Origin of the sequence: Pseudomonas sp. F3-2, from assembly GCF_038804275.1 — a bacterium.
Classification (GTDB): Bacteria; Pseudomonadota; Gammaproteobacteria; order Pseudomonadales; family Pseudomonadaceae; genus Aquipseudomonas.
Genome location: NZ_CP152388.1, coordinates 229851 through 460536 on the forward strand (window position 1 = coordinate 229851; position 230686 = coordinate 460536).

Sequence of the window (230686 nt, forward strand, 5' to 3'; positions counted from 1 at the left end):
GAAGATGTTTCTCGTCGCCAGTGTCGCGCCGCTGGGCTTGATCGGTGTTGTGCTGGCGCTGGTTCCAACGGGCACGCCGCTGGGTTTTGTGGCCATCCTCGGGGTGCTGGCGCTGATCGGGATCATCATTCGTAACTCGGTGATTCTGGTGACACAGATTCATGAATACGAAGTTGCGGGGTATCTGCCCTGGGATGCGGTCGCCGAGGCCACCGAGCACCGTCGCCGACCCATTCTGCTGACCGCTGCGGCGGCAAGCCTGGGCATGATCCCCATCGCCCGCGAAGTGTTCTGGGGCCCGATGGCGTACGCGATGATCGGTGGCATCATCATCGCCACGCTTCTGACACTGCTGTTCCTGCCCGCGCTCTATGTGGCCTGGTACAAGATCAAAGAGCCGACTGACGAGGAGCGACGCAAGCATCAGCAAAGCAAACAGGAAGATAATCACCTTACTGGCGACTCGGACGACGGCGCGTCTTCACCCGCGCATTGAACAGGCAGATGAAGCGAAAGCGATAACGTGCCGCTTCCGCTTCGTACTTCGGACAACGGGGTGCGGTCAAACGACTCGGAAATTCCTGAAATGCACCTGCCCTGGCTGACCGCCTAGTTTTTCAGGATCGGAAGCGGTATTCACCTGCACGGTCACTGTAGTGGCAGGGGACGGCGTGTGGGGGATGTTGAGCGTCACTGTCTGCCACTTCTCGGTTGCTCCGCCCAAGTCGCCGTGCCCCGCTGCTCCCTCCGCCGTGGTGACGACAGCCGAATAACTGAACATCACGTAATCGCCGGGTCTCACGGTTTGGCCCGCCCGGACCTCGAATGTCAGAACAGTGGGTTTGTAGCTGCCCTCAGGCGTGATCTGAGTCAGATCGGCTGCCTTCGTCAGTTGGATGTAGTAACCCGCGCCCTCCGGCTTGATCTCCCAGGTCTCCTCGCCGGAAGCACTTGTCCACGGCGTTAGTTTGCCGGTACCGAAGTCGCCATTTATCAGAATATTGTCCATGGTCATTCCCTTGCTCATCATTATTGACAGCCCATGCTCATCCAGCATCCGGGCTGACGCCAACGGCGCGGGTTTAGTGTGCGCGCGGTAGACGGCACGGGATACTGTCAGAAATGACAGTCACGGACTCCTTGCGAATGAGTGAACGTGTTTGTTTACGCTGGCAGCCACGGTTGAGCCCTCTGACCGCATGGCTCTCTGCCGGACCGCGGCTTCAACCCTTGCGCCACACACTCGCCAGCCAGGGCTGCTGCTCCCTCGGCAGCCCTGCTGGACGGTAGTAATGCTCGACCTCGACGAATCCCGCCTCGGTCATGAGTTCGCTCCAGGCTTCAGCGCTATGAAAGGCGCCGTATCTTTCGCCCTTCCAGCCTTCTTGATTGTTGCCCCGCGGATTAGAGCTGAACAGCACGCCCCCGGGCTTGAGTGCGGCTCGCAATTCCCGCAGCACCCGAGGCAATTCCTGACGTGGTACGTGGAACAGCGAGGCATTGGCGAAGATTCCGTCGAAGCGTTCGGCGGGGAGGTTCAGCTCCAGGAAGTTTTGGTGCAGTACTTCGCAGCCGCTGTCGACACGCGCCATCTCAGCGAAGCGGTCGGAGCCGTCAAGGCCGGTGGGTATGTGGCCCATAGCCGCAAATGTCTGCAGATCACGCCCCGGTCCGCAGCCGAAATCGAGAATCTGGAACGGTGGCGAACCCTGAATATTGCGCAGTAATGCATCGATGTTCTGGCTGACGTCGTGATCGCGTGTGCCTTCGCGAAAACCTTCGGCGACATCGTTGTAGTTGCCGAGTGTAGTGGCCGTGATCTGAGCGAGGTCTTCTGGGTCAAGTTTCATGGGGCGAGTATCTGGGCGAATAAGGCTGCCAATATACCCCGCTCACGAGCCGCAATCTCCTTGCGGACCGCGCATATCCTGTAGGACCGGCTTCAGCCGGGAAGAGGCCTGTGCTGACGCCATCAAGACACTTGACGCTTTCCTGGCTAAAGCCAGTCCTACCGAAATCCATCCCGTCGTAGGACCGGCTTCAGCCGGGAAGAGGCCTGTGCTGACGCCATCAATCCTGCAGCGTGACACCTGACGCTTTCCTGGCTAAAGCCAGTCCTACCGAAATGCATCCCATCGTAGGACCGGCTTCAGCCGGGAAGAGGCCTGTGCTGACGTCATCAATGCTGCGGCGTGAAACCTGGCGCTTTCCTGGCTAAAGCCAGTCCTACCGAAATGCATCCCGTCGTAGGCCCGGCTTCAGCCGGGAAGAGGCCTGTGCTGACGTCATCAATCCTGCAGCGTGACACCTGGCGCTTTCCCGGCTAAAGCCAGTCCTGAAGGGAGGACTTCCCCGGTTTAACGCTTATTCAGCCGTAACGCCAGTCGATCGCCGCCCAGTTGGATGACGGCGACCAGCGCCACCAGCAGCACGATCACGGTCAGCATCACTTGGGTGTCGAAACGCTGATAACCATAGCGATAAGCGATGTCGCCCAGGCCGCCTGCGCCGATAGCGCCCGCCATGGCCGAGGAGTTGATCATGGTCACCAGCGTGATGGTGAAGCCGCCGACGATTCCTGGCAGTGCTTCAGGAAGCAGGACATGCCAGACGATATGCCAGCGACGGCAGCCCATCGCTTGTGCCGCTTCGATCAGGCCGTGGTCGACTTCGCGCAAGCTGACTTCCGCGATGCGGGCAAAGAACGGTGTCGAGGCGATGGTCAGGGGCACGACGGCGGCCCACACGCCATAAGTGGTTCCGACGATCAGCCGCGTGAAGGGGATTAGCGCGACCATCAGAATCAGGAAAGGCACCGACCGGAAGATATTGACGAAGGCGCCCAGCACCCGATTGATATGGGGCGCCTCGAAGATGCCGCCCTTGCCGCTGGTAACCAGAATCACAGCCAGCGGAATGCCCAGCAGCAGCGCGATCAACGATGACACACCCACCATCAGGAACGTGTCGATGACGCCCTGCCAGAGACGATCAACCCACATAACCCAGTACCTCCGCGTGCTGCGCCTGTTTGCGGGCGCGGTTGATCAATTCTTCCAGAGACAGCGGCGAATGACTGATCGCCAGCAGCAGGTGACCCAGCGCCCGTCCCTGGATACGTTCTACGCCGCCGTGCAGCAGGGTCACTCGCCCGCCGAATGCACTGAACAGCGCAGACAAATCAGGTTCGTTGCCCTCGCTGCCCGTGAATTGCAGATCGAGCACGACGCTGGCGTGCGGGTGAGGTGGCTGCGCTTGCAGGCGGGCTTGCAGATCTTCCGGCAGCGCATGTTGCAGGGGCGCCAGCAGGGTTTTGCTGACCTCATGCTGTGGATTGCCGAATACCTGCCAGACCGGCCCCTGTTCGACGATCTCACCCTTTTCAAGGACCACGACGCGGTCGCAGATCTCTCGGATGACCGCCATTTCATGGGTGATGAGGATGATCGTCAGGCCCAGGCGCTGATTGATCTCGCGCAGCAAGCCAAGGATTGACTGAGTGGTTTCGGGGTCGAGCGCCGAAGTGGCCTCGTCGCACAGCAAAATAGCCGGGTCATGCACCAGCGCGCGGGCGATGCCCACGCGTTGTTTCTGCCCACCCGACAGCTGCGCCGGGTAGACCTTGTGCTTGCCTTCCAGGCCCACCAGCTCAAGCAGCTCAGCGACTTTGCGCTGACGTTGCGCTTTGGGAACGCCCGCGACTTTCAGCGGCAGCTCGACGTTCTGCCATACGGTTTTCGCCGACATCAGATTGAAGTGCTGGAAGATCATCCCGATGCGTCGGCGAAGCGTCACCAAATGGTCTTCGTTGAATTCTCCGATGTCTACCTGATCGATCAGCACGCGGCCGCTGCTGGGTTGCTCCAGACGATTAATGGTGCGGATCAGCGACGACTTGCCCGCGCCGCTGCGGCCGATGATGCCGAATACCTCACCGCGCTGGATATCCAGATCGATGCCCTGCAACGCAGGCACAGGCCCTTGCTGGCCTTGGTAGACCTTGCCCAGGTTGATGAAGCGTACATGCGCCCGCTGTTTGCCCGGATGCAGCTCGGCCTGCTCGGCAGACGTCGGGAGATCGGTATGCAGCGGCAGGGATCGTTGCGCGGTTGCATTCATGATCAGTTCTTCCAGCCAACCTGGTAGAGCGAGCCGTTGACCTTGTCCAGCGAAGCGCGAACTACCGGGGAGTGTTGATAAATGTCGATGAATTTGGCCAGGCGTGGATCGTTCTTGTGATCCGGTTTGATGACGAATTGAATCACGTATTCCGGATGATCCAGGCCGTCGAAAAGAATCGCTGAGCCAGCGTCAAAGGTCTTCGCCAGACGGATGTAAGCCGGATAGCCCTGCACCAGATCCGCGTCGTCGTAAGCGCGCACCAATTGCACGGCTTCTACCTGAATCAGCTTGAGTTTCTTGGGATTGGCAGTGATGTCGTCCTCGGTCGCCTTGTAGCCGACGCCCGGCTTGAGTGTGATCAGCCCCGCCTTGGCCAGCAGTTGCAGGCCCCGGCCGCTGTTGATCGGGTCGTTGGCAATCGCCACGGTGGCGCCGGTCGGCAGCTCATCGAAGCTTTTGTACTTCTTCGAATACAGGCCGACGTTGTTGATGATGCCGGGTGCATAGGGCTCGAGATCGAAGCCCGAGGCGGCTTTGGCGTTTTCCAGAAAAGGAATGTGCTGGAAGTAATTCACGTCGATGTCGCCTGCATTGAGGCTGACATTGGGCGCGATCCAGTCGGTGAATTCCACCAGCTCGACCTTCAGGCCCTGCTTGTCGGCTTCAGCGACGGCCGCTTCCAGCGGAATGGCGAACGCGGCCGTGGTGCCGACTTTCAAAGGTTGGTCGGCGGCCTGGGTGATGCCGGTGAACAGGCCAAGAGAAAGGGCCAGGGTGAGGAGTGTTTTGCTCATGTGTCGTTGTCCGGGTGAGTGTTCGGTTTTGTTTTTTGGGTGCCTGTAAGGCTGTTTTCGTGAGCGAACTCACTCCCTCAAGGGTTCAGATTTGCCGCCGCCCGTTGCAAACAACTCAATCCCACTGTGGGAGTGAGCGTGCTCACGAATGAGGCAGGCCGATCCAGGTCATGAGTTTGAAATTCGAAAGCTGGCTCCCGCATGCCGCTCGGGCAACCGGGCCGAACCCTCGGCAAACAGCTTCTCGCGCAAGGTCCCGTGCTCATAGGCGGTCTTGTAGGATCCGCGTCGTTGCAGCTCCGGGATTACCAGATCGATGAAGTCTTCGTAGCTTTCCGGTGTGACGATGCGGGTCAGATTGAAGCCGTCCAGGCCTGTCTCGGCGATCCAGGATTCCAGCTCGTCGGCGACCTGTTCCGGTGAGCCGATCACGGTGATGTAGCGGCCGCCAAGGGCGTGCTGGTCGAGCAGTTTCTGGCGTGTCCAGTCATTGTTCTTGAGAATCTTCGTCGCCGATTGAATGGCGTTGCCCTTCACGTGCTGGATCGGCTCGTCGAGCTCGTAGGCAGAAAAGTCGATGCCGGTGGAGGCCGAGAAGTGGGCAAGTCCCGCCTCGGCGCTGGCGTACTTCAGGTACTCATCATGCTTGGCGCGCGCTTGCTGCTCGGTTGCCCCGACGATCACGTTCAGGCCCATGAACACTTTGATGTCGTCCGGATTACGACCGGCCGCCACGGCGCTGGCGCGAACCTTGTCGACCTGCTCGCGCGTCGCCGCCTTGTTCTGGCCGCTGATGAACACGCACTCGGCGTTGCTGCCCGCGAACTGCAGGCCACGTTCTGAACTGCCCGCCTGGAACAGCACCGGTGTGCGCTGGGGCGACGGCTCGCACAGGTGATAACCCTCAACCTGATAGAACTCGCCGCTGTGGCGCACGTAGTGGACTTTTTCCGGCTGGGCGTAGACCCGGGCCTGGCGATCCTCGATCACCGCGTCGTCCTCCCAGCTTCCCTCCCAGAGCTTGTAAAGCACCTCCAGGTATTCATCGGCCTGATCGTAGCGGCGGTCGTGTTCGATCTGCTCCTTGAGGCCCATGGCCTTGGCGGCGCTGTCCAGATAACCGGTCACGATGTTCCAGCCCACCCGTCCGCCGGACAGGTGGTCGAGCGTCGACATGCGACGCGCAAACAGGTACGGCGCCTCATAGGTCAAGTTGGCAGTGAGGCCGAAACCAAGGTTTTTTGTCACCGCCGCCATCGCCGAGACCAGCAATAAGGGGTCATTGACCGGCAGCTGGATGGATTCTCGCAGCGGCACATCCACCGACTGTTGATACACGTCGTAGACGCCGACGATGTCAGCGATAAACAGGCCGTCGAACAATCCGCGCTCCAGCAATTGCGCCAGACGGGTCCAGTATTCGATCGTCTTGTACTGAGTCGAAGTGTCCCTCGGATGGGTCCAGAAACCGTGATTGATGTGGCCAATGCAGTTCATGTTGAACGCGTTGAGGAGGATCTTTTTCTTGCTCATCAGATCGTCCCCCGGCGAGGCGGATTGACGTCGTTGAGGTAGAAGTTGCCGATGGCGTGATACTTCCAACGCACGGGGTCATGCAGCGTGTGGACCCGTGCATTACGCCAGTGACGATCCAGACCATGCTCGGCCAGCGTCGATTGCGAGCCTGCCAGTTCGAACAGCGTGCTGCCCGCTTCAAGGGAAATTTCGGTGCTGATGGCGCGTGCTCCTGCCACCGCGATCGACGCCTGGGCCAGGTTTTCCGGCGTCGTCAGGGCTTGCGCACGATCAAGGTATTCTCCGGCGCGCTGCAAAAGCGCCTCGGCGGCGTGCAGGCGTATGCCCAGTTTGCCGAAACTGTGCAGCGTCAGCGGGTCGTCCACTGCTTTCTCGATGCCCGAATCGATCCATGGCCGCGTGCGGGTGCGGACGAAGTGCAATGCGTCTTCAAAGGCAGCCCGGGCAATGCCAGTGTCGATCGCCGCGTGAAGAATCTGCGCGAGCGGGCCGACGGTGGTCGGTCGTTCGAAGGCTGTCTGAAACGGCACCACGTCCTCGTCCTCGACATACACATTGTCGAACACCACCGATCCGCTGCCGGTCGTGCGCTGACCGAAGCCGCTCCAGTCGTCTATGACGTTCAGGCCGGCTGAATCGGCTGGGACGAACGCCAGCTGCTGGATGCCGTCATCATCGATGACAGACGTGGGTATGCGCTGCGCGTACAGGGCGCCGGTGGCGTAAAACTTGCGACCATTGATGCGCCAGCCGGCTCCGTCGCGGCTCAATCGCGTGGTTCTGTCATGGGCCGTTTTGGTGCCCAGTTCAGCCAGCGCATTACCAAATCGCCGGCCTTCCAGCACTTCGGCGTACAGTCGCTTCTGTTGTTCGGGACTGCCGTTCACGCGCAATACTTCCAGCGCATAAAAGTGATTCTGCGGTATCTGCCCCAGCGAGCCGTCGGCGGCGGAAATAAGGCGGATGACGTCGGCCAGCGTCGCGCTGGAAACGCCCGCGCCGCCGAACGCTTTCGGTACGCTGATGCCCCACAGCCCGGAGCGGGTGAACGCCTCCAGTTCTTCGTGCGGCAGGCGTCGCTCGCGGTCTCGCTCGGCGCTTTGTGCCTTGAACGTTTCGGCCAGTGCCCGGGCGCTCTCCAGCGCTTGGGCGTCGTCACGGATCAAGGTCGTCCGGGTTGCAATCGGCGCGTGTGCCTGGCGGTCGCGCGGCAAAGTTTGAAGGCTCATATCAGTGCTTCCAGTTGTCTGGTTCAGATCCAGGAATGGCGGGCAGGCAGTGCGCCGTTGAGGTGCCAGGCGCCTACGGCGTGGACCTTCCAGCGGACAGGGTCGTGCAGCGTGTGGACACGTGCATTGCGCCAGTGCCGGTCCAGATTGAATTCGGCCAGCGTCGCGCGGCTGCCCGACAGCTCGAACAGCTTCTCGCTGGCCTGCAGGGCAATCTGCGTCGTGAGCACCTTGGCTTCGGCGACCGCGATGGAAGCTCGCGCCGCCGACTGCGCGTCGATGGGCGCTGCGACGATTTCATCCAGCACACGGCCGGCCTTGCGCAGCAGGGCTTCGGCGGCATGTAATTCGAGTTTCAGCTTGCCGATGTCGGCGATGACATAAGGGTCATCGCTGGCGCGCTCGACGTTGGCTTCGATCCAGGGCCGGGAGCGTTCGCGCACGAAACGGATGCTTTCGTCGATGGCTTCGCGGGCGATTCCAGCGTCGATGGCGGCCTGAATCAATTGAGAGACGGCGCCCTGAATAGTGGGCGACAACGCCAGTTTCCAGTTCTCTACGACCAGATCGGCGCTGACCCGTACGTTTTCCAGCAGCACGCTGCCGCTTGCGGTGGTGCGCTGACCGAACCCGGACCAGTCATTGATGATGTGCAAGCCCGGCGCACCGCGCGGCACGAATACCAGAACTTGCTTGCCATCGTCATTGATGGCTTTCACTGCGACCCAGTGCGCGAACAGGGCGCCCGTGGAATAGAACTTGCGACCGTTGAGCAAAAATTGATCACCTTCAGACGTCAGTCGTGTTTTGACGTCGAGGGTGTTTTTCGTGCCGCGTTCCGGACCGCCGTTGCCGATTCGTGCGCCCTTGAGAACGCTCTCGAACAACGTTTTCAGCTGAGTGTCGCTGGCACTGCCGATCAGGGAATTGAGGATGCCGAAATGATTCTGCGGGATCTGCCCCACCGCAGGATCTGCTGCCGACAGGATGGCGAACACCTCAGCGACGGTCACGAACGACACCTGAGGCCCGCCGTACACTCGTGGGACGGAAATACTGCCCAGGCCGCTCTGGCTGAACAATGAAATTTCAGACCATGGCAGTTGCCGCTCGCGATCACGCGAGGCTGCGTTGGAACGGACAACGGCCGCCAGTTCATGGGCGGCTGCAATCGCCTCGGCGTCGCTGCTCAGCACTTTGGCGGGCAACAGAGGAGGAGCTATGTCCAGGGTGTGCTGGACTGAAAGGGCGTTCAGATCAGTCATGGTGGTGACCTGCGTGAACGCGAGCACTAGGGTGGTTGTGCGTGACCATTCGAACCTCGAATCAACGCCGCAGGGCGGCAGGGAAGCTGACGATGATCCGGTGGTCCGGTGCATATACCCTAAGCGTGTATAAAAATTAAATAAACTTACATTTGGGAATAAGCATAGAAGGTGATCGCGGCTGTCCGGCTGGCAATCAGACGGACTGTGCGTATGTCAGGCATGAGCTGAAAACCAGTATCAGGATCAGGTATTTGAAGAAGGGTCGGCTGCGCATGCGGATGTCCCTCACAGGGTTTTAACCGCAGGCTAGCAGCGCTCTTTTGTCGAATTTGGGCTGCCCTGTAGGAAAGGGCTGGGCCGCAAGTGGGAACTGTCTTGGGAGCGCCGGATTTGTGCTATCGCTCACGTTGTGCCGACCGGGCGCTGTCGCAGTCACGAGCCGCGATACTGCGACAGCCACGCCCGAGGACGTGCAGATCAAGCTTCAAGCCTGGATAAGCCATCGGCACGAACGTTGATCAACCTCGGTGGTGCCCAGCGAGAATTATTGCCCACCCGATCAATCACGCAGTAGGTCACTTCCTGATGGGCATCATCGCCCGCTTCGCTGATCAGGGCGGCTGGCACTTGCACGATGACCGGTTTGCCGACGTCTTCGTGGCTGAGCGCGGGCAGGTCCATGCGCACATCACCCCAGCGCAATGTGATCTCGTCGTAGGCGTCCATGTTCAGGTAAGTGTCGATGACGACTTCAACGCCGCCTGCGATGTGCTCGGCGCTCAGTTCTATGCTCGCGTCAGGCGTTGAGATGACCACAGGCGCCAGCCCTTGATTCTCGTCAGCGTCGCCACTGACCAAATGACCGCCAGGCGTCTCCAGTTTGACCCATAGCTTTGTGCTGGGCGATTTGACTGATTCGCAGCCGATTTTCGTGACCCGGTAGTAAGTTTTCACCTTGCCACTTCGGAGAAAACTTTCGGGTACATGTAGGACCGATGTGTGACCGATGTCGTCCTCCGACAAAAGTTTTGACGCAACGTAGCAGCCTCCCCAGAACAGCTCGATCAGATCGGCGCATTCCATGTCCGGATAGGGATCGATGTTCACCAACAGGTGCGCAGCCGCCAGGGCACCGATGCCCTGTTTGTTCGACTGCGGCAGATACGGGGCGAAGAGCTTGATAGGGGTGTGATTGACGGGTGTCTGGATCATCTTCGAATACTCTTTGAACGTAGGCCTTTATCAAGGCGTGTCACGACAGTGGTTGTCGCGAATGCAACTTGGAAAACGATGTTGTTAGTACACGCTCGATGGCCAGTCATGGCAAACATTACAACCGGTCGCAATTTCGGACTTGTTATTGGTTTCGATAGAGTCTTCCCAAGTGCTTTTGAGCTAATTGTGTTGCGGCATTTGTGTCAATGGTAAATAACTCATAAAACTATATGTACGGGAAAAGCAGAACTTTCCTACGAGAGGTTTTCACTCAATGGTGGGTGCAACAGGTGTGACGTCCTACGGCTGCATTGCGCACAGGCGGCGGTGCTCTCTGCGGACGGCAGATGGAGGTGGGTGAAGGGGCGTGAAGGATTATTTGTGGGTGTCGAGTTCGTCAATAAACTCGATGTGCCGAGAAAACCACGAAGTCGCACTTGGATCGGAAAAATAGATATATAGACAACCGGTTTTCCGAATGGAAATAGAAAGACTATTAGTCCATCAAGACTTTTCTAAATATTGAAGTGAAAGAAAACGGCGCTCATGAGCGCCGTTTGGGATACATACAGCGTGGGATTAATTCCGGCTGCGTTCGAGAAACTGCCGAGTGCGTTCCTCTTCAGGATTTGCGAACAACGCTTTGGCTTCTCCTTGCTCGACAATGACCCCTTTGTCGATGAACACAACACGGTTGGCGACGTCCCGCGCAAAGCTCATCTCATGCGTGACGATGACCATCGTGCGTTTCTCTTCGGCCAGTGCACGAATGGTGCTGAGCACCTCGCCCACCAGTTCAGGATCGAGGGCTGAAGTGGGTTCGTCGAAGAGAATGACTTCCGGCTCCATCGCCAGCGCCCGCGCGATGGCCACGCGTTGCTGCTGACCACCGGACAAACGGCGTGGGTAAGCGTCTTCCTTGCCGGCAAGACCAACCTTGGCCAACAATTTGCGACCCAACTCGGCAGCCTGATCGCGTGGCATCTTCTTGACCACGATCGGGCCTTCGATGACGTTTTCCAGTGCTGTGCGATGGGGAAACAGATTGAAGTTCTGAAAGACGAAGCCTACGTGCTGTCGCAACTGCCGGACCAGCGCCTGCTGTTGGCTGAGCGGCTTGCTGCCGTCGATTCGGATGTCGCCGACCACGATGGTGCCGCTGGTGGGTTCTTCGAGGAAATTCAGGCAACGCAGGAAAGTGGTCTTGCCGGACCCGCTGGGTCCGATGATTGCGACGACTTCACCGGGCTCGACGTTCAGATCGATGCCCTTGAGAACTTGATTGCCCTTGAATTCCTTGGTCAGTTTTTCAACGGTGATCATGCCTCAAGACTCCACATCATGGCGGTTGGCCCGTGCTTCGAGACGGTTCTGAACATGCGCCAGCACCGTGCACAACACCCAGTAGATCACCGCCACGGTGAAATACATGGTGAAGACCTCCAGCGTTCTCGAAGAAATCAGCTGCGCCTGGCGGAACACTTCCGGCACCTGAATGGTGGCGGCCATGGCGGTGTCCTTGACCAGCGAAATGAAGCTGTTGCCCAGCGGCGGCAGGGCGGTTCGGGCAGCTTGCGGCAAGATTGCCCGGCGCATGGTCTGCGCGCGGGTCATGCCGATACTGGCGGCCGCTTCCCACTGGCCCCGGTCCACGGCGCCAATGGCTGCGCGCAGAATTTCGCAGGCGTAGGCTGCCATGTTCAGCGACAAGCCGATGAGCGCTGCGGTGATGGCATCCAGTTCGATGCCCAGATCAGGCAGGCCGTAATAAATCATGAACAGCTGAACGAGCAGGGGCGTGCCGCGAAAGAACGACACGTAGACCCTGGCGATGGCGCTGATGACCCAGACTTTCGACAAACGCATCAGTGCCAGGCCGAAGCCCAGCACCAATCCGAAAAACATCGATCCGAGACTCAGGCCCACCGTGTAATACGCGCCCTTGAGCAGAAAAGGCGCGGAGTCCAACGCGAGCTGTAGGCTCTCTGGAATCATTTGGTCACGTCAGCCTTGAAGTACTTTTCAGACAACTTGGCCAGGGTGCCGTCGGCGCGCAATTTGTCGATGGCTTTGTTGATCGCTGCGAGCAACTCTGGCTCGCCTTTGCGCAGCGCGATGCCGGCTTCCTGACGGGAGAAGGGTTCGCCGGAAACGGCCAGTTTGTCTTTGGTTTTGGCGATCAGCTCCAGCGCGGCGAGGCGGTCGACCAAAATGGCGTCGATACGGCCTACACGCAGGTCCTGGTATTTGGTCGGATCATCGTCGTAAGTTTTGACGATGGCGTCAGGCACGTTCGCCTTGAGCCATTCTTCATAGTTGGTGCCCAGGCCGACGCCGACCTTCTTGCCTTTCAGGTCAGCCGCAGTCTTGATCACGCCAGCGTCTTTGGTCTGCACCAGTGCTTGAATGCCAGAGACAGTGTAGGGTTCGGAGAAGTCATATTTCTTCTTGCGCTCGTCGGAGATGGTGACCTGGTTGATCACGACGTCCAGACGCTTGGATTCCAGCGCAGCCAGGATGCCAGCCCATGGGGTGGCGCTCAGCTTGACCTTCACGCCCAGCTCCTTGGCCAGCGCTTCGGAGAACTCGACCTCGAAACCGGTCAGCTTGCCGTCTTCGCCAACGAAGCTGAAGGGCGGGTAAGTGCCTTCCAGACCGACGTTCAGGGTGCCGTTCTTTTTAATGGTTTCCAGTTGCTCGCCAGCGACGGCTTGGGTCGCCAGACCGGTGCCCAGCACCAGGCTGAATGCCGACAGCAGGAAGGTGCGGCGGATTGCAGACATGTTCATGAAAATCCCCTGTTTTTAATTGGAATGTCAGGTCAGCGTCAGACCTGACGAAACTACTGTGGCATCACGCGTTTATCCAGCTTTTTCAGTACTCTGCCGGGATTTCGCGCGGCGCTGGCGGCGATCATAAGGGCAGCTTTTTAGGAATAAAAATAATTAAAAACGAAGCGCTTATCTGTTTTGTGCATATGAAAGCCGGGTGGCAGCCCCCGATCTGCAGGATCGAGAGCTACAGCACTCACTGCGCGGAAAACACACCCGCGTAAGCGAACAGTGCCGGGGCGCCGCCGGTGTGCAGGAAAATGATCGGACCGTCTTCGAAACGCTGCCGTCCGATCCCGTCGAGCAAGCCCGCCATCGCTTTGCCGGTGTAAACCGGGTCCAGCAACAGCCCTTCGTGGCTGGCAACCAACTTGATTGCCGACAATGTGCCCGCGTTCGGTTCGCCATAGCGTGGGCCGTAATACTCATCCCACAGGTTGACTTTGAACGCTGCGGGCAGCGCCTCGCCCAACAGCTCCACAGTACGTTCGGCCAGCCCCTGAACCTTGGGCGCCTGGGTTTCTTCAGGACGCGACACGGTCACGCCGATCACGGGTAATTGCGGCAAGGCCTCCGCCAGCGCCAAGCCAAGGCCGCTGTGAGTGCCTGCACTGCCTGAGGCCAGGACCACGGCGGCGAACGTTTCGCCAGTCTGTTCGATCTGCTCGGCCAGCTCGAAGCCTGCGCGCACGTAGCCCAATGCGCCGGTGGGGCTGGAGCCACCGATCGGGACCAGATAAGGTTTTCTGCCACTGGCGCGCAGTCGCGCAGCCAACGCCTGAAGCTGCTCGTCTGCGTTATCGAGGTTATCCACCTGTTCGACCTTGGCATCGAACAGGTCCAGGAGCAGACGGTTTCCGTTGCCCAGATAATTGCTGTCAGTCGTGGCGATCGGGTTCTCCAGCAGTGCCACGCAACCCAGTCCCAGCCGGGCGGCCAGCGCTGCGGTCTGGCGAACATGGTTGGATTGAATCGCGCCTGCGGTGATCAGCGTGTCGCAGCCTTGGGCCAGGGCATCGGCGGCGAGGTATTCGAGCTTGCGCAGCTTGTTGCCGCCCATCGCCAATGGCGTGATGTCGTCACGTTTCACGTAGATGTCCCGACCGGCCCACGCGGATAGCCGTTCGAGCTTTTCCAGCGGTGTCGGGGCGCCCAGCAGATCCAGGCGGTCAAAACGGGCGAGCTGTTGTTTGATCATGTCGGTTGTCGATACGTCAGCAAGTGAGTCGCAGGACTATAGGCAGACCATTCCCACAGGGCAACCGGGCGATATCTCACAGCGCCCGAGCTAAAGCCTCACGAAAATTGTTATTTTTGTGCCACAAATGTTTGCCGTAGAGTGAACCGACCATGGTCGTGTCCAGCCTGACGAGCCATTGAACTGAGGAGAAATCTGCGTGAGCACTATTCCCGAACTGTCCCCGGAAACCTGTGCCGAGGGCGTGACCGGCCATTGGCAGCTGCAGCGGATCGTAGGTGAGTTGCGCGCTGCGCGTGATGACTGGCGCAGCAGCAACAATCGCATCAGCGGGGAAAAGGGCGGTCGTGAACTGCCATCCCGCGAGGCCATGCGCGATATCCTCGAGGCGTTGTGCGGTGCGTTGTTTCCCATGCGACTGGGGCCTGTGGATCTGCGTGAAGAAAGCGAGGACTTCTACGTCGGTCACACGCTGGACGTTGCGTTGAACGCGTTGCTCGCGCAGGCGCGCCTCGAGTTGCGCTATGTCGCCCGGCAGCGCGGCGAAGACGCCGGTTGCGCCGATGTTCACGCTGAACGGTTGATTCAGGACTTTGCCAGCGCCCTGCCGCAGATCCGCCGGATCCTCGATACCGATGTGCTGGCGGCGTATCACGGCGATCCGGCCGCGCGCAGTGTCGACGAAGTGCTGCTGTGCTACCCCGGGATTCTGGCAGTGATCCATCATCGTCTGGCGCATCACCTCTACCACAATGGTTTGCCCTTGCTCGCGCGCATCAGTTCGGAGCTGGCGCACTCTGCCACTGGGATAGACATTCATCCTGGCGCGCAGATCGGCCCGAGTTTCTTCATCGACCACGGGACAGGCGTGGTCATTGGCGAAACCGCAATCATCGGCGAACGCGTGCGTATCTATCAGGCCGTGACCCTTGGCGCCAAACGCTTCCCGGCGGATGAAGACGGTCAGTTGCAAAAAGGCCATGCCCGGCACCCGATCGTGGAAGACGATGTGGTGATCTATGCAGGCGCAACGATTCTTGGGCGGATCACGATCGGCCAAGGTTCGACCATCGGCGGTAATGTCTGGCTGACGCGCAATGTGCCGGCAGGCAGCAATGTCAATCAGGCGAGCCTGCAGACCGACGACGGCTCGCAGAAGTAAGTCGACAACGTCGGCCACACGTGGCGGCGTCTGTCCGGACGCCGCCCTTCCTGTCAGCGGTTTTCTTCATCCGCGCCAGCCTTTCATGGGCAAGACCTGACTGCCTTTTCAAGCCCTCATTCATCCCTCCAGCCCGCGGAACGAAAGCGTCTCAGCGTGCGTCCTACCGTCGCGTGAGCTAGCGTCCAGGGTCTGGCGATTGGTCCTTCACCTGCTTTCCGTGTTTTAATTGAACGTTCAATCAAGTTAAACCGGTGGTTCGCTGACCGCTCATATCAGGAGGCCTACCCTTGCCGCATCTGTTTTGCATGATCGATTTTTCCGCCCGCGCGGCGGTGTTCGCATGAGTGTGCCGAGCGCTCAAAACAGCGCACCCGTACGCATGAATGCCCCTGTTTTCTACTTCGCTGCCAGCTTTATCCTCATTTTCGGGGTGGTGGTCATCAGCTTCCCTGACGCCGCTGGACAGTGGCTTCTGTCTGCTCAGAACTGGGCGGCGAATACCGTCGGCTGGTATTACATGCTCGCCATGACGCTGTACCTGGTGTTCGTGGTGGTCACGGCCATTTCAGGCTACGGCAAGATCAAACTCGGCGCCGACCATGACGAGCCTGAATTCAGTTATCTGTCGTGGGCGGGCATGCTGTTCGCCGCTGGCATCAGCATCACGCTGTTCTTCTTCTGCGTTTCAGAACCGTTGACGCACTTCTTGCAGCCGCCCCAGGGCGAGGGCGGGACGACTGAGTCGGCACGTCAGGCGATGCAGTTGCTGTTCCTGCACTGGGGCCTGCATGGCTGGGGCGTTTTCGCCTTTGTCGGCATGGCGCTGGCGTATTTCGCCTACCGACACAACCTTCCGCTGGCGCTGCGTTCGGCGCTGTATCCACTGATCGGCAAACGCATCAACGGCCCTATCGGCTATGCGGTCGACGGGTTCGGCATCATCGCAACCATTTTCGGCCTGGGCGCTGACATGGGCTTTGGTGTCTTGCACCTCAACTCCGGTCTGGATTACCTGTTCGGGGTGCCCCACACGCAATGGATTCAGGTCGGGTTGATCACGCTGATGATGGGTGCGGCTATCCTCGTTGCCGTTGCGGGTGTCGACAAAGGCGTGCGGGTCATGTCCGACATCAACATGCTGCTGGCCTGCGCGCTGCTGCTGTTCGTGCTGTTCGCCGGACCCACGCAGCACCTGCTCAATACCCTTGTGCAGAACGTCGGCGATTACCTCGGCGCACTGCCGACCAAGAGTTTCGATGTCTATGCCTACAACGGGCCGAGTGACTGGTTGGGCGGCTGGACAGTGTTTTACTGGGCCTGGTGGATCGCCTGGTCACCATTCGTTGGCTTGTTCATCGCGCGCATTTCGCGTGGCCGTACCATTCGCGAGTTCGTTTGCGGCGTGCTGTTGATACCGCTGGGTTTCACCCTCGCCTGGATGTCGATCTTCGGCAACAGCGCAATCGATCAGGTGCTCAACCACGGGATGGTCGCCCTGGGCCAGTCGGCCATCGACGATCCCTCGATGACGCTTTACCTGATGCTGCAACACTATCCGTGGAGCAAAACCGTCATTGCGGTCACGGTGTTCATCAGCTTCGTTTTCTTCGTCACCTCAGCCGACTCCGGCACCGTGGTGCTGTCGACGCTCTCGGCCAAAGGCGGAAGTCCTGACGAGGACGGTCCCAAGTGGTTGCGCGTGTTCTGGGGCGTGATGACCGCGCTGGTGACCAGCGGGCTGTTGTTCTCGGGGAGCATCGACGCGCTCAAGTCGGCCGTCGTGCTGACTTCCCTGCCGTTTTCGCTGATCCTGCTGACGATGATGTGGGGCCTGCACAAGGCGTTTCACATGGAATCGCAGCGGCAGATTGCGCAGCTCTATTCACTGGCGCCCGTATCTGGCGCGCGACGCGGCGGGTGGCGGCAGCGATTGAGCCAGGCCGTGCATTTCCCCTCACGTGACGAGGTCTATCGATTCCTCGATCAGACCGTACGTCCAGCCATCGAAGAAGTGACCGCCGTCTTCGTCGAAAAGGGATTGAGCGTCGTCACGCAGCCTGATCCGGCGAATCACACGGTCGGTCTGGAAATCGGCCACGGAGAAGAGCGCCCGTTCATCTATCAAGTAACCATGCGCGGCTACTTCACGCCTTCCTTCGCGCGTGCCGGCATGGGATCAAAACAGCTGAACAACCGTCGCTACTACCGCGCCGAGGTGCATTTGAGCGAGGGCAGTCAGGATTACGATCTGGTGGGCTACACCAAAGAGCAAGTGATCAACGACATTCTCGACCAGTACGAACGGCACATGCAGTTTTTGCATCTGGTGCGCTAAGCGGTGCAACCCTCGACACTGCTACAGGGCGGTGGTGGTCTCGAGGGATTTGCCTTGCAGGTGTGCGTGCAGCAAGCGCAACGCGGGCACGTCCAGCGCCTGCGCGGCATAGCACAGCCCGACCCGGCGAATGAGGTTCGGCGTGCGTGCGGGGCGGGTGACGACGCCCGCATGCCTGGAGGCCATGGACTGTGGCAGCATCGCCAGACCTGCCCCCGCCGCGACCAGCCGCAAGGCGAGGTTCAACGACCCCGCAGTGGCGGCGATGAAGCCCGAACTGCGATTGTAGAGTTCCATCAGCCGCTGATGCGAAGGGTGCGTCGGGCAGGTGATCCACTGCACGGTTGCAAGGTCGGCTGCATCGAGCCCGTCTCGCGCCGCCAGCGGATGACCGGCGCCCATGCTCAGCACATAGGGTTCCTCCCACAGCGGCATGAACAGCTCATCCTCACAGCAGTCGTCTTCCACCGACAGTCGCGCATCGCCACTGCAACCATTGTGCAGCGTCAGCATCAGATTGGGAACGACGCGATACGCCATCGTCAGAAATGCATCCAGATGGCTCGCGGCAATCTCGCCTTCGACGCCGATCTCGAGCGTCAGCCGATCATTGCGCTGGCGGAACTGACTGCTCAAAGCCTGGGCTTCGGCGAGTAATCGACGCGCTTGCGGGTAAAGGGTTCGCGCATCGTCGGTCACGTCGACGCCCCGGGGCAGACGCTCAAACAACGTGGTACCGAGCGCTTCTTCGAGCTGGCGAATGGTGACCGACAACGTCGGCTGACTGGTGAACAGACGCTGTGCGGCCGAGGTGATGTTGCGTTCCTCGAACACCGCCACGAATGCGTTGAGTTGACGAATATCCATATCAGGAACCGATGGCTGCCAGAGCAATAAAGCATTTTTCTGCCGTAAGGAGCGCTGAATATACTCGCTTTACAGCTTATTCATCAGCGCTACTTATCGCTCCTTGCCATTCAGAAAATAAAGAGAGGAATGAATGACCTACATCGCTGCCGAAAACCGCTACGAGCGCGTCCCGTATCGCCGCGTAGGCCGAAGCGGCCTGGTCCTGCCGGCCTTGTCCATGGGGTTATGGCACAACTTCGGTGACAGTACGCCGATGGACACCCAGCGCGCGATGCTGCGCACAGCGTTTGACCTGGGCATCAACCACTTCGACCTCGCCAACAATTACGGTCCGCCCTACGGCAGCGCCGAGATCAACTTCGGCCGCCTGCTGCGCGAAGACTTCAAGCAGTATCGCGACGAGCTGATCATTTCGACGAAAGCCGGCTGGGACATGTGGCCCGGGCCTTACGGCCAGGGCGGCGGGTCGCGCAAATACGTACTGGCGAGCCTGGATCAGAGCCTGCAACGCATGGGCCTGGACTATGTGGATATCTTCTACTCGCACCGTTTCGACCCTGACACGCCGCTCGAAGAAACCGCTGGCGCGCTGGCGACTGCCGTTCAGCAGGGAAAGGCGCTGTATATCGGTATCTCGTCGTACTCAGGCTCGAAGACCCGCGAAATTGCCGGGCTGCTCAAAGAGTGGAAAGTCCCGCTGCTGATTCATCAGCCGGCTTACAACCTGCTCAACCGTTGGGTCGAAAAGGATCTGCTGGAGACCACCGAGGAATTGGGGGCGGGCGTCATCGCCTTTACCGCGCTGGCGCAGGGACTGTTGTCGGACAAATACCTGAACGGCATTCCGAAGGACGCACGCGTCAATCGTCCGGGCGGCGGTTCGCTGCAGGCGTCGCACTTGTCCGAGCAGAACATCGAACACGTGCGCGCCTTGAACGAGATTGCCAAGCGGCGAGGGCAGAGCCTGGCGCAAATGGCCCTCGCCTGGACCTTGCGCGATCCGCGAGTGACGTCTGCGCTGATTGGTGCCAGCCGGCCAGAACAGATCATCGAGAACGTGGCGGCCCTCGACAATCTCCAGTTCAGCCAGGAAGAACTGGCCGAAATCGATCGTTTCGCAGTGGAGGGCGGGATCAATCTGTGGGAGAAACCGTCTTCGGCGCAGTAACAGGCTGCAAAAGGTGGGGACGGTCATAGCTGACCGCCCCCAGCGGCGCACGCCATCTCACGGTCAGATGAGGTGCGCTGCGATCAGGCACAAGCCGAATCGGCGCGTTCGCGGGGCGCCAGTCAATTACAAAGAAACCTGAGTTGCTGTTCATGGCTGCAGAGTCCCTTCCCTGACCAGCGGATCAGTCGAGCTGTCGCGGGTCACTGGCCAATAAGGTCGCGCAAGCGGTACCGGCGTTCGAAGCGCTGGATCATCTGGCGCTGCACGATGGTATTCGGGGTGATGTTGCTGAAAATCCATCGCCGCCTGCACCAGGCTCGCGTCGCTGAATCGAGGTCCCCAAAACGCGGCATTTATCGCCAATCGTCTATCGATGCCCGAACTGCCGTGGCCGATGGGAAAGGTGACCATCGGCCATCCCAGAGCGTTGGGCAGGTCGTAAAACGACCGTTGGTTTTGCAGGCCGATGGGTTCCCCTCTTCCCATTCTGAACCCCACATGCGCACCCAACGGCATGACCATCATGAAATCCACGCCCGCTTCATCCAAGGCGTCTTCCCATAGTGTCATCTGCATACGACGACGTTGTTCCGCATCAATTCGCACGGCGCATGGGAGCTGCTCCACCACCGGGTGGGCGTGCTCCCTGCTGTAATAACGCAAAAGCACTGCTTGGTCGTCCTCGGGACGAGTTGCGGCGAAGGTCTCGACGGCTTGCCAATAGTTTGCTTCGTATTGCTGGCAATAGGTTGTCGCCATGGCTGGCGTTACGGACGTGAAGGGCTCTTCGATCGTCCATAGAATGGGTCCCGCGTAATAGAGGCAGTTGGCCTCATCCATCATGTTTACCCCAGCGAACTCAATCACTCGCGCCCCCAGCTGTTGCAATTGGCCCTTGAAGCGCTCGAAGGCCGCGCCGTAGTCGGAGTCGTAGGTCTGTGCAGGAGGCGTTACGGATTGCGTCATCCAGTCCGTTTGGGGGATGCCGATCGTCAGTCCAGCCAGCGGCGTCGCTCCCGGACGCGGTGCAGTCGGCATTTGCGGAAAAGGCAGCGGCGTATGCAGAGTTTGCGGGTCGCCATCGGGATCGGGTCCCTGTATCGCAGCCAGCACATGAGCGGCGTCCTGTACCGAGCGCGCCATCGGCCCGACCACGTCCCAACCTATACGCAGCGGCATCACGCCGCCGGTTGATACATAGCCCAGCGAAGGCTTGATGGCGCTGGCGCCATTGGCCGCTGCGGGGATGATCATGGAACCGCCGGTTTCTTCCCCAAGCGTCGCAACGCAGAGCCGCGCGACCGGCGCGATGGCCGATCCAGAACTTGAGCCGCCGGGCACCTTGTCGATGTCCCAGGCATTGCAGCCGAAATCGCCGTGGGTGCTGCCTGAAAAGCGGGAGCATATCGTGTGACCCAGCACGACGGCGCCTGCATCGCGTAACCGGGCAACGGCGGTGGCATTGCGCAGCGCAAAATTGGTGCTGAATTCCGGCGCGCCATTTTTGCTCTCAAGGCCGACGATACCGATGGAGTCCTTGACGCCAATCGGTATTCCGCAAAGTGGCGGGGCGGTGCCGCGAGGATCATTGGGATTGTTGAGCCACGCATCGGCGTCGGCTGACTGTGCCAGCGCCTGCTCGCGGTCGATACGTACAAAGGCGTTATAGCCGCCATTGTCGTTATAGGTTTCAAGGGGACCGTTGAGCTGGTCGATGCGCGCGAGGTAGTCCAGGGTGATCTGCCTGGACGACAGTTCGCCAGTGCGCAGCAGTGCAGCCATTTCCACGAGGGAATAGTCGACCAGACGCTCCTGCTTGGTAATAAGCGAACGACGAACGCGTTCGCTGAGGCCCCAACGGTAGAGGTGTTGCCAGAATCCGTTCACGTAATAGAGCTCCCTGCCCGTTGCGCATGACACTCAGGGAGCTAATCACTGTTACAAGACGGCGTAAACTGTCACAAATGACAGCACGGTTACGCTTCGTCTCCTTCGTCGTCATCCCCACCATCGATCTTCATGCCCAACTCCTTGATCTTGCGCGTCAAGGTGTTGCGGCCCCAGCCCAGCAGCACTGCCGCGTCGCGGCGACGGCCGGCCGTATGTTTCAGGGCGGTTTCGATCATGATGCGTTCGAAGGTCGGTACCGCGCTGTCCAGCAGGCTGGACTGGCCACGCGCCAGCGCCTGATCGGCCCATTGGCGCAGCGCCTGCTCCCAGTTGGTGACTGGCGCGGCATCTTGCGGCAGGCTGAGCAGCTCTGGCGGCAGGTCGCTGATGTGCACCTCACGGCCGGAAGCCATTACGGTGATCCAGCGGCAGGTGTTTTCCAGCTGACGCACGTTGCCCGGCCATGGCAGATGCTTGAGGTACTCCTCGGTCTCGGCCTTCAGCAGCTTCGGTTCGACCGCCAGTTCTTGCGCGGCGCGGCTGAGGAAGTGCTTGGCCAGCGTCGGAATGTCCTCGCGGCGGTCAGAGAGACGCGGAATATGGATGCGGATGACGTTGAGGCGGTGGAACAAGTCCTCACGGAATTTGCCGGCCTGAACCAGCGTTTCCAGATTCTGGTGCGTGGCGGCGATGATGCGCACATCGACTTTGACGGGCACGTGGCCGCCCACCCGATAAAATTCGCCATCGGCCAGTACGCGCAGCAGACGCGTCTGGGTATCGGCAGGCATGTCGCCGATTTCGTCGAGGAACAGCGTTCCGCCATCGGCTTGTTCAAAGCGTCCGCGGCGCAGGTTGGCAGCGCCGGTAAACGCGCCCTTTTCGTGACCGAACAACTCGGATTCCATCAAGTCTTTCGGAATCGCCGCCATGTTCAGCGCAATAAAAGGTGAGGCCGAGCGCGGGCTGTGGCGGTGCAGGGCGTGAGCGACCAGCTCTTTACCCGTTCCCGATTCGCCGTTGATGAGCACCGTGATGTTGGAATGGCTCAGACGACCGATGGCGCGAAACACTTCCTGCATGGCCGGCGCTTCACCGATGATCTCCGGCGTCCGGGTCAGGGTCGGCGCGACGTCCATGCCTTGCTGTTCCTGAGCATGCTGGTTGGCGCGCTTGACCAGCGAAACCGCTTCGTCGACGTCAAATGGTTTGGGCAGGTATTCGAAGGCGCCGCCTTGATACGAAGCAACGGCACTGTCGAGGTCCGAGTGTGCAGTCATGATGATGACCGGCAGACGCGGGTGCTGTTCGCGAATGCGCGCCAACAAATCCAGTCCGCTGGCGCCGGGCATGCGGATGTCGGAGATGATCACGTCCGGTTGCTGACGGGCCAGACGGCTCATTACGCCATCGGCGCTGTCGAAGCTTTGCGTGGTCATGCCTTCCTGTTGCAAGGCCTTTTCCAGTACCCAGCGGATGGAACGGTCGTCGTCGACGATCCAGACAGTTTCACTACGGCTCATGTCGAAGCTGCTCCTTGTTCCAGCGGCAAGAAGATCGAGAATGTTGTGTGGCCAGGATGGCTGTCACACTCGATCAGCCCCTGGTGCTGACTGATGATGTTCTGGGTGATGGCAAGGCCCAGCCCGGTACCGTCCGGGCGGCCGCTGACCATTGGGTAGAAAATGGTTTCCTGAAGTTCCGGCGCGATCCCGGGACCGTTGTCGATGATCTCGATCTTGCTCACCAGACGATGGCGCACGTGGCCGATCGTGAACTGACGCATCGCGCGGGTACGCAGGCTGATGCGGCCAAGGCGAAGCTCATTCTGTCCGCTGATGGCCTGCATGGCGTTGCGCACGATGTTGAGCACCGCCTGGATCATCTGTTCGCGGTCGATCAATACATCCGGGATGCTCGGGTCATAGTCGCGAACCAGCGTGATACAGCCTTGGCTTTCGGCCTCGACGAGGCTGCACACACGCTCCAGCACTTCATGCACGTTGGTCATTGCCAGTGAGGGCAGTTTGTTGGAGCCCAGCATCCGGTCGACGAGATTACGCAGGCGGTCGGCTTCTTCGATGATGACGTTGGTGTAGTCCTTCAGACTCTCTTCCGGCAGCTCGCGCGCCAGTAATTGCGCTGCTCCGCGGATGCCTCCCAGCGGATTCTTGATTTCATGCGCCAGACCACGCACCAGCATCTTGGTGGTTTCCTGCTTGGACAACTGAGCCTCTTCTTTGGTGATGCGCAGCAACCGGTCGCGCGGGTGCACCTCCAGCAGGAGCATGGTTTCGCCCTGCGACAGGATCGGCGTTACGGCGTAGTCGACCGTCAGCGTCTGACCCGTCAGCGCGGTGAGCATGGCTTCACGTTTGGTAAAAGGATGTGCTTGCTCAACCGCCTGTCGCAGAGAGCTGAGTGCTTCAGCCGACTCGGTGAACAGCTCGCTGATGAACTGCCCATGGCTGCGCTGACCACTGATGGCCAACAGCATTTCGGCTGCCGGATTCATGTACTCCAGGCGCAGGTCCGAATTGAGCAGAATCGTGGCAGTGGTCAGGTTATCGAGTAACAGTCGATGCAACGTATCGCTGATAGTCATGAATCTCGTTGACCTCTTTTGGCACATTGCACTGGGGGCCGGGCCCGAAAGTGCAGGCTCTGGTTGGTCTTCGCCAGCGTCGGACGCGACCTTCGGCCGGGTTTTCCCTCGCTTGAAGTCTGGAAAATGCAAAAACCAAACCAAGGCTCCGAAAAGAAGCGCGAATTGAGACATTTCGGGCTTTTTTTGCACCTTGAGCCCAATCAGGGCGCAGGGAAACACGATGCATGAACCAAAATGGGATCTTTCTCCACGTTTTCGTTCAGGTTGTGCACCATCGTGGGGCTGTTGCGCTGCGTATGGCAATCAGAAGAATGGCAGGATGCTGCTTTCTTCCTCGGGCTTATCCTTGATAGGGCATTCCGGGCGCACCCCGAACTCGTCTGGCTTGCACGGGTTGGCAAGGCGTTTCTGCGCAAGGGAAATGCGCATCATGTGGAATGGCTGGTTCGGCGTGCGTTCTACCACGCGGCCGTACTGGTCAACGATTTCGATGGACAGCTGATGCGTGCCTCGGTCTATGTTCGTCAGAGGGAAGACCGGGCTGCGCCCGGTTTCTCCATACGGCTTGCTGTCCACCAGCAAACGATAGGCGTGACCTGGCTGCAGTTCCGGATCATTGCTGACCGTGACGTTCAGGTTGCCCTGGATATCGCGGATCGTGGCATCTGGCTCAGGCGCCAGAATACGCAGCAGCTGATAGTGGAAGATCGGGCCCGGCGTGGCCTTGGCACTTGATGCCCGGGGCGGTTTCCTTATCGTTTGGTCTGGCTGCGATAGGCGGTTGCTCGGCGCAATGTCGACTTTTTTAGCGTTGCGATGGGGTTGGTCAGTGAACACGCGGTTACCTTCACCGTCGATGTACATGTACACCTCTGCAAGCGCCGATTGGCTGAGTGCAAGCAGCAGGCACAGCAGCACGCCGTGCATCCAGTTGCGTTCAAGGCTTGCCGACATGGACTCTCTGCACTGTCAGCGTGACGGTCTGGCTTTGCTGAATCGACTGTTGGTCTTGCAGAACTTGCACTGCAAGACTGTGCTCGCCGCGATCGAGTTGCATCACTTGAATACGAGGAACGTTGGTGGGCTGGCCGTAAGGCTCACCGTCCACCAGCAGTTGCAGCGCATGGCCGGGTTGCAGGCGGGGCTGAATTGCGACGCCTACCGTGAAGCTCCCATTATTGGCCCGCAGCGCTTCATCCTGCGGCAAGTCCGTCAGTTCCAGCACCTGATACGCCGCCGCACTGGGCTGTTGCTGATTCTGGGGCTGCGGCGCGGACGGCCCTGGAGGGGGTGCGGCGGTGTTCACATTGTTAAGCGGCGGCAGTTCGACCGTTTCGGCTTTGGTGCCGTCTGGCGGCTGACTGCTGTAAGCCGTGTTGCCGTTGGCATCGGTGTATTTATAGATCTGCGCAACTGCAGGCAACGCGAGCATCAGCAGCAGAAGGGCGAGGCTTTGACGCATGAACACTCCAATGACAACGACAAGGTCAACGACAGGTAGCTGGACCTACTGTGAAAGCGGCAGCCCCGGGGTGCCAGCATAGAACACTACCAGTTTGACTGCGCTATCTCCCGTCACTCCGCGATGCTGTCTGTCGACGATTTCCGGCAGCACATCGCCTGGTTTGAGCATGATCGACTTGCCGCCGTCCCGTGTTTCGACGCGCAGCTGCCCTGACACCACGTAAGCTGCATTAGGCATCGGGTGTTGATGCCACTTGAGTGAAGTGTTCGCGGGAATGTTGATGCGCATGACGGTCAGCTCAGGCTGACCGGCGGGATAAGTTTGATAGGCAGTGCCTTCCCAGGACGTCGTGCTTTTGAGCAACACGCGGGACTCGATGGCTGATGGTGCTGAGGGAATGGCGCTGCACCCTGCAGACAGCAGGGCCATGGCGATCAATGACGTCCGTTTCATCATTCTGCTGACGCTCATTTGTTCACCACGCACAGTTCGCCTACGGCTCGTATGAGCGCCATGTCCTGAATCGGGTTGAGGGTTTGCTTGTCTCTGGCCCGCGTCACCCACCTGATGCAATCCGGGTCACGCCGGTGCGGCGCGAAGTCGGCGTAGGTTTGCAACAGTCGCGTCTGCAACTGATCGAGCTGCGAGCGGACTGCGCTGATGTCTCCTGGCGCTTTGGGTGTGACGCCCAGTGACTGCCATCGGGCAAGCAATGCATATTGCGCCAGCTTGTTCGCTTCGATCTGGGCAACGAACAGCTCGCGGATTTCTTCACGTTCAAGTGGGGGCTCGCCTTCGCGCTTGGCGTTGGCGATGACGGTGTCTTCGCGGCCACGGTCGGTTACGGGGAGTTTGTGGTGCAGTTTGAAACGCGCCACGCTCTCGGCGAGATCGAGGCGCTCCCTGATGACCTTGATCAGTGGTTCAAGCGATGGTGGCGCCTCGCTGGCGCTGGCATGGGGCATGGTCAGCGCAAGAACGGCGGGTAATAGAAGAGTGATCTCCCTGAGCATGTACAACCTCCTGGTGCTTGGTTTGGCATAGCGCGCAGGTTGCCCGAATAGCGATCCTCAGGTGCGGTACATATGTATTACCTCTCACGTCATTGATCCGGATAACATCACTCCTCGCCGAGCAACTGCTCCGGGTTGACTGATCACGTTATCGCGCCCATAAAAAAGGCCTCCCGAAGGAGGCCTCTCTACGCAGTTATCGCTGACGCGACTGGATCAGACGCTGTAGTACAGGTCGTATTCCAGTGGGTGTACGAAGGTGCGAACCTTGATTTCTTCTTCCGATTTCAGAGCGATGTAAGCGTCGATGAAGTCGTCGCTGAATACGCCGCCCTTGGTCAGGAATGCACGGCCTTTGTCCAGCTCTTCCAGAGCTTCTTTCAGGCTGCCGCAAACTTGCGGGATCTCTGCAGCTTCTTCAGGCGGCAGGTCGTACAGGTTTTTGTCAGCGGCATCGCCAGGGTGGATCTTGTTCTGGATACCGTCCAGGCCAGCCATCAGCAGAGCCGAGAATGCCAGGTATGGGTTGGCAGCCGGATCCGGGAAGCGAGCTTCGATACGACGGCCTTTAGGGCTGGAAACGTATGGAATACGGATCGATGCAGAGCGGTTACGGGCCGAGTAAGCCAGCATCACTGGCGCTTCGAAACCTGGGACCAGACGCTTGTAGGAGTTGGTCGACGGGTTGGTGAAGCCATTCAGAGCCTTACCGTGCTTGATGATACCGCCGATGAAGTACAGAGCGGTGTCGGACAGACCGGCATAGCCTTCGCCAGCGAAGGTGTTCTTGCCTTCTTTGGAGATGGACATGTGTACGTGCATACCCGAGCCGTTGTCGCCGTACAGAGGCTTAGGCATGAAGGTAGCGGTGCGGCCGTAAGCGTCAGCGACGTTGTGGACCACGTACTTCAGGGTCTGGGTTTCGTCAGCTTTCTTCACCAGGGTGTTGAACTTGACGCCGATTTCGTTCTGGCCGGCAGTTGCCACTTCGTGGTGGTGAACTTCGACGGTCAGGCCCATTTCTTCCAGGGCGTTGCACATTGCAGTGCGGATTTCGTGGTCGTGGTCGACCGGAGGCACTGGGAAGTAGCCGCCTTTGACGCCTGGACGGTGGCCCTTGTTGCCGCCATCGACGTCCTGATCGGTCATCCAGGAAGCTTGTTCGGAGAAGATCTTGAACATCGAACCCGAGATATCGGATTTGAATTTCACTTCGTCGAAGATGAAGAATTCTGGCTCTGGACCGACGAATACGGTGTCACCGATACCGGTGGACTTCAGGTATTCCTCAGCGCGGTGAGCGATGGCGCGTGGGTCGCGGTCGTAACCTTGCATGGTCGAAGGTTCGATGATGTCGCAAACCAGGATCAGGGTAGGCTCTTCGGTGAACGGATCCAGGACGGCGGTTTCGTCGTCCGGCAGCAGGATCATGTCGGAAGCTTCGATGCCTTTCCAGCCAGCGATGGAGGAGCCGTCGAACATTTTGCCGACTTCGAAGAAATCGTCATCCAGAGCATCACGCGCTGGCATGGTGACGTGCTGCTGCTTGCCTTTGGTGTCAGTGAAGCGCAGATCAATCCACTTAACGTCATGATCTTTGATGAGTTGAACCGACTTCGACATGTTGTCCTCCGGGGTGGATTAGGGCCTGATAGTTGTTAGCCCTTAAATATGGGTGATGCCGGGCGCGATAGTCGGCCAAGGCAACCTGCCTCACAAGGGAGCAATTTGCATGCCAGTGCCCCGTGTTGGGATTTCTTCGGGAAACCCCGTTATTTCCGGCGTTAAACGTCGCAATTGTGAAAACTCGCGCACCTTGTTGGTGCTCGATAATTGTATACAGTCCCATTTTGGTGCGCTGATGATCGGCTGTACGATAACTGGTTAAACCTTGAGCAATTTCCGCTATAATCCGCGCCCCCCTTTTTCGACCGGCACCTCGCGCGCTGTTTTCATGAAATTAATCGTCAAAGTTTTCCCTGAAATCACTATCAAAAGCCGGCCTGTGCGCAAGCGCTTCATCAAACAGCTGGCAAAGAACATCCGTACGGTGCTCCGCGATCTGGACCCGGCGTTGGTGGTGGATGGCGTGTGGGACAACCTCGAGGTCGAAACCAGGGTCGAGGATCCCAAGATTCTGCACGAAATGACCGAGCGGCTGAGCTGCATGCCCGGCATCGCGCACTTCCTGCAGGTCGATCAGTACCCGCTGGGCGACATGGACGACATCTACGAGAAGTGCAAACTGCATTTCGGTAACGCCCTGCCAGGTAAGATTTTTTCCGTGCGCTGCAAGCGCGCCGGTCACCACGACTTCAGCTCCATGGACGTCGAGAAATACGTCGGCAGCAAGCTGCGTCGTGAGTGCAACGCTGCCGGTATCTCGCTCAAGGCGCCGGAGGTCGAGGTACGGATCGAGATCCGCGATCAGCGTCTGTTCGTGATTCACAGCCAGCACGACAGCATCGGTGGTTACCCGTTGGGTTCGCTTGAGCAGACTCTGGTGCTGATGTCGGGTGGTTTTGATTCGACCGTGGCCGCTTACCAGATCATGCGCCGCGGTCTGATGAGCCATTTCTGCTTCTTCAACCTGGGCGGAAGGGCGCATGAACTGGGCGTGATGGAAGTTGCGCACTTCCTCTGGAAGAAGTACGGCAGCTCACAGCGCGTGCTGTTCGTCAGCGTGCCGTTCGAGGAGGTTCTGGGAGAAATTCTCGGAAAAGTCGATAACAGTCATATGGGCGTAGTATTGAAGCGTATGATGTTGCGCGCTGCGACCAATATTGCAGACAGGCTGGAGATCGATGCCCTGGTGACAGGTGAAGCGATTTCCCAGGTGTCCAGCCAGACGCTGCCCAACCTGTCGGTCATCGATTGCGTGACAGAGAAGCTGGTGTTGCGCCCGCTGATCGCCAGTCACAAGCAGGACATCATCGATCAGGCCGATCAGATCGGTACCGGCGATTTTGCCCGGCACATGCCCGAATACTGCGGTGTCATCTCGGTCAACCCAAAGACCGCGGCCAAACGCCACCGCGTGGAGCATGAAGAAAAAGAGTTCGACATGGCCGTGCTTGAGCGCGCGCTCGAAAACGCCCGCCTCGTTCCTATCGATCGCGTGATCGAGGAGCTGGGCCAGGACGTTCAGGTCGAAGAAGTCAGTCAGGCGCTGGCCGGGCAAGTGGTCATCGACATCCGTCACCCGGATGAAGCGCAGGACCACCCGCTGGAACTGACTGGCATCGAAGTACAAACGCTGCCGTTCTTTGCATTGAACAGCCGTTTCAAGGAGCTGGATGACACGCGCCAGTACCTGCTTTATTGCGACAAAGGCGTCATGAGTCGCCTGCATGCTCATCATTTGCTCAGTGAGGGGCATGCCAATGTGCGCGTTTATCGACCGAGCTAAGTGCCCGGGGCTGTTTGCCTGTGGCTTGCGTCACCGGCCCCCCGACACCAGTCGTCAGCCGTAACGGCTTTAGCCGACTCTACCGTTCATAGCTGCCTATTATTGGTAGCTGACCGAATCCTCTGATCGAGATACACAAGTGATCGAAAATCTACGTAACATCGCCATCATTGCTCACGTTGACCACGGTAAAACCACCCTCGTCGACAAGCTTCTGCGCCAGTCCGGCACCCTTGAGCGTAACGAGCTCAACGACGAACGCGTGATGGACTCCAACGACCAGGAGAAAGAGCGCGGTATTACCATTCTCGCGAAGAACACTGCGATCAACTGGAATGGCTACCACATCAACATCGTCGACACCCCGGGCCACGCCGACTTCGGTGGCGAAGTAGAGCGCGTGATGTCGATGGTTGACTCCGTTCTGCTGCTGGTCGACGCTCAAGACGGCCCTATGCCGCAAACCCGTTTCGTGACCAAGAAGGCTTTCGAAGCCGGCCTGCGTCCAATCGTGGTCATCAACAAGGTTGACCGTCCGGGCGCGCGTCCTGACTGGGTTCTGGACCAGATCTTCGACCTGTTCGACAACCTGGGCGCCACTGAAGAACAGCTGGATTTCCAGGTCGTCTACGCCTCGGCGATCAACGGCATCGCCGGTCTGGATCACACCGACATGGCCGAAGACATGACCCCGCTGTACCAGGCGGTCGTCGACCACGTTCCTGCGCCGAAAGTTGACCGTGACGGTCCTTTCCAGATGCAAATCTCGGCTCTGGACTACAACAGCTTCCTGGGCGTTATCGGTGTTGGCCGTATCGCTCGCGGTCGCGTCAAGCCGAACACCCCGGTTGTGGCGATCAGCGCTGACGGCAAGCGTCGCAACGGTCGTATCCTCAAGCTGATGGGTCACCACGGTCTGCACCGCATCGACGTCGAAGAAGCAGCTGCCGGCGACATCGTCTGCATCAGCGGCTTCGAAGAGCTGTTCATCTCCGACACCCTGTGCGACCCGACCGTCGTCGAAGCGATGAAGCCGCTGACCGTTGACGAGCCGACCGTTTCCATGACCTTCCAGGTAAACGACTCGCCATTCTGCGGTAAAGAAGGCAAGTTCGTGACGTCCCGTAACATCAAGGACCGTCTGGACAAAGAGCTGCTGTACAACGTTGCACTGCGCGTTGAAGAAGGCGACTCGGCTGACAAGTTCAAGGTTTCCGGCCGTGGCGAGCTGCACCTGTCGGTACTGATCGAAACCATGCGTCGCGAAGGTTTCGAGCTGGCCCTGGGCCGTCCTGAAGTGATCATCCGCGAAGTTGACGGCGTCAAGCAGGAACCGTACGAAAACGTGACCATCGACATCCCTGAAGAATCGCAGGGCAAGGTCATGGAAGAAATGGGTCTGCGTAAAGGCGACCTGAGCAACATGGTGCCGGATGGCAAGGGCCGTGTTCGTCTGGAATACAACATCCCTGCTCGCGGTCTGATCGGTTTCCGTAACCAGTTCCTGACCCTGACCAACGGTGCTGGCATCCTGACCTCGATCTTCGATCGCTACGACACCGTCAAGTCGGGCCACATGTCCGGCCGTCAGAACGGCGTGCTGGTATCGGTCGAAACCGGTAAGGCACTGACCTACTCGCTGGAAACCCTGCAGGCGCGTGGCAAGCTGTTCGTTGAACACGGTCAGGAAATCTACAACGGCCAGATCGTTGGTCAGAACAGCCGTGACAACGACCTGGGCGTCAACCCTACCAAGGGCAAGAAGCTCGACAACATGCGTGCTTCGGGTAAAGACGAAACCATCGCGCTGGTCCCACCTGTTCGCTTCACGCTGGAACAGGCTCTGGAATACATCCAGGAAGACGAGCTGTGCGAAGTCACGCCTAAGTCGATCCGTCTTCGCAAGAAGATCCTCGACGAAAGCGAGCGTACCCGCGCTGCCAAGAAAGCCAAGGCGTAACTAGCCCCGGCTGAACGAAAACGCCCCCGGTCGAAAGGCCGGGGGCGTTTTTGTTTGTGCGGGATTTGGTGTGGTTCGGGAGGGTTCAGCAGATACCAATGGCGCTCGAACTGGTCTTTTCTCGGCTAATACCAGTCCTGCGCTGCGCACGTAATCAGTAGGGCCAGCTTAAGGCGGGAAGGCGAACGCGATTGCTGTATAAGTTTTAGAACTTCAACGGTACCCGGCCAGAGTTCGAATTCAATGTGCCGCTTTTCTCGCGCACGACTTCTTTTGGCTTGTATGCGCAATAGCCCGGCCGTGGACCGATCTTTGGATGATTACGGCAGGTGTCCGGGCGCTTGTCGTAGATCGTGCACAGTCGGCTTTTGCGATCCAGATAGAGGCAGTCGTTATTGCTCATCCGCTGAAGCGTGAAAATCCCGGACTTCTGATTGAAGCGCTCGACAATGCCTTCCTTCTGCACGCGCTTGGCAATGTTCTTCGGGTTGTCGCCCATTTCGAATTCGTCGACGACGCCGATACGTATCAGGTCCTTGATCTTCGCTTCCACCGGCAACGTGCAGCAGCTGGAAATGCAGCCTCCGCACATGTGGCTGGAGTATTTCTGCCAGGTCTCGAGGCGGTCGATTTCTGCAGCGGCGATCAAGGTGGGTTTCATGGCGTTGTGCTTCCGGGTGTATCGGGCGCGCGATCATACCGGGCCGCGCGCATTTCCCCTATCGCAAAATGATCGACGCGACTGTCGGCAGGATATTGAAGGCGGCGTGAACTTGCGCATGCTTCAAAGCTCCACAGCTTTTTACGTGCGAATGATGACCTCGGCCAATCGCTCGATCTGTTCCTGCCGCTCTGCCTGATTGAGCTTGGCGTGTGGATTCAGCGAAGACCACTGCGGATGTGCCCGGGCTTTGCGCAGCGCGTCCGGCAGCTTGCCTTCGCGCCAGTTCTTGTCCTGTGGGGCATCGAGCTTGATGCTGTCCATCGCCGCATGACCCCTTGCCTCCAGCGCACTCAGCAATTGTCGCTGGCGTAGCGCGAGAAGTCGCAGCACGGCATCGTCCACTGTCAGCTCGCGCTGGCCTTTGATTTTCCCCAGCAGACGCCCGCCGTAACTGCGCGCTGTTTGCAATGCGCCGCCAGCAATCGCACCCACCAGCGCCGCAGCGCCAAGGGTGATCCCGCCCACCAGCAGATCCACGCCGGCGCCCGCGGCGGCGCCGGCAGCGATGCCGCCGCCCACCCTGACACCCAATAATTTAAGCGTTTCCGGGTTGAACAAGTCATCGCCCCACCGGCCATCGAGCAACGGCAGGTCACTGGCAGACGCGTCGTCACGGCGGAACGCATAGAGCGTCAACAGCGCCTCGACGCAGCGTTGTTCACGCTTGCGCACCGCTGCGCGCAGGTCCTGGATCGCCGCCTGCATAGGCTCAGAAGTCGTCGCAACGCTACGACGACACGCTGCACAGTCGACCAGCAACTCCGAAATCAGTCTCGCTGCACTCTGACGGCGAACCTGACGCTGTGCTTGCTGGTCAGCGATCAAGCGCTCAAGACGTGGGCGTGAGTCCTCCAGCAGCAGCGCCAGGCTTTCGTAAAGTCGCCGCTCGCCGTCCTCGGGCGGGGCAACGCTGTCGAAACGCACCAGCGCATGCAGCCCAAGGCGCGCCAACGCTTCGCGCCAGTCAGGCTCGCGCTGCTGAGGACTGCTGACAAAATTGAGCACGGGCAGCAGCGGTTTGCCGCAACTGGCCAGCACCGCCAGCTCATCGCGGTATTTGGCCAGCACCGGCTCACGGGCGTCGATCACGTAAAGGCCGGCATCCGACGCCAGCAACTGGCGTAGCACCTTGGCTTCCTGTTCGAACCGCTGCCGCGCTTCGCTGCCTTCCAGAAAGCGGGTCAGTCGCGCCGGCCCGTCAAGCCGTTCGCCCGGCCGGTCGAGTCGCTCCAGATAGTCGAGCAGCGCGATCGCATCTTCCAGGCCGGGCGTGTCGTACAGCTCCAGCAACGCCTCGCCGTCCACCGATAATCGCGCCCCTTCAACATGGCGGGTCGTGCTGGGGCGATGTGACACCTCGCCAAATCCGACATCGCGCGTCAGCGTGCGAAGCAGAGACGTTTTGCCGACGTTGGTGTGGCCGACCACTGCCAGCTTCAGCGCGCGGGTTGCGGTCTCAGTCATGTCCTTTCTCCAGCCAAGTCAGGGGCGAGCCTTGCGTCCAGTTCAGCTCCAGCTGATGCAGCGCGGCGTGCCAGTCGCCCAGGCGATCCGCATCGAGTGCCTGGCCGGAGGGCGCTGGCAGCAGCCAGATGCGCGTGTCTGCGGCGCAGCGTGCGAGCTCCGCGATCAGGGCCAGACTGCCACGGTCAGGCGAGCGTCGAGGGTCGCAGGCAACCACCAGCCGCGCAGGAGGGTACCGGGTCAACTGATCAAGCAGCTTGCGTCGTGATTCGCGGCTGTCGAGTATGCCTGCGTCCGTCACACCTTCGGGCAGCGCGGGCGGCCAAGGGTGTTGGTCGTCCAGTTCGATGGCCACAAGCAATGCGCCCTCGCTTTCGCTGGCGCGAGGGCCGGGCTGCACCGAATGGAGCTGCGCCGGTGCGGCATCGTTGATGCCCAATCGTTCGCTGCTGGGCATCAGGCGTGCTCGCAGCTCGGCGAAACCGGGCTGACTCAAATCCAGATCCAGTGCCTGGCGTCCTGCTCGCCAACGCCCGTAGCAAAAGAGCGTCAGCAAAAGGCGTGGCCCGATCCCGTACACCACCAGCACGCCCACCAACCAGGCGGCCCACACTTGTCGCGCATTTTCGATGACCAGCGCCCCTTCGCCGCTGGCTCGCACCATCGACTCGCTGGGCACGTCGAATCCTAGCCACGAGGGGAGCGCGCCCAGGCTTTGGGTCAGGCCGACAAACGTGTCACTGCCCAGAATGGTCGTCTCCCAGACAAATCCGTATCGTCGCGTCGCCATGAGTAAGAGCAGCAGAGTGAGGGCGCTGAGTAATGCAATCAGCCACAGGCCGTTGACGCACGTGCCCAATAACCAGCGGTTCAGGCGCTTGCGCTGTAACAACAGGACCAGCGCGGGAGCCAGTTGTGCAGCCTGAGCGTCACGGGCGAGCTTCTCGCTCAGCCATAGCCACAAGCGGCCCAGACTGGCAGCGCTTTCGCCTGCGAACACCAGGCCCAGCACCCAACTGATCAACAGAATCAGGTTGAGGCCCAGCAGGCTGCCCAAGGCCCAGAACACATTGACCGGCGTTTGTCCGTCGCCCAGCGCAGCAAAGGCCAGCCCGGCGCCACTGATTACGGCCAGGATCGACAACAGGATCAGGCCCAGCCGTGCTCCCTGTTTCCAGTGACTTAAAGCGGCGACCATGCCGTCACGCTCGGCCAGCCACAAGGCGCGGTGTTTGACGCGGGTCAGCAAGTCGCCCGCGGTGTTGCGGGCACGGCGGCAGGCTTCGTCATCTTCAAGCGGACCTGCGTGTTGTTCACGCAAGCGCACGGCTTCGGTCAGCCACAGTTCATCGAGTGGGGTCAGTGCGGTCACGCGGCGTCTCGTTGGTGAGTTCAGGTGGGAGCATAACTGGTGTGACCGCTATCGCGCGCTTCCGTGCATGCGTGTGTGCATATGTGCTGTTATTCTCGCCGACATGAAAAATCATCTCCCCCTCAGCCTGATTGCCGCGCTCGGTGAAAACCGCGTCATCGGCATCGACAATTCCATGCCTTGGCATCTGCCGGGCGATTTCAAATACTTCAAAGCGACGACGCTGGGCAAGCCGATCATCATGGGTCGCAAGACCTGGGATTCGCTGGGCCGTCCGCTGCCGGGCCGCCTGAATATCGTGGTGACTCGCCAGGCCGATCTCACGCTTGAAGGTGCCGAGGTGTTCACCTCACTGGATGCGGCTGTCGCGCGCGCAGAACAATGGGCGATTGAGCAGAACGTCGATGAAGTCATGCTGATCGGTGGCGCGCAGTTGTACGCCCAAAGCCTGGCGCAGGCCAATCGTCTGTACCTCACTCGCGTCGCGTTGAGTCCTGATGGTGACGCCTGGTTTCCCGAGTTTGATCCGACTGAGTGGAAACTGGTTTCCGACACGCCGAACCCCGCACTGGATGGCAAGCCTGCCTACCACTTTGAGGTGTGGGAGCGGATCTGATATCGAATCGTCTGGACACGGCCCAGAGCGGCCAATTCCTGCAGGCGACGGCGCAACGGGTGTTCCCACTGTCACAAACATGTCGTTTTTATGTCATCTGTCGCGAACGGTTTTCAACATGACGCCATCAGAACGCACACAGTCGCTGACGCATTAAAACAGCAACAGCTTTTTGTTACGGTCCAGCCTCGAACTGAAACAGGGAGGACACCGTAATGAAGCTCGCACCGAAATTGTTGGCCGCTGCGCTCTGTCTGGGGCTTGCCGCTCAGGCGTACTCAACGGAGCTCACCCACTGGCCGGAACCTGCCGCCAAGCAGTTGAACGCCATGATCGCGGCGAATGCCAATAAAGGTAATTTCGCGGTTTTCGACATGGATAACACCAGCTACCGCAATGATCTGGAAGAATCGCTGCTGCCTTTCATGGAAAACAAAGGGCTGATCACCCGCGACAAGCTCGACCCCTCCCTTAAGCTCATCCCGTTCAAAGACACGGCGGACCAGAAGGAAAGCCTGTTCAGTTATTACTATCGCCTCTGCGAAGTCGACGACATGGTCTGTTACCCATGGGTTGCGCAGGTGTTTTCCGGTTTCACCCTCAAGGAACTCAAGGGCTACGTCGACGAGCTGATGGCTTCAGGCAAGCCGGTGCCGAGTACGTACTACGAGGGTGACGTGGTCAAGACCATCGAAGTCCAGCCGCCCAAGGTGTTCACCGGTCAGGCGGAGCTGTTCAACAAATTGATGGAGAACGGCATCGAGGTTTACGTGATGACCGCGGCGTCCGAAGAACTGGTGCGCATGGTGGCCGCCGATCCCAAATATGGCTACAACGTCAAACCGCAGAACGTCATTGGCGTGACCACGTTGCTGAAAAATCGCGAAACCGGCGAGCTCACCACCGCGCGCAAGCAGATCACCGCAGGCAAATACGACGAGAAAGCCAACCTTGGCCTCGAACTGACGCCCTATCTGTGGACTCCGGCGACCTGGATGGCCGGCAAGCAGGCGGCGATCCTGACCTATATCGATCAGTGGAAAAAACCGGTTCTGGTGGGTGGCGACACGCCGACCAGCGATGGTTACATGCTGTTTCACAGCGTCGACGTCAACAAAGGCGGGATTCATCTGTGGGTCAACCGCAAAGACAAATACATGACCCAGCTCAACGGCATGATCAAATCCAACGCCGACGCTCAGGCCAAAGAGGGCTTGCCAGTGACGGCCGACAAGAACTGGGTGATCGTCAAGCCCGACGAAATCCAGTAAAGACTTTTGTGGGAGCGTGCTGATACGCGGTGTAAAAAAAGCCCGGCATCGCTGCCGGGCTTCTTTTTGCTTCGCTGCGCGCTAAGGCCAGTTACGGCACCAGCTTGTCCAGCATCGCCTTGTCTCGCACCGCGCCTTTGTCGGCACTGGTCGCCAGCAGGGCATAAGCCTTCAGCGCCGTGGTCACCTTGCGCGGACGGGTTTCGACAGGCCGCCAGCCTTTCTTGTCCTGCTCTGCACGACGCTCGGCCATCTCCGCATCGTCGATCAACAGGTTGATCGAACGGTTCGGGATGTCGATCAGCACTTTATCGCCGTCGCGCACCAGACCGATCGCGCCACCGGCAGCGGCTTCAGGCGAAGCGTGGCCGATGGACAGGCCCGAAGTGCCGCCCGAGAAACGGCCGTCAGTCAGCAAGGCGCAGGCTTTGCCCAGACCTTTGGATTTCAGGTACGAAGTCGGGTAGAGCATTTCCTGCATGCCCGGACCGCCTTTCGGACCTTCATAACGAATGATCACGATATCGCCGGCCTTCACTTCGTCAGCAAGGATCCCGCGCACCGCGCTGTCCTGGCTTTCGAAGATCTTCGCGTTGCCTTCGAACACGTGGATCGATTCGTCGACGCCTGCGGTTTTCACGACGCAACCGTCCTGCGCAATATTGCCGTACAGCACGGCCAGGCCGCCTTCTTGCGAATAGGCGTGCTTGACGCTGCGGATGCAGCCGTTCTCGCGGTCGTCATCCAGCGTCTCCCAACGGGTCGACTGACTGAATGCAGTTTGCGTCGGGATGCCGGCCGGGCCTGCCTTGAAGAAGGTATGCACCGCTTCGTCGTCAGTCTGCGTGATGTCCCACTTGGCGATCGCCTCTTCCATGGAGCGAGCGTGCACCGTCGGCAGGTCGGTGTGCAGCAGGCCGCCGCGCGCCAGTTCGCCGAGAATGCTGAAGATGCCGCCCGCGCGATGGACGTCTTCCATGTGGTACTTCTGGATGTTCGGCGCGACTTTGCACAGTTGCGGCACTTTGCGCGACAGACGGTCGATGTCGCGCAGGTCGAACGCGATTTCGGCTTCCTGGGCGGCTGCCAGCAGGTGCAGGATGGTGTTGGTCGAGCCACCCATCGCGATGTCGAGGGTCATCGCGTTCTCGAACGCTTTGAAGTTGGCGATGTTGCGCGGCAGAACCGAGTCGTCGTTGTCGCGGTAGTAGGTTTTGCACAGCTCGACGATGGTACGGCCAGCCTGCAGGAACAGTTGCTCGCGGTCCGAGTGGGTGGCCAGCGTCGAACCGTTGCCAGGCAAAGCAAGGCCCAGGGCTTCGGTCAGGCAGTTCATCGAATTGGCCGTGAACATCCCGGAGCACGAACCGCAGGTCGGGCAGGCACTGCGCTCGTATTCGGCGACTTTCTCATCGGAAGCCGAGGAGTCTGCCGCGATGACCATCGCGTCAACCAAGTCGAGGCCGTGGCTGGCGAGCTTGGTCTTGCCGGCTTCCATCGGGCCACCGGAAACGAAGATCACCGGGATGTTCAGGCGCAGCGCAGCCATCAACATGCCGGGGGTGATCTTGTCGCAGTTGGAGATGCAGACGATTGCGTCGGCACAGTGAGCGTTGACCATGTATTCGACCGAATCGGCAATGATCTCGCGGCTTGGCAGCGAGTACAGCATGCCGTCGTGACCCATGGCGATGCCGTCGTCCACGGCGATGGTGTTGAATTCCTTGGCAACGCCGCCTGCCTTTTCAATCTCGCGGGCAACCAGTTGACCCAGATCCTTGAGGTGCACGTGGCCTGGCACGAACTGAGTGAACGAGTTGGCGATGGCGATGATCGGCTTTTTGAAATCTTCGTCCTTCATGCCCGTGGCACGCCACAAGGCGCGTGCACCGGCCATGTTGCGGCCGTGGGTGGACGTTTTCGAACGGTAATCAGGCATTGGAGCACTCCGGCTAATCGGCTAATAAGGAAGGGAGTGAGCTTCTAGTGACGTCGTTTGCAAAAGGCAGTGACCGGATGCAGCGAAGAAACCGAACGACACGGGATCACCGTACGCTCAGCCTGAGCTCATAAACCCGCCGGGGGATGACTGGCGATGAATAGCGCTGATTCTACACCTGTGGGGGCGGGAGGGAATGGGCAAGCGACCTTGTAACGTACGCAGAGCCCTGTAGGAGCGTGGCTTGTCCCGCGATGGATCGAGAGACTGCCTCAGATCCAGATAGCATCCCACAGAGGGTAGTCATGCACCCGCCTGGCTAGCCCTGCCCTGACTGGATTCATGACAATGTAGCGCGCAATCGCCTGCAGATCCTCCTCTCGTCGAACTGCTCGGTCGTGATAACCCTTTTGCCAGAGGCGGTGATTGCTTCCGGCTGCGTTATTGAACGCCCGCACCGTTCGCGATTTTGTTTTACACATCAGAACCGCGAGATGGACATTCTGGAGCTCGACCAACCAATGGAAATGATCTGGCATGACCACCCATGCTAATGATCTTGCCGCCCCTTCTTCTTCTGCCTGGCGAAAAGCATCCACGAGCAGCCGCCCCATCCGCCAGTCGCCAAAAAACGGTGAGCGATCTCGCGTGACGCTCGTTAGAAGATAAATACGTCCGGATTCGGAGTAACGCCCCAAGCGGAGACGATTTCCTCCGGGTGACATCTCAGACATTCCGTCGCCTCGTCAATCAACGTTGAGGATAACGTTAGCGGTCAGGAATAGATGGGCTCGCGAAATTGTGTTTCAGAAAGCGCGACTTGCAGGAGCGTGGCTTGTCTCTGGGCCGCATCCGGACGATCTGCCGGGAACCAGAAGTGCAACCAGCCATTGCGGTATGTCAGGAAGCATGTATTCGCTGGATTTGCTGTTGCTGCGCAACAGATCGCGGGACAAGCCACGCTCCTACCGGGCGGTCTATTAGGGCGGGCAAGTGGCTCTGAAAAAGCATCGCGAGCAAGCTCACTCCTACAGGTTGTCCGTAATGGTTGTAGGAATGAGTTGATTCGATGCTATCCGGTCTGGCTGGTCTGGCTGGTCTGGAAGGGTTCTAGAGATGTGGGGCAGGGCATTCAAATTCCTTTAAAAGCATGCCTGCCTGCGATGGCGTCCTTCCAGACGCAGCATCTCCTCAACTATTCGGCAACAACCGACACGTAATGCTCTTGATGTATCGCGTTTCCGGAATGGCTGGATGGACCGGGTGGTCCGGGCCTTGGCCGCCGCGTTCCAGCAACTGGATGTTGCGGTCCAGGTGGCGGGCGCTGGTCAGGAGGATGTTTTGCAGATCGTCTTCCGGCAGGTGCATCGAGCAGGATGCGCTGACCAGAATGCCGTCCTTGCTGAGCAGGCGCATCGCTTGCTCGTTCAGGCGACGGTAGGCGCCTTCGCCGTTTTTCAGGTCTTTTTTGCGTTTGATGAACGCGGGCGGGTCGGCGACGATCACGTCGAAGCGCTCTTCGGCGGCTTTGAGCTCTTTAAGGGCTTCGAAAACGTCGCCTTCGATGCAGGTGACTTTCTCGGCAAAACCGTTGAGCGCCGCGTTGCGCTCTACGCCGTCCAGTGCAAAGCCTGACGCATCGACGCAGAACACTTCGCTCGCGCCGAAAGCGCCCGCTTGGACGCCCCAGCCGCCGATGTAGCTGAACAGGTCCAGCACGCGCTTGCCTTTGACATACGGCGCCAGGCGCGCGCGGTTCATGCGGTGATCGTAGAACCAGCCGGTTTTCTGGCCTTCCATGACCGGCGCTTCGAATTTCACGCCGTTCTCTTCCAGCGCGACCCACTCAGGCACCAGGCCGAATGCGGTTTCGACGTAGCGATTCAAGCCTTCCGCGTCGCGCGCAGCCGAATCGTTCTTGAGCAGAATGCCGCTTGGCTTGAGCACTTGAATCAGCGCAGCCAGCACGTCGTCCTTATGCTGCTCCATGGTGGCCGATGCCAGCTGCACGACCAGAATATCGCCGAAACGGTCGACGACCAGACCGGGGAGCAGGTCGGAATCGCCGTACACCAGGCGATAAAAAGGCTTGTCGAACAGGCGCTCGCGCAGGGACAGGCAGACGTTCAGGCGATGTACCAGCAACGACTTGTCCAACGGCAACTTGATGTCGCGCGACAGCAAGCGGGCGCATATCAGGTTATTCGGACTCATCGCGACGATGCCCAAAGGTTTGCCGCCCGCTGCTTCAAGGATCGCCTGGGCGCCTGGTGCAAAGCCGTTGAGCGGGGTGGCGGCAACGTCGATTTCGTTGCTGTAGATCCACAGGTGACCGGCGCGCAGGCGACGGTCGGCGTTGGGCTTGAGGCGCAAGCTGGGCAGGGACATGACGTCGCTCCGAAAAAAAGAGCGGGATTATAACCCGTCATCCGGCACGCGGGCGGTCCGGATGAATTTACAAACAAGCAGCCGGTCGGATCCATTAAGTGTTTCAACGGCTGTCGAAGCATGGGCGGTAAGGGTTAGAATCGCCCCCTGACCTTGAGTGTGTACTTATGTCCCAAGAGCTTACTTCCGAGCAGATTCAGCAGGCGTTGCAAGGCATCAGCGTGCCGCCCCAGCCGCAAATCATGGTGGATTTGCAGATGGAGCAGTACATGCCCGACCCTGATCTGGGTGTGATCGCCCGGTTGATTGCGCAGGACCCTGGCTTGTCCGGCGCGCTGTTGAAGATCGTCAACTCGGCGCATTACGGCCTCGCCAACAAAATTGCCTCGATCCAGCGTGCGGTCAACCTGCTGGGCAGCCGTTCGGTGATCAACCTCATCAACGCCCAGTCGATCAAGGGCGAGATGAGCGACGAGACCATCGTGGTGCTCAACCGCTTCTGGGACACCGCGCAAGACGTCGCGATGACGAGCCTGACGCTGGCCAAGCGCATCGGCTCGCAGACGGTCGACGAATCCTATGCGCTGGGCCTGTTTCACGACTGCGGCATTCCGCTCATGCTCAAGCGTTTTCCCGAATACATGAACGTGCTTGAAGAGGCTTACGCCAAGGCCAGCCCGGATGTCCGCGTGGTTGACACAGAAAACCGCATCCTCAATACGAACCATGCGGTTGTTGGCTATTTCACTGCCAAGTCCTGGCGTTTGCCGGAACATGTCAGCAATGCAATCGCCAACCATCACAACGCGCTGGCAATCTTTCAGGATGATTCGGGCCGCAATGCGCCGCTGAAAAATCTACTGGCAATCCTCAAGATGGCCGAGCACATCTGCTCGTCGCATCGCGTGCTGGGTAATCAGACCATCGATCATGAATGGAACAGCATCGGCCATCTGGTCCTGGACTACGTCGGTCTGTCCGACTACGACTTTGAAAACCTCAAGGAAAGCATTCGCGAGCTGAGCGCGCACTGATCCTGCGCGCCCTCGCTCAATCCTGCGTCGAGCCCCCAATGCCTGAATTACCTGAAGTCGAAACCACCCGTCGGGGCATCGCGCCTCATCTGGAAGGTCAGCGCGTCAGTCGCGTGATCGTGCGTGATCGACGCCTGCGCTGGCCGATCCCGGAAGACCTTGATGTGCGCCTGTCGGGGCAGAAGATTGTGGTGGTCGAGCGCCGCGCGAAGTACCTGTTGATTCAGGCCGAAGTGGGTACGTTGATCAGCCATCTGGGGATGTCCGGGAATCTTCGTCTGGTAGAGGCGGGGCTGCCCGCGCTCAAGCACGAACATGTCGATATCGAACTGGAGTCGGGGCTGGCGCTGCGCTACACCGATCCTCGGCGTTTCGGGGCGATGCTGTGGAGTCTTGACCCGCACAATCATGAGCTGTTGATTCGCCTCGGGCCTGAGCCGTTGACCGATCTGTTCGATGGTCTGCGCCTGTTCGAGCTGTCTCGCGGTCGCGCCATGGCGGTCAAGCCGTTCATCATGGATAACGCCGTTGTCGTGGGCGTCGGCAACATTTATGCGACAGAGGCGCTGTTCGCTGCCGGCATCGACCCGCGTCGAGCGGCCGGCAGTATTTCCAAGGCGCGCTATATCAAGCTGGCAATCGAGATCAAACGCATCCTGGCCGCCGCCATCGAGCGCGGCGGCACGACGCTGCGGGACTTTATCGGGGGTGACGGGCAGCCCGGTTATTTTCAGCAAGAACTCTTTGCCTACGGGCGTGGCGAACAGCCGTGCAAGGTCTGCGGTACGACGCTGCGCGAGATCAAACTGGGGCAGCGCGCCAGCGTTTATTGCCCCAAATGTCAGAAGTAAGGTCGAGGTCGTCAACCTCGGTGGTCGGTGCAACCTCTGTGTCGGGAATGAAACACACGGCCCCTTGCGTAACCCCGATCCCTGTTTATAGTGAGCAGCATCACTTTTCTGCTGAGCCCGAAGGATCTGCCATGAGCCCGTTTCGTATTCTCGCTGCTACCCTGGCCCTGTTCTTCGGCTTGCAGATGGCGCCGGCCTGGGCACAGGTCGAAGTGTCCGGCAGTGGCGATCCGGTCTACGAAATCCAGAATCCTCCTGCATACGCGATGATCGGCGACCTGCTGATCGCGCGCCCCTTGTTGATCGTCGCCACTGTGATCGGGGCCGGGCTTTTCGTGGTTGCCTCGCCTTTCGCCGCTGCGGGCGGCAACCTGGGCGCTACCGGTAAAGCGCTGGTGGTCGATCCAGGCAAGGCAGCGTTCGTCCGCTGCCTCGGTTGCACGACGAGCGGCTACGGCAAGCAAGACTGATCGGCGCAGGTCCGCACCAGCCTCAGTCGGCTGTCAGGGCTGAACGTGTTCGAAACTCCTACGCCACGTGGATCGCTGGCGGCTTCGACCTTCGCGCTGTTTTTGTTCCACAGGAGCACTTGCTGATTGCCGAAGTCGCGTTTGGCTTCCTTCAGCGGGTAGCCGCGCTCACGTAAGTCAGCCAGTTCCGCCTCATTGAAAGCGCCGGATTCGTACTCCACCACGTCAGGCGTGTACTGATGGTGATAACGACGCGCCGATACCCAGTTGGCGATCGGTTGCTCGTCCAGATACTGCAGCATCGACAGCAGCACCATGCTTGGGATTCTGCTGCCGCCGGGTGTGCCGAACGCGGCAAAGGCGTGGGGGCTCTCGATAAAGCTGGGGCTCATGCTCGAAAGCGGGCGCTTGCCCGGTTCAATGACGTTGGCCTGACTGCCCGGCAGGCCAGAGGTATTGCTGCCCTTGGGATCGATCGAAAAATCGTCCATCTCATCGTTGAGCACCACGCCGGTCCCCGGAACCGTGAACGTCGAGCCGAACGGCAGATTGAGTGAGAGCGTTGCCGCAACGGCGTTGCCTTCGCTGTCGAGCACGGAAAAGTGGCTGGTGTTGTCACCTTCACGCCAGCGAGGTGCCGGAGGCAGCGCGTTGTTCGGTGTCGCGCGGTGAGGATCGACGCTGGTGGAAAGCTGAAAAAGATAATCCGGCGCCAGCACCTGGGCGATGGGGTTGGGTACGAAGTCCGGGTCGCCGAACAGCACGCGGTCGCGGTAGGCGCGGCGTAGTACTTCCACCACGTAGTGTGCGCGTTGCACCTTGGCAGACTCGCGCCATGGCAGCTGCTGAAGCATGAACAGACTTTGCGCCAGTGCAATGCCGCCGGCTGAGGGCGGCGGCGCGCTGATCAGCTCGCGCTGGTCGGCCATCTGAAAGCGCAGCGGCGTGCGCGTGATGACGTTGTACTCTTCAAAATCGTGGTAATTCCAGATGCCTCCTGCGCGCCGCACACCGCTGACCATCGCCTGCGCTGTCAGGCCGCTGTAAAAGCCCGCTCGCCCTTTGTCCGCCAGACGGTCCAGCGTTTGCGCCAGTTCGGGTTGAGTGATGACGTCCCCCAGGTTCGGCACATCGTTGTTACGCAGGAACAGGCGCGCGCTTTCCTTGTTGCTGCGCAGCGCAAACAACCGCCAGCTGGCGCGCTCCCGATAGACTTCGTCGACCTTGAAGCCGCGGTATGCCGTGCGTATCGCGGGCGCGAGGGAGATGGACAGCGGCAGACGGCCGTATCGCTCGGCCAGTTCGACCAGCGCCGCAGGCATGCCCGGAATCGCAGCCGCCAATGGCCCGTTCAGAGACAGGTCAGGCTGGACGATGCCGTTGCGGTGGAACATTTTGGGCCGGGACTTGAGCGGGGCTTTTTCGCGCGCATCCAGAAACTGATACTGAACGGGATCGCCCGCTTGCCGCAGCAGGAAAAACCCGCCACCGCCCAGGCCCGAGCCGTATGGCTCGACCACTGCCAGGGTGGCGCTGATGGCAATGGCGGCATCGAATGCGTTACCGCCATCGATCAGGATTTCCCGACCGGCGGCAGTAGCGAGGGGATGTGGGCTGGCAATTGCGGCCTGATCAGGATGATCAGGTTGCGCGTGGACCGAAACGGCGAACAGCAGAATGGCTGCGCCAAACAAGGAAAGTATCGGCGTTGACTTCGATGTCATGCGTATCTCGCTCAGTTCAACAGGCATTTACAGCCAGTGTCTTCGGCGAAAGCGCGTATGCCGACAAATATGCCTTCGGTTTTTATGCCTTGCTGGTAATCAACTGGTACTTGGCCATCAGTTCGTCTTTGCTCTCGACGTGGTTTTCATCCAGCGGGATGCAGTCCACGGGGCAGACTTGCTGACACTGCGGCTCGTCGTAATGGCCGACGCACTCGGTGCACAGGTTCGGATTGATCACATAGATCTCTTCCCCCTGGGAAATTGCTTCGTTCGGGCACTCGGGTTCGCAGACGTCGCAGTTGATGCAATCGTCGGTGATGATCAGGGACATGGATACTCCTGCCGCGGTCGACACCGGGGCATATCAAATCTAATGCGGCGAATTGTGCCGCATTAGCGCTCGGTATGCACCTAAGCCGTGACGCATGGGATCAGGACTTGAACCTTTCACTCAGCGCCTGTGCGACCGCAGGGTGGACGAACTTCGTGATATCACCCCCCAACGCTGCGATTTCCCTGACCAGCGTAGATGATATGAACGAATAACGTTCGGACGGCGTGAGAAAAAGACTTTCTACGTCAGGTGCCAGCTGTTTGTTCATGTTCGCCAGCTGGAATTCGTACTCGAAGTCAGACACCGCCCGCAGGCCGCGCAACAGGATGTTGGCGTTCTGTTCCTGGGCAAAATGCGCCAGAAGGCTGGAGAATCCGACGACTTCGACATTGGGCAGGTGCCGGGTGGCTTCACGCGCCAGCTCGACGCGTTGTTCCAGCGGGAAGAGCGGGTTTTTCTTCGGGCTGGCGGCGACGGCAATGATGACCTGATCGAACAGGCGCGAAGCGCGCTCGACCAGATCGCCATGGCCCTTGGTGATGGGGTCGAAGGTGCCTGGGTACAACACTCGGTTCATCGCGTCGTCCTGGTCGGAGTCCGTAAAGGGACTGGGATGGTATCGCAGCGCGTCGGGTGGGCCAAGTCGGCTCGGTGCAGGTCCCGGTTCGCCTTTCAGCGTATGAACAGCTTATGGATCAGCTTCTGAAGGGCCTTGCCGTAAGGCGGATAAATCAGACGTGCCGCATTGAAGCGTTGCTTGATGAACACGCCTTTGGCCTTGCTGAACGTCAGAAATCCTTCGCGGCCATGGTAATGCCCCATGCCAGAGGCGCCTATGCCGCCGAAAGGCAGGTCGTCCTGGGCGACATGCAGCAACGTGTCATTCAGGCACACGCCGCCGGAATGTGTCTGCTCCAGCACGCGGTTCTGTTCAGCCTTGTCGTAGCCGAAGTAATACAGCGCCAGTGGGCGAGGTCGGGCGTTGATGTAATCGAAGGCCTGTTCGATAGTCTCGTACGGCACGATGGGCAGCAGTGGCCCGAAGATTTCGTCCTGCATCACGATCATATCGTCACTGACATCCAGCAGCAGGCTGAACGGCATTCGGCGCCCCTGACCTCGTTCGAACAGCGAGATAACCTTCGCGCCTTTGCTCCGAGCGTCGGTCAGGTAATGCTCAAGACGAGCGACATGCCGAGGGCTGATGATGGCGGTGTAGTCCGGGTTGTCATCCAGCGCAGGAAAAAAACCGGTAACGGCCTGGGTGTAGGCAGCGACGAACGCATCGATGCGATCTCTGGGTACCAGCACGTAGTCCGGGGCCACACAGGTCTGTCCTGCATTGAAGGTCTTGCCGAACGCGATCCGCTGGGCTGCGTCCTCTATCGGCACGTCAGCGGAGACGATGGCTGGCGATTTTCCGCCCAGTTCCAACGTGACAGGCGTGAGATTTTCGGCGGCGGCGCGCATCACATGCCGCCCGATGCTGGTTGCGCCCGTGAACAGAAGGTGGTCGAAGGGCAGTCTGGAAAACGCGACGCCAACATCGGCTTCACCGAGAACCACGGACACCAGATCTGTTGAGAACACCCGTCCTAGCAAGGTTTTCAGCAACTGGCCGGTCGCAGGCGTGGCTTCGCTGAGCTTGAGCATTACGCGATTACCCGCTGACAGCGCGCCGACCAGCGGCCCGATCGCCAGAAACAGCGGGTAATTCCACGGCACGATCACGCCCACCACGCCGAGGGGCTGATAGATCACTTTCGCGCTGGCAGGCTGGAACGCCAGGCCGACGCGGCGTCGAGACGGTCGCGTCCACCTTTTCAGCTGACGCTGGGCGTATCGGATGTTGTGAAGACTGGGCATCAGTTCGCCCAGCAGTGTTTCGTCCGCACTGCGATGGCTGAAATCGGCGCTGATCGCATTGATGATCGCCTGTCGTTCGGTGCTGAGCGCGCGATGCAGGCCGTCGAGCCACTGTCGTCGCTGACCCGCCGTCGGCATCGGATTGGCGGCGAAGGCTCGACGCTGTGCGTCGAACTGCACGGCAAGCTCATCGTGCTGCGGAGCTGAGTTTTCCGGCAGTGGTAGACGCATGGATTCGGCAGGCATCGCGGCGGCGCTCTTGGGTTTGAGTCTTTTTAGAGTCATCACTCTAAAAAGTCAATCGGCGCCGCGCCGATGTGCATCTCGTGCAGCAGGGCGCAGTTCGAGCCGTGAAGACTGCCCGCGATCCTGAAGCTTGCGTTAAGATCCAGCACAATCCTGTTACGTCCTGACGTTTGAGCTGAGCATGGCGCCGCGCATCAAAACCTTACGCATCAAGACCCGCGAACGCATCGTGCAGAGCAGCCTGGAGCTGTTCAATCAGCAAGGCGAGCGCAGTGTCAGCACCAACCACATCGCGGCGCACATGGAGATTTCGCCAGGCAATCTCTATTACCACTTCCCCAACAAGCAGGCGATCATCGCCGAGCTGTTCACTGAATACGAAACCCTCGTCGACAGCTTTCTTCACCCGCCCAAAGGTCGCCTTCCCGGCGTCGAGGACAAGCGCCATTACCTGGTGGCGATCCTCGATGGCATGTGGCGTTATCGCTTCCTGCATCGCGATCTCGAACACTTGCTCGACGCCGATCCAGAGCTGGCAGCGCGTTATCGGCGGTTTTCCCAGCATTGTCTGATCAAGGCGATGTCTATCTATGGCGGGTTCGTCGAGGCGCAGATCCTGAGCATGAATCAGGTGCAGATCGAGTCGCTGACGCTCAATGCCTGGATCATTCTGACGTCGTGGGTTCGCTTCCTGTGCACGACCAGAGAGAACGCCACGCATTTGAGCGAAGACGCGATTCGTCGAGGCGTTTATCAGGTTTTGATGCTGGAACTGGCTTACGTGACGCCCCAGGCGCACGAGGCCGTGCATGCGCTGTGCGCAGAATTTTATGTGCCGCTGAACAAGGCACTGGAGGACGCCGGCTGAGACCGGCTGGCCTCGAATCGATCGTCGTATTGCCCCATTTTCACTGTCTGCAGGAGCCCGTCATGTCCATCGCGCAATTGATCAGCCCGCAACAACTGGAAGCCCGCCTCAAGCAACCGGGTCTTGTCATTCTCGATTGTCGCTCCTCGCTCGATGATCTGGACTACGGCCAGCGCAGCTACGCGGAAGGCCATATCGAAGGATCGTCCTACGCCGACCTGCTCAATGACCTGAGTGGGCCAATCGTCAGAGGGGTGACGGGGCGACACCCTTTGCCGGATCCTCAGATTCTGACCGAGCGGCTGCAGTTCTGGGGCGTCAACCCGGACAGCGATATCGTGCTGTACGACGATGGCCCCGGCGCTTATGCCGCCCGGGCGTGGTGGTTACTGGCATGGCTGGGCAAGCGAGAAGGCGTCTATCTGCTCGATGGCGGGCTCAAGGCCTGGCATGCCGCCGGTCTGCCGCTGAGCCTGGATCCGCCGCTGCAACGAAGGGGCACATTTCAGGGGCAGCCCGACGATGCGCTGGTACTCAGCGCCGAGCAGCTGCAGGCCCGGCTGGGGCAGGCTGACCTGACCTTGATTGATGCCCGGGCACCCGCGCGTTTTCGCGGAGAAGTCGAGCCCATCGACCCGATCGCAGGCCATATTCCGGGTGCTCAATGCGCCGCATTCACTGACAACCTCGGCCCCGATGGTCGCTTCTTGCCAGCCGAGCAGCTCAAACAACGCTTCGCCGAGACATTGAAAGGTAGGGCGCCGCAGGCGCTGGTCGCCTATTGCGGCTCGGGCGTCACGGCCTGCCACAACCTGTTTGCCCTGTGCCTGGCGGGCTATCCGCTCGGTGGGCTCTACGCCGGATCCTGGAGCGAATGGATCAACGATCCGGCCCGTGGCGTCGCAACGGGCGACTGATTCTCGCCCGGCAATCGGGCTCGCCGATACGATTCAGAGGTGGGTCTGAGCGCCATGCACGTCCGCCAGCCAGGCCGGGATGCGCTGTTCCAGATAGTAGGACGGCGTTCTGATCGTTCCGCCGACGAAGCCCACGTGCCCGCCACGGTTTTGCAGGTCTAATCGCGTGCTTGCCGACAACTCACCGGCATCAGGGAGACTGTGTTTGAACACGAAGGGGTCGTCGAGTGATTGCACCAGCAACGTCGGCGTCCGGATCGCGCCGAGGAAATAGCGGCTTGACGCGCGGCGGTAGTAGTCATGGGCATCCACGAAGCCGTTGAGTGGCGCCGTTACCCGCCCGTCGAACTCCCAGAAAGTGCGCAGGTTTTTGAGCGAGCCCAAAGCGGCGAGCTCCGCCAGGCCGTCGCTGAGCCCCTCGTGCTGAAACCGGCGCTGCTTGTCTTTGATGTAACCGAGCATTTCCCGCATGAAATGGCGCTGGTAGACCCGCGAGAAGCCCAGACCGATACGGTCGGCACACTCGTCGAGCCTGAACGGGACCGACACGGCAGCAGCGCCTTGAAGGTTGCTGTCCAGCCCCGACTCGCCCAGGTGCTTGAGCAAAATGTTGCCGCCCAGCGAGTAGCCGACCGCGTAAAGGGGCGCGAGCGGGCGTGCGGCTCTGAGGTGCGCGAGCACAGCCGCAAGGTCTTCGCTGACGCCTGAGTGATAGCTTCGCGGCAACAGGTTCGGCTCGCCAGAACAACCTCGCCAGTTGAGCGCCACGCTCGCCCAGCCGAGTTTTTCCATGGCTTGCTGCAGGCCGACCACGTAAGGCGAATTGGACGATCCGGTCAGCCCGTGCAGGACCAGAACGACCGGTACGTGGGCGTCGTGCGGCCCGTGCCAGTCCATGTCGAGAAAATCGCCATCGTCCAGCCATATCCGCTCACGGCGCCGGTCCAGATGAATGGTCCGGCGCCAGAGCGGCCCCCAGAGGGTCTGCAAATGCGGGTTGCCGAGACCGAACGCGGGGACGAACGGGCGGCGGTCAGCTGGCGATGACACTTCGTTCCCACAACGCGTAGTAAACCTGTCCGGCCTTTTTCTCGCGGTGCAAGCGCCAGTTGGCGGGCAGGCCAAGTGAAGACGGCGCGGTTTCACTTTCGGTGTAGATCCAGGCGTTATCTGCCAGCCATGCCCGTTCTTCCAGCAACGCGCACGCCGGGAGCAGAAGATTCTGGTGGAAGGGTGGGTCGAGAAACACCACGTCGAATTGTTCCGCCGGTTGGGTCTCCAGATAGCGCAGTGCGTCGCCGCTGGAGGTCTTGCCGACCGTGCAGCGTAACGTGCCCAGATGCTCGCGCAAGCTGGAAATGGCCGCCGAATTGGTGTCCAGCGCCAGGCCCATGCTCGCCCCTCGCGACAGGGCTTCGAGGTACAAGGCGCCGCTCCCCGCGAACGGGTCCAGCACGCGCGCGCCTTCGATATAAGGCGCGAGCCAGTTGAACAGGGTTTCCCGAACGCGGTCCGGCGTAGGCCGCAGCCCCGGGCCATCCGGGAAGCTCAGACGCCGACTGCGCCATTCGCCGCCGATGATCCGCAACTGGCCCAGGCCCGTATGGATTTTGTGGCCTTTGTGGATGCGCGGCGGCTTTGAAGTCGAGGTCATTAGTGCTCCGGTACGCCGAGTGGTTGCTCGGCTGGTTTATCAGTAGGTGGCGGCAGAGGCTTCTGCGGGACGGTCGGACCTGCGGTCACGATCACCAGCTTGTCGACGTCCAGATGCTTGTTCATGACGGCCTTGATTTGCTCGACCGTCAGGCTCTGCGATTGCGTCATGAAGTCTTCGAGGAATGTCAGAGGCAGATTATAGAAGCCAATCGCGCCGAGTTGACCGACGATTGCCGAGTTGCTGGCGGTCGAGAGCGGAAAACTGCCGGCCAGCTCGCGCTTGGCATCGTCGAGTTCTTTCTGCGTGGGACCATTGGCGAGAAAGTCACGGGTGACATCCTTGACCAGTTGCAGCGTGTTCTGGCTCATTTCAGCGCGGGTCTGCAAGCCAATCATGAACGGACCTTGAGCCTGCATGGGCGTGAAGCCAGAGGATACGCCGTAAGCCAGGCCGCGTTTCTCACGAACTTCGGCCATCAGACGGCTGCCGAAGCCACCGCCGCCGAGAATCGAATTCCCCAGCGACAGTGCCGCGTAATCCGGGTCGGCGCGGTCAATGCCTAGCTCAGCCATCATCAGATGAGTCTGCTTGGACGGAAACTCGATGTGGGTTTCGCCGGCTTTGGGCTCGGTAGGAGCAGCGGTCTTCGCCAGCGCCGGGCCTTTTGGCAGCGCCGCCGACACCTGCGCCGCGACGGCTTGCGCTTCGGCCCGCGACAGGTCGCCCACCAGCGCGATGACAGCATTTCCGGCGGCGTACGCCTTGGCGTGAAACGCCTTCAATTGGGCAAGCGTGAGCGGCGGGATGGTTTTGGCCGTGCCCATGCTCGGGTGTGCATAAGGATGGTCGCCATAGAGACGTCTGAACAGCTCATCACCCGCCAGCTTGCCAGGGTTCTGTTTCTGGTACTCGAAGCTCGCCATCAGCTGGTTTTTGATACGGGCCAGCGAGTCGGCGGGAAACGTAGGCTTGCCCACGACTTCTGAAAACAGCTTCAGCGCAGGCTCGCGCTTTTCAGGGGCGCTCAGGCTGCGCAGCGAAGCAATGGCCATGTCGCGATAGGAGCCGTTGCCGAAGTCCGCGCCCAGTCCTTCGAATCCTTCGGCGATCGCGCTCACGTCTTTGCCCTTTACGCCCTCATTGAGCATGGCGTTGGTCACAAGTGCGATTCCCGGCGTGGCGCCGTCCTGACTGCTGCCCGCGGCAAACAGCAGGCGCATGTCGAACATCGGCAGCTCATGGGCTTCGACGAACAATACCCGCGCGCCCTCTGCGGTCTGCCACGATTGAATGTTCAGGTCGCGGCGGGGTGGGGCCTTTCCATCAAGCGCCTTCAGTGATTCCAGCGTGGATGCCGCCTTGTCGATTGCCTTGGGTGCGTCGGCTGGCGCGTCCGCCTGCACAAGTGCGGCGCCAAGCAGGCTCAGCGTCGCGGTCAGCAGCAGTACCGAGGCCCGAGGCCGTGCAGCGCGGGTGTCGATGCGCTTGGTCATTGGGCTTTCTCCTCAGGCAAAACGTGCGCAACGGCGAGGCGTTCGCGGGTGAAATACGTGCGTGCTGCTTTTTGAATGTCGTCAGGCGTCACGCTCTGCAGCGCCGCCAGTTCCTGATCGATCAGCTTCCAGGACAGTCCCACCGTTTCCAGCTCACCAATGGTGCTGGCCTGACTGGTGATGGAGTCGCGTTCATAGACCAGCCCCGCGATGACCTGCGCCCGAACCCGTTCCAGTTCCTCTTTGGTCGGTGGCTTGGTCTTCAGCTCGTCGAGAAGACGCCAGATGCCGGCTTCCGCGTCTGCCAGGGTTTTCTTTTTCTGCTGATTAGGCGTGGCGCTGATGGTGAAGAGGCTGTCGCCACGGGTGTAGGCGTCGTAGTCCGACGACGCGCCGGTCACCAGTTCTTCACCACGCTCCAGACGCGCCGGGATGCGGGCGCTGTAGCCGCCGTCGAGCAAGGCAGAGATCAGGCGCAAGGCATTGACCGACTGCGGATCGGTGGCGGTTGCAAGGCTGGGCACGTTGAAGCCATACATCAGACTGGGCATTTGCGTGGCCACATGCACGGTGATCTGGCGCAATCCGGGTTCGGCGAGCTCCAGCGGCTTTTTGGAGGGCGGTACATCGCGGCGAGGAATCGGCCCGAAGAAGCGTTGCGCCAGTGCTTTCACTTCATCGGGTTTCACGTCGCCCACCACAACCAGCGTGGCGTTGTTCGGCACGTACCAGGACTCGTACCAGTGGCGCAGCTCCTGAACGGTCATGCGGTCCAGGTCAGCCATCCAGCCGATGGTCGGCGTGTGGTAGCCGCTGGCGGGGTAAGCGATTGCCTTGAAGCGCTCGTACGCCTTGGCATTGGGCTTGTCGTCCGTGCGCAGGCGGCGTTCTTCCTTGATGACTTCAATCTCGCGAGCGAACTCTTCGGGCGGCAGACGCAGGCTGGCCATGCGGTCAGCCTCAAGCTCGAACGCCACACTCAAACGGTCACGCGCCAGCACCTGGTAGTAAGCGGTGTAGTCGTCACTGGTGAATGCGTTTTCTTCCGCGCCAAGATCGCGGAGGATCAGTGACGCCTCGCCAGGACCCGCTTTTGCGCTGCCCTTGAACATCATGTGTTCCAGTGCGTGGGAAAGGCCGGTCTGGCCTGGCGTCTCATAGCTGGAGCCAACCTTGTACCAGACCTGAGAAACCACGACCGGTGCGCGATGGTCTTCGCGCACAATGACTTTCAGGCCGTTATCGAGCGTGAATTCGGAGGTGGGTTGAGGGTCGGCAGCCAGGGCTGCAAAGGGCAAACAGATCGTGCTGAGCAGCAGGCCTGCGGCGCAGCGGGCAAGAGCATTCATTCGTAATTTGAACCTTCGAGGCGGCCTGCATGAACTTAGCGTCGGCGGGCGCAGGGGTTAGGGCGTATCATCACATATTTCCCGCAGCGCTCCGGAGGGTGGTCTGAAAGCGCGCCATAATGCGTTACAGATCCTGGCAGGGAAACACACATCCCTCACGGCTTGCGCCTTGTCTTACGCGCTTTTGCGCGGGAACGCGGCGGTGGAAATATGTGATCACACGCCCTAGGATAGCGACCAGTTTGCTTGCCGACCACGGCTAAGATGTGTGAGTCGTAAACGGACTTCGTAAGAAATGGCCTTGACGACCCTTGTCAGGGCAGACGCGACGTCCGGGTGATGTGTCCAGGCAGGCTATGAACAAGCAGACATAAAAGCAGTCTGTTTCGCATTGACAGAATTTTTCAGAGGCGCCGCTCTGGCGCGTCGCTACCTTGAGATAGCCGTCCTCCATGTTTGGTTCCAACGACGACAAGAAGACCCCAGCCCCGGCTGGCGAGAAGAAAGGCCTGTTCGGATGGCTGCGCAAAAAGCCGCAGGAAACCGTCAACGAGCAGCCACAGACCGCACCTGAAACAGCGCCCGAGCCCGTCGTTGAAGAGACGCCGGTCGCTGCTGAACCACAAATCGCCGCTGAGCCCCAAGTCGCTCCGCCGATTCCCGCCGAGCGCGCTCCGGAGGCTCTCGTTTCGAGCGAGCCGCCTGTTGTCGTCGAGCCCGTCACTGACCAGGCGCCTGGCGCAGAGCCTTGGTTGAAGTTGCCAGTGGCCGAAGAACCGGTCGCTTTGACGGATGAAGGCGAGCCCCACGTGACGCCGCAGATTCCACCGCAGGCGGTCGTGTTGGAGCAACCTGAGACTGGCGCACTGAACGTTCCCGATGAAGCGGCCCCCCGTCAGACCGCTGAGACGCACGCGATCCCGTTGGTCGAGCCTGCGCCGCCCGCCCTGCCTGATCCGGTAGCCGGCGATGATCTGCCGTCACTGGCCCCGCCTACTGTCACGCCGCCGCCCGTCGCGGCGCCGGTCGTGCCTTTGGCAGAGACTCCCGCGGTGCCGGTTGCGACTGAGCAGGCGCCCGTCCAATCGAAACAGCCCGGTTTCTTCGCGCGCCTGAAACAAGGCCTGTCGAAAACCAGCGCCAGTCTCGGCGAAGGAATGGCGAGCCTGTTCCTGGGCAAGAAAGCCATCGACGACGACATGCTCGATGAGCTCGAAACCCGCCTGCTGACGGCCGACGTCGGTGTTGAAGCCACGTCCTTGATCGTGCGCAACCTGACGCAGAAAGTGGCGCGAAAACAACTCACGGACAGCGATGCGCTGTACAAATCGCTGCAGAGCGAGCTGACTGAGATGCTCAAGCCGGTTGAAGCGCCGTTGGTCATTGGCTCCGAGCACAAGCCGTTCGTGATTCTCGTGGTCGGCGTCAATGGCGCAGGCAAGACCACGACGATCGGCAAGCTGGCGAAAAAACTCCAGCTCGAAGGCAAGAAAGTCATGCTTGCCGCTGGCGATACGTTCCGCGCCGCGGCGGTCGAGCAGTTACAGGTCTGGGGTGAGCGCAACAAGATTCCGGTGATCGCTCAGCACACGGGCGCCGATTCGGCTTCGGTGATTTACGATGCCGTGCAGGCGGCCAAAGCGCGCGGTATCGATGTACTGATCGCTGACACCGCTGGCCGTCTGCACACCAAAGATAACCTGATGGAAGAGCTGAAGAAGGTTCGCCGCGTGATCGGCAAACTGGACGAGCATGCCCCGCACGAGGTGCTGCTGGTGCTCGACGCCGGTACCGGGCAGAACGCTATCAACCAGGCCAAGCAGTTCAATCAGACCGTCAGCCTCACCGGACTTGCGCTCACCAAGCTGGACGGCACGGCCAAGGGCGGCGTGATCTTCGCGCTGGCCAAGCAGTTCGGTCTGCCGATCCGTTACATCGGTGTCGGTGAGGGCATCGACGACTTGCGGACTTTCGAGGCTGAACCCTTCGTTCAGGCCCTTTTCGCCGAGCGGGAGCGCACATGATTCGTTTCGAACAGGTCGGTAAACGCTATCCGAACGGACACGTCGGCTTGCATGAGCTGAGCTTTCGAGTACGTCGTGGGGAATTTCTGTTTGTAACCGGTCACTCTGGCGCCGGCAAAAGTACGCTATTGCGTCTGTTGCTCGCCATGGAACGCCCAACCACCGGCAAGTTGCTGCTGGCCGGTCAGGACCTGGGCCAGATCAGCACGGCGCAGATTCCCTTTCTGCGTCGTCAGATCGGCGTGGTGTTTCAGAATCACCAGTTGCTGTTCGACCGCACGGTGTTCAATAACGTCGCCTTGCCCCTGCAGATTCTGGGGTTGTCCAAAACCGAGGTGACCAAACGCGTCGATTCGGCACTGGAGCGCGTGGCGCTCTCTGACAAGGCCGAGTTGTACCCCGGCGACCTGTCCACAGGTCAGCAACAGCGCGTGGGTATTGCCCGCGCCATCGTTCACCGCCCGGCCTTGCTGCTGGCGGACGAACCGACCGGTAACCTCGATCCAAGGCTGGCAGCGGAAATCATGGGCGTCTTCGAAGACATCAATCGCCTTGGCACCAGCGTGCTGATCGCCAGTCACGACCTGGCCCTGATTGCGCGCATGCGTCATCGCATGCTGACACTGCAACGCGGCCGACTGATCGGCGACGGGGAGGCTGGAGCATGAGTGCGACTCGCAGTCCCAAGGTTTCCGAGCGCGTGGCCCCCAAGGCCGCCGATCCCGCGCCTCAGAAGAAAAAGAAACACGACGATGACGACGGCCCGGATTTCGGCACGCTGTTCAACGCATGGATCGAAGCCCATCGCTCCAGTTTGCTGGACAGTCTGCGCCGTTTGGGCAAGCAACCGATCGGCAGCTTTTTCACCTGTCTGGTCATGGCCATCGCGCTGAGCTTGCCGATGGGCTTGTCGCTACTGTTGAACAACGTCGAGCGTCTGGGCGGGTCCTGGCAGCGTGCCGCGCAGATATCGCTTTATTTGCAGCTCGATGCCTCGTCGAGCGAAGGCGACAGTCTGGTCAGTCAGATAAAGCAGATGCCGGGCGTGGCGGATGCCGAGTACATCAGTCGTGATCAGGCGTTGAACGAGTTTCAGCAGCAGTCCGGTCTGGGCGAGGCGCTCAAGGAACTGCCGGAAAACCCGCTGCCTGGCGTTGTGCTGGTTACACCGCTGGAAGTTGACAAAGCCGCGTTGGAGGCGTTACGTACGCGCCTGGCTGAACTGCCGAAGGTGCAGCAGGCTCAGCTGGATCTGGTCTGGGTCGAGCGTCTGGCAGCGATCCTGAAGCTGGGTGACCGCTTCGTTTTCGGCCTCACTGTATTGCTGGTGGGTGCGCTGTTGCTGGTCATCGGCAATACCATCCGTCTGCACATCGAGAACCGGCGCACCGAAATTGAAGTCATCAAATTGGTGGGCGGCACGGACAGCTACGTGCGCAGGCCTTTCCTTTATATGGGCGCGCTGTATGGATTCGGTGCCGGGGTACTGTCATGGGGCGTGCTCGCTTTCGGCCTGGATTGGCTGAACGAGGCGGTCGTCAAGCTGGCCGGGTTGTATGGCAGTAACTTCGCGCTGGCGGGGGTGCCGATGGCAGATGGTCTGTCGCTCTTGCTAGGAGCCGTGTTGTTGGGTTATATCGGTGCGTGGATTGCGGTCGCACGCCATTTGAGAGAGCTGGCACCTCGTTGAGTTTTAATGTTCAGGTCACTTTTGTAGCGTAAATTTTGTTTCATCTATTGACTTTTCAGCTAAGGGAACTTGTCTAGCGGTTCCCGGTCAATTTCGCAGTGCTGAACTGCACGAGTCATGTGTCGGAGGTTTTTTCGTATGACCAATTCTTTGCAACCTGCTTATGCCTTGGTTCCGGGTGCAAACCTGGAAGCCTATGTGCACACGGTAAACAGCATTCCACTGCTGACGCCCGAGCAGGAGCGTGAACTGGCCGAGAGTCTCTATTACGAGCAGGATCTAGGGGCGGCTCGGCAGATGGTGCTCGCCCACCTGCGATTTGTCGTGCATATCGCACGCAGTTATTCCGGTTATGGACTGGCTCAGGCTGACCTGATCCAGGAAGGTAACGTCGGCCTGATGAAGGCCGTGAAGCGCTTCAACCCTGAGATGGGTGTGCGCCTTGTGTCGTTTGCTGTGCACTGGATCAAGGCCGAAATTCACGAATTCATCCTGCGCAACTGGCGCATCGTGAAAGTCGCGACCACCAAGGCTCAGCGCAAGCTGTTTTTCAACCTGCGCAGCCAGAAGAAGCGTCTGGCCTGGCTGAACAACGAAGAAGTTCATCGTGTGGCGGAAAGCCTGGGCGTTGAACCGCGCGAAGTGCGCGAAATGGAAAGCCGTCTGACTGGCCACGACATGGCGTTCGACCCGGCTGCTGAAGCCGACGACGACAGCGCGTTCCAGTCCCCGGCCAACTACCTGGAAGACCACCGTTACGATCCGGCGCGTCAGCTGGAAGATTCCGATTGGACTGACAGCTCCACCGCCAACCTGCACGAAGCGTTGAACGTGCTCGATGAGCGCAGCCGCGACATCCTCTATCAGCGTTGGCTGGCCGAGGAAAAAGCGACGCTGCACGATCTGGCCGAGAAGTACAACGTCTCTGCCGAGCGGATTCGTCAGCTCGAAAAGAGCGCGATGAACAAACTGAAGTCGTCAATCGCCGCTTAAGCGAAAGACTGAAACGAAGCGCCCCGAGATGATCGGGGCGTTTTTGTTTATGGGTTTCAGTGAGCGTTGGGCTACCTCACCATTTGCGGCTGTGATTCAACCCCACCAGATACTCATCACCACCCAGCTGGCGCATTTGCTGGCGAATCCAGCCGGCCCGTCGTGAGACGTAGCTGCTCGGATTGCTGGCGCTCCATTCGCGGGGGTTTGGCAGCACTGCGGCGAGGTAACTGGCCTGCTGCGTCGACAACTGGCCGGCGTTGACATGGAAGTGGTGCTGCGCAGCCGCTTGCGCGCCGAAAACCCCGTCGTCCCACTCGACGCTGTTGACGTACACCTCAAGGATTCGCTGCTTGGACCAGAATACCTCGATCAATCCGGTAAACCACGCCTCCAGTCCCTTGCGCAAATAACTGCGGCCTGACCATAAGAACAGGTTCTTGGACACCTGCTGGCTCAGCGTGCTGGCGCCGCGAATCGAACCGCCGCGCTCGTTATGCACCAGCGCCGCCTGAATGGCGTCGATATCGAAGCCCCAATGCTCGGCGAACTTCTGGTCTTCCCCGGCAATGACCGCGACTTTGAGATCGTCGGAGATTTTGTCCCATGGCTGCCAGTCACGCTGCAGATCAATGGGCTTGCCGTCGAACCATGATTCAATCTTGCGCTCGGCCATCAGCGCGGTGAAGGGGGGTGGCACCCAGCGGAAGATCAAAACCAGCACGACACTTGCCGCTGCAAACCAGAGCAGGACTTTGGCGATACGACTGAGCAGGAAACGCAGCATAGAGATGGCTTGGCCGAAGCGGTTGAGCGGGCCATTATACAGACCACGCAGGATAGAACGATTTTTGACGGAGTCACCCATGCTACGAACCTTCTTGATGCTGGCCGCTTTCTTCGGATTTACCGGCGTCGCGCTGGGCGCATTCGCTGCCCATGGCCTTAAAAACCGCCTCACCCCTGAATACCTTGCGATCTTCCAGACCGGCGTGCTCTATCAGCTGATTCACGCGCTGGCGATCTTCGGCGTGGCGATCCTGGCGACTCAGATTCAAGGGCGGCTGGTCAGTTACGCCGGCATCGCCTTTACGCTCGGTATCCTGTTGTTCTCGGGCAGCCTGTACGTGTTGACTCTCACGGGAGTGAGCAAGCTGGGCATCATCACGCCGATAGGCGGGCTGTGCTTTCTCATCGGCTGGTTCATTCTGGGTTGGACGGCCTGGCGGCTGGGCGTGGATACCCTTTGAGTGGCCGACCTCCCACAGGTGAAACCATTGCCCCCCGGCTGAGACGAATGGCGTGCCTTTGCCTTGGTCCCGGAGGCTGATCGGGCTAGAATGCTCGCCCCCTAAAATGATGGCTGCCATTCGCATGCGCATTCAGTTGAACGGTGAATCCTTTGAACTGCCCGACGGCGAGACCGTCGCGGCATTGCTGACACGTCTGGATCTGGTCGGACGTCGGATCGCAGTCGAACTCAATCTGGATATCGTCCCGCGCAGCCAGCACGCATCTACGACCCTGAATGAAGGCGATCAGGTCGAAGTGGTGCATGCCATCGGCGGTGGCTAGGTCTGCCGATCCGCGCTGCGACCCGATCCAGAAAGAACTGCAAGAACCTCAACCGTAAAGAGGATTTCCGATGAGCAATGTTCATAGCGACAAGCCGTTTACAGTGGCCGGTCGGACTTTCCAGTCGCGCCTGCTGGTTGGCACTGGCAAGTACAAGGATATGGAAGAAACCCGTCTGGCCATCGAAGCGTCTGGCGCGGAAATCGTGACGGTCGCCGTGCGTCGTACCAACCTGGGCCAGAATCCGGGCGAGCCGAACCTGCTCGACGTGCTGCCACCTGACCGTTACACCATTTTGCCGAACACTGCCGGTTGCTATGACGCCATCGAAGCAGTGCGTACCTGCCGCCTGGCGCGTGAGCTGCTCGACGGCCATAACCTGGTCAAGCTTGAAGTTCTGGCTGATCAGAAGACCCTTTTCCCTAACGTGATCGAAACCCTCAAGGCTGCGGAAACGCTGGTCAAGGACGGTTTCGACGTGATGGTCTACACCAGCGACGACCCGATCATCGCGCGCCAACTGGCCGAAATCGGCTGCTGCGCGGTCATGCCTCTGGCGGGCCTGATCGGCACGGGGCTCGGGATCTGCAACCCGTACAACCTGCAGATCATTCTCGAAGAATCGAAAGTACCAGTGCTGGTCGACGCCGGTGTCGGCACTGCTTCGGACGCCACCATCGCGATGGAGCTGGGCTGCGAAGCGGTGCTGATGAACTCGGCCATTGCCCACGCCGGGCAGCCGGTATTGATGGCAGAAGCGATGAAACACGCCATTCTGGCAGGCCGCATGGCTTACCTGGCGGGTCGTATGCCCAAGAAACTCTATGCCAGCGCGTCCTCGCCGCTGGACGGTCTGATCAAGTAAGAGCCTGTTGATGATTGATTCGCAAAAGCCCGATGCACTTCCGGACGACGAAGTGATGAACGACGAAGACGGTAAAGAACAGGGCGATGAAAGCCATCATCGACGCATCAAGAGCTTCGTGATGCGTGCCGGTCGCATGACCGAAGGCCAGCAGCGCGGCCTGGATCAAGGCAAACCGTTGTTCGTCCTGCCGCTGGCCGACGAGCCGGTTGATTTCGACAAGGTGTTCGGCCGCTCTGCGCCGCGCACGCTGGAAATCGGCTTCGGCATGGGGCACTCGCTGCTGGAAATGGCAGCGGCGGCGCCCGAGCAGGATTTCATTGGCGTTGAAGTGCATCGTCCTGGTGTCGGTGCGCTGCTCAATGGCGTTCTGACGCAAGGCCTGACCAACGTGCGGGTCTACGATTGCGACGCGATCGAAGTGCTCAATCGTTGCATTGCCGATAACAGCCTTGATCGCCTGATGCTGTTCTTCCCGGACCCCTGGCACAAGGCGCGCCATCACAAGCGTCGCATCGTTCAGGCCGAATTTGCGGCGCTGGTTCGCAGCAAGCTCAAGCCCGGCGGCGTCCTGCATATGGCTACCGACTGGGAGCCCTACGCTGAATACATGCTGGAAGTGATGAACGTTGCTCCCGGTTACCGCAACCTGGCCGAAGACGGCAAATGCGTCCCTCGCCCTGCGGAACGTCCGATCACCAAGTTCGAACGCCGTGGCGAGCGTCTGGGGCATGGGGTCTGGGATTTGAAGTTCGAAAAAACCGCCTGACTCATCCGCCGATGAGTCACTGTGCGAGCGAGATTGCTCGCGAAGGCTTCGGATCAGCCAGTAGTAGTGCACTGGCTGAACTGGCGCTCTCGCGAGCAGGCTCGCTGCCATAGATGACGTGCCCGCCGTGCGAGCGCGTGGTGTCAGCCCTGGATCACTTCCGATCCGCCACAACGCCGATCAGCACCAGCACCACCAACAACACTGGCGCCAGGCTGTAGTTGTTGAACTGGCTCAGCCCGCGCACGACCCATGGCGTGGCGTAGATGAGCGCGGCGCCGCTGCCGATGGTGCACAGCAGGGCCATGACGGGAACGCGTAAGGCCCCGGCGAAGCTGCTGATGCGACCTTCGATCCAGCCCTTGATGTCGGCCCCGAACAGGATCAGCAGACAGCCCACCAACGCCAGTGCGATTTCCGAAAGGTTGCTGCGACTCCAGCGCGAGACAGTTGCCAGCAGGTCGAGTACGAGGTCCATTCAGTGTCCTTAGCGTTGAGTCTTATAGAAGAAAATACTGCAGCAGGTCGTTGAGAAATAACTGCCCGCGAGCAGTGGCCACCAGACGCATCGGGTCGGGCTCGAGCAAGCCCCGTTGTTCAGCCTGCTGACGCGCGCTGGCGAGCGAATCGACGCTTAGACCGGTGTGCCGCTGAAATAATGCAGCGTCGACGCCTTTTGTCAGGCGCAGCGCGTTCATCAGGAATTCGAACGGCATTTCGTCCAGCGCCAGCAGCTTCTCGCCGGCCTGATACGACTTGGCCGGATTGAGGTAATCCTTGGGCAGCCGGGTTTTCCAGGTGCGTACGATGCGTCCGTCCGGGTGGCTGAGCTTGCCGTGAGCCCCTGCGCCGATGCCGATGAAGTCGCCGAAACTCCAGTAATTCAGATTGTGTCGTGCCGGACGGCCGGGTTGCGCGTAGGCAGAGACTTCATATTGCACGTAGCCGTTTTCCCGCAGCAGCGCCTGACCGGCCTCCTGAATGTCCCACAGGATGTCGTCTTCCGGCAGCGTCGGCGGCTGATTCCAGAAAACGGTGTTGGGTTCCAGGGTCAGCTGATACCAGGAGAGATGGGTCGGCGCCAGCGCGATGGCCTGGCGCAGATCGCCCAGTGCATCGTCCTGCGACTGATCCGGCAAGCCGTGCATCAAGTCCAGATTGAAGTTATCGAAACCGGCCTGGCGCGCCATGTCGGCGGCGCGTACCGCTTCGTCGCCATTGTGGATGCGGCCCAGCGCCTTGAGCTTGGCTTCCTGAAAGCTCTGAATGCCGATCGACAGCCGATTGATGCCCAAGGCCCGGTATGCGCTGAATTTCACCTGCTCGAACGTGCCGGGGTTGGCTTCCAGCGTGATCTCGATATCGGGCGCGAAGGGTATGCGTTGCTCGACCCCTTTCAAGAGTCGCCCAAGTGCCTCTGCGCTGAACAGGCTGGGCGTGCCCCCGCCGAAAAAGATCGAACTCAACGCGCGGCCATAAACGCTTGGCAGGTCCTGATCGAGGTCGGCAAGCAGCGCGTCGACGTACTCTTGCTCAGGCAGTACCGCGCTGGCGGTATGAGAGTTGAAGTCGCAGTACGGACATTTGCGCACGCACCACGGAATATGGATGTACAGCGAAAGCGGAGGCAGTTCGGTCAGCGGGTTTCTTGGCTGCTCGGAGCTGAAACCGGCCGCGCCGAGAATCAGCGGCCGGGTGTCTGAATCGTGATTCATTGCAATTCCAGACGCTGACGCAAAATAGCCATGGCGCGTGCACGATGGCTGATCTGGTTCTTGTCGGCCGGACTGAGTTCGGCGCTCGAAACATTGCGCTCAGGCACCCAGAACAGCGGATCGTAGCCAAATCCGTGCTCGCCGCTGGCGGCCGTCAGGATGCGCCCATGCCACAGGCCTTCACACAGAATGGGCAACGGGTCGTCGGCGTGACGAACCAGCGCCAGCACGCAGACGAACTGCGCACCGCGCGCGTGTTCCGGCACATCCTTCAGGGCGTCGAGCAGTTTGGCGTTGTTCGCCGCATCACCCTTGCCATCGGCATAGCGCGCCGAATAGATACCCGGCGCTCCGCCGAGGAAATCCACGGCAAGGCCCGAGTCATCAGCCAGTGCCGGCAAACCTGAAATGCGTGCGGCGTTGCGAGCCTTCAAAATGGCGTTCTCGACGAACGACAGCCCCGTCTCTTCAGGCTCCACGCCGCTGAACTCGCCGATCGAGCGCAATTGCACGCTGCCGCCGAGCATGGCCTGAAGTTCTTTGAGTTTGCCGGCGTTGTGACTGGCGAGTACGAGCTGGGTGAAGTTCATCATGGGTCCGAAAAGATTTCCTGGTTGAAGCTGAGCGTGTGGGCCTGGTCGTCACCGGTTTTCACGTTGATGGTGAAGATGTAGGTGGCCGAGGTGTCGGGCTGCACGTCGTACTGCGCAATGTAATTGACGGAGCCGTTTTCGCTGACCGGCCTGAAGCTCAACGCTTTCTTGCGGCCGGTCAGGTCTGCCACCGAGCCGTCGACGCTGGCTGTGACGGTTTTGCCGTCTCTGATCGCAGTGATGTTGATCACACCCATGCCCTTGCTGCGGATCAGGCCATTGTCCCTGGCAATCGACGGCTGCAGCATTCCTGAGCCAAACGCGTTGTAGTGAATGGTCACGTCGCCGAACTGCTGTTGCCTGTTCAGACTCGCGCTGTCGGCAGCCATCGCCGGAGCTGCAAGTGCGATGAGCAGACTCAGCATTGCACTCAAACGACGCATGATCATTCTCCTGTCGGTTGGCTCAGACCGCTATCTGGTGATCCTGCAAGGTCGGGCTGCTGACCCGATAGATGCCGATCTCACCCAACAGATTAGGCCATAGTTTACTTGTCCAGCCGTGGCGATGTTGTTGGTCGACCGCCAGCCGATCAATGACCTTTGCCGAGCGACCGCGGCACAGCTCCTCGAAGTCTTCGAAGGTGCAGAAGTGAATGTTCGGCGTGTTGTACCACGTGTAGGGCAGGAACTCGGAAACCGGCATGCGGCCCTTGCTCGCCAGGTACCAGCGGCAGCGCCAGTGACCGAAGTTGGGGAATGTGATGATGCACTGACGACCCACGCGAAGCATCTCGTCGAGGATTCGGTCAGGGTAGTGCACTGCTTGCAGCGCCTGCGTCATGACCACGACGTCGAAGCTGTTGCTGGCGAAGTTGCCCAGGCCTTTGTCCAGGTCCTGCTCGATGACATTGACGCCCCGGGACACGCAGCGCGCAATGTTGTCGGCATCATTTTCCAGCCCGTAGCCAGTCACTTGTTTGTTCTGCTGCAGCCAGGCCAGCAATTCGCCGTCGCCGCAACCGAGGTCGAGCACGCGGCTGCCTGCCGGTATCCAGTCTTGGATGATTTCCAGGTCGGCTCTCATGGTGTCCTCAGAGTGCAATTCGGTTCATGTAGCTGGAGAAGGCTTGCAGGTAGCGCGGGATCGGCATCAGGAAGGCATCGTGGCCCTGTGGCGCGTCGATCTCCAGATAGCAGACGTCCTTTTTCGCGGCCATCAACGCATCCACCAGTTCGCGAGAGCGCGCGGGCGAGAAGCGCCAGTCGGTGGTGAACGACATCACGCAGAATTTGGCGCTCGCACCGGCGAAGGTTGCGGCCAGGTCATCGTTGAAGTTGGCGGCCGGATCGAAATAGTCCAGCGCCTTGGTCATCAACAGATACGTGTTGGCGTCGAAGCGGCCGGAAAACTCTTCGCCCTGATAACGCAGGTAGCTTTCGACCTGAAACTCGACGCTGTGGAAGTCGTAGTTGAGGTTCTCGTTTTTCAGGCCGCGGCCAAATTTCTCGCCCATCGAATCGTCGGACAGGTACGTGATGTGCCCGACCATGCGGGCCAGCATCAAGCCGCGTTTGGGGATCACGCCGAGTTCCTGGAACGAGCCGCCATGAAATTCCGGATCGGTCAGGATCGCCTGGCGTGCGACTTCGTTGAACGCGATGTTCTGCGCTGACAACTTGGGAGCCGAGGCGATCGCCAGGCAGTGACGCACGCGGTCCGGATAGGTGATGGTCCATTGCAAGGCCTGCATGCCACCCAGGCTGCCGCCGACGATGGCGGCCCATTGCATGATGCCCAGGCTGTCGGCAAGACGCGCCTGGCTGTGCACCCAGTCTTCGACGGTCAATACGGGGAAATCGGCGCCAAAGGGTTTGCCGGTTTCCGGGTTGATGCTGCTGGGGCCTGTCGAGCCGTTGCAGCCGCCCAGGTTGTTGAGGCTGACCACGAAGAACGTGTTGGTGTCGATGGGCTTGCCTGGGCCGATGCAGCTGTCCCACCAACCTGGCTTGCGGTCTTCGGCGCTGTGATACCCGGCCGCGTGATGGTGGCCCGACAAGGCGTGGCAGATCAGCACCGCATTGCTTTTGGCGGCGTTGAGCTGACCGTAGGTTTCGTAGATGAGGTCATAAGCGGCCAGCGACCGACCGCAGGCCAGAGCCAGTGGCTCGCTGAAATGCGCCGTTTGCGGCGTGACTAGACCGACAGAATCTTCGGGAAAGACCGTGGACATCGACCCTGCTCTCGCTGAAATGAGGCGTAAGTCTAAAGATCACGGGGGGTAGCGGCAAGCGAACAACGGGGCGGTGGACAGATGAGTACCTGTAGGAGTGAGCTTGCTCGCGATTGCGGTGTGCCAGACGCCATCTAAGTATCTGACGCACCGTCATCGCGAGCAAGCTCACTCCTACAGGGTGGGGCGGGATTTAGATCAACCGCCACAGCTCCTGCGGCATGCCCGAGTACGCTGCCAGTTCGGGCATGACGTACGACTGCAACACTTGAATGGCCAGGAAGGCGAAGATCGGCGAGATGTCCATGCCGCCCAGATTGGGGATGATGCGGCGGAAGGGCGCCAGGATCGGCTCACTGATCTGGTAGGCCAGTTCTGCGGCAGGGTTGTGCGTGCCCGGCGCGATCCACGAGACGATCACCATGATGATCATCGAGACCCAGAAGATCTTCAGCAGCAGCGACGTGATGCCGATGATCGACCACATCAACAGGTGTGGGACGTCGCCGATGGTGCCGTAAGTCATCATCAGCACGAAGGCCATCAACAACGCCTGGATCACGATCGCCAGCAGCAGGGAGGACGTGTCCAGACCCAGGACGCTGGGGACGATCCGGCGAATGGGCTTGAGCAGCGGTTGCGTGGCCCGCACGGCAAACTGGCTGAGCGGGTTGTAGAAGTTGGCTTTGACCAGTTGCAGCACGAAGCGCAGCAGGACGATGGTCAGGTACAGGCTGATCAGCGTCTGAATAACAAAGATCGTGGCGCCAGTGAGTGCATTCATGAACTACTCCTTATTTACCCAGCAATTCGGCCAGTTCGGCGGAACGGTGTGCCGCAGCGCCGAGCGCCTTTTCCACGATCGCTTCGAAGCCGTCGGCCTGGAAGGACTTGATCGCAGCTTCCGTGGTGCCCGCAGGTGACGTCACGCGGCGGCGCAGCTCGGCCGCATCGACATCGCTCTCAGTCGCCATCCGTGCAGCACCCAGAGCGGTCTGCTCGGCCAGTTGCTTGGAAACCTCGGGCGACAGGCCAAGCTTCACGCCGGCGGCGGTCATGGCTTCAATCAGCAGGAAGAAGTAAGCCGGGCCGCTGCCCGACACCGCCGTTACTGCATCAATGTGGGTTTCTTCATTCACCCACAGGGCGATGCCGACGGCCGAGAGCAAGGCTTCGGCCTGTTCGCGCTGGTTGCTCGTGACATCATCGGTGGCGTACAGGCCACTGACGCCCTGACGCAACAGCGCCGGCGTATTGGGCATGCAGCGAACGATCGGCTGCTCGCCGAGCCAGGCCTTCATGCTGGCGCACGTGATGCCAGCGGCAATGGAAACGATCAACTGATCTGGCTTCAAGCTTGGCTTGAGCGATTCGCAGACGGTTTTCATCATCTGCGGTTTGACCGCCAGCAACACCACGTCGGCACCTTCGACTGCTTCGGCGTTGTCGGCGAAAGCCTGGATTCCGTGCTCTCGGGTGATGCGTTCGCGGGTTTCGGCGCCGGGATCGCTGGCGCGAATCAGTTCAGCCTCGACGCCTTGGGCGCGCATGCCGCCGATCAGGCTGGCCGCCATGTTGCCTGCGCCGATGAATGCGATACGGGTTTTGCTCATGAACGGTTTCCTGTGAGGCGAAAGTTAAGGCTGCCCATAGTTCCGGGCGCCAAAAAGGGCAGTGCCGATCCGCACCCAGGTCGCGCCTTGTGCGATGGCGGCTTCCAGGTCGTGGCTCATGCCCATGGAAAGGGTGTCCAGCGGCAGGTTCAGGTTATGTTGCAAGTCACGTACAGCGGCAAAGGCAGCGTTCTGTTCGTCGCTGTCTTCTGTAGGTTCGGGAATTGCCATCAATCCGCGCAATCTCAGATTGGGCAGGGCGCTGATCGCGTGTGCCAGGGCTGGCAGGTCTTCAGGTGTGCAACCCGATTTGCTGGCTTCGCCACTCACATTGACCTGAATGCAGATATTGAGCGGCGGCAGTTCGGCGGGGCGTTGTTCGGACAGGCGTTGTGCAATTTTCAAGCGGTCCACTGAATGTACCCAGGCAAAATTCTCGGCGATGGCGCGCGTCTTGTTTGACTGGATGGGGCCGATGAAATGCCAGATCAAGGGCAAGTCGCTCAATTGAGCCTGTTTGCCGAGGGCTTCCTGCAGGTAGTTCTCGCCGAAGTCGCGAAGACCTGCCGCGTGAGCTTCACGCAGGTCGCTTGCCGGTTTGGTCTTGCTCACGGCCAGCAGGCCGACGGATGCCGGGTCGCGCTGAGCGGCCTGCGCGGCGTTATGAATTCGCTCCGCGAGCGTTGAAATGTTCTCTGCTATCGTGGACATTGATTTGCGCCAGCAGGGCTAAAGTCTGCGGCATTCTATGTGATGAGGAGCTGTATGGATATTACCGAGCTGCTTGCCTTCAGTGCCAAGCAAGGCGCGTCGGACTTACACCTCTCTGCCGGCCTGCCACCGATGATCCGCGTCGATGGCGATGTAAGGCGGATCAACCTGCCCGCGCTGGACCAGAAAGAGGTTCAGGCGCTGATTTACGACATCATGAACGACAGGCAGCGCAAGGATTTCGAAGAAGATCTGGAGACGGACTTCTCCTTCGAAGTGCCCGGCGTGGCGCGGTTCAGGGTCAACGCGTTCAATCAGAACCGTGGCGCGGGCGCTGTGTTCCGGACCATTCCCTCGAAGGTCCTGAGCATGGAAGAGCTGGGCATGGGGGAAGTGTTTCGCAAGATTACCGACGTCCCGCGTGGCCTGATTCTGGTGACTGGGCCCACCGGCTCGGGCAAGTCGACCACGCTGGCGGCGATGGTCGATTACTTGAACAGCAACAAGCACCACCACATTCTCACCATCGAAGACCCGATCGAATTCGTTCACGAGTCCAAGAAAAGCCTGATCAACCAGCGCGAAGTTCACCGCGACACCCATAGTTTCGCCGAAGCCTTGCGCTCGGCGTTGCGTGAAGACCCGGACGTGATTCTGGTCGGCGAGCTGCGGGACCTGGAAACCATTCGCCTGGCGCTGACGGCAGCCGAAACCGGTCACCTGGTGTTTGGCACGCTGCACACCACGTCTGCGGCCAAAAGTATCGACCGTATCGTCGACGTGTTTCCGGCTCAGGAAAAGTCGATGATTCGCTCGATGCTTTCCGAGTCACTGCACGCGATCATTTCTCAGGCGCTGCTCAAAAAAGTCGGCGGTGGCCGGGTGGCGGCGCACGAGATCATGATCGGCACCTCGGCGATCCGAAACCTGATCCGGGAGGACAAGGTGGCGCAGATGTACTCGTCGATCCAGACGGGGGGCTCGCTGGGGATGCAGACGCTGGATATGTGCCTCAAGGACTTGATCGCCAAAGGGCTGATCACGCGGGAAAGCGCTCGCGAGAAGGCAAAGACACCGGATAACTTCTGATTCGATCGCCTTGAACGACTGTGGGAGTGCATGCACTCACGATTGGCCGTACATCCGACAGGTTTCTATCGGCTGTACGATCCGCTCGTGAATGCATTCACTCCCACAGGGCGTTTCGTCGTCAGACAGAACGTCGCAGATCAGCGCTGAGCGATCCGCACCGTCGTGCCTTTGCGGCTTGGCGGCTGCTTGGGCAGCACGCGTTTGGCGACCACGTAATGGCTGTCCCAATACGGCTTTTTCAGCGTATCGATCGTCACGGACTTGCCACGACGCGGCGCGTGAACGAACTGATCGTCACCCAAGTAGATGGCGACGTGGTTCACCTTGCGGCTCTTGATGTTGAAAAACAGCAAGTCGCCCGGCTTCAGATCCTTGCGATCGACCTTTTGCCCGTGACCTTCGGCCATGGCGTTCGAGGTACGCGGCAGATCCACTTCACTCACGTCGTTGAACGCGTATTTAACCAGTCCGCTGCAGTCGAACCCTTTAGTCGGGCTGGTGCCGCCCCAACGATAAGGTGTACCGATGGCTTTCACTGCACGGTTTACCACGTTGCTGCTTTGCTTGGTCCCCATCTGCGCCGAAGCGGCGAGGGCGACCGTGTTTTGCGAAATCTTGCGAGAACCCGAAGTGTTCTTGCTTTTGGTGGCTCGCGACTTTTTGCCGGAAGTTGCAAGCGGTGTTGCTGTCTCTTCGATTGCAGCCATCGCGGCTCGCTGAGCGGCGATATTGCGTGAAACGGTTTCCGGTGACTCGGCTCGTGCGGTGAAGCCGGTGAAACTCGAAGGAAGCGGTTGCTCACGATTGGTGGCGTGGGCGGCCAGTGGCATAAATAGGCAAATAGTTAGCCATGTCTTCAAAAATGGACGCATTAGGCAGGGCTCATATTGGTCAGCGCGCAACTTTATAACAGCTTTTTTCCAGTTGCCGAGGCCATTTGTCGAACAATTTACTGCCCTGAAAGTCAGTTTCGGCAGTCAAACTGTCACGTTGGTATGATCATCGCCTTGAAGAACAAGGGTTTGCACGAACGAGGATAGGTTCAAGCCATACGTCGGACGGGGTCACCAAAGTCACAAAAGTTACGCATATTTTTTTCTATCGCGACGAAAGAGGTTACCAATGAACACCTATCAGCACGACGCTCCGCATCACGACACCCACAGTAAGCTCATGGGTTATCTGCTGTGGATCGTTGGCTTCACGGGGTCTCATCGCTTCTATTACGGCAAGCCGGTGACCGGCACGATCTGGTTTTTCACGCTTGGCCTGTTGGGAATCGGCTGGTTGATCGACCTGTTTCTGATTCCCTCGATGGATCGCGAGGCTGACTTGAGATTCAACGCCGGCACGACCGACTACAGCGTCGCGTGGATTCTGCTGACGTTTCTGGGCGTGTTCGGGGTGCATCGCATGTATCAGGGCAAATGGATCACCGGGATCCTCTACCTGCTGACGGGCGGTTTGGCGTTCATCGGGGTGCTGTATGACTTCTGGACGCTCAACGACCAGATTTCGGTGAAGAACGTGCAGCGCCGGTAAACGCTGAACTGTAGGAACGTGCTTGTCCGCGAGGCGTCAGACCTGAGTTTTCAGGGTCTGACCTGATGCCGTCGCGGGCAAGCGCGCTCCTGCGAGGACAGAGCGGCGCGTCGACTTAGCCGATATAGCTGATCCGGCCGTCCACGAAGGTGTATTTCACCGCGCCCGGCAGGCAGTGGCCGAGGAACGGGCAGTTCTCGCCTTTGGACAGCCACTTCTCACCCGCCACGGTGGACGCCGCTGCGTCGAACAAGACCAGGTCGGCGGGAGCACCGGCGGCCAGTTGGCCGGCGGGCAGGCGCAACGCCGCTGCCGGGCCAGCGCTCAAGCGTGAGAGCAGCGTTGGCAGGTCCAGCAGGCCGTCTTCAACCAGGGTCATCGCCAGTGGCAACAACAACTCGACGCTGCTGATGCCCGGCTCGGTGGCGCCGAAGGGCGCCAGCTTGGCGTCGCGTTCATGAGGCTGGTGGTGGCTGGAAATGGCTTGAACGACGCCCGACTTCACTGCCTCACGCAACGCGTCACGGTCGGCGCGGGTGCGCAGCGGCGGCTGGACGTGGTACAGGCTGGAGAAGTCGATCAGCGCTTCGTCGGTCAGAATCAACTGATACAGTGCCACGTCCGCAGTGACCGGCAGGCCGCGTGCCTGAGCCTGGGCGATAAGCGCCACGCCGCGCGCGCTGGTCAACTGAGTGAAGTGCGCGCGAACGCCGCTCTGCTCGACGAGCAACAGGTCACGGGCCAGCGCGACCGTTTCGGCGGTTTCCGGAATGCCCGGCAAGCCCAGGAATGCGGCGGTTGGACCGTCGTGCGCCAGACCGCCTTGAGCCAGGTCGTCGTCCTGCGAATTGAAGATCACCGTGAGGTCGAAGGTCGCTGCGTATTCCAGCGCGCGGCAGAGCGTGCGGTTGCTGCGGAAATTCATCAGCCCGTTGGTGAATGCCACGCAACCTGCGTCTCGCAGCGCGATCAGTTCAGCCAGTTGCTCACCTTCAAGCCCTTTGCTCAGCGCCCCGATGGGGAACACTTTGCTGTGTCCGGCTTCTCGGGCACGGTCCAGAATCAGTTCGGCAACCGCCGAGGTGTCGAGCACCGGTTTGGTCCGGGGAGGGCAGCACAGGCTGGTCACGCCGCCGGCCGCCGCTGCGCGGGTTTCGCTGGCGATGGAGCCTTTGCGGCTGTAGCCCGGCTCGCGCAGGGAAACATTCAGGTCGACCAGACCGGGAGCGGCGATCAGGCCGGCAGCGTCGATGGTTTGTGACGGTTCGAAATCGGCAGGCGCCACGCCAAGGGCGAGAATCTTGCCGGCTTCCAGGTGAACGTCGATGACTTGATCCAGACCGCTGACAGGGTCAATGACGCGAGCGCCGAGGATGCTGAACTTCACTGCGCGTTCTCCTGCTCGAACTGGCGTTGTGCGGTTTGGCCACTCATGGCCATGGACAATACGGCCATGCGCACCGCGATGCCGTACGTCACTTGATTGAGAATCACCGAATGGGGGCCATCGGCCACCGCCGACTCGATTTCCACGCCCCGATTGATCGGACCCGGGTGCATGACGATGGCGTCAGGTTTGGCGCCCGCCAGGCGGGCCGTGGTCAGGCCGAACAGCCGATAGAATTCGCCCTCGCTCGGCAGCAGACCACCGGACATGCGCTCGCGTTGCAGGCGCAACATGATCACCACGTCTACGTCCTTCAAGCCCTCGGCCAGATCGGTGTAGACCTTGACGCCGTACTGCTCGACGCCGATCGGCAGCAGCGTTTTGGGGGCGACAACGCGGATGTCCGGGCAACCCAGCGCCTTGAGGGCGATCATGTTCGAGCGCGCAACCCGCGAGTGCAGAATATCGCCGACGATGGCGACCGAGAGGTTCTCGAAGTTGCCCTTGTGGCGGCGGATGGTGAGCATGTCGAGCATGCCCTGGGTTGGGTGAGCGTGCCGGCCGTCACCGCCGTTGATGATCGCGACCTGCGGGCTGACGTGCTCGGCGATGAAGTGCGCCGCACCCGAGTCGGCGTGGCGTACGACGAACATGTCGGCGGCCATGGCCTCAAGGTTGCGCAGGGTGTCGAACAGCGTCTCGCCCTTGCTCGTCGAAGAAGTCGACACGTTCAGGGTGATGACGTCCGCCGACAGCCTCTGTGCCGCCAGTTCAAACGTGGTGCGGGTCCGCGTCGAGTTCTCGAAGAACACATTGCACACCGTCTTGCCGCGTAGCAGCGGGACTTTTTTCACCGCCCGGGCGCCGACTTCAAGGAACGAGTCGGCGGTGTCGAGGATTTCGGTCAGCAGTTCGCGGGGCAAACCGTCGAGCGAGAGGAAATGTTGCAGTTGACCCTGATGGTTCAGCTGCAGCGGGCGCTTGGCGTCGGGAGGCGTCATCGCAAAGGACTCTTAGAGGGCGGCGGAATCGGTGGAAAGGTCTTGCAGTTCGAGCGTCAGCGGCGTCGGGCCGGAGAGCTTGACTCGCTCGTTCGGAGACAGGTCCAGCGTCGCGCCGGTCACATTCGGGCGGATCGGCAACTCGGCGGCGTCCAGATCGAGCAGCGAAACCAGCGTCACGCTCGCAGGGCGGCCGTAGTCGAACAGTTCGTTGAGCGCCGCGCGTATCGTGCGGCCGCTCATCAGCACGTCATCGATCAGCACCAGATGCTGGCCTTCGATCTCGAACGGCAACTCCGAAGGGCGCACCTGCGGGTGCAGACCGTTCTGGCTGAAGTCATCACGATAAAAAGAGACATCCAGCGTGCCGAGAGGCGACTGGCTGCCCATCGCTTCGAGCAGGGCCTGCGCGACCCAGACACCGCCGGTCCGGATGCCAATGAAGCGAGGCTCGCTGATGCCACGTTTATTCAGGTGCGCGTTCAGATCGTTCGCCATCTGGCGGATCAGTTCAGCGGGATTGGGCAGGGTCATGGTCGCTCCTTCAGAGGCCCGGCCGGACTGCTCGTCGGCGCGGGCTGAAACTCGAATTCGGTGCTTTCAACTCGATGCAGTGTAAATCGATCAGGTTTCGAACAGTGCGCTATTGGCTTCCAGCCAGCCCTGCAGCAAGAGCGCTGCGGCAATGGCGTCCACCGGGTTGTCGCGATAACTGCCACGCTGACCGCCACGGGACATGCGCTCGCCTTTGGCTTCAAAGGTCGTCAGGCGCTCGTCGTGGGTGTAAACCGGAAGGTTGAAGCGGCCGTTGATCTGGCGTGAGAACTTTTCGGCGCGGGCGCTCATTTCGCTGGGCGTACCGTCCATGTTCAGCGGCAGTCCGACAACAATCGCGTCCGGCTTCCATTCGGTAATCAGCGCCTGAACCTTGGTCCAGTCGGGAACGCCATTCTGTGCCTTCAATGTGCACAACTCTCGCGCCTGGCCAGTAATCACTTGGCCGACGGCCACGCCAATCTGCTTGCTGCCGTAGTCGAACCCCAATAACAGGCGCAGTGCGGCCATCAGGCGTGTCCTGCCTGGCTGGTCAGCAGATTGAGGTTGATCCCCAGTTTCGCGGCGGCGGCATCGAGGCGCTCGTGACTGTCGAGCTCGAAAAGGATTCTGGGGTCGAACGCGCAGTTGAGCCAGGCGTTGGCGGCGAATTCAGCTTCCAGTTGCCCGGCGTCCCAGCCCGCATAACCGAGGGTGATCAGATTTTGATCAGGTCCGTAGCCGTCAGCGATGGAAAACAGGACATCTTGCGAGGTGGAAAGCGAGATGCCGCCCAGATCCACAGTCGCCTGAAATATCTGACCGGTGGGGTGCAGCACGAAGCCGCGATCCGTCTGAACGGGCCCACCGACATGAATGGGGATCTGCTGGCAGCGGGCCGGAGGTGTCATTTCGGGACGCAGCTGCTCGAGAATATCGGCCAGCGACAGGCTCTGCGGTCGATTGATGACCAGGCCCATAGCGCCATTGGCATTGTGCTCGACGATGTAGGTCAAGGTCTGAGCGAAGTTCTCATCGTGCATGTGGGGCATGGCGATCAGAAATTGATGCTTGAGGTACGACGGAGTGACGTTTTTCATGAGCCCTAGTGTGGCGCTGTGGGGCTGCTGTGACAACTGGCAGAACCGACTCGAGGGTGGATAAATCGCGACAGGTTTCAGGTTTCATGTTCGACAGGCCTGCACCGCGCACTGTATCGGCAAGCGTTGCAGTGGTGAGCATGCCCGCGAAGAATGATTTCCAACCAACGCATCTCCACCGCATTCACCGGCCTTTTCCCGGCTGAAGCCGGTCCTACAGACGCCGGAAGTTTTTCGTAGGACCGGCTTCAGCCGGGAAGGCGTCGGGTGTTACGCCATCGATCGATGGGGCGTTGGAGACAGTTGGCTCACTACGCCTGGAAGCGTGGCGTTAGTGAAGCGCGCAATCAATTACTGGAAAGCTTGTCACCCTTGGCGAATTTCCAGGTTCGGATGATTTCCAGACGGTCGATGTCGGCCAGATCACCGCTGAATGGCGCAAACGGCGCCGCCAGCCGCACGATCTTCTGTGCTGCCTGATCCAGCAAGGGCTGGCCCGATGACTCCAGGATCAGCACCTCATATAAAGAGCCGTCCCGGTTGATCGATACCATCATGCGCAGGCTGCCGTAGATCTGCTTGCGCCGTGCCTCGTCGGGATAATTGAGGTTGCCGATGCGCTCGATCTTCTTGCGCCAGTCTTCCTTGTACCAGGCGCCCTTGTCGCGCATGGTCGATGCGGCGCTCAGTCGATGAATCTTTGGGCGCTTGGCATAAGCCTGCTGCTCATCGGCCAGTTCGGCCTCAAGGCTGGCGATTTCGCTGTTCAGCTCCGTGCTGTCGAAGGTGGGCGCGGCCTTCTTCTGTTCTTCCGGCTTGACCTCATCACGCTTGGCGACAGTCTTTTGCGTCGCCTGAGCCTTTGTCGCCACGGCGGTCTTGGGCGCTTCCTGCTTGACCACCGGTTTGGCGGCAGGCGGAGGCGTGACCTTGTTGATCTGGGTGTCCTGATACGGCGCGATTTCCGTGGTCTTGGGCACCGCTTTCTTGTCGAGAGTGCCGCTGCCCTGCTGGTTTTCCTGAGCGAGGAAGTCGGCGTCTTTGGGCTTGGTGTCGCTTTTGAAGGGCGCGAGGGTGATTTCCAGCGTCTGGCTGATTTTCTCCGGCTTGACGTAGGTGAAGCCGACGCCAAGGATCAGCGCCAGATGGATCAGCGCCGCGATCATCAGGGTAAAGCCAAGGCGATCAGCCGGGCGCACGCCGGTGTGGGTCAGAGCCATGGGAAGATCTTTGTCGACCGCAGCGTTCATCGACGCCCCGGAAGCACGAATGCCAGCATTACAGAACCCACCTAACGCGAAATTCAGGCCGCGCATGATACCGCAATGTCAGCCGGTGCTTGGGCTTTGATATCGGCGGGCCGATTAGTGGGCAGTACAGGCAATGCATCGTCACTGTAGGAACGCGCTTGCCCGCGATGACGTCGGAACACTCGACATGGTTGTTACCGACGCACCTTAATCGCGGGCAAGCGCGCTCCTGCAGAAAGCTGCGCTACCGGGCCTGCAGCTTCTTCTCGATCACATCCATCAACATTCCGCCAATGTCCGTACCGAACGCGTTGTCGATCTCACGAATGCACGTCGGGCTGGTGACGTTGATTTCGGTCAGGTGTTCGCCGATGACGTCCAGGCCTACAAACAACAGACCTTTTTCCCGCAGGCTTGGGCCGATTTCGGCGGCGATCCAGCGATCGCGGTCCGTCAGCGGGCGTGCTTCGCCACGTCCACCGGCGGCCAGGTTGCCACGGGTTTCCCCTGCGGCGGGAATGCGTGCCAGGCAATACGGAACCGGCTCGCCATCGACCATCAGGATGCGCTTGTCGCCGTCCTTGATTGCAGGCAGGTAGGCCTGGGCCATGATCTGGTTCTGGCCGTGGTTGGTCAGGGTTTCCAGAATGACTGAAAGGTTCGGATCTTCCGGACGATGACGGAAGATCGATGCGCCACCCATGCCGTCCAGAGGCTTGTAGATCACATCGCCATGCTTGGCGGCGAACTCGCGCAGGATGTCCGAGCGGCGGCTCACCAGCGTTGGCGGCGTGCAGTGGGAGAACTGGGTTGCGAACAGTTTTTCGTTGCAGTCACGCAGACTCTGCGGTTTGTTGACCACCAGCACGCCCGCGCGCTCGGCCTGCTCCAGCAAGTAGGTGGAGTAGACGAACTCCATGTCGAAGGGCGGATCCTTGCGCATCAGGATAACGTCCAGCTCATCCAGGCCGCTGTCGACTTCGGCCTCCAGTTCGAACCAGTGCGCCGGATCGGCGAAGACCTTGAGCGGCTTCATGCGGGCACGGGCCTGTCCTGCATCCTGATAAAGATCGTGCTGTTCCATGTAGAACAGCGACCAACCGCGCGCTTGCGCTGCCAGGAGCATGGCCAGCGAGCTGTCCTTTTTATAGGAAATGCGCTCGATGGGGTCCATGACAATTCCCAGGCGAATGCTCATGGGCAATATCCTCTGATCGGTAATGGCCGCGACCGGCCTGAAAACAGGCGTCAGGGTGGCGCTGCGCACGCTTGGGGTCAAGGGGCAAGAGCGGCGCAGATGCTTTATGGATTGCGCCTTTAGAGTGTGCTAAAAAGGCTCGGCATCCGCCATCATGACGGTTGCCTTTGCACCCCTCTAGATGGGGGTTCAGCGATCCCGACTAGCACCATAGGCCCGGCCGAAGGCAGACCCATCTGAATCGCCGCGGCGATGGTAGAGCAGATATGGAACAGCATTCAGCCCCATTGAAAGTGATGGTCATCGACGACTCTCGAACGATTCGTCGCACCGCCGAGACCCTGTTGAAAAACGTCGGTTGTGAAGTGATCACTGCCATAGACGGTTTCGATGCGCTGGCCAAGATCGCCGATAATCATCCGAGAATCATATTTGTCGACATCATGATGCCCAGGCTGGATGGGTATCAGACCTGTGCGTTGATCAAGAACAACCGGGCGTTCAAGTCCACGCCGGTGATCATGTTGTCCTCCAAGGACGGGCTGTTCGACAAAGCCAAGGGGCGAATCGTCGGGTCCGATCAGTTTTTGACCAAGCCGTTTAGCAAGGAAGAGCTGCTCAGTGCAATCAAGGCCCACGTGCCGGGGTTCGTTGCAGTAGAACAACAATTATCTTGAAGTCGGTCCCCTTGCCCGGGGACGGCTGTTTCTATGGGGAAGCACCATGGCTCGAATTCTGATCGTCGATGATTCGCCGACCGAAATGTACAAGCTGACCGGGATGCTGGAAAAGCACGGCCATCAGGTCCTCAAGGCCGAAAACGGTGCAGACGGTGTGGCGCTGGCGCGTCAGGAAAAGCCTGATGCGGTGTTGATGGACATCGTCATGCCCGGCCTGAACGGTTTTCAGGCGACCCGCCAGCTGACCAAGGATGCCGACACCAACATGATCCCGGTGATCATGATCACCACCAAGGATCAGGAAACCGACAAGGTCTGGGGCAAGCGCCAGGGTGCGCGGGACTACCTGACCAAGCCGGTGGATGAAGAAACCCTCATGAAAACCCTGAACGCGGTTCTGGCGGGCTGACGCCCGGCTGGCGTTCATGGCTCAGTCACAAACTGCTTTTCAGCTGCTGCTCGATATCGACCAGCGCTGCCGCTCGCTCGCCGCCGGATTGCCGCTGCAGGAAACCCGACAGCAGGGCTGGAGCGGCATCGGCTTTCGCATGGGCGAGCGTTTCTACGTTGCGCCCATGGGCGAGGTCGATGAGATTCTTCATGAACCCCGCTACGCCGCGTTGCCGGGTGTAAAGCCGTGGGTGCGCGGCATCGCGAATCTGCGGGGCAGGCTGTTGCCGATCATGGATCTGTGTGCATTCTTCGGCCATGAGCTGTCGCCCTTGCGCAAACAGCGGCGTGTGCTGGTCATCGATGACCAGGACGTGTTTGCCGGGTTGCTGGTGGACGAAGTCCTCGGCATGCAGCATTTCAGCGAGCGCAGCCTGATGCCTGAGACCCTGGATGACAGCGACGCGCAAATCGCGCCGTACATTCAGGGCCGTTTCCTGCGCGAACAGGCCTGGCGGGTTTTCAGTCCCAGAACGCTGGTGCAGTCGCCGGGGTTCATGGATGTCGCACTTTAATACTGTCTTGCACAGCATCGAGGACGTTCGCCGTCTTCGCAGGCGGAGCCCTGAGCAATGAGTAATACCGGCAAGTCCCTGGAAGGCGCGCGCAGCCGATCGCAAATCATCGCGTTGTTTGTCGTCCTGATCATTTCGATCATCCTGCTCTTCGTCAATTTCGCGTACCTGAGCACCCAGTCCAACTACGACAAACAGTACATTGGCCATGCCGGCGAGCTGCGCGTGCTGTCGCAACGCATTGCCAAGAACGCCACCGAGGCAGCGGCGGGGAAATCCGCGGCGTTCAAGTTGCTGGCGGATGCGCGCAACGATTTCGACACGCGCTGGCAGTATCTGAAGAAAGGCGACAAGAACACCGGTCTTCCCGCGGCTCCTGCCGAGGTGGGTGATGAATTGAAAGCGGTGCAGAACGACTGGGAAAATCTGCGAAAGAGCACCGATGTCATTCTTTCACGCGAGCAGACTGTGTTGTCGCTTCACCAGGTGGCAGCGACCTTGGCCGAAACCATCCCTCAATTGCAGATCGAGTCGGAAAAAGTCGTCGACATTCTTCTGCAGAACCGTGCACCTGCCAGTCAGGTCGCACTTGCTCAGCGCCAGTCGCTGCTGGCCGAGCGGATTCTTGGCGCGGTAAACACCGTGCTGTCGGGCGATGAGACGGCGGTTCAGGCCGCCGACGCATTCGGGCGTGATGCCAGCCAGTTCGGTCGCGTGCTCAACGGCATGCTCGAAGGCAACGCGTCACTGAGGATCGCTCAGGTCGAGGACCGTGACGCCCGCGCGCGGCTGGCCGAGATTGCCGAGCTGTTCCAGTTCGTGTCGGGCTCTGTGGACGAAATTCTGGAGACGTCACCGGAACTGCTCGAAGTACGAGAGGCGGCGAGCAATATCTTCAATCTTTCGCAAACGCTGCTCGACGAGGCATCGGTGCTGGCCAACAGCTTCGAGCACATGGCTGGCGGTCGGACCATCAACAGCTACGGCGGCTATATGCTGGGCTTGCTGGCGCTGGCGTCGATCATTCTCATCGGTCTTGTGATGGTGCGTGAAACCAACCGGCAATTGCGCGAAACCGCCGAGAAAAACGAGCGCAATCAGACTGCGATCATGCGCTTGCTCGACGAGATCGAAGACCTCGCGGACGGCGACCTGACAGTGGCCGCTTCGGTGACGGAAGACTTCACCGGCGCCATTGCAGACTCGATCAACTATTCCATCGACCAACTGCGCGAACTGGTGGCGACCATCAACCTGACGGCCGAGCAGGTGTTCGGCGCGGTCAAGGACACCCAGACAACCGCGACCCAGCTGGCAGCAGCGTCCGAGCATCAGGCGTTGCAGATCGCCGCGGCGTCGAATGCGGTAAACGACATGTCGCGCTCCATTGCTCAAGTATCGGCCAACGCCTCCGAGTCGGTCGCCGTGGCCGAGCGTTCGGTGGCCATTGCCAACAAGGGCAACGAAGTGGTGCACAACACCATCAATGGGATGGACAACATCCGTGAGCAGATTCAGGACACGTCCAAACGGATCAAGCGCCTGGGTGAGTCATCTCAGGAAATCGGCGACATTGTCAGCCTGATCGACGACATCGCTGACCAGACAAACATTCTGGCGCTGAACGCCGCCATTCAGGCGTCCATGGCGGGCGATGCCGGTCGCGGCTTCGCCGTGGTCGCCGACGAAGTGCAACGTCTTGCCGAGCGCTCGTCGTCGGCCACCAAGCAGATCGAAACCCTGGTCCGCGCCATTCAGAACGACACCAACGAAGCCGTCATCTCGATGGAGCAGACGACATCCGAAGTGGTACGCGGCGCGCGTTTGGCGCAGGATGCCGGTGTTGCGCTGGAGGAAATCGAAGGGGTTTCCAAGGTGCTGGCCGCGTTGATCGAAAGCATCACCAATGCCGCGCAGCAGCAAGGCGCGTTGGGGCAACAGATTTCCACGACCATGACTGTGATTCAGCAAACCACCACGCAAACCACGTCCGGGACCGCCGCCACTGCGCAGAGCATGGGCAATCTGGCGAAAATGGCCAGCGAAATGCGCCGCTCGGTGTCCGGATTCACATTGCCGGCCTCGCGGCATTGATGTCCCCGTCGGTGCGAAACACGAAGCGTCAAGGCAAAGGCAACCGGAGTCATCATGGCTGACCGTCACGACTACGTGGCCCTGGAATGGGTCAAGGGCGAAATAGCCGAAACCCTCAAACACGCTCGACAGGCGCTGGATACGTTCGTCGCCCGGCCCCACGACCCGGCGGCGATGGAAGTGTGCCTGGATTTCATTCATCAGGTGCACGGCAGCCTGCAGATGATCGAGTTCTACGGTGCCGCACTGTTCGCCGAGGAAATCGAGCAATTGGCCCTGGCGTTCCAGCAAGGTCGCGTGCCTCAGGAAACCGAGGCCGTACAGCTGTTGCATCAGGCGCTGAGCCAGTTGCCGGTGTACCTGGAGCGCATTCATTCTGCCCGGCGCGATCTGCCGCTGGTGGTGCTGCCGCTGCTCAACGACCTGCGCAGTGCCCGGGGCGAAAGCCTGCTTTCGGAAACCAGTCTGTTTTCGCCGCAACTGCTCTCGCTCCCGGCGCTGGATGCGCAGATGCTCGCGCAACGTGACAGCCCGGAGCTCGGCGCCAGGCTGCGCAAGCTGCGTCAGACCTTGCAGACCGCGCTGGTCGGGCTGCTGCGTGAGCAGGATGTGCAGACGCAGCTCGCGTACATGACCAAGGTCTTCGCCAAGCTTGAGGCCTTATGCAAGGACGCGCCGCTCGAGCCTCTGTGGCGCATCGCATCTGCACTGGTCGAAACCATGGCCAGCGGCAACTTCACCAACAGCCCCGCGCTGCGCAGTCTGTTCAAGGATGCCGACAAAGAACTCAAGCGCCTGCTGGAGCAAGGCATTGCCGGCATCAATCAGCCGGCGCCAGATGAGTTGCTCAAGAGCCTGCTGTTCTACATCGCCAAATCCGACAGCCAGGCGCAAAGGATGATCGAGTTGAAAGATCAGTACGCGCTGGCCGAGGCCTTGCCGGAGAACGCGCTGGTCGATGAGGAGCGCGCGCGGATGGCGGGTCCGGATCGCGATGCCATGCGCTCGGTGATCATTGCGCTGTGTGACGAACTGGTGCGCACCAAGGAGCGGCTGGACGTGTTCGTGCGGGGCGATCGCCAGCACGTCAGTGAACTCAATGCGCTGCTTCCGCCACTGCGGCAGATCGCCGATACGCTCGCGGTGCTGGGCTTCGGTCAGCCGCGCAAAGTGATCATCGACCAATTGGCGGTGGTGCAGGGCATGGCGCAAGGGCAGCGCGAGCCCGATGACGCCACGTTGATGGATGTTGCAGGCGCTCTGCTTTATGTGGAGGCGACACTGGCAGGCATGGCCGGGTCGGTCGACCAGAGCAGTCCGGAAGAGAGCCGTTTGCCGACCACCGACCTGAGTCAGATTCATCAGCTGGTCATCAAGGAAGCGCGCGTCGTCCTGCAGCAGGCCAAGGACGTGATCGACGACTACGTCGATGGCGACCTCGCTCGCGAGCGTCTGGAGCCGCTGAGTGCACAACTGGTTCAGGTGCGTGGCGCCCTGGCGATGATTCCGCTGGCGCGTGCGTCGGGCATGCTCGCAGCGTGCAACGAATACATCACCGAGCATCTGCTGGGCGGCGCAGAACCTCCCGCCTCCTCGCAGCTCGATCACTTGGCCGATGTGATCATCGGCGTCGAGTATTACCTGGAACGCATGGCCGAAGACCCCGAAGCGCCCGGCGAGCATGTGCTGGATCTGGCGCAGGAAAGTCTGGCACGGCTCGGTTATTCGCCTGTGCCGGACGCTGTCGAAGTGCCTGTGCTCGAAGAAGTCATCAGCCATGAGGAGCTGCATGAACTGCACGAGCGCCAGGCGCTGGTCAGTCCGAGCCCGAGCATTGCCGAGGTGCTGGCCAGTCCGGTCTCGGCGGTGAACCCGCCCGCGCGGCACGTTCCCGCCAGCCTGCTGCCGCCGCCCAAGGGCGAGCCGCCTGTGGATGACGAGCTGCGCGATGTGTTTCTCGAAGAAACCGATGAAATGCTCGATGCACTGCACGAATACCTGCCGCGCTGGCTGGCCAGCGTGGACGATAGCGCTGCCCTGACTGAAATACGCCGCGCGTTTCATACGCTCAAAGGCAGCGGGCGAATGGTCCGCGCGCTGATTCTCGGCGAGTTGGCCTGGGCAGTGGAGAACCTGCTCAACCGCGTGCTCGAACGCAGCGTCGAGCCGGATGCGCATGTGCAGCAACTGCTCACCGATGTGCTTGTGCTGCTGCCGGATGTCATCCGGGATTTTGCCGAAGACGTTCAGCGCCAACGCGATGATGTCGATCAGCTCGCCGCACGGGCTCATGCGCTGGCTCAGGGTGAAAACCTTGAACCGCAGGCCACGCCGATTGCGCAGGACGGCCCGTCGGAAGCATTCGATCCGCAATTGCTGGAGATTTTCCGTCAGGAAGCCCAGACCCACCTGGACACGCTCAATCGTTGCCTCGATACCGCCAGAGGCGAGGAGTCGCCCTCGTTCAGCGATGACTTGCTGCGGGCGTTGCACACGCTCAAGGGCAGCGCCTACATGGCCGGTGTGCTGCCGATGGCGGAGCTCGCCGGTCCGCTCGATCAACTGGTGCGCGAGTTCAAGACCAACCAGATTGCCGTCGGCGAACCTGAGCTGGATTTGCTGTCAGCCGCTGAGCCGCTGTTTCATCAGGGGCTGGCGCAACTGACCGTCGATCCGCTGATGTCGATCGCCGGCGCGGACGAGCTGATCCGATCGGCCAATCGGTTGCTTGAAGAGCGCATGGCTGAGGCCCTGGCCGCCGATGACAACGGCCTGCGCACGCGGCGCAATCCGCAGGTGCTGGCCAGCTTTCTGGCCGAAGGCATGGACATCCTGCTCGACGCCGAGAGTCTGCTGGAGCGTTGGCGGCAGCATCCGGGCGAGCGTCAGGAACTCAATGCGCTGCTCGATGAACTGACGATGCTCGGCCACGGTGCGCACATGGCCGATCTGCCGCAGGTCGATGAGCTGTGTGAAGCGCTGCTGGACCTGTACGGTGCGGTGGAGGAAAGCAGCCTGGCGGTCAGCGAGCGTTTCTTCGATGAGGCGCAAAACGCTCACGAGGCGCTGATCAACATGCTCGATCAGGTGGCCGCCGGCCAGCAGGTTCAGGCCTGCCCGGAGCGCGTCCAGGCATTGCGCGACTTGCTCGACGAGGCGCTGGACCCCGGCGCCACGGGCCTGATTCGCAGCGAGGGCGGATTGCCGACTCGCGTCACTGATCTGCAGGAAGCCACCGAAAGCCTGAACGCAGAACCTGAGCAGCCGGTTCGCGATGAGCTGGATCAAGAGATCGTCGATATCTTTCTCGAAGAGGCGGTCGATATTCTCGAAAGCGCGGGCCAGGCGTTGCAGCGTTGGCTCGATGACCCGGAAAACCCGCTGCCGCTGTCGTCACTGCAGCGTGATCTGCACACCCTCAAAGGTGGCGCGCGGATGGCCGAAATCGGGCCGGTCGGTGATCTGGGCCATGAGCTGGAATCGCTTTACGAATGCCTTATCGACCGTCGCTGCAGCCACTCGCCGACGCTCGCCGATCTTTTGGTGCGCAGTCACGATCATCTGGCGCTGATGCTCGAGCAATTGCAGAACCGTGTTGCATTGACCAGCCCGCAGCCGCTGATCGAGGCCATTCGCGAGTTCCGCCAGCAAAATTGTTATGTGCAGCCTCAGGACGCCGAGCCGCGCAATGTCGGTTCGATGATTCAGGCGCTGGACGAGCGCGATCCGGAGCTGCTGGAGATCTTCCTCGAAGAAGCCGATGACATTATCGAGAGCACCAGCGCAGCGTTGGTGCGCTGGCAGGCCGATCCGCAGAACAGCCTTGAAGTGGAAAACCTGCTGCGTGATCTGCATACCCTTAAGGGCGGCGCGCGCATGGTTGAGATTGCCCCGATCGGTGATCTGGCCCATGAGATGGAATCGCTTTATGAAGGGTTGTCGTCGGGCACGCTGAAAAACAGCGCGCTGCTCAACGGTCTGCTGCAAAGCGGCCACGACATGCTCGCCGACATGGTCGATGCCGTTCGCGGTTATGAGCCGCTGCCCAATCCGGCGTTGCTGATCGAGAGCATCGCGCAATACTCGTCGCCTGGCGCCGCTCAGGAATCTGTGAGCAAGCCCCTGGACGTGCTGCCGGTGGCGCCGCTGCCTGCGGCCGAGCCTGTGATGCCGCCCGCTGATGCGGAGGCTGAGCGAACGGGGCCCGAGATGGTCAAGGTGCCGGCCGAGCAACTGGAAGATCTGGTCAACCTGGCCGGCGAGACCTCGATTTTCCGTGGCCGCATCGAGCAGCAGGTCAGTGACGCTCAGGTCACGCTGGCCGAAATGGAAACCACCATCGAGCGGATGCGTGACCAGCTGCGGCGCCTGGATATTGAAACCCAAGGGCGGATCCTCAGTCGTGATCATCAGGCCGAACGCCTGGGTTACGAAGATTTTGACCCGCTGGAAATGGACCGGCATTCTCAATTGCAGCAGCTGTCGCGGGCGCTGTTCGAGTCCGCGTCGGACTTGATGGAGCTCAAGGAAACCCTCGATACGCGTGCCCATGAAGCCGAAACATTGCTGTTGCAACAGGCGCGTGTGAACACCGAGCTGCAGGAAAACCTGATGCGCACGCGCATGGTCCCGTTCGAGCGCATGGTGCCGCGTTTGCGCCGGATCGTCCGTCAGGTGTCTGGCGAGCTGAACAAGAAGGTCAAGTTCGACGTGGTCAACGCCGAAGGCGAGATGGACCGCAACGTCCTCGAACGTATGGTCGCGCCGCTGGAGCACATGCTGCGCAACGCCATCGATCATGGTCTGGAAAGCACGGAAAAGCGTCTCGCAGCGGGCAAGTCCGAGGTGGGGCACATCGTGTTGAGCCTTGCGCATGAAGGCGGCGATATCGTGATCGAGATGAGTGACGATGGCGCAGGCGTCGATTTCGAGGCCGTGCGCCGCAAAGCGGTCAAGCGCGGGCTGATCGGCCCGGACGCCGAGCTCAGTGAGCACGACACGCTGCAGTTCATTCTGCAGGCCGGTTTTTCCACTGCCGAGACGATCACGCAGATTTCCGGGCGTGGCGTGGGCATGGATGTGGTGCACGCCGAGGTGAAAGAGCTGGGCGGTTCGATGGTCATCGATTCGAAGTCCGGCGAGGGCGCGCGTTTTCGTATCCGCCTGCCGTTCTCGGTCTCGGTCAACAGGGCGCTGATGGTGCAGTGCGGCGAAGAGCAGTACGCCGTGCCGCTGAACAGTATCGAAGGCATCGTGCGCGTGATGCCCAATGAGCTGGAGGCGTATTACCAGTCCACGCCGCCGCGTTATCAGTACGGCGAGCGGACTTACGAGCTGCGCTATCTGGGCGAACTGCTGAACAACGGTCAACCGCCCCGATTGATCGGCCAGACTCAGCCGCTGCCGGTGTTGCTGGTGCACGTGCATGATCAGTGGGTGGCTGTGCAGGTCGATGCGCTTGCGGGCTCGCGGGAAATCGTCGTGAAGAACCTGGGGCCGCAGTTTTCCGGTGTGCAGGGCATCGCCGGGGCGACGATCCTCGGCGATGGCCGCGTTGTGCTGATCCTGGATCTGTTTGCGCACATTCGTCGCTTGCATGCGCGGATGCTTGCGTTGCAGGTCTCGGGGCAGGCCCCGGCGCAGTATGTGGAAGCTGAGCAGATCCGGCCGCTGCTGGTGATGGTGGTGGATGATTCGGTGACGGTGCGCAAGGTGACCGGGCGATTGCTGGAGCGCAACGGCATGAATGTGCTCACTGCCAAGGATGGTGTCGATGCCATGGCGCTGCTCCAGGAACACACGCCGGATGTCATGCTGCTGGACATCGAAATGCCGCGCATGGACGGCTTCGAGGTCGCGAGCAAGGTTCGCGAAGACGAGGCGCTCAAACATCTGCCCATTATCATGATCACCTCCCGCTCCGGGCAGAAACACCGGGATCGCGCCATGGCGCTGGGGGTCAACGAGTACATGAGCAAGCCGTATCAGGAAGCGGCGCTGCTGGAGAGCATCGCGCACTGGAGTCACGTGCATGTCTGACACAACCACGCAAACGGCGCGTCTGACCAGCCTCACCGGTCTGCTCATTCCGCTCAGTGACCGCCATTTGCTGCTGCCGAACGTCGCGGTGGCCGAACTGATCGATTATCAGGACACCGTCGCCGACCCCGCCGCCCCTCAGTGGTATCTGGGGCCGATCAACTGGCGTCACCGCAGCTTGCCCCTGCTCAGCTTTGAAGCGGCTTGCGGAAGCCGCGCCCGCGTTGGCGGTCGAGCCCGCATTGTCGTGCTCAACGCGCTGGGCGCGCGTCCCGATCTCAAGTTCATCGCCTTGCTGACCCAAGGCATACCCCGGTCCTGCAAGCTCGACAGCCAGCTGAGTTACGTCGACGTGCCGTTGTCCGAGCTGGAACTGGCGGCCGTGCAGGTCGGTGATACCGTCGCGAAAATCCCCGACCTGATCGCGCTGGAGCAGTGGCTGGTGGACGCGAGCCTGGTGCCAGGGACCGGGCCTGCGATCTGAGCCGAGTTACCCTGCTTAAGCCAGACCCTTGCGCCAGGTGGCTGCCGGTGTGCAGCAGTCATCTGCTCCGCGCTGCTCGTTTAAATACCGGCGTGATCATCGTGATGACGGCACGCTGGCAATCATTACTCCAACCGTAACGATCGGCCGCCGTGCTTGATTGATGCTGCGACGCGATAGCTCCTAATGTTGCCCACGACAGCGAACTCGTGGAGTCAGCATGACTACAACAACGAAACTAGACCCGCGCTGGTCGCGTCGTCGCAGCGAAAAGCAGCGGCGGCTCGAACTGGTGCGTTCCTTCGCCGATGGCGTCGTTCTGCCGACCGACAAGATCGTCGCGGCGCTCGAAGCGTTGATCGCGCCCGGCGACCGTGTAGTGCTTGAAGGCAACAACCAGAAACAGGCAGATTTCCTGTCCCGTTCGCTGGTCAAGGCTGATCCCGGCAAGCTTCATGATCTGCACATGATCATGCCCAGCGTCGGTCGTGCTGAACACCTGGACCTTTTCGAGCGTGGCATCGCGCGCAAGCTGGACTTCTCGTTTGCCGGCACGCAGAGCCTGCGCATCAGCCAGCTGCTGGAAGATGGGCTGCTGGAGATCGGCGCGATTCACACCTACATCGAGCTGTACTCCCGCCTGCTGGTCGATCTGATACCCAACGTCGTGTTGTCCGCCGGTTTCATGGCTGACCGCGCGGGCAACATCTACACCGGCGCCAGTACCGAAGACACGCCCGCCCTGATCGAACCTGCAGCGTTCAGCGATGGCATCGTCATCGTGCAAGTCAACCAGCTGGTCGAGGACGTGAGCGACCTGCCGCGCGTCGACATCCCTGCCTCGTGGGTCGATTTCGTGGTGGTGGCCGACAAGCCGTTCTATATCGAGCCGTTGTTCACCCGCGACCCTCGTCACATCAAACCCGTCCACGTGCTGATGGCGATGATGGCCATCCGCGGCATCTACGAAAAACACAACGTCCAGTCGCTCAACCACGGCATCGGTTTCAATACTGCCGCGATCGAGCTGATTCTGCCGACCTACGGCGAATCGCTGGGGTTGAAGGGCAAGATCTGCCGCAACTGGACGCTCAACCCACATCCGACGCTGATTCCGGCCATTGAAAGCGGCTGGGTCGAAAGTGTGCATTGCTTTGGCACCGAACTGGGCATGGAAAACTATATCGCCGCCCGGCCTGACGTGTTCTTCACCGGCCACGACGGCTCCATGCGCTCGAACCGGATGATGTGTCAGCTCGCCGGTCAGTACGCCGTGGACCTGTTCATCGGCGCGACGCTGCAAGTCGACGGCGACGGGCATTCCTCGACGGTCACGCGCGGGCGGCTTGCCGGTTTTGGCGGCGCGCCGAACATGGGCCACGACCCTCGCGGTCGACGTCACGGCACGCCTGCCTGGCTGGACATGCGCCAGCTGAGCGGCGACGGGCCGGATGCCTACCTTGAGCGCGGCAAAAAGCTCGTCGTGCAAATGGTCGAAACCTTCCAGGAGGGCGGCAAACCGACCTTCGTCGAGACGCTGGATGCCGTTGAGGTCGCGAAAAAAAGCGGCATGCCGCTGGCGCCCATCATGATCTACGGCGACGACGTCACCCATTTGCTCACCGAAGAAGGCATCGCTTACCTGTACAAGGCGCGCAGTCTGCAAGAGCGTCAGGCGATGATCGCCGCCGTGGCCGGCGTGACGTCGATCGGGCTCAGACATGATCCGAAAGACACTGCCCGCATGCGTCGTGAAGGCCTTATCGCGCTGCCGGAAGACTTGGGTATCCGTCGCACCGACGCCAGCCGCGAGCTGTTGGCCGCCAAGAGCATTGCCGAGTTGGTGGAATGGTCCGGTGGTTTGTACAACCCGCCCGCGAAATTCAGGAGTTGGTGATGCACGCATTCAACGTATCTTTCGATGCAGCACCGCATACCGTTTCTTTGGCTGAAAGCCTGGCGGACCTGGCCGTCGAAGCCCTCATCGATGAGGCCGACCTGTCGCCCAAACCCGCCCTGGTGGACAGGCGCAGCAGCGGCGCGCATCACGATCTGCACCTCGGTCTGATGCACGCCTCAGCGCTGGCGCTCTGGCCGGCATTCAAGGAAATGGCCGAGGCCGCCCTCTCGATCGGCGAGATCGGCCAGCCGCTGCGTGAAGCCATCGGTCGTATCGGTCGCGAAGGCGAGGCAGCGATGATGCGCACCACCAATGGCGTGAACACCCATCGCGGTGCGATCTGGGCACTGGGCCTGTTGGTGACTGCGGCGGCGCTGGATCCTGACGATCTTTCGCCTGCCGGACTCGGCCTGCGAGCCGGATGTCTGGCGTTGATCGAAGACCGCCACGCGTCTTCGCACACGCAAAGCCATGGTGCGCAAGTGGCACGCAAATATGGCGCAATGGGCGCGCGCGAACAGGCGCAAATGGGGTTCCCCGCTGTCACCCAATCGGGACTTGTGCAGCTCAAGCGCAGCCGCGCCAGACAGTCTGGCGAGCAGAATGCGAGGCTCGATGCGCTGCTCGCGATCATGACCGAACTGTCCGACACCTGCGTGCTGTATCGCGCTGGCGAGCAAGGGCTGCAGACCATGCAGCAAGGCGCTCAGCGCGTTCTGGACGCCGGTGGCAGCGCGACCCTCAGCGGGCGTCGGGCGCTGCATGAGCTGGATCAGCAACTGCTGCGTCTGAATGCGTCACCGGGTGGCGCTGCGGATCTGCTCGCTGCCTGTCTGTTCATCGATTGCCTCGAGCCTGCGCTCGGCAATGAAAAGAGGAACGTCTGATCATGGAAACCTTGTCTTTTGAATTTCCCGCCGGTCAGCCGCCGCGCGGACGTGCGCTGGTGGGCTGTGTGGGGTCGGGCGACCTGGAAGTGCTGCTGGAACCTGGCGTGCCCGGCAAGCTGAGCATCCAGGTCATGACCTCGGTGAACGGCAGTTCGGCACGCTGGGAGCATCTGTTTCAGCGCATGTTCGACGGCCAGACACCGCCGGCACTGAGCATCGATATTCACGATTTCGGCGCAACGCCCGGCGTTGTCCGGCTGCGGCTGGAGCAGGGTTTTGAGGAGGTGGGCCATGACTGACAGCGCTCGCCTGTTGAAGCAGCACAGCTTCGTCGAACTGGGCGCACGTCAGCGTGCCCGCGCGTTGCTGGACGAGGGCAGCTTTCGTGAACTGATCGACCCGTTCGAGCGGCTGGTTTCGCCCTGGCTCGCGAAACAGGGCGTCGTGCCTCAGTCCGATGACGGCGTTGTCATCGCCAAAGGTTCGATTGCCGGCAAGCCCGTGGTTGTCTGCGCGATCGAAGGAGGTTTTCAGGGCGGCAGCATGGGTGAAGTCGGCGGCGCCAAAATGGCGGGCGCGCTGGAGCTGGCAGCCGAAGACAATCGCAAGGGCATTCCAACGGCAGCGATTCTTTTGCTGGAAACCGGCGGCGTACGTTTGCAGGAAGCCAACCTCGGGCTGGCGGCCATTGCTGAAATCCATGCCGCCATCGTCGATCTGCGGCGTCATCAACCGGTCATCGGCGTCGTCGCAGGCAGTGTCGGTTGCTTCGGCGGAATGTCGATCGCAGCAGGCTTATGCAGTTATCTGGTCGTGACCCAGGAAGCGCGGCTGGGGTTGAACGGCCCGCAAGTGATCGAGCAGGAGGCGGGCATTGAAGAGTACGACTCCCGTGACCGGCCATTCATCTGGAGCCTGACGGGCGGAGAACAACGTTTCGCCAGCGGTCTGGTGGACGCCTATGTCGCCGACGACACTGTTGCCATTTCGCAGCAGATCAAGGACCTGTTGCGCCAAGGCAGGCCCGAGCACGAGCGCAGCAGCCGGTACGCGCTGTTTCTGGAGCGTCTTGGCGGGCTGGACACCACGGCGCAAATCGATCCCGCTGCCGTTCGCAGTCTCTATCAAGGAGAGCAACCATGAGCGTATCCACCCGCGGATTGAACTGGTTCAATGCCTTGAGCGCAGGCTCAGCGCAGGTCTCGGGCCTCCCGGCATCCGTGAAGGCCGCCGACGGGACGCTTGGCGGTCGGCCGGCGCGTTTTCTGTCGGTGGTCGCTGATCCTGACAACCCGTTTCCAAGGGCGCGCAACGGCGAGGTGGGGCTGCTTGAAGGCTGGGGTCTGGCGCAGGCCGTAGACAGCGCGATCGAGCTTGACCTCGATCGCGATGACAAGCGGGCGCTGGTCGCAATCATCGATGTTCCGAGTCAGGCTTACGGTCGTCGCGAGGAGGCGCTGGGCATCCATCAAGCCCTGGCCGGCGCAGTGGACGCTTACGCACGGGCGCGGTTGGCGGGGCATCCGGTCATCGGGCTGCTGGTCGGCAAGGCAATGTCCGGTGCTTTTCTTGCACACGGGTATCAGGCTAATCGTCTGATCGCGCTTCGGGATCCGGGCGTGATGGTGCATGCCATGGGCAAGGCTTCGGCGGCGCGGGTGACGCTGCGCAGCATCGAGGAGCTGGAAAAACTGGCCGCCAGCGTGCCCCCGATGGCCTACGACATCGACAGCTATGCCAGCCTTGGGCTGCTCTGGGAAACGCTTTCGGTCGAGCATATCGAACAGCCCTCGGCGGCGGATCTGTCGGCGGTTCAGGACTGCCTGATTGCTGCGATCAAGGATGCTCAGAATGGCAGCAATGATCTGAGCGGGCGTCTGGGCGCGCCGAACCGTGCGGCCTCGCAAAAGGTTCGCCAACTGCTTCGGGCCCAGTGGTAATGAATGCCCCGGCGCCCGTTCGGCCTCACGATCTGTTGTGGGGCTTGTCGGTGGCCGCGTTGCCAGCCGATGCGCCTGCCTGGTTGTTCGACGTCATCGAGCAGGGACATCCGGTGGTGGTAAGGCGGGCGCAAGTGGCGGCGGGGTGGATTGCGGTCGGTGTGCGCGGTCGTGTTCGCGAGCAGCGTTTCGCCACTCAAATGCCCAGCGCTGACATCACCCGTCGCGTCATCCCGGAGCAGCTCACAGACGTCTGCGCCGACCCCGGCGACGGGCCTGCGCTGAGCGCATTGCGGCAGATCCACGGCCTGATGAATGCGCTGCAGCTCCCGTGGGGTGTGACCGGCAGTGCCGGTTTCCAACTGGCGACGGGCGTGCCGGTGCTGCATCAGGACAGCGATCTGGACCTGATTCTGCGAGCGCCAGAGTTTTTCACGCGTGAACGTGCTGCCCGGCTCAGCAATGCGCTGGCGGCTGCTGACTGCCGGATCGATCTGCAATTGCAGACGCCTTCTGGCGCTGTGGCATTACGTGAGTGGGCCGGCTCGTCGCGGCAGGTCCTGCTCAAGGCTGACGATGGTGCACGGCTGGTCAGCAATCCTTGGTTGCCTGAGGAGCGAGCAGCATGAGCACCTTTTGGGCGTTTCCCGGCCAAGGCGCGCAGCAGGCGGGCATGCTGCATGCGCTGCCGGACGACGCGCTGGTCGGCGAATGCCTGCGTGAGGCCAGCGATGCGCTGAACGAAGACGTCCTTGCGCTCGATACCGCCGACGCGTTGCGCTCGACCCGTTCCGTTCAGCTGTGCCTGGTGATTGCCGGCGTCGCCTGCGCGCGGCTGCTGATGACACGAGGCCATACGCCCGATTTTGTGGCTGGGTTGTCCATCGGAGCCTATCCAGCCGCCGTGGTGGCGGGCGCGCTGACGCTTTCCGACGCTGTGCGATTGGTCGCTCTGCGCGGCGAACTCATGCAGAACGCTTATCCGCAGGGCTACGGCATGACTGCATTGATCGGGCTCGAGCAGAGCGTGGTCGAGGGGATGATTCAGCAGGTTCACGGTGCACGTTCGCCGGTGTTTCTGGCCAACATCAATGCCGATAACCAGTTCGTCATTGCGGGCAGCGATGAGGCGATGGCGCATGTCGCGGCACTGGCGAAGGCGCAAGGCGCTGCGGCGGCGAAACGGCTGGCGGTCAGCGTGCCTTCCCACTGCGAGCTGTTGACGGCGTCGGCCCACTCCCTGGCTGAAGCGTTCGCGCAGGTGTGTGTCCAGACGCCGACGCTCAAGTACCTCAGCGGCAGCACTGCACGCCCGGTTTATACGGCTGAAAAACTGCGTGACGACCTGGCATTCAACATGTGCCGGGTCATCGACTGGCGCAGCACCGTGCAGACCGCCTACGAGCGTGGCGCGCGGCTGCACATCGAATTGCCGCCCGGCACCGTGCTCACGGGGCTGGCGCGCAAGGTTTTCGAACAAGGATCCGCAGTCGCCTTCCAGGGCGCCCGGCTGGATACGCTGAGCGCACTGTCGCGAGAGGAGGAAAGTCGCCACCCATAAACCGACTGCTGCTTTCGAAGGAACACAAAAACAACAACTTCGACGATGCAATTTGAGGATAACAACAATGATTATTTATGGTGTCGCGTTACTCGCTATCTGCACCCTTGCGGGGGTGATTCTCGGTGACCTGCTCGGTGTGCTGCTGGGCGTCAAATCCAACGTGGGCGGCGTCGGGATCGCGATGATCCTGCTGATCTGCGCCCGGTTGTACATGCAAAAACGTGGCGGCATGAGCGAAGGCTGCGAGATGGGCGTCGGCTTCTGGGGCGCGATGTACATCCCTGTCGTGGTCGCGATGGCCGCCCAGCAAAACGTCGTCACTGCGCTCAAGGGTGGCCCCATCGCCGTGATCGCTGCCATCGGTTCGGTGCTGGTCTGCGGTTGCACGATCGCCATCATCAGCCGGATCAACAAAGGCGAGCCGCTGCCCAGAGAAGGAGACGCAGACCATGACTCGGTGATCGCGCCGAATGCCGCTGCAACCGTTTCCCCGGCAGGAGGCCGCTGATATGTGGGAGCTCATTCAGAAAGACCTGATCAGCCAAGGCCTGGTGACTGCGTTTGCCGTGGTCGGCGTCGTGATGTGGATTTCCGTCGTGCTGTCCAGGCGCCTGACGTTCGGGCGCATCCACGGTTCGGCCATCGCCATCGTCATCGGACTGGTGCTGGCGTGGGTCGGTGGGGTGATGACCGGCGGCCAGAAAGGGCTGGCGGATCTGGCGTTGTTCTCGGGCATCGGTTTGATGGGCGGCGCCATGCTGCGTGACTTTGCCATCGTCGCCACGGCCTTCGAAGTCCAGGCGACCGAAGCGAAAAAAGCGGGCTTGATCGGCGCGTTCTCGCTGTTTCTCGGCACCGTGATGCCCTTCATCGTGGGGTCGTGCGTGGCCTATGCCTTCGGTTATCGGGACGCGGTGAGCATCACCACCATCGGCGCGGGCGCCGTGACGTATATCGTCGGTCCGGTAACGGGGGCGGCGTTGGGCGCATCGTCCGATGTGATGGCGCTGTCGATTGCGACGGGCTTGATCAAAGCGATTCTGGTCATGGTTGGCACGCCGATGGCTGCACGCTGGATGGGACTGGACAACCCTCGCTCGGCGATGGTCTTCGGGGGCCTGGCCGGTACCGTCAGTGGCGTGACCGCAGGGCTTGCGGCAACGGATCGGCGGCTGGTGCCTTACGGCGCGCTGACTGCAACGTTCCACACGGGGTTGGGTTGTCTGCTCGGGCCGTCGCTGCTGTATTTCATCGTGCGAGGGATACTTGGCTGAAGGCGGGAATGCTTTTTGTGGGACTGAGCTTGCTTGCGAACAGGCCTGTGCACTTGCCAGCTGGCTCGTTCCCACAGATGGGAAGGTCGAGCAGTAGAGGGATTACCCCTCGATCAACCGATTCGAATACATTCGGCATTCCGCCAGCAACGCCAGCAGATTCGGATCGCGTTCGCGAGCCTTGAGAAATACCAGACCGATGTGCTGCTGCATACGGTAGCGCGATTGCAGCGGAATCAGCCGCACGCGGTTCTCATAAACCGCCGCAATCCTGCCGGGCAGTAGCGCATAACCCACCCCTGAACTGACCATGCTCAGCAGCGTGAAGATGTCATTGACCTGCATCGCCACTTTTGGCTCGAACCCGGCCTGCTGAAACACCATCGCCCCGTCGCGATGGGTTGCGAAGCCTTGCGTCAGCGTGATGAACGTCGCCTCGCGCAAATCGCTCAGATCGACTTCGCTCTGATGGGCAAACGGCGAGTCAGCGGGCGTGGCGAGGAAAATGTCATCGGAAAACAGCGGCAGCTGCTCGCAGTCCGGATCGTGCACGCTCTCGTTGAGCGACACCAGAATCGCATCGACTTCCATGTTCTTGAGCTTGTAGAACAGGTCGATGTTGGAGCCCAGGATCAGGTCGATATTCAGCTCACTGCGGCGGATCTTCAAACCCATGATCAGTTGCGGAACGGTTTTGACGGTCAGCGAATACAACGCTCCCAGCTTGAAGCGCGCGGCTGAAAAACCTGCTGCCTCGCGGGTCTGTTCCACCGTGCTCAGCACTTCCTGCACCAGTTTCTGCGCACGCTCTTCGAGCACATACGCGCTTTCCATCGGCGTCAGGTTGCGCCCCTCATGTTTGAACAGCGGACAACGCAGCGCACTTTCCAGCGAGTGAATCGCCCGGTGCACGCTGACCGTGCTGGTCTGAAGCTCGGCCGCAGCGCGAGCCAGGTTACCGGTGCGCATGAACGCCAGGAAGATTTCCAGCTTCTTGAGGGTCAGTTCTTCGTCGATCTGCATGCCGTTGTCCTGAGACTGATCTTGTTGTTCAGCGTCCGATTGTGCCGAAGTCGTGCGCCGCTGGCTGCATGAAATTCTCATTCACACTGGCACATGCATTGCGCTTTGGCGTCATAAGCTGGAGCCTTGTCGGGTGTTGTGCATTGAGAGAGGTGGTTTGCGGATGTACTACGGAGAAAAATTCAACGCCTGGACCCACCTGGTGGGTGCGGTCCTGGCGTCCATCGGCGCAGTGTGGTTGCTGGTGATCGCAAGCCTGGCCGGTGATGTGTGGAAGATCGTCAGCGTCGCGGTTTACGGCGTGGCGCTGGTGCTGTTGTACAGCGCCTCGACGGTTTACCACAGCGTCCGTGGGCGGGCGAAAGCGATCATGCAGAAGGTCGATCATTTTTCGATCTATCTGCTGATTGCCGGAAGCTACACCCCGTTCTGTCTGGTCACCCTGCGCGGGCCGTGGGGATGGACGCTGTTCGGCATCGTCTGGGGCCTGGCGGTGATCGGTGTGCTTCAGGAGATCAAGCCGCGATCTGAGGCGCGGGTGATGTCCATCGTCATCTACGCCGTGATGGGCTGGATCGTGCTTGTGGCAGTCAAGCCATTGATGGCCGCGCTGGGAACGGCCGGTTTTACCTGGCTGGCGCTGGGCGGCGTGTTCTACACCGTCGGCATCATTTTCTTCGCGCTGGATCATCGGCTGCGCCATGCCCACGGCATCTGGCACCTGTTCGTGATCGCCGGAAGCTTGCTGCATTTCGTGGCGATCACCGCGTATGTACTCTGACAAACGCTTGCCCGGACCGGCCATGCACCTGTAAACCCGCGCTTGCCCGCGACTGCGGCAGGTCAGTTACATCGAAGCCTTTGAACTGACCCCGTGGCGGGCAAACGCGCTCCTGCACCTCACTTGAAGAGCTGTCAGGCGCAGTCAAAACCTTGTGATTGAATGCTCTGCTTCAGTGCACCTGACCCTGCCGTTAACTGCTCATTTTCTGTCCAATCCCCGGCCCGCATGCGCTCCGACCGCGCACCAAATCAGAAGGATTTCGCACCTGATTGAAGCATTTAATTCATTAATTTTATTTCTTGAATTATTTGATTCGTCATCCTAGTCTGATCCTCGAATCGCCTGCTCAGGTGGTATGGCGGCCTTCTTGGACTGACTGATTAATCGGGGAGCAAGACATGAATGTGAAAGTACTCTTGAGCATGGCCGTGGCAACCGCATTTTCCGCCTCCACGTGGGCCGCCGACTGGACTGTGGGCGCCAACGTCGGCAACGTGCCCTGGGAATTCCAGGACGCCAAAGGCGAGATCGTCGGCTTCGAAGTCGATGTCGTGAAGGAAGTCGCCAAGCGCGCTGGCAAGACCGTGGAATTCGTCAACATTCCATTCAACGGCCTGTTCAGTGCCGTTCAGTCCAAACGTGCAGACATCGCCATCTCCTCGATCACTATCACGCCTAAACGCCTCGAATCCGTCGGTTTCGCTCAGCCGTACTACGACAGTGACCAGTCCTTGTCCGTGCTGGCCAAGTCGGGCATCACCGGGCTCAAGGACATGGATGGCAAGGTGGTCGGCGTCGACACCGGTTCCACCGGCGACATGTGGGTGAACGCCCATCAGGCCGAGTACAAGTTCAAGGAAGTCTCACGCTACGAAGGGTTGTCTCCGGCGATGCTCGACCTCGCTTCGGGGCGCATGGACGGCTATGTTAGCGACATCCCGGCGGTGCTGTACTACATCAAGGACAAGCCGCAGTACAAAGTGGTTGCGCGTATTCCTACCGGCGAAAAGTACTCGTTGATGCACGCCAAGGGCTGGGCATCCGCCACGCAGGTCAACGACATCATCACTGCGATGAAGAAGGAGGGTGTGATCGCCGGCCTGCACAAGAAATGGTTCGGTGCTGACGCGGATCCCGAGTCGAGCACCGTCAAGGTGGTCGACGTCCTCAAGTAACGCTTGATCGAACCTGCCTGTCCCGGCCGCTGCCCGCCATCAAGGAATCGCAATGGAGTTGTTACAGACTTTCTTCAACTGGAGCGTGTTCGTCGACGCGCTGCCACTGATGCTGCGCGGCCTGGGCGTGACAGTGATGCTGGGCGTGGTCAGCATCTTGCTCGGCCTCGTGGGCGGCCTGATGCTGGCGATGCTGCGGCTTTATTCATACGCGCCGATCCGCTTTCTGGCGCGTGTGTACATCGACGTGTTGCGCTCCATTCCGCTGCTGGTTCTGCTGGTGCTGATCTACTACGCGCTGCCCTTCGTGGGCATTCGCCTCTCGTCGTTCGCCGCAGCGACCGCAGCCCTGTCATTGGTCTCCTGCGCTTACTCGGCCGAGATTTTCCGTTCCGGCATCGAGGCCATTCCCAAGGGCCAGTTCGAAGCGTCTGCGTCGCAAGGCATGAGCTTCTTCAACACCATGCGCGACATCATCCTGCCTCAGGCGATGCGCATCGTCATGCCGCCAATGACCAGCAACTGCATCAACGTGATGAAAGACACCGCGCTGGCCTCAGTGGTGGCGATGCCCGATCTGCTCAAGCAAGCCACGCAGGCTCAGGCGCTGGCGGCCAATCCGACTCCGCTGGTGGGCGCTGCGGTCATGTACCTGCTGTTGCTGTTGCCGCTGGTGCAACTGGTGAGCTGGAACGAGCGCCGAAATGGCGCCGGGAGGAAAAACTCATGAGTACCGTGATTGAAATCGAGCGCGTGGATAAGTTTTACGGGCCGTTTCAGGCGCTCAGCGACATCAACCTGACCGTGGATCAGGGCGAAGTGGTGGTGATTCTCGGACCGTCGGGCTCAGGCAAGTCGACGCTGATCCGCTGCATCAACCTGCTGGAGGAATATCAGCAGGGTGACATTCGCGTGGCCAGCCAGCGGGTTGAAAACGGCCCGAAGCTGGCAAGCATCCGCTGTGAAGTCGGCATGGTCTTTCAGAACTTCAACCTGTATCCGCACCTCACCGTGTTGGCCAACGTCGCGCTGGCGCCTGTGCGCGTGCGGGGCATGTCGCGGCGTGACGCCAACGAGCGCGCCCGCTTGCTGCTGGAGAAAGTCGGCATGGGCGCTCACGCCGAGAAATACCCTGGGCAGTTGTCCGGCGGGCAACAGCAGCGCGTTGCCATTGCTCGCACCATGGCGATGGAGCCGCGCGTGATTCTGTTCGACGAACCCACATCGGCACTTGATCCGGAAATGGTCGGCGAAGTGCTGGACGTGATGCAGAACCTGGCCCGCTCTGGCGTGACGATGGTCGTGGTCACCCATGAAATGGGTTTTGCGCGCAAGGTCGCCGACCGGGTGATCTTCATGGAGAACGGGCGAATCATCGAACAGAACAACCCGCACGACTTCTTCACGGCCCCGCAAGAGCCCAGAACCCGTGCGTTTTTGCAGGCCATCCTGCATCACTGAACAGACTTTGGAGAGCACTGCCTTGAATGCCTTGGACATCGATTACGTTCGCAGCCAATTTCCCGCACTGAGCAGCGGTTACGCGTATCTGGACAACGCGGGCGGGTCGGCCGTGCTCAAGCCGGTGGCCGATCGCATCAGCGACTACCTGCTTAACAGCGCCGTGCAACTGGGCGCCTCCTACAGCGAATCAGTGGACGCCGGCGCGCGGGTGATGGCGGCGCGTGAGTCGGTGGCGCAACTGATCAATGCGCGTTATCCGGAAGAGTGCGTGATGGGCGGCTCGACCACGCACCTGCTGCAGATCCTCTGCCGCGCCGTTGCGCCGTCCATCCAGCCAGGCGATGAGATCGTCGTCACCAACTGCGACCACGAAGCGAACATCGGCCCTTGGGTACGCCTCTGCGAAGCGCGCGGCGCCACCCTGCGAGTGTGGGAAGTCGACCCGCACAGCATGGAGCTGGAGTTGAACGACCTGGACAGCCTCCTCAATGACAACACCCGCTACGTCGCCATGACCCACGCGTCGAACATTCTTGGCAGCGTCAATCCGGTCGCCGAAGTCGCGCGCAGGGTGCATGGGGTGGGCGGCAAATTGTGTGTCGATGCGGTGGCCTATGCGCCTCACCGACTGGTCGATGTTCAAGCCAGCGGCGCGGATTACTACGTCTTCAGTTTCTACAAGACCTTCGGCCCGCATTTCGCGGTCCTGTGGGGCAAGCGCGAAGCGTTGCTGGAGTTGCCGAGCCTGAACCACTTCTTCATTGGCCAGGACGTCATCCCGTACAAACTGCAGCCGGGCAACCTGAACTACGAGCTGTCCTACGGCTGCATCGGCATCAGCGACTACCTGATCGACATTGGCCAGCGGCTCGGCGCCGCCGGCACACCGCGTCAACTGATGCAGGCAGCCTTCGACGCTTTCGAAGCGCAGGAAGACCTGCTCGCCGAGACATTGCTGGCGTTTCTTCGGGAGACACCGGGCGTACGAATCATCGGGAAATCCCGTGTGAACCATGGCGATCGCGTACCGACGATCAGCTTTGTCGTCGAAGGCGTGCAGTCCGAAGCCATCGTGCGTCGTGTCGATGACCACCGCATGGGCATCCGCTTCGGTGACTTCTACGCTCGACGCCTGATCGAACAGCTGGGCCTGACCCCCTACGGCGGCGTGGTTCGCGTATCGATTGCCCATTACAACAGCGTCGATGAGTTGAATCGTCTGGTGGCGCATCTGGCCCAGGCAATCTCGGAACTGCGTCCATCCTGAATTTATCGAGCGATTTTATGCCTGTACCTCAAACCCTGGCTGAGCTGCGTTCTGCCATCGTCGAACATCAGGAACGCCTGACTGCGCGTCAGCGTGATGCCGCTCATTACCTGAACGAACACCCTCACGACGTTGCGTTGAACACCGTGGCTGCGCTGGCAAAAATCTCCGGCATTCCTTCATCGGCCTTCATACGACTGGCGCAGGCGCTGGGGTTCGGTGGTTTCAGCGACCTGCAGCGGCTGTTCAAGCAGCCGTTGCAGCAGGCCGGGCAAGGCAGTTTCAAAGAGCGAATTCGCCACTACCGGGGCGAGCAGCTGCTGGATGACCCCACCGATGTCGGCGCGATGCTTGGCGCGTTCAGCCGCGCCAACATCGTTTCCCTTGAGCATCTGGCCGAGGGCGAACAGGTTCAGGCCATCGAGAAAGCCATCGGTCTGTTGCAAGAGGCGCGCACCACCTTTGTGGTCGGCATGCGTCGCTCGTTTCCCATGGCGGCCTATCTCAGCTACGCCCTCAGCCGTGTAGGACGCCGCGCCGTACACATCAGCGGTCTGGGCGGCAGCCTGCGCGAACAGGTGGGCGCGCTGCATGGCGATGACGTGTTGGTGGCGGTGAGTTTTCCACCCTACGCGCAGGAAACCATCGATGCCTGCCAGCAGGCAGTCGCCGCGGGCACGCCGATCGTGGCGATCACTGACAGCATCCTGAGCCCTGTCGGACAGAAAGCGTCGGTAATGATCGAGGTCAACGACGCCGAGCTGCTGGGCTTCCGCTCGCTTACCGCAGCATTTTGCATTGCGCAGACGCTGGCCATGGGGTTGGCCTTTCGCAACGGCCAGAACCTCGACGGCCCTGATCACGATGCACTGAAAAATATCGATTGCTGAGCCTGGGGCTCGGCACTTTTACGGGCTGTTCGAACGTTGCAGGAGACTGGTTCTATGGCGCTACCCCTTCGCAATCTGATCGGCTATGGCCGGCAACGGCCACGTGGCACCTGGCCTAATGGTGCGCGTCTGGCCGTCAATTTCGTCATCAACTACGAAGAAGGCTCTGAACGCTCGCTCGCCATGGGCGACGCTGATCAGGAGAGCATGACCGAATGGGGCAGCTATCAGTTTCCCGAAGGCGTGCGCAATCTGGCGATGGAATCGATGTACGAATACGGCGCCCGCGTCGGTATCTGGCGCATCCTCGACATCCTGAAACAGGCCAACGTCCCGGCGACCTTTCATGCCTGCGCCGTCGCGTTCGAACAGAACCCTGACGTCGCCAGAGCAGCGGTCGAACTGGGCCACGAAATCTGCAGTCACGGTTACCGCTGGGAGGAGGTGTTCCGCCTGAGCGAGGCCGAGGAACGCGAGCACATTCGGCTGGCGATCGAGTCGTTCGAGCGGACGTGCGGCAAGCGTCCGGTGGGTTGGTACTGCCGTTACGGCGCCAGCGTTCACACACGGCGGCTGGTGGCTGAGGAGGGCGGCTTTCTGTATGACTCCGATGCCTATAACGACGATGTTCCGTATTTCGTCGAAGTCGAAGGCAAGCAGCATCTGGTGGTGCCATACACCAGCGACGTCAACGACTTCCGCTACTGGAATTCTCCGGGATTGTCCCAGGCTTCCGATTTCCTCGAATACATGCAGGAAAGTTTCGACGTGCTGTACGAAGAGGCCGCCGACGGGCTGCGGATGATGTCCATCGGACTGCATCCCCGCATGGTCGGACGCCCGGGGCGCGTGCGCGCGATCAAGCGATTCATCGAGTACGCCCAGGCCCACGAGGGCGTCTGGTTCACCACTCGGGAAGAAATTGCCAAGGCCTGGCTGGCACGCGCCTGAGGGGAACACGACATGCAGGCTTTCGATCTGATCATCCGCAATGCCAACGTGGTCACCGCCGCAGACAGCTTTTTGTGCGACATCGGCGTGCGTGACGGCCGCATTGCCGCGCTGGGGCTCGCGTTGCAAGGCGCCTCGCGGGAAGTCGATGCTGGCGGTCGGACCGTGACGCCAGGTGGCGTGGACAGCCACGTCCACCTTGATCAGCCGACCGGTGATGGCTCAGTCATGGCCGATGATTTCGAAAGCGGTACCCGCTCCGCCATGTGCGGCGGGACCACAACGGTCATTCCTTTTGCCTGCCAGCAAAAGGGGCAGAGCCTGCGTGCAGCGGTGGAGGATTATCACCGACGCGCCGATGGCCGGGCGCTGATCGACTATGCGTTTCACCTGATCGTCACCGATCCCACCGAAGACGTGTTGCGCCGCGAACTGCCCGAACTGATCGCCGAGGGGTACACCTCGTTCAAGATTTACATGACCTACGACGCGCTGAAGCTCAATGACAGGGAGATCCTGGAAACGCTCTCGGTAGCGCGAGCCGAAGGCGCGATGGTGATGCTCCACGCAGAAAACAGCGATTGCATTGCCTGGCTGACCGAACGATTGCTGGCCGCCGGGCATAGCGCCCCTCGCTATCACGCCACGTCACGGCCGATGCTGGTCGAACGCGAAGCCACCCATCGTGCCATTGCACTGGCCGAGCTTGTCGATGTGCCGATCCTGATCGTCCATGTTTCCGGGCGTGAGGCGATCGAGCAGATTCGCTGGGCCCAAAGCCAAGGGCTGAAGGTTTATGGCGAGACGTGCCCGCAGTATCTGTTTCTGACAGCGGATTCGCTCGGCTGCGACGACAGTTTCGAGGGCGCGAAATGCATCTGCAGCCCGCCGCCTCGCGATTCGGCAAACCAGCAGGTGATCTGGGACGGTCTGCAGAATGGCTCGTTTGAAGTGTTCTCGTCAGATCACGCGCCATTTCGCTACGAGGGCCAAGACGGCAAGCGCGCCCACGGCGATGCGCCGCCATTTTCCGAGGTTGCCAACGGCATTCCGGGAATCGAAACGCGCATGGCGCTGTTGTGGTCGGAAGGGGTTCGCAAGGGGCGGATCAGCCCGCAGGCGTTTGTTGCCCTGACGGCCACCAATGCCGCGCGGCTTTATGGGTTGTATCCGCGCAAAGGCAGCATCGCCATTGGCGCCGATGCGGACCTGGTGATCTGGGATGAGGATCTTGACGTCGAGCTGACCAACGAGCGGCTGCACCATAACGTCGATTACACCCCGTATGAGGGTATGCGTTTGAGTGCCTGGCCTGCGATGACCTTCGCCCGAGGGGAATGCGTGTGGGACGGCAGTGCGTCAGGTGAACCTGGGCGCGGCGAGTTTCTGCCCTGCGCCCGCCCGGAACCTGCAAAAGCGCGGCGGCGGATATCGGAACTGCCGGATTGATGACAACGCGACCCTGTAGGTGTGGGTTTGACCGGCTTCAGCCGGGAATAGGCTGGTGTGCGCACCATCAATCTCGCGATGGGGCCTCTGACAGGTTCCCGGCTAAAGCCGGTCCTACGGGGTGCACGGTAGGCGGGTAATACGTAGGACTGGCTTCAGCCGGGAAGAGGCCGGTGTGCGCACCATCAATCTCGCGATGGAATTTGTGACAGGTTCCCGGCTAAAGCCGGTCCTACGGGGGCGGGTAGGCGGGTAATACGTAGGACCGGCTTCAGCCGGGAAGAGGCCGGTGTGCGCACCATCAATCTCGCGATGGGACTTGTGACAGGTTCCCGGCTAAAGCCGGTCCTACGGGGTGCGGGGTAGGCGGGTAATACGTAGGACCGGCTTCAGCCGGGAAGAGGCCGGTGTGCGCACCATCAATCTCGCGATGGGATTTGTGACAGGTTCCCGGCTAAAGCCGGTCCTACGGGGGCGGGTAGGCGGGTAATACGTAGGACCGGCTTCAGCCGGGAAGAGGCCGGTGTGCGCACCATCAATCTCGCGATGGGATTTGTGACAGGTTCCCGGCTAAAGCCGGTCCTACGGGGTGCACGGTAGGTGGGTCCTACAAGTGTGCGGCGGTGCCGTCCCGAAACTAGAAATCTCCCCACAGCTGTTGCGCGATGCTCAACGCCACCACTGGCGCGGTTTCGGTGCGCAGCACACGCGGGCCCAGGCGGGCGGCGTGGAAGCCGGCATCTTGCGCTTGATCCACCTCGGCGTCGTTCAAGCCACCTTCAGGCCCGATCAAAAACGCCAGGCTGGCCGGTTTTTCATGGCTGGTCAGTGGCTCCGCAACCGGGTGCAGTACCAGCTTCAGGTCCGCTTCGGTGTGTTTGAGCCAGTCCGCCAGTGTCACCGGCGGGTTCACCAATGGCACCACCGACCGACCGCACTGCTCGCAGGCGCTGATCGCGATCTGCTGCCAGTGGGCCTGACGTTTTTCGGCGCGTTCGTCCTTCAAGCGCACTTCGCAGCGCTCGCTGATGATCGGGGTGATTTGCGTCACGCCCAGCTCAGTGGCTTTCTGAATCGCCCAGTCCATGCGCTCGCCCCGCGACAAGCCTTGGCCCAGATGCACCTGCAAGGGCGACTCGGCCTGGCCGGCGAAACTTTCGGTGACCTGCACGCGCACGCGCTTTTTACCGACCTCGGCCAGCGTTGCGCGAAATTCCTGGCCGGAGCCGTCGAACAGTTGCACCGCATCGCCTTCGGACATCCGCAAAACCCGACTGATGTAATGCGCCTGGGCCTCGGGCAGTTCGTGCTCGCCGGTGCTCAGCGGGGCATCGATGAAAAAGCGGGACAGTCTCATGGTTGTTTCTCAGTGAATTGTATTGTTGCTGCGATCCATTGTAGGAGTGAGCTTGCTCGCGATGCTGATCGTTCCCACGCTGCGCGTGGTGATGCATCCCGTGGCGCTCAGCGCCACACAGGCGGAAGCGGAGCGTCCAGATCGACGTTCCCACGCGGAGCATGGGAATCATCGGCCCAGTGAGTCGCGTAGTTCAATCAGCCCGGATCACGAAAGTCTGGGTGGAAATTCTCTCTCACGGCCACGTTCACGCTGCTTCGCGTAGCGATGTCGATGCCTTCGCTGGCGACCTCGGCGAGGAAGTCGATCTGCTCCGGCGTGATCACGTACGGCGGCAGGAAATACACCACGCTGCCCAGTGGACGCAGCAGCGCACCTCGGGTCAGGGCGTGCTCGAAGACTTTCAGGCCGCGACGTTCCTGCCACGGATACGCCGTTTTGGTTGCCTTGTCCTGCACCATTTCAATGGCGATGGCCATTCCCGTCTGGCGCACCTCGGCCACATGAGGGTGATCGACCAGGTGGGCCGTCGCGGTCTTCATGCGCTGTGCGAGCGCCTTGTTGTTCTCGATGACGTTGTCCTGCTCGAAGATATCCAGCGTTGCCAGTGCGGCCGCACACGCCAAGGGATTACCGGTGTAGCTGTGGGAATGCAGGAACGCGCGCAAGGTCGAGTAGTCATCGTAAAACGCGTCGTAAACGTCATCGGTGGTGATGCACGCCGCCAGCGGCAGATAACCGCCGGTGAGCGCCTTGGACAAACACAGGAAGTCCGGGCGGATACCGGCTTGCTCGCAGGCGAACATCGTTCCGGTACGGCCGAAGCCCACGGCGATCTCATCGTGGATCAGGTGTACGCCGTATCGGTCACAGGCCTCGCGCAGCAGCTTGAGGTAGATCGGGTCGTACATGCGCATGCCGCCTGCGCCCTGAATCAGCGGCTCGACGATCACTGCCGCGACCGTCTCGTGGTTTTCGGCGAGCGTCTGCTCCATCACCGCAAACATCGTGCGCGTGTGTTCTTCCCAGCTCACGCCTTCGGGACGGTGATAGCAGTCGGGACTGGGCACCTTGATGGTGTCCATCAGTAATGCTTTATAGGTTTCAGTGAACAGCGGCACGTCGCCCACCGACATCGCCGCCACGGTCTCGCCGTGATAACTGTTGGTCAGCGTGACGTAGCGTTTTTTGTTCGGTTTGCCGCGGTTGAGCCAATAGTGAAAGCTCATTTTCAGCGCGACTTCGATGCAGGACGACCCGTTATCGGCGTAAAAGCAGCGCGTCAGTCCTTCCGGCGTCATGGCCACGAGGCGCTCGGACAGTTCGATCACCGGCTGATGGCTGAAGCCCGCCAGGATCACATGCTCCAACTGGTCGACCTGATCCTTGATGCGCTGATTGATGCGCGGATTGGCATGGCCGAACACGTTGACCCACCAGGAACTGACGGCGTCCAGATAGCGCATGCCTTCGAAGTCCTCCAGCCAAACCCCTTCACCGCGCTTGATCGGTATCAGCGGCAGGTTTTCGTGGTCTTTCATCTGGGTGCAGGGATGCCACAGGACCTTGAGGTCACGTTGCATCCACTGATCGTTGAGGCCCATCGGTATTCTCCTGGTGACGACTCGCATGGCGCGAGGGCAAACAATCGCGCAAGCCTATGCAATGGACAGCAGCGGGACAACCTTTAGCGCATTCTTTCGCTGCCTGCTGGCGCCGCAAACAAGCCCGACGGACATTGCTGGCGGGCGTTTCGCGGCTGGCGTATCCTTCGCGCTCTTCGAAGAATCGGACACAAAATCCGACAATTCCCCCCGTTTTATTCCGGAGTTCGCTGAATGCTTTCTGGTTGGCTGCGCGCCTGTGCGCTGGTGATGGTTGGGCTGGTCAGCGCTTCGGCGCTTGCCGTTGATAAACCGCATACGGCGATTGTCGTCGGGGGCGGCCTGGCGGGCCTGACAGCCGCTTATGAGCTGCAGAACAAGGGCTGGCAGGTCACGCTGCTCGAGGCCAAGCCGGCGGTTGGTGGTCGTTCGGGTCTGGCGGGCGGCGAGTGGATCGGCAACGCCAAGGCCCAGCCGGTCCTCAACCAGTATCTGGACCGATTCAAGATTAAACCCGTGCCTGCACCTGAGTTCGTGCGCACACCGGGCTATCTGATCGACGGCGAATATTTCTCGGCTGCTGATCTCGCCACCAAACAGCCTGCAACCGCGGAAGCCATCAAACGCTACGAAGCGGCGCTGGACGATATGGCCCGCTCGATCACCGATCCCGAAAATCCTGCGGCCAACAGCACGCTTTTCGCGCTGGACCAGATCAACGTGGCCAACTGGCTGGACCGTCTGAGTCTGCCAGCGACGGCGCGCCAGCTCATCAATCAGCAGATTCGTACGCGCTATGACGAACCGTCGCGCCTGTCGTTGCTGTATTTCGCACAGCAGTCGCGGGTCAATCGCAACGTCGACGACCGCGACCGTCGTGCAGCACGCCTGCCCGGTGGCAGCGCAGTGCTGGCCGAGGAATTCGTCAAACAGCTGAAAGTGATCAAGACCAACTCGCCGGTTTCGGCCATCAACCAGGACAAGGACGGCGTCACCGTCAAGGTGGGTTCGGTGGGCTACGAGGCCGAGTACGTCGTGCTCGCCGTGCCGTTGCGCGCGTTGAGCAAGATTCAGCTGACCCCGGCGCTGGATGCTCAGCACCAGGGCGCTATCAAGAGCACGAACTACGGCTGGCATGACCAGATCATGCTCAAATTCAAGAACCCTGTGTGGGACAGTAAGGCGCGCATGTCCGGCGAAATCTACAGCAACACGGGCCTGGGCATGCTGTGGATTGAGCCTGCACTGAAAGGCGGCGCCAACGCGGTCATCAACCTGTCGGGCGATAACGCACGCATCATGCAGGCGTTCGGCGACAAACAACTGGTGGATCAGGTGCTGATTCGTCTGCACGCTTTCTATCCACAGGCTCGCGGCGCTTTCACCGGTTATGAAATCCGACGCTCCAGCGTCGACCCTTCAACCGGCGGCGCGTACCTGGCCTTTGGTCCGGGCCAGATCAGCAAATACTGGCGTCTGTGGGAAAAACCCCTGCAGCGCGTAGCCTTTGCCGGCGAACACACCGACAGCCTGTACCCGGGCACTCTGGAAGGTGCGCTGCGCACCGGTCAACGGGCTGCCGGCCAAGTGCAGGATCTGGCCGCTGGCAAGTCGTTCGAGCCTGTGAAAGTCGCGCCGCCAAAAGCACCTGAAGCAGCGCCTAAAGAGAGCGGCGGCATCGGCGGCTTCTTCTCGAACATGTTTGGCGGGTCGAAACCCGAGCCGAAACCGGCTGAAAAAGCGCCAGAGCCTGCACCGGCGCCCGCTCCTGCGCCTGCACCTGCTCCGGTGGTTGCGCCGCCTGCTCCTGCCGTGGAGCCAGCCAAGCCGGCGGTCGAGCCTGCGAAGAAGGCCGCGACCAAAAAAGAGCCAGCCAAGAAAGAGCCTGCTAAAAAGGCGCCAGCAAAACCGGCTGCCACCCATAAGGCCCCGGCCAAGACCGACGCGGCCAAGAAGGCTCCGGCCAAGGCGGCAACCCCGGCCGCTCCGGCCACTGACAGCAAGAATTGATGAGCGCTTGCTGACATGAGAAGGGCGCGGTTGTTACCGCGCCTTTTTTTCGTCTGCTAAAAAGTACTGTGCTTGAACGGGGGGCGATCAGTTCACGCGCAAACGGTCCCACGCACTTGTGGAATAACGTTGCGTTAATCCAGCGCGAAAGAAAATATGACAGGAAATTTCCATCGGATTTCCTGATATTTCAAAGCAATATTTTGCGCTTTCTTTCGATAGGTAAAACGCTAGTCTTTCACTCAGCTCTTACAGGATATTCAGCATGCAGTTACGCAACTCTTCTTCTCGATACGGCTGGGTCAGCATCGTCCTACACTGGGGCGTCGCACTGACCGTTTTCGGAATGTTTGCGCTGGGGTTGTGGATGGTTGGATTGGGTTATTACGACGCCTGGCGTAAGGCGGGTCCTGATCTGCACAAAAGCATCGGGATCACGTTGTTCCTGTTCATGTTGATTCGGGTGGTCTGGCGCTTCATCAGCCCGCCGCCACCAGCACCGGCCAATCACAGCCGCTTCGTACGGGTCGCCGCCAAACTCGGTCATGCGTTCCTGTATCTGGATCTGTTTCTGGTCATGTTCGCCGGTTACCTGATTTCCACCGCAGAAGGCGTGGGGATTCCGGTATTCGGCCTGTTTGAAGTGCCCGCGCTGATCAGCGGACTGCCCGACCAGGCAGACGTTGCCGGTGAAGTGCATTTGTACCTCGCCTGGACCCTGGTGATTTTTGCCGTACTCCATGGGCTGGCCGCTTTGAAGCATCACTTCATCGATCGTGATGCGACCCTTGTTCGTATGCTTGGCCGCAAGGCCTGATGCTCACTCTCAACTCAGAAGGAACACGACACATGTTGAAAAAGACGTTTGCTGCATTGGCCCTCGGTACCGCTCTGCTGTCGGCTGGTCAGGCGATGGCTGCCGACTACACCATTGACAAGGAAGGTCAGCACGCCTTCATCAACTTCAAAATCAGCCACCTGGGCTACAGCTTCATCTACGGTACGTTCAAGGACTGGAGCGGTACGTTCAGCTTCGACGCTGCCAAGCCTGAAGACAGCAAAATCAGCATCGACGTGAAAACCGCCAGCGTTGACACCAACCATGCTGAACGTAACAAGCACATCAGCAGCAAGGACTTCCTGGACGTCGCGACCTATCCGGACGCCAAGTTCGTGTCGACCAAAATCACCAACGTCGGCAAGAACGCCGATGGCAAGACCACGGCTGACGTGGTGGGTGACCTGACGCTGCACGGCGTGACCAAACCTGTCACCGTCAAGACCACTTTCCTGGGCGAAGGCAAGGATCCATGGGGCGGCTACCGTGCAGGCTTTGAAGGTACCACCACCATCAAACGTTCTGATTTCGGCAAGATGATGGACCTGGGTCCACAGTCCGACACCATGACCCTGGACATCACGTTCGAAGGCGTCAAAGCCAAGTAATTCGGGCTGTTGCAATGAAAAACGCCGACCTTTGGGTCGGCGTTTTTGTGAGTGCTCCTCACGTTTCGGAAGGCTTGACGGCCACCTGAACGCAAGCCTGAGCGTGCCCGGGCTGTGGCGGCAGCGCATACAGACAAACAAAAACGCCCCGAACCAGTCGGGGCGTTTTCGTTTCAGCCAGGCTTAACCTTCGCGATTGCGGGTCAGCAGGGCAGGTTTTTCACCGCGTGGGCGGCTTGGCAACTGATCAAGCAGCTCGGCCGACGGGAAGCGGTCGACCTTGGATTCCTTGTGCATGATCTTCGGCTGGTTCTGGTTTTCACGAGGACCTTTCACCGCAGGCTCCTGACGGGCAGCCTGATCTTCACGCGCAGGGCGACGGTTGCGTGGCTGGTCGTCGCGACGCGGCTGACCATCACGGCCTGAACCGTTGCGAGGACCGTTACGCTTGGCTGGCGCGCCTGTACCCGCGGCGGCACCGGCGCCGCCATTGCGCGGACCGCTGCGACCCGGAGCCTGACCGCGTGGCGCAGGTGCTGCGCCAGTGGCCGGAGCACCCGGACGACGGTTGCGGCCTTGCTGATTCTTGCCCTGATAAGGACTCACGTAGTCGGCGCGATTACCGAAGTTGTCGACTTCGTCATCCAGGAACTCGTCAGGCGCACGGTCAGCACGCGGTGCGGGTGGCTGGGACGGGCGTGCTTCGTTAGACGGCGTGCCCTGGCGAGGCTTCTGCTGACGAGCGGGACGTGCCGGACGCTCGCCCGACGCTGCCGCTGCCGGCTTTTCCTTGCCCTTGTCTTTACCCTTGTCCTTGCGACCGCCGCCACCGCCGCCGCCATTAGGGCCGTCGCCCCGAGGGCCGCGAGCATTGCGCGGGTTGCGTACGTCCGGACGCTCACGCACTTCAGGCTTTTCAGCCTCTACGGCGGTGATGTCAAAGCCCATCAGATCGCCGTCCGCGATCTTCTGTTTGGTCATGCGCTCGATGCTTTTAAGCAGCTTTTCTTCGTCTGGCGCGACCAGCGAAATCGCCTCGCCGGTGCGTCCGGCACGACCGGTACGGCCGATGCGGTGCACGTAATCTTCATCAACGTTCGGCAGTTCGAAGTTGACCACGTGGGGCAATTGATCGATGTCCAGGCCGCGAGCCGCGATGTCGGTGGCGACCATGATGCGAACGGTGCCCGCCTTGAAGTCGGCCAGCGCTTTGGTGCGCGCGTTCTGGCTTTTATTGCCGTGGATGGCCACAGCGCTCAGGCCGTGTTTATCCAGGTATTCGGCCAGGCGGTTGGCGCCGTGCTTGGTGCGAGTGAACACCAGCACCTGTTCCCATGCGCCCTGAGTGATCAGGTGGGCAAGCAGCGAGCGCTTGTGGTTGGCTGGCAGGCGGAAAACGCGCTGTTCGATACGCTCGACCGTGGTGTTCGGCGGCGTGACTTCAATGCGTTCCGGGTTGTGCAGCAGCTTGCCGGCGAGGGCCGTGATGTCTGCCGAGAACGTCGCAGAGAACAGCAGGTTCTGGCGTTTGGCAGGCAGGCGAGCGAGGACTTTCTTCACGTCGTGAACGAAGCCCATGTCGAGCATGCGGTCGGCTTCGTCCAGCACGAGAATTTCAACGTGGGACAGATCGACGCTGCCTTGGCCGGCCAGGTCGAGCAGGCGACCCGGGCAGGCCACCAGCACGTCGACGCCGCGCGCCATGGCCTGAACCTGTGGGTTCATGCCGACGCCGCCGAAAATGCACGCACTGACGAACTTGAGGTTCTTGGCGTAGATCTTGAAGCTGTCGTGAACCTGAGCTGCGAGTTCACGCGTTGGGGTCAGGACCAGTACGCGAGGTTGGCGCGGGCCATGACGCTGGGATTTGTCCGGATGACCGGCGGGGAACAGACGCTCCAGAATCGGAAGAGCGAAACCACCGGTTTTACCAGTACCTGTCTGAGCGGCGACCATCAGATCGCGGCCTTGCAACACGGCGGGGATAGCCCGCTGTTGCACCGGAGTAGGCTGGGTATAGCCAGCAGCCTCGATGGCGCTGACTAAAGCCTCGGAGAGACCGAGGGAAGCAAAGGACATGAGTAATCCTGTCTTAAGTTGGGGCCAAGGGGCCCAAATAGGGATGATCTTCCGGGCGCAGATTGGCATGAGAAAGCGCAATCCCGTCCGGTCCTGTCGGGGTCTGTAAGTTCAACTCGTGGCATGAGCGCTGGGTGAAGAATGCGCTGCTGGCGTGATCGAGAAGTCTTCCGTGAGACCGAGCATCCGGGCGTAAGCCTGGCGGGAACGCCGGAGTATAACAGAGCAATCACAACGCGCTGCTTTCATGCTGCTCAACGGTTTTATCGATGCCGGCTGCTGGTGGCGCCGCCGATTGCGTTGCCGGCGCCACCAGTGTCTCGCCCGTATAGCGCGCTACCAGTTGCGCGTAGGCGGGTTCACGTTTGAAGCGTTTCAACTCGGCACTGAAACGTTGTACCAGTAAATCCATGCCAGCGTTACGTCGCAACGCAAGAAATTGCTCTCGGTGGCTGACAACACCGGGGAGCTGGCTCACCTGATCGCGCAATTTCAACTGGTCGATGATTTTCTGGCCGACGAGGCGGTCAGTCACCATCAGGTCGATACGGCCGCGAATCAGTTTGCCAAAGTTGGCCTCGTGGCTGGGTGCCGGCTCGCGTGTGAACAGCGTCGAGCTGTCGAACTCCGGGCTGTACAAATAGCCTGGCGACACACCGATGGTCAGCCCGCGCAGATCGTCCAGGCTATTGAAAGCATGGGGCCGGGCGTTGGCCTGATACATCACGTAATTGACGTCCGACATGGGCTCGGCCGGGTAAAGCAAGTTGTCGCGCTCGCTCGCCTGAAAGATATCCAGAATGCCGTCGGCGTCACCTTGCTGGAGCATCATCAGGCAGCGTTTCCACGGCAGGAATTGCCACTGAACATCGATGCCCAGACGCTGGAAGACAATGGACGTGGTGTCGTAATCCAGGCCGGAAACATGCTGGTCGTCGACGATGATGTAAGGCGACCACGGCTCGGTGACGATACGCAGCTTTTCGCCCAGAGCGTTGAGGCTCAGGCAGGCGAGCAGGGTGGCGATCAGCAGTCGGAAGGTCTGAGGCATTGGGCGAGATTACGACGCTCGACCCCGAAATAGAAGCATTGTTTCCGAGTGCCCGGGCAGGCCTCATTGCGCTGAGAGCCTGCCGCCAGAGCGTCGCCTCGCGATCGCGAGAGCCGCTCAAGCCGGATGCGGCGTTTCAGCGAGGAAGCTTGAGGTTGTTCCAGATTGCCAGGCTAGGTTCCGCCTGATTCAGCGTATAGAAGTGCAGGCCAGGCGCGCCGCCTTGCAGCAGTCGATCGCACATCTCGGTAATCACCTGCTCGCCGAACGCCTGGATGCTCGCCGCGTCATCGCCGTAGGCTTCCAGTTGTTTGCGGATCCAGCGCGGAATTTCCGCTCCGCAGGCGTCGGAGAAGCGCGCCAGCTTGCTGTAGTTGGTGATCGGCATGATGCCCGGCACGACCGGAATGCTGACGCCCAGTTTCTCGACGCGGTCGACGAAGTAGAAGTAGCTGTCGGCATTGAAGAAGTACTGGGTGATCGCACTGTCGGCACCGGCATTGGCCTTGCGCACGAAGTTCTTCAGGTCGTCTTCGAAATTGCGCGCCTGCGGGTGCATTTCCGGGTAGGCCGCAACTTCGATGTGGAAGTGGCTGCCGGTTTCTTCACGAATGAAGCTCACCAGGTCATTGGCGTAACGCAGCTCACCGCTGGCCATGCCCATGCCGGACGGAAGGTCGCCGCGCAAGGCGACGATGCGGTTGATGCCTGCTTCCTTGTACTGCGCAAGCAAACCGCGCAGATCGGCCTTGCTGTCGCCGACGCACGACAGATGCGGCGCCGCAGGAATATTCACTTCCTTTTCCAGCTGCAGCACGGTGTTGATCGTGCGGTCGCGCGTGGAACCCCCGGCACCGTAAGTGCAGGAGAAGAAATCGGGATTGTAGCCAGCCAGCGTACGGGCCGTGGCAAGCAGTTTTTCATGACCAGCGTCGGTCTTCGTAGGGAAGAACTCGAAGCTGTAGCGACGGTCTTGGGACATAGTCATAACCTTGGAAGCTCAAAAGCCTTGTGCGTGCCCTGTAGGAGCGCGCTTGCCCGCGATTGAGGTGTGTCAGCAACATTTTCTTGCCTGACACACTGCAATCGCGGGCAAGCGCGCTCCTACAAAGCTGCGGTCGTTCTTGCAAAAGTGGCGTGCCCGACACAACGGGGCACGCCCTCCAGCAGGCTTATCAGTACCGATAAGCGTGCGGTTTGAACGGGCCTTCGACGCTCACGCCGATGTAGTCGGCCTGGGTCTTGGTCAGCTTGGTCACGACGCCGCCGAAGCCGCGCACCATTTCCAGGGCCACTTCTTCGTCGAGTTTCTTCGGCAGAACTTCAACGGTCAGGCGTTCGGCTTTCTGAGCAGGGCTCAGGTCGGCGTACTTCTGGCCGAACAGGAAGATCTGAGCCAGCACCTGGTTGGCGAACGAGCCGTCCATGATGCGGCTTGGGTGACCGGTGGCGTTACCCAGGTTCACCAGACGGCCTTCGGCCAGCAGGATCAGGTAGTCGTCGTTCTGTGGGTCGAACTCGCCAGCGCCGGTGCGGTGGATCTTGTGCACTTGTGGCTTCACTTCTTCCCATGCCCAGTTCTTGCGCATGAAAGCCGTGTCGATTTCGTTGTCGAAGTGACCGATGTTGCAGACCACGGCGCGTTTTTTCAGCGCTTTGAGCATGTTCGCGTCGCAGACGTTGACGTTGCCGGTGGTGGTCACGATCAGGTCGATCTTGCCCAGCAGCGCTTTGTCGATGCTGGCTTCGGTGCCGTCGTTCTCACCGTTGATGAACGGCGATACCAGCTCGAAACCGTCCATGCAGGCTTGCATGGCGCAGATCGGGTCGACTTCGGTCACTTTGACGATCATGCCTTCCTGACGCAGCGACTGGGCGGAACCCTTGCCCACGTCACCGTAGCCGATGACCAGCGCTTGCTTGCCGGACAGCAGGTGGTCGGTGCCGCGCTTGATCGCGTCGTTCAGGCTGTGACGGCAGCCGTACTTGTTGTCGTTCTTGCTCTTGGTGACCGAGTCGTTGACGTTGATCGCAGGGATCTTCAGTTCGCCCTTGGCCAGCATGTCCAGCAGGCGGTGTACGCCGGTGGTGGTTTCTTCGGTGACGCCGTGGATTTTATCCAGCATCGCCGGGTATTTCTTGTGCAGGATCTCGGTCAGGTCACCGCCATCGTCGAGGATCATGTTGGCGTCCCAAGGCTTGCCGTCCTTCAGGATGGTCTGCTCGATGCACCACTCGTACTCTTCTTCGGTCTCGCCCTTCCAGGCGAAAACCGGGATACCGGCGGCGGCGATAGCGGCAGCGGCCTGATCCTGAGTCGAGAAAATGTTGCAGGAAGACCAACGTACTTCGGCACCCAGGGCAACCAGGGTTTCGATCAGCACGGCGGTCTGAATGGTCATGTGGATGCAGCCGAGGATCTTCGCGCCTTTGAGCGGTTGCTCGCCGGCGTATTTGCGGCGCAGGCCCATCAGGGCAGGCATTTCGGATTCAGCGATGATGGTTTCGCGACGGCCCCAGGCAGCCAGGGTGATGTCGGCAACTCTGTAATCGTTGAAGTCGGCGGGCGTCAGTACAGCGCTCATAAGAGTCTCCATTCGTAGTGTGCGAATGGGCGCCGTTGTGCGTTTAAGGCTTGCCCGGCTGCATTGAGCCTTGAGCAAACAACGCCCCATCCGAGCCTGACAGGTCTGACCTGCTGCAGCGCCCCTCGGACAGGTGGCGGGAAAAACGGTATCAAGCGGTGATGACCGTTCTTTGAAGCGGTGCAGAGTATAACGATGTCTTTGACCCAGCCCAAGGGCGAGACACAGATAAATGACGAGCGACTAATCGAGACCATAGTCGATGCTCAATGGAGGTAAACGTTGAGGGCTGGCACTATGCTCCTCATCAAATGGCAGATGACAGGAGAGCACCATGAATTTTCACACTCGCAAGTGGGTGAAACCCGAAGACCTGAACCCCAACGGCACGCTGTTCGGCGGCAGTCTGCTGCGCTGGATCGACGAAGAAGCGGCGATCTACGCCATCGTCCAGTTGGGTAATCAGCGAGTGGTGACCAAGTACATTTCCGAGATCAACTTCGTCAGCGCATCGCGTCAGGGTGACATCATCGAACTGGGCATCACGGCCACTGAGTTTGGCCGCACTTCGATCACGCTGACTTGCCAGGTCCGCAACAAGATCACCCGAAAGAGCATTCTCACGGTTGAGAAAATGGTCTTCGTGAACCTGGGTGAGGATGGCCTGCCTGCCCCTCACGGCAAGACCGAGATCACCTACGTGAAAGATCAGTTCAAGGAAGAGGTGATCAACGGGTGATGCGCGCAATGGGCGCGGATTTTTGATCAATGCGGAACCTGTGGGGGCGAGCCAGCTTTCTTTAACGCCCTCTTCGATCAGCGGCGTGATATCCGACGGGTTCCCGGCTAAAGCCGGTCCTACGAAAAACTTACAGCGTCAGTAGGACCGGCTTCAGCCGGGAAGAGGCCGGAACATGCTGTGGAGTTGCAGCGTCTGGAAATCAGCCATCGCGAGCAAGCTCCCCACAGGGCTTGCGGTGTCCCGCCGGGTTGTGTCACCCCTCGAACTAGGTGGGAGTGAGCTTGCTCGCGATGGCGGTGATTCAGGCGAAAAAATTCTGTCTGATTTGACACTTCGCGAGCAAGCTCGCTTCTACAGGGCTTGTGGTGTGTCGCCGGGTTGTGTCACCCCGCGAACTAGGTAGGAGTGAGCTTGCTCGCGATGGCAGTGTTTCAGGCGAAAAATTTTGTCTGATCTGACGCTTCGCGAGCAAGTTCGCTTCTACAGTGGAGGCAGGGTGCATTACCCGGGATTACGCGCCTTCCAGTCCCGCAGCCACTGCAACCCTTCACTGGTATCGCCGCGCGGGCGGTATTCGCAGCCGACCCAGCCGGTGTAGCCCAAGCGGTCGATTTCTTCGAACAGCCACGGATAATTCACTTCACCGATGTCCGGTTCATGCCGATCCGGCACGCCGGCGATCTGGATGTGCCCGATGCCAGCAAAGTCGCGACGCAGTTTGGTGGTCACGTCGCCCTCGACGATCTGGCAGTGATAGCAATCGAATTGCACCAGCAGGTTATCGGCCCCGACTTCCTTGAGGATGGCCTGACCCTGATCCTGACGATTGAGGAAGAAGCCTGGAATGTCGCGGGTATTGATCGGCTCGATCAGCACGGCAATGCCAGCCTTCGCTGCTTCCTGTGCCGCGTGGCTCAGGTTTTCCAGATACACCGCGTGATGCTTCTGACGCAGCTCCTCATTTGGCAGCAGGCCCGCCATGACGTGAATCCGGTCATTGCCCAGGACCGAGGCATATTCCAGCGCTTTCTGGAAACCGCTGCGGAACTCGCTCTCGCGCCCCGGCAGCGATGCAATCCCGCGCTCGCCCTTGCTGAAGTCCCCCGGCGGGGCGTTGAACAGCGCCTGCGTCAGGCCGAAGTCCTCAAGGCGCAGCTTGATTTCTTCAGCCTTGAATTCGTACGGAAACAGGTATTCCACGCCTTCGAAACCGTCACTGGCCGCAGCGGAAAAGCGAGCGAGAAAATCGTGTTGCGGATACATCATGCTGAGGTTGGCAGCGAAACGAGGCATGTTTTTCTCCTGTCTTGAAAAGGGCCGGAGCCGTCAGACGAAAGGCCAGAGCAGCAAGGTCATGAGGAAGCCCAGCGTGCCCAGTACGGTAACCAGAAAAGTCCAGGTGCGCAGGCCGTCACCGACGTTCAGACCGGCCAGCTTGGTGAACATCCAGTAACCGGCGTCGTTGATGTGCGACATGGCCAAGCCGCCACCGCCCATGGCCAGGCACAGTAGAGCCATGTGGTTGGCGCTCAGGTTCAGGGTCGCGATCAGCGGACTGAGGATACCGGCGGTCGTGACCAGTGCCACTGTGGTCGAGCCTTGAACGGCGCGCAACAGCAATGTCAGCAGGAAGCCCAGCGCGAGGACTGGCAGACCGGTGTTGCGCAACGCTTCGGACACCACCGCACCGATTCCGGTATCGACCAGCACTTTGCCGAACACGCCACCAGCGCCGGCAATCAGGATCACCATGGCAACGCCCGGCAGCGCCGAACCGATCACGTCCGAGACCTGACTGCGGCTCCAGCCACGGCGCGAACCCAGAATCCACGCACACAGCAGCGTGTCGATCAGCAGCGCAACCAGAGGTGCGCCGAGAACGGTGAGCACACTGCGCAGGCCGGAGTCGGCAGGCAGCATGGTGGTCGCCAGTGTGCCCAGCAGGATCAGAATGATAGGCAGCAGAATCAGCGCAATGATGATGCCCGCGCCCGGAGCGGGTGCTTTCGGCAAACGAGCGGCCAGGCTGCTGGCGCTTTCTTCCAGGCCCAGTTGCTTGCCGGAGTGGGTCGCGTCGGCGGTCTTGGAATAGTCGTTGTTCGCCCAGTCGACCAGATCCTGATTACTGATGTGCGGACCGTAGACTTCACTGCGGATGTCGTCGGTTATCGGGTAGGTCTTGCGCGTCATGCGTCCGGCAATCACGTAGCCGATCAAGCACAGCACGGCAACGATCGGCAGGCCGAACATCAGCACGCGACCCAGATCCGCGCCCAATTGTCCGGCAGCGGCAACGGCACCCGGATGCGGTGGCAGGAACGCGTGCACCGACAGCAGAGCTGCGCACATCGGCAGGGCGAAGATCAGCAGGGGTTTGCGCGCGGCACGGGCTACGCCGTAGGCCAGCGGCATCAGGATGATCACGCCGACTTCAAAGAACACCGGAATCCCGACCATGAAACCTGCGACGGTCAGCGCCAGTGGCGTGCGCTTGTTGCCGAAACGGTTGATCAGCGTCTTGGCCAGCGCTTCTGCACCGCCGGAGAGCTCGATGATCCGTCCGATCATGGCGCCCAGCGCGATGATGATCGCGATGTGGCCAAGGGTTTTGCCCATGCCGCCTTCGATGGTTGCGACCAGATCGGCCGGTTTAACGCCGGCCACCAGTGCAACGATGATGCTGACCAGCATCAGCGCCACGAACGGCTGGAATTTGTACTTGAGCACCAGAAGCAGCAACAGAGCGATGCCGGCTCCGGCGATGATCATCAGGAGTAGAGGAGTCATGTTGTGTCCTTTTTTATTGTTTTCCGGCATCGCCGGGGCCGTCGAAACCGTCGCAACGGCCCCGTTCAAAACGCTGTCGCGATTACCAGTTCACGCCGAACGTCTGGCGCAGTTCTTCCAGAGCCGCTGCGTCCAGCGGTTCGGGTTTGGGGTTGCTCATCAGCCAGAGCCGGGCGGTTTCTTCCAGCTCTTCCAGGGCGTAAGCGGCCTTGGCCACCGAGCTTTCCCAGACCACCGGCCCGAGCCGCTCGAGCATGACGCCGCGCACGCTGTTGGCCAGTTTCGCCACTTGCTCTGCGACCTTCGGCGAGCCTGGGCGCTCATAGGAAATCAACGGAATGTGGCCGACTTTCATCACCTGATACGGCGTGATCGGCGGCAGAATGTCGTCCGGCTTCCAGACGCCCGCCAGCGTCAGCGCTACAAGGTGAGTGGAGTGGGTATGCACCACGCCGCCGACGCCGGGATTGCGGTCGTACACCTGACGATGCAACGCCAGGGTCTTGGACGGTTTGTCGCCCGAAACCCATTCGCCGGCCAGATTGACCTTGGCGATCGCGGCCGGGTCCATACGTCCCAGGCACGCGTCGGTGGGGGTGATCAGCCAACCGTCTTCCAGGCGGGCGCTGATGTTGCCCGCGCTGCCCACGGTGTAGCCGCGACCGAACAGCAGGCGGCCGATCTCGCAGATTTCTTCACGCTGTTTGTTTTCAGTGGTCATTGAGCGCCTCCGGCCAGTTGCTTGAGCGCTTTATCGAAGAAGTCGCGGCCACCGAAGTTGCCGGATTTCAACGCCAGTGCCAGTGGTTGCTGACCACTGCTGATCGTCGCCGGAACGCCTGGATCGATTTGCGCACCGATCTTCAACAGGCTGACGCCCAAGGCTTGAACCACCGCGCCGGAGGTCTCTCCGCCCGCGACGACAAAACGTTTCACGCCGGCATCCAGCAAGCCACGGGCGATTTTGCCCAACGCCTCTTCAACCATGGCGCCGGCACGTTCGACACCCAGCTGCTTTTGTACGGCTTTCACTTCTTCGGGGCTGCTGGTGGCGTAAATCAGAACGGTCTGGCCGGCGTCACGGGCGAATGCCAGTGCCTGCTCAACCACCGGCTTGCCATCGGCCAGCGCCAGCGGGTCAATACGCAGGGCAGGACGCCCGGCGTCGAGCCACGCGGCAACCTGGCCGTTGGTGGCGACGGAGGCGCTGCCGGCGAGTACGACTTCGCCGCCCTGGACTTGCTCGAGTCGAGCAGCGTCGATATCGCGCAGCTTGCCGGCTTTGCGGAAATTGTTCGGCAGGCCGAGCGCCAGCCCTGAACCACCGGTGAGCAGTGGCAGGTCGGCGCAGGCTTCACCGAGGGTGTACAGATCGGCGTCCGAGAGCGCGTCGGCAATCGCCATGACCACACCTTCGGCGCGTAGCTCGGCGATGCGCGCACGCACGCCATCCACGCCCTTGGCGATGCTGTCGTAACGCAGCAGACCGACTTTCTGTCGGGTCTGCGATTGCAGGACACGCACCAGATTGGCGTCGGTCATCGGCGTCAGCGGATGGTTCTGCATGCCGCATTCGTTGAGCAGTTGGTCCTGGACGAACAGGTGCCCTCGGAAAATGGTGCGGCCGTTTTCCGGGAACGCCGGGCAAGCGAGGGTGAAATCGCTGTTCAGCGCGTTGAGCAGCGCTTCGCTGACCTGACCGATGTTGCCCTTGGCAGTGGAGTCGAACGTCGAGCAGTACTTGAAGAAGATCTGCTCGCAGCCTCGGTCACGCAGCCATTGCAGCGCGGCCAGCGACTCGTCGACAGCCTCGGCGGCTGGCGTGGTCCGGGATTTCAAGGCGATCACGATCGCGTCGGCGTCCAGCTCGGCCAAGCTGTCTGCACTCGGAATGCCGATGCTCTGCACGGTGCGCATGCCGCCGCGAACCAGCATGTTGGCAAGGTCGGTGGCGCCGGTGAAGTCGTCGGCGATGCAGCCCAGCAGAGGGCGCGGAGTCATGTTGCTCATCTGCGGCCTCTCAGTTGCTGTCTGGTTTGGCGGTCGGCAATTCGATGCCCGGGAAAATCTTGATCACCGCGGAATCGTCTTCGCGACCGAAGCCTGCGGTGGACGCCTGCATGAACATCTGGTGCGCAGTGGACGACAGCGGCAGCGGGAATTTGCTGGCGCGCGCGGTATCCAGCACCAGGCCCAGATCCTTGACGAAGATGTCCACGGCCGACAGCGGCGTGTAGTCCGCCTTCAGGACGTGCGGCACGCGGTTCTCGAACATCCACGAGTTGCCCGCGCTGTTGGTGATCACTTCGTACAACGCATCGGCGTCGACACCTTCACGCAGACCGAGCGCCATGGCTTCGGCGCTGGCAGCGATGTGCACGCCAGCCAGCAGTTGATTGATGATTTTGACTTTCGAGCCCAGGCCGTGAACGTCGCCCAGGCGATACACCTTGCCGGCCATGCCGTTGAGGATGGCGTCTGCTTTGGCGTAGGAGTCAGCCGGGCCGGACGTCATCATGGTCATCTGACCGGCAGCGGCTTTGGCTGCGCCGCCGGAGATAGGGGCGTCGAGGTAGAGAAGGCCTTTCTCGGTCAGGCGCTGGCCCAACTCGATGGCGAACGTCGGTGCGACAGTGGCGCAGCCGATGATCAGGCTGCCTGGCTTGAGCGCAGCGACCGCGCCGTTTTCGCCGAACAGCACGGTTTCAGTCTGCTCGGCATTGACCACGACAGTAATGATCACATCGCAGGCGGCGGCCATGGCGGCCGGAGAGTCACACGCAACGCCGCCTTCGCTGGCGAATTGCTCAGTGACGGCTGCGCGTACGTCGCAGGCATGAACGTTGAAGCCGCTGCGCAGCAGGGAGCGGGCGATGCCCAGGCCCATGGCACCCAAACCAATCACGCCGACGTTCTTGTTATTCATGAGTCTCTCCTCGGGTTGAGCGCCGAAGTTCATCAGCACTCGAACGGTGTTTGTTCTGATCTGTTAAAGATAGTGAACCTGTGAACGAATAATGTGAAGTAATTTTTTCAGTTAACAAAATTTAACACTGATCATTTTTTGACCGCAAACAAAAAGCCTCGGCGGGGCCGAGGCTTCATGATGGGTGGCAGCAACGCTGGCCCGCGATCACAGTGAGTCAGCAGCGAGTGGTTTGACGGCACTCGCACTCCCGAGCAAGCCCACGCTTGCACAGGAGAGCGTGCAGGCAAATTCAGCGCGGCTTGTCGACGGACGCCAGCATCAACTCGACGCCATGGGCGCGGATGCTTTCGGCGGGGCCGTGAGCCAGTCCGTCGTCGCTGATGATCGCGTCGAACTGCTCGAGCCCGGCGATCTTGTACATGCCGAACGTGCCGTATTTTGAACTGGTGGTAATCAACACACAGCGTGATGCCGCTTGCATCGCGGCCTGTTTGACCTCAACTTTCAACGCCGAAGGCGTTGTCGTGCCGCGCTGCAGATCCCAGGAACTGGTGGACATGAACGCCACGTCAGTCGCCAGTTGTCGCAGGGTCGCCGCCGCCAGGCCGCCGACGCACGAACGGTTCGGGTGGTCGAGCATCCCGCCGGTGTGAATCACATCGACATGCGTCGCGTCGGCCAGCGCATTGACCACGCCAAAATCGTTGGTGACCACGGTCATCCCGGACAAGGCGACGATGTACGGTACGATTTCCAGCGTGCTCGTGCCGGCGTCCAGATAGACCGTCATTTCCGGGTGCAGGAGGCCTGCGGCCAGCTTGGCCATCGCTTGCTTCTGCGGCAGCTCGACGACCGCCTTGGACTGATGACTGGGTTCGCTGTGGACCTGACTCGCGATGCGCACGCCGCCTGTGACCGAGTAGGCACGGCCGCTCTGTTCGAGCAGGGCGATGTCGCGGCGGATGGTCATGTGCGAACAATCGAACATCTCCATCAGCTGATGCACGCTGAGCACTTGATGTTTGCGCAACTGGCGAAGCATCAACTCCCGGCGTTGGTCGGGAATCATGGGTGCTGCGCCACTGACGGTGGCGTCGTCTTCGCTGGACATTCAGGCTCCTGGCATCGAAGTGCAGCCGCTGTCGGCTGTCGGCTGTCGTGGCAGGCATCTTAGCCAAACCTGCGGCTTGTGGCAGCAGGCAGCGAGCGCGACATGAGCGATACACATGACGTGTCGCCATCGGGTCAATCCATTATCCTCGTTCGCGCCGGCGCGGCGAGAGGTCGCGATGCTCCGGCCCGAGCGACCCATCGCACGCTCGTAGAACCACGCTCACAGGGAGACGTCATTGCTCGCCACCACATTGGTGCTGATCGCAGCACTGCTGCATGCCACCTGGAACACACTCATCAAATTCAGCGGCGAGCGCCTGCTGGTCATCGCCAGCATGGACGTCGTGGCTTTTTTTCTGGCAGTTCTGGCCATCGGATTCGTTGCTCCACCGCCCTTGCACATCTGGCCGTGGCTGGTCGCCTCGGCGCTCTTCGAAGTGCTCTATCGCGCGTTGCTGATCAGGGCTTATCGCGTCGGCGACCTTGGGCTGGTCTATCCGCTGATGCGCGGGCTGTCGCCGCTGGTGGTGCTGGTGCTTACGCTGATTTTTGCGGGCGAGCAGCTGACGGCGCAGGAGATAGTCGGTATTTTGCTGATCCCTTGCGGCATGATCTGCCTGCTGTGGCAGGGCGGCGGCGGTGATCGGCTGCCTTGGTCGATGCTGCCGGTGGTGGGGTTGATCGGGTTGTGCATTGGCAGTTACACCTGGATTGACGGGCAGGCACTCAAGCGTGGCGTGGCCCCGCTGGATTATCTGGTCTGGCTGACGTTCATCAGCGCGTGGCCTTTTCCGCTGCTTGCAGTGGTCAACAAGCGCCCGGCGTTCATGTTGTTCTGGCGAGAACAGTGGAAACTGGGGCTGGGCGTGGGTTTCTGCGTGTTATTCAGCTACGCCCTGGTGCTCTGGGCGATGCAGTCGGGATCGGTCGCGCAGGCCGCCGCATTACGTGAAGTCAGCGTCGTGCTCGTGGTGCTGTTCGGTATGCGTTATCTGAAAGAACCTTTCGGTGGCCCACGGCTCTTAGCTTGTGGATTGGTGCTGGCCGGGATGCTTCTGATGAAGCTCACATTCTAAAAAAGGATATTGGTATGACGGTTGCGTTTTGGTGCGTCTTGATCGTGATTGTGTTGCCGCTGGTCTGCACTTCGATCGCGAAGTTCAGCAGTGGCCGATTCGGCGCCCGACAGAACCACAATCCGCGGGACTTCCTCGACCAGCTCGAAGGTCTCCCTCGCCGCGCTCACGCCGCGCAGCAAAACAGTTTCGAAGCGATTCCGGGATTCGCGGCAGGCGTGATCATCGCCCACGTCGCAGGCGTCGCGCAGTTGGTGACCATCGATGTGCTGGCCGTTCTTTTCGTGACGACACGTCTGCTCTACATCATCTTCTATCTGGCGGACCTTGCTGCGTTGCGCTCGCTGGTGTGGTTCATCGGTCTGGCGCTGGTGGTTGCCCTGTTCGGCGTTTCTGTCTGATCCGGGTTTGAATCGTATTGATTTTCACGGCTGTGCCGGTTCAGTCAGTAGTCGTCATGAAGTCAGAATCCAGTGAGTTCATAAGGTCGTATTCAAGGGCTTTGTCACGGTCAGCGGCAAGTCTGATCGTGGCAGCTGCGCTGCTGTTGAGTGGCTGCAATGGGCCTGACGCGGATTCTCCGCTGGCACAGCGCAAGGCGGTCTTCAAACAGATGCTGAAAACCAGCGAAGACATCGGCGGAATGTTGAGAGGGCGTCTGCCTTTCGACGGTCCGGCTTTCGCAGCCGGTGCGGTCAAGCTCGACGCCCTTTCCCACGAGCCTTGGAAGCATTTTCCTGCCGTCAAAGAGTCCGAGCACACCAGCGCCAAGGACGCTGTCTGGCAAAAACAGGCGCGATTTCAAACGCTGGCAAGAGCGCTGGAGACCCGCACCGGCGAGTTGGTGGTCGCCACTGAGCAACTTCAGCTGACGCCTGCGAACATGATCCCGCCCATGAACAACGTCGAAGACGCCTGCGACGCGTGCCATAAAGAGTTTCGCGACCACTGATCCCGCGCGGCTCCAACCGATGGCCGTGCTGGCGAATGCGCAGCGGCCGTGCTATTCAGGTCCGCCTATTCGTCGTCTTCGTCAGGCTGAACTTTCTCCAGTTCTTCCTGTGCGTCCTGCAATTCTTTGCGGGACTCGGCCAGCTTGTCTTTGCGCTTGTTGATCTTCTCTGGATCGCCTTTGTCCATCGCCTTGTTCAGATCAGCCTGACGACGGCTGACCTCACGCTTGGCATCCAGCACTTTCTGTTCCTGCTGTTTGAGCAGTCCTGCATCGGTGCAGTTGGCAGTGGCTTCGCTCAGGGCTTTCTCCAGCCCGGCCTGCTGGCTGGCATTGCCGGCTGCTTTGGCCTGTTCGATTTGATTGCTGATGTCCTGACGCTTGGCTGCGCAGCCGCTCAACTCCGGCGCCTGCTCGGCGGCCAAGGCTGGAACAGCCAGCAGGCCGCATGCGGTGAACATGATCAGCGGTGACAAGAATTTCATGGACGCTCCTTGAATACACACATCCGGACGCTGCACACAATCGTCCGGCCATAAATGACTAAAAACCCTGAATACCCTGTTCCCGCAGTTGCTCACTCAACGCCTGCACGTGCGGGTCTTGAAAAAAAGCGTGCAATTGCTTCGCACGACCCGGGCCAACACCGCTTTGCGCTTGCCACTGATCAACGCTGCGAGCGGCGAGCGCCGACCAGGAATCCCCAAGAGGGGCACCTGCGGCCGGCGGTAAACCGATCGCTTTGAGCCAGATAACAAAGGATTGTTCGCGAGCGCCCTGGAAAGTCTCCAGCAGTTTAGCGCTGCTGCGCGAGCCGAGACCGGGAATGTTAGCAAGTTGTGCACCATCAAGGGTCATCCAGTCGAGCAACCCATTGATATGTCCGGCATTTATCAGCTTGTCCCACGTGCCCGGTCCGACTCCGCTGAGTGCCAGTCCTTTCTTGCCGCTGAGCCATTTCAGGCGTTCCCGGAACTGGCCTTCACAGCCTTCGACCGGTTGCCAGCAACTCAGCGAATGGTAGTCGGTACTCACCGGAATCTTCAGGACCTCACGCTCAGCACTGCGCGAGACCACGCCGTCCAGTCGCGGGATCGTCAGCCCGGCAAGACTGATCGCCACCTGATCGCCCGCGCGAATGTCGAGCTCCTCAAAGCGTCGCAGCGAGCCGACGCTGATACGGCTGATCTTGCGGTCGTCCAGCTGAACAGGAACCAGGTCCAGTACGGGGGTGATCTTGCCGCTGCGGCCGACGTTGAAGTTGACCTTGCGCACTTCGGCCAGTGCCTGGGCGAAAGGGTATTTCCAGGCAGCGATCCAGTACGGCGCCTTCGCCTGCCAGCGCTGCGAGGTGGGCCGCTCGCCCTGGCGGATCACGACACCATCGGTCGCGAACGGCAGCGGACTGCGATACCAATGGTCGCGCCAGCGCTGCGCCTGATTGAAACCCTCCATCGGCTCACTGAACCGCAGACTGTCTTCGAACCCCAGCGCCCTGAGCCCCGCCAGTCGCTCGCGCATCGCGGTCGGGCCGTCTGGCCAGTCCCAGACAAACAGTCCGATACTGGCGCCTTCGGCTTCGCTGATGAACTTGCGTGCCATCAAACCCGCTACCTTGCTTCGGGCATTGAGACTGCCGGCATCGGCCTGCACATGATCGTCGAGCTTCCAGTACAACTCGCCCTGCAACACCAAAGTCTTTTCCCACGCAAGATGATGAGGAATCGACGCAATCTGGTGCGCATGGCCGACCCAATCCTGACCGGTAACCCCGTTGCCGCGGCTGATCATCTGCACCAGCTTTCCGTTTTCATACACCAGCGTCACGGCCACGCCGTCCACTTTCGGTTGAATCCACAGATCCGAGCGCCCCTTGAGCCAGGCCTGCACGGCCATCTCGTCGCGCAGCTTGTTCAGACCGGTGTGAGGAACCGGGTGGGCGATCGTGCCCCCAGACGTTTTCAGCGGATCATCGCCAGCCGCGGGCGACCGGGCGAAGCAACTGCGCAGATAAGCCAGACGCTCTCGCGACTGGTCGTAAAGCTCATCAGCCACCAACGACACGCCCTGACGATGGTAGCTGTCATCCCATTTTTCGATCTGCGCCTGCTGCAGCGCGATCTCGCTGCGGGCTTTGAAGGGCGACCAGTCGGGGCAGGATTGTGCATTGACCTGGTTAGCCAGAAGAGGCAGTGCGCAGAGGGCCAGTGTGCGAAGTGAGAGCAGCATCGAAGCGTCCTTGCTTGGGAGGAGCGAGGAAGGCTACGCCGCCTGAAAATCTTCTGCGATTGAGGGTTGGTTACCGGGTGTTAACGGTCTCGCGAGAAAAAAGCCCGAGGTTGCGGCTGATCCGTCGCCTCGGGCTCCACGTTGAAACATGCCTACTTTTCAGCCTTCATAAGCGTCTTCACCGTATTAGTGAAGTCCTTGCCTCCGTCCCGCGCGGTATAGACCAGTTGTATCTGGATGTTTTTGAGCAGGCTCGTCTTCCCGTCGATGCTCGTCAGCTTTTTCAGAAAGTCGACATCTGTAAAGCTCAACTGCCAGCGTGAAATAGCGCCTGTACCCTCGAAGGGCAGGTATCGCCCGTCGTGGAACATCAATTCATACACCCAGTCAGCCTTGTCGAAACCCAATCCGTCATCGGCTTGCGCGGACGACAGCGCGATTTGTTGTTGAGCCCTGAGGTTTTGTCTGATGCTATCGGGTGCTTTGGTGCCGGGCTTATACAAATAATCCGCGCCTGCCTCTGTCGGTTCGGTCAAGATCGTGCTGTCTGTTTGCGTGAGAATGGCGCTGACGTTCTCCAAAGTGGTGCCGGCCTCTGATGCCATCACGAATGACACTGAAACGTGCCTGATTTGACGCAGGTAATGCCCCGGATAGTTGTTGTCGAAATCCTGCGAGGTGAATCCGAAAACAAGGGGATTACTGGACAGCGTTTTGAGTTGCTCAAGCCACTGGTCGTCCGACTGCCCGCGCCTCACATCTATCGTTTTCTTGATGCACAGGCGCCGCTCATTGCACTGGATATGCGCGTTTTCCATTTCTTGCAAGTTCACCAGCAGTGACTCGCCAGCCAGCATGCCTTTGTAAGAATCCACCCAGGCGCCGGTTTTGATAAAGGCAGGCCGTTTGTAGTCGCCAATTTCATAGCGCCAGGCCGCTTCGGTGGTCAGGCACAGCGACAACACGGCGTCGTAAGCGGGGCCATATAGCAATTCCTGTCTGGCGACCATCCAGTTGTAAGTCGGGACGCTTGTGAAACAGGTGGTCATTGCCTCATGGGCTTGTTCCAGGTTCTGGCGTTCAGCTCGAGCGGCGTCGAGAGTGATGGTTGCTGCGTTAAGCTCGATGTTGGTTTCTTTGATTTGCAGGTCTATGGACTGGATGTCCAGTTCGGCTTGTTTCAACTCGAACTTCCATCCGGCTGCCCGGCGTTCGTAGCCACTTTCCATCAGCAACTGCTGTGACGTAAATCTGCTGACCATGCTGACGCCTCCCAGGGATGCAATCGCAACGCTCAAGCTTGCGGCGTATCTTTGACCGCCAAATGCAACCCCGAATATGCACGGCACTGATTCTAAGAGACCTTTGCCGACGGACAAGGGAGCTTTGGCGGTCTCAAAAGCGGAGGCCAACGAGATGAGTCCAGTGGCGGCTTCCTCCATCGGGGAGCGGCCGACGTCAATCAGATTCGTGTAGTAATCCCTCCTGAACACAGCTGCCTGCCTGCCCAGCAACAAGGTACTTTTTTTGGCTCTGACGGAGTTGATCGACTCCTGCTGAAGCCTCATGGTGAAGTCGGATATCTTTATTTCCTGCTGTTTGAGCAGGACTGACAGTGTCGTATTGAACTCGTCCTCCATCAGCTTCATGTAGTGGCGGCCCATGTCCTGAAGTTGCTGCACGGCCGCACGGGCCATCGGGATGAGCTGGCGGAAGCGATACCCGGGAATTTGAGCCCGATCACTGTTGTAGGTACTGATGAGCTGGCCGATGCCACGCTGGCCAAATCCAAACGAGTCTGCGCCCTCCGTGCGCCAGTCCATCACTGGCAAAATTTTGCCATCGAGCGTCAGCCCGTGCCTGAGGTTGAAAAGGCGATGCTCCAACGTTCTCCGGGCAGTCGTAATGCGCTCGTTGATCGGTGCACGAAATAGCGAATGGTTCACGCTTTGCAGTGGCATCGGCACCCAGCGAGACACTGACGCGCGTTCCGGCAGCGGTCCGATCAGCTTCAGTGCCTTCTGATAGCAGAGCCAGGCATGGTTAAGCGTGCTAGGCGTGAGCTGCCGATAAAAATGATCGCCTTGGCGCTGCCAGTTTTCCAGCAACGCAAGGAAGACCGCTTGTCGGTAGTACCGCGAAAGAATGAAGGCTCTGCTCGTTGAGTTAATCTGCTTTAGTAGTTCTGAATTGCCTGATCCCACCTCGGCCAGCGGTCGAGTATTCCAGAAGGGAGGGCGTTCCTTGTCGTCTTCCTGTGTTCTGTAGGGATCGAACAAATAACGGGTGTACCAACGCTCGGCCTCGTCAAACTGCTGTTGTTCGCTCAGGCGAGTGGCGACCAGATTCGGCAAATGCAGAAACAACTCCCTGAAATAAGCGCCGTTGGCGCCATGGAAGTCAACTCGGGTCGCCGGAGTGTTGGCATCGATGGTCGGTTCTTCGATGCATTGGGCATCCCACTCCAGTGCGCGCTCAACACTGCGCGTGGCGCGGGCCACCAGCTGTTTGCCAAACAATGTATTCAGCCGAATGGCGTTTGAGGGGAGGGTTGGGCTTTGCTCGGTGACTGAGTTCAAGTCCAGGTACTGAGCTTGTTGGTCATTCCGTTTTATCGCGATATTCCACGCATCCAACCCCCGGTAGTCAAACGTGGCGAAGACATTGTGCAACGGGTCGCCTGCTTCACACAGCGCAAATATATACTGGCCCGACACTGTGCAGGTGAACTCTTGACTAAGCACCGCCTGACCGTCAGCAAGTACGCTCTCCTCGGTCAGTCGGTGGAACGATGTCTGGTCAGGTCTCTTGGCATAGAGCCGCAGGTCAGTTTTTTTATAGGCTGCCGGGTTGAGGACTATTTGTATCGGCACGGATTTCTTATCAGGAGCATAAGAAAGCTCGATCCTGAAATTTTCTTCAAATAGAAAATCAAGTTTATTCAAGTAGGCGCTGTAGGTTCGGCTTTTAGCAGAGGGGGCCGTGGGTTGAGGTGTCAGAGCTTCTATGATTTCTACTTGATCTCCCTTCAATGAATAAGTCACCCCGGTAATCGTATTGTCGCTGGTTGTCAGGTTGATAAAAAAAGGGTAGAGTTCTTTAGATTCTGAAACTCCGTCATTCGCCTCAATACTAACTTCGTAATGGTTCTGATTTGGCGACAGGTCGCTGTTTCTGGTGTCGGCAGTAAATAGTGGTATGGAGGTCCCGTCTATTATCTGTTGGGGGTAGTGAGCAGTGACATTTATAAGGTTGTCACGCAGGTGAGAGGCCGATAAGGTGGCGGACCATTTTTTTTTGGAAAAGTATAGAGTATTTTCCGGGGCGTCTGGATTATTGTATATGTCTTGCGCGTTTGGATTATTAAATCTGCCTGGTTCTACACGTTTAGGGCTTTTGTAGGATATAGAATCTTTATCAAAGTCTTCATCGGTAAGTTTTCTACCGTCGCTGGACCATAACCCAGTGTCATTGACGCCGGCATTAAAAACCCAAAATGGTAGTTGAGAAATTAGCGGGAACTTTTTAGCAAAGCTGGCAAATCCATGTCTAGAGACTTCATTCAGTGAAATAGTTTTCAGGTGCTGTTCTACTTCGGCTCTTAGCGTTGTGTCGAAGTTTGGGCTTGATATCGAGTCGTGCTTGTAATTTTCCAGTTCATACCTCATGACGCCCAATTCTGTAGCTCTGAGTTTGATTTGTTTGTTATTCACCGAGTCCGGGTATTGGATCTTTCTAATGTCACCGAAGGCGTTGTAAAGCTTTTCGCTAAAGACTTTCGCGACCTTTTCAGTCATTTCTTTTTTGTCGATCAGCAGCAAGTCCCTTGACTCAATAAAATAATCCTTATTGAAAGCTCCAGATTTCGTAGGCTCTGCCGTTCCTGCGTTGGCAGTGTAGTCGCAGTTATAGAGCATCACTCTCAACCAAGGGTCCTTGGCGCGTTCTCCCTCCGCGTCTACCAGTGCGATCAGGCCGGGCACATAAGTGTCGTCTTTCAGGTAAGCATTACCTGCATCCGGCAGCCGTTTGCCATCTTTCGTGCCGTCCAGGCAGAGAAGCTCGTTCGGCGGGGACCAGAAGCCATCGCTTTGCTTATAAATGTACTGAACGCTGATTTTCTTGAACTTGGTGGGGGTCTGATTTTTATCGTCCGCAGAGGGCAGGCCAACCGTGCCCCGTTCAACCCAGAACACATAGGGTCGACCTTCGATCATCACCGGGCGAATGGCGTCACAGCTATGTGTGGCCACTGAGTCCTTATACGTGCTCTGTTCGATCTGACCGGTTGCAGTCACGCTGATCTTCTCCCATTCACTCCATGCAAGTGGGCTCAGTCGGTGTTTATCATCACGCAGCCTCATGTCTACGGAACGCCAGTAATATTCAGGCGGAGAAGCATTGGTCTTGCCGATAAAGTGGTAAGTGTCGTTTTTTGGATCGATGCCATCCAGATACCCGCTGACCACTTGCAGGTTGCTGGTCTGCTCGAATTTGGTCAGGTAGCCGGTGATGGCTGTCTGTAGCAGTTCAGGGTCCAGCTTACCCTGATTAAGCTCAACTTCCAGTGATTGAAAGGCGGTGCTTTTATTGGGACGGTTGGCATAGTAGATCAGGTTCTCTGGGTGGTTGAGCTGCGTCTGCCTTATCTTCCAAATTCCATATTCACTCAGGTACTCCCGCCAGAAGTCCGCTGTGTTTTGATCGATAATATTAGTCAGATACCCAGGGTCCAGACGAGCAAACAGTCTGTGCAGGTAATGTTGAAGGCTGGCCGTTGCTTGCATCACCACGTTTGTGTTGACAGCGGAGCTCACCCAAACATCAGTCAGAAAGTAACTGGAAAGGTCGTCATGGTTCGATATAAAACGCTTCAGGGGTGGAGTCGATACTGCCCAATAGCCCAGCAGGTAAGCCGCGAGCGCATTTCGCCAATGTTCTCGAAGCGCAGGTTGCATCGCCGCCAGTTCTTCATCGCTGCAGGCGCCCATCAGTATCTGGGCACTGCTTTCTACATCGCTAAATGAAGATTCACTGTCGAGCAGGCATAAATCCAGAAGTGAGCGGCATGACAGCCCGGTTTTTTCGCACAGCGACTGTTGATGGAGAATAAAGTCAATGTCACCGATGGTACTGGGTACACATTTGACATACGTGTATTGCGTTTCGGTTTCCGTAGTCGACGCGCCCTGAGGGTAAATCTCAAGTTTTACCTGAGATCTAGACTCGGCAGGTTTGATACTGCTAATGCGTTTCCACGCGGCAGGGGTAGTTGTAGGCAGGTATTGATCTTCACGCACCTTTAAGGTGCCAGGGTTATCTTTTAAAAACTGCACAAATTTGTCGTAGATTCGCTCCACCTTTGGATCTTTTGTATTGGTCCTCTGGGCCTTTAGGTATCGTTCGAGTAGTGCCCCCAGCCCTTTGAGGGCATGATTTTTCTCGCAGTAGCGGTACCAGTGCATTTCCGAGGGGGTCAGCAAGCTGAGAAAATCATCAAAGGTTTTTTTCAATCCGGCGACTTTCACCTCGACAGACGGCAATGCCGTTGCGATTTCGCTCTCCGGCCAGCCGATGAGTTTGCCGAGTCGCCTGGCGGCTTGCAGAGGCGCATCCGCTTGATCGCTGGAGGGGAGCTTGGCGAAATAATCCAGCGCATCGTCTTCGGCGAATCCAGCGTTATGACATTTATTAATCCATTCCCGATAGCAGCCGACCTGGTAGCAGAGTTCAAGGGTAAGTGCAGGCGGGTGCGAAGGGGATTGACCCTGACTGTCGGTGTCGCCGGCCAGTTCGAACCAGTCTGGGTGATCGAGCAGGGCGGTCAGTCCGGCAGGGCTTAACTGAAAATATTTGATCACCTGCGCATGTCGAGCAAGCTTGTCCCACGACTCAAGATTCAGCCCTTCGAGCGTTGCTGCGGTTGAAGAGGCATTGTCCCGGGCCGTCAATACGTCGGCCAAGAGCGTGTAACGGCTTTCTTCAACCCAACGCAATAGTGCCAGCGCATGCTCCGGCGTGAATGCGCGTCCGTCTTCACCCTTGCCCAACGCTTGACTGAGGATGTGCTTGACGATGTCTTCCTGCGCGACGGTTGCATTGGTAATCAGCCGCTCCAGTGCTTCGCTGACCGGGTCAATGTCCACAGTTGCTCTCAGCAGCGCATTGGCAGTTTTGAGCTTGCCCTTGAGTGCGTCTGCCAACAGGTCGGCCAGTTTCTTGTCGGCGGCCAGGGCGACTGGCATCACCAGGCCCCGAGCATCCAAAAATGCCGACAACGTGTCGAGCCAAGAACCCGATGCGGGCGACACCGCAGAACCGACTTCCTGCGCAATTTGCGTTTCGGTCAACAGGGCGGCCCCAATGCGCGGAAGCGCGTCGACGAGGGTTTGCTGGATGCGTGCATCCAGTCTGATCAGAGGCTTGAGTTCAGCACTGATATCACCGGGCAGCGGGGTTAACCAACTCAGTAACGCTTGTGCAGGAATACGTTGTCGCCTTAGCCAGATTTCGAGGTTTATCAAGCCGGTCAATAGGTCGAGGATGTCGCATTCCCCTGCTTCGGTAACTTCTTCGCTCCCGTCGTCTGCGAAATAGACCTCGTCTCGAGTGATCTCAGGTTTACCTGCAAGTTGTGCCCACACTCGCAGATTTGATTGAGCCAGTAACGCTATGAGGCTGGTGCCCTCGTCCATGCTCAGCCGTAACAGACGAGGCAGTCTGGTCAGACGATAAAGTGAAGAAAAGACGGGCAGGGACAAATTTGGTTTTTTGAGCCCCAATGCCTGAACCACCTGTGTCAGGTAAATATTCGCTACGCGCTCTTCCAAAGCGAAAGCGCGGCAGATGATCCCCATGGGGGATTTGCTGAGGCTATCGCTGGTTTGGGTGGTGGAACTGATTTCGAACTCGCGACCATCCAGAGTCAGCCAGGTCGCGACGTCGGCCAGTTGTCCTGCGCCAGGGCCATCGAGAACGCGGTCCAGGAAAGGTGTTTCTTCACCCACCGCGTAGGGCGTCAATCCGTTGATAAGCGCAGCGAACTGTTCGGGGGTGACCTTGTATTCATCGCGCATGTAACTGAAGACGCCCAGTGCTCTGAGCGTGTTTTGGGTGAAGTGGAAATCCTGGGTCTGACCTTCCGCGCGCAAGGCTGCCATTACCAGAAGATCAACCTGCGCGAACGGTATTTGCAGCGCATGCTGCAGATGAATCATTTTATGAATGCGGCGCAAATGCTCCGCACTTGCACCTTTGAGTCTGAGATTGATGCCTGGCCCCTCGAAAATATCTTCCAGTGACACCGCAGGTGCAGTTGCATTATTGATGAACACTGCACCATAAATATGGCCGGCGAGCGGTGCTGTTTCTTGTGCAGAGCCGAACGCACTGGATCGTTTTACCGTGGTGATGGCTTCGCTGCCGTCGTCAGGAACGCCCGAAGTGGCCAGCAGCTCCAGAATGCTTTCCGGTTTCAAGCCGGTTTGTCTGCACAGGGTGTCGACATCGATCAGTTGATCGAGAATTTTGCTTGTGTCGCCAGTGACCCCATAGAGTGTTTGCAGATAGTCGCTAGTGGTAATGGCCCTGTCATCGAGTAGTAAAGATTGCAGCGCGGGATTGAGACCAGCTGCTTTCAGCATCACCTCCCTGAGTTCTTCAGTGCGCAGATTGTCAGAAGTGAAGCTTGGGTAGCTGTATTCGCTGCGCTGGAGCAGGTCGAACAGTGAGGTGTTCTTCTGTTTCAACACCGCTTTGATCTGCTCCAGAGGCAGATGGAATGGCAGCTGTGCGGGGTAGTGCGCCTTCGCGATCTCTTCTGCCAGTACTTTGTCTTTGCCTGCGTGCGAATTGGCTGTTCGCTCCATCGCATCAATCGCAAGGGTGAGGGCCGGAAGCTGATCTTCAAGGCTGCTTTGATTCAGAACCTGCTCTTCGATATCCGGACGTCGCTCGGCGAGCTTGATCTGCAGAGCGGCATCACCGATGGCCTCCAGACTCAACGCTTGCTGATGGAGCGCGTGAAGATAGGCCAGAGGCCCGACGTTGGATTCCAGGGCGTCAGGCGCGCATTTGTCGGCGACTTGTTCGGGGAAGAGCCTGGCATAGGTGGCAGAGGTGAGGGTGTCGTCCATGATCGAGTAGTTCCTTTTTACGCTGGATGAAATTGCGGGATATGCATTCAATAAACAGTGTAGGAACAAGCGGCGAGTTCGATCGAAAGTGCTGATGAGGTGTTTATGGATGAAATAACAGATATATCAACGGCTTGAAGTTCGTTATCGCCAGTCGCGATAACACTAATCGCCAATCGGTTTAGGTGGATACCCGCTAATTAGGTTGGCCGTTATTCCGTTTGAAACTGTACAACCTCGGCAAATAGCAAAAAGCCCCTGACGACTCACATCGTCAGGGGCTTTTTGTCTTGCCGGGTGCCGCTAAGCGCAATGCACCCGATGGGTATTACAGACCGGCTGCAGCGCGCAGGGCGTCGGCGCGGTCGGTTTTTTCCCAGGTGAACGTGGTGAAAGTGTCGTCGCCCACGGTCTTGGTTTGCGGCGTGCGGCCGAAGTGGCCGTAGGCTGCGGTTTCCTGATACATCGGGTGCAGCAGGTCGAGCATGGTGGTGATCGCGTATGGACGCAGGTCGAAGTGCTCGCGGACCAGTTTGATGATCTTGTCATCGCTGATCTTGCCGGTGCCGAAGGTGTTCAGCGAGATCGAAGTCGGTTGGGCGACGCCGATGGCGTAGGACACCTGGATCTCGCAACGCTCGGCCAGGCCCGCAGCGACGATGTTCTTGGCGACATAACGACCGGCGTAGGCGGCCGAACGGTCAACCTTCGATGGGTCTTTACCGGAGAATGCGCCACCGCCGTGACGGGCCATGCCGCCGTAGCTGTCGACGATGATCTTGCGACCGGTCAGGCCGCAGTCGCCGACCGGGCCCCCGATGATGAACTGGCCAGTCGGGTTGATGTGGAACTGAGTGTCTTTGTGCAGCAGTTCAGCGGGCAGCACGTGCTTGACGATCAGCTCCATCACGCCTTCACGCAGGTCGGTGTAGGACACTTCAGGATTGTGCTGGGTCGACAGCACCACCGCGTCGATGCCGACGACGATGCCGTTCTCGTAACGGCAGGTCACCTGGGATTTTGCGTCTGGACGCAGCCAAGGCAGCAGGCCCGATTTGCGGGCTTCGGCCTGACGGTGTACCAGTTGGTGCGAGAACGCGATAGGCGCTGGCATCAGGGCAGCGGTTTCGTTGCTGGCGTAGCCGAACATCAGACCTTGGTCGCCGGCGCCCTGATCTTCAGGCTTGGCACGGTCGACGCCTTGGTTGATGTCAGGAGACTGCTTGCCGATGATGTTCATCACGCCGCAAGTGGCGCCGTCGAAACCGACGTCGGAGCTGGTGTAGCCGATGTCGCTGATCACGTCACGAACGATCTGCTCCAGGTCGACCCACGCGCTGGTGGTCACTTCGCCAGCAACGATGGCAACACCGGTTTTGACCAGGGTCTCAACGGCAACGCGAGCGTGCTTGTCCTGAGCAATGATGGCGTCCAGCACCGCATCGGAGATCTGGTCGGCGATTTTGTCCGGATGCCCTTCGGACACGGACTCGGAGGTGAAAAGGGAGTATTCGCTCATCTCGACGGTTTTCCTGAGTATTACCGATGGTGAGTGTCGCCAGCCGGTCGCTGAAAATGGCGAACCTGGATCTGGAAACCATTACGTAAGCCTACATAGAGGCTTTCCCCGGGGACCAGCCCCGCAGCGATGGCCCAACGGGCCAGATCTTCCTGTTCGAAACCTAACCAGAGATCGCCACAGGCCTCCTTGGCCCAGCTCTGGTCATGGCTGCACAACTCTGTCACGAGCAGACTACCGCCCGGTTGCAACAGGTTGGCCAGTTGTTTGAGCGCTTCAGCAGGCGCGGCAAAATGGTGAAGCACCATATTCAAGACGACACAGTCGCCCTGAACGTTAGCGTCGGCCAATGCATCGGCCAGTTTCAGCTCGACGTTACCCAGCGCCTTTTGCTCACAGATCCCGCGGGCCAGTTCGAGCATGGCCGGGCTGTTGTCGAGGCCGGTGACATGGCCAAAGCGCTGCGCCAGATCAGGCAGAAAACCGCCATCACCGGGACCGACTTCCACGGCTGTGGCACCGGCAGGAAAGCTGAGTTTGTCCAGCAGCGACAGCAGGCTGTCGCGGTACTGCGGCAGTCCTGCGATCAGGTCCTGCTGTGCACGAAATTTCTCAGCGGTGCGCGCGAAAAAGTCCTGACTGGCGTTGGCGCGTTGACGATGCACCAGGCCGATCCGGCCTTGCACGTCGTCAGGCAGCGTCAGACCGTCGACTTCCTCCAGCAGCGCTGCGTGCAGCTTGCCGCCGATCTGGGCCGTGTGAGGCAAAGCGCGTCGGTAGAAAATCGCGTTGCCTTCACGCCGCGTGGCCACCAGATCCGCCTGAGCAAGGACTTTAAGGTGATGGCTCATGCCCGACTGACCGATCGCGAATATCTGCGCAAGCTCCAGCACGCCGAACGAGTCGTTGGACAGCGCGCGCAGCACGTTCAGACGCAGCGGATCACCGCCGGCCTTGCACAAGGCAGCCAGCTCGTCGCTTTGGTCATGGCTAATGGCGGGCACGCGTAAATTCATAAGGCAGGCAGTCTAGTTATCGCTCGGGCTGGCTGCAACACCAATATCAAAAAGTTTTGATATTGGTCGATGGGTGGCGGCGGCAGTTCGCCACGTTGCCGGTGTTTGCGCAGGAAAGAGAGCAGTCATGCCACATGAAAACGGCCACAACGCAGGAAAATCGCGCATCAGACTGCATCTGTCATTGCCCCCGGACAGTGCCTGAGGGAAAATGGCCGCCTTTTTCAGATCCCACTTCTTTCTGCCCCAGGAGATCAGCGATGCCTAGCCGTCGTGAGCGTGCCAATGCCATTCGTGCCCTCAGCATGGATGCCGTGCAAAAGGCCAACAGCGGCCACCCAGGAGCCCCGATGGGCATGGCGGATATCGCTGAAGTCCTGTGGCGCGATTATCTGAAGCACAACCCGAGCAACCCGCTGTTCGCCGACCGTGACCGTTTCATCCTGTCCAACGGCCACGGCTCGATGCTGATCTACTCGCTGCTGCACCTGACCGGCTACGACCTGTCGATCGACGACCTGAAAAATTTCCGTCAACTGCACAGCCGCACGCCGGGTCACCCTGAATACGGCTATACGCCGGGCGTTGAAACCACCACCGGCCCGCTGGGTCAGGGTTTCGCCAACGCTGTCGGTTTTGCTGTCGCCGAGAAAACCCTGGCTGCACAGTTCAACCGCCCAGGCCACGACATCGTCGATCACCACACCTACGTGTTCATGGGTGATGGCTGCATGATGGAAGGTATCTCCCACGAAGTCGCTTCGCTGGCGGGCACGCTGCGTCTGAACAAGCTGATTGCGTTCTACGACGACAACGGCATCTCCATCGACGGCGAAGTCGAAGGCTGGTTCACCGATGACACGCCCAAGCGTTTCGAATCCTACGGCTGGCTGGTGATCCGCAATGTCGACGGCCATGACGCCGACGAGATCAAGACTGCCATCGACACCGCTCGCAAGAGCGACAAGCCGACGCTGATCTGCTGCAAGACCACTATCGGTTTCGGTTCGCCGAACAAACAGGGCAAGGAAGAGTGCCACGGCGCTCCGCTGGGCAACGACGAAATCGCCCTGACCCGCGCCGCACTGAAGTGGACGCACGGTCCTTTCGAAATCCCGGACGACATCTACAAAGAGTGGAACGCCAAAGAGAAGGGCCTGGCCGCCGAAGCCGAGTGGGACCAGCGTTTCGCGGCTTACTCTGCGCAATTCCCGGAACTGGCCAACGAGCTGATCCGTCGCATGAGTGGCGAACTGCCAGCTGACTTCGCTGAAAAGTCCGCCGCCTACGTGGCTGAAGTCAACGCTAAGGGCGAAACCATCGCCAGCCGCAAGGCGAGCCAGAATGCGCTGAGCAATTTCGGCCCGCTGTTGCCGGAGTTCCTGGGCGGTTCGGCTGACCTGGCCGGCTCCAACCTGACCATCTGGAAAGGTTGCAAGAGCATCACGGGCGAGGAAGCCGACGGTAACTACTTGCACTACGGCGTGCGTGAGTTCGGCATGGGCGCGATCATGAACGGCATCGCCCTGCATGGCGGTTTCGTGCCGTACGGCGCGACCTTCCTGATCTTCATGGAATACGCGCGCAACGCCGTGCGCATGTCCTCGCTGATGAAGAAGCGCGTCATTTATGTGTTCACCCACGACTCCATCGGTCTGGGCGAAGACGGCCCGACTCACCAGCCGATCGAGCAACTGACCAGCCTGCGTTCCACCCCGAACCTGGACACCTGGCGTCCAGCCGATGCCGTTGAGTCGGCAGTGGCCTGGAAACACGCAATCGAGCGTGACGACGGTCCTTCGGCGCTGATCTTCTCCCGCCAGAACCTGCAGCATCAGTCGCGCGACGCACTGCAACTGGAGAACATCAACCGTGGTGGCTACGTGCTGCGAGACTGCAATGGCGAGCCGGACCTGATCCTGATCGCGACCGGCTCCGAAGTCGGTCTGGCGGTGCAGGCATTCGACAAGCTGACTGCCGAAGGCAAGAACGTGCGCGTGGTGTCCATGCCATGCACCAGCGTGTTCGAAGCTCAGGATGCGCTGTACAAGCAGTCGGTGCTGCCGCTGGAAGTCAGCGCGCGCATCGCCATCGAAGCCGCCCATGCTGACTACTGGTACAAGTATGTCGGTCTGGAAGGCCGCGTCATCGGCATGACCACGTTCGGCGAGTCGGCGCCCGCCAACCTGCTGTTCGAAGAGTTTGGTTTCACGCTGGAGAACATCATCTCCACGGCCGAAGAGCTGCTGGAAGACTAAGTAGCCTGCGCGCTCTCTGTAGGAGCGTGGCTTGTCCCGCGATCTGCCACGGAGTGGCAGCAACCTCATGCGACCCGGTTGTGCCTGATACAACCTATTCGCCGGGTTGCTGCCGGTTCCCGGCAGATCGCGGGACAAGCCTCGCTCCTACAGGTTCTTTGTGTCATTCAAAACCGAGAACCCCCATGCCTCAGCCACGCCCCTACAAAGTCGCCCTCAATGGTTATGGCCGTATCGGCCGCTGCGTGCTGCGCGCGTTGTGCGAACGAGGTGCGAAGGCTGGCTTCGAAGTGGTGGCGATCAACGACCTGGCCGACATGGCCAGCCTCGAATACCTGACGCGCTTTGACTCGACCCACGGCCGGTTTCCCGGAGACGTGCGGGTTGAAGGCGATTTTCTGCACATCAACGATCACGTCATCAAAGTATTCCGCAGCGCGACGCCGGAAGGCATCGACTGGGGTTCGCTTGACGTCGATCTGGTGCTCGAGTGCTCCGGCGTCTATCACACGCGTGCCGACGGCGAACGATTCCTGTCCGCCCGAGCGCCTCGCGTGCTGTTTTCTCAGCCGATGGCGAGCGAGGCCGACGTCGACGCCACGATCGTCTACGGCATCAATCAGCAAAAGCTGACCGGCGACGAACTGCTGGTGTCGGCTGCGTCCTGCACCACCAACTGCAGCGTGCCGTTGCTGGATTTGCTGGATCGCGAACTGGGGCTCGAATACGTCACGATTACCACGATCCATTCGGCGATGAACGACCAGCCTGTGATTGACGCCTATCATCACGAGGATTTGCGCCGCACGCGCTCGGCTTTCCAGTCGATCATTCCGGTGTCCACTGGTCTGGCGCGAGGCATTGAGCGCCTGCTTCCGGAACTTGCGGGCCGAATTCAGGCCAAAGCAGTTCGTGTGCCGACGGTGAATGTTTCGTGCCTGGACATCACGCTGCAGGTCGCGCGTGATACCAACGCGGTGGAAATCAACCACATCCTGCGCCAGGCCGCGACCAGCGGCCCGCTCAAGGGATTGTTGGCTTACACCGAGCTGCCGCACGCCAGCTGTGATTTCAATCATGACCCTCATTCGGCCATCATCGATGCCAGCCAGACCCGGGTTTCCGGCCCTCGACTGGTGAACGTTCTGGCCTGGTTCGACAACGAATGGGGTTTTGCCAATCGAATGCTGGATGTCGCCGACCACTTTCTGCAAAGCATCCATAAACAACAGTAAAAACAGGGAACGCCTCATGACCGTGTTGAAGATGACCGACCTCGATCTGCAAGGTAAGCGTGTACTGATCCGCGAAGACCTCAACGTGCCGGTCAAGGACGGTGTCGTCACCAGCGATGCACGCATTCTTGCTTCGCTGCCGACCATCAAGCTGGCGCTGGAAAAGGGCGCTGCCGTCATGGTCTGCTCGCATCTGGGTCGTCCGACCGAAGGTGAATTCTCCGCAGAAAACAGCCTTAAACCTGTAGCCGATTACCTCAGCAACGCGCTGGGCCGTGACGTGCCGCTGGTGGCCGAATACCTGGATGGCGTGGACGTGAAGGCGGGCGACATCGTCCTGTTCGAAAACGTGCGCTTCAACAAGGGTGAGAAAAAGAACGCTGACGAGCTGGCGCAGAAATACGCCGCGCTGTGCGACGTCTTCGTGATGGACGCCTTCGGTACGGCTCACCGCGCCGAGGGATCAACCCACGGCGTCGCGAAATTCGCCAAGGTCGCCGCTGCCGGTCCTTTGCTGGCTGCCGAGCTCGACGCGCTGGGCAAGGCCCTGGGCAACCCGGCCAAGCCGATGGCCGCAATCGTCGCGGGCTCCAAAGTCTCCACCAAACTCGATGTGCTCAACAGCCTGAGCACCAAGTGCGATCAACTGATCGTTGGCGGCGGCATTGCAAACACATTCCTCGCGGCGGCGGGTCACAAAGTCGGCAAGTCGCTCTATGAGCCGGATCTGCTGGACACTGCCAAAGCCATCGCCGCCAAGGTCAGCGTGCCGCTGCCGGTCGACGTCGTGGTTGCCAAGGCCTTCGCTCAAGATGCAGAGGCCACCGTCAAGCTGATCGCAGACGTGGCCGACGACGACATGATTCTCGACATTGGCCCGAAAACTGCGGCCCATTTTGCCGAGTTGTTGAAATCTTCCAAGACTATCCTGTGGAACGGTCCTGTCGGCGTGTTCGAGTTCGACCAGTTCGGCAACGGCACGAAGGTGCTGGCCGAGGCCATCGCTGAAAGCCCGGCATTTTCCATTGCCGGTGGCGGCGACACTCTGGCTGCAATCGACAAATACGGTGTGGGCGAGAAAATCTCCTACATTTCCACAGGCGGTGGTGCGTTCCTCGAGTTCGTCGAGGGCAAGGTTTTGCCTGCCGTGGAAGTTCTGGAACAACGCGCCAAGGCTTGATTTTTCGGCCTGGGTGAGTGAAGGGGAGAGAAATGGTCAAGCCATTACCGCTGTTGATCATGGCGGGTTTGCTGGTCGGCTGCGCAAGCAAGCCTGACGCCCAGGCCGCGCCATCCGGCGCGCCCGAGCTGCTTCAGGTCAGCTGCTATCAAGCGGGCTGGCAGGCTGAAACCGTACCGATCGTCTACAAGCGCGGCGGACCGGAAGTCTGGGAAAAATACGAGTTCATGCCGGCGGTCGGGCCTGTGGCCTGCCGCTGAACGTGAACTGACCGTGTGCGGGAACATCTGAAACAGAACTGCCCCTGGCATCGAAGCGACCGGCACATGCCACGCTTTGCAGGGGATCCAGGAGTGGTGATGAAAGGCTTGATTGCCCTTGCGACACTGATGCTGCTGGGCGGTTGTGCCAGCATGAAAGCGTCGGAACCGGCGGCTCCCTGGACCCACTGGGTCTGTGACAGCAAGGCCGAGATTTACTGGCGTTACGCCGATGCCGCGAAGAAAGAGGTCGATGTCCGACTCAATCAGAGCGAACAGGTATTCCGTCTGCAAGCGGCGCCCGGTGCGTCGGGCGCGCTCTACAGCAACGGCGTACTGGCGTTTGACAACAAAGGTAGCGAAGGCCTGGTCTACTGGGACGCTACCAACGATTTGATCGGTCGAGGCTGCAAGGCGCCTTGAGGGGCTGAGTGGTTTCCAGCGATGCAACACCGGGCGGTGACTGAGCGATACGCCCCTATAATTTGAATAGCCGCCGATACGGCTGGCACGCACGATTAACGACCCTACCGGGAGAGAGACAGACAATGGCACTTATCAGCATGCGCCAGATGTTGGACCACGCAGCCGAATTCGGTTACGGCGTCCCTGCATTCAACGTGAATAACCTGGAACAAATGCGCGCCATTATGGAAGCGGCCGACAAGACCGATTCTCCGGTGATCGTTCAGGCCTCCGCCGGTGCGCGCAAATACGCAGGCGCCCCGTTTCTGCGTCACCTGATCCTGGCTGCAATCGAAGAATTCCCGCACATCCCGGTGGTCATGCACCAGGACCACGGCACCAGCCCTGCCATCTGCCAGCGTTCCATCCAACTGGGCTTCAGCTCTGTCATGATGGACGGTTCCCTGCGCGAAGACGGCAAGAGCCCGGCCGACTACGAGTACAACGTGCGCGTCACCCAGGAAACTGTCGCCATGGCTCACGCCTGCGGTGTTTCGGTAGAAGGTGAGCTGGGTGTTCTGGGTTCGCTGGAAACCGGCATGGCCGGTGAAGAAGACGGCGTCGGTGCCGAAGGTCAACTCGATCACAGCCAGATGCTTACCGATCCGGAAGAAGCAGCCGACTTTGTCAAGAAGACTCAGGTCGACGCGCTGGCCATCGCCATCGGCACCAGCCACGGCGCTTACAAGTTCACCAAGCCGCCTACCGGCGACATCCTGGCGATCGAGCGCATCAAAGAGATCCACAAACGCATCCCCAACACCCACCTGGTGATGCACGGTTCTTCTTCCGTTCCTCAGGAATGGCTGAAAATCATCAACGAATTCGGCGGCGACATCAAAGAAACCTACGGTGTGCCGGTCGAAGAAATTGTTGAAGGCATCAAGCACGGCGTTCGCAAGGTCAACATCGACACCGACCTGCGTCTGGCATCGACTGGCGCCATTCGCGAATTCATGGCGAAAAACCCGAGCGAATTCGACCCGCGTAAGTACCTGGCCAAAACCGTATCGGCCATGCGTGACGTGTGTATCGCGCGTTATGAAGCATTCGGCACCGCTGGCAATGCCTCGAAGATCAAGCCGATCTCCCTGGAGAAAATGTTCGAGCGTTACGCCAAAGGCGAACTGAACGCCAAGGTGAACTGATCATTATTTGATCGGTTTATCGGCAAGAAAAAGCCCGCAGCGATGCGGGCTTTTTTGTGGGTGGCTTTTCTAGTCCGGACTGAAATCATTGTGGGAGTGAGCTTGCTCGGGGCCGCCATCGGATGAAGGCTGATTCCAACCACCTTCACACCATGCACCGGCCTCTTCCCGGCTGAAGCCGGTCCTACAGACGCTGCAAGCTTTCCGTAGAACCGGCTTTAACCGGGAACGCGTCGGGTATTACGCCGTTGATTGAAGGGGCGGTACAGACAGTTGGCTCACTCCCACAGGTTTGCCCGACACATCATGCTTTGCGCGGTAAACTGATTACACGGCCCACGTAGACCGGCGCCGGTTGGTCGTGTTGCGCTTCGCTGAGCTGGCGCAAGGCTTCCAGCGACTGTTCGCTGAACGGCGCCGACTTCGGCCCGCCGGCCAGATCCACATGCAGCAGCATCTGCTCGCTTGCTGCCAGCTCGACATCTCCGTCCGCTTTGTAAAGACCGTGGTAAAGCTGCACTCGCTTGCGATCGTACCCGATGATCTGCGTACGCACTTCCACCGGTTCGCCCAGCTTCACCTCGTGCAGATAATTGACGTGGGCTTCCAAGGTGAACAATGAGTGACCGCTCGCATCCCGATCGTCACTGGCAAGGCCGATGCGATCCATGAACGCGTCTGTGGCGAAGCTGAAGATCAGCAGATAGAACGCATCGCGAAGATGGCCGTTGTAGTCGACCCAATCCTGGAGGATCGGGGTCTTGTAGGTGATCAAGGCGGGCATAGAGTTTCCTGGACCTGACATTTGGTTGGATGAACCGGCCTGTTCGTGAGCAAGCTCACTCCCACAGGTCCAGCGTTAACTGTGGCGTTCCAGACCGGCCACCTCGTGGGAGCGAGCTCGCTCGCGAATCGGTGGTTCAAGCGCTGGAGATGTGGTGCCAGTACGGGCCTGTTCGTGAGCAAGCTCATTCTCACAGGTCCAGCGTTGACTGTGGCGTTCCAGACCGGCCACCTTGTGGGAGCGAGCTCGCGAATCGGTGGCTCAGTCGCTGGAGATGTGGCGCCAGTGCCGGCCTGTTCGTGAGCAAGCTCATTCTCACAGCAGGTTCGCAGGGGCCTATCGACCCGACACACCACCGCTCTGTGGGAGTGAACTGGCTCACGAAGGCGTCAGTTCAGACGCAGAGATGCTGGATGTTCAGTCCTCAAACGCCATACCGTGTTTTTCCTTGGTTTTCTTCACCGCATCCAGCACCGCCAGCAGGCAATCGTCGCGATAGCGCTCCAGCGCCGAGATGCTGTGGCTGCCGAGCTGATCGCTGGTGCCGTCGACGACATCGTCGATCAGCTTGTCGGTCAGCTCCGGCGCCGGCAGGTACGTCCACGGCAACTGCAGCGCCGGGCCGAACTGCGCCATGAAATGACGCATGCCGGCATCGCCGCCCGCCAGGGTGTACGTCAGGAACGTGCCCATGAAGGACCACCGCAACCCTGCGCCGAAACGTATTGCATCGTCGATCTCGCCCGTCGTAGCCACGCCGTCGTTGACCAGATGCAGTGCTTCGCGCCACAGCGCTTCGAGCAGTCGGTCGGCAATGAACCCCGGGACTTCCTTGCGCACGTGAAGCGGTCGCATGCCCAGCGACTCATAGACTTTGATGGCCGCTTCGATCGCTTCAGGGGCCGTGTTCTTGCCGCCCACCACTTCAACCAGTGGCAGCAGATACACCGGATTGAACGGGTGGCCGACGACGCAACGTTCCGGGTGAGCAGCGCTTTCGTAGAATTCCGAAGGCAGCAGGCCCGACGTGCTGGAACCGATGATGGCGTTGGGCTTGGCGGCGGCGCTGATCTTGCTGTGCAGGTCGAGCTTGAGGTCCAGACGCTCCGGGGCGCTTTCTTGAATGAAGTCTGCGTCGCGTACGCACTCTTCGATCGTTGGCACGAAACGCAGGCGATCCTGCGAGGCGCCGGCGGCCAGGCCCTTTTGGTCCAGCGCAGGCCAGGCATTGGCGACGCGTTTACGGAGCGCCGCTTCCGCGCCAGGCGCCGGGTCCCAGGCCACGACGTCAAGGCCGTGTGCCAATGCGCGCGACACCCAGCCGCTGCCGATGACACCGCTACCCAGCGCGGCGAAGGTTTTGATTTCGGTGATGAAAGTCATGTCATTTACTCAAAGGAAGTTCGCAGAACACTGTAGGAGCGTGGCTTGTCCCGCGATCTGCCGCGAAGAGGCAGCAATCCGGCGAACACGATCTGTCTGATGCACAGGGTTTGTCGGTTTTACGACCGATACCCGGCCGATCGCGGGGCAAGCCACGCGCGTACAGCGGAAACAGGTGTCAGGTCAGAAGCGCTTTTTCAGGCCCATCTTCACGCGACCTTCTGCCGGGGTCATGACCCGCGCACCCATGCGGCTGAGGATTTCGCTGGCGCGTTCGACCAGTGCGCCGTTGCTGGCGAGCACGCCTTTGTCCAGCCAGATGTTGTCTTCCAGACCGACACGCACGTTGCCACCCAGCAGCACCGCTTGCGCCGCCATCGGCATCTGCATGCGGCCAATACCGAATCCGGCCCAGACCACATCGGCCGGCAGGTTATCGACCATCGCTTTCATGGTCGTGGTGTCAGCCGGTGCACCCCACGGAATGCCCAGGCACAGCTGGAACAACGGGTTGTCGAGCAGGCCTTCCTTCATCATCTGCTTGGCGAACCACAGATGGCCGGTGTCGAAGATTTCCAGTTCGGCCTTCACGCCCAGCTCTTGAATGCGCTTGGCGCCCGCGCGCAGTTGCGCAGGCGTCGAGACGTAAATCGTGTCGCCGTCGCCGAAGTTGAGCGTGCCGCAATCCAGCGTGCAGATTTCCGGCAGCAGCGCCTCAACGTGCGCCAGGCGGGTCAGCGGGCCGACCAGATCGGTGTTAGGGCCGAAGTCGGTAGGCCGCTCGCCCGGGCCGATTTCGAGGTCGCCGCCCATGCCCGCCGTGAGGTTGACGATGATGTCGATATCGGCCTCACGGATGCGGTCCATGGTCTCGCGATACAGTTCGACGTCGCGGCTGAACTTGCCGGTCTGCGGATCCCGCACGTGGCAATGCACAACGGTCGCGCCGGCCTTGGCGGCTTCAACCGCGGCAGCAGCGATCTGTTTCGGCGTGATCGGGACCAGATGGCTCTTCCCGGTCGTGTCGCCAGCACCGGTGAGTGCGCAGGTGATGATGACGTCGTGATTCATGTGTGGGGTTCCTTGCAGGCCAGGGCGTTTGATGCGGGCTTTTGCCACCCGCTTTTGAGGTGCAAAGCTACGCACGCCAAAGCGCCTCCAAACGCACAGCGGCGACAAGCTCTTGCACAGCAGCGACCTGTGCTGTTGCCTCGTTCTCTGAACAGGCGTATCTCATACGGGATCAGAACGATAGGAGCGCGCTTGCCCGCGATTACGTGTGCCTGCACCGGTTCAATGACTGACACACCGCAATCGCGGGCAAGCGCGCTTCTGCAGTGGTTTTGCTCGCCAAAAATCCCCAAGGAACGCGCTAACGATGTCCCAGGATTTCTACTTTTTGCTCATGCCCGGCTTCTCCATGATGGGGTTCGTTTCGGCGCTGGAGCCGTTGCGGGTTGCCAATCGCTTTGGTGGCGAGCTGTATCGCTGGCACATCCTGAGCATCGACGGCGGGCCGGTGATCGCCAGCAATGGCATGTCGGTCAACGCCGATGCCGCGCTGGAGCCGCTCAAGAAGGGCGCGACGCTGTGCGTCATGGGCAGCGTCGATCCCCTGAAGTTTTACACCTCCACACTCGAGCACTGGCTGCGTCGCCTCGATCTGGAAGGCGTGACGCTCGGCGCCATTGATACGGGCAGCTTCGTGCTTGCCGAAGCCGGTCTGCTGGAAGGCTATCGGCTGACACTGCACTGGGAAGCGCTCGACGCGTTCAAGGAAACCTACCCGCATTTGCAAGCGACTCAGGAATTGTTCGAAATCGACCGGCGCCGCATCAGTTCGGCAGGAGGCACCGCGTCGATCGACCTGATGCTCGACCTCATCGCCCAGGCCCACGGCCCGGATCTGGCAATCAAGGTGTCAGAACAGTTTGTGCTTGGTCGTATTCGGCAGCGCAAGGACCACCAGCGCATGCAGATCGCCACGCGATATGGCATCAACAACAAGAAGCTGGTGCAGGTGATCGGGGTCATGGAGCAGAACACCGAGCCGCCGCTCAGCACACTGGAGCTCGCCGATGGGATTCAGGTGACGCGCCGACAACTGGAGCGGCTGTTCCGTCTGCATCTGAACGACACGCCGAGCAACTTCTATCTGGGCCTGCGCCTGGAGAAAGCGCGGCAACTGCTGCGCCAGAGCGACATGAGCGTGCTGGAGGTGAGCATCGCCTGCGGGTTCGAGTCGCCTTCCTATTTCACCCGAAGCTACAAGGCGCGATTCGTGATGTGCCCAAGAGAGGATCGCGGGCGCGTCGCGAGGGAGCCGAAGGTCGTTTGACGGTCGATTATTGTGATTTATACTCGCTACCATAAATTATAGTTCTTGCCATAATCGGGTATAAACCATGACCAAGCGCGCCGGCTTTGTGTTCAGACGCGACAGCCTTGCGCTCACGATCGCGCAGGGCCTGATCGGAGAAGGGCTGCACGACTATTCATCCGGTCTGTTCCTGGCCGCGCCTCGGCGCACAGGCAAAAGCACCTTTCTGCGCGAGGATTTGGTGCCGCGATGCGTCGAGCAGGGCTGGCTGCCGGTGTACGTCGACTTATGGGCGGACCGAGACAAAGATCCCGCCGAGCTGATCAGGGGCGCGGTCGCGGCCGCTCTGGCGCCATTCGAGAAAGGCATTCGCAAACTCGCCAAGTCAGCGGGTGTCGAGAAGCTCAATTTCTTGCGCACGCTGTCGTGGGATTTCTCCACGCCGCAACTGCCGGCAGACGCAACGCTCACCCAGGCACTGGAGTTGCTGCACCGCGCGGCGCAAAAAATGATCGTGCTGATCATCGATGAGGCGCAGCACGCGCTCACCAGCCCGGCGGGCATCAATGCGATGTTCGCGCTGAAAGCGGCGCGGGACGAACTCAATCAGGGGCAGGATCGTGGTATTGGCGGCCTGCGGCTGGTGCTGACCGGGTCCAATCGCGACAAGCTGGCGCATCTGGTACTGAACAAAAACCAGCCGTTTTACGGATCGAGCATTACGCCGTTCCCTTTACTGGGGAAGGACTTCACGAGGGCATACACGGCTCATCTGAACAGCCATCTGGCGCAGACCAACCAGTTTTCCGCAGCTGACATCGATGCCGCCTTCGATCTGGTCGGGCGTCGTCCGGAAATGCTGCGCACTATCATCGGCGATGTCGCGCTGGAACTCGGCGAGGCCGAAAATCTAGGCGATCTGCTTCGTAACAGCGCCGAACTGCTGCGCGCGGGCGTATGGGAGGAGTTCGAGAGCGCCTACAACGCACTGACCCTGCCTCAACGCGCGGTGCTGGAAGTCATGGCTGACCGGGCTCACGACAATCAGCCCTTCGCGCCTTTCGCCGATGTGACGGTGCTGGCGGTCGGCAAAGCGCTGGAAACGTTGGGCAGTGACGTGGTGCCCGGCACGCAAACCATTCAGGCCGCGATTGACTCATTGCGGGACAAGGAACTGGTCTGGAAGTCGAGTCGCGGGGCGTATGCGCTGGAAGACAAGGCGTTTGGCGACTGGATCAGGCAGCGCAGAGACACTCGCCAGACGGCTTGATTTCCAACAGTTGCCATCGATATTTGCAGGCTATTTAGCGCCCTTCATCAACGCGGAACACGCGGCCTTGTACGCCTCATGCTGATACTTGTTCAGCGCGGATGGCAGTTCAAAGCTGTGCTTCTTCATCTGGGCGTTGATCGTTTGTGGCGACAGCAGCGTGACGTCGCAGTCTTCCAGCAACTGGAAGACGGTCTCGATCTTGAACGTGGTCGGGCCGCCGGCGAATTCGCCTTTCTTGCTGCGCTTCTTGATCGCGATGTGAGCGATGCCGTTGTCCCGCACGAATGTCTCGATCTGACGCGCGAAGGCTTTGACGTTGCCAGCTTCGTCGTCGTCTTCCAGCGCGATCTTTTTAGTCGCCAGTGGCAGATGTTCGAGGGCGCCAGACGCGCGAGTGGCGACAGCGAAGATGGCTTCGCTGCCTTTGATTTCTACGCCGCAGATGTTCATGTGCTTACCTTGAGCTGGTGAAGGGCGTCAGGGTAGCGCATTAAACGGTCATTCAGGCTGCAGGAGGCTTTCAACGTACTCCGAGCGCTCATCGCTGGTGCGCGCCAGGCAGTCGTTCTGACCAATGTTGAATTCCTTGCTGCCCGGTTTGGCGGGGAACACCTCAACGGCGCAGTCGGCGTCCCGGAGTTTCTTCCAGGCGTCCTGAGCCGTTTTCAGCTTGGTGATGAAGTCATTGGCCTCGGCTTTGTTTGCGCCGTACTGCGTATTCACGCGTTCCAGCAGATTCTGGAAGTTCTCATCCAGCAACTTCGCCGCCGTGTCGCGGCTGTACACCGAGCATTCCAGCGTCTGCTTGTCTTCATCCACGCCGTCGCAAGGAGTCGCATCAGGATTGGCCGCCGCCTGTGCGCCTGTCGCGAATAGAGCCAAAGCCAGAAAAATCGTCTTCATTGGAGCTTCCCGATTCAGTGATGCATCGAATTCTCGCCCAAGCGCGAGGCAAAGAACAGTTATCAAACGCAGCCCGCAGAAGCTGGCCGTCAGCCTTTGTCGTTTCTTGACGCTTTCGGCAATTCCCCTGTCGTTTTTGCACCCGGCTCCTCCGACCCTCAGGCTTATGCTGGCCCCAAAGCGCCGGCAGACGTTCCGGCGCGTGATTAACCTAAAGGGGACAGCCTGATGAGCCCAGCCGAATTACACGCCGACAGCATCGTTATTGACGGGCTGATCATCGCCAAATGGAACCGTGAGCTGTTCGAGGACATGCGTAAGGGTGGCCTGACCATGGCCAACTGTACCGTTTCGGTGTGGGAGGGTTTTCAGCAGACCGTCAACAGCATCGCTTCCAGCCAGAAGTTGATCCGTGAGAACAGCGATCTGGTGATCCAGGTGCGTAATACCGCCGACATCCGCAAGGCCAAGGAGCTGGGCAAGACCGGCATCCTGTTCGGCTTCCAGAACGCGCACGCTTTCGAAGACCAGATCGGTTACGTCGAGATCTTCAAGCAGTTGGGCGTGGGCATTGTGCAGATGTGCTACAACACCCAGAACCTTGTCGGCACCGGTTGCTATGAGCGCGACGGCGGCCTGTCGGGCTTTGGCCGCGAAATCGTCGCGGAAATGAACCGCGTCGGCGTCATGTGCGACCTGTCCCACGTGGGTTCCAAAACCTCTGAGGAAGTGATTCTCGAATCGAAGAAGCCAGTGACCTACTCCCACTGCCTGCCTTCGGGCCTCAAAGAGCACCCACGCAACAAATCCGACGCCGAGTTGAAATTCATTGCCGATCATGGCGGATTTGTCGGTGTGACCATGTTCGCGCCGTTCCTGGCCAAGGGCATCGATTCGACGATCGACGATTACGCCGAAGCCATCGAGTACGTGATGAACATCGTCGGCGAAGACGCCATTGGCATTGGCACTGACTTCACCCAAGGCCACGGTCAGGAGTTCTTCGAGTACCTGACTCACGACAAGGGCTACGCCCGCCGTCTGACCAACTTCGGCAAGATCATCAACCCGCTGGGCATCCGCACCGTCGGCGAGTTCCCTAACTTGACCGAAACCCTGCTCAAGCGCGGCCACTCGGAGCGCGTTGTGCGCAAGATCATGGGCGAGAACTGGGTACGCATCCTGGGCGACGTCTGGGGCGAATAACGTGGGCGGCTCCAGGGCCTGCTGCACCGACCAATAGCTGCGTCAGCTCTTGGCCCTGCTCGCTACGGCGCTGAAACCACCGCGAACATCTTCAAAAAGCGAAGCCAGAGGCTTTGTTTTCAATTACACGAATTTTCTGGAGTTAAGTTTCCATGGCCAAGATCGCCCCGCAATTGCCAATCGAAGTCGACAGCGAGACCGGTGTCTGGACCTCCGACGCTCTGCCAATGCTGTACGTGCCGCGTCACTTCTTCGTCAACAACCATATGGGCATCGAGGAAGTACTGGGCGCCGAAGCCTACGCCGAGATTCTCTACAAGGCGGGCTACAAATCGGCCTGGCACTGGTGCGAGAAAGAAGCCGAATGCCACGGCATCGAAGGCGTCGCGGTGTTCGAGCACTACATGAATCGTCTGTCGCAGCGCGGCTGGGGCCTGTTCAAGATCCAGGAGATCGATCTGGATAAAGGCACCGCCAGCGTCAAGCTGGAGCACTCGGCCTTCGTTTACGTCTACGGCAAAGTCGGTCGCAAGGTCGATTACATGTTCACGGGCTGGTTCGCCGGCGCCATGGACCAGATTCTCGCTGCCAAAGGCAGTTCCGTTCGCACCGTGGCCGAGCAGGTTTACGGTGGTTCGGAAGAAGGCCACGAAGATGGCCTGTTTGTCGTAAAACCGTTGTAAGCCGAGGACCGCGTCATGGCTTTCGAAGCAATGTTTCAGCCGATCCAGATCGGCAAACTCACCATCCGCAACCGCGTCCTCAGTACCGCGCACGCCGAGGTCTACGCCACTGATGGCGGCATGACCACCGACCGCTACGTGAAGTACTACGAGGAGAAAGCCAAGGGCGGCATCGGCCTGGCGATTTGCGGCGGCTCCTCCAGTGTCGCCATCGACAGCCCGCAAGGCTGGTGGAAGTCGGTCAATCTGGCGACCGACAAAATCATTCCGCACTTCCAGAACCTCGCTGACGCCATGCACAAGCATGGCGCCAAGATCATGATTCAGATCACCCACATGGGCCGTCGCTCCCGTTGGGACGGTGACCACTGGCCGACGCTGATGTCGCCATCGGGCATTCGTGAGCCCGTACACCGCGCGACCTGCAAGACCATCGAGCCGGAAGAAATCTGGCGCGTGATCGGCAACTACGCCAGCGCCGCGGCACGTGCCAAGGCCGGTGGCCTGGACGGCGTCGAGCTGTCGGCGGTGCACCAGCACATGATCGACCAGTTCTGGAGCCCTCGGGTCAACAAACGCACGGACGAATGGGGCGGCAGCTTCGAAAACCGCATGCGTTTCGGTCTGGAAGTGATCAAGGCTGTGCGCAAGGAAGTGGGTCCTGATTTCTGCGTGGGCCTGCGTATCTGTGGTGACGAATTTCACCCTGACGGTCTCAGCCATGAAGACATGAAAGAGATCGCCAAGTACTACGACCAGACCGGCATGATCGACTTCATCGGTGTGGTGGGCTCGGGGTGCGACACGCACAACACCCTGGCCAACGTGATCCCCAACATGAGTTATCCACCGGAGCCATTCTTGCACCTGGCCGCCGGTATCAAAGAAGTGGTCAAGGCGCCGGTCCTGCACGCGCAGAACATCAAAGACCCGAACCAGGCCACACGCATTCTGGAAGGCGGCTACGTCGACATGGTCGGCATGACCCGCGCGCACATCGCCGATCCGCACCTGATCACCAAGATCAAAATGGGGCAGGTCGACCAGATTCGTCAGTGCGTCGGCGCCAACTACTGCATCGATCGTCAGTATCAGGGGCTGGACGTGCTGTGCATTCAGAACGCAGCAACGTCCCGCGAATACATGGGCCTGCCGCACATCATCGAGAAAACCACGGGCGTGAAACGCAAAGTGGTCATCGTCGGTGCAGGGCCTGCCGGGATGGAAGCGGCGCGGGTGTCTGCCGAGCGTGGTCACGACGTGACGCTGTTCGAAAAGAAAGAATTCATCGGCGGGCAGATCGTGACGGCATCGAAAGCGCCGCAGCGCGACCAGATCGCCGGCATCACGCGCTGGTATCAGCTTGAGCTGGCGCGCCTGAAAGTCGATGTGCGTCTGGGCACTGCGGCTGATATTCCGACCATCATGGACCTGCGTCCTGATGTGGTGGTGCTGGCCGTGGGCGGTCATCCATTCCTTGAGCAGAACGAACACTGGGGCGCCGCCGAAGGGCTGGTGGTCAGCAGTTGGGACGTGCTTGACGGCAAGGTTGCCCCAGGCAAGAACGTGCTGGTCTACGACACCATCTGCGAATTCACCGGCATGTCGGTCGCTGACTTCATGGCGGACAAGGGCAGCCAGGTCGAGATCGTTACCGACGACATCAAGCCGGGCGTGGCCATCGGCGGTACGTCTTTCCCCACGTACTACCGCAGCATGTACCCCAAAGAAGTGATCATGACTGGCGACATGATGCTGGAGAAGGTCTATCGCGAAGGCGACAAGCTCGTCGCGGTGCTGGAGAACGAATACACCGGCGCCAAAGAGGAGCGCGTCGTCGATCAGGTAGTGGTCGAGAACGGCGTGCGTCCTGACGAAGCGCTGTATTACGGCCTCAAGGAAGGCTCGCGCAACAAGGGTCAGATCGACATCGACGCCCTGTTCGCGATCCAGCCCCAGCCGTCGCTGAGCCAGCCGGGTGATGGCTATCTGTTGTTCCGCATCGGTGACTGCGTGGCGCAGCGTAATACGCATGCTGCCATCTACGACGCGTTGCGACTCTGCAAAGACTTTTAATTACACATGATCGTTCCCACGCTCCGCGTGGGCATGCCGCAATGGACGCTCCGCGTCTGTTTTGGTGACGCGGAGCGTCACGGTATGCGTTCCCATGCGGAGCGCGGGAACAATCAGCCCCTGGCGAGACCCTTGGTCTTTGGGAGCTCCACATGCTCAACACCCTTCTTCCAATCCTGCTGTTCGCAGCCCTGGGCCTTGGTGTCCTCGGCGCCTTGAGGCGGGTGGCCATGTGGCGCAATGGTCGTGCGTCCAAGGTCGATCTGCTCGGCGGCCTGCTGGCGATGCCCAAACGGTACATGGTCGATCTGCACCATGTGGTCGCGCGGGACAAATACATTGCCAACACCCACGTCGCGACTGCGGGCGGGGCGGTGGCGTCCATCGTGCTGGCGATTCTGGTTCACGGTTTCGGTCTGCATAACCGCGTCCTTGGCTATGCGCTGCTGTTGATGTCGGCAGTCATGTTCGTCGGCGCGATCTTCGTTTACCTGCGTCGTCGCAACCCTCCGTCCCGCCTGTCCAAAGGCCCGTGGATGCGCCTGCCGAAAAGCCTGCTGGCGTTCTCGGCTTCTTTCTTTCTGGTGACATTACCGGTCGCCGGAATTCTTCCGGAGAACTTCGGCGGCTGGTTGCTGGCGATTATTCTCGGGATCGGCGTGCTGTGGGGCGTGTCGGAACTGTTCCTCGGCATGACGTGGGGCGGCCCGATGAAGCACGCCTTCGCCGGTGCGCTGCACCTGGCCTGGCACCGTCGCGCCGAGCGTTTTGGCGGCGGTCGTTCGACCGGTCTCAAGCCGCTGGACCTTGCTGATCCGACCGCACCGCTGGGCGTTGAAAAGCCCAAGGACTTCACCTGGAACCAATTGTTGGGTTTCGACGCCTGCGTGCAGTGCGGCAAGTGCGAAGCCGCTTGTCCTGCGTTCGCAGCGGGCCAGCCGCTGAACCCGAAAAAACTGATTCAGGACATGGTTGTCGGCTTGGCCGGTGGCACCGATGCCTCCTTCGCCGGCAGTCCTTACCCCGGCAAAGCCATCGGCGAACACGGCGGCAATCCGCATCAGCCGATCGTCAATGGCCTGGTCGATGCCGAGACGCTGTGGTCGTGCACCACCTGTCGCGCCTGCGTGGAAGAGTGCCCGATGATGATTGAGCACGTGGACGCCATCGTCGACATGCGCCGACACCTGACGCTGGAAAAAGGCGCCACGCCGAACAAAGGCGCCGAAGTGCTCGAAAACCTCATCGCCACTGACAACCCGGGCGGCTTTGCACCGGGCGGGCGGATGAACTGGGCTGCGGACCTGAACCTGAACGTCATGAGCGACAAGAAGACCGCCGACGTGCTGTTCTGGGTCGGCGATGGTGCCTTCGACATGCGCAATCAGCGCACCCTGCGCGCTTTCGTCAAAGTGCTGAAAGCGGCGAAGGTCGACTTTGCGGTGCTCGGTCTCGAAGAGCGCGACAGTGGCGACGTGGCGCGCCGTCTAGGCGATGAAGCGACTTTTCAGATGCTCGCCAGACGCAACATCCAGACCTTGAGCAAATACAGCTTCAAACGCATCGTCACCTGCGATCCGCACAGCTTCCATGTGCTGAAAAACGAGTACGGCGCCTTCGACGGCAACTACCTCGTGCAACACCACAGCACCTATATGTCAGAACTGATCGGCGATGGCGCGCTGAATCTCGGTCAGCACAAAGGATCGAGCGTGACTTATCACGATCCTTGCTACCTCGGCCGTTACAACGGTGAGTACGAAGCCCCGCGCCAGGTGCTCAGAGCGCTGGGTATCGAGGTGAAGGAAATGCAGCGCTCCGGTTTCCGTTCCCGCTGCTGCGGTGGCGGCGGTGGTGCACCGATCACTGACATCCCGGGCAAGCAACGTATTCCGGACATGCGCATGGAAGACATTCGCGAAACGGGCGCTGAGCTGGTGGCCGTAGGGTGTCCGCAATGCACGGCAATGCTTGAAGGCGTGGTGGAGCCGCGGCCGATGATCAAGGACATCGCCGAGCTGGTGGCCGATGCCGTGCTCGAAGAAGTGGCCCCCGCCAAACCGGCGCCGGCTAAACGTGAACCTGCGGAGGCGCACTGATGAGCGACATTATTCGCCGCGACCCACGCGCTGAATGGATCGCCCGTAACCGTTTGCACCCGCTGCACGCGGCCATGCAACCGGTGCAGGCAAGCTGGATGGGGCCCAACGGCATCATCCGCAAGAATGTGCACGGCATTGGTTTCATCGGACCTAATGGCATCAAACGCATCGACCGCAGCGGCGCCCAACAGGGCGGTACGGTCAAGCGCGCAACGGCTGCCGACGTGCAGTTGCCGCTGCATCAGGTCATCGATCCGGCGTTCTACATCGCCGTGGTCCCGGACATGGTCGGGGGTCGCCTGAGCAGCCACGACCGCGATCTGCTTGGCTTGGCCCATAGTCTCGCAGGCACGGAAGGTGCGGTCCTGGCTGTTGTCTTTGGCGAGCACAAGGAAAGCGCGTTCGACACGGCAGGCGTCGATCGCCTGCTGGTGCTGGAAGGCGCGGAATTCGCAGGTTACTCGCCCGAGCAGCGCGTTCAAGGTTTGCGCGCTGTGGATAACCAGTTCGATCCGCAGCACTGGCTGCTGCCTGACAGTCGCAGCGGTGGGGGTGAGCTGGGTCGTCGTTTCGCTGCAAGCACAGGTGAGCGTCCTGCCACGCGTGTCTGGCAGGTGAAGGATGCACAAGCCACGGGCCGTGCGGGCGCCGGGCGCGAAGACATCGCGCGGCCTGTTTCGCGCCTCATTCTCGCAGCAGCCGAGTGCGCCGAGCCGGTCAGCGAAACGCGCCATGAGGCGCTGCCGGTCGAGTTATCCACAAACATTGCGCGCAGCCTGCCTCGCATCGAAGACCTCGGTGCCGTTGCGGTGGACCCTGCACTTATCCCCATGGCCGAGGCGGAGTTCATCTTCTCGGGCGGCAACGGGGTCAAGGATTGGGATTTGTTTCACCGCACCGCCGCCGCGCTGGGTGCTACCGAGGGCGCCTCGCGCGTCGCGGTGGACGATGGCTTCATGACCCGCGATCGGCAGGTGGGTGCTTCGGGGACGTGGGTGACGGCAAGGGTTTACGTCGCTGTGGGTATTTCCGGCGCGATTCAGCACTTACAAGGCATCGGCGCCTGCGACAAAGTTGTGGCGATCAACCTCGATCCAACCTGCGACATGATCAAACGCGCTGATTTGTCAGTGATTGGCGAAAGTGCCGCGATCCTCCAGGCGCTCATCGAGGCCGTGGAGGCGTACCGGAATGAGGCGAAACGCGATGCAGCCTGACAAAAAACTGCCTGTGGATAAAAGCGCGTTGCACGTCATTAGCCTCGTGTCCGTTGGTGCTCACCCGACTTCCGGGCGTCCACGCCGCGCCGAGCAAGACGCGCGTGCGGTCGAGCTGGGTCTGCAGTTGGCTGGGGATAACTTGCACGTCCTGCATGCGGGGAATGCAGAGGAACCGGCGCTACGGGCCTATCTAGGCATGGGTTTGAACGAACTGCATGTTCTCGAACAGCCCGAGGGTGCCGACGCGCTGCCCGGGCTCACCGATTACATCCGCGAATCCGGCGTTCAGATGGTGCTGGCAGGTAGTCAGGCAGAGACAGGCGAAGGCTCAGGAATGTTGCCGTACCTACTGGCGGAAAAGCTGGGCTGGCCGCTGGTGGTAGGCATGGCCGAAGTCGAATCCATGAACAACGGCACTGCTCAGGTCCTCCAGGCGTTGCCGCGCGGGCAGCGTCGCCGTCTCAAGGTCCGCTTGCCGTTCCTCGCCACTGTCGACAACGCAGCGCCCAAGCCACGCCAAAGCGCATATGGTCCGGCGCAGCGTGGCGTGCTGGATGTCGAGCAGATCGATGTGGTCATCGACGAGTTATTCACAGGTGCCGAATTGAGTCCGGCGAAACCTCGCCCCAAACGCCTGAAAGTCATCAAGGCCAAAAGCGGTGCCGATCGCATGAAGGCGGCGACGGCAAAGGCGAGCGGTGGCGGTGGTCAAGTGCTCAAAGGTGTCAGCGCGCAGGAAGGTGCGGCGGCGATATTGAAGCTGTTGGTGGAGGAGGGCGTCGTTCGCTGAGCCCCTGTTCAGCACTCAGGAGAGGCGCCCATGTGGCGCCTTTCTTATGCTAGAAAGATGGCTCTTCTGCCGATGCTGTCTTCAGGCTGGACTCTGCATCGACGATCACCACATCGAACACTTGCTCTATGACTTGGCGCGGGCCCTGTTTCAGGCTCCAGGTGAAAAAGACGAAACATCCGATCAGAAGGGCGAACATTCCGGAACCAATAAGGCTCTGCGCTACCCCTTTCCAGAAGCCGGGTCTGGCCGATCGGATTTCATTGTTGGCTTTCACGGAGTAGAACCTGCGCAGGCCGTCCACTTCTGTCGTTAGCGCTGCCTCAGAAAAATCCCTTACCAGCTTCGCGGCCTGCGTTCTGTAGACCCCCAATTGTGAGAGCCCGTTGCTGATGTCGTGAAAAGGGGCGAGATCATCGTCCTGTGGATCGATGCCGTTTTTTTCTCTGAATGCCTGAATGAATTCTATTTTCTGACGTTTATAGGCTGCATAGGCCAACTGTCCGAGTATGTCGTCCTCGTCAGCGACCAGCTCATTGAAGATGTAGTTGTAGGGCATGTTCATCCCGCGTGATCGCCTTGCCTGAGCCTTCGAGCTGCTGTTCGGAATGCTTGGTCCAGCTCCTCCATGCTCTTGGGCTTGAAGTTGAAGACCCCTGTCAACTCTTCGGGAAGCGGGAAAGCTACTCCCCGTTTACGTTGCGAGAGTCTACTACTCGCTTCAAGAATGACTTCGCGTGAAAAGGAGGTCCATTCGTACATGTGAGAGTCCTGTATGAGTTGCGTAGGTAGTGAGTTTAATAATGAAAAAGGCGCGTGACTGTCAGACGCTTCCGATTCTCCCCCTCATAAAAGCCATCCACATACCCACAATCCCTGTTAGTCCACCTGTGGATAAACTGTTCGCCCATGTCTGAAACCCTTGCAAACCGTGGCTTACATGCGTTTGATCAAAAAACGATCGCTCCATCTGACGCATTTATAACGCTTTTTCTCCACAGCTCCATGTCCCCGAGCGAGATTATTGCCCACAATCTCTGTTAGCGCGTATGTGGATAAGATGTTCGCGATCGGCTGAAGGCCATGTGTCTCGGGGCTTTCGAGAGTATGATCAAATTTTGATCAACTCGACGATTTCCTGACAGATCTGTGTCTTATGCAGAGCGTCGTCAGCGACATAACTGTTTTTCCACAGGCCATGACCTGGTTTCCCGACTTGCACACAATCTCTGTTGGCGGATCTGTGGATAAGGTGTTCGCGATCCTCTGTAGCCCACGTGGATAGCGGCTCTTAAAGGATTGATCAAAATTTAAACAGCCAAGGGAGGATTGTGACTATTCCAATAAGGCACGGTTTTTCTTCACTTTTCGCGCAACGAAAAATCCACTTCCCCACAATTACTGTGCGCGGTGTTGTGGATAAGTTGTTCGTGGATGCTGGCGAGGCGCGGTGGGATTGGAGCGAGGTAGGATTGGTTATAATTTGATCAAAGTTGACAGTGGGAAAAACGCATCGGCCGGGTCCGGCCGATGCGTCAGATCAAGCGGTCGCCAGGTTATTCGTGATTGACTGCTACACCCTTCAAATAGGGCGCAGGCTCGGCACCCATGTTTTCGAGCAGCTTGGCGCTGTACCAGTCGATGAAGTTGACCACACCGAACTCGTAAGTCTTCGAGTACGGGCCAGGCTGGTAGGCGATGGAGTTGATCCCGCGCTGGTTTTCTTCGGCCAGACGACGGTCCTGATCGTTGGTCGCATCCCAGACTTCACGCAGACGCGCGACGTCGTAGTCCACGCCTTCGACAGCGTCTTTGTGCACCAGCCATTTGGTGGTGACCATGGTTTCCTGAGCGCTGATCGGCCACACGGTGAACACGATCACATGGTCGCCCATGCAATGGTTCCAGGAGTGCGGCAGGTGCAGGATGCGCATTGAACCCAGATCCGGGTTCTGGATGCGTCCCATGAGTTTTTTGCTGCCCTGCTTGCCGTCCATGGTCATGGACACCGTGCCTTTGAGCAGCGGCATGCGCACGATGCGGTTGCGCAGGCCGAAGCTCTTGTGGGCGAACGGGATCTTCTCGGCTTCCCACGAGGCTGCCGACGCCGCGACGTGATCCTTGAAGGCCTGATCGGCGCGCGGGTCGGTGACGTCGTCCCACTCCAGCAACGTGTTCAGCAGCTCAGGGTGCGAGCCGTTGCAGTGATAGCACTCGCGGTTGTTTTCCAGCACCAGCTTCCAGTTGGCTTTCTCCATCAAGGTGGTTTGCACCGCCACCTTGGTGTTTTCCATGTCGTACGGTTCCATGTAGTGATTGAGCGTCTGCAGGAACTCGTCGATGGCCGGCGGATTGGCCGCCAGGCTGATGAAGATATAGCCGCCCGACACTTTGCAATGCACAGGCTTGAGGCCGAATTGCTTCATGTCGAAATCGGCGCCCATTTCCGTGCCTGCGTACAGCAGTCGGCCGTCGAGCTCGTAGGTCCACTGGTGGTATGGGCACACCAGCTTGGCGACTTTGCCTTTTTCTTTGGTGCACAGACGTGAGCCGCGATGGCGGCAGACGTTGTGAAACGCGTTGATCGAACCGTCTGGCGCGCGCACGACGAGGATCGGGTTTTTGCCGATTTCCAGCGTCAGGAAGTCGCCCTTGGCCGGAATCTCACTGGTCATGCCGGCGATCAGCCACTCTTTTTGAAAGATTTCCTGCATGTCGATTTCAAACAGCCGGTCATCATTGTAGAAAGGCTGCGGCAGCGAGTAAGTGCGCTCGCGGTTCTGCAGCATCTCGGCGGTTGCCTTGCGTGCGGGTTCCAGCGGATCGCCCAAGCTCAGAGTTGCGGTGACGTCCATCTTTCAAGTCCTCAGGTCGCGTTTTCAACGACCTACGAATGTGGCCAATACGGTTGTGTTGTGTGTCTGGCACGCGAGGCGACGGTGTTTTCTGTCGCTCATGTTTATGTGTAAAAAATGAATAACGATTGACGGCGAGTGTGGAGCCGGGCGCGACGCGAACCTTATCCATGGGCGACATGGCCGAATCCGTTTCCGACTACGCAGCCCCTATAGATCGGGCCTGGTCGCCATAAGTATGTGAATGTCGCTGATAGGTAAATAGGTGGCCCGTGCGTTACGCAGAATCGCCACCATAAGAGGCCAACAGTCGGCCGTGGAGAGTGAGTATGTCCCAGAGTTTCCTCAGCCCGGTCAACACGCAGACCTGGGCCAATGGCCGCCACCTGGTGCGGGTCGTCAAAGTGATCCAGGAAACCTGGGACGTTCGCACCTTCTGCTTCATGGCCGACCAGCCGATCCTGTTCTTTTTCAAGCCAGGGCAGTTCGTCACGCTGGAACTGGAAATCGAAGGCGTGCCGATCATGCGCTCCTACACCATCTCCAGTTCGCCATCAGTGCCCTACAGCTTCTCGATCACCATCAAGCGCGTGCCGGGTGGCAAGGTGTCCAACTGGCTGCACGACACGCTGCACGAAGGTCAGGAACTGGCGGTTCACGGTCCCGTCGGTCTGTTCAACGCCATCGACTTCCCGAATCCGAAGATTCTCTACCTGAGCGGCGGTGTCGGCATTACCCCGGTCATGTCCATGGCACGCTGGTATTACGACACCAACGCCAATGTCGACATGGTGTTCGTGCACAGTTCACGCTCGCCCAAGGACATCATTTACCACCGCGAGCTGGAGCAGATGGCGTCGCGGATCAACAATTTTGCGTTGCACATCGTCTGTGAGAAACATGGGCTGGGCGAGCCGTGGGCGGGTTATCGCGGGTATCTGAATCAGAAGATGCTGGAGCTGATGGCGCCGGATTTCATGGACCGCGAAGTATTCTGCTGCGGCCCGACGCCGTACATGAATGCGGTCAAGCGTTTGCTCGAAGCCAACGGTTTCAACATGGCGCAGTACCACGAAGAATCCTTCGGCGCGACACCGCCTGAGGCTCGCGCCGATGCGGTGGAACATGCCGAGCAGGCAGCCGAAGCGCCCGACATCGACGTTGCCGAGTTGCATCAGGTCGAGTTCACCGACACGGGCAAGAGCATTCGCGTGGCGCCGGGCGAAACCGTCCACGCCGCTGCCGCCAAGCTCGGGCTGATGATTCCGAAAGCCTGCGGTATGGGCATCTGCGGCACCTGCAAAGTGATGAAGCTGAGCGGTGAAGTGGAGATGGAGCACAACGGCGGCATCACCGACGACGACGTGGAAGAAGGCTATATCCTGTCGTGCTGCAGCGTGCCGAAAGGGGACGTGCGGATCGAGTATTGAGGAGATTGGTGGCAAGCGGCTTGCCGGCAGTGGCGATTTCGAACGCGCTGTTGTCTGCAAGCCGAGCGGTTCTACGTTACAGATTTAAGCCCACTGCTCCTGAGCCGCCCAGCCATCCGGGAATCCCATCGACCTCAGCCTTGGGGTGTCCTGATCTTTCAGCAACGTCAGCGCTCGGGCTTTCCACTGGGTGTCCGGGCTGATCAGGTCAGTAAGATAAGCGAGCATGGTCAACACCACGTATAGCCGCTGCGATGGCTGAGGCTGGTTGTGGCAAGCCTTTGCGATGGCCCAGTTTTTCGGCAGTGACGGGCGAACAGGCAACTCTCTGTTCCACAGACGTGAATGGTGCGCGCAACAGTTACGTATGAACGTCAGCGTGTGCAACCACGATTCCAGCACTTCAAACGGCAAATTGAACCGGGATGCGATGGCTTTCTTTTCGCGGCTTCTGGCGATGGCCCTGAACAGCGTCGACACCGTCCCCAAGCTCATTTCTTCAAGCATCGCCCACGCGGGTGGCAGCTGCGGATCGTTATAGGTCGCACCGTAAAAGCGGAAATAGTTATCGCGAGCGCGGTTGTCCATGTGTTGCCGTATCGCTTGCTCTGAAAACCCGCTGCGTTGGTTTCGCGTCAGCCCGCGCTCAAGCTTTCTAGCCTCGTCAGCGAGCTTCTGCCTGAGGGGACGCAACAGTTCATCGTGGGCATAGGAGGAGTGAAATGATTTGGGGTCGGTTATCCAGCCTGAGCCTAATCTGGGACTTAGATGGTTGTTGATGGCTGCCCGGACGGCAACTTCGATTCGTTCAATAGCCTCCATAACGAGGCCGCGCAATGACGAATCGAAGCGATAGACTTCCACGATATCCTTCAAGCTAGTGCCGGGCTTGAAGACATGCGTTGGGCATGTCTTCTGAAACGGGCGCATGTACGGGCTGAGTCGGAACAGCGTGACCACCTCCAGCAAAGACCTCGCCTTGTGGTCGTTCGTGATGCGCAGCCCGCGGTTTTTTAGCAGTTCCAATGGCTGATCGACGCTGAGGGCGGGTTTGTCGAATGGCCTCATGCCTTTTTCTCCAAGCAAAAAAAACCCGCGCGATTTGAGCGTGCTGACCAGGTCAACCTAGGCTTGGCGGGTGTGTTGCGCTGGATTATAGGGGCCTCAGGAGCTCCGTCAACGCCGGTGTTTCAGCAAATTGTAACGGTCGTTTGTCTGATCTCAGAGGGCAGGGATGCCGCGATGAGCAGCATCTCCTTTCTGGATCTGGAACCCATTTACAACCTGAACCGAGCAACCATGCCATTCAAATCCACTGCCAGACGCGACAATTCATTACTGGCTGCGGTGGTCTGGTTAGCGCCAGTCGTTGACTGCGCTGACAAGTCACGGATGTTCACCAGATTGCGATCCACTTCACGAGCGACTTGCGCCTGCTCTTCGGCAGCGCTGGCGATGACCAGGTTGCGCTCGTTGATTTCCACCACGGCGCTGTTAATGGTGTCCAGCGCAAGGCCTGCGCCTTTGGCAATGCTCAGCGTCGATTCGGCGCGCTCGGTGCTGCTGCGCATCGAGTTTACCGCCTGCTCGGTACCGCCCTGAATGCTGCCGATCATGCGTTCGATTTCGCTGGTCGATTGCTGAGTGCGATGGGCCAGCGCGCGAACTTCGTCGGCCACGACCGCAAACCCACGGCCCGCTTCGCCTGCGCGTGCAGCTTCGATGGCAGCGTTGAGCGCCAGCAGGTTGGTCTGATCCGCCAGACCGCGAATCACGTCCAGCACCTTGCCGATGTCGCGGGACTCTTCAGCGAGATTGCCGATCAGCGTCGCCGTGCCTTGCACGTCGCCGCTCATGCGCTCGATGGCGCTGACGGTTTCCTGCACCAGATCGCGGCCATCGCTGGCAGACGTGGTGGCGTTTTTCGACGCTTCCGACGTGCTTACGGCATTGCGTGCGACCTCTTCCACGGCGCTGGTCATCTCGTTGACCGCCGTTGCGGCCTGTTCGATTTCGTTGTTCTGCTGCGACAAGCCGCGCGCGCTCTCGTCGGTGACAGCGTTCAACTCTTCGGCCGCCGACGCCAGCTGAGTCGCCGAGCCGGATATGCGTTGCAGCGTGTCGCGCAGCTTGGACTGCATCTTCAGCATGGCTGCCAGCAGACGACCGGCTTCGTCGGTGCCGTCGACGTGAATGGTGCGCGTCAGGTCGCCTTCAGCGATTTCTTCGGCTGCATTCAGGGCCGAGCCGATAGGGCGAGTGATGCTGTTGGTCAGCAGCCAGGCAAACGCGAACGTCAGGACGGTGGCGACAATCAGCAGCCCCACCACCAGATTGAACGCCGTGTGGTACTGCCCCGACGCCCGCGCGTTGGCGGCATCGGATTCCTTGCTGTTGATCTCCACAAGCTTCGACAGGACGGTATTCATCTTGTCGGAGTTTTCCTGAAGCTCAACGTTGAGCAATTTGGTCAGCTCCTCGATATTGCCGTCGCGACTCAGCGCGCGCATGCGATCTTCCAGCTGCCGGTATTGCACCAGCAGTTGCTGGAACTCTGCGTAATGGGTCTTCTCTTCCTGGCCGATCGGTAGCTTTTCGTAGGTGGCCTGCGCAATACCCATCTGCTGGAAACGCGCTGTCATCGAGTCGAGGGTCTTTTGTTGCACCGCCGGGTCGCGGTTGACCAGCAGGCGGAAGGAGAGCACCCGCAAGCGCACGCTGGTGTCGATCATTTTGTCCAGGCTGCGGATGCTGGGCACCGTATTGCGGGCAATTTCATCGCCTGCTGCCTGAATATTGCTCATCTGGACCAGCGAAAATATGCCGAGAATCAACATCAGTGCAGCGATCAGGGCAAAACTGAAAAACGCACGCGGAGCGATGTTCATGTTGCGCAATGACATGGCGGGACATCCGGAAGTCGGACGCAACCACGCGTCCAGATAAGGAAAGTGAAAGCTAGTTCACTGCCTATCGGTCATAAATCCGGGGGCTTGAATGAAATCGTGATGTTTCGGAATAAATCGCGGGCTGGAACGGCTGCAGCCTCTGAATTGAGTCTGCAGCCTTTAGGGTGTTTACAACCGGAAGCGCGCGACCATTCCGTTCAGATCGACCGCCAGGCGCGACAATTCGTTACTGGCGGCGCTGGTCTGGTTGGCGCCGGTTGCCGACTGAGTCGACAAGTCACGGATGTTCACCAGATTACGATCCACTTCCCGAGCGACTTGTGCCTGCTCTTCGGCAGCGCTGGCGATGACCAGGTTGCGCTCGTTGATTTCCACCACGGCGCTGTTAATGGTGTCCAGCGCAAGGCCTGCGCCTTTGGCGATGCTCAGCGTCGATTCGGCGCGCTCGGTGCTGCTGCGCATCGAGTTTACCGCCTGCTCGGTACCGCCCTGAATGCTGCCGATCATGCGTTCGATTTCGCTGGTCGATTGCTGAGTGCGATGGGCCAGCGCGCGAACCTCGTCGGCCACGACCGCAAACCCACGGCCCGCTTCGCCTGCGCGTGCAGCTTCGATGGCAGCGTTGAGCGCCAGCAGGTTGGTCTGATCCGCCAGGCCGCGAATCACGTCCAGCACCTTGCCGATGTCGCGGGATTCCTCAGCCAGATTGCCGATCAGCGTCGCCGTGCCTTGCACGTCGCCACTCATGCGCTCGATGGCGCTGACGGTTTCCTGCACCAGATCGCGGCCATCGCTGGCAGACATGGTGGCGTTTTTCGACGCTTCCGACGTGCTCACGGCATTGCGTGCGACCTCTTCCACGGCGCTGGTCATCTCGTTGACCGCCGTTGCGGCCTGCTCGATTTCGTTGTTCTGCTGCGACAAGCCGCGCGCGCTCTCGTCGGTGACAGCGTTCAGCTCTTCAGCCGCCGAAGCCAGCTGAGTCGCCGAGCCGGATATGCGTTGCAGCGTGTCGCGCAGCTTGGATTGCATCTTCAGCATGGCTGCCAGCAGACGACCGGCTTCGTCGGTGCCGTCGACATGAATGGTGCGCGTCAGGTCGCCTTCGGCGATTTCTTCGGCTGCATTCAGGGCCGAAGCGATCGGGCGGGTGATGCTGTTGGTCAGCAGCCAGGCGAACAGCAATGTCAACGCAGTAGCGATGATCAGCAGCGTGACGACCATTGTGAAGGCCGTGGAGTACTGCTGCGATGCCTGGCTGTTGGTGTTGTTGAGCTGCTGCGTGTTGATTTCGATCAGTTTGCCCAGCACCACGTTCATCTGATCGGAGTTGGTCTGCAGATCGGCATTGAGCAGCGCCGTCAGCTCGTCGAGCTTGTTGGCGCTGCTCAGCGACTTCATGCGCTCTTCAAGCTGGCGATAGTCGTTGAGCAGTTTGACGTACTGATCGTAAGTCGCCTGCTCGTCGGGCGCGGAAATCAGCTTGATGTAGACCGCGCGCGCGTCGTCGATCTGGCGGTTGCGCATTGCCAGCAGCTCGATGGTTTTCTGCTGGGTGTCAGCGTCGCGGTTGAGCATCAGTCGGTACGACAGCACGCGCAGGCGAATGCTGCCTTCGGTCAGCCTGTCGAGCGCTTTGATGCTTGGCATGCTGTTGGTGGCCATGACCTCGGTCGCGTCGTTGATCTTGCTCATTTGCATCAGGGCGAAGACACCCAGAATGATCATCAGCACGCCGATGATGGAGAAGCCGAGAAACGCGCGAGGCGCGATATTCATATTACGTAGGGACATTACGGTTCCTGGGAAAGCCGCGTTCCGTGCGAGGCGGGGGAGAATAAATGACGAGGATGCACGGCTTATCGGTCGGTCCGTCAGACACTTGAACCCTTTGGTCCATTACTGTGCGCTTATGTCGCAGCCAGGCCAATCTGACGAACAGCAGGAACAAGATGGGCAAAACGCAGTCAATCAGGGCCCTGATGCGTTTGCGGGATTGAAGCGAAACAAGTGCTTTTTTGGTCGGTGTTGCGGCGTAAATGCCCTGATTTCACTGGTAGCTGAAGTGACTTTTCTTTATCGTACGCGCCCTTTGAAATTTGCCTGAGAAATCAAAATGTTGGAAGCATCCCTAAGCCAGTTGGAAAAGCTCGTCGGTGACCTGGTACAGCAGAATCACGACCTGCAGAACACGAACGCGCAGCTTGCCGAAGCGTTGAAACAGGCCAGGGATGACAACGACAGCCTGCAACTGAGTCTGCTGGAGCAGGAAGAGAAACAGGGCGCCACGGCAGCCCGCATTCAGGCGCTGGTTGATCGTGCGACCAGCGTCAGCGCGGTCAACGCATGATCCTGGACAGCGACACCACCAAGGTCATTTCCATCCTCGGCAACGACTACACGATCAAAGCGCCAGAAGGCCAGGAACAGGCCTTGATGGACGCGGTGACGATGCTCAAGTCGGCGCTGTCGGAAACCAAGCGCAGCTATCCGACCCTGATCGGTGATCGCCTGTTGGTGTTGGCCGCACTGAACCTGTGTTCCAAGCAGGTCGAATTGCAGCGCCGACACGCCGAAGAGCTGAGCCGGTATGAAGAGCAGGTCAGTGCGACGGTCGAGGTGATCGAGAAGACCATCGCGCAAGGGTGATGTCTCAGGCGCTCTGCGAACGGTAGGAGCGCGCCTCCCCGCGATGGGCGCGACGCGATTTTCAGATGCACGCGTCATCGTTCATCGCGGGCAAGCGCGCTCCTGCAACGGTGTCGTCCTGATCAGGCTCCCATCACCAACCGGATATCCGCTGCGAGCTCGCGCACGCGTGCTTCTTCAGTGTCCCACGAGCACATGAAGCGCGCGCCGCCGCTGCCGATGAAGGTGTAGAAGCGCCAGCCTCTGGCCGTCAGCGCGGCGATGGCCGCTTGCGAGAGTTGCAGGAACACGCCGTTGGCCTGGACCGGGAACATCAGCTCCACGCCCGGAATATCCTTGACCAGCTCCGCCAGCAATTGCGCGCAACGGTTGGCGTGCCGCGCGTGCTTGAGCCAGGCGTCGTTTTCCAGCAGCCCGACCCACGGCGCTGACAAGAAGCGCATTTTCGACGCCAGCTGGCCGGCCTGCTTGCAGCGATAATCGAAGTCTTCCGCCAGTTTGTGGTTGAAGAACAGAATCGCCTCGCCCACCGCCATGCCGTTCTTGGTGCCGCCGAAGCACAAGACGTCGATGCCGGCTTTCCATGTCAACTCGGCAGGCGTGCAGCCCAGATAGGCGCACGCATTGGCGAAGCGGGCGCCATCCATGTGCAGGTTCAGGCCCAGTTCCTTGCACGTGTCGCTGATGGCTTTCAACTCCTCGGGCAAGTAGACGCTGCCGACTTCCGTCGCTTGCGTCAGCGTCACGACGCGAGGCTTGGGGTAATGGATGTCGGCGCGCTTGAGGGCGACTTCACGAATGGAGTCGGGCGTCAGCTTGCCGTTCTCGCTGCGCGCGGTCAGCAGTTTCGAGCCATTGGAGAAGAACTCCGGCGCGCCGCACTCATCGGTTTCGACGTGAGCGGTTTCCGAACAGATGACGCTGTGATAACTCTGGCACAGTGACGACAACGCCAGCGAGTTGGCAGCGGTGCCGTTGAAGGCGAAGAAGACTTCGCAGTCGGTCTCGAACAACTGACGGAATTGATCGGCCGCGCGCGCTGTCCATTGGTCGTCACCGTAGGCGCGCTGATGACCGTGGTTCGCTTGTTCCATGGCCGCCCAGGCTTCCGGGCAGATTCCCGAATAGTTGTCGCTGGCAAACTGCTGGCTTTGGTCTGACATGGCCGGTTCCCTGTAATCGAAGGCTGCGACTGTAACCAAGAATCATGGGTTTGGTCATGCATTGTTGCGTCAGAAAATTCAGTCAGACAGCGAAGTGAGATGAGCGAAACGAACTCGACGATCAGACCGGTGCGTGACCGCGCGCTGGACTTGCTCAAGTGGCTGGCAATGCTGAGCATGGTGATGGATCACCTGAGGTACGTCGGCTTGCACGTAGACGGGCTGTATGTGCCGGGGCGTCTGGCCTTTCCGTGGTTTTGCCTGGCAATCGCGGTCAATGTCACGCGCAACGCCGTCCGGGACGTTGCGCCAACGGCTCGCTGGAAATATCTGGCGTGGCTTGCAGTGTTTTCACTGCTGGCCGAATTGCCGTACCGGCTTTACATGGCGGACGAGGTCAGTACGCTGAACGTCCTTCCGACTCTGGCATTGGGCCTGGTGGTCGCGCAGGGCGGGCTGAGTCGTTCATGGCCGGCGCGCGCGCTGGGTATCGTGGCGCTGGTCATCGGCGTTACGTGTGGTTCGCAATTGATGTTCGGCGCATATGGCGTGTTGTTGCCCGCGGCATTTGCGCTGGCGTTGCGACGTTCGTTGTGGCTGGCGATCGTGCCGGGCGTTGTCTGCCTGCTGAGCAACGAGTGGCCGAAAATCATCGACGGGATGTTGTGGGGCGATCCGATTTCAATCGGCGCCTTGATCGCCTGCCTGCTCGCGCCATTGGCCGGACTGGCGCTGTTGCGCTGGCGCCCTGGGTTCAGTGTCTGGCCGATGCGGCGTTGGGCGTATCTGATTTATCCGGGGCATTTTTTTCTCTTGTTCGGTTTGCGACAGATTTTCGCCTGACGCACGACCCCTGCAGGAGCGCGCTTGCCCGCGAATGCGGTGTGTCAGACACCATTGATGTCTTGATCCTGCGCATCGCGGGCAAGCGCGCTCGTACAGGTCCGGCAGCGATTCACCGTTTGTTGCAGGGCACCGACATCCCTGTAGACAAACCGCCATCAGCGCATTTATCTTCCGCACCAGGCCACCGCAGTGGCCAGCGTCGCTCGGACGGTTCCGGGCGCTTACGTCTTCTAGAGGCCTCCATGGCAGACCAAGGTTCGCCGCGCCGTTTTGCGCGCATCGATCGACTCCCCCCTTACGTGTTCAACATCACCGCCGAGCTGAAAATGGCCGCTCGACGTCGTGGTGAGGACATCATCGACCTGAGCATGGGCAACCCCGATGGGGCAACGCCGCCGCACATCGTCGAAAAGCTGGTCACCGTCGCCCAACGTGAAGACACTCACGGCTACTCGACTTCGCGTGGCATTCCGCGTCTGCGTCGGGCGATCTCCAGCTGGTACAAAACGCGTTACGAGGTCGACATCGACCCGGAATCCGAAGCCATCGTCACCATCGGTTCCAAGGAAGGCCTGGCGCATCTGATGCTCGCCACGCTGGATCAGGGCGATACGGTGCTGGTGCCCAATCCCAGCTACCCGATTCATATCTACGGCGCGGTCATCGCCGGTGCTCAAGTGCGTTCGGTACCGCTGATTCCGGGCGTGGACTTTTTCGCCGAGCTGGAAAAGGCCATTCGTGGCTCGATTCCCAAGCCGAAGATGATGATTCTGGGCTTCCCGTCCAATCCGACCGCGCAGTGCGTGGAACTGGATTTCTTCGAGCGCGTGGTGGCGCTGGCCAAGCAGTACGACGTGCTGGTGGTGCACGATCTGGCCTACGCCGACATCGTCTACGACGGCTGGAAAGCCCCTTCAATCATGCAGGTGCCAGGCGCCAAGGACATCGCGGTGGAATTTTTCACCCTGTCCAAGAGCTACAACATGGCGGGCTGGCGCATCGGTTTCATGGTCGGCAATCCCGAGCTGGTCAACGCCCTGGCGCGGATCAAGAGCTACCACGACTACGGCACCTTCACCCCGCTGCAAGTGGCCGCTATCGCTGCGCTGGAAGGCGACCAGCAATGCGTGCTGGACATCGCCGAGCACTATCGCCAGCGCCGCAATGTGCTGGTGAAAGGCTTGCATGAGCTGGGCTGGATGGTCGAGAACCCGAAAGCGTCGATGTACGTCTGGGCCAAGATTCCCGAGGCGTACGCCCACCTGGGTTCGCTGGAATTCGCCAAGAAGATGCTGCTCGAGGCCAAGGTCTGCGTGTCGCCGGGCGTCGGTTTTGGCGAGTACGGCGACGATCACGTACGTTTCGCGCTGATCGAAAACCAGGACCGCATCCGCCAGGCGGTCCGCGGTATTCGCGGGATGTTCCGCTCTGATGGCTTGATTACTCCGAGAGCCTGACCGCCCCTTCAGCAGCCAGGGTCGCGGCTGGACCCTGGCGCTGCTGGCAGTGCGATGTGCCTGATTATCGGGTTGTGGGGTGGTTGTGATCGGGTTGTGATGCCATACACAATCGAAAGCTCATCAGAGCCGTTCTCCACATAATAGTCCCCCGGTACTGCACACCGTATTGCTTCAATTTCCGACACCGTCGTAGAGTAACTTCGCCCTTCAACGGTACGAATGTTTACGGCTACTTTCCGATCGTCAGACACCCTCAAAGTCCGATCCATAACGATGTCTTCTTCAGTCTGACTCAGATATAACGTCGAACCTTTGGGCAGTGACAGCGCAATATCCGACTCAACGGCATCCGGCGCTGCGACAGTCGGTATTTCCCAAAGATATATTTCGGCCACCGCCGCTCCTTCTTCATAGGACAGGATTTTGAAGATCAAGGAGTGAAAGGCATCGTTCTGATAGATGATGTCGTGTGGACCTGCATAGAGCCTGGCATCGACCGCAGTCACAGTTCCCGATAGCGTTTCTTCGGTGTCTGCGAAGTGCACCGTAATAAGAGCATCCGAGGTGGGAAGTTCCTGCACTGTTCTCAGTTTGACGAAACCCTGAATATCCAGATCATGGAACACGCCCTGAGCGAGAAAGAGCAGTGGATCGACAGCGGTTACCTGAGCAGAGCGGCGAGCGTTTAAAGATCTCCAGCGTTCGGGTGTAAGCACACGTGATTTTGCCACGATATTCATATCGGACTCCTTCCAGGATTGATGTGTACGCGGTCCTTCAGTGCTGAAAGTATCACCAAGGTGTTTGCGCGAATACTGTCAGTTTTGACAGTGCTCACGCCCTTGGTTGGAAACGTCGATGCAGTTCTAAAAGGCAGTCTCCGGGAGTGAACCCGGCCCCATCGCGCAGGCCGTGCGAGGTATCAGGGCCTATTCAGCGCTGAGGGACCGTTGCCAGCCAAACAGGTCTGAATGCGACATTGATTCACCAGACATCCCCGGCATTGACCGGGGATTTTTCTTTGCACGATCTGCCCCTGCCCGGAGGGCGTATCAGTCCGTCTTGCCGACGATTGGCGGCGAAGCAGTCATGAAATCAGACAGCCTGATCTCGCTGGCACCCCGCGTCGCAGCAGCTTGCTGCCGGTTCCCGGCAGATCGCCGGCAAGCCCGACTCCCATGGCGTCGGCCAGAATCAAGGCCGTAACCACGTCGGCTGCGTCTGTCTTCAAGTACGGGTTCGAATCCATGTCGTAAACGCGCCTTTGCGTGGCGTGCGTAGGCATCTAGCCTCCCTGCGTCAGCCCTACCATCGCTTCCAAAGGGCAGTCCACACGCCCTATCGATAATTCAGGCGCCGCGCCGCCGCTGGGAGAACCGCGATGTTCAGCAAGCAAGACCAGATCCAGGGTTATGACGATGCACTGTTGGCGGCGATGAATGCCGAAGAGCAGCGTCAGGAAGATCACATCGAGCTGATCGCCTCGGAGAACTACACCAGCAAGCGCGTCATGCAAGCTCAGGGCAGCGGCCTGACCAACAAATACGCCGAAGGCTATCCGGGCAAGCGCTACTACGGCGGCTGCGAGCACGTCGACAAGGTCGAGCAACTGGCCATCGACCGTGCCAAGCAACTGTTCGGCGCTGATTACGCCAACGTTCAGCCACACTCCGGTTCGTCGGCCAACAGCGCCGTTTACCTGGCCTTGCTGCAGGCCGGCGACACCATTCTGGGCATGAGTCTGGCCCACGGCGGTCACCTGACCCACGGCGCGAAAGTGTCGTCTTCGGGCAAGCTCTACAACGCCGTTCAATACGGCATCGACACCACCACCGGCCTGATCGACTACGACGAAGTCGAACGCCTGGCCGTCGAGCACAAGCCGAAAATGATCGTCGCCGGTTTCTCGGCTTATTCGAAAACCCTGGATTTCCCGCGCTTCCGTCAGATCGCCGACAAGGTGGGCGCGCTACTCTTCGTCGACATGGCCCACGTCGCAGGTCTGGTGGCGGCTGGTTTGTACCCCAATCCTCTTCCGTACGCTGACGTTGTCACCACCACCACGCACAAAACCCTGCGCGGCCCTCGCGGTGGCCTGATCCTGGCGAAGTCCAACGAGGAGATCGAGAAAAAGCTCAACTCTGCCGTGTTCCCGGGCGCTCAAGGCGGCCCGCTGATGCACGTCATCGCCGGCAAGGCGGTGTGCTTCAAAGAAGCCATGGAGCCTGGCTTCAAGGCTTATCAGCAGCAGGTGATCGACAACGCTCAGGCGATGGCGCAAGTGTTCATCGATCGGGGGTACGACGTGGTCTCCGGCGGTACCGACAACCACTTGTTCCTGGTCAGCCTGATCCGTCAGGGCCTCACCGGTAAAGACGCGGACGCTGCGCTCGGCCGCGCCCACATCACGGTGAACAAGAACGCCGTTCCGAACGATCCACAGTCGCCATTCGTGACCTCGGGCCTGCGCATCGGCACCCCGGCGGTCACCACCCGCGGCTTCAAAGTGACCCAATGCATCACGCTGGCTGGCTGGATCTGCGACATTCTCGACAACCTCGGCGATGCCGATGTCGAGGCCAATGTTGCCGGTCAGGTCGCCGCGCTGTGCGCCGATTTCCCGGTTTACCGCTGAGTCAGGAGTAGCACCATGCAACATTACTCAGGCTTCGGCCTCTTCAAACACTCCCTCAGCCACCACGAAAACTGGCAGCGCATGTGGCGCACGCCGACCCCGAAAAAGGTCTACGACGTGGTCATCGTTGGCGGTGGCGGTCACGGTCTGGCGACCGCGTACTACCTGGCCAAGGAGCACGGCATTACCAACGTGGCCGTGGTCGAAAAAGGCTGGCTGGGCGGCGGCAATACTGCCCGAAACACGACAATCGTGCGTTCCAACTACCTGTGGGATGAATCCGCGCATCTGTACGAACACGCGATGAAACTGTGGGAAGGCCTGTCCCAGGACCTGAACTACAACGTGATGTTCTCCCAGCGCGGCGTGTACAACCTGTGCCACACCCTTCAAGACATGCGCGATTCCGAGCGCCGCGTCAGCGCCAACCGCTTGAACGGTGTTGACGGCGAGCTGCTCAACGGCAAACAGGTGGCCGAAGAAATTCCGTACCTGGACTGCTCGAAGAACACCCGCTACCCGATCATCGGCGCGACCGTTCAACGTCGCGGCGGTGTCGCGCGTCACGACGCCGTGGCCTGGGGCTTTGCCCGTGCCGCCGACGCGTTGGGCGTAGACCTGATTCAACAGACTGAAGTGACTGGTTTTCGTAAAGAGAACGGCGTGTGCATCGGCGTCGAAACCAATAAAGGCTTCATCGGCGCCAAGCGCGTCGGCGTGGTGACCGCCGGTAACTCCGGTCACATGGCCAAGCTCGCGGGCTTCCGTCTGCCGGTCGAATCTCACCCGTTGCAGGCGCTGGTGTCCGAGCCGATCAAGCCGATTATCGACAGCGTGATCATGTCCAACGCCGTTCACGGCTACATCAGCCAGTCCGACAAGGGCGACCTGGTGATCGGCGCCGGTATCGACGGCTGGGTTGGCTACGGTCAGCGCGGCTCGTACCCGGTGATCGAGCACACCATCCAGGCCATCGTGGAGATGTTCCCGGTGCTGTCGCGCGTGCGCATGAACCGTCAGTGGGGCGGCATCGTCGACACCACGCCGGACGCTTGCCCGATCATTTCCAAAACGCCTGTGCCGAACATGTTCTTCAACTGCGGTTGGGGCACCGGTGGCTTCAAGGCCACTCCGGGTTCGGGCAACGTGTTCGCTGCCAGCCTAGCGAAAGGCGAAATGCACCCGCTGGCCAAACCTTTTTCCATCGACCGTTTCCACAACGGCGCCCTCATTGACGAACACGGCGCTGCCGCTGTCGCCCACTAACAGGAGAAATCCCATGTTGCATATCTTCTGTCCTCACTGTGGCGAACTGCGCTCCGAAGAGGAATTCCACGCGTCCGGCCAGGCTCACATCCCGCGTCCACTGGATCCGGCTGCCTGCACGGACGAGCAGTGGGGCGATTACATGTTCTTCCGCGATAACTCGCGCGGCCTGCACCACGAGCTGTGGATTCATGCCGCGGGTTGCCGCCAGTACTTCAACGCCACGCGTAACACCATGACGTACGAAATTGTCGAAACCTATCCGATTGGCACCCAGCCTCAGTTCAAAGAAACGCCGGCGTCTGCAATCAAGAACACGCAGGGAGATCAGGTATGAGCCAGTCCAATCGCCTGCCTAACGGCGGCCGCATCGACCGCAGCAAAGTCCTGAACTTCAACTTCAACGGCCAGACCTATCAAGGCTTTGAAGGCGATACCCTGGCTGCTGCGTTGCTCGCCAACGGCGTCGACATCATCGGCCGCAGCTTCAAGTACTCGCGTCCTCGCGGCATCTTCGCCGCCGGTTCCGAAGAGCCGAACGCCGTCCTGCAGATCGGCGCGACCGAAGCCACTCAGATCCCCAACGTGCGTGCCACGCAACAGGCGCTGTACTCGGGCCTCGTCGCCACCAGCACCAATGGCTGGCCGAGCGTGAACACCGACATGATGGGGATTCTCGGCAAGGTCGGCGGCAAGCTGATGCCGCCGGGCTTCTACTACAAAACCTTCATGTATCCGCAGTCCTTCTGGATGACGTACGAGAAGTACATCCGCAAGGCTGCCGGTCTGGGTCGCTCGCCGACTGAAAACGATCCGGACACTTACGACGCCATGAACCGGCACTGCGATGTGCTCGTGGTCGGTGCAGGCCCGGCAGGCCTGGCGGCTGCACTGGCTGCTGCGCGCAGCGGTGCTCGCGTTATCGTCGCAGACGAACAGGAAGAATTCGGCGGCAGCCTGCTCGATTCCCGCGAGAGTCTGGACGGCAAGCCTGCGGCGGAGTGGATTGCCACGGTCGTTACCGAACTCAAAAGCCTGGCTAACGTGACGCTGCTGCCACGCGCGACCGTGAACGGCTATCACGATCACAACTTCCTGACGATTCACGAGCGTCTGACCGATCACCTCGGCGATCGCGCGCCTATCGGCCAGGTGCGTCAGCGCATGCACCGCGTTCGCGCCAAGCGCGTCGTGCTGGCGACCGGTACGCATGAACGTCCGCTGGTTTACGGCAATAACGATGTGCCGGGCAACATGCTCGCCGGCGCGATTTCCACCTATGTTCGTCGTTATGGCGTGGCACCTGGCAAGAAGCTCGTGCTGTCGACCAACAACGATTACGCCTACCGCGTCGCGCTGGACTGGCTTGACGCCGGTCTGCAGGTCGTCGCCGTTGCCGACGTGCGCCACAACCCTCGTGGCGCGCTGGTTGAAGAGGCGCGCGCCAAAGGCATCCGCATTCTGACTGGCAGCGCTGTGATCGAAGCGCGCGGCAGCAAGCGCGTCAGCGGTGCCCGCGTTGCGGCAATCGACGTCAAGGCGCACAAAGTCACCAGTCCCGGCGAATGGCTGGACTGCGACCTGATCGGCAGCTCCGGCGGTTACAGCCCGATCGTTCACCTGGCATCCCACCTGGGCGGCAAGCCAGTCTGGCGTGAAGACATTCTCGGTTTCGTGCCGGGCGAAGCGCCTCAGAAGCGTGTCTGCGTGGGTGGCGTCAACGGCGTTTATGCACTGGGCGACGCGCTGGCCGACGGTTTCGAAGGCGGCGTGCGCGCAGCCAGCGAAGCGGGCTTCCAGCCTGTCGAAGGCGTGATTCCCAAAGCCTTGAGCCGCGTTGAAGAGCCAACCCTGGCTATGTTCCAGGTGCCCCACGAGAAAGGCACCTCGCGGGCGCCGAAGCAATTCGTCGACCTGCAGAACGACGTCACCGCAGCCGCCATCGAACTGGCGACCCGCGAAGGTTTCGAGTCGGTCGAGCACGTCAAACGCTACACCGCACTGGGCTTCGGCACCGATCAAGGCAAGTTGGGCAACGTCAACGGTCTGGCCATTGCGGCCCGCTCGCTGAACGTCTCGATCCCCGAGATGGGCACCACCATGTTCCGTCCCAACTACACGCCGGTCACCTTCGGTGCGGTAGCCGGACGTCACTGTGGGCACATTTTCGAGCCGGTGCGCTTCACCGCGCTGCACGCCTGGCACGTCAAGAACGGTGCCGAATTCGAAGACGTCGGTCAATGGAAACGCCCTTGGTATTTCCCCAAAGCCGGTGAAGACATCCACGCGGCCGTACGCCGCGAATGTAAAGCCGTGCGCGACAGCGTTGGCCTGCTGGACGCCTCGACGTTGGGCAAGATCGACATTCAGGGCCCGGATGCGCGCGAGTTCCTCAACCGCATCTACACCAACGCCTGGACCAAGCTCGACGTGGGCAAGGCCCGTTACGGCCTGATGTGCAAGGAAGACGGTATGGTCTTCGACGACGGCGTGACTGCCTGCGTCGCCGACAACCACTTCATCATGACCACCACCACGGGCGGTGCTGCACGCGTCCTGCAATGGCTGGAAATCTATCAGCAGACCGAGTGGCCGGACCTGAAGGTGTATTTCACCTCCGTGACCGACCACTACGCGACCCTGACGCTGTCGGGTCCTAACAGTCGCAAGCTGCTCAGCGAAGTGACCGACATCGACCTGGGCCGTGAAGCGTTCCCGTTCATGACCTGGAAAGAAGGTCTCGTCGGTGGCGTACCGGCTCGTGTGTTCCGGATTTCGTTTACCGGTGAGCTTTCCTACGAAGTAAACATCCAGGCTGACTACGCGATGGGTGTTCTGGAAAAAATCGCCGAAGCGGGCAAGAAGTACAACCTGACTCCTTACGGCACTGAAACCATGCACGTCCTGCGGGCCGAGAAGGGCTTCATCATCGTCGGTCAGGACACCGACGGCTCGATGACCCCGGACGACCTGAACATGGGCTGGTGTGTCGGTCGTACCAAGCCGTTTTCGTGGATCGGCCAGCGTGGCATGAGTCGCGAAGATTGCGTGCGCGAAGACCGCAAGCAGTTGGTGGGCCTCAAGCCTGTCGACCCGAACAAGTGGCTGCCGGAAGGGGCGCAACTGGTATTCGATCCGAAGCAATCGATCCCGATGACGATGGTTGGCCACGTGACGTCTAGCTACGCCGCGAATTCACTGGGTTATTCGTTCGCCATGGGTGTGGTCAAAGGCGGCCTGAAACGCATGGGTGAGCGCGTGTTCTCGCCGCAGGCAGATGGCTCCGTGATCGAGGCGGAGATCGTTTCCTCGGTGTTCTTCGATCCGAAGGGTGACCGGCAGAACGTGGAGTAATTTCCCTGTATTGCGCTGCTTCCTGTGTAGGAGCGTGGCTTGTCCCGCGATGCGATTAACGCGTCGCCATCGCGGTGACCTGCAGACTGCTATCGCGGGACAAGCCACGCTCCTACAAGGTTCGCGTTCACTGAAATAACAGAATTCAAAACAGGTGCTCTATGACCACAGCCAACGTTTACCAACAGCGGCCAACGACCGACGTCAAAGTCGAGTCGCCGCTGTTCCATGCCGACCTCAAAAGCCTGGTCGGCAAAGGCCGCACCAATCCGGGTGTGGTGCTGCGCGAGAAAAAACTGCTGGGCCATCTGACCTTGCGTGGTGATGCCCATGATCCAGCGTTCGCCGCTGGCGTCCACAAAGCGCTGGGCATGGAACTGCCGGGCGCCCTGGCGCTGGTGACCAGTGGCGACAGCTCGATCCAGTGGATGGGCCCGGATGAGTGGCTGCTGATCGTGCCGACTGGCGAAGAATTCGCCGCCGAACAGAAATTGCGTGAAGCGCTGGCGGGCCTGCACATCCAGGTGGTCAATGTCAGCGGCGGTCAATCGCTGCTGGAGCTGACCGGCCCGAACGTGCGCGATGTGCTGATGAAATCCACCAGCTACGACGTGCACCCGAGCAACTTCCCGGTGGGCAAGGCCGTTGGCACTGTGTTCGCCAAATCGCAGCTGGTGATCCGCCGCACGGGTGAAGAGACCTGGGAACTGGTGATCCGCCGCAGCTTCGCCGACTACTGGTGGCTGTGGCTGCAGGACGCGAGCGCCGAGTACGGCCTCGGGATCGCAGCCTGATTCGATCTTGAATACGCCTCCGACTGCTTCTGGCCGGAGGCCGTAGGAGCTTGGCTTGCCAGCGATCGGCTGCGAAGCAGTCGTAAATCCAGACGACACATTCCTTCAGAAAGAATACGTCGGCTGATTTTGCTGGCGCTTCGCGCCAGATCGCTGGCAAGCCGAGCTCCTACGCCTCCGGCAGAAGCAGTTCGCGTTGTAGACAAAAAGAGGAGCCACACCCCATGAGCCGCGCCCCGGATACCTGGATTCTGACTGCCGATTGCCCCAGCGTGCTGGGCACGGTGGACGCGGTGACCCGCTTTTTATTCGAGCAGGGCTGCTACGTCACCGAGCACCATTCATTCGATGACCGGCTGTCGAGTCGTTTTTTCATTCGCGTTGAATTTCGTCAGCCCGATGGCTTCGATGAAGCCTCGTTTCGCGCAGGTCTTGCCGAGCGAGGTGAAGCCTTCGGCATGATGTTCGAGCTGACAGCGCCGAACTACCGGCCCAAAGTCGTGATCATGGTTTCGAAAGCTGATCACTGCCTGAACGATCTGCTCTACCGTCAGCGCATCAATCAGCTGTCGATGGACGTAGTCGCGGTCGTCTCCAACCACCCGGATCTCGAACCGCTGGCGCGCTGGCACGACATTCCCTACCACCATTTCCCTTTGGACCCTAATGACAAGCCGGCGCAGGAAGCGAAGGTCTGGCAGGTGATCGAGGAGTCCGGCGCCGAACTGGTCGTGCTTGCCCGCTACATGCAAGTGCTGTCGCCAGAGCTGTGTCGCAAGCTCGACGGCAAGGCGATCAACATCCATCACTCGCTGCTGCCGGGCTTCAAAGGCGCCAAGCCCTACCATCAGGCTTACAACAAGGGCGTGAAGCTGGTGGGCGCTACGGCGCACTACATCAACAACGATCTGGACGAGGGCCCGATCATCGCGCAAGGGGTCGAGGTGGTGGATCACAGTCACTATCCCGAAGACCTCATTGCCAAGGGCCGCGACATCGAAGGCCTGACCCTGGCGCGGGCGGTGGGCTATCACATTGAACGGCGTGTGTTCCTCAACGCCAACAGGACAGTCGTTCTGTGACAACGGCCGCTTCGCGGATCGCGATCAAGCTCACGCCTACAGATCCCGCGATCACCTGTAGGGGGTTAGCTTGCTCGCGACAGCGGGGGTAAAGGCGACACAGAAATCACGGCAATACGCACAATCAACCCAGAGCAACCATTGCGTTGCAGCAACACCCAAGCAACGCATTCTCCGCTACACAGCTGTATCCATAACAACAATTCAGCGAGGTGAAAGCATGTCTGGTAATCGTGGCGTCGTGTATCTCGGCGCAGGCAAGGTCGAAGTACAGAAAATCGACTACCCCAAAATGCAGGACCCACGCGGCAAGAAGATCGAGCACGGGGTCATTCTGCGCGTGGTATCCACCAACATCTGCGGCTCGGACCAACACATGGTTCGCGGCCGCACCACCGCCCAGGTCGGCCTGGTGCTCGGCCATGAGATCACAGGTGAAGTGGTCGAGAAGGGCAGCGATGTCGAAAACCTGAAGATCGGCGATCTGGTGTCCGTTCCGTTCAACGTTGCCTGCGGCCGCTGCCGGTCCTGCAAAGAGCAACACACTGGCGTGTGCCTGACCGTCAACCCGGCCCGCGCCGGTGGAGCGTACGGCTATGTCGACATGGGCGACTGGACCGGCGGCCAGGCCGAATTCGTACTGGTGCCATACGCCGATTTCAACCTGCTCAAACTGCCGGATCGCGACAAGGCCATGTCCAAGATTCGCGACCTGACCTGTCTCTCGGACATCCTGCCAACCGGCTACCACGGCGCCGTCACCGCTGGCGTCGGCCCCGGCAGCTCGGTGTACATCGCGGGCGCAGGTCCCGTCGGTCTGGCTGCAGCAGCCTCGGCGCGTTTGTTGGGCGCTGCGGTGGTGATCGTCGGCGACGTCAACCCGGTGCGTCTGGCGCACGCCAAAGCTCAGGGCTTCGAGATCGCCGACCTGTCCAAAGACACGCCGCTGCATGAGCAGATCGCCGCCCTGCTCGGCGAGCCGGAAGTCGATTGTGCCGTTGACGCCGTGGGCTTCGAAGCGCGTGGCCACGGTCACGCAGGTGCCAAGGCCGAAGCCCCGGCCACGGTGCTCAACTCGCTGATGGGTGTCGTGCGCGTGGCAGGCAAGATCGGTATTCCCGGCTTGTATGTCACTGAAGATCCGGGCGCCGTCGACGCCGCTGCAAAAATGGGCAGCCTGAGCATCCGCTTCGGCCTGGGCTGGGCGAAATCCCACAGCTTCCATACCGGCCAGACGCCGGTCATGAAGTACAACCGTCAACTGATGCAGGCCATCATGTGGGACCGTATCAACATCGCCGATGTTGTGGGCGTGGAAGTCATCAGCCTCGACGACGCCCCACGCGGCTACGGCGAGTTTGATGCAGGCGTGCCGAAGAAATTCGTGATCGATCCGCACAAGCTTTTCAGCGCGGCATAAGTCGATCGGGAACAGTGAAAAAGGCGACCTCCGGGTCGCTTTTTTTGCGGCTGATGTAGGGATTATGACCCTGATGCGTAGGGCAATTCTGTAATTCAAAGCGGAAAATTTGAATTCCTTTCCGGCTTGTTTCTACCGCTAGTTTCACATGTTATTTGTCCGGCCCGATTTTTTCTGGCTGTGGGTAATACATGTTTATCGGGTTGGTAAAAGCGTCGGTGCGTCTGGCCATCGGGGTGATTATGGCGGGCGCTCCGGCGAGCTTGGTGAGCGCCCAGCTGGAGCGCATTACGCCGCACTGGACGTCCTCGACGGTATTTTTCGAAAGCGCCAATGCCTGCATGTGGGCGGGTATTGCGCCCCGTATTTGTCAGGCGGCTCATCGCTCGGCGTTTCGTCAACACCTCAGGGCTGCGCCGGTCTATCGGGAACTGGCAGATTGCGAGGCCGATTTCTTCCCCGGCGAGTGCTTCGCGGTGGAGGCGACACGGCTGTGGTCGCCGTGGTTATCGGGGTTTGCCCTGATTACCCGCGCGCAATTGATACTTGCCGTTGACGACACCTCGCCAGGCGCAAGGCCGCAGCCTTCTGGCAACCGCGATGAGGCGTCCGATACACAGGCGCAGGTGCGCTATTTCAGCGAGCCGTTGTATTGGGAGTCCGATCATCAAGGGGGAAGCCAGTTGACGAGTCTTCGAGAAAAACTTCGCGACGGCGAGCATTTCGACAAAGCGTTCACTCGCCACGCCTGGCTGCAGGCTGGATCTCCGGCGTCGGACCGGCGACTCGCCCGGATGTTCGAACCGCAAAGGCTGTTTCATGTGGCGGCCCCTTGATCGGCGTCAAAGGGAGGCCAGCTGACCTTTATACAGAATCGGTCCGGTCGGCTTGCCGCTCGGCGAGCCGCCTTTGGGCTCGAGGCTGACCGCCATCGTTGTCTTCGCGCCAAGCAGTTCGCGTTGTCTTGCGCTCAATTCGATGCGGCCTTCGCCGTCGTCAGGCAGCAGCCCGAGCGAGACCGGAACACCGTCGGCGGGAATCGCCCACAGTTCCAGGCTGCGGCCTGCTTGCACCGACGCCAGCGCGAGAGGCTCGACCTTCAGATAGCGTTCGAACGCCTGCAGCGCGAGCGCCGGCTGAGCGTTACCCGCCACCAGAACGGCGTTGAAAGCGGGGGTGTCGCGGTTGTAGATCACGCCGACGATGATGGCCACGAGCAATGTGCAGGCGAGGGCGGCAACGCGCATCCCGCTCCAGAACGGACGCCTTGGCGGCAGGTGCAGCCGTTGCGGTTCGATGCGCGCGACGATGTTCAGCCACACGCGCTCGGGCACCGCTTCGGGTGCCAGCGAAGACGTCAGCCCCACAAGGCTTTCCTGCCATTTGGCGACTTCGGCGCGCAGGCCGGGGTCGTCCAGCAGCAACCCTTCGAAACGCCTGCGAGCGGTCGACGGCATCAGGCCGATGGCGTAATCGGCAGCGAGGGCTCGGCGCAGTTCGGGCTGAAGGTAATTCATGATTCCAGGCACCTGCGCAGTCGCTCCATGCCCCGGCGTATCCAGGATTTCACAGTGCCCAATGGTGCGGCCAACTGGGTCACCAGCTCACTGTGAGACGCGCCCTGGAAATAGGCGGTTACGATCGACTGACGCTGCATGCCCTCCAGCGTGTCGAGGCAGCGCTGCAGGGCGGTGGCATCGCGATGGGTTTCAAGTTGCTCGTGTGCGGAGGGCGTCGGATCGAAAAGCGCCATCGCCTGTTCATCGCTCAATGGCTCTTCGCGGTGCTTGCGCAGCTGATCGATGGCCTTGTTGCGCGTGATGCTGACCATCCAGGTCATCGGTGCAGAAAGCCCGGCGTCGTATTGCGAGGCGCTGTTCCATATCCGTACGAATGCTTCCTGAAGCACGTCTTCAGCGTGATCTCGATGCCCCATGCAGCGCAGCGCCACCGCAAAAAGTTGCGCCGACGCTTTGCGATAGAGGGTTTCGAACGCGCGACGGTCGCCCAGTGCACACTGCGCTAAAAGGTGTCTGAGTTCATCGGCATCGACAGAGGAAATAAGGACGCTCCACACACAGCAACGACGACGCGCACGCGGCTCATCGGAATATTGGGAGGTTAGACCAGGTTGAGCCGCAGTTCCATTCATGGGGGCAGCACTCCATCGTTGGGGGACAGGCCCGTTGCAGAGCCTGTGCCGATGTATACGTGGCGCAGAGGTGACTGGATGCAGCCTCGTTGGGTGCTCTTGAGAGGGGGGAACTTCTTTTGGACGCACGGTCCAACGCGTGTTTACCCGGCCTTGCCGGTCTCTTGGAAAATGAGGTTGTTTCGATGAAGGTTTCAATGAAAAACGCGCGCGGTGCTGCACTGGCAACGGTGATGGCCCTGGTGACCACCCCAATCTTCGCGTTCAACCTGAATGACGCGGCAAACGCTGTTTCCAACGCCACTGGCGGTCAGCAGAAAGCGACGGCTGCGCCTGAAGCAGCGGGTCTGTTGAACACGCTGGGCACTCAATTGAATGTCACGCCGCAGCAAGCGGTAGGCGGGACCGGCGCATTGCTGGGTCTGGCGAAGAACAAGCTGTCCGGCAACGACTATTCGAATCTGAGCAAATCGGTTCCGGGCCTGGACCAGCTCTCCGGCAGCTCCGCATTGGGCAGCCTCGGTGGGCTGGGCGGCATGCTGGGTAACTCCGGCAGCAATTCGGCGGTCAATAATGCCTTGGGCAACGTCCAGAGCATGGGCGATGTGAATAACGCGTTCAGCGCGCTGGGCATGGACAGCGGCATGGTCAGTCAGTTTGTGCCGGTCATCCTGCAATACCTGGGCGCGCAAGGCGCGAGCGGCTCGGCACTGTCGGCCTTGAGCGGGGTCTGGGGCGCGAAGTGATTCCGCTGACTGAACACCGCTTTTGAGCGCTACCCGATCCTGCGAGGGTCAAGCGTCTGCGGGGCTAGCCCGCAACGCTTCGATTCTCGCGTTCTTTTCCTCCCACAACCGGTTCACCCACGCCTGTACATATTCGCGAAACGCCGGGTCATTTTCGTAATCGCCCTGCCACAGCGCTGGGTCGAGCTCGCGGGTCTGGATATCGATGATGACGCGCGGTACCTGACCTGAAATCAAATCCCAGAATCCCGGAATCCGCTCGCCCGGATAGACCACCGTAACGTCGAGCACTGCGTCCAGTTGCTCGCCCATCGCCGCCAGCACAAATGCGACGCCGCCTGCCTTGGGCTTGAGCAGGTAACGATAGGGCGACGTCTGCTGCGCCTGTTTGGCCGGGGTGAACCGCGTCCCTTCCAGATAATTCACCACCGTCACGGGCTGGCGCTTGAACAGCTCGCAGGCTTCTTTGGTGATTTCCAGATCCTTGCCCTTGAGCTCCGGGTTTTTCGCCAGAAACGCCTTGGTGTAACGCTTCATGAAAGGGTAATCGAGCGCCCACCAGGCCAGCCCCAGAAACGGTACCCAGATCAGCTCTTTCTTCAGGAAGAATTTGAAAAACGGCGTACGCCGGTTCAGCGCCTGCACCAGCGCCGGGATATCGACCCACGACTGATGATTGCTGATAACCAGATAAGACGTATCGCCGCGCAGCCCCTCATGTCCGCTGATTTCCCAGCGCGTCGGAATGCACAGCCTGAAGATCAGTTTGTTTATCTCGATCCAGGTCTCGGCAATCCACATCACCGCCCACGAGCAGCGATCCCGCATTTCGCCCTGGAACACCAGTTTGAGCAGCGCAAACACCATCAGCGGGCCGAACAGCACCAGCGTGTTGAGCAGAAGCAGCAGCGTGACGGCAAGACCGGTGAGCAGGTGACGCATAAATCACTCGTGGTGGCGAAAGGGCGGGCAATGATAAGCAGCAATGCCGAGGACGCCAAATCCGGCCGTCGCTGACAAAAGTTTCACCGCCGTCCCGGTAGGCTGAAGGTCTTGTTTAGTGAGCGAACCAACGACAAAGTTGCGGTCTAAAATCGGGCCCGTGCAACGCCCACCCACTGCGAGGAACCCATTACGTGAAATCCCTTCTGGCGCTTCTGTCCCTGCTGGCGTTGCCTGTAATGGCCGCCGAACCAACGCTGTACGGTCGTTACGAATACATTCAGGTCTCCGAGTTCGGAGAGACATTCAAGGCCAAGATGGACACGGGTGCGCTCACTGCATCGCTGTCGGCCAAGGATATCGAGCTGTTCAAGCGTGACGGCGATGACTGGGTTCGTTTCCGCCTCGCCACCAAAGACGCCGACAACAAGGTGTACGAGCACAAGGTGTCGCGCATCAGCCGGATCAAGGGTCGCTCCGATGGCGAAGATGAGGATGAGCCGGTCGATCCGACCAAACGTCCGGTCGTAGACCTGGAATTGTGTCTGGGCAACGTCAAGCGCACCGTCGAGGTCAACCTCGTCGATCGCAGCCACTTCAATTACCCGCTGCTGATTGGCGCCAAAGCCCTTCGCGAATTTGGCGCAGCCGTGAATCCGGCGCGCCGCTACACGGCTGACAAGCCTGAGTGCTGAACGCGTGAATTGATCCGGCGCCTGCCATGACAGGCGCGTCAAACTGTAGGCGTGGTCTCCAGCATCGATGGCCGCTGGCTGACTTCGTAGTACCAGTTGGCCAGACGCGGATAACTGCTGCGCCAGCCCAGATCAGGTTGGCGAAAGTCCAGATAGGCGAGCGCGCAGGCGAGGCTGATCGAGGCAATGTCGAAGCTGGCACTCAGCTCGGTCACCGCCTCCGTTTCGAAGTACGCCAGAGAGCGGGAAATCTTCTCGCTCTGGTTGTCGATCCACTCGCCCCAGCGTTTCTCCTCCGGGCGCAGAAACGTCTCGTAACGAATCAGCACGGCCGCATCGAGAACGGCATCGGCCAGCGATGCCAGCGTCAGACGTCTCCAGCGTGCCGAGCCGTCTCGGGGAATCAGCGGATTACCGACATGCTGGTGGTCCAGATAGTCGAGGATGACCCGGCTGTCGTGAATCACGTTATCGTCGGCCAGGCACAGCGCCGGGATCTTTCCGCTGGGGTTGTTGTGGCACAGGTCGCTGTCCGGCGTAACCGGCGTGACCGTCACAGGCCTTAGGCCGACCCTCCCGGTCTGCCCGGTTTCGTGAAGCAGAATCAGCACCTTGCGCGCAAACGGCGAAGCGGCGTTGTAATACAGCGTCATGCTAGGTGCAGACATGGACATTCCCCTGATCGGACCGGCCCTAAGACTAGTCAGGGGCAGAACGCTGCGCAATATCCAGTTGCAAAGGGCTGCGTTTCGCTACCTGGCCTCGTCGTCCTGCCACCAAAGACGCACACTGTTTGTCACGAGTTCCAGTCCCAGAAAACACAGTCCAAAAAGCAATATTTCGTAATCCAGAAAGTGGTTATCTCTTGTCTCCTCAGCCAACACGACCCAAGGCGTCAGGTATTTAAAATAAACGGCAATGAGCGCAAGGCCCGCTATCCACTGAAAACGCCAGTTTCTGGTGATCCGAGATATCCCCAAAACCGTCAGCACCATGATCGCAACTGATAAAAGACTCCCCATCAGCGGCCGGCATTAACCTTCAGCATCAAGGATGCTGAGGACTGTGCCCCTTGAGGTGTCCGCCCGTTGGTTGCTCCGCCCGCCGTACTGCTGTTACGGATGCGCTCTGATAAGTCCCGAACGAATATCCAGTGATCTCAATCCAGTCTTTGTACTGATCATCCAATGATTCACCGGGAATGCCGTCAATATTGAGAAATGCGTCGAGCGTCATCGGTGTATCTCCAGACAATATCGTGAGTGCCGATATGGCTGAATATTGTCCGGGCGAGCGAGCCCCATTGCGGGATGCATCTGGCTCAGGGAGTGTCAGATGTGTTCTGTCTTGTTGCAGGAGTGTTCTTACAGAGTTATCGCCAGTGCATAGCACTGGCTCAAACGTGCGCAGTCAGCCCTTTGAAAAGGATTCACTTCGACTCAAGCCCTGCGCCTTACCATCAGGCCTTTGATGCTCAGCCAGGCGGGGATACCCATGCCGACCCAGGCAAGCACGTCCCAGGCGCCGTCGCCGAGCAGTGCGGCGAAGAGCCCGGCGGCGGTCAGCAGGGCGATCCAGACGGGTTTGCCGAAGGTTTTCCAGAAGGCCGGATGTTTCTTGTGCCGGGTCATGCGACCTCCGCTGTCGCGTGGGAAACGTTGACCGCTGCTGCTGCTGCTGCGGCGCGTCGGCGCACCCACCACAGGTAGACGCCGCTGCCGAGCACGATAATGGTCAGCACGTCGAGAATGCCCCAGAGGATCTTCATCGGCATGCCGCCGTAGTCGCCGAAGTGCAGCGGTTGCGAGAGCATCAGTGCGTCCATGTACCACGGGCTGCTGACGATTGCCGTCACTTTCAGCGTCTGCGCATCGATCAGCACTGGCGTCAGCAGGTGCGAGGTCAGGTGAGTATTGCCTTTCATGAAGACGGTGTAGTGATGCTCGCTTGAAAACCGCGAACCCGGAAATGCGATGAACGAAGGCTCTGCGCCGGGCACGGTGGTTTGTGCGATTTCGAGCAGGCGTGTGGCCGGCGCGCGGTCTGTCAGTGGCGGGGCGTCGCGATAGGGCGCGACCATTGTCATGAGCGCGTCGTTGCGCCATTGCTCGATGACCAGATCCGCGCAGGCGTTGAGCACGCCCGTCAGGCCGACCACGAACGCCCATGTCAGGGTCACCACGCCGATCAGGTTGTGCAGATCGAGCCAGCGCACGCGGGTCGATTTGTTCGGTCGCACGGTGGCGAAATCGAGGCGACGCATGAAGGGTGCGTACAGCACGACACCGGAAATGATCGCCAGCGCAAACAGCAGGCCCATGAAAGCCAGCAGCAGCTTGCCAGGCAGCCCGGCGTACATGTCGACGTGCAGACGCAGCATGACCATCATGAACCCGCCGTTGGCAGAAGGCGTTTCCACCGCTTCGCCGGTCCGGGCATCGAGCATGAAGGTGTGGGTTTCGTTGGGATCGCCCCCGGCGGTTTTACCCATGAAGGCGTAAAGGCCGTTGGCTTCATCTTCGTCCCAGCCAAAATATTGCACGACTTCACCCGGCCGGTGCGCCTCGGCGGCGGCGACCAGTTGCTGCAGATCCTTGCGCGGGGTATCTGCGGGCATTTCCTTGAATTCCGGCGCATCCCCCAGCAAATGCTCGATCTCGTGGTGGAACACCAGCGGCAGGCCGGTGATAGCCAGCATCAGCAGAAACAGCGTGCAGATCAGGCTGCTCCACGTGTGGATGAATGACCAGCGGCGAATGGTTTGGCTTTTCATCGTGCGAATACCGAATTGAACGCAAGCAAAAAGGGCCGCTGTTACGAGCGGCCCTGGTTTTCAGCGATGAGAGTTTAAACGATTACCATTTGTAGTTCACGCTTGCGAGCACGCTTCGACGATCACCGTAGTAGCAGTAGAAGCCATCGCAGGTGGCGATGTATTCCTTATCGAACACGTTGTTCGCATTGACCGAGACGCTCACGCCTTTTAGCGATTTGTTCATGCCGCCCAAGTCGTAATGGATTGCTGCGTCATAGACGGTATATGGATTGCTGTGGCCATAGTTGGAATCGGCGACGAAGCCGTAGCTGCCGATAGCGATGTTATCCGTCTCGCCAATGTAGCGGGCGCCGAAGCCAAGGCCGAAGCCTTCGAGCAAGCCGGTGTGCCAAGTGTAATCACCCCAGATCGATGCGGCATTTTCCGGGGTCAGCGGCAGTGGACGGTTCTTGTCCAGCGGGTCGGTAACCTTCGTCATTTTGCTGTTCGCGTACGTGTAGGACGCCGTCACTTTGAGGTTGTCGGTGACGTTGCCCACAGCTTCGAGTTCGAAACCACGCACCTTTGCCTCGCCGAGAGGACGCGAGGTGCCAAACGTGTCGCTCAGAACAATATCGCGACGCGTCAGGTCATACGCGGCCGCAGTGAACAGCAACTCGGTACCCGGAGGCTGATATTTCAAGCCTACTTCGTACTGTTTGCCGGTGCCTGGCTTGAACGCGCTGCTCTGGCCGGTTTGAGCGTTTGCCGCGCCACCCTGTTCAGCCTGGAAGGATTCGGCGTAAGAAACATAAGGCGTGAAGCCTGAATCGAAGACATAGCTGAGTGCTGCGTTGCCAGTAAACGCGCTGTCGGTGCGGTCATCCCGGTCGTCAGCAAGGTTATAGAACTTCGTCTTGGTCTTGAGCAGGTCCTGCCGGCCACCCAAGGTCAGGCGCCATTTATCCAATGCCATCTGGTCTTGAATGTAGATGCCAAGATCGTCGGTTTTCTGGTTGTAGTCCTGATACGCGGTGTATGCGATGTTGCTGAAATCCTGACCATAGATCGGATTAGCAATGTTGCTGGTAGGTGCGGCGCCGTACTGCCATTTGTAGTTGTGATTGATGCGTTGATAGTCAGCGCCCAGCAGGACCTTGTGCTTGAGCACACCCGTGTCGAAGTCCGCTTCGAAGTTGTTGTCCAGAGCGAACTGGCTAATGTCTTCGTTAACGACGTTCGCGCCGCGCTGAACAGTGCCGTCGTCAGACACGGAGCCAAAATATCCACCGGCGGTCACGCCCTGGAAGGCCAGGTCACTTTTGGTGTAGCGCACGTTCTGCTTGAACCGCCAGACGTCGTTCAGGCGAGTTTCGAACGCATAACCCAAGGCGTAATAGGTCTTGTCGTAGAACTCCCAATCAGGATCGCCCAGATTTTCGTGGTATTTGATGCGCCCGACGGCTGACGGGTATTTAGTCCCTTGAATGGGCAGGAACTGGCTGGTGATGCCAGTATCGTCGCGGTTGAACTGGCTGAGGAAAGTCAGTTTTGTTTCGGAATCCGGATTGATGTTCCATGTCACGCTGGGTGCGATGTTGTAACGCTTGTCATCAACGTGATCGACCGAAGTGCCGCTGTCACGCACCACGCCGCTGACACGGTATTCAAAAGTATCCGCATCATCGATCTTGCCGGTGCTGTCGAAACTGATCTGCTTGCGGTTGTAACTGCCGACTTGAACCTGCACCTCATGGCTAGCGTCTGCGTCGGGGCGGCGACTGACCATATCGAGCATGCCACCGGGCGGCGTCTGACCGTAAACAGATGAGGCTGGGCCGCGCAGTACGGCTACGCGCTCAAGATCCCACGTCTCCATTTTCGGCATCACGTAGGCACCTTTCGGCAGCGGCAGACCGTCGAGGAACTGAGTTGGCTCAAACCCCCGGATTTTCAGCCACTCGGCGCGGCTGTCGCTGCCATAGCTGCTGGCCACGACGCCCGGCATGTAACGCACCGCATCGTCAAGATTCTGTACTGCGCGATCCTGCATCTGCTGACGAGTCGCGACAGAAATCGAGCGGGGGGCTTCAACCAGTGCCGTGTCGGTTTTGGTTCCTGCCGCCGTCCGGGTCGCCACGTAGCCTTCAACCGGCCCCCACGCCGTTTCGTACCCATCCTGACGACCCTGAATGCTGGTCTCTGGCAGCGCCATCACACCCTCAGGTGCTGCGATGAGGCTGTACGTGCCCGCTGACGTCTGGCTCAGTTGCAAGCCCGTGCCGCGCAGTGCCTGGGCCATGGCGCCCGGTGCGTCGAACTGGCCCTGAACCGGTGCCGAAGTCCGGCCGGCCGCCAACGACGGATCCAGCGACAGCGCCAGGCCTGCCTGGCTTGCGATCTGGGTCAGCGTGGTGGAAAGCGGTGCAGCCGGCAGATTGTAGGCCCGCACGCTGGACGCCTGAGAGGCCGCCATGAGCTGCGTGCTCGCCAATGGCGTGGCGAGAGCGACGGCGACAGCCAGAAGGCTGGGGCGCAGGTAGGTTTGAAGCGTGCGGGACATGGGCGGCTCCTGAGGTTGAATGGTTCTCAATGCCTATGTGCCGAACGAGATTTGAAAAGTGATAGGGCTGATCGAAAATTATTTCGATTTGCGTTTTGCGGGCTCAATCCCGGCGTAGGTGATCCTGCGGACTTATCTGCGATACCCGGTTACTGCGCGAATCGAGGTCTCGATGGACCTCATCGCAAAATGTTCGCCTGCGCGGAAGAATGGCGGGGTTACAGCTTGCGCGCCTGCTGCGTATCGCCCGGCACGACGGTGACCCACCATTGGGTGCGTTCTTCGATGGCCACCGGCAGTGTCGGTGTCAGGGCCTTGAGCGCCAGATCGGTGTTGTTCAGCGGGAAGCTGCCGGTGATGCGAAGGTCGGCCACGCTGGGCGCTACGCTCAGATGGCCACGACGGTAACGACCCAGCTCGGTGATCACGTCCTCCAGACGGGCGTTGTCCACCACCAGCATGCCACGCATCCAGGCGTCCGCACCCGGCGCCAGTGCCACCATCGGCCCCAACGTACTGCGCTGAATGAGCATCTGTTGGCCTTCGTGAAGGATCAGCTCATGATTGTTCGCTTGTGGATGTGCGGCAACGGCTGACTGCAACACGCCGAGCAGCGTGCCGTCTTCTTGCCGCTTCACCAGAAACTTCGTACCCAGCGCGCGCATTTGCCCTTCGCGGGTCTCGACGATGAAAGGGCGCGGATCGTCGTGACTGCCGGTCTCGACGAAGATTTCACCTTCCTGGAGCACGACGCGGCGCATTTTGTCGTCGAACTTCACATCCAGTGCGCTGTGGGTGTTCAGGCGAATCAGCGTGTTGTCCGACAGCCGGATCGTACGCTGCTCGCCGGTGGCCGTGCGCTGATCGGCCAGCCAGTAATTGAGCGGCAGGTAGTGATCCGACAGGAAAAGCGTAAGGCCCAGCGCCACCGCAATGCCGGCAACGCCTCGTCCAAGCTTGCGCATCTGTTGGCCGACGCCGTCACGCGAGCGCATCAACGCTGAGCGGGCCGGGCCGGTCGCGCCAACAAAGCGCTGGTCGAGCATGCCCAGTTGTATCCACGCGCGGGCGTGTTCGTCGCTGGCCGCATACCACTTGGCGAACTCCTCGCGCTCGGCATCGCTGCCCTGGCCACAATCCAGACACAGTTGCCAGGCGATAGCCGCGTCGAGCACTTTCGCCGAAACCGGGCGAACAGGCATGCGGCTCACGTCGGCTCGCCATACAGCGCGATGTAGCACTGGCGCATGCCCTGAGCGAGGTACTGACGCACGCGCGGCACCGAAACACCGATTTTCTCAGCGATTTCCGGGTGGGTCATACCGTCCAGACGGTTGTACAGAAAGGCAGCGCGCGCTTTGGTCGACAGTTTGCCAAGCATGCGGTCGATCGCCTTGAGGTCTTCGAGAATGAGTTGCTGTTCCTCGAGGGAAGGTTGCTCGGCTTCGGGAATCAGCATCAGCTCTTGCAGGTAGGCCTGCTCCAGCGCTGCGCGGCGGAAGTAATCGAACAACAGGCCTTTGGCGACCGACACCAGAAACGCCCGGGGCTCGCGGGGTTCGGGCAATTGTTCGCGACCCAGCAGGCGAGTGAAGGTGTCCTGGCTGAGGTCCTCGGCACGATGCGGGCAGGCGACGTTTCGCTTCAGCCATGCCAGCAACCAGCTGCGATGGTCGCGGTAGAGCGTTCCGACAAGCTGATTTTGAGGACTTTGAGTTAACGACACGAGCGCACCGAGGAGAACGAAGTGACTAACGAGAACTATTCGCGATTGTGGCAGAGCCAATGGATGCTGGCAATTGGTCGTCACGACAAGGAGCCGAACGGTTTGCGACAGCAGGTCGGTATGGAGGAATGCGTCGCTGTCATCTGGAGACAGGTTATTGAAGCAACAGTCACTCGGTCAGAAAGAATGCGACTGCTGCCTGCGTCGCCACTTCGCCAGGCCTTGCTCCAGCTGGATCGGGCTGTCCATCTCCTGACGGCGGGCGTGACTGAACAGGATCAGCGCCAGCTCCGCCGTGACCATGGCGTCGGCGCTGGCGTGATGCCGCTCTTCGGCGTGCAGGCCGAAGAACGCCGTCCAGTCGTCCAGCCCGGCCTGACGCAGGCACGCCTTGGGAAACAGCAGCGGCGCCAGTTCGGCCACGTCCAGAAAAGGATGCTGCAGGCGATAACCCAGGCTTTCCTTCAATGCACGACCGATCATGTGCTGGTCGAAAGGCGCATGAAACGCCAGCAAGGGTGAGTCACCCACAAATGCCATGAAATCCAGCAGTGCGTCCACCGGCTCGCTGCCTGCGGCAATCGCGCTGGGCCCAAGGCCATGAATCAGCACGCTCGGGTTCAACTTGTGATCGGGGCGCAGCAACGTGCGCTCGAACTGCTGAGCCAGATCGATCGCACCGTCTTCGATGACCACCGCGCCAATCGACAGCACTTCGTCGCGGCTCATGTTCAGGCCGCTGGTTTCCAGATCGAGCACGACCCAACGCTGCTGACGCAGCGACTTGGCGTTCAGGGCAGCAGGGCGTGGCAGCTCGCTCAGACGCAGGCGCTGGTCAGGGGTCAGGTCAGGCGCTTTTGCGCGCTTGGGTGGCTTTAGCCACTGAAACAGGTTCATGAGCTGGGCATTCACATCGCTTACAGTTGATAGCGCACGTTCAGGCTGGTTTGCAGCCGTTGCGCCTGGCGGAAGGCCTCGCGCAGGATCCGGCGATCCAGATGGTTGAGGACATCGGGGTCGATACGGTTCGAGTACGGCAGATTCTGTCGGCTTTGTTGCTGGTGTTGCTGCATACGCGTCTGCTGGATGAAGTGGTACGCCTCCTCGTAAGCGGCGCCATCCAGCGGATCGATGACTTCTTTGGCCACCAGCTGGCGCAGGCGTTCAAGGGTATTGTTGGCGGCGATTCCGTTGGCCAGGGCGAGCAGGCGCGCGCCGTCCACGAAAGGCGTGAGGCCTTGGGTCTTCAGATCCAGCGTGTCTTTTTCGTTGCCCTTGCGCGCCACCACGAAGTCCTTGAAGCGCCCGACTGGCGGGCGCTGGCGCAAAGCGTTGTCGGCCATCATGCGCTGGAACAATTTGTTGTCCGCGACCTGCGCAAGGATGCTCTGGCGCAGCTGCTCGCCGCCGCTTTCGTCGCCCCAGACCACACGCAGATCGAAATAGATGCTCGACGACAGCAGGTTTTCCGGTGTGGCTTCACGTATGAATGAAGCAAAGCGTCGCGCCCACTCGATGCGCGACAGGCACAGTTCAGGGTTGCTCGCCATGATGCCGCCCTTGCACAGCGAAAAGCCGCATTGCGCCAGGCCCTGATTGATCCGCTCGGCGATTGGCAGCAGACGTCCCCGGATCTCGGCGGCTTCTGCGGCGTCTTTGGCTTCGAACAGAATGCCGTTGTCCTGATCGGTGTACAGGGTCTGTTCGCGGCGGCCTTCGCTGCCGAAGCACAGCCAGCTGAACGCAATGCCCGGATCACCTTTCTCCTCCAGCACCAGCTCGATGACCCGGCAAACCATGTGATCGTTGAGCAGCGTGATGATCTGGGTGATCTGCGTCGACGACGCGCCGTGGGCCAGCATCCGGTCGACCAACTGGACGATATCGCCACGCAGGTTGCTTAACGAATCGATGCGCGGGGCGTTGCGGATCGTACGCGCCAGATGCACCAGGTCCACTCGCTGCAGGGAAAACAGATCACGCTCCGACACCACGCCGCACAAGCGCTGATCCTTCACCAGGCACACGTGGGCGATGTGCCGCTCAGTCATGGCGATGGCGGCATCGAACGCGCTGGCATCGGGGCTGAGATAGAACGGCGACTGAATCATGCTGCGTTCGATGGGGGCGCCGAAGTCAGCCGTGACGTCGGCCACGACCTGCCGCAGATCGCGCAGCGTGAAGATCCCAAGAGGCGCCTTGGTCTCATCGACGACCACAATGCTGCCGACCTGTTGTTCGTCCATCAGCTTGACCGCTTCGCGCAACGGCGTGTGCGGGGGACACGTCACCGGATGACGCATCGCCAGTTCGCCCAGGCGGGTGTTGAGCGAATACTGCGTGCCCAGCGTTTCAACGGCCTTCTGCTTTACTTGTTGATTGACCTGTTCGAGCAGGCTGCTGACGCCGCGCAAGGCAAAGTCGCGGAAGGTGCCGGAGAGGGCAAACAGCTTGATGAACGCCTGCTTGTTCAATTGCAGGCAGAAGGTGTCTTCGGCGGCCAGATGCTCAGTCCGGGTAGCGCGCTCGCCCAGCAGCGCGGCGAGCGGAAAGCATTCGCCGGTGGTGATTTCAAACGTCGTCTCAGTACCGCCTTTGGCCGAATGTGGGCGTTCACCGACCACCCGACCCTGTTTGACGATGTAAAAGTGCTCTACTGGCCCATCGCCAGGCTTGATGATGCTCTCATCCGTAGCGTAGAAACGCAGCTGGCACTGTTCGACCAGATACGCCAGGTGAGCATTCTCCATCTGGTTGAATGGCGGGAATTTTTGCAGGAATTGCATCGTGCCGTGAATGTTCTGCAACACGGCTGTCTTGCCTGCCTGGGTGAAAGCGTCCGCTTTGCTCATGACCGATACCGCTTGTTTTTATACGCTCCATGGTCGACCGCTTATCGGACAGTGCCCATTGGACGTAAGTCTTAGGTGACGGAAATGGCGCTGGATGACATCGAACAGTGGTGTTAAAACCTCTCGGTGCGTATCGCGCAAAGGCTTGAAGAGCCTGGCAGGAAGCCGACAAAGTGCGCAGCGTATTCTGTCTTTATGCGCTGTCAGAATGAGAAGTCGACGGGAAGATGAGACGGGTATGTTCGATCACGATATTTTGAGTGATGAAGAGCGCGAGGCCCTTAATGAGGTGATGCTTGCGCCTGCATCGCAATCGCCACAACGGGTGTTGATCGTCGATGACGACAAGGATGCTCGGGAAGTTCTGGCCGAAATTCTCAGTCTCAACGACATCAGCTGTATTACCGCCGCGGGCGGCACCAGTGCCATGCACTTGCTGGAAACCCGACCCTCGATCGCGCTGCTGATCACTGATCTGCGCATGGCGCCATGCGATGGTCTGGACCTGATACGACAGGTGCGCGACTCGGATCGTGCGGCGTTGCCGATCATTATCGTGTCGGGCGATGCGCACGTGCGCGATGCCATCGATGCGATGCACCTGAGCGTCGTGGACTTTCTGCTCAAACCCATCAATACCAAACAGCTGCTTCGTCTGGTGAAGCGGGAATTGGGGATGGCGTAGTGCCCCGCAGTCCACTGTAGCCCGCGATATATCGGTACATCCGGCAATATTGTGTCGGATGTACCGGCTTATCGCGGGCGAGTGCGCTCCTGCAGGAGTCATCGTTACCGCAGCCGTTCGGCTCGCTGGCGGTGATTTTCCCAGAGTTGCCAGAGCGGGTAGAACTGTTGTGCTGCTGAATCCCTCAACAAAGAAAAAGGCGGTGTGTCGTGAGACACGCCGCCTTTCTGTTCACCGGGGCATTTACAGACCGTTCTTCGCCTTGAACTCACGACGGCGGCGATGCAGCACCGGCTCGGTGTAGCCGTTCGGCTGCCGGGTGCCTTCGATCACCAGCTCAACAGCCGCCTGAAACGCGATGTTGCTGTCGAAGTCCCCAGCCAGTGGCCGATACAACGAATCGCCTGCGTTCTGACGGTCCACAACCGGCGCCATGCGCTTGAGGCTTTCCATCACTTGCTGCTCGGTGACCACGCCATGACGCAGCCAGTTGGCGATGTGCTGGCTGGAAATACGCAGCGTGGCACGGTCTTCCATCAGGCCGATGTCGTTGATGTCCGGCACCTTTGAACAACCGACGCCCTGATCGATCCAGCGCACGACATAGCCGAGGATGCCCTGGGCGTTATTGTCCAGTTCGTTCTGGATTTCCTCCGCCGACCAGTCAGTGTTCGGCGCCAGCGGAATGGTCAGAATATCGTCGACCGACGCCGGTGCGCGCTGAGCCAGTTCGGCCTGACGGGCGAACACGTCGACCTTGTGGTAATGCAGCGCGTGCAGCGCGGCGGCGGTCGGCGAGGGCACCCATGCGGTATTGGCGCCCGCCAGCGGATGAGCGATTTTCTGTTCCAGCATTGCGGCCATCAGGTCCGGCATCGCCCACATGCCTTTACCGATCTGCGCGCGGCCTTGCAGGCCACACTTGAGTCCGATATCGACGTTGGAGTTTTCGTACGCGCCAATCCACTTTTCAGCCTTCATCTGCGCTTTGCGCACGACCGGCCCGGCCTCCATCGAGGTGTGAATTTCGTCGCCGGTGCGGTCCAGGAAACCGGTGTTGATGAACACCACCCGCTCGCTTGCGGCCTTGATGCAAGCCTTGAGGTTGATCGTCGTCCGACGCTCCTCGTCCATGATCCCGACCTTCAACGTGTTGCGCGGCAGACTCAGTACGTCTTCGATGCGGCCGAACAACTCGTTGGTGAACGCGACTTCTTCCGGGCCGTGCATTTTGGGTTTGACGATATACACCGAACCCGCACGGCTATTGGCCCGCGAGGTATTGCCCTTGAGGTTGTGAATCGCCGCCAGGCTGGTCAGCAGACCGTCGAGAATACCTTCCGGCACCTCGTCGCCCTGATTGTCGAGAATCGCATCGATGGTCATCAGGTGACCCACGTTGCGCACGAACAGCAGCGAGCGTCCGTGCAGCGTGACCGGTGTTCCTTCAGGCGAGGTGTAGACACGATCTGGATTCATGGTGCGGGTGAAGGTGGTGCCGCCCTTGGCGACCTCCTCGGACAGGTCGCCTTTCATCAGGCCCAGCCAGTTGCGATAGACCACGACCTTGTCGTCGGCATCGACCGCGGCGATGGAGTCTTCGCAATCCATGATGGTCGTCAGGGCTGCTTCCATCAGCACGTCTTTGACGCCTGCTGCATCGGTCTGGCCGACAGGGCTGGTGGCGTCGATCTGGATTTCGAAATGCAAGCCGTTGTGCTTGAGCAGCAGGGCAGTGGGCGCTGACGCATCGCCCTGGAAACCGATCAGTTGCGCGTCGTCACGCAGGCCCGTGTTGGTGCCGCCTTTCAGGCTGACGATCAGGACGCCGTCGACCAGCTTGTAGCCGGTGGAGTCGACGTGAGAGCCGGCGGCCAATGGCGCGGCTTCGTCCAGAAAGGCGCGGGCGAACGCAATGACCTTGTCGCCGCGTACCTTGTTGTAGCCCTTGCCTTTTTCCGCGCCGTTCTCTTCGCTGATGGCATCGGTGCCGTACAAGGCGTCGTACAACGAACCCCAGCGGGCGTTCGAGGCGTTGAGGGCGAAGCGGGCGTTCATGACCGGGACGACCAGTTGCGGACCGGCCATGTGGGCGATTTCTTCATCGACGTTTTGCGTCGTGGCCTGGAAGTCCGCCGCTTCTGGCAGCAAATAACCGATTTCCTGCAGGAAGGCTTTGTATGCGGCGGCGTCATGGGCCTTGCCAGCATTGGACTGATGCCAGGCGTCGATGCGCGCCTGGAAGTCATCACGTTTGGCGAGCAGGGCTTTGTTTTTCGGCGCCAGCTCATGAATCAGCTTGTCGGCACCGGCCCAGAATGCAGCGGCATCAACACCGGTTCCGGGGATGGCTTCGTTGTTCACGAAATCCAGCAGGACTTTGGCGACCTTAAGGCCACCGACTTGAACGTGCTCAGTCATTGCTTGCCTCACTCTACTCAGCTATCTGCGCTTCAATCTTGAGCGCTCTCTTGTTAAAGCCATCGACATCGCTGCTTGGCGCACGCCAGAACATGCCATCACTGGCGGCTGGGACTCGCGCCCTGTTGAATGCAGTGACGCTGGGTCAGGCATCGTTTTACGTCTGGGTAACGGTATGTAGTGAACGCGTGGGGATACTACATGATGAGTCGCGGTGTGAAAATCACACAAAATATGTCACCGAGCGACCGGAAATTCGGCTGTGGTCATATCGCGGTTACGGATGTTCTCAAAAACGGTATGGATTGTTCCAGATAATTATCAGGATCGTACACATAATCTCTCCCGCTGAAGCCGTCGGGCGTAGTCGCAGCCCTTGCCTATACTTGCCCGACAGCCTTGCAGGCAGATGTATCTGCCCGCGGACGGGCATAAATAGGAGTCGACCGTGGATCATCTTATCGTCACCGTTTTCGCCCCGGACAAGCCAGGTCAGGTCGAGCAAATTGCCGCGTGCGTTGCCGATCATGGTGGAAATTGGCTGGAAAGCCGCATGACCCACATGGCCGGGCAGTTCGCCGGCATTCTGAAAATCGGAGTGCCTGCCGAATCCCAGGATGGATTGCGCAGCGCCCTGCAAGCGCTGTCGGCAGATGGCATTCGCGTGCAGTTCGCCGAAGGGGGCGTTGAAACGTCCGCCGCCTGGAAGCCCATCAACATGGAACTGGTTGGCGCGGACCGTCCCGGCATCGTGCGCGATGTCACGCGCTTGTTGACTGAGCAGGGGGTGAACGTTGAGCGGCTGGTGACTAACGTAGAGCCAGCGCCGATGAGCAGCGAACCGTTATTCCGCGCGCACGCCTTGCTGGGGCTGCCGTTGACCCTGTCTCTGGATGTTTTGCAACGCTGCCTGGAAACGTTGGCCGACGACCTGATGGTTGAGTTGACACTCAAAGCGGACGAGCAGGTCTAGGCGGCTTTCCGAGGGCGCGTTCTGCCGAGATGCACCCCCGCCAAGGTTATCCAGTATTTTCATGCGTCTGGCTGTGGATAACCTGCGGATACTGAGCTGCAAGGCACGTAGATGAAGGCTTTGCTCAAGTTGATCAAAAAACGTTCATATTCAACGGCTTGTGCACAAATAGGTTGAATGAGGTTGTGGATAACCTGCGCGTTGTTTGCTGCAGGCCACGTGCACCGTGGCCTGTAGCGCGCTGGTTATTAAATGATCAGCGCTCGGCCCGACGTCGCATCGCAAGCCAGGCGTCAACGCTGTAGATGATCAGCCCGGTCCAGATGAACGTGAACGTGACCATTGTCGCCGGGTTCATGTGCTCGCCGAACATGAGCACTGCCAACGCCAGGACTAACGTCGGCGCGATGTATTGCAAGAAGCCCAGTGTGGCGTAGGGCAGATGTCGGGCGGCGGCGTTGAAACAGACCAACGGCACCAGCGTGACCGGGCCTGCGGCGGCAAGCCAGATCGCTTGCGAGGTGGTCCAGAACTCAGGTTGAGCGCTATGCGCCAGCGGGTTGAACACCAGCCAGCCAATCGCCAGCGGCACGAGGATCCAGGTCTCCACGACCAGCCCCGGTAACGCCGCAACGGGCGCCTTTTTCCGGATCAGGCCGTAGAAACCGAACGTGAACGCCAGCGCGAGAGAGATCCACGGCAGGCTGCCCACTTGCCATACTTGCTGGGCCACGCCGACAAGCGCGAGCAGCACCGCGACCCACTGCAGCGGGCGCAGTCTTTCGCGCAGCAACACCAGACCCAGCATCACGTTCACCAGCGGGTTGATGAAGTACCCCAGGCTCGCTTCGACCATGTGGTCGTTGTTCACCGCCCAGACGTAGATCAACCAGTTGGCGGCGATGAGCGAGCCGCTGCACGCCAGAATGGCGAGGCGTCGCGGGTTGTCACGCAGCTCGCGCCACCAGCCGGGATGCTTCCAGACCAGCAGCAACAAGGATCCGGATATCGCCGACCAGATCGCGCGATTGACGATGATTTCCAGCGCAGGCACTGCTGAAAGCAGCTTGAAGTAGATGGGGAACAATCCCCAGATGATGTAGGCGCTAAGGCCGAGAATGTACCCGCGACGCGGGTTGGCAGCTTGCATGTAAGGTCCTTCGGCAAGTTGTTTTTATAAGGTTAAAGGGTGGATATGCGCAGGCGTGAGCCTGCTCGCGATTAAAGGTCGGTTTCTCAACCAATCCGTTCCCACGAAAAGAACGCGGAACATGCGGCGCTGTAGGACCGGCTTCAGCCGGGAAGAGGCCTTTCCAGCCGAGCACGGTCAAGCCCTCACCGGCAGCGGCAGGCTCAAAACAGCTTCAATGGCTCCTCGTTCAGTGCGGCGGCTTGCTCGCGCAACGCCAGGACCTGGTCGCCCCAATAGCGTTCGGTGCCGAACCAGGAAAAACTGTGCGGGAACGCCGGGTCGTCCCAGCGGCGGGCCAGCCATGCGCTGTAATGCAACAGACGCAGGGCGCGCAACGGCTCGATCAGCGCCAGTTCGCGCGGGTCGAAATCGTGGAATTCGTTGTAGCCGTCCATCAGCTCCGATAACTGACTCAGGCAATCCTGACGGTCGCCCGCCAGCATCATCCACACATCCTGAACCGCCGGGCCCATGCGGCAGTCATCGAGGTCGACGATGTGGAAGATCTCATCGCGGGTCATCATGTTGCCGGGATGACAATCGCCATGCATGCGAATGTTCGTATGAGGAGTGGCCGCGTAGGCATCTTCGACGCGCTTGAGCAGGTCCTTGGCGACCGACTCGTAAGCAGGCAGCAGGCTGCGAGGGATGACGTCGTTTTCCAGCAGGTAATTGAGCGAGTCATGCCCGAAATTCTTCACGCCAAGCGCTTCACGATGCTGGAAGGGGCGAGTGGCGCCGACCGCATGAATACGTCCCAACAGTTGGCCCAGACGATAAAGCTGGTCCAGGTTGCCCGGCTCCGGCGCCCGGCCGCCACGGCGCGGGAACAGCGTAAAGCGAAAGCCGGCGTGCTCGAACAATGTCTGGCCGTTATGGACAAGCGGGGCGACGACCGGAATCTCCACATCCGCCAGTTCAGCGGTGAAGCTGTGCTCTTCGAGGATGGCGTCGTCGGTCCAGCGGTTGGGGCGATAGAACTTGGCGATCAACGGCTGGCCTTCGTCGATGCCGACCTGATACACCCGGTTTTCATAGCTGTTGAGGGCCAGAATACGGGCATCGCTGACGAAGCCGATGCTTTCGACGGCATCCAGCACGAGGTCAGGTGTAAGTGTTGCAAACGGGTGGGCCATGCTAACTCCTGCGCGCAGCAGGCTGCCGCGTCGGGCCAGTCATGGTAACGCAGAGCGGGACAAAACTTGCACATATCCTGCAACGGCGCGCTTGCGCCGGGCGCATCTGAATGACGAGGCCCGTGCATCCACAGGCTTTCCGTCGGATCTCATTCAGCACGACGGGCAAGCGCGCTCCTGCAGGTGCGGCGGCTACAATCGGCGGCCCGTCACGCGCCGATCACCCCACCATCCTCCCGGGTGATCACCATTACCGACGATCGTGGCTTGCCGTTGGGCAGATGCTCGGGAAAGGTCGAGCCGCCGTTCTCACCGGGATGCTGAATGCCGACGAGCAGCGCCTTCTGGTCCGGCGCGAAACTGATCCCAGTGACTTCGCAGCCCACGGGGCCGACCATGAACCGGCGAATTTCACCATTTTGCGGGTCGGCGCACAGCATCTGATTGTTGCCCATGCCGGCGAAGTCTCCGGTATTGCTGGAGTCGCCGTCGGTGAGAATCCACAGACGACCGGCGTTGTCGAAGCCCAGGCCATCGGGGCTGTTGAACATGTTCAGCGGGTTGATGTTTGCCGAGCCGCCTTGGGGCGTGCCGCCGTGCACGCCCGGGTTTCCGGCCACGACGAACAAATCCCAGGCGAAGGACATGGCGGCAGCGTCCGAGCCGGCTTCCTGCCAGCGCAGAATCTGCCCGTACTGGTTTTTCGCACGCGGATTCGGTCCGCCCACCGGCTGCCCCTCGTCGCCGCGTTTGATGTTGTTGGTCAGCGTGCAGTAAACCTGACCGTCCTTCGGGCTGACCACGATCCACTCCGGCCGGTCCATGCGCGTGGCCTTCACCTGGCTTGCGGCCAGGCGAGCGTGAATGAGCACTTCGGCCTGACTGGCAAAGCCGCTCGAAGCATCGATGCCGTTTTTGCCGTGGGTCAGTTCGATCCACTTGCCTTGACCTTTCGGGCGGTCCGGGTTGCTGTCGCCTTCATCGAACTGCGCCACATACAGGGTGCCGTGATCGAGAATGTCGCGATTGGCCTTGGGATTCTTGTGATCGACTTTGTCGCGGCTGACGAATTTGTAGATGAACTCGCCGCGCTCGTCGTCGCCCATGTACACGACCACACGGCCGTCCCGGGTTTCGGTCAGCGCGGCATTTTCATGCTTGAAGCGACCCAGCGCCGTGCGTTTGACCGGCGTGGACTCGGGATCGAACGGATCGATTTCGACCACCCAGCCATGACGATGCGGCTCGTTAGGGTTTTTCGCGATGTCGAAGCGCGGATCGTGCAGGTGCCAGTTGACTTCCTTGCTGGCGGCGACGATGCCGTAGCGCTTGGTTGCCGGATCGAATTGCTGTGCAGGATCGCTGCTGCCGAAGCAGTCAGTGAAGTTCTCCTCGCACGTCAGATAGGTCCCCCACGGCGTTTTGCCGTTGGCGCAATTCTGGAAAGTGCCGAGCACCGCCTTGCCGGTGTTGTCGGCAGCGGTTTTCAGCCAGTCGTGGCCTGCGGCCGGGCCGCCCAGTGCAATCGGTGTGTTGCCGTGAATACGGCGGTTGTAGCGCGAGCCTTGGACGAATTGCCATTGCCTGCCTTCGCGCTTCACTTCGATGACCGATACGCCCTCGCTGGCCTGTGCCTTGTGCACATCTTCCGCGGACTGAGGGTCCCTGCCATGGTCGAACAGGTAGCGGTAGTTGGTGTATTCGTTGTTGATCGCCATCAGTGCGCGACGGGCGTTGTCGGGATTGTCACCCGGGAAGGTAAACAGGCTCATGCCATCGTTGTTGTCACCGAATTGCAGCTCCTGGGCCTTCGCCGTGCCCTTGCCGCTGGGGTCGAACGCTGGCCCGCCATTGTGCAGCGGCTGGCCCCAACTGATCAGAACGGACGAGGTGTAGCCCGGCGGCAGGCTGATGCTGTCGGCAGTGGCTGCGGGGATGCTGTCAAAGCCCAGCAGAGTGCTGTTGCCTGCGCTGACGCTCGACGCCATGACGCTGCGGCTGAGTAGATTGCCGCCCAGAAACATCGCCGCGCCGCACAGGGCGCCCGCGCTGATGAAGCCTCGGCGGGTAAGACCTGTGGCCTGATGTTGCACAAGATTTTCGAGGTCAGTGGACTGGTGTTCTTCTAATAGCGTCATCACGGGCTTCCTGCGGTTTTGTGCAAAACCATAGGCAGTCCGGATGACGCTATTGTGTCAGTCGCATGACGACGGTCATGGCGTGACAGGACGTTTCAGCAGCACTCAGAGCGGTGTGCCGACGAGCACGTAGGAGGGCGCGAATTGCACGTTCACCTCGCTGCCCGCGCTGAGTTTCTGGGCATCGAGCGATTCTTTTTCAGCCAGTGCGCAGAGTGTCTGACCGCTCGATAGCACAATTCTGACTTCGCACGGGCCGTCTTCGGCGTGCAAAACTTCCTCGATCTTTCCGTTCAGGCAATTGTGTCCAGTTGTTGCCGTCGCGTTTGGCGGCAACAATTCCAGCCAACTGGCCTTGATCAGCGCAAAGACGTCTGTCCCGATTTCCAGCTCCAGGCGCAAGGTGCTGTCGTGAGTGATCTGGGCGTCGACCGACAGTCCGCCCGCCAGTTGCAGGCCGATCATGTCGTTACGACCGAAACGGGTGATGCTCGAAACCTGACCGTGCAACTGGTTGCGGGCGCTGGTGCGCAGCATCAGGCGACTGAGCAGCGCCAGGTCGCTGGATTCTTCCGGACTTTCCAGAAGCTGGGTCTGCAGTGCCTGCAACCGCTGGTAAAGACGCAGCACGCGTTCGCCTTCGGCCGACAGCTTTGCGCCGCCACCGCCACGCCCTCCGACGCTGCGCTCGACGAGTGGCTGCTGCGCCAGGTTGTTCAGCTCGTCGATGGCGTCCCACGCCGCTTTATAACTGAGCCCGGCGCTCTTCGCGGCCCGGGTGATCGAGCCTTGCTCGGCGATGTGTTGCAGCAAGGCGATGCGGTGCGGCCGGCGGACCATGTGTTGGGTCAGGGAAGTGGGTAGCGACATGATGAGCAGGTTTTTTGTGGAGATGAGCGCGGAGTGTAAGCCAAAAAACATCCGTTCAAATGGCGCGGTAACGTGCGTAAGCGAATTCATTCGCGATGCGGGCTGCGCTCGCCGAAGATTCATCGAATGCATAGGGCCGTTGCCAGGGGAATCAGAGCCTAATCCCCGGGCTTGGGCGTTCGTGCCAGGCAATACACATCGACCTGTCTGGCCCCTGCGCCAATCAACAGTCTGGCGATCGTGTCGACGGTTGAGCCTGTGGTCAGCACGTCGTCGATCAGTGCAACGTGTTTGTTCAAGATCGGCAGGGGATCGGTGAGTGCGAATGCTTCGTGCAGATTGCGCTTTCGCGCTTTGGCGTCCAGCCCCTGTTGCGCCGGTGTCTCCTTCACACGTCGCACGGTTTTCTCATCCACTGGCAACGACAGCGATTTACCCAGCCACTGCGCCAGCATCGCCGCCTGGTTGTATCCACGCTGGCGCAGCCTTTTGCTGGCCAGCGGGACGGGGATCAGAACATCGGGGCGCCGCAAGCCTTCGTCAAAACGATGCTGCAGCGTCCGGCCGAGCAATTCGGCCAGCAACCGACCCAACGGCCATTTGCCCTGATGCTTGAAACGTGTGACCAGCGCGTCGATGGGGAAGTCGTACAGCCACGGCACGATGACGTCGCTGAAGGTCGGCGGCTGCCGCGAGCACTGCGCGCAGGTCAGGCCGGACATCGGCATGGGCAATGCGCACCGCTCGCACTGGTCGATGAGCCAGGGGAGATCGGTTTCGCAGTGCGTGCAGATTGAGTGCTGAGTGTCAGCCGGTTCATCGCACAACAAACAAGGCTGTACAGTTTTTAACCAGATGTAAACCTGATGCCCGTTGTGTGGTTGACAGCGCATGGCTCTTCCTTAAATATGCCGAACATCCGTGTTGCGCCTGTGGGCTTTACGGTTTGCCGCTTGTGCGAAACCGCCCGGGTCATCTTCAAATACATCAAGGAGCCGCCCATGAGCGCCAGCATCAATGCCACTTTGCGTCACGACTGGAATCTAGCCGAGGTCAAGGCACTGTTTACACAGCCCTTCAATGACCTGCTGTTTCAGGCGCAAACGGTGCATCGCGCTCATTTCGACGCCAACCGTGTTCAAGTCTCCACGCTGCTTTCGATCAAGACCGGCGCCTGCCCGGAAGACTGCAAGTACTGCCCGCAATCTGGCCATTACAACACCGGTCTTGAGAAAGAAAAGCTGATGCAGGTTCAGCAGGTTCTGGAAGAGGCCGCGCGGGCCAAGGCCATCGGTTCGACCCGTTTCTGCATGGGCGCTGCCTGGAAACACCCGTCGGCCAAGGACATGCCCTACGTGCTGGAAATGGTCAAAGGCGTGAAGGCCATGGGGCTTGAGACGTGCATGACCCTCGGCAAACTGGATCAGGATCAGACCAAGGCACTGGCCGAGGCGGGTCTTGATTACTACAACCACAACCTCGACACCTCGCCGGACTTCTACACCAGCATCATCACCACGCGCACCTACAGCGAGCGCCTGCAAACCCTGGCGTACGTTCGCGACGCGGGCATGAAGATCTGCTCGGGCGGCATTCTGGGCATGGGTGAGTCGCTGGACGACCGCGCCAATCTGCTGATCCAACTGGCCAACCTACCGGAGCATCCTGAATCGGTGCCGATCAACATGCTGGTCAAGGTCGCGGGCACGCCGCTGGCCAACGCCGACGACGTCGATCCGTTCGACTTCATCCGCATGCTGGCGGTCGCGCGCATTCTGATGCCCAAGTCGCACGTGCGCCTGTCGGCTGGCCGCGAGGCGATGAACGATCAGATGCAGGCCTTGGCGTTCTTCGCCGGTGCCAACTCGATCTTCTACGGCGACAAACTGCTGACCACCGCCAACCCGCAGGCCGACAAGGACATGCTGCTATTTTCGCGACTGGGCATTCAACCCGAAGCCCGCGAAGAGCATTCGGATGAAGTGCACCAGGCGGCCATCGAACAGGCGCTCATCGAACAGAAAAGCAGCGAAATGTTTTACGACGCAGCGGTGTGACAGCACGCGGATCCCTTGTAGGAGCGCGCTTGCCCGCGATGGCGGTGTGTCAGTCGGCCAAGATGGCGCAGACAGATCTGTTTCGCGGGCAAGCGCGCTCCTACAGGCCCACATTTTCTGCTTAACCACGAGGCCTGCATGTCTTTCGATCTGAGCGCACGTCTCGCTGCCCGCCGTGCCGAACACCTTTATCGCCAGCGCCCGCTGCTGGAGAGTCCGCAGGGCCCTGAAGTCGTGGTCGATGGTAAGCCGCTGCTCGCGTTCTGCAACAACGACTACATGGGGCTTGCCAGCCATCCCGAGGTGGTCGCCGCCTGGAAAGCCGGGGCGCAGCGCTGGGGCGTAGGTGGCGGTGCTTCGCATCTGGTCATCGGCCACAGCACCCCGCATCACGAACTCGAAGAAGCGCTGGCCGAATTCACCGGCCGACCGCGCGCCTTGCTGTTCTCCAACGGTTATATGGCCAACCTTGGCACGGTCACCGCGCTGGTGGGGCAGGGCGACACGGTGCTCGAGGACCGACTCAACCACGCGTCCCTCCTGGATGCCGGGCTGCTGAGCGGCGCTCGGTTTTCCCGCTATCTGCACAACGACCCGCAAAGCCTGAGCTCGCGGCTGCAAAAATCCGTCGGCGACACGCTGGTGGTGACGGACGGCGTCTTCAGCATGGACGGCGACATCGCCGACCTGCCGGCGCTGGCGAAAGTCGCCAGAGCACGCAACGCCTGGCTGATGGTCGATGACGCCCACGGGTTTGGTCCGCTGGGCGCTCACGGTGCCGGTATCGTCGAACATTTCGGCTTGAGCATGGAGGACGTGCCCGTGCTGATCGGCACGCTGGGCAAATCGTTCGGCACCGCGGGCGCGTTCGTCGCGGGCAGCGATGAGCTGATCGAGACGCTGATCCAGTTCGCCCGGCCCTACATTTACACCACCAGCCAGCCACCCGCGCTGGCCTGCGCCACCTTGAAAAGCCTGGAACTGCTGCGCACCGAGCACTGGCGCCGCGAGCATCTGCAAGCGCTGATCAAGCAGTTCCGCGAAGGCGCGCAGGCGATTGGCCTCCAGTTGATGGACAGCTTCACGCCGATCCAGCCCATTCTCATCGGCGACAGCGACCGGGCTATGCGCCTGTCGCAGATGCTCCGTGATCGCGGCCTCATGGTCACGGCCATTCGGCCGCCCACTGTTCCTTCCGGAAGTGCACGCTTGCGCGTGACGCTGTCTGCCGCCCACAGCCACGCGCAGGTGCAGCTATTGTTGGAAGCACTGGAGCAGTGCTACCCGCTGCTGGGGGAAAGTGCGTCGATGGAGCCACATCATGCGTGACCGTTTGATTCTTTTGCCGGGCTGGGGGCTTGGCGTTTCGCCGCTGGAGCCGCTGGCTGCGGCGTTGCGAGGTCTGGACGAACATCTGCATGTCGAAATAGAACCGTTGCCCGACCTGGACAACGATGACCTCGACGACTGGCTCGACGAACTCGACGCCACGCTGGCCGACAACGTCTGGCTCGGCGGCTGGTCGCTGGGCGGCATGCTGGCGGCCGAACTGGCCGCGCGGCGGGGCGAGCGGTGCTGTGGTCTGGCGACGTTCGCCAGCAACGTGTGTTTCGTCGCCAGAAGTCAGTGGCCCAATGCGATGGCGCAGACCGATTTCGACGCATTCATTGCGGGCTGCAAGTCCGATCCGGAAGCGACCCTCAAACGCTTCAGTCTGCTGTGCGTGCAGGGCGCTGAAGAGCCGCGCGCCCTGTCGCGTCAACTCAAGGCGGGCGCACCGCATGGATCGAGCAGTGGCCTGATCGAGGGCCTAAAACTGCTCGAACAGATGGACACGCGCGCGGCGCTTCAGGCGTTTCGCGGCCCGCAATTGCATCTGTTCGGCGGGCTCGATGCCTTGGTGCCGGCTGAAGCATCGGCGGATTTGCTGACACTTTTGCCCGACATTGAGGTCGGTGTCATCGAGCAGGCCAGCCACGCGTTCATTCTGGAAAATCCACATGGCGTGGCGGCGGCGGTCCAGGCGTTCCTACATGAGTCCGGTGATGACTGATCTTTCCCATTGTGCGGTGCTCAAAGCCGTGAAACAGCAACAGGCGACCCTCCAGAGCCACCTTCCTGACAAGCGTCAGGTAGCGGCCTCCTTCTCCAAAGCGGCGGCCAGCTATGACAGCGTGGCGGACCTGCAGCGTGCAGTGGGCACAGAACTGCTGTCGCGCTTGCCGGACCTTTCGCCCTCGCGCTGGCTGGATCTGGGCAGCGGCACTGGTTACTTCAGCCGCATGCTGGCCGAGCGATTCGCTCAGGTTGAAGGTGTTGCACTGGATATCGCCGAAGGCATGCTGCGACATGCACGTCCATTGGGCGGCGCTCAACACTACGTGGCGGGCGATGCCGAAAACCTCCCTCTGCGCGATGGCTGTGTCGGGCTGATATTCTCCAGCCTGGCGGTGCAATGGTGTTCGGATTTTTCAGCGGTACTGGCGCAGGCCGAACGCGTGCTTCAGTCGGGCGGCGTCTTTGCTTTTGCCAGCCTGTGTGTCGGGACCTTGTATGAGTTGCGCGACAGTTGGCAGGCCGTTGACGGCATGGTTCACGTCAACCGTTTCCGCAGTTTCGACGACTACCAGCGTCTCTGCGCCGCAAGTGGAATGCACGTGCGCAGCCTCGATGTGTTACCGCATGTGCTGCATTATCCCGACGTTCGCAGCCTGACCCACGAGTTGAAAGCGTTAGGCGCTCACAACATCAATCCCGGCCGTCCTGGTGGGCTGACGGGCAGGGCGAGGATTCAGGCGCTGATTCAGGCCTACGAGGCGTTTCGTCAGGAAGAGGGCCTGCCAGCGACGTATCAAGTCGTCTACGGCGTGCTGGAAAAGCCATCGATTGTTTAAAAAGTGACCGATTTAGCGAGCGCCGTTCGTGTGGGCGCTATAGTGATAAGGCAATTGTTTGAAATATCTGAACGGATGGTCGCCACGATGAGCGTTGCTTATTTCATCACGGGAACCGATACCGATGTTGGCAAGACCACCATTGCGACGGGACTCCTTTACGCGGCGCGACAGTCCGGACTGAGCACAGCGGCGGGCAAGCCCGTCGCGTCGGGTTGCGACGTGAAGCCAAAAGGGCTGCGTAATTCCGATGCCGTCGCATTGCGAGCCGAATGCTCGATTCCGCTGACCTATAACGAGGTCAACCCGGTCGCTTTCGAACCGGCCATCGCCCCACACCTGGCCGCCCGCGAGGCAGGTGTTGCATTGACGGTGCAGTCATTGCTGGGCCCGATGCGGCACATCCTCGGCAAAAAGGCCGATTTCACCTTGATCGAAGGCGCGGGCGGCTGGCGCGTGCCGCTGGCCGATCAGGCCAATCTCTCTGATCTTGCCATCGCGTTGAAGCTGCCGGTGATTCTGGTGGTGGGCGTGCGCCTGGGGTGTATCAGCCACGCGCTGTTATCGGCCGAAGCGATTGCCAATGATGGGCTGCAACTGGCGGGCTGGGTGGCGAACATTATCGATCCGAAGACTTCACGTCTGGAGGAGAACCTTGCCACGCTGGCCGAGCGGCTGCCCGCGCCTTGCCTGGGCCGGGTGCCGCACATGAAGAAGGCCACTGCGGAGATGATCGCCGAGCATCTGCATCTGGAGTTGCTGGATTAACGCGCTTTGGGGATGTTCCGCGAACTGCCGGGGCCTTCTCAGCGAATCCAGACAGCCCGGCGTGTCAGACACAGCCGGTGCGCCGGTTCTGCTGCCGCTTCGCGCCAGTTCGCGGGACAAGCCACGCTCCTGCATTTAGGGGCAGGAGCGAGATCTGCGGTAAGCTCACTGCTGCAAATACCAGCCCCAAGGCTGGTCGCTGATGTACTCGGTCACCTGCTTGACCTCCAGATAATTGTCCAGGCCCCACTGACCCAATTCCCTGCCGATGCCGCTGTGTTTCATCCCGCCCCACGGCGCTTCGACGAACGTGGGTTGTGAGCAGTTGACCCAGACGATGCCAGCGCGCAGGTGGTTGGCGACTCGCGTCGCTCTTTGCGGGTCGGCGCTCATGACCGCTGCGGCGAGGCCGAAGCGACTGGCGTTGGCCATCTGCACCGCTTGCTGTTCGTCCTTGAAGCGCTTCACGCAGAGCACCGGCCCGAAGATTTCTTCACGCCAGACGATACTGTTGTCAGCGGGCTCATCGAAAATCGCCGGTTCCATGAAGTAGCCCTCGGTCAGGTGCGCTGGCCGCTTGCCTCCGGTCAACAACCGGGCGCCGCTGGCTTTGCCCTGATCAACGAAACCCAGCACTTTTTCGTACTGCCCCCGACTCACCAGTGGGCCCAGCAATACGCCGGGTTCGAGGCCTTGGCCGATGGAGATTTTGCGTGTCTCGTCCACCAGCCGTTCAATCAGGCGTGGGGCAATGTTCTCCTGCACCAGCAGCCGGGAGGTCGCGCTGCACACTTGCCCCTGATTCCAGAAAATCCCGAACAGAATCCACTCGACCGCCGCCTCGACGTCAGCGTCATCGAACACGATGAACGCCGATTTTCCGCCCAGTTCAAGACTGATGTTTTTGATGTCGCCCGCCGCAGCCGACATGATTTTCGACCCGGTAGGCACGCTGCCGGTGAAGGCCAGCTTATCGACGCCCGGATGCAACGTCAGCGGGCTTCCCGCCTCGGCGCCCAGCCCGGTCACGACATTGAGCACTCCGGCGGGCAGGCCGATGCGATCTGCCGCGCCTGCCAGTTCCAGCGCAGTCAGCGGCGTCAGTTCAGAGGGTTTGAGTACCACCGTGGCGCCCGCAGCCAGTGCCGGCGCGACTTTCCACGCGGCCATCAGTAGCGGGTAATTCCACGGAATGATCTGGCCGGCCACGCCGATGGGCTCCAGACGAACGCGGCAACGAAAGCGCTCATCGGGCAGCGCCAGTGGCTGATCCTGTCGGTCATCCAGCTCGCGGGCCAGACCGGCGTAATAGCGGAAGCACGCAATCGCATCGCCAATGTCCCACTGCGCTTCGGGCAGCGGCTTGCCGTTATCGCGCACTTCCAGCGTCGCCAGTGCATCCTGCGAGCTTTGCAGCTCATCGGCCAGCGCTTCCAGCCAGGTCGCGCGCTCGGCGCCGGTGGACTTCCCCCAATCGCTGTCGAACGCGCGGCGTGCAGCGCGCACGGCATGATCAATGTCTTCTTCCGTGCCGGCCGAGACCCGTTGCAGCGTCTGTTCGGTCGCCGGATCGATGACGTCCAGATAACCGCCAAGGTCGGGGCTGACCCACTCGCCGTTGATGTACAACTGATCACGCATGTGAGGCTCCTGTGCGGCGATTCTGCAGATGGCGGGAGGTGAACAGCAGCGCCAGCGAAGCGCAGATGATCACGGTCGAAACGGCGTTGATCTCCGGCGTGACGCCGCGCCGGATGGACGAGAAGATGTAAATCGGCAGCGTGGTTTCAGGTCCTGCCACGAAGAAGGCGATGATGAAATCGTCGAAGCTGAAGGTGAACGCCAGGAGAAAGCCCGCCATGATCGCCGGGGTGATTTGCGGCAGCGTCACGCGCCAGAAGGTTTCCAGCGGTGGCGCGTACAGGTCGGCGGAAGCCTCCTGCAGCGCTTTGTCGAGTGAGTCAACGCGACTGCGCACGATCACCATCACCAACGCCATGGTGAACAGCGAGTGTGCGGCGACCACTGTGAAGAAGCCCATGTTCAGCCTGGGCATGCTCGGCATCAACTGCGCCAGCAGCGGGTTCAGCACGTCGAACACGCTGATGAAGGCGATCAGCGTGGAGATGCCGATGACGATGCCGGGAATGATGATCGCGCAGTAGGTCAATGCATCGAACACCAGACGCACTTTGCTGCCGGCCCGTTGCAGGCCGAAGACCGCGAGTGTGCCGAACAGGGTCGCCAATACCGCCGAGCACGCGGCGATCAATGCGCTGTTGCCCAGTGCTTCCATTATGAACGGGTTGCTGAACGCTCGGCCGAACCACTGCACCGAACAGCATTCGAAGGCCAGACCGCTGCGTCCGGCGTTGAAGCTGAACAGCATGATCAGCGCGATGGGCAAATACAGAAACAGGTACAGCGAGGTGGAGTACGTGCGCAGCCACATGTCAGAGCGCTCCTTCGCCAGGTTTGCCGCCGAAGCGGGCGACCAGTTTTAGATAGACGCCGATGATCACCAGCATGATTGCCACCAGCGTCATCGCCAGTGCGCTGCCGAACGGCCAGTTGCGCGATTGCAGGAACAGGTCCACCAGTGCGTTGCCGACGAAGAACACCTTGCCGCCACCGAGCACGGCCGGGATCAGAAACTCCCCCATCAGCAGAATGAACACCAGCATGACTCCAGTGATGATCCCCGGCGCTGACAGCGGCAATGTGATGCGCCGGAAGCTCTCGAAGGCGCTGGCACCCAGATCCGCTGACGCTTCAAGCAGGCGCTTGTCGAGTTTTTCTAGGCTCACGTAAATCGGGAACACCATCAGCGGCAGATAGCCGTAGACGATGCCGATCAGCACCGCGTACGGCGTGTTGATCAGGCGAACATCATCCAGACCGACGCTCGCCAGCAAGGCGGGAATGCCCTTGCCGCTGAGAATGAAAATCCACGCGTAGGTGCGAATCAGGAAACTGGTCCAGAACGGCACGATCACCAGCGTCAGCAGTAACGACCGGTTCTTCCCTGCCTTGACCGCGAGAAAATAGGCCAGCGGATATGCTGCCAGCAGGCACATCAGCGTACCCAGCGGCGCCAGCACCAGCGTATTGCTGAACGCTGCCGCGCGTGAGCCCAGATTGAAGTAGTTGGCCAGCGTCAGGCCGCCGGCATAGCCGCCGACGGCGCTGCGCTCGCCAAAGCTGAAAACCAGGATGATCACCAGCGGCATCACCAGAAGCAGCAGGAACCACAAGGTCGATGGCAGCAACATCAGCAACGTGATGCGTCGCGCGAGACTGCGCCGCTTGTTCTGCGCGAGTTGGCTTTCAGCGTCTGCGGCGCTGCTCTCGGCGTGTCGGGCCGAATTGATGACGGCATCCATGGACGGTTCCTTATGGCTCAAGACGGTTGCTCGGGTGATCGATCAGGCGGACTTGAAGCGAGCCATCAACTCGGCGCGCAACGGACTTGTCAGGGTCGCGGCGGCACCGAATTCCAGCGGGCTCAATTGCTCGGCGGCCGGGTACATGATCGGGTCATTGAGCATCTCTTTGGGCAGCAGGGCATCGACGCGCTTGTCACCGCTCGGGTAGCCGTGGCTCAGCACTTCCAGCTTGTTGTGCTGCGGGTCGAGCAGGTAATTGATGAACGCGTAGGCGGCATCCTTGTGTTCGGCGCTTTTGGGGATCGCGAAGAAGTCGCTCCACAGCTCGCCGCCTTCCTTGCCCAAGGCATAAACCATCGACGGAATGTCCCGATGCAGTTGCGAGGCATCGCCGGTCCAGGACATCGCCAGAATGGCGTCGCCGCTGCGCATGGACGGCTGAATGTCGGAGTTGATCGCGAACAGGTGAGGCTTGACCTCGATCAGCAGTTTCTCCGCGTCGGCCAGTTCTTTCGGGTCGAGGGAGTTGAAGCTGTAGCCAAAGGATTTGAGGGCGTTGCCGATCGCGGTCAGCTGGTAATCGTGAACCATCGTGCGGCCGTCGGCCTGATCCTTGGCGATCGCCCAGAACTCTTTCCACGACGTCGGTTTGGCCTTGAGCTTGGCGCTGTCGTAAGCCATGCCGGTGGTGCCCCAGTTTTTCGGCACCGCGTATACCTTGCCATCGACTGTGCCCTGGGCCATGAACTTCTCTTGGAAAGCCGAGGCGTCGAAGTTGGGAATGCGTGCCAGGTCCAACGGCTCGATCAGGCCCAGCTTCACGTACGTGCTGATGGTGTAGTTGGTCGGCACCAGCACGTCCCAGCCGCTGCCACCTGCCTGCAGTTTGGCGAGCATCTCTTCGTTGGAGCCGAACACGCTCATCGCTACGCGGGCGCCGGTGGTCTTGGCGAAGTTATCGAGGTTTTCCTGGCTGTGATAATTCGGCCAGGTCGCCAGGCCAAGGCGGTCGCCGATGTTCTTGTCGGCACCCAGTGCGCTGGCGCCCGGACTGCCAGCCAGCAGGCCGGGCATGTTAGTGGCCACCACCGCGGCGGCAATGCCAAGACCGGTGCGTCCCAGGAAGTCGCGGCGCGTGATCGAGCCGTTCTGCCAGCTGCGCATCGTCTTGATGAAGGTCTTCTGGTCCATGGCATTCTCCCCGTCTGATAAATGATTCAATCGTTAGAGTGGCTTTGCTCGTTGCTCAAGTCGCTACAGCGCCATGGCCAGGCCGCTGGCGTTGTTCCAGCCCACCTGCACGGCTGCGCCGTGTTCAAACCCGGCGTGATCGAAACTGCCCTGACCACTCGCGCCTTGCTGACGTGGCACCCGCACGCAGACGATGCCGAAGGGCTGTGTGCGCACGCGGTATTCGGTGATGTTGCCCAGATAGATGCGGTCTTCGACGCAGCCGTCGAGCGTCACGTCCCGGCCCTGCAGGCTGCCTTTGGCGGCGATGTCGATCAGCTCCGGACGCACCGCGATGCAGCCTTCGCTATTGGCGCTCAATGGCAAGCCGTTGGGTGTCAGCGGGCTGCTCAGTTCAATGCCCTGAGCGGTGCGCAACAGCGCCGAATTGCCCTGCACGTGGCGCACGGTGCCGCTGAACAGGTTGGATTCGCCGATGAAGTCAGCCACGTAGCGCGTGGCCGGGGCCTCGTAGAGTTGTTCGGGGGACGCGGTCTGGATGATCGAGCCGCTGTGCATGACGCTGATGCTGTCGCTCATGGACAGCGCCTCTTCCTGATCGTGGGTGACCAGCACGAACGTGATGCCCACTTCACGTTGCAGGCGCAGCAGTTCGGATTGCATCTCCTTGCGCAGTTTGCGATCCAGCGCCGCGAGCGGTTCGTCCAACAGCAGCACGGTCGGTTTATTGACCAGCGCGCGTGCGAGGGCCACGCGCTGTTGCTGGCCGCCGGACAGCTCGCTGGGCTTGCGATGCCCGAGCCCTGAAAGCCGCACCATTTCCAGCGCTTCATCGGCGCGGCGCTGCTGTTCTTTTTTGTCCGGACGAGGTGTGAGGTAGCGCAAACCGTAGGCGATGTTCTGCGACACAGTCATGTGCGGGAACAGCGCGTAATGCTGAAACACCATGTTGACCGGGCGTTGATAGGCCGGCACGCCCGCGACGTTCTTGCCTGCCAGACGCACTTCGCCAAGGGTGGGCTGATCGAAGCCTGCAATCATGCGCAGGGTGGTGGTCTTGCCGCAGCCCGAGCCGCCGAGGAAGGAATGGAAGGTGCCGCGCCGAACCTGGAAACTCAGGTTGTTGACGGCTTTCAGGTTCCCGTAGTGCTTCTCTACGTTGCAGAACTCGATATCGTTTTCGTGGCGATTGTCACTCATTGTTGGCTCTCGCATTCCAGTGCATGGGTCGCTGCAATGGAAGCCAAACTAGCAATCGCTGTTTTGCGCTGTATATATCCCTTCGGGGATAGAGGTCGTATCCGGTGCGGGTGTCAGGTCAGGGTGCCGGGTCAGGCTGAGACAGCAATGTCCGGGCCTGTCAGCTCGCGAATAAACAGCCCCAGCAGTTCGGCCTGACTGCCGATGCCCAGTTTGGCGTAGATGTTTTTGCGATGGATTTTGACGGTGCCCGGGCTGATGACCAGTTGTTCTGCTACCGACGCACTGGAGTGGCCGCGCAGCAACAGGCGGACAATTTCCTGCTCGCGGCCAGTGAGAATGTGATCACCGAAATGATCGAAAGCTGCGTGCACCTTGTAGTCCAGATCTTGCGGTGAGCGAGGCTGCTCAACGCGGTGCAGCCGCCAGGTGTCGATGATGATGTGTTCGACGATTGCCTGCGCGCATTCCATCAGCTGCAACTCATCGCGGCTGAACGCCGAACTGGCGGTCGCGCGCATCAGCGACAGCACGGCCATGGCGTCGCCACCCAGGTCGACGAAAAACGCGACCTCTTCCGCAAGGCCGGTCTGCTGGTAGTACGCCAGGTAATACTCGCTGAGGTAAAAGTGATCGGGCGCAAACTGCCGCAGGCGCCATAGACCGGGCGGCTGCTTGCGCGTGCAGGCGAGGTAAAACGGGTCGAGCAGATAGGGTCCGACCTGATAGTCGTCGACGTAAACCCTGCGCTTGTCCGGCGCAAAAGTATCAAACAGGGCAAGCGGGCGATGGTTGCCCTCGTAGACGAACAGAACGAAATGGTCGACAGGCGCAATCTGCCTCAACCACTGGCTCAACCCGGCCAGTCGCGCACCGCCGGCCGGAAGGTCGAGGAGGTGGGCGATTGCGTTGGTCCAGTGTTTCAGTTCCTTTGGGCGCATGGGCGATCGACAGCTGTTCCATGGGGATCGGTTCGGCAAAAGATGCAGGATGTGCGCCACAGCACAGTTCACGCGGATGGCGAAGGCAGGCGGGGCATGAAGCGGTTATGGTTGTATCGCCGGATGTGTCGCGATGCACCATCTTCAGGCACAACCTGTCACCGGTCGCTACGCGGTAACGTCTTGGAAATGGCAACCACGCTCTATTAGAAGGCCCGTTGCCATTATGGTTTTTGACGGGTGTTTTGCGGGTTCGTCTGGTTCAATGCTGACTGTTCGCTTTATGAACAGAGGATCGTGGTCATGCAAATCTCACTGAATAACACCCTGTACCCCGGCCTGAGCGCAATTCAGGTCGGTCAGGACCGTGTCGATCAGGCTGCCACCCAGCTGGCAAACCCTGGCACGGAAGTGTCTGGCCGCACCCAGTCCTCGGACTTTCAGCTCGAACGCCTGCGCGCCGTCGATCGTCCGCCCGCTTCGGACATGGCCACCAATATCGTCGAACTGACCCAAGGCCGGATTCAGGTTCAGGCGGGCGTCAAAGTCGAAAAAGCCAGCGATGAAATGCTCGGCACGCTGATCGATACCTACGCCTGACTTGTTCACCCTCTGATTCCTGACGTGCGCTTCGGCGCACGTTTGCGTTGCGCCTCCCTTCTGAATAACGCCCTATCAGCCGTCCGAATCGCGGTCGTCTGACGGCCGTCTTCAACGCCTGCTCAACTAGACTCAATGCACATCCTTTCGGCGCTACATGGTGGCGCAGGCGCCTCCGTGCGCGCCGACGATGAAAGGTTCGGACGCACCCTTGACAAGGTTTAGGCGTAAACGTATGTTTCAAACACCTGTTTGACCGCCGGACAAACAAGAATTCCGGTGGCAGGGGCCATGCCCCGCAGTGACCGAACGGTCATATAAATCCAGAATTCATCAGCAGAGGTTTATCGCTATGCCTGACTACAAGGCCCCCTTGCGTGATATTCGCTTCGTTCGTGACGAGCTGCTCGGCTACGAAGCGCACTATCAGAGTCTGCCAGCATGCCAGGACGCCACGCCTGACATGGTTGACGCCATTCTCGAGGAAGGCGCCAAGTTTTGTGAGCAGGTATTGGCCCCGCTGAACCGTGTCGGCGACACCGAAGGATGCACCTGGAGCGAGTCCGGCGTGAAGACGCCGACTGGTTTCAAAGAAGCGTACAAGCAGTTCGTCGAAGGCGGCTGGCCGAGTCTGGCGCACGACGTCGCCCATGGTGGTCAGGGTCTGCCTGAGTCGCTGGGCCTTGCGGTCAGCGAAATGGTCGGTGAAGCCAACTGGTCGTGGGGCATGTACCCAGGCCTGTCCCATGGCGCGATGAACACCATTTCCGAACACGGCACCCCTGAGCAGCAAGAGGCTTACCTGACCAAACTGGTGTCGGGCGAGTGGACCGGCACCATGTGCCTGACCGAACCTCACTGCGGCACTGACCTTGGCATGCTGCGCACCAAAGCCGAGCCACAGGCTGATGGTTCTTACAAAGTGTCTGGCACCAAGATTTTCATCTCCGCCGGTGAACACGACATGGCCGATAACATCGTCCACATCGTGCTGGCGCGCCTGCCCGACGCGCCTGCCGGCACCAAAGGCATCTCGTTGTTCATCGTTCCCAAATTCCTGCCGGCTGCCGATGGCAGTGTCGGCGAGCGCAACGCTGTTGCCTGCGGCTCGCTGGAACACAAGATGGGCATTCACGGCAACGCCACCTGCGTGATGAACTTCGACGGCGCGACCGGCTTCTTGATCGGCCCGCCGAACAAAGGTCTGAACTGCATGTTCACGTTCATGAACACTGCACGTCTGGGCACCGCTTTGCAGGGTCTGGCCCACGCCGAGATCGGCTTTCAGGGCGGCCTGAAATACGCGCGTGAACGCCTGCAGATGCGTTCCTTGACCGGTCCGAAAGCTCCGGACAAAGCCGCTGACCCAATCATCGTTCACCCTGATGTGCGTCGTATGCTGCTGACCATGAAGGCATTCGCCGAGGGCACTCGCGCGATGGTTTACTTCACCGCCAAGCAGGTCGACATCGTTAAATACAGCGAAGACGCCGACGCCAAGAAGCACGCCGATGGCTTGCTGGCTTTCATGACGCCGATTGCCAAGGCCTTCATGACCGAAGTCGGTTTCGAATCCGCCAACCATGGCGTGCAGATTTATGGTGGCCACGGTTTCATCGCCGAATGGGGCATGGAGCAGAACGTTCGCGACAGCCGTATTTCGATGCTGTACGAAGGCACCACCGGTGTTCAGGCACTGGACCTGCTGGGTCGTAAAGTGCTGATGACCCAGGGCGAAGCGCTGAAGGGCTTCACCAAGATCGTGCACAAGTTCTGCCAGTCGCAGGAAGGCAACGAAGCGGTAAACGAATTCGTCACGCCGCTCGCTGCGCTGAACAAAGAGTGGGGCGAACTGACCATGAAGGTCGGCATGGCGGCCATGAAAGACCGTGAAGAAGTCGGCGCCGCCTCGGTGGATTACCTGATGTTCTCCGGTTACGTATGCCTGGCCTATTTCTGGGCAGACATGGCGCGCGTCGCTGCCGAGAAACTGGCTGCCGGCACCACCGAAGAAGCGTTCTACACCGCCAAGCTGCAGACTGCGCGCTTCTACTTCCAGCGCATCCTGCCGCGTACTCGCACTCACGTGGCGGCCATGCTGTCGGGTGCCAACAACCTGATGGACATGAACGAAGAGCACTTCGGCCTGGCTTACTGATTCACCGGCTGGTTTTCCCTCAAAGCCGCTTGTTCTTCGGAGCAAGCGGCTTTTTTGCGTCTAGCGCCTCACCTTGGCTCTGCAGGGCCATGGCTTGGCCTGCGATCGGCTGTGGTGCAGCCGTAGATTGAGGTCCGCTGATTGGATCGCGTCAGTGGTGTCGAGGACGGCTTCTCGCCGAGCGCGAAACCGGATGGGCAACCCGCATGCAGGTGCGCCGGTTTACAGGCGTCAGAAAAGTGATCAATTTCTCATTTTCTCCTCATCAAATAGGTAACATGGCCGATACAGGCACAATGCCATTTGATTTGCACTCGCTTCATTCGGGTAGGAGATAGTCCTCTTGCTGCGCCCTTCCGCCGCTCGTCTCAGCCACTTTTTACCGTCTCTGGCCCTGCTGTTCGCCGGACTCGCGGCTGCGTACGTGAAGGACCTCAATGTGTTCTTCACGTCTCTTTTCAACGTACTTCCCACTCTGGTGCTCTTGCTCGGCGGCGCTTACTGCGGCGTGTACAAGCGCCAGCGTGAGCTGTTTCTGATGATCACGGTGTACATCGCCTATTTCCTGCTCGATACCCAGACGGATTACTACCGCGACAACGGCAAAGTCCGCGAGGACGCCGCGGTGGTGTTTCATCTTTGCTGCCTGCTGTTGCCTGTGATGTTCGGGCTGTTCGCCGCCTGGGAAGAACGCACGCATCTGTTTCAGGATCTGGTCGCCCGATTGGCCGTCCTGGTGGCGGTCGGCAGCGTGGCGCTGGGGCTTGAGCAAAGCTTTCCGGAGAGCCTCCTGGCCTGGCTGGCGGACATCCGCTGGCCTGCGTTGCATGGCGAATGGATGAGCCTGATCCAGCTGTCGTATGCGACGTTCCTCATCGCCTTTGCCGTGCTGATCACCCAGTACCTGCGCAAGCCCCGCCCGCTGCACGCCGCTCAACTGGTTGGCTTGCTGGGACTGTTCTGGGCATTGCCGAAGACGTTCATTCTGCCGTTCACGCTGAACATCATGTGCAGCCAGGTGATGCTCATGATCGCCTCGGCGGTCGCGCACGAGGCTTACCAGATGGCGTTTCGCGATGAGCTGACCGGATTGCCGGGACGACGAGCGCTCAACGAGCGCATGCAGCGGCTGGGACGCAACTATGTGCTGGCGATGAGCGACGTCGATCACTTCAAGAAATTCAACGACACCCACGGCCATGACGTCGGCGACCAGGTGTTGCGCCTGGTCGCCAGCAAGCTGTCGAGAATCACCAACGGCGGCGGGCGAGCCTACCGTTACGGAGGCGAAGAGTTTGCCATCGTGTTTGCCGGCAAGACCCTGGAGGAGTGCATGCCGCACCTTGAGGTCATCCGCGAAACCATTGCCGGCTACCAGATTCATCTGCGCAACCAGGAAAACCGACCCAACGACGATCAGCAGGGCCGTCAGCGTCGGGCCGGTTCCCAGGCGTCGACTGTTTCGGTCACGGTGAGCATGGGCGTTGCTGAGCGCCTGCCGGAGCATCGCAACCCGGAAGAAGTGCTCAAGGCGGCCGACCAGGCGCTTTATGCCGCCAAGGGAGCGGGTCGAAATTGCGTCGTTGCGCACGGTCAGACGAACAAGCGTGGCGCAGTCCGGATGGCGGCAGCGAGCTGATTTCCGCTCCAATTCTGTTAGCAATCAAAGGCTTTCACCGAGGGGTGGAGGCCTTCTTTTTGTCTGCAAGAATTGAGTGACCAAATATGCGTTAAAAGTCACTACTTGACCCTATGTGTCTCAAATGGTGTTCCTGTACACTGGATTCACTGACACATGGACGCCGCAACAAGCCTTGCGGCGTTGCTTTTTCCCCGGGTTCCGCTGCCGTTAACGAGGTTTGCCATGGCTGACTACAAAGCGCCCTTGCGCGATATGCGCTTCGTTCTGAATGAAGTGTTCGAAGTCTCCAGACTCTGGGCGCAACTGCCCGAGTTGTCCGAAGCGGTAGATGCACAAACCGTTGAAGCCATCCTCGAAGAGGCCGGCAAGGTCACTGGCAAATCCATCGCGCCGTTGAGCCGCGCAGCCGATGAAGAAGGCTGTCACTGGAACGACACGGTCGTGACGACGCCTGCAGGCTTCGTCCAGGCGTACGGCACGTATGCCGAAGGTGGCTGGGTCGGCGTGGGCGGCAACCCGGAATTTGGCGGCATGGGCATGCCCAAGGCGGTCTCGGCGCAGGTCGAGGAGATGGTCAACTCCGCAAGCCTTGCCTTCGGTCTCTACCCGATGCTCACCTCCGGCGCGTGCGTGTCGATCAACACCCACGCCAGCGAACCGCTGAAGAACAAGTTCCTGCCGAACATGTACGCCGGAATCTGGGCCGGCTCCATGTGTCTGACCGAAGCTCATGCCGGTACCGATCTGGGCATCATCCGCACTAAGGCCGAACCTCAGGCCGATGGTGGCTATAAGATCAGTGGCACGAAGATATTCATCACCGGCGGCGAACACGACCTCACCGAAAACATCATTCACCTGGTGCTGGCCAAACTTCCCGATGCTCCGGCGGGGCCGAAGGGAATCTCGCTGTTTCTCGTCCCCAAGTTCCTGGTCAACGACGATGGCAGCCTGGGCGAGCGCAACACCGTTTCCTGCGGCTCCATCGAGCACAAGATGGGCATCCAGGCGTCGGCGACCTGTGTGATGAACTTCGACCAGGCTGAAGGCTATCTGATTGGCGAGCCGAACAAAGGGCTTGCCGCGATGTTCACGATGATGAACTACGAGCGTCTGGGCGTGGGCATTCAAGGCCTGGCGTCGGGCGAGCGCTCTTACCAGAATGCCATCGAGTACGCGCGCGATCGTCTGCAGAGCCGGGCACCGACCGGAGCGCAATCGAAAGACACCATCGCCGACCCGATCATCGTGCACCCCGACGTGCGTCGCATGCTGTTGACGATGAAGGCGCTGAACGAAGGCGGTCGTGCTTTTTCGACTTACGTGGCGCTGCAACTGGACACCGCCAAGTACAGCGAAGACGCCGAGGTCCGCCAACGTGCCGATGCGCTGGTGGCGCTGTTGACGCCGGTGGCCAAGGCTTTCCTCACTGACATGGGGCTGGACACCACGGTGCACGGCCAGCAGGTGTTCGGTGGTCATGGCTACATCCGCGAGTGGGGCCAAGAGCAACTGGTTCGCGACGTGCGCATCACCCAAATTTACGAAGGCACCAACGGCATTCAGGCGCTGGATCTGCTGGGTCGCAAGGTCGTCGCCAGCGGTGGCGCGTACTACAAGCTGTTTTCCGAAGAAGTACGCCAGTTCATCGCTGCTTCCGACAGCTCGCTTGCTGAATTCACCAAGCCGCTGAGTACTGCGCTGACGACGTTGGATGAACTGACCGACTGGGTGCTGGATCGCGTGCGCAGCAATCCGAATGAAATCGGCGCGGCGTCTGTCGAGTATCTGCATGTATTTGGATACACGGCTTATGCCTACATGTGGGCGATGTCGGCCAAAGCCGCGCTGGGTAAAGAGGCGCAGGAAGACTTCTACGTCAGCAAACTTGGCACGGCGCGGTTCTATTTCGCGCGTCTGCTGCCAAGGATCCAGTCGCTGGCCGCGTCGGTGCGCGCGGGCAGCGAATCGCTGTACCTGCTGGACGCTTCGCAGTTCTGACTGCTGTAGACATCATGTAAGCTTTTGCTTACATGACGTGCCGACATTTCGCCTCTATACGGCTTATGGATCCAAAGTTAATCTACTTCACATGGACGTAGCGCAGGATGCGCAAACAGATAACAGGGACACGTAGGGATTGCCTGCCAGGACGGTGGGAAGAAAGGGAAGTCAAAGGGAAACAGTCTGGAAAACCTCGCTTAGGCGGGGTTTTCTTTTATCTGCATTCCAGAAAGTTTTCCGCCACGCGGCCTACCGCCCCTCGACGTCGCCCGGGCCGGAATTCACTACCCCGTCGAGCACCGACCGCAACAGTTCCAGCGTCGCCTGCTGACGCTGTGCATCCCGATAAACAAGCCCCACCTGCAACGGCACCCTGGGTTCGCTGATGGGTTTCCACAGCAAGTCATCGTTGTCCTGAATATCCTGCGCGCGCCCCGGTAGCACAGTCGCAAGTCGGGTGTGTGCAAGGCTGTCGAGGATCCCCGCCATGTTATTCAGTTCAGCTTGTACGTGAGGCCGCCGGCCGAGATTACTCAACTGCGCCTGCCAGATCTGCCGCACCTGAAACTCCTCACCCAGCAGTAGCATCGGCAGTTCAGCGGCCTGGCTCATCGAGACTTTTTTGAATTCCCGCAACGGGTGATTGGCCGGCACCACCAGCTTGAGCTCGTCTTCATACAGCAACAGGCCGTGCAGGCCAGGCTGGCGCGGCGGCAAGTAGCTGATGCCGATGTCCAGCGATCCATTGAGCAAGCGACGCTCGATCTCCATCCCGCTCAACTCGTAAATCTGCACGACCAGATGCGGCTGCGCCTTGCGCACGCGCTCGAGCATCTGCGGCACCAGGCTCGAATGCACGGTCTGTAAGACGCCGATGGCGAGGGTACGCTGGGATTGTCCCTTGAAGTTGCGCAACGCCTCGCGCGCCCGTTGCATGCCTTCGAGCAACGGCACCGCATGGTTGTACAAGGTGTGCGCGGCCAGCGTCGGCAACAGGCGCTTGCTGCTGCGCTCGAACAGGCTGACATCGAGGCTGTGCTCCAGCAGACGAATCTGCTGTGAGAGCGCTGGCTGCGACAAAGAAAGTCGCTCGGCGGCGCGTCCGACGTGGCCTTCTTCGTACACCGCGACGAAATAACGCAGTTGGCGGAAATCCATAAGCAGTTCTTATCGAAATAGCTGGAAAATCGAAATGGTCGTTTGTCTTGCCGGGGCATAGTCTACGCCCAACTCACAGGGGTTACAGGGCCATAAAGCGCAATGAACAGTGTCCAGGTCGATGGTGTTTTTATAGGTAAAGCGAAAAATCTGGGTCATGGATTGATCAGCGATATCGATAAGCACAGGCTGGACCGACGCCTTTGGCTCTGGCCGCAAGGGCTGGGCAGCGACGAACACGGCGATCCGCGCTTTCATACCGGCCCGGAGCGCGCCATGCATCACTATCCCGCCGAGCATTACGATTACTGGCGCAAGGTCTATCCGCACATCGACTGGTGCGCGCCTTCTTTCGGCGAAAATCTTTCATCCCGCGGCCTCACCGAAGAAGATGTCTGCCTGGGCGACATGTTTCGCTGGGGCGGCGCGCTGCTGCAGGTCAGCCAGCCACGTTCGCCTTGCTACCGGCTCAGCCACACTTGGGGCATCGAAGAGCTGCCTCAGCGTGCGCAGGATAACGGGCGCTGTGGCTGGTTCTATCGCGTGCTCAAACCCGGTTTTGTCAGTCCCGACGACGCATTCGAGCTGGTTCAGCGCAGCTATCCGGGCCTGACGATCGCTTGGGCCTTGCGCACGTCCTACCTCGAGCCGCTTGAGCATGGCGGGCTCAGAAAGCTCGCCGATTGCCCGGCGCTGTCGTCCCGATGGCGCGACATCGCCCTCAAGCGTCTGCGCACCGGCCGCGTCGAGGACTGGAGCGACCGGTTGCTGGGGCTGCCACTGGAAGGATTGCGCGCATGAACCTCTTCAAACTGCTGCGCAACGCTGTCGCTGAAGACAGCCAGTCTGTCGAGCAACCTGCATTGCTCTCGCCGTTGCAACGTCTGCGTCAGCGCACAGGCAGCGATCAAGCCGGTTTCTTCATCGACGAGCAGGCAGCGTACGCAGGGGCGATGACGCTGGCGCGCAAATGGGGCGAACAGCATCGGCGCGGGGAATGCGGGGTCGTGGTTGCCAGTGGCGGGCGTTTCGACGCGCTGATCGAATCACTGACCGACGATTTCTGCCGTGTGCCATTCAACGATCTGGCCGCGATCGAGGCCGCCGTGGATTCACGAACCGTTGCCATCGTGCTTGAGCCCATTCAGGGCGAGACGGTCATCACGCCAGCCACGACGGCTTACGTGCAGGGTGTTGCCACATTGTGCAGGGCGCTGAATATCCTGCTCATTCTCAACGAGGCGCGAGGTAGCGTCGGGCAGAACGGTGGGTTGCTTTCGGAAGACACCTACGCCGTCAGCGCCGATATCGTCGTACTCGGCGATTACTCCAACCGCAGTCCCCGAAGCTCGGCGCTGCTTGCTCGCGGACAGGCGTGCACTGCCCGGATCGACGACCTGCCGGGCTCTGTGCCAGAGCGTGCCTCGGCACGCCAGATGCGCCCGGCCGCGAGCGTCCGCGCGCAGCGTCAGGCAATGCCAAGCGGGCTCATGGCGTAGTAACCCACTGTTTCTCGAACCGTCTTGCGTTTTGTACGCTTCGCCCCGCGCCGGGAGTCTTGGTGCGGGGCGTTTTTTTGCCGGGCAATGGGTGGCGCAATGATATTCACGGTTGAACCCCTGCATGCGCTCAGGGTCGATTAGCTGTGTGGCCGCAATGGGCCATTTATCATTCAGGAG

204 protein-coding genes and 1 riboswitch (1 of these 205 running past the window's edge) are annotated in these 230686 nt (G+C 60.1%); of the genes, 95 read left to right on the forward strand and 109 right to left on the reverse strand.

Going from position 1 to position 230686, the window contains the following annotated elements:
• Positions 1-496, forward strand: partial view of an efflux RND transporter permease subunit gene (locus tag AAGQ88_RS01010; protein WP_285423602.1) — the final stretch only. The gene continues 2642 nt to the left of window position 1, outside the view; 496 of the gene's 3138 nt are visible here — the last part of the coding sequence; its start codon lies off the left edge, out of view; it ends in the stop codon at positions 494-496.
• Between the two features lie 66 nt (positions 497-562).
• Here the strand turns inward: AAGQ88_RS01010 and AAGQ88_RS01015 are convergent, their stop codons facing one another.
• The 13 genes from AAGQ88_RS01015 to AAGQ88_RS01075 form a co-directional block, all read right to left on the reverse strand.
• Positions 563-1009, reverse strand: coding sequence for a hypothetical protein (locus AAGQ88_RS01015; protein WP_342654210.1), 447 nt, complete (start codon positions 1007-1009; stop codon positions 563-565).
• A 214-nt stretch (positions 1010-1223) separates the two neighbouring features.
• The gene (locus tag AAGQ88_RS01020) at positions 1224-1850 is read right to left on the reverse strand and encodes a methyltransferase domain-containing protein (protein ID WP_342654211.1); all 627 of its coding nucleotides are present in this window, start codon (positions 1848-1850) and stop codon (positions 1224-1226) included.
• Positions 1851-2357: 507 nt separating this feature from the next.
• Positions 2358-3002: a methionine ABC transporter permease gene (locus tag AAGQ88_RS01025; protein WP_285423599.1), complete on the reverse strand. Its 645-nt coding sequence runs from the start codon at positions 3000-3002 to the stop codon at positions 2358-2360.
• Positions 2992-4119 (reverse strand): ATP-binding cassette domain-containing protein, encoded by a 1128-nt coding sequence (locus AAGQ88_RS01030; protein WP_342654212.1) that lies wholly within the window; start codon positions 4117-4119, stop codon positions 2992-2994. The genes AAGQ88_RS01025 and AAGQ88_RS01030 overlap by 11 nt, the downstream gene beginning before the upstream one ends.
• Before the next feature lie 2 nt (positions 4120-4121).
• On the reverse strand, positions 4122-4916 hold the full coding sequence (locus tag AAGQ88_RS01035) for a MetQ/NlpA family ABC transporter substrate-binding protein (RefSeq protein WP_285423597.1): 795 nt from the start codon (positions 4914-4916) through the stop codon (positions 4122-4124).
• A gap of 168 nt (positions 4917-5084) precedes the next feature.
• Entirely contained in the window at positions 5085-6449 is a 1365-nt protein-coding gene (locus AAGQ88_RS01040; protein WP_342654213.1) for an LLM class flavin-dependent oxidoreductase, read from the reverse strand.
• Positions 6449-7681: an SfnB family sulfur acquisition oxidoreductase gene (locus AAGQ88_RS01045; RefSeq protein ID WP_342654214.1), complete on the reverse strand. Its 1233-nt coding sequence runs from the start codon at positions 7679-7681 to the stop codon at positions 6449-6451. The genes AAGQ88_RS01040 and AAGQ88_RS01045 overlap by 1 nt, the downstream gene beginning before the upstream one ends.
• A gap of 23 nt (positions 7682-7704) precedes the next feature.
• Positions 7705-8946, reverse strand: coding sequence for an SfnB family sulfur acquisition oxidoreductase (locus tag AAGQ88_RS01050; protein ID WP_342654215.1), 1242 nt, complete (start codon positions 8944-8946; stop codon positions 7705-7707).
• A gap of 480 nt (positions 8947-9426) precedes the next feature.
• Positions 9427-10161 (reverse strand): hypothetical protein, encoded by a 735-nt coding sequence (locus AAGQ88_RS01055; protein ID WP_342654216.1) that lies wholly within the window; start codon positions 10159-10161, stop codon positions 9427-9429.
• A gap of 582 nt (positions 10162-10743) precedes the next feature.
• Entirely contained in the window at positions 10744-11487 is a 744-nt protein-coding gene (tcyN, locus tag AAGQ88_RS01060) for an L-cystine ABC transporter ATP-binding protein TcyN (RefSeq protein WP_342654217.1), read from the reverse strand.
• 3 nt (positions 11488-11490) lie between these two features.
• Complete coding sequence (gene tcyL, locus AAGQ88_RS01065; protein ID WP_093468101.1) at positions 11491-12159, reverse strand: cystine ABC transporter permease; 669 nt, start codon at positions 12157-12159, stop codon at positions 11491-11493.
• Positions 12156-12953, reverse strand: coding sequence for a cystine ABC transporter substrate-binding protein (tcyJ, locus tag AAGQ88_RS01070; RefSeq protein WP_093468104.1), 798 nt, complete (start codon positions 12951-12953; stop codon positions 12156-12158). Before tcyJ ends, tcyL begins: the two co-directional genes overlap by 4 nt.
• Before the next feature lie 238 nt (positions 12954-13191).
• The gene (locus AAGQ88_RS01075) at positions 13192-14193 is read right to left on the reverse strand and encodes a D-cysteine desulfhydrase (RefSeq protein WP_285423588.1); all 1002 of its coding nucleotides are present in this window, start codon (positions 14191-14193) and stop codon (positions 13192-13194) included.
• Between the two features lie 199 nt (positions 14194-14392).
• Here AAGQ88_RS01075 and epsC point away from each other — a divergent pair, with 199 nt between their 5' ends.
• Both epsC and betT read left to right on the forward strand, forming a co-directional pair.
• A complete protein-coding gene (gene epsC, locus AAGQ88_RS01080) occupies positions 14393-15355 on the forward strand; it encodes a serine O-acetyltransferase EpsC (protein ID WP_093468110.1) in 963 nt (320 codons plus the stop codon).
• A gap of 382 nt (positions 15356-15737) precedes the next feature.
• A complete protein-coding gene (gene betT, locus AAGQ88_RS01085) occupies positions 15738-17693 on the forward strand; it encodes a choline transporter BetT (RefSeq protein WP_342654218.1) in 1956 nt (651 codons plus the stop codon).
• A 21-nt stretch (positions 17694-17714) separates the two neighbouring features.
• Here betT and AAGQ88_RS01090 read toward each other — a convergent pair whose 3' ends face one another.
• Positions 17715-18560 carry a LysR family transcriptional regulator gene (locus AAGQ88_RS01090; protein WP_342654219.1) on the reverse strand — a complete coding sequence of 282 codons (846 nt, stop codon included), beginning with the start codon at positions 18558-18560 and terminating at the stop codon, positions 17715-17717.
• A 133-nt stretch (positions 18561-18693) separates the two neighbouring features.
• Between AAGQ88_RS01090 and mgrA the strand changes: the two genes are divergently transcribed.
• Complete coding sequence (gene mgrA, locus AAGQ88_RS01095; protein ID WP_093468115.1) at positions 18694-19731, forward strand: L-glyceraldehyde 3-phosphate reductase; 1038 nt, start codon at positions 18694-18696, stop codon at positions 19729-19731.
• 150 nt (positions 19732-19881) lie between these two features.
• Here mgrA and AAGQ88_RS01100 read toward each other — a convergent pair whose 3' ends face one another.
• The 8 genes from AAGQ88_RS01100 to glnA form a co-directional block, all read right to left on the reverse strand.
• Positions 19882-21621 carry an amidase gene (locus AAGQ88_RS01100; protein WP_342654220.1) on the reverse strand — a complete coding sequence of 580 codons (1740 nt, stop codon included), beginning with the start codon at positions 21619-21621 and terminating at the stop codon, positions 19882-19884.
• An 89-nt stretch (positions 21622-21710) separates the two neighbouring features.
• Entirely contained in the window at positions 21711-23147 is a 1437-nt protein-coding gene (gene ntrC, locus AAGQ88_RS01105) for a nitrogen regulation protein NR(I) (RefSeq protein WP_093468118.1), read from the reverse strand.
• Positions 23144-24229 (reverse strand): nitrogen regulation protein NR(II), encoded by a 1086-nt coding sequence (gene glnL, locus AAGQ88_RS01110; RefSeq protein ID WP_093468121.1) that lies wholly within the window; start codon positions 24227-24229, stop codon positions 23144-23146. Before glnL ends, ntrC begins: the two co-directional genes overlap by 4 nt.
• 306 nt (positions 24230-24535) lie before the next feature.
• On the reverse strand, positions 24536-25159 hold the full coding sequence (locus AAGQ88_RS01115) for a DUF4124 domain-containing protein (protein WP_285423583.1): 624 nt from the start codon (positions 25157-25159) through the stop codon (positions 24536-24538).
• Between the two features lie 10 nt (positions 25160-25169).
• Complete coding sequence (locus AAGQ88_RS01120) at positions 25170-25694, reverse strand: DUF4124 domain-containing protein (RefSeq protein WP_285423582.1); 525 nt, start codon at positions 25692-25694, stop codon at positions 25170-25172.
• Between the two features lie 45 nt (positions 25695-25739).
• On the reverse strand, positions 25740-26168 hold the full coding sequence (locus tag AAGQ88_RS01125) for a cupin domain-containing protein (protein WP_342654221.1): 429 nt from the start codon (positions 26166-26168) through the stop codon (positions 25740-25742).
• Positions 26165-26710: a gamma subclass chorismate mutase AroQ gene (gene aroQ, locus AAGQ88_RS01130; protein ID WP_342654222.1), complete on the reverse strand. Its 546-nt coding sequence runs from the start codon at positions 26708-26710 to the stop codon at positions 26165-26167. The genes AAGQ88_RS01125 and aroQ overlap by 4 nt, the downstream gene beginning before the upstream one ends.
• 216 nt (positions 26711-26926) lie before the next feature.
• On the reverse strand, positions 26927-28333 hold the full coding sequence (glnA, locus tag AAGQ88_RS01135; protein ID WP_093468136.1) for a glutamate--ammonia ligase: 1407 nt from the start codon (positions 28331-28333) through the stop codon (positions 26927-26929).
• Positions 28334-28664: 331 nt separating this feature from the next.
• Between glnA and thiI the strand changes: the two genes are divergently transcribed.
• Positions 28665-30119, forward strand: coding sequence for a tRNA uracil 4-sulfurtransferase ThiI (gene thiI, locus AAGQ88_RS01140; protein ID WP_342654223.1), 1455 nt, complete (start codon positions 28665-28667; stop codon positions 30117-30119).
• Positions 30120-30258: 139 nt separating this feature from the next.
• Positions 30259-32079 carry a translational GTPase TypA gene (gene typA, locus AAGQ88_RS01145; RefSeq protein WP_093468142.1) on the forward strand — a complete coding sequence of 607 codons (1821 nt, stop codon included), beginning with the start codon at positions 30259-30261 and terminating at the stop codon, positions 32077-32079.
• 205 nt (positions 32080-32284) lie between these two features.
• Here the strand turns inward: typA and AAGQ88_RS01150 are convergent, their stop codons facing one another.
• The 3 genes from AAGQ88_RS01150 to AAGQ88_RS01160 form a co-directional block, all read right to left on the reverse strand.
• The gene (locus AAGQ88_RS01150) at positions 32285-32740 is read right to left on the reverse strand and encodes a YkgJ family cysteine cluster protein (protein ID WP_342654224.1); all 456 of its coding nucleotides are present in this window, start codon (positions 32738-32740) and stop codon (positions 32285-32287) included.
• A gap of 141 nt (positions 32741-32881) precedes the next feature.
• On the reverse strand, positions 32882-34267 hold the full coding sequence (locus AAGQ88_RS01155; RefSeq protein ID WP_342654225.1) for a GTPase/DUF3482 domain-containing protein: 1386 nt from the start codon (positions 34265-34267) through the stop codon (positions 32882-32884).
• Positions 34260-35639 (reverse strand): DUF2868 domain-containing protein, encoded by a 1380-nt coding sequence (locus tag AAGQ88_RS01160; RefSeq protein ID WP_342654226.1) that lies wholly within the window; start codon positions 35637-35639, stop codon positions 34260-34262. The genes AAGQ88_RS01155 and AAGQ88_RS01160 overlap by 8 nt, the downstream gene beginning before the upstream one ends.
• A 103-nt stretch (positions 35640-35742) precedes the next feature.
• Here AAGQ88_RS01160 and AAGQ88_RS01165 point away from each other — a divergent pair, with 103 nt between their 5' ends.
• Entirely contained in the window at positions 35743-36255 is a 513-nt protein-coding gene (locus AAGQ88_RS01165) for a dihydrofolate reductase (protein ID WP_342654227.1), read from the forward strand.
• Between the two features lie 215 nt (positions 36256-36470).
• Positions 36471-37526 (forward strand): haloacid dehalogenase-like hydrolase, encoded by a 1056-nt coding sequence (locus AAGQ88_RS01170; protein WP_342654228.1) that lies wholly within the window; start codon positions 36471-36473, stop codon positions 37524-37526.
• A gap of 91 nt (positions 37527-37617) precedes the next feature.
• Here AAGQ88_RS01170 and ilvD read toward each other — a convergent pair whose 3' ends face one another.
• The 3 genes from ilvD to AAGQ88_RS01185 all read right to left on the reverse strand — a co-directional run bounded on the left by ilvD (position 37618) and on the right by AAGQ88_RS01185 (position 41853).
• The gene (ilvD, locus tag AAGQ88_RS01175; RefSeq protein WP_093468157.1) at positions 37618-39465 is read right to left on the reverse strand and encodes a dihydroxy-acid dehydratase; all 1848 of its coding nucleotides are present in this window, start codon (positions 39463-39465) and stop codon (positions 37618-37620) included.
• A gap of 272 nt (positions 39466-39737) precedes the next feature.
• Positions 39738-40199, reverse strand: coding sequence for a transposase (locus AAGQ88_RS01180; protein ID WP_285423575.1), 462 nt, complete (start codon positions 40197-40199; stop codon positions 39738-39740).
• Positions 40200-40656: 457 nt separating this feature from the next.
• Positions 40657-41853 (reverse strand): class I SAM-dependent rRNA methyltransferase, encoded by a 1197-nt coding sequence (locus AAGQ88_RS01185; RefSeq protein WP_285423574.1) that lies wholly within the window; start codon positions 41851-41853, stop codon positions 40657-40659.
• A gap of 221 nt (positions 41854-42074) precedes the next feature.
• Between AAGQ88_RS01185 and AAGQ88_RS01190 the strand changes: the two genes are divergently transcribed.
• The 3 genes from AAGQ88_RS01190 (at position 42075) to AAGQ88_RS01200 (ending at position 44208) form a co-directional block, all read left to right on the forward strand.
• Complete coding sequence (locus AAGQ88_RS01190) at positions 42075-42887, forward strand: HDOD domain-containing protein (protein WP_285423670.1); 813 nt, start codon at positions 42075-42077, stop codon at positions 42885-42887.
• Positions 42888-42925: 38 nt separating this feature from the next.
• Entirely contained in the window at positions 42926-43738 is an 813-nt protein-coding gene (gene mutM, locus AAGQ88_RS01195; RefSeq protein ID WP_093468169.1) for a bifunctional DNA-formamidopyrimidine glycosylase/DNA-(apurinic or apyrimidinic site) lyase, read from the forward strand.
• A gap of 131 nt (positions 43739-43869) precedes the next feature.
• Complete coding sequence (locus tag AAGQ88_RS01200; RefSeq protein WP_285423572.1) at positions 43870-44208, forward strand: multidrug transporter; 339 nt, start codon at positions 43870-43872, stop codon at positions 44206-44208.
• Here the strand turns inward: AAGQ88_RS01200 and ggt are convergent.
• The 4 genes from ggt to AAGQ88_RS01220 all read right to left on the reverse strand — a co-directional run bounded on the left by ggt (position 44190) and on the right by AAGQ88_RS01220 (position 48366).
• The gene (ggt, locus tag AAGQ88_RS01205; RefSeq protein WP_342654229.1) at positions 44190-45932 is read right to left on the reverse strand and encodes a gamma-glutamyltransferase; all 1743 of its coding nucleotides are present in this window, start codon (positions 45930-45932) and stop codon (positions 44190-44192) included. The two genes, AAGQ88_RS01200 and ggt, sit on opposite strands and share 19 nt — an antisense overlap.
• A gap of 82 nt (positions 45933-46014) precedes the next feature.
• A complete protein-coding gene (locus AAGQ88_RS01210) occupies positions 46015-46266 on the reverse strand; it encodes a YfhL family 4Fe-4S dicluster ferredoxin (protein ID WP_074752410.1) in 252 nt (83 codons plus the stop codon).
• A 100-nt stretch (positions 46267-46366) separates the two neighbouring features.
• Positions 46367-46846 carry a pantetheine-phosphate adenylyltransferase gene (gene coaD / locus AAGQ88_RS01215; RefSeq protein WP_093468178.1) on the reverse strand — a complete coding sequence of 160 codons (480 nt, stop codon included), beginning with the start codon at positions 46844-46846 and terminating at the stop codon, positions 46367-46369.
• A 95-nt stretch (positions 46847-46941) separates the two neighbouring features.
• Complete coding sequence (locus AAGQ88_RS01220; RefSeq protein ID WP_342655724.1) at positions 46942-48366, reverse strand: coniferyl aldehyde dehydrogenase; 1425 nt, start codon at positions 48364-48366, stop codon at positions 46942-46944.
• Positions 48367-48562: 196 nt separating this feature from the next.
• Between AAGQ88_RS01220 and AAGQ88_RS01225 the strand changes: the two genes are divergently transcribed.
• Both AAGQ88_RS01225 and AAGQ88_RS01230 read left to right on the forward strand, forming a co-directional pair.
• A complete protein-coding gene (locus tag AAGQ88_RS01225) occupies positions 48563-49249 on the forward strand; it encodes a TetR/AcrR family transcriptional regulator (protein ID WP_342654230.1) in 687 nt (228 codons plus the stop codon).
• A gap of 62 nt (positions 49250-49311) precedes the next feature.
• Positions 49312-50166, forward strand: coding sequence for a sulfurtransferase (locus tag AAGQ88_RS01230; protein WP_285423569.1), 855 nt, complete (start codon positions 49312-49314; stop codon positions 50164-50166).
• Positions 50167-50199: 33 nt separating this feature from the next.
• Here the strand turns inward: AAGQ88_RS01230 and AAGQ88_RS01235 are convergent, their stop codons facing one another.
• Genes AAGQ88_RS01235 through AAGQ88_RS01250 form a run of 4 tightly spaced genes read right to left on the reverse strand, consistent with a single transcriptional unit; the run spans position 50200 to position 54665 of the window.
• On the reverse strand, positions 50200-51216 hold the full coding sequence (locus tag AAGQ88_RS01235) for a hydrolase (protein WP_342654231.1): 1017 nt from the start codon (positions 51214-51216) through the stop codon (positions 50200-50202).
• Positions 51200-51820 (reverse strand): 16S rRNA (guanine(966)-N(2))-methyltransferase RsmD, encoded by a 621-nt coding sequence (gene rsmD / locus AAGQ88_RS01240; protein ID WP_285423567.1) that lies wholly within the window; start codon positions 51818-51820, stop codon positions 51200-51202. Before rsmD ends, AAGQ88_RS01235 begins: the two co-directional genes overlap by 17 nt.
• Entirely contained in the window at positions 51820-53316 is a 1497-nt protein-coding gene (locus AAGQ88_RS01245) for a pitrilysin family protein (protein ID WP_342654232.1), read from the reverse strand. The genes rsmD and AAGQ88_RS01245 overlap by 1 nt, the downstream gene beginning before the upstream one ends.
• Positions 53313-54665, reverse strand: a complete 1353-nt coding sequence (locus AAGQ88_RS01250) for a pitrilysin family protein (protein ID WP_285423565.1) — start codon at positions 54663-54665, stop codon at positions 53313-53315. Before AAGQ88_RS01250 ends, AAGQ88_RS01245 begins: the two co-directional genes overlap by 4 nt.
• 452 nt (positions 54666-55117) lie before the next feature.
• On the opposite strand from AAGQ88_RS01250, the gene ftsY reads away from it, so the two are divergent.
• From ftsY to rpoH, 4 genes are all read left to right on the forward strand, one after another.
• A complete protein-coding gene (ftsY, locus tag AAGQ88_RS01255) occupies positions 55118-56689 on the forward strand; it encodes a signal recognition particle-docking protein FtsY (protein WP_342654233.1) in 1572 nt (523 codons plus the stop codon).
• Complete coding sequence (ftsE, locus tag AAGQ88_RS01260) at positions 56686-57357, forward strand: cell division ATP-binding protein FtsE (RefSeq protein ID WP_093468204.1); 672 nt, start codon at positions 56686-56688, stop codon at positions 57355-57357. Before ftsY ends, ftsE begins: the two co-directional genes overlap by 4 nt.
• Entirely contained in the window at positions 57354-58379 is a 1026-nt protein-coding gene (ftsX, locus tag AAGQ88_RS01265) for a permease-like cell division protein FtsX (RefSeq protein ID WP_342654234.1), read from the forward strand. The genes ftsE and ftsX overlap by 4 nt, the downstream gene beginning before the upstream one ends.
• Positions 58380-58517: 138 nt before the next feature.
• The gene (gene rpoH / locus AAGQ88_RS01270; protein ID WP_093468210.1) at positions 58518-59372 is read left to right on the forward strand and encodes an RNA polymerase sigma factor RpoH; all 855 of its coding nucleotides are present in this window, start codon (positions 58518-58520) and stop codon (positions 59370-59372) included.
• Between the two features lie 76 nt (positions 59373-59448).
• Here the strand turns inward: rpoH and mtgA are convergent, their stop codons facing one another.
• Positions 59449-60159, reverse strand: coding sequence for a monofunctional biosynthetic peptidoglycan transglycosylase (gene mtgA, locus AAGQ88_RS01275; protein ID WP_342655725.1), 711 nt, complete (start codon positions 60157-60159; stop codon positions 59449-59451).
• A gap of 79 nt (positions 60160-60238) precedes the next feature.
• On the opposite strand from mtgA, the gene AAGQ88_RS01280 reads away from it, so the two are divergent.
• From AAGQ88_RS01280 to trmB, 4 genes are all read left to right on the forward strand, one after another.
• Positions 60239-60622, forward strand: a complete 384-nt coding sequence (locus AAGQ88_RS01280; RefSeq protein WP_285423562.1) for a DUF423 domain-containing protein — start codon at positions 60239-60241, stop codon at positions 60620-60622.
• Between the two features lie 124 nt (positions 60623-60746).
• A complete protein-coding gene (gene thiS / locus AAGQ88_RS01285) occupies positions 60747-60947 on the forward strand; it encodes a sulfur carrier protein ThiS (protein WP_093468809.1) in 201 nt (66 codons plus the stop codon).
• Positions 60948-61017: 70 nt separating this feature from the next.
• On the forward strand, positions 61018-61812 hold the full coding sequence (locus tag AAGQ88_RS01290; RefSeq protein ID WP_342654235.1) for a thiazole synthase: 795 nt from the start codon (positions 61018-61020) through the stop codon (positions 61810-61812).
• A 55-nt stretch (positions 61813-61867) separates the two neighbouring features.
• Positions 61868-62581, forward strand: coding sequence for a tRNA (guanosine(46)-N7)-methyltransferase TrmB (trmB, locus tag AAGQ88_RS01295; RefSeq protein ID WP_285423667.1), 714 nt, complete (start codon positions 61868-61870; stop codon positions 62579-62581).
• A 154-nt stretch (positions 62582-62735) separates the two neighbouring features.
• On the opposite strand, the gene AAGQ88_RS01300 is transcribed toward trmB, so the two are convergent.
• From AAGQ88_RS01300 to AAGQ88_RS01340, 9 genes are all read right to left on the reverse strand, one after another.
• The gene (locus tag AAGQ88_RS01300; RefSeq protein ID WP_093468219.1) at positions 62736-63059 is read right to left on the reverse strand and encodes a DUF3392 domain-containing protein; all 324 of its coding nucleotides are present in this window, start codon (positions 63057-63059) and stop codon (positions 62736-62738) included.
• 22 nt (positions 63060-63081) lie between these two features.
• Positions 63082-64296 carry a radical SAM family heme chaperone HemW gene (hemW, locus tag AAGQ88_RS01305; protein ID WP_342654236.1) on the reverse strand — a complete coding sequence of 405 codons (1215 nt, stop codon included), beginning with the start codon at positions 64294-64296 and terminating at the stop codon, positions 63082-63084.
• Positions 64293-64889, reverse strand: a complete 597-nt coding sequence (gene rdgB / locus AAGQ88_RS01310) for an RdgB/HAM1 family non-canonical purine NTP pyrophosphatase (protein WP_342654237.1) — start codon at positions 64887-64889, stop codon at positions 64293-64295. The genes hemW and rdgB overlap by 4 nt, the downstream gene beginning before the upstream one ends.
• The gene (locus AAGQ88_RS01315; protein WP_285423559.1) at positions 64886-65332 is read right to left on the reverse strand and encodes a DUF4426 domain-containing protein; all 447 of its coding nucleotides are present in this window, start codon (positions 65330-65332) and stop codon (positions 64886-64888) included. Before AAGQ88_RS01315 ends, rdgB begins: the two co-directional genes overlap by 4 nt.
• A gap of 22 nt (positions 65333-65354) precedes the next feature.
• On the reverse strand, positions 65355-65975 hold the full coding sequence (metW, locus tag AAGQ88_RS01320; protein WP_342654238.1) for a methionine biosynthesis protein MetW: 621 nt from the start codon (positions 65973-65975) through the stop codon (positions 65355-65357).
• Positions 65976-65982: 7 nt separating this feature from the next.
• Entirely contained in the window at positions 65983-67122 is a 1140-nt protein-coding gene (locus AAGQ88_RS01325) for a homoserine O-acetyltransferase (RefSeq protein WP_342654239.1), read from the reverse strand.
• Between the two features lie 193 nt (positions 67123-67315).
• Positions 67316-67906, reverse strand: a complete 591-nt coding sequence (locus AAGQ88_RS01330; RefSeq protein ID WP_342654240.1) for a YggT family protein — start codon at positions 67904-67906, stop codon at positions 67316-67318.
• 10 nt (positions 67907-67916) lie between these two features.
• Complete coding sequence (proC, locus tag AAGQ88_RS01335; protein ID WP_285423557.1) at positions 67917-68735, reverse strand: pyrroline-5-carboxylate reductase; 819 nt, start codon at positions 68733-68735, stop codon at positions 67917-67919.
• 24 nt (positions 68736-68759) lie between these two features.
• Entirely contained in the window at positions 68760-69446 is a 687-nt protein-coding gene (locus AAGQ88_RS01340; RefSeq protein ID WP_285423556.1) for a YggS family pyridoxal phosphate-dependent enzyme, read from the reverse strand.
• Between the two features lie 54 nt (positions 69447-69500).
• On the opposite strand from AAGQ88_RS01340, the gene AAGQ88_RS01345 reads away from it, so the two are divergent.
• The gene (locus AAGQ88_RS01345; RefSeq protein ID WP_342654241.1) at positions 69501-70535 is read left to right on the forward strand and encodes a type IV pilus twitching motility protein PilT; all 1035 of its coding nucleotides are present in this window, start codon (positions 69501-69503) and stop codon (positions 70533-70535) included.
• Between the two features lie 140 nt (positions 70536-70675).
• Here the strand turns inward: AAGQ88_RS01345 and AAGQ88_RS01350 are convergent, their stop codons facing one another.
• Positions 70676-71410, reverse strand: coding sequence for a C40 family peptidase (locus AAGQ88_RS01350; RefSeq protein WP_285423666.1), 735 nt, complete (start codon positions 71408-71410; stop codon positions 70676-70678).
• A 250-nt stretch (positions 71411-71660) separates the two neighbouring features.
• Between AAGQ88_RS01350 and AAGQ88_RS01355 the strand changes: the two genes are divergently transcribed.
• The gene (locus AAGQ88_RS01355) at positions 71661-72080 is read left to right on the forward strand and encodes a TM2 domain-containing protein (RefSeq protein WP_285423555.1); all 420 of its coding nucleotides are present in this window, start codon (positions 71661-71663) and stop codon (positions 72078-72080) included.
• Between the two features lie 115 nt (positions 72081-72195).
• Here the strand turns inward: AAGQ88_RS01355 and AAGQ88_RS01360 are convergent, their stop codons facing one another.
• The 7 genes from AAGQ88_RS01360 to gshB all read right to left on the reverse strand — a co-directional run bounded on the left by AAGQ88_RS01360 (position 72196) and on the right by gshB (position 78550).
• Complete coding sequence (locus AAGQ88_RS01360) at positions 72196-73467, reverse strand: dihydroorotase (RefSeq protein WP_285423554.1); 1272 nt, start codon at positions 73465-73467, stop codon at positions 72196-72198.
• Complete coding sequence (locus AAGQ88_RS01365) at positions 73464-74468, reverse strand: aspartate carbamoyltransferase catalytic subunit (RefSeq protein ID WP_093468257.1); 1005 nt, start codon at positions 74466-74468, stop codon at positions 73464-73466. The genes AAGQ88_RS01360 and AAGQ88_RS01365 overlap by 4 nt, the downstream gene beginning before the upstream one ends.
• 12 nt (positions 74469-74480) lie before the next feature.
• Positions 74481-75002, reverse strand: a complete 522-nt coding sequence (gene pyrR / locus AAGQ88_RS01370; protein ID WP_093468260.1) for a bifunctional pyr operon transcriptional regulator/uracil phosphoribosyltransferase PyrR — start codon at positions 75000-75002, stop codon at positions 74481-74483.
• Between the two features lie 90 nt (positions 75003-75092).
• Entirely contained in the window at positions 75093-75533 is a 441-nt protein-coding gene (gene ruvX, locus AAGQ88_RS01375; protein ID WP_342654242.1) for a Holliday junction resolvase RuvX, read from the reverse strand.
• Entirely contained in the window at positions 75533-76102 is a 570-nt protein-coding gene (locus tag AAGQ88_RS01380; protein ID WP_093468266.1) for a YqgE/AlgH family protein, read from the reverse strand. Before AAGQ88_RS01380 ends, ruvX begins: the two co-directional genes overlap by 1 nt.
• A gap of 347 nt (positions 76103-76449) precedes the next feature.
• On the reverse strand, positions 76450-77352 hold the full coding sequence (locus AAGQ88_RS01385) for an energy transducer TonB (RefSeq protein WP_342654243.1): 903 nt from the start codon (positions 77350-77352) through the stop codon (positions 76450-76452).
• Between the two features lie 244 nt (positions 77353-77596).
• A complete protein-coding gene (gene gshB / locus AAGQ88_RS01390) occupies positions 77597-78550 on the reverse strand; it encodes a glutathione synthase (protein ID WP_285423551.1) in 954 nt (317 codons plus the stop codon).
• Between the two features lie 266 nt (positions 78551-78816).
• On the opposite strand from gshB, the gene pilG reads away from it, so the two are divergent.
• The 15 genes from pilG to madM all read left to right on the forward strand — a co-directional run bounded on the left by pilG (position 78817) and on the right by madM (position 96380).
• On the forward strand, positions 78817-79227 hold the full coding sequence (gene pilG / locus AAGQ88_RS01395) for a twitching motility response regulator PilG (RefSeq protein WP_268798442.1): 411 nt from the start codon (positions 78817-78819) through the stop codon (positions 79225-79227).
• Positions 79228-79273: 46 nt separating this feature from the next.
• Positions 79274-79639 carry a twitching motility response regulator PilH gene (gene pilH, locus AAGQ88_RS01400; RefSeq protein ID WP_093468272.1) on the forward strand — a complete coding sequence of 122 codons (366 nt, stop codon included), beginning with the start codon at positions 79274-79276 and terminating at the stop codon, positions 79637-79639.
• 16 nt (positions 79640-79655) lie between these two features.
• Positions 79656-80195 (forward strand): chemotaxis protein CheW, encoded by a 540-nt coding sequence (locus tag AAGQ88_RS01405; protein ID WP_093468275.1) that lies wholly within the window; start codon positions 79656-79658, stop codon positions 80193-80195.
• A 57-nt stretch (positions 80196-80252) separates the two neighbouring features.
• The gene (locus AAGQ88_RS01410) at positions 80253-82289 is read left to right on the forward strand and encodes a methyl-accepting chemotaxis protein (RefSeq protein WP_285423550.1); all 2037 of its coding nucleotides are present in this window, start codon (positions 80253-80255) and stop codon (positions 82287-82289) included.
• A 54-nt stretch (positions 82290-82343) separates the two neighbouring features.
• Positions 82344-88328, forward strand: a complete 5985-nt coding sequence (locus tag AAGQ88_RS01415; RefSeq protein ID WP_342654244.1) for an Hpt domain-containing protein — start codon at positions 82344-82346, stop codon at positions 88326-88328.
• Positions 88321-88812 (forward strand): chemotaxis protein CheW, encoded by a 492-nt coding sequence (locus AAGQ88_RS01420; protein ID WP_342654245.1) that lies wholly within the window; start codon positions 88321-88323, stop codon positions 88810-88812. Before AAGQ88_RS01415 ends, AAGQ88_RS01420 begins: the two co-directional genes overlap by 8 nt.
• A 220-nt stretch (positions 88813-89032) precedes the next feature.
• Positions 89033-90709, forward strand: coding sequence for a malonate decarboxylase subunit alpha (gene mdcA, locus AAGQ88_RS01425; RefSeq protein ID WP_342654246.1), 1677 nt, complete (start codon positions 89033-89035; stop codon positions 90707-90709).
• Positions 90709-91599 (forward strand): triphosphoribosyl-dephospho-CoA synthase, encoded by an 891-nt coding sequence (locus tag AAGQ88_RS01430; protein WP_342654247.1) that lies wholly within the window; start codon positions 90709-90711, stop codon positions 91597-91599. The genes mdcA and AAGQ88_RS01430 overlap by 1 nt, the downstream gene beginning before the upstream one ends.
• A gap of 2 nt (positions 91600-91601) precedes the next feature.
• On the forward strand, positions 91602-91901 hold the full coding sequence (locus AAGQ88_RS01435; RefSeq protein WP_093468293.1) for a malonate decarboxylase subunit delta: 300 nt from the start codon (positions 91602-91604) through the stop codon (positions 91899-91901).
• A complete protein-coding gene (locus AAGQ88_RS01440) occupies positions 91894-92745 on the forward strand; it encodes a biotin-independent malonate decarboxylase subunit beta (RefSeq protein ID WP_342654248.1) in 852 nt (283 codons plus the stop codon). Before AAGQ88_RS01435 ends, AAGQ88_RS01440 begins: the two co-directional genes overlap by 8 nt.
• Positions 92742-93542, forward strand: coding sequence for a biotin-independent malonate decarboxylase subunit gamma (mdcE, locus tag AAGQ88_RS01445; RefSeq protein WP_342654249.1), 801 nt, complete (start codon positions 92742-92744; stop codon positions 93540-93542). The genes AAGQ88_RS01440 and mdcE overlap by 4 nt, the downstream gene beginning before the upstream one ends.
• Positions 93542-94171, forward strand: coding sequence for a malonate decarboxylase holo-ACP synthase (locus AAGQ88_RS01450; protein ID WP_342654250.1), 630 nt, complete (start codon positions 93542-93544; stop codon positions 94169-94171). Before mdcE ends, AAGQ88_RS01450 begins: the two co-directional genes overlap by 1 nt.
• On the forward strand, positions 94168-95103 hold the full coding sequence (gene mdcH, locus AAGQ88_RS01455; protein WP_342654251.1) for a malonate decarboxylase subunit epsilon: 936 nt from the start codon (positions 94168-94170) through the stop codon (positions 95101-95103). The genes AAGQ88_RS01450 and mdcH overlap by 4 nt, the downstream gene beginning before the upstream one ends.
• 67 nt (positions 95104-95170) lie before the next feature.
• Positions 95171-95614, forward strand: coding sequence for a malonate transporter subunit MadL (gene madL / locus AAGQ88_RS01460; RefSeq protein WP_285423541.1), 444 nt, complete (start codon positions 95171-95173; stop codon positions 95612-95614).
• Between the two features lies 1 nt (position 95615).
• Positions 95616-96380: a malonate transporter subunit MadM gene (madM, locus tag AAGQ88_RS01465; protein ID WP_093468310.1), complete on the forward strand. Its 765-nt coding sequence runs from the start codon at positions 95616-95618 to the stop codon at positions 96378-96380.
• A 102-nt stretch (positions 96381-96482) separates the two neighbouring features.
• Here the strand turns inward: madM and AAGQ88_RS01470 are convergent, their stop codons facing one another.
• Positions 96483-97403, reverse strand: a complete 921-nt coding sequence (locus tag AAGQ88_RS01470; RefSeq protein WP_342654252.1) for a LysR substrate-binding domain-containing protein — start codon at positions 97401-97403, stop codon at positions 96483-96485.
• A 163-nt stretch (positions 97404-97566) separates the two neighbouring features.
• Here AAGQ88_RS01470 and AAGQ88_RS01475 point away from each other — a divergent pair, with 163 nt between their 5' ends.
• The 8 genes from AAGQ88_RS01475 to hydA all read left to right on the forward strand — a co-directional run bounded on the left by AAGQ88_RS01475 (position 97567) and on the right by hydA (position 105383).
• Positions 97567-98184 (forward strand): hemolysin III family protein, encoded by a 618-nt coding sequence (locus AAGQ88_RS01475; RefSeq protein WP_093468316.1) that lies wholly within the window; start codon positions 97567-97569, stop codon positions 98182-98184.
• 401 nt (positions 98185-98585) lie between these two features.
• Positions 98586-99362, forward strand: coding sequence for a transporter substrate-binding domain-containing protein (locus AAGQ88_RS01480; protein WP_342654253.1), 777 nt, complete (start codon positions 98586-98588; stop codon positions 99360-99362).
• Positions 99363-99414: 52 nt separating this feature from the next.
• Positions 99415-100092: an amino acid ABC transporter permease gene (locus AAGQ88_RS01485; RefSeq protein ID WP_285423539.1), complete on the forward strand. Its 678-nt coding sequence runs from the start codon at positions 99415-99417 to the stop codon at positions 100090-100092.
• The gene (locus AAGQ88_RS01490) at positions 100089-100823 is read left to right on the forward strand and encodes an amino acid ABC transporter ATP-binding protein (protein ID WP_093468325.1); all 735 of its coding nucleotides are present in this window, start codon (positions 100089-100091) and stop codon (positions 100821-100823) included. Before AAGQ88_RS01485 ends, AAGQ88_RS01490 begins: the two co-directional genes overlap by 4 nt.
• 22 nt (positions 100824-100845) lie before the next feature.
• Complete coding sequence (locus tag AAGQ88_RS01495) at positions 100846-102093, forward strand: cysteine desulfurase-like protein (RefSeq protein WP_342654254.1); 1248 nt, start codon at positions 100846-100848, stop codon at positions 102091-102093.
• Positions 102094-102110: 17 nt separating this feature from the next.
• A complete protein-coding gene (locus tag AAGQ88_RS01500) occupies positions 102111-102983 on the forward strand; it encodes a MurR/RpiR family transcriptional regulator (RefSeq protein ID WP_285423537.1) in 873 nt (290 codons plus the stop codon).
• A gap of 54 nt (positions 102984-103037) precedes the next feature.
• A complete protein-coding gene (locus AAGQ88_RS01505) occupies positions 103038-103934 on the forward strand; it encodes an allantoinase PuuE (protein ID WP_342654255.1) in 897 nt (298 codons plus the stop codon).
• 12 nt (positions 103935-103946) lie between these two features.
• Entirely contained in the window at positions 103947-105383 is a 1437-nt protein-coding gene (hydA, locus tag AAGQ88_RS01510) for a dihydropyrimidinase (protein ID WP_342654256.1), read from the forward strand.
• A 637-nt stretch (positions 105384-106020) separates the two neighbouring features.
• On the opposite strand, the gene AAGQ88_RS01515 is transcribed toward hydA, so the two are convergent.
• Both AAGQ88_RS01515 and AAGQ88_RS01520 read right to left on the reverse strand, forming a co-directional pair.
• A complete protein-coding gene (locus tag AAGQ88_RS01515) occupies positions 106021-106740 on the reverse strand; it encodes a 16S rRNA (uracil(1498)-N(3))-methyltransferase (protein WP_342654257.1) in 720 nt (239 codons plus the stop codon).
• Between the two features lie 197 nt (positions 106741-106937).
• A complete protein-coding gene (locus AAGQ88_RS01520; protein ID WP_342654258.1) occupies positions 106938-108344 on the reverse strand; it encodes an adenosylmethionine--8-amino-7-oxononanoate transaminase in 1407 nt (468 codons plus the stop codon).
• Between the two features lie 234 nt (positions 108345-108578).
• Here AAGQ88_RS01520 and AAGQ88_RS01525 point away from each other — a divergent pair, with 234 nt between their 5' ends.
• The 3 genes from AAGQ88_RS01525 (at position 108579) to AAGQ88_RS01535 (ending at position 111800) form a co-directional block, all read left to right on the forward strand.
• Complete coding sequence (locus tag AAGQ88_RS01525; RefSeq protein WP_342654259.1) at positions 108579-110354, forward strand: flavin monoamine oxidase family protein; 1776 nt, start codon at positions 108579-108581, stop codon at positions 110352-110354.
• A 265-nt stretch (positions 110355-110619) separates the two neighbouring features.
• Positions 110620-111171 carry a cytochrome b gene (locus AAGQ88_RS01530; RefSeq protein ID WP_285423531.1) on the forward strand — a complete coding sequence of 184 codons (552 nt, stop codon included), beginning with the start codon at positions 110620-110622 and terminating at the stop codon, positions 111169-111171.
• A gap of 32 nt (positions 111172-111203) precedes the next feature.
• The gene (locus AAGQ88_RS01535) at positions 111204-111800 is read left to right on the forward strand and encodes a YceI family protein (RefSeq protein WP_093468349.1); all 597 of its coding nucleotides are present in this window, start codon (positions 111204-111206) and stop codon (positions 111798-111800) included.
• Between the two features lie 183 nt (positions 111801-111983).
• On the opposite strand, the gene AAGQ88_RS01540 is transcribed toward AAGQ88_RS01535, so the two are convergent.
• The 4 genes from AAGQ88_RS01540 to ahcY all read right to left on the reverse strand — a co-directional run bounded on the left by AAGQ88_RS01540 (position 111984) and on the right by ahcY (position 117515).
• Positions 111984-113879 carry a DEAD/DEAH box helicase gene (locus AAGQ88_RS01540; RefSeq protein WP_342654260.1) on the reverse strand — a complete coding sequence of 632 codons (1896 nt, stop codon included), beginning with the start codon at positions 113877-113879 and terminating at the stop codon, positions 111984-111986.
• Positions 113880-114108: 229 nt separating this feature from the next.
• Positions 114109-114930 (reverse strand): transporter substrate-binding domain-containing protein, encoded by an 822-nt coding sequence (locus AAGQ88_RS01545; RefSeq protein WP_342654261.1) that lies wholly within the window; start codon positions 114928-114930, stop codon positions 114109-114111.
• A 136-nt stretch (positions 114931-115066) separates the two neighbouring features.
• Positions 115067-115912: a methylenetetrahydrofolate reductase [NAD(P)H] gene (metF, locus tag AAGQ88_RS01550; protein ID WP_285426778.1), complete on the reverse strand. Its 846-nt coding sequence runs from the start codon at positions 115910-115912 to the stop codon at positions 115067-115069.
• Positions 115913-116105: 193 nt separating this feature from the next.
• Positions 116106-117515 carry an adenosylhomocysteinase gene (gene ahcY / locus AAGQ88_RS01555; protein WP_342654262.1) on the reverse strand — a complete coding sequence of 470 codons (1410 nt, stop codon included), beginning with the start codon at positions 117513-117515 and terminating at the stop codon, positions 116106-116108.
• 20 nt (positions 117516-117535) lie between these two features.
• A riboswitch (S-adenosyl-L-homocysteine riboswitch) is annotated at positions 117536-117648 on the reverse strand.
• Positions 117649-117849: 201 nt separating this feature from the next.
• Between ahcY and AAGQ88_RS01560 the strand changes: the two genes are divergently transcribed.
• A complete protein-coding gene (locus tag AAGQ88_RS01560) occupies positions 117850-118254 on the forward strand; it encodes a hotdog domain-containing protein (protein ID WP_093468364.1) in 405 nt (134 codons plus the stop codon).
• 504 nt (positions 118255-118758) lie between these two features.
• Here AAGQ88_RS01560 and otnI read toward each other — a convergent pair.
• The 6 genes from otnI to AAGQ88_RS01590 form a co-directional block, all read right to left on the reverse strand.
• Positions 118759-119550 carry a 2-oxo-tetronate isomerase gene (gene otnI, locus AAGQ88_RS01565; protein ID WP_342654263.1) on the reverse strand — a complete coding sequence of 264 codons (792 nt, stop codon included), beginning with the start codon at positions 119548-119550 and terminating at the stop codon, positions 118759-118761.
• A 33-nt stretch (positions 119551-119583) separates the two neighbouring features.
• Complete coding sequence (locus tag AAGQ88_RS01570) at positions 119584-121044, reverse strand: SLC13 family permease (RefSeq protein ID WP_342654264.1); 1461 nt, start codon at positions 121042-121044, stop codon at positions 119584-119586.
• Between the two features lie 82 nt (positions 121045-121126).
• Positions 121127-121765: an aldolase gene (locus AAGQ88_RS01575; RefSeq protein WP_342654265.1), complete on the reverse strand. Its 639-nt coding sequence runs from the start codon at positions 121763-121765 to the stop codon at positions 121127-121129.
• Positions 121762-123054, reverse strand: a complete 1293-nt coding sequence (gene otnK / locus AAGQ88_RS01580; RefSeq protein WP_342654266.1) for a 3-oxo-tetronate kinase — start codon at positions 123052-123054, stop codon at positions 121762-121764. Before otnK ends, AAGQ88_RS01575 begins: the two co-directional genes overlap by 4 nt.
• A gap of 10 nt (positions 123055-123064) precedes the next feature.
• The gene (ltnD, locus tag AAGQ88_RS01585; protein WP_342654267.1) at positions 123065-123970 is read right to left on the reverse strand and encodes an L-threonate dehydrogenase; all 906 of its coding nucleotides are present in this window, start codon (positions 123968-123970) and stop codon (positions 123065-123067) included.
• Between the two features lie 292 nt (positions 123971-124262).
• Complete coding sequence (locus AAGQ88_RS01590) at positions 124263-125084, reverse strand: DeoR/GlpR family DNA-binding transcription regulator (RefSeq protein WP_093468381.1); 822 nt, start codon at positions 125082-125084, stop codon at positions 124263-124265.
• A gap of 238 nt (positions 125085-125322) precedes the next feature.
• On the opposite strand from AAGQ88_RS01590, the gene AAGQ88_RS01595 reads away from it, so the two are divergent.
• The 3 genes from AAGQ88_RS01595 (at position 125323) to AAGQ88_RS01605 (ending at position 127114) form a co-directional block, all read left to right on the forward strand.
• Positions 125323-126162, forward strand: coding sequence for a DMT family transporter (locus AAGQ88_RS01595; protein WP_342654268.1), 840 nt, complete (start codon positions 125323-125325; stop codon positions 126160-126162).
• A gap of 14 nt (positions 126163-126176) precedes the next feature.
• Positions 126177-126563 carry an MAPEG family protein gene (locus tag AAGQ88_RS01600; RefSeq protein ID WP_342654269.1) on the forward strand — a complete coding sequence of 129 codons (387 nt, stop codon included), beginning with the start codon at positions 126177-126179 and terminating at the stop codon, positions 126561-126563.
• Positions 126564-126691: 128 nt separating this feature from the next.
• Positions 126692-127114 (forward strand): cytochrome c, encoded by a 423-nt coding sequence (locus tag AAGQ88_RS01605; RefSeq protein WP_342654270.1) that lies wholly within the window; start codon positions 126692-126694, stop codon positions 127112-127114.
• Positions 127115-127179: 65 nt separating this feature from the next.
• Here AAGQ88_RS01605 and AAGQ88_RS01610 read toward each other — a convergent pair whose 3' ends face one another.
• From AAGQ88_RS01610 to AAGQ88_RS01630, 5 genes are all read right to left on the reverse strand, one after another.
• Complete coding sequence (locus AAGQ88_RS01610) at positions 127180-127599, reverse strand: DUF1090 domain-containing protein (RefSeq protein WP_093468394.1); 420 nt, start codon at positions 127597-127599, stop codon at positions 127180-127182.
• A gap of 58 nt (positions 127600-127657) precedes the next feature.
• The gene (ligB, locus tag AAGQ88_RS01615) at positions 127658-129343 is read right to left on the reverse strand and encodes an NAD-dependent DNA ligase LigB (protein WP_342654271.1); all 1686 of its coding nucleotides are present in this window, start codon (positions 129341-129343) and stop codon (positions 127658-127660) included.
• A 152-nt stretch (positions 129344-129495) separates the two neighbouring features.
• Entirely contained in the window at positions 129496-137478 is a 7983-nt protein-coding gene (locus AAGQ88_RS01620) for a neuraminidase-like domain-containing protein (RefSeq protein WP_342654272.1), read from the reverse strand.
• A 328-nt stretch (positions 137479-137806) separates the two neighbouring features.
• Positions 137807-138997 (reverse strand): methionine adenosyltransferase, encoded by a 1191-nt coding sequence (metK, locus tag AAGQ88_RS01625; protein ID WP_093468403.1) that lies wholly within the window; start codon positions 138995-138997, stop codon positions 137807-137809.
• A gap of 20 nt (positions 138998-139017) precedes the next feature.
• Positions 139018-140013, reverse strand: a complete 996-nt coding sequence (locus AAGQ88_RS01630; RefSeq protein WP_342654273.1) for a metalloregulator ArsR/SmtB family transcription factor — start codon at positions 140011-140013, stop codon at positions 139018-139020.
• 260 nt (positions 140014-140273) lie between these two features.
• Here AAGQ88_RS01630 and tkt point away from each other — a divergent pair, with 260 nt between their 5' ends.
• The 6 genes from tkt to fba all read left to right on the forward strand — a co-directional run bounded on the left by tkt (position 140274) and on the right by fba (position 146559).
• A complete protein-coding gene (gene tkt, locus AAGQ88_RS01635) occupies positions 140274-142271 on the forward strand; it encodes a transketolase (RefSeq protein WP_342654274.1) in 1998 nt (665 codons plus the stop codon).
• A gap of 185 nt (positions 142272-142456) precedes the next feature.
• Positions 142457-143506: an erythrose-4-phosphate dehydrogenase gene (epd, locus tag AAGQ88_RS01640; protein WP_342654275.1), complete on the forward strand. Its 1050-nt coding sequence runs from the start codon at positions 142457-142459 to the stop codon at positions 143504-143506.
• 16 nt (positions 143507-143522) lie between these two features.
• Positions 143523-144686, forward strand: coding sequence for a phosphoglycerate kinase (locus AAGQ88_RS01645; RefSeq protein ID WP_342654276.1), 1164 nt, complete (start codon positions 143523-143525; stop codon positions 144684-144686).
• Positions 144687-144718: 32 nt separating this feature from the next.
• Entirely contained in the window at positions 144719-144946 is a 228-nt protein-coding gene (locus tag AAGQ88_RS01650) for a hypothetical protein (protein WP_285426643.1), read from the forward strand.
• A gap of 99 nt (positions 144947-145045) precedes the next feature.
• Positions 145046-145369: an MliC family protein gene (locus AAGQ88_RS01655; protein WP_093468417.1), complete on the forward strand. Its 324-nt coding sequence runs from the start codon at positions 145046-145048 to the stop codon at positions 145367-145369.
• Positions 145370-145494: 125 nt separating this feature from the next.
• On the forward strand, positions 145495-146559 hold the full coding sequence (fba, locus tag AAGQ88_RS01660) for a class II fructose-bisphosphate aldolase (RefSeq protein ID WP_093468420.1): 1065 nt from the start codon (positions 145495-145497) through the stop codon (positions 146557-146559).
• Positions 146560-146863: 304 nt separating this feature from the next.
• On the opposite strand, the gene AAGQ88_RS01665 is transcribed toward fba, so the two are convergent.
• From AAGQ88_RS01665 to AAGQ88_RS01675, 3 genes are all read right to left on the reverse strand, one after another.
• Entirely contained in the window at positions 146864-147343 is a 480-nt protein-coding gene (locus AAGQ88_RS01665; RefSeq protein ID WP_342654277.1) for a thioesterase family protein, read from the reverse strand.
• 417 nt (positions 147344-147760) lie between these two features.
• Positions 147761-148726 (reverse strand): L-carnitine dehydrogenase, encoded by a 966-nt coding sequence (locus AAGQ88_RS01670; protein WP_342654278.1) that lies wholly within the window; start codon positions 148724-148726, stop codon positions 147761-147763.
• A gap of 183 nt (positions 148727-148909) precedes the next feature.
• Entirely contained in the window at positions 148910-149797 is an 888-nt protein-coding gene (locus tag AAGQ88_RS01675; protein ID WP_062385377.1) for a 3-keto-5-aminohexanoate cleavage protein, read from the reverse strand.
• Positions 149798-150104: 307 nt separating this feature from the next.
• Here AAGQ88_RS01675 and AAGQ88_RS01680 point away from each other — a divergent pair, with 307 nt between their 5' ends.
• Positions 150105-151064 (forward strand): GlxA family transcriptional regulator, encoded by a 960-nt coding sequence (locus AAGQ88_RS01680; protein ID WP_285426442.1) that lies wholly within the window; start codon positions 150105-150107, stop codon positions 151062-151064.
• Between the two features lie 67 nt (positions 151065-151131).
• Positions 151132-152316, forward strand: a complete 1185-nt coding sequence (locus tag AAGQ88_RS01685) for a hypothetical protein (protein WP_342654279.1) — start codon at positions 151132-151134, stop codon at positions 152314-152316.
• Positions 152317-152346: 30 nt separating this feature from the next.
• Here AAGQ88_RS01685 and AAGQ88_RS01690 read toward each other — a convergent pair whose 3' ends face one another.
• Both AAGQ88_RS01690 and AAGQ88_RS01695 read right to left on the reverse strand, forming a co-directional pair.
• Positions 152347-152769: a DUF3010 family protein gene (locus AAGQ88_RS01690; RefSeq protein ID WP_342654280.1), complete on the reverse strand. Its 423-nt coding sequence runs from the start codon at positions 152767-152769 to the stop codon at positions 152347-152349.
• A gap of 48 nt (positions 152770-152817) precedes the next feature.
• The gene (locus AAGQ88_RS01695; protein ID WP_342654281.1) at positions 152818-153222 is read right to left on the reverse strand and encodes a lysozyme inhibitor LprI family protein; all 405 of its coding nucleotides are present in this window, start codon (positions 153220-153222) and stop codon (positions 152818-152820) included.
• A 228-nt stretch (positions 153223-153450) separates the two neighbouring features.
• Between AAGQ88_RS01695 and AAGQ88_RS01700 the strand changes: the two genes are divergently transcribed.
• The 6 genes from AAGQ88_RS01700 to AAGQ88_RS01725 all read left to right on the forward strand — a co-directional run bounded on the left by AAGQ88_RS01700 (position 153451) and on the right by AAGQ88_RS01725 (position 161299).
• Positions 153451-154428 carry a dipeptidase gene (locus AAGQ88_RS01700; protein WP_065991250.1) on the forward strand — a complete coding sequence of 326 codons (978 nt, stop codon included), beginning with the start codon at positions 153451-153453 and terminating at the stop codon, positions 154426-154428.
• A gap of 152 nt (positions 154429-154580) precedes the next feature.
• Positions 154581-155111, forward strand: a complete 531-nt coding sequence (locus AAGQ88_RS01705) for a DUF5943 domain-containing protein (RefSeq protein WP_093468445.1) — start codon at positions 154581-154583, stop codon at positions 155109-155111.
• 15 nt (positions 155112-155126) lie between these two features.
• On the forward strand, positions 155127-157187 hold the full coding sequence (dgcA, locus tag AAGQ88_RS01710; protein ID WP_342654282.1) for a dimethylglycine demethylation protein DgcA: 2061 nt from the start codon (positions 155127-155129) through the stop codon (positions 157185-157187).
• A 152-nt stretch (positions 157188-157339) separates the two neighbouring features.
• Entirely contained in the window at positions 157340-159286 is a 1947-nt protein-coding gene (gene dgcB, locus AAGQ88_RS01715; protein ID WP_342654283.1) for a dimethylglycine demethylation protein DgcB, read from the forward strand.
• On the forward strand, positions 159286-160506 hold the full coding sequence (locus tag AAGQ88_RS01720) for an electron transfer flavoprotein subunit alpha/FixB family protein (RefSeq protein ID WP_285426436.1): 1221 nt from the start codon (positions 159286-159288) through the stop codon (positions 160504-160506). Before dgcB ends, AAGQ88_RS01720 begins: the two co-directional genes overlap by 1 nt.
• The gene (locus AAGQ88_RS01725; RefSeq protein ID WP_342654284.1) at positions 160496-161299 is read left to right on the forward strand and encodes an electron transfer flavoprotein subunit beta; all 804 of its coding nucleotides are present in this window, start codon (positions 160496-160498) and stop codon (positions 161297-161299) included. Before AAGQ88_RS01720 ends, AAGQ88_RS01725 begins: the two co-directional genes overlap by 11 nt.
• Positions 161300-161348: 49 nt before the next feature.
• Here the strand turns inward: AAGQ88_RS01725 and AAGQ88_RS01730 are convergent, their stop codons facing one another.
• Together AAGQ88_RS01730 and gbcA are read right to left on the reverse strand one after the other, a co-directional pair.
• A complete protein-coding gene (locus AAGQ88_RS01730) occupies positions 161349-161864 on the reverse strand; it encodes a hypothetical protein (RefSeq protein ID WP_342654285.1) in 516 nt (171 codons plus the stop codon).
• A gap of 991 nt (positions 161865-162855) precedes the next feature.
• The gene (gene gbcA, locus AAGQ88_RS01735; RefSeq protein WP_342654286.1) at positions 162856-164154 is read right to left on the reverse strand and encodes a glycine-betaine demethylase subunit GbcA; all 1299 of its coding nucleotides are present in this window, start codon (positions 164152-164154) and stop codon (positions 162856-162858) included.
• A gap of 329 nt (positions 164155-164483) precedes the next feature.
• Here gbcA and gbcB point away from each other — a divergent pair, with 329 nt between their 5' ends.
• On the forward strand, positions 164484-165584 hold the full coding sequence (gene gbcB, locus AAGQ88_RS01740; RefSeq protein ID WP_285426432.1) for a glycine-betaine demethylase subunit GbcB: 1101 nt from the start codon (positions 164484-164486) through the stop codon (positions 165582-165584).
• 84 nt (positions 165585-165668) lie between these two features.
• Here the strand turns inward: gbcB and AAGQ88_RS01745 are convergent, their stop codons facing one another.
• The 3 genes from AAGQ88_RS01745 to AAGQ88_RS01755 form a co-directional block, all read right to left on the reverse strand.
• A complete protein-coding gene (locus tag AAGQ88_RS01745) occupies positions 165669-166652 on the reverse strand; it encodes an Abi family protein (protein WP_342654287.1) in 984 nt (327 codons plus the stop codon).
• 209 nt (positions 166653-166861) lie between these two features.
• Positions 166862-168487 carry a methyl-accepting chemotaxis protein gene (locus AAGQ88_RS01750; RefSeq protein WP_285426431.1) on the reverse strand — a complete coding sequence of 542 codons (1626 nt, stop codon included), beginning with the start codon at positions 168485-168487 and terminating at the stop codon, positions 166862-166864.
• 174 nt (positions 168488-168661) lie between these two features.
• Positions 168662-170287 (reverse strand): methyl-accepting chemotaxis protein, encoded by a 1626-nt coding sequence (locus AAGQ88_RS01755; RefSeq protein ID WP_342654288.1) that lies wholly within the window; start codon positions 170285-170287, stop codon positions 168662-168664.
• 322 nt (positions 170288-170609) lie between these two features.
• Here AAGQ88_RS01755 and AAGQ88_RS01760 point away from each other — a divergent pair, with 322 nt between their 5' ends.
• Positions 170610-170843 (forward strand): hypothetical protein, encoded by a 234-nt coding sequence (locus AAGQ88_RS01760; RefSeq protein ID WP_093468467.1) that lies wholly within the window; start codon positions 170610-170612, stop codon positions 170841-170843.
• Positions 170840-171142 (forward strand): cell division protein ZapA, encoded by a 303-nt coding sequence (locus AAGQ88_RS01765; RefSeq protein WP_285426429.1) that lies wholly within the window; start codon positions 170840-170842, stop codon positions 171140-171142. Before AAGQ88_RS01760 ends, AAGQ88_RS01765 begins: the two co-directional genes overlap by 4 nt.
• Positions 171143-171264: 122 nt before the next feature.
• Here the strand turns inward: AAGQ88_RS01765 and AAGQ88_RS01770 are convergent, their stop codons facing one another.
• The gene (locus tag AAGQ88_RS01770) at positions 171265-172305 is read right to left on the reverse strand and encodes a low specificity L-threonine aldolase (RefSeq protein WP_342654289.1); all 1041 of its coding nucleotides are present in this window, start codon (positions 172303-172305) and stop codon (positions 171265-171267) included.
• Positions 172306-172404: 99 nt separating this feature from the next.
• Between AAGQ88_RS01770 and AAGQ88_RS01775 the strand changes: the two genes are divergently transcribed.
• Positions 172405-173148: a TraX family protein gene (locus tag AAGQ88_RS01775; protein ID WP_342654290.1), complete on the forward strand. Its 744-nt coding sequence runs from the start codon at positions 172405-172407 to the stop codon at positions 173146-173148.
• Between the two features lie 245 nt (positions 173149-173393).
• Positions 173394-174608 carry an alanine transaminase gene (alaC, locus tag AAGQ88_RS01780; protein WP_342654291.1) on the forward strand — a complete coding sequence of 405 codons (1215 nt, stop codon included), beginning with the start codon at positions 173394-173396 and terminating at the stop codon, positions 174606-174608.
• A gap of 8 nt (positions 174609-174616) precedes the next feature.
• Here the strand turns inward: alaC and AAGQ88_RS01785 are convergent, their stop codons facing one another.
• Positions 174617-175351 (reverse strand): hypothetical protein, encoded by a 735-nt coding sequence (locus AAGQ88_RS01785; RefSeq protein WP_342654292.1) that lies wholly within the window; start codon positions 175349-175351, stop codon positions 174617-174619.
• Between the two features lie 641 nt (positions 175352-175992).
• Here AAGQ88_RS01785 and glyA point away from each other — a divergent pair.
• From glyA to AAGQ88_RS01825, 8 genes are all read left to right on the forward strand, one after another.
• Positions 175993-177246, forward strand: coding sequence for a serine hydroxymethyltransferase (gene glyA / locus AAGQ88_RS01790; protein ID WP_285426424.1), 1254 nt, complete (start codon positions 175993-175995; stop codon positions 177244-177246).
• A gap of 15 nt (positions 177247-177261) precedes the next feature.
• On the forward strand, positions 177262-178512 hold the full coding sequence (locus tag AAGQ88_RS01795; protein ID WP_062385335.1) for a sarcosine oxidase subunit beta family protein: 1251 nt from the start codon (positions 177262-177264) through the stop codon (positions 178510-178512).
• Positions 178513-178525: 13 nt separating this feature from the next.
• Positions 178526-178849 carry a sarcosine oxidase subunit delta gene (locus tag AAGQ88_RS01800; RefSeq protein ID WP_093468492.1) on the forward strand — a complete coding sequence of 108 codons (324 nt, stop codon included), beginning with the start codon at positions 178526-178528 and terminating at the stop codon, positions 178847-178849.
• Positions 178846-181866, forward strand: a complete 3021-nt coding sequence (locus AAGQ88_RS01805) for a sarcosine oxidase subunit alpha (protein ID WP_342654293.1) — start codon at positions 178846-178848, stop codon at positions 181864-181866. Before AAGQ88_RS01800 ends, AAGQ88_RS01805 begins: the two co-directional genes overlap by 4 nt.
• 161 nt (positions 181867-182027) lie before the next feature.
• Positions 182028-182660, forward strand: coding sequence for a sarcosine oxidase subunit gamma family protein (gene soxG / locus AAGQ88_RS01810; RefSeq protein ID WP_285426421.1), 633 nt, complete (start codon positions 182028-182030; stop codon positions 182658-182660).
• A gap of 224 nt (positions 182661-182884) precedes the next feature.
• A complete protein-coding gene (gene purU, locus AAGQ88_RS01815; RefSeq protein ID WP_342654294.1) occupies positions 182885-183742 on the forward strand; it encodes a formyltetrahydrofolate deformylase in 858 nt (285 codons plus the stop codon).
• Positions 183743-183962: 220 nt separating this feature from the next.
• Complete coding sequence (gene fdhA / locus AAGQ88_RS01820) at positions 183963-185162, forward strand: formaldehyde dehydrogenase, glutathione-independent (protein ID WP_285426419.1); 1200 nt, start codon at positions 183963-183965, stop codon at positions 185160-185162.
• A 218-nt stretch (positions 185163-185380) separates the two neighbouring features.
• On the forward strand, positions 185381-185998 hold the full coding sequence (locus AAGQ88_RS01825) for a DUF1190 domain-containing protein (RefSeq protein ID WP_342654295.1): 618 nt from the start codon (positions 185381-185383) through the stop codon (positions 185996-185998).
• Between the two features lie 6 nt (positions 185999-186004).
• Here the strand turns inward: AAGQ88_RS01825 and AAGQ88_RS01830 are convergent, their stop codons facing one another.
• A complete protein-coding gene (locus AAGQ88_RS01830; protein WP_342654296.1) occupies positions 186005-186679 on the reverse strand; it encodes an anti-sigma factor in 675 nt (224 codons plus the stop codon).
• The gene (locus AAGQ88_RS01835; protein WP_342654297.1) at positions 186676-187314 is read right to left on the reverse strand and encodes a sigma-70 family RNA polymerase sigma factor; all 639 of its coding nucleotides are present in this window, start codon (positions 187312-187314) and stop codon (positions 186676-186678) included. The genes AAGQ88_RS01830 and AAGQ88_RS01835 overlap by 4 nt, the downstream gene beginning before the upstream one ends.
• 197 nt (positions 187315-187511) lie before the next feature.
• Between AAGQ88_RS01835 and AAGQ88_RS01840 the strand changes: the two genes are divergently transcribed.
• Positions 187512-188060, forward strand: a complete 549-nt coding sequence (locus tag AAGQ88_RS01840; RefSeq protein ID WP_177182212.1) for a DUF2780 domain-containing protein — start codon at positions 187512-187514, stop codon at positions 188058-188060.
• A gap of 48 nt (positions 188061-188108) precedes the next feature.
• Here the strand turns inward: AAGQ88_RS01840 and AAGQ88_RS01845 are convergent, their stop codons facing one another.
• Positions 188109-189002 carry an acyltransferase gene (locus AAGQ88_RS01845; protein WP_285426415.1) on the reverse strand — a complete coding sequence of 298 codons (894 nt, stop codon included), beginning with the start codon at positions 189000-189002 and terminating at the stop codon, positions 188109-188111.
• A 194-nt stretch (positions 189003-189196) separates the two neighbouring features.
• On the opposite strand from AAGQ88_RS01845, the gene AAGQ88_RS01850 reads away from it, so the two are divergent.
• The gene (locus AAGQ88_RS01850; RefSeq protein ID WP_093468517.1) at positions 189197-189697 is read left to right on the forward strand and encodes an ATP-dependent zinc protease; all 501 of its coding nucleotides are present in this window, start codon (positions 189197-189199) and stop codon (positions 189695-189697) included.
• Positions 189698-189735: 38 nt separating this feature from the next.
• On the opposite strand, the gene AAGQ88_RS01855 is transcribed toward AAGQ88_RS01850, so the two are convergent.
• The 9 genes from AAGQ88_RS01855 to AAGQ88_RS01895 form a co-directional block, all read right to left on the reverse strand.
• Positions 189736-190365 (reverse strand): glutathione S-transferase family protein, encoded by a 630-nt coding sequence (locus AAGQ88_RS01855; protein ID WP_285426413.1) that lies wholly within the window; start codon positions 190363-190365, stop codon positions 189736-189738.
• A 379-nt stretch (positions 190366-190744) separates the two neighbouring features.
• A complete protein-coding gene (locus tag AAGQ88_RS01860) occupies positions 190745-190933 on the reverse strand; it encodes a type VI secretion system tube protein Hcp (RefSeq protein ID WP_342654298.1) in 189 nt (62 codons plus the stop codon).
• A gap of 203 nt (positions 190934-191136) precedes the next feature.
• Complete coding sequence (locus AAGQ88_RS01865; protein ID WP_342654299.1) at positions 191137-191328, reverse strand: hypothetical protein; 192 nt, start codon at positions 191326-191328, stop codon at positions 191137-191139.
• Positions 191325-192470: a PepSY-associated TM helix domain-containing protein gene (locus AAGQ88_RS01870; protein WP_342654300.1), complete on the reverse strand. Its 1146-nt coding sequence runs from the start codon at positions 192468-192470 to the stop codon at positions 191325-191327. The genes AAGQ88_RS01865 and AAGQ88_RS01870 overlap by 4 nt, the downstream gene beginning before the upstream one ends.
• A gap of 82 nt (positions 192471-192552) precedes the next feature.
• Positions 192553-195015 (reverse strand): TonB-dependent siderophore receptor, encoded by a 2463-nt coding sequence (locus AAGQ88_RS01875; protein ID WP_342654301.1) that lies wholly within the window; start codon positions 195013-195015, stop codon positions 192553-192555.
• Positions 195016-195233: 218 nt separating this feature from the next.
• Positions 195234-196226, reverse strand: a complete 993-nt coding sequence (locus tag AAGQ88_RS01880) for a FecR family protein (protein WP_342654302.1) — start codon at positions 196224-196226, stop codon at positions 195234-195236.
• Complete coding sequence (locus AAGQ88_RS01885) at positions 196223-196741, reverse strand: RNA polymerase sigma factor (RefSeq protein WP_342654303.1); 519 nt, start codon at positions 196739-196741, stop codon at positions 196223-196225. The genes AAGQ88_RS01880 and AAGQ88_RS01885 overlap by 4 nt, the downstream gene beginning before the upstream one ends.
• A 177-nt stretch (positions 196742-196918) precedes the next feature.
• Positions 196919-197638, reverse strand: a complete 720-nt coding sequence (locus AAGQ88_RS01890; RefSeq protein ID WP_342654304.1) for a 3'-5' exonuclease — start codon at positions 197636-197638, stop codon at positions 196919-196921.
• A gap of 20 nt (positions 197639-197658) precedes the next feature.
• Positions 197659-199593, reverse strand: a complete 1935-nt coding sequence (locus AAGQ88_RS01895) for a putative nucleotidyltransferase substrate binding domain-containing protein (RefSeq protein ID WP_342654305.1) — start codon at positions 199591-199593, stop codon at positions 197659-197661.
• Positions 199594-199831: 238 nt separating this feature from the next.
• Between AAGQ88_RS01895 and AAGQ88_RS01900 the strand changes: the two genes are divergently transcribed.
• Positions 199832-200278 carry a response regulator gene (locus AAGQ88_RS01900; protein ID WP_093468547.1) on the forward strand — a complete coding sequence of 149 codons (447 nt, stop codon included), beginning with the start codon at positions 199832-199834 and terminating at the stop codon, positions 200276-200278.
• Between the two features lie 243 nt (positions 200279-200521).
• On the opposite strand, the gene AAGQ88_RS01905 is transcribed toward AAGQ88_RS01900, so the two are convergent.
• Positions 200522-202699, reverse strand: a complete 2178-nt coding sequence (locus AAGQ88_RS01905) for a malate synthase G (RefSeq protein WP_342654306.1) — start codon at positions 202697-202699, stop codon at positions 200522-200524.
• Positions 202700-203147: 448 nt separating this feature from the next.
• Between AAGQ88_RS01905 and AAGQ88_RS01910 the strand changes: the two genes are divergently transcribed.
• Positions 203148-203672, forward strand: a complete 525-nt coding sequence (locus tag AAGQ88_RS01910) for an ACT domain-containing protein (RefSeq protein ID WP_093468821.1) — start codon at positions 203148-203150, stop codon at positions 203670-203672.
• Between the two features lie 256 nt (positions 203673-203928).
• Here AAGQ88_RS01910 and rarD read toward each other — a convergent pair whose 3' ends face one another.
• The 5 genes from rarD to AAGQ88_RS01935 all read right to left on the reverse strand — a co-directional run bounded on the left by rarD (position 203929) and on the right by AAGQ88_RS01935 (position 209901).
• Positions 203929-204822, reverse strand: coding sequence for an EamA family transporter RarD (gene rarD, locus AAGQ88_RS01915; protein ID WP_285426402.1), 894 nt, complete (start codon positions 204820-204822; stop codon positions 203929-203931).
• A 203-nt stretch (positions 204823-205025) separates the two neighbouring features.
• The gene (locus AAGQ88_RS01920; protein WP_285426401.1) at positions 205026-206000 is read right to left on the reverse strand and encodes a serine/threonine protein kinase; all 975 of its coding nucleotides are present in this window, start codon (positions 205998-206000) and stop codon (positions 205026-205028) included.
• Positions 206001-206209: 209 nt separating this feature from the next.
• A complete protein-coding gene (locus tag AAGQ88_RS01925; RefSeq protein WP_342654307.1) occupies positions 206210-208138 on the reverse strand; it encodes a PhoX family phosphatase in 1929 nt (642 codons plus the stop codon).
• A 105-nt stretch (positions 208139-208243) separates the two neighbouring features.
• Entirely contained in the window at positions 208244-209008 is a 765-nt protein-coding gene (locus tag AAGQ88_RS01930; protein ID WP_342654308.1) for a TOBE domain-containing protein, read from the reverse strand.
• A gap of 158 nt (positions 209009-209166) precedes the next feature.
• Positions 209167-209901, reverse strand: a complete 735-nt coding sequence (locus AAGQ88_RS01935) for a ComF family protein (protein WP_342654309.1) — start codon at positions 209899-209901, stop codon at positions 209167-209169.
• Between the two features lie 108 nt (positions 209902-210009).
• Here AAGQ88_RS01935 and bioB point away from each other — a divergent pair, with 108 nt between their 5' ends.
• The 5 genes from bioB (at position 210010) to bioD (ending at position 214727) form a co-directional block, all read left to right on the forward strand.
• Positions 210010-211065: a biotin synthase BioB gene (gene bioB, locus AAGQ88_RS01940; protein WP_342654310.1), complete on the forward strand. Its 1056-nt coding sequence runs from the start codon at positions 210010-210012 to the stop codon at positions 211063-211065.
• A gap of 138 nt (positions 211066-211203) precedes the next feature.
• Positions 211204-212394 carry an 8-amino-7-oxononanoate synthase gene (gene bioF / locus AAGQ88_RS01945; RefSeq protein ID WP_342654311.1) on the forward strand — a complete coding sequence of 397 codons (1191 nt, stop codon included), beginning with the start codon at positions 211204-211206 and terminating at the stop codon, positions 212392-212394.
• Positions 212387-213118 (forward strand): alpha/beta fold hydrolase, encoded by a 732-nt coding sequence (locus tag AAGQ88_RS01950; protein WP_342654312.1) that lies wholly within the window; start codon positions 212387-212389, stop codon positions 213116-213118. The genes bioF and AAGQ88_RS01950 overlap by 8 nt, the downstream gene beginning before the upstream one ends.
• Positions 213111-213959 (forward strand): malonyl-ACP O-methyltransferase BioC, encoded by an 849-nt coding sequence (gene bioC / locus AAGQ88_RS01955; protein WP_342654313.1) that lies wholly within the window; start codon positions 213111-213113, stop codon positions 213957-213959. The genes AAGQ88_RS01950 and bioC overlap by 8 nt, the downstream gene beginning before the upstream one ends.
• Positions 213960-214046: 87 nt before the next feature.
• A complete protein-coding gene (gene bioD, locus AAGQ88_RS01960; protein ID WP_093468824.1) occupies positions 214047-214727 on the forward strand; it encodes a dethiobiotin synthase in 681 nt (226 codons plus the stop codon).
• Between the two features lie 165 nt (positions 214728-214892).
• Here the strand turns inward: bioD and AAGQ88_RS01965 are convergent, their stop codons facing one another.
• The 6 genes from AAGQ88_RS01965 to AAGQ88_RS01990 form a co-directional block, all read right to left on the reverse strand.
• Positions 214893-216368: an aldehyde dehydrogenase family protein gene (locus AAGQ88_RS01965; protein ID WP_342654314.1), complete on the reverse strand. Its 1476-nt coding sequence runs from the start codon at positions 216366-216368 to the stop codon at positions 214893-214895.
• Positions 216361-217179: an ABC transporter permease gene (locus AAGQ88_RS01970; RefSeq protein ID WP_285426392.1), complete on the reverse strand. Its 819-nt coding sequence runs from the start codon at positions 217177-217179 to the stop codon at positions 216361-216363. Before AAGQ88_RS01970 ends, AAGQ88_RS01965 begins: the two co-directional genes overlap by 8 nt.
• A 1-nt stretch (position 217180) precedes the next feature.
• Positions 217181-218110, reverse strand: coding sequence for an ABC transporter permease (locus AAGQ88_RS01975; protein WP_342654315.1), 930 nt, complete (start codon positions 218108-218110; stop codon positions 217181-217183).
• A 42-nt stretch (positions 218111-218152) separates the two neighbouring features.
• Entirely contained in the window at positions 218153-219304 is a 1152-nt protein-coding gene (locus AAGQ88_RS01980; RefSeq protein WP_342654316.1) for a spermidine/putrescine ABC transporter substrate-binding protein, read from the reverse strand.
• A 63-nt stretch (positions 219305-219367) separates the two neighbouring features.
• Complete coding sequence (locus AAGQ88_RS01985; protein WP_342654317.1) at positions 219368-220504, reverse strand: ABC transporter ATP-binding protein; 1137 nt, start codon at positions 220502-220504, stop codon at positions 219368-219370.
• Positions 220505-220635: 131 nt separating this feature from the next.
• Positions 220636-221445, reverse strand: a complete 810-nt coding sequence (locus AAGQ88_RS01990) for a helix-turn-helix transcriptional regulator (protein ID WP_342654318.1) — start codon at positions 221443-221445, stop codon at positions 220636-220638.
• A gap of 303 nt (positions 221446-221748) precedes the next feature.
• Between AAGQ88_RS01990 and AAGQ88_RS01995 the strand changes: the two genes are divergently transcribed.
• From AAGQ88_RS01995 to AAGQ88_RS02010, 4 genes are all read left to right on the forward strand, one after another.
• Positions 221749-222045 (forward strand): pyrroloquinoline quinone biosynthesis protein PqqE, encoded by a 297-nt coding sequence (locus AAGQ88_RS01995; RefSeq protein ID WP_093468587.1) that lies wholly within the window; start codon positions 221749-221751, stop codon positions 222043-222045.
• 352 nt (positions 222046-222397) lie between these two features.
• The gene (locus AAGQ88_RS02000; protein ID WP_285426387.1) at positions 222398-224203 is read left to right on the forward strand and encodes a phenylacyl-CoA dehydrogenase; all 1806 of its coding nucleotides are present in this window, start codon (positions 222398-222400) and stop codon (positions 224201-224203) included.
• Positions 224204-224546: 343 nt separating this feature from the next.
• Positions 224547-225842: a GGDEF domain-containing protein gene (locus tag AAGQ88_RS02005; protein ID WP_285426386.1), complete on the forward strand. Its 1296-nt coding sequence runs from the start codon at positions 224547-224549 to the stop codon at positions 225840-225842.
• 225 nt (positions 225843-226067) lie between these two features.
• A complete protein-coding gene (locus AAGQ88_RS02010; protein ID WP_342654319.1) occupies positions 226068-227846 on the forward strand; it encodes an acyl-CoA dehydrogenase C-terminal domain-containing protein in 1779 nt (592 codons plus the stop codon).
• Between the two features lie 252 nt (positions 227847-228098).
• Here AAGQ88_RS02010 and AAGQ88_RS02015 read toward each other — a convergent pair whose 3' ends face one another.
• The gene (locus AAGQ88_RS02015) at positions 228099-229007 is read right to left on the reverse strand and encodes a LysR family transcriptional regulator (RefSeq protein ID WP_342654320.1); all 909 of its coding nucleotides are present in this window, start codon (positions 229005-229007) and stop codon (positions 228099-228101) included.
• A 102-nt stretch (positions 229008-229109) separates the two neighbouring features.
• On the opposite strand from AAGQ88_RS02015, the gene AAGQ88_RS02020 reads away from it, so the two are divergent.
• Both AAGQ88_RS02020 and AAGQ88_RS02025 read left to right on the forward strand, forming a co-directional pair.
• Complete coding sequence (locus tag AAGQ88_RS02020; RefSeq protein WP_342654321.1) at positions 229110-229808, forward strand: MOSC domain-containing protein; 699 nt, start codon at positions 229110-229112, stop codon at positions 229806-229808.
• Entirely contained in the window at positions 229805-230506 is a 702-nt protein-coding gene (locus AAGQ88_RS02025; protein ID WP_342654322.1) for an aminotransferase class III-fold pyridoxal phosphate-dependent enzyme, read from the forward strand. The genes AAGQ88_RS02020 and AAGQ88_RS02025 overlap by 4 nt, the downstream gene beginning before the upstream one ends.
• The last annotated feature ends 180 nt before the right edge of the window (positions 230507-230686 follow it).

Bases quoted from the DNA above. Each gene is read 5' to 3' on its own strand.
- AAGQ88_RS01600 (WP_342654269.1), top strand. From the start codon at position 126,177: ATGACGGTTGCGTTTTGGTGCGTCTTGATCGTGATTGTGTTGCCGCTG.
- AAGQ88_RS01725 (WP_342654284.1), top strand. From the start codon at position 160,496: ATGCAGCCTGACAAAAAACTGCCTGTGGATAAAAGCGCGTTGCACGTC.
- AAGQ88_RS01645 (WP_342654276.1), top strand. From the start codon at position 143,523: ATGACCGTGTTGAAGATGACCGACCTCGATCTGCAAGGTAAGCGTGTA.
- fdhA (WP_285426419.1), top strand. From the start codon at position 183,963: ATGTCTGGTAATCGTGGCGTCGTGTATCTCGGCGCAGGCAAGGTCGAA.
- ftsX (WP_342654234.1), top strand. From the start codon at position 57,354: ATGAGTGCGACTCGCAGTCCCAAGGTTTCCGAGCGCGTGGCCCCCAAG.
- AAGQ88_RS01985 (WP_342654317.1), bottom strand. From the start codon at position 220,504: ATGAGTGACAATCGCCACGAAAACGATATCGAGTTCTGCAACGTAGAG.
- AAGQ88_RS01040 (WP_342654213.1), bottom strand. From the start codon at position 6,449: ATGAGCAAGAAAAAGATCCTCCTCAACGCGTTCAACATGAACTGCATT.
- AAGQ88_RS01545 (WP_342654261.1), bottom strand. From the start codon at position 114,930: ATGCCTCAGACCTTCCGACTGCTGATCGCCACCCTGCTCGCCTGCCTG.
- epd (WP_342654275.1), top strand. From the start codon at position 142,457: ATGCCTCAGCCACGCCCCTACAAAGTCGCCCTCAATGGTTATGGCCGT.
- AAGQ88_RS01350 (WP_285423666.1), bottom strand. From the start codon at position 71,410: ATGCGTCCATTTTTGAAGACATGGCTAACTATTTGCCTATTTATGCCA.
- AAGQ88_RS01560 (WP_093468364.1), top strand. From the start codon at position 117,850: ATGAATTTTCACACTCGCAAGTGGGTGAAACCCGAAGACCTGAACCCC.
- metK (WP_093468403.1), bottom strand. From the start codon at position 138,997: ATGAGCGAATACTCCCTTTTCACCTCCGAGTCCGTGTCCGAAGGGCAT.
- AAGQ88_RS01950 (WP_342654312.1), top strand. From the start codon at position 212,387: ATGCGTGACCGTTTGATTCTTTTGCCGGGCTGGGGGCTTGGCGTTTCG.
- AAGQ88_RS01745 (WP_342654287.1), bottom strand. From the start codon at position 166,652: ATGAGGCCATTCGACAAACCCGCCCTCAGCGTCGATCAGCCATTGGAA.
- mdcE (WP_342654249.1), top strand. From the start codon at position 92,742: ATGAGCGTATCCACCCGCGGATTGAACTGGTTCAATGCCTTGAGCGCA.
- AAGQ88_RS01015 (WP_342654210.1), bottom strand. From the start codon at position 1,009: ATGGACAATATTCTGATAAATGGCGACTTCGGTACCGGCAAACTAACG.
- AAGQ88_RS01330 (WP_342654240.1), bottom strand. From the start codon at position 67,906: ATGAATGCACTCACTGGCGCCACGATCTTTGTTATTCAGACGCTGATC.
- proC (WP_285423557.1), bottom strand. From the start codon at position 68,735: ATGAGCAAAACCCGTATCGCATTCATCGGCGCAGGCAACATGGCGGCC.
- bioD (WP_093468824.1), top strand. From the start codon at position 214,047: ATGAGCGTTGCTTATTTCATCACGGGAACCGATACCGATGTTGGCAAG.
- dgcB (WP_342654283.1), top strand. From the start codon at position 157,340: ATGCTCAACACCCTTCTTCCAATCCTGCTGTTCGCAGCCCTGGGCCTT.
- thiI (WP_342654223.1), top strand. From the start codon at position 28,665: ATGAAATTAATCGTCAAAGTTTTCCCTGAAATCACTATCAAAAGCCGG.
- bioC (WP_342654313.1), top strand. From the start codon at position 213,111: ATGACTGATCTTTCCCATTGTGCGGTGCTCAAAGCCGTGAAACAGCAA.
- AAGQ88_RS01075 (WP_285423588.1), bottom strand. From the start codon at position 14,193: ATGATCAAACAACAGCTCGCCCGTTTTGACCGCCTGGATCTGCTGGGC.
- AAGQ88_RS01690 (WP_342654280.1), bottom strand. From the start codon at position 152,769: ATGAACATCTGCGGCGTAGAAATCAAAGGCAGCGAAGCCATCTTCGCT.
- rsmD (WP_285423567.1), bottom strand. From the start codon at position 51,820: ATGACCTCGACTTCAAAGCCGCCGCGCATCCACAAAGGCCACAAAATC.
- AAGQ88_RS01345 (WP_342654241.1), top strand. From the start codon at position 69,501: ATGGATATTACCGAGCTGCTTGCCTTCAGTGCCAAGCAAGGCGCGTCG.
- AAGQ88_RS01125 (WP_342654221.1), bottom strand. From the start codon at position 26,168: ATGAGCGTCAGCAGAATGATGAAACGGACGTCATTGATCGCCATGGCC.
- AAGQ88_RS01570 (WP_342654264.1), bottom strand. From the start codon at position 121,044: ATGACTCCTCTACTCCTGATGATCATCGCCGGAGCCGGCATCGCTCTG.
- AAGQ88_RS01870 (WP_342654300.1), bottom strand. From the start codon at position 192,470: ATGAAAAGCCAAACCATTCGCCGCTGGTCATTCATCCACACGTGGAGC.
- ligB (WP_342654271.1), bottom strand. From the start codon at position 129,343: ATGCTGCTCTCACTTCGCACACTGGCCCTCTGCGCACTGCCTCTTCTG.
- AAGQ88_RS01995 (WP_093468587.1), top strand. From the start codon at position 221,749: ATGCAAATCTCACTGAATAACACCCTGTACCCCGGCCTGAGCGCAATT.
- hemW (WP_342654236.1), bottom strand. From the start codon at position 64,296: ATGAATCACGATTCAGACACCCGGCCGCTGATTCTCGGCGCGGCCGGT.
- mtgA (WP_342655725.1), bottom strand. From the start codon at position 60,159: ATGCTGCGTTTCCTGCTCAGTCGTATCGCCAAAGTCCTGCTCTGGTTT.
- AAGQ88_RS01170 (WP_342654228.1), top strand. From the start codon at position 36,471: ATGAAGCTCGCACCGAAATTGTTGGCCGCTGCGCTCTGTCTGGGGCTT.
- AAGQ88_RS01155 (WP_342654225.1), bottom strand. From the start codon at position 34,267: ATGACTGAGACCGCAACCCGCGCGCTGAAGCTGGCAGTGGTCGGCCAC.
- bioB (WP_342654310.1), top strand. From the start codon at position 210,010: ATGAGCGCCAGCATCAATGCCACTTTGCGTCACGACTGGAATCTAGCC.
- hydA (WP_342654256.1), top strand. From the start codon at position 103,947: ATGCAGGCTTTCGATCTGATCATCCGCAATGCCAACGTGGTCACCGCC.
- AAGQ88_RS01250 (WP_285423565.1), bottom strand. From the start codon at position 54,665: ATGAATGCTCTTGCCCGCTGCGCCGCAGGCCTGCTGCTCAGCACGATC.
- AAGQ88_RS01755 (WP_342654288.1), bottom strand. From the start codon at position 170,287: ATGTCCCTACGTAATATGAATATCGCGCCTCGCGCGTTTCTCGGCTTC.
- AAGQ88_RS01430 (WP_342654247.1), top strand. From the start codon at position 90,709: ATGCACGCATTCAACGTATCTTTCGATGCAGCACCGCATACCGTTTCT.
- AAGQ88_RS01505 (WP_342654255.1), top strand. From the start codon at position 103,038: ATGGCGCTACCCCTTCGCAATCTGATCGGCTATGGCCGGCAACGGCCA.
- AAGQ88_RS01770 (WP_342654289.1), bottom strand. From the start codon at position 172,305: ATGTCAGACCAAAGCCAGCAGTTTGCCAGCGACAACTATTCGGGAATC.
- AAGQ88_RS01765 (WP_285426429.1), top strand. From the start codon at position 170,840: ATGATCCTGGACAGCGACACCACCAAGGTCATTTCCATCCTCGGCAAC.
- AAGQ88_RS01020 (WP_342654211.1), bottom strand. From the start codon at position 1,850: ATGAAACTTGACCCAGAAGACCTCGCTCAGATCACGGCCACTACACTC.
- AAGQ88_RS01905 (WP_342654306.1), bottom strand. From the start codon at position 202,699: ATGACTGAGCACGTTCAAGTCGGTGGCCTTAAGGTCGCCAAAGTCCTG.
- gbcB (WP_285426432.1), top strand. From the start codon at position 164,484: ATGTCCCAGAGTTTCCTCAGCCCGGTCAACACGCAGACCTGGGCCAAT.
- AAGQ88_RS01325 (WP_342654239.1), bottom strand. From the start codon at position 67,122: ATGTCCACGGTCTTTCCCGAAGATTCTGTCGGTCTAGTCACGCCGCAA.
- madL (WP_285423541.1), top strand. From the start codon at position 95,171: ATGATTATTTATGGTGTCGCGTTACTCGCTATCTGCACCCTTGCGGGG.
- AAGQ88_RS02010 (WP_342654319.1), top strand. From the start codon at position 226,068: ATGGCTGACTACAAAGCGCCCTTGCGCGATATGCGCTTCGTTCTGAAT.
- AAGQ88_RS01845 (WP_285426415.1), bottom strand. From the start codon at position 189,002: ATGCGTCACCTGCTCACCGGTCTTGCCGTCACGCTGCTGCTTCTGCTC.
- AAGQ88_RS01340 (WP_285423556.1), bottom strand. From the start codon at position 69,446: ATGTCCACGATAGCAGAGAACATTTCAACGCTCGCGGAGCGAATTCAT.
- AAGQ88_RS01970 (WP_285426392.1), bottom strand. From the start codon at position 217,179: ATGTGGCTGCGCACGTACTCCACCTCGCTGTACCTGTTTCTGTATTTG.
- AAGQ88_RS01415 (WP_342654244.1), top strand. From the start codon at position 82,344: ATGGCTGACCGTCACGACTACGTGGCCCTGGAATGGGTCAAGGGCGAA.
- pyrR (WP_093468260.1), bottom strand. From the start codon at position 75,002: ATGACCCTGCCCAATCCCGCTGAACTGATCCGCCAGATGGCGAACGAT.
- AAGQ88_RS01990 (WP_342654318.1), bottom strand. From the start codon at position 221,445: ATGCGCCCAAAGGAACTGAAACACTGGACCAACGCAATCGCCCACCTC.
- glyA (WP_285426424.1), top strand. From the start codon at position 175,993: ATGTTCAGCAAGCAAGACCAGATCCAGGGTTATGACGATGCACTGTTG.
- AAGQ88_RS01895 (WP_342654305.1), bottom strand. From the start codon at position 199,593: ATGAGCAAAGCGGACGCTTTCACCCAGGCAGGCAAGACAGCCGTGTTG.
- rarD (WP_285426402.1), bottom strand. From the start codon at position 204,822: ATGCAAGCTGCCAACCCGCGTCGCGGGTACATTCTCGGCCTTAGCGCC.
- mdcA (WP_342654246.1), top strand. From the start codon at position 89,033: ATGACTACAACAACGAAACTAGACCCGCGCTGGTCGCGTCGTCGCAGC.
- AAGQ88_RS01900 (WP_093468547.1), top strand. From the start codon at position 199,832: ATGTTCGATCACGATATTTTGAGTGATGAAGAGCGCGAGGCCCTTAAT.
- AAGQ88_RS01540 (WP_342654260.1), bottom strand. From the start codon at position 113,879: ATGTCCTTTGCTTCCCTCGGTCTCTCCGAGGCTTTAGTCAGCGCCATC.
- AAGQ88_RS01655 (WP_093468417.1), top strand. From the start codon at position 145,046: ATGAAAGGCTTGATTGCCCTTGCGACACTGATGCTGCTGGGCGGTTGT.
- glnA (WP_093468136.1), bottom strand. From the start codon at position 28,333: ATGTCGAAGTCGGTTCAACTCATCAAAGATCATGACGTTAAGTGGATT.
- AAGQ88_RS01120 (WP_285423582.1), bottom strand. From the start codon at position 25,694: ATGCGTCAAAGCCTCGCCCTTCTGCTGCTGATGCTCGCGTTGCCTGCA.
- AAGQ88_RS01935 (WP_342654309.1), bottom strand. From the start codon at position 209,901: ATGCGCTGTCAACCACACAACGGGCATCAGGTTTACATCTGGTTAAAA.
- mdcH (WP_342654251.1), top strand. From the start codon at position 94,168: ATGAGCACCTTTTGGGCGTTTCCCGGCCAAGGCGCGCAGCAGGCGGGC.
- AAGQ88_RS01920 (WP_285426401.1), bottom strand. From the start codon at position 206,000: ATGGCCCACCCGTTTGCAACACTTACACCTGACCTCGTGCTGGATGCC.
- AAGQ88_RS01610 (WP_093468394.1), bottom strand. From the start codon at position 127,599: ATGAAATTCTTGTCACCGCTGATCATGTTCACCGCATGCGGCCTGCTG.
- AAGQ88_RS01025 (WP_285423599.1), bottom strand. From the start codon at position 3,002: ATGTGGGTTGATCGTCTCTGGCAGGGCGTCATCGACACGTTCCTGATG.
- ggt (WP_342654229.1), bottom strand. From the start codon at position 45,932: ATGACATCGAAGTCAACGCCGATACTTTCCTTGTTTGGCGCAGCCATT.
- ahcY (WP_342654262.1), bottom strand. From the start codon at position 117,515: ATGAGCGCTGTACTGACGCCCGCCGACTTCAACGATTACAGAGTTGCC.
- AAGQ88_RS01630 (WP_342654273.1), bottom strand. From the start codon at position 140,013: ATGAATTTACGCGTGCCCGCCATTAGCCATGACCAAAGCGACGAGCTG.
- AAGQ88_RS01220 (WP_342655724.1), bottom strand. From the start codon at position 48,366: ATGCGTCTACCACTGCCGGAAAACTCAGCTCCGCAGCACGATGAGCTT.
- AAGQ88_RS01210 (WP_074752410.1), bottom strand. From the start codon at position 46,266: ATGTCCCTGATCATCACCGACGATTGCATCAACTGCGACGTCTGCGAA.
- AAGQ88_RS01535 (WP_093468349.1), top strand. From the start codon at position 111,204: ATGTTGAAAAAGACGTTTGCTGCATTGGCCCTCGGTACCGCTCTGCTG.
- tcyL (WP_093468101.1), bottom strand. From the start codon at position 12,159: ATGATTCCAGAGAGCCTACAGCTCGCGTTGGACTCCGCGCCTTTTCTG.
- AAGQ88_RS01115 (WP_285423583.1), bottom strand. From the start codon at position 25,159: ATGCACGGCGTGCTGCTGTGCCTGCTGCTTGCACTCAGCCAATCGGCG.
- AAGQ88_RS01435 (WP_093468293.1), top strand. From the start codon at position 91,602: ATGGAAACCTTGTCTTTTGAATTTCCCGCCGGTCAGCCGCCGCGCGGA.
- soxG (WP_285426421.1), top strand. From the start codon at position 182,028: ATGACCACAGCCAACGTTTACCAACAGCGGCCAACGACCGACGTCAAA.
- ilvD (WP_093468157.1), bottom strand. From the start codon at position 39,465: ATGCCTGATTACCGTTCGAAAACGTCCACCCACGGCCGCAACATGGCC.
- AAGQ88_RS01750 (WP_285426431.1), bottom strand. From the start codon at position 168,487: ATGTCATTGCGCAACATGAACATCGCTCCGCGTGCGTTTTTCAGTTTT.
- AAGQ88_RS01490 (WP_093468325.1), top strand. From the start codon at position 100,089: ATGAGTACCGTGATTGAAATCGAGCGCGTGGATAAGTTTTACGGGCCG.
- AAGQ88_RS01405 (WP_093468275.1), top strand. From the start codon at position 79,656: ATGGCTCAGTCACAAACTGCTTTTCAGCTGCTGCTCGATATCGACCAG.
- rpoH (WP_093468210.1), top strand. From the start codon at position 58,518: ATGACCAATTCTTTGCAACCTGCTTATGCCTTGGTTCCGGGTGCAAAC.
- AAGQ88_RS01385 (WP_342654243.1), bottom strand. From the start codon at position 77,352: ATGAACGCTGCGGTCGACAAAGATCTTCCCATGGCTCTGACCCACACC.
- metW (WP_342654238.1), bottom strand. From the start codon at position 65,975: ATGAGAGCCGACCTGGAAATCATCCAAGACTGGATACCGGCAGGCAGC.
- AAGQ88_RS01450 (WP_342654250.1), top strand. From the start codon at position 93,542: ATGAATGCCCCGGCGCCCGTTCGGCCTCACGATCTGTTGTGGGGCTTG.
- ruvX (WP_342654242.1), bottom strand. From the start codon at position 75,533: ATGGCCGCACTGCGCCTGTTATTGGGGTTCGACTACGGCAGCAAGCAG.
- AAGQ88_RS01705 (WP_093468445.1), top strand. From the start codon at position 154,581: ATGGCCAAGATCGCCCCGCAATTGCCAATCGAAGTCGACAGCGAGACC.
- AAGQ88_RS01865 (WP_342654299.1), bottom strand. From the start codon at position 191,328: ATGACCCGGCACAAGAAACATCCGGCCTTCTGGAAAACCTTCGGCAAA.
- purU (WP_342654294.1), top strand. From the start codon at position 182,885: ATGAGCCGCGCCCCGGATACCTGGATTCTGACTGCCGATTGCCCCAGC.
- AAGQ88_RS01280 (WP_285423562.1), top strand. From the start codon at position 60,239: ATGCTACGAACCTTCTTGATGCTGGCCGCTTTCTTCGGATTTACCGGC.
- AAGQ88_RS01365 (WP_093468257.1), bottom strand. From the start codon at position 74,468: ATGACGCCTCCCGACGCCAAGCGCCCGCTGCAGCTGAACCATCAGGGT.
- thiS (WP_093468809.1), top strand. From the start codon at position 60,747: ATGCGCATTCAGTTGAACGGTGAATCCTTTGAACTGCCCGACGGCGAG.
- AAGQ88_RS01800 (WP_093468492.1), top strand. From the start codon at position 178,526: ATGTTGCATATCTTCTGTCCTCACTGTGGCGAACTGCGCTCCGAAGAG.
- AAGQ88_RS02000 (WP_285426387.1), top strand. From the start codon at position 222,398: ATGCCTGACTACAAGGCCCCCTTGCGTGATATTCGCTTCGTTCGTGAC.
- betT (WP_342654218.1), top strand. From the start codon at position 15,738: ATGAATGCCCCTGTTTTCTACTTCGCTGCCAGCTTTATCCTCATTTTC.
- AAGQ88_RS01035 (WP_285423597.1), bottom strand. From the start codon at position 4,916: ATGAGCAAAACACTCCTCACCCTGGCCCTTTCTCTTGGCCTGTTCACC.
- AAGQ88_RS01760 (WP_093468467.1), top strand. From the start codon at position 170,610: ATGTTGGAAGCATCCCTAAGCCAGTTGGAAAAGCTCGTCGGTGACCTG.
- AAGQ88_RS01030 (WP_342654212.1), bottom strand. From the start codon at position 4,119: ATGAATGCAACCGCGCAACGATCCCTGCCGCTGCATACCGATCTCCCG.
- tcyJ (WP_093468104.1), bottom strand. From the start codon at position 12,953: ATGAACATGTCTGCAATCCGCCGCACCTTCCTGCTGTCGGCATTCAGC.
- fba (WP_093468420.1), top strand. From the start codon at position 145,495: ATGGCACTTATCAGCATGCGCCAGATGTTGGACCACGCAGCCGAATTC.
- AAGQ88_RS01890 (WP_342654304.1), bottom strand. From the start codon at position 197,638: ATGAACCTGTTTCAGTGGCTAAAGCCACCCAAGCGCGCAAAAGCGCCT.
- AAGQ88_RS01590 (WP_093468381.1), bottom strand. From the start codon at position 125,084: ATGTCCAGCGAAGACGACGCCACCGTCAGTGGCGCAGCACCCATGATT.
- madM (WP_093468310.1), top strand. From the start codon at position 95,616: ATGTGGGAGCTCATTCAGAAAGACCTGATCAGCCAAGGCCTGGTGACT.
- AAGQ88_RS01680 (WP_285426442.1), top strand. From the start codon at position 150,105: ATGTCCCAGGATTTCTACTTTTTGCTCATGCCCGGCTTCTCCATGATG.
- dgcA (WP_342654282.1), top strand. From the start codon at position 155,127: ATGGCTTTCGAAGCAATGTTTCAGCCGATCCAGATCGGCAAACTCACC.
- mutM (WP_093468169.1), top strand. From the start codon at position 42,926: ATGCCTGAATTACCTGAAGTCGAAACCACCCGTCGGGGCATCGCGCCT.
- AAGQ88_RS01730 (WP_342654285.1), bottom strand. From the start codon at position 161,864: ATGAACATGCCCTACAACTACATCTTCAATGAGCTGGTCGCTGACGAG.
- AAGQ88_RS01410 (WP_285423550.1), top strand. From the start codon at position 80,253: ATGAGTAATACCGGCAAGTCCCTGGAAGGCGCGCGCAGCCGATCGCAA.
- AAGQ88_RS01965 (WP_342654314.1), bottom strand. From the start codon at position 216,368: ATGCGTGATCAGTTGTACATCAACGGCGAGTGGGTCAGCCCCGACCTT.
- AAGQ88_RS01875 (WP_342654301.1), bottom strand. From the start codon at position 195,015: ATGTCCCGCACGCTTCAAACCTACCTGCGCCCCAGCCTTCTGGCTGTC.
- AAGQ88_RS01575 (WP_342654265.1), bottom strand. From the start codon at position 121,765: ATGACCACTGAAAACAAACAGCGTGAAGAAATCTGCGAGATCGGCCGC.
- metF (WP_285426778.1), bottom strand. From the start codon at position 115,912: ATGTCCCAAGACCGTCGCTACAGCTTCGAGTTCTTCCCTACGAAGACC.
- AAGQ88_RS02025 (WP_342654322.1), top strand. From the start codon at position 229,805: ATGAACCTCTTCAAACTGCTGCGCAACGCTGTCGCTGAAGACAGCCAG.
- AAGQ88_RS01225 (WP_342654230.1), top strand. From the start codon at position 48,563: ATGGCGCCGCGCATCAAAACCTTACGCATCAAGACCCGCGAACGCATC.
- AAGQ88_RS01720 (WP_285426436.1), top strand. From the start codon at position 159,286: ATGAGCGACATTATTCGCCGCGACCCACGCGCTGAATGGATCGCCCGT.
- AAGQ88_RS01675 (WP_062385377.1), bottom strand. From the start codon at position 149,797: ATGAATCACGACGTCATCATCACCTGCGCACTCACCGGTGCTGGCGAC.
- ftsE (WP_093468204.1), top strand. From the start codon at position 56,686: ATGATTCGTTTCGAACAGGTCGGTAAACGCTATCCGAACGGACACGTC.
- tkt (WP_342654274.1), top strand. From the start codon at position 140,274: ATGCCTAGCCGTCGTGAGCGTGCCAATGCCATTCGTGCCCTCAGCATG.
- AAGQ88_RS01050 (WP_342654215.1), bottom strand. From the start codon at position 8,946: ATGACTGATCTGAACGCCCTTTCAGTCCAGCACACCCTGGACATAGCT.
- AAGQ88_RS01925 (WP_342654307.1), bottom strand. From the start codon at position 208,138: ATGACGCTATTAGAAGAACACCAGTCCACTGACCTCGAAAATCTTGTG.
- AAGQ88_RS01315 (WP_285423559.1), bottom strand. From the start codon at position 65,332: ATGCGTCGTTTGAGTGCAATGCTGAGTCTGCTCATCGCACTTGCAGCT.
- AAGQ88_RS01980 (WP_342654316.1), bottom strand. From the start codon at position 219,304: ATGGACCAGAAGACCTTCATCAAGACGATGCGCAGCTGGCAGAACGGC.
- AAGQ88_RS01055 (WP_342654216.1), bottom strand. From the start codon at position 10,161: ATGATCCAGACACCCGTCAATCACACCCCTATCAAGCTCTTCGCCCCG.
- AAGQ88_RS01230 (WP_285423569.1), top strand. From the start codon at position 49,312: ATGTCCATCGCGCAATTGATCAGCCCGCAACAACTGGAAGCCCGCCTC.
- gshB (WP_285423551.1), bottom strand. From the start codon at position 78,550: ATGAGCATTCGCCTGGGAATTGTCATGGACCCCATCGAGCGCATTTCC.
- AAGQ88_RS01300 (WP_093468219.1), bottom strand. From the start codon at position 63,059: ATGGACCTCGTACTCGACCTGCTGGCAACTGTCTCGCGCTGGAGTCGC.
- trmB (WP_285423667.1), top strand. From the start codon at position 61,868: ATGAACGACGAAGACGGTAAAGAACAGGGCGATGAAAGCCATCATCGA.
- AAGQ88_RS01475 (WP_093468316.1), top strand. From the start codon at position 97,567: ATGTACTACGGAGAAAAATTCAACGCCTGGACCCACCTGGTGGGTGCG.
- AAGQ88_RS01930 (WP_342654308.1), bottom strand. From the start codon at position 209,008: ATGTCGCTACCCACTTCCCTGACCCAACACATGGTCCGCCGGCCGCAC.
- aroQ (WP_342654222.1), bottom strand. From the start codon at position 26,710: ATGCTCAGGGAGATCACTCTTCTATTACCCGCCGTTCTTGCGCTGACC.
- AAGQ88_RS01150 (WP_342654224.1), bottom strand. From the start codon at position 32,740: ATGAAACCCACCTTGATCGCCGCTGCAGAAATCGACCGCCTCGAGACC.
- AAGQ88_RS01620 (WP_342654272.1), bottom strand. From the start codon at position 137,478: ATGGACGACACCCTCACCTCTGCCACCTATGCCAGGCTCTTCCCCGAA.
- ftsY (WP_342654233.1), top strand. From the start codon at position 55,118: ATGTTTGGTTCCAACGACGACAAGAAGACCCCAGCCCCGGCTGGCGAG.
- AAGQ88_RS01485 (WP_285423539.1), top strand. From the start codon at position 99,415: ATGGAGTTGTTACAGACTTTCTTCAACTGGAGCGTGTTCGTCGACGCG.
- AAGQ88_RS01855 (WP_285426413.1), bottom strand. From the start codon at position 190,365: ATGTCTGCACCTAGCATGACGCTGTATTACAACGCCGCTTCGCCGTTT.
- bioF (WP_342654311.1), top strand. From the start codon at position 211,204: ATGTCTTTCGATCTGAGCGCACGTCTCGCTGCCCGCCGTGCCGAACAC.
- AAGQ88_RS01245 (WP_342654232.1), bottom strand. From the start codon at position 53,316: ATGACCAAGCGCATCGACACCCGCGCTGCACGGCCTCGGGCCTCGGTA.
- AAGQ88_RS01975 (WP_342654315.1), bottom strand. From the start codon at position 218,110: ATGGATGCCGTCATCAATTCGGCCCGACACGCCGAGAGCAGCGCCGCA.
- AAGQ88_RS01700 (WP_065991250.1), top strand. From the start codon at position 153,451: ATGAGCCCAGCCGAATTACACGCCGACAGCATCGTTATTGACGGGCTG.
- AAGQ88_RS01650 (WP_285426643.1), top strand. From the start codon at position 144,719: ATGGTCAAGCCATTACCGCTGTTGATCATGGCGGGTTTGCTGGTCGGC.
- AAGQ88_RS01795 (WP_062385335.1), top strand. From the start codon at position 177,262: ATGCAACATTACTCAGGCTTCGGCCTCTTCAAACACTCCCTCAGCCAC.
- AAGQ88_RS01685 (WP_342654279.1), top strand. From the start codon at position 151,132: ATGACCAAGCGCGCCGGCTTTGTGTTCAGACGCGACAGCCTTGCGCTC.
- AAGQ88_RS01670 (WP_342654278.1), bottom strand. From the start codon at position 148,726: ATGACTTTCATCACCGAAATCAAAACCTTCGCCGCGCTGGGTAGCGGT.
- AAGQ88_RS01860 (WP_342654298.1), bottom strand. From the start codon at position 190,933: ATGACGCTCGACGCATTTCTCAATATTGACGGCATTCCCGGTGAATCA.
- tcyN (WP_342654217.1), bottom strand. From the start codon at position 11,487: ATGATCACCGTTGAAAAACTGACCAAGGAATTCAAGGGCAATCAAGTT.
- AAGQ88_RS01440 (WP_342654248.1), top strand. From the start codon at position 91,894: ATGACTGACAGCGCTCGCCTGTTGAAGCAGCACAGCTTCGTCGAACTG.
- ntrC (WP_093468118.1), bottom strand. From the start codon at position 23,147: ATGAGCCGTAGTGAAACTGTCTGGATCGTCGACGACGACCGTTCCATC.
- AAGQ88_RS01470 (WP_342654252.1), bottom strand. From the start codon at position 97,403: ATGCAGATCGACGAAGAACTGACCCTCAAGAAGCTGGAAATCTTCCTG.
- ltnD (WP_342654267.1), bottom strand. From the start codon at position 123,970: ATGAATAACAAGAACGTCGGCGTGATTGGTTTGGGTGCCATGGGCCTG.
- AAGQ88_RS01525 (WP_342654259.1), top strand. From the start codon at position 108,579: ATGCTTTCTGGTTGGCTGCGCGCCTGTGCGCTGGTGATGGTTGGGCTG.
- pilG (WP_268798442.1), top strand. From the start codon at position 78,817: ATGGAACAGCATTCAGCCCCATTGAAAGTGATGGTCATCGACGACTCT.
- AAGQ88_RS01420 (WP_342654245.1), top strand. From the start codon at position 88,321: ATGTCTGACACAACCACGCAAACGGCGCGTCTGACCAGCCTCACCGGT.
- AAGQ88_RS01775 (WP_342654290.1), top strand. From the start codon at position 172,405: ATGAGCGAAACGAACTCGACGATCAGACCGGTGCGTGACCGCGCGCTG.
- AAGQ88_RS01530 (WP_285423531.1), top strand. From the start codon at position 110,620: ATGCAGTTACGCAACTCTTCTTCTCGATACGGCTGGGTCAGCATCGTC.
- AAGQ88_RS02020 (WP_342654321.1), top strand. From the start codon at position 229,110: ATGAACAGTGTCCAGGTCGATGGTGTTTTTATAGGTAAAGCGAAAAAT.
- AAGQ88_RS01665 (WP_342654277.1), bottom strand. From the start codon at position 147,343: ATGCCCGCCTTGATCACCTACAAGACCCCGATCCTCCAGGATTGGGTC.
- gbcA (WP_342654286.1), bottom strand. From the start codon at position 164,154: ATGGACGTCACCGCAACTCTGAGCTTGGGCGATCCGCTGGAACCCGCA.
- AAGQ88_RS01290 (WP_342654235.1), top strand. From the start codon at position 61,018: ATGAGCAATGTTCATAGCGACAAGCCGTTTACAGTGGCCGGTCGGACT.
- AAGQ88_RS01500 (WP_285423537.1), top strand. From the start codon at position 102,111: ATGCCTGTACCTCAAACCCTGGCTGAGCTGCGTTCTGCCATCGTCGAA.
- AAGQ88_RS01045 (WP_342654214.1), bottom strand. From the start codon at position 7,681: ATGAGCCTTCAAACTTTGCCGCGCGACCGCCAGGCACACGCGCCGATT.
- otnI (WP_342654263.1), bottom strand. From the start codon at position 119,550: ATGCCTCGTTTCGCTGCCAACCTCAGCATGATGTATCCGCAACACGAT.
- AAGQ88_RS01515 (WP_342654257.1), bottom strand. From the start codon at position 106,740: ATGAGACTGTCCCGCTTTTTCATCGATGCCCCGCTGAGCACCGGCGAG.
- AAGQ88_RS01805 (WP_342654293.1), top strand. From the start codon at position 178,846: ATGAGCCAGTCCAATCGCCTGCCTAACGGCGGCCGCATCGACCGCAGC.
- alaC (WP_342654291.1), top strand. From the start codon at position 173,394: ATGGCAGACCAAGGTTCGCCGCGCCGTTTTGCGCGCATCGATCGACTC.
- mgrA (WP_093468115.1), top strand. From the start codon at position 18,694: ATGACCTACATCGCTGCCGAAAACCGCTACGAGCGCGTCCCGTATCGC.
- AAGQ88_RS01380 (WP_093468266.1), bottom strand. From the start codon at position 76,102: ATGAAAAACGTCACTCCGTCGTACCTCAAGCATCAATTTCTGATCGCC.
- AAGQ88_RS01785 (WP_342654292.1), bottom strand. From the start codon at position 175,351: ATGAATATCGTGGCAAAATCACGTGTGCTTACACCCGAACGCTGGAGA.
- AAGQ88_RS01520 (WP_342654258.1), bottom strand. From the start codon at position 108,344: ATGGGCCTCAACGATCAGTGGATGCAACGTGACCTCAAGGTCCTGTGG.
- AAGQ88_RS01355 (WP_285423555.1), top strand. From the start codon at position 71,661: ATGAACACCTATCAGCACGACGCTCCGCATCACGACACCCACAGTAAG.
- AAGQ88_RS01480 (WP_342654253.1), top strand. From the start codon at position 98,586: ATGAATGTGAAAGTACTCTTGAGCATGGCCGTGGCAACCGCATTTTCC.
- AAGQ88_RS01090 (WP_342654219.1), bottom strand. From the start codon at position 18,560: ATGGATATTCGTCAACTCAACGCATTCGTGGCGGTGTTCGAGGAACGC.
- AAGQ88_RS01835 (WP_342654297.1), bottom strand. From the start codon at position 187,314: ATGAATGGAACTGCGGCTCAACCTGGTCTAACCTCCCAATATTCCGAT.
- AAGQ88_RS01200 (WP_285423572.1), top strand. From the start codon at position 43,870: ATGAGCCCGTTTCGTATTCTCGCTGCTACCCTGGCCCTGTTCTTCGGC.
- pilH (WP_093468272.1), top strand. From the start codon at position 79,274: ATGGCTCGAATTCTGATCGTCGATGATTCGCCGACCGAAATGTACAAG.
- coaD (WP_093468178.1), bottom strand. From the start codon at position 46,846: ATGAACCGAGTGTTGTACCCAGGCACCTTCGACCCCATCACCAAGGGC.
- otnK (WP_342654266.1), bottom strand. From the start codon at position 123,054: ATGAGCAACATGACTCCGCGCCCTCTGCTGGGCTGCATCGCCGACGAC.
- AAGQ88_RS01695 (WP_342654281.1), bottom strand. From the start codon at position 153,222: ATGAAGACGATTTTTCTGGCTTTGGCTCTATTCGCGACAGGCGCACAG.
- AAGQ88_RS01180 (WP_285423575.1), bottom strand. From the start codon at position 40,199: ATGTCTGAGATGTCACCCGGAGGAAATCGTCTCCGCTTGGGGCGTTAC.
- AAGQ88_RS01840 (WP_177182212.1), top strand. From the start codon at position 187,512: ATGAAAAACGCGCGCGGTGCTGCACTGGCAACGGTGATGGCCCTGGTG.
- AAGQ88_RS02015 (WP_342654320.1), bottom strand. From the start codon at position 229,007: ATGGATTTCCGCCAACTGCGTTATTTCGTCGCGGTGTACGAAGAAGGC.
- AAGQ88_RS01830 (WP_342654296.1), bottom strand. From the start codon at position 186,679: ATGAATTACCTTCAGCCCGAACTGCGCCGAGCCCTCGCTGCCGATTAC.
- AAGQ88_RS01165 (WP_342654227.1), top strand. From the start codon at position 35,743: ATGAAAAATCATCTCCCCCTCAGCCTGATTGCCGCGCTCGGTGAAAAC.
- AAGQ88_RS01185 (WP_285423574.1), bottom strand. From the start codon at position 41,853: ATGTCCCTGCCCAGCTTGCGCCTCAAGCCCAACGCCGACCGTCGCCTG.
- rdgB (WP_342654237.1), bottom strand. From the start codon at position 64,889: ATGATGAACTTCACCCAGCTCGTACTCGCCAGTCACAACGCCGGCAAA.
- glnL (WP_093468121.1), bottom strand. From the start codon at position 24,229: ATGACTATCAGCGATACGTTGCATCGACTGTTACTCGATAACCTGACC.